The 230,686-nt window shown below is 40.4% G+C and carries 198 protein-coding genes, 1 other RNA gene, 5 pseudogenes and 2 riboswitches (2 of these 206 cut by a window edge); of the genes and pseudogenes, 107 read left to right on the top strand and 97 right to left on the bottom strand.

Going from position 1 to position 230,686, the window contains the following annotated elements; genetic code table 11:
• Together secD and secF are read left to right on the top strand one after the other, a co-directional pair.
• On the top strand, positions 1-1,285 hold the 3' portion of the coding sequence (gene secD / locus GARC_RS22045; protein WP_007624661.1) for a protein translocase subunit SecD. 587 nt of this gene lie to the left of the window's left edge; only the last 1,285 of its 1,872 coding nucleotides appear in the window; its start codon lies off the left edge, out of view; the stop codon is at positions 1,283-1,285.
• Positions 1,285-2,268: a protein translocase subunit SecF gene (secF, locus tag GARC_RS22040; RefSeq protein WP_007624659.1), complete on the top strand. Its 984-nt coding sequence runs from the start codon at positions 1,285-1,287 to the stop codon at positions 2,266-2,268. The genes secD and secF overlap by 1 nt, the downstream gene beginning before the upstream one ends.
• Positions 2,269-2,644: 376 nt before the next feature.
• Here secF and GARC_RS22035 read toward each other — a convergent pair whose 3' ends face one another.
• Complete coding sequence (locus GARC_RS22035) at positions 2,645-4,915, bottom strand: choice-of-anchor U domain-containing protein (RefSeq protein ID WP_007624657.1); 2,271 nt, start codon at positions 4,913-4,915, stop codon at positions 2,645-2,647.
• A 352-nt stretch (positions 4,916-5,267) separates the two neighbouring features.
• A complete protein-coding gene (locus tag GARC_RS22030) occupies positions 5,268-6,020 on the bottom strand; it encodes a class I SAM-dependent methyltransferase (RefSeq protein WP_007624653.1) in 753 nt (250 codons plus the stop codon).
• 280 nt (positions 6,021-6,300) lie between these two features.
• Between GARC_RS22030 and thiI the strand changes: the two genes are divergently transcribed.
• From thiI to cobD, 14 genes are all read left to right on the top strand, one after another.
• On the top strand, positions 6,301-7,755 hold the full coding sequence (thiI, locus tag GARC_RS22025; protein ID WP_007624651.1) for a tRNA uracil 4-sulfurtransferase ThiI: 1,455 nt from the start codon (positions 6,301-6,303) through the stop codon (positions 7,753-7,755).
• 197 nt (positions 7,756-7,952) lie between these two features.
• Positions 7,953-8,090: riboswitch (cobalamin riboswitch) on the top strand.
• Between the two features lie 189 nt (positions 8,091-8,279).
• Positions 8,280-9,116, top strand: coding sequence for an ABC transporter ATP-binding protein (locus GARC_RS22020; protein WP_007624645.1), 837 nt, complete (start codon positions 8,280-8,282; stop codon positions 9,114-9,116).
• Complete coding sequence (locus GARC_RS22015; RefSeq protein WP_007624644.1) at positions 9,109-10,131, top strand: FecCD family ABC transporter permease; 1,023 nt, start codon at positions 9,109-9,111, stop codon at positions 10,129-10,131. The genes GARC_RS22020 and GARC_RS22015 overlap by 8 nt, the downstream gene beginning before the upstream one ends.
• A gap of 22 nt (positions 10,132-10,153) precedes the next feature.
• Positions 10,154-11,248: a nicotinate-nucleotide--dimethylbenzimidazole phosphoribosyltransferase gene (cobT, locus tag GARC_RS22010; RefSeq protein ID WP_007624643.1), complete on the top strand. Its 1,095-nt coding sequence runs from the start codon at positions 10,154-10,156 to the stop codon at positions 11,246-11,248.
• 10 nt (positions 11,249-11,258) lie between these two features.
• Entirely contained in the window at positions 11,259-12,047 is a 789-nt protein-coding gene (locus GARC_RS22005) for an adenosylcobinamide-GDP ribazoletransferase (RefSeq protein ID WP_007624637.1), read from the top strand.
• A gap of 16 nt (positions 12,048-12,063) precedes the next feature.
• A complete protein-coding gene (gene cobU / locus GARC_RS22000) occupies positions 12,064-12,600 on the top strand; it encodes a bifunctional adenosylcobinamide kinase/adenosylcobinamide-phosphate guanylyltransferase (RefSeq protein ID WP_007624636.1) in 537 nt (178 codons plus the stop codon).
• On the top strand, positions 12,597-13,247 hold the full coding sequence (locus GARC_RS21995) for a histidine phosphatase family protein (protein WP_007624634.1): 651 nt from the start codon (positions 12,597-12,599) through the stop codon (positions 13,245-13,247). Before cobU ends, GARC_RS21995 begins: the two co-directional genes overlap by 4 nt.
• Before the next feature lie 3 nt (positions 13,248-13,250).
• Positions 13,251-14,795: a cobyric acid synthase gene (locus GARC_RS21990; protein WP_007624632.1), complete on the top strand. Its 1,545-nt coding sequence runs from the start codon at positions 13,251-13,253 to the stop codon at positions 14,793-14,795.
• Complete coding sequence (gene cobO / locus GARC_RS21985; protein WP_007624630.1) at positions 14,788-15,408, top strand: cob(I)yrinic acid a,c-diamide adenosyltransferase; 621 nt, start codon at positions 14,788-14,790, stop codon at positions 15,406-15,408. Before GARC_RS21990 ends, cobO begins: the two co-directional genes overlap by 8 nt.
• Positions 15,405-16,325, top strand: coding sequence for a cobalamin-binding protein (locus tag GARC_RS21980; protein WP_007624628.1), 921 nt, complete (start codon positions 15,405-15,407; stop codon positions 16,323-16,325). The genes cobO and GARC_RS21980 overlap by 4 nt, the downstream gene beginning before the upstream one ends.
• 28 nt (positions 16,326-16,353) lie before the next feature.
• The gene (locus GARC_RS21975; protein WP_007624626.1) at positions 16,354-16,971 is read left to right on the top strand and encodes a class I SAM-dependent methyltransferase; all 618 of its coding nucleotides are present in this window, start codon (positions 16,354-16,356) and stop codon (positions 16,969-16,971) included.
• Complete coding sequence (locus GARC_RS21970) at positions 16,938-17,543, top strand: histidine phosphatase family protein (protein ID WP_007624624.1); 606 nt, start codon at positions 16,938-16,940, stop codon at positions 17,541-17,543. Before GARC_RS21975 ends, GARC_RS21970 begins: the two co-directional genes overlap by 34 nt.
• Positions 17,528-18,469, top strand: a complete 942-nt coding sequence (cbiB, locus tag GARC_RS21965) for an adenosylcobinamide-phosphate synthase CbiB (RefSeq protein ID WP_007624622.1) — start codon at positions 17,528-17,530, stop codon at positions 18,467-18,469. The genes GARC_RS21970 and cbiB overlap by 16 nt, the downstream gene beginning before the upstream one ends.
• The gene (cobD, locus tag GARC_RS21960; RefSeq protein ID WP_007624620.1) at positions 18,454-19,554 is read left to right on the top strand and encodes a threonine-phosphate decarboxylase CobD; all 1,101 of its coding nucleotides are present in this window, start codon (positions 18,454-18,456) and stop codon (positions 19,552-19,554) included. The genes cbiB and cobD overlap by 16 nt, the downstream gene beginning before the upstream one ends.
• A gap of 10 nt (positions 19,555-19,564) precedes the next feature.
• Here the strand turns inward: cobD and GARC_RS21955 are convergent, their stop codons facing one another.
• Positions 19,565-20,389, bottom strand: coding sequence for a LysR family transcriptional regulator (locus tag GARC_RS21955; RefSeq protein ID WP_007624607.1), 825 nt, complete (start codon positions 20,387-20,389; stop codon positions 19,565-19,567).
• A gap of 147 nt (positions 20,390-20,536) precedes the next feature.
• Here GARC_RS21955 and GARC_RS21950 point away from each other — a divergent pair, with 147 nt between their 5' ends.
• The 3 genes from GARC_RS21950 (at position 20,537) to GARC_RS21940 (ending at position 26,657) form a co-directional block, all read left to right on the top strand.
• The gene (locus GARC_RS21950) at positions 20,537-22,756 is read left to right on the top strand and encodes a dehydrogenase E1 component subunit alpha/beta (protein ID WP_039990299.1); all 2,220 of its coding nucleotides are present in this window, start codon (positions 20,537-20,539) and stop codon (positions 22,754-22,756) included.
• A 137-nt stretch (positions 22,757-22,893) separates the two neighbouring features.
• Positions 22,894-23,064, top strand: a riboswitch (cobalamin riboswitch).
• Between the two features lie 29 nt (positions 23,065-23,093).
• Entirely contained in the window at positions 23,094-25,184 is a 2,091-nt protein-coding gene (locus GARC_RS21945) for a TonB-dependent receptor plug domain-containing protein (RefSeq protein WP_226989273.1), read from the top strand.
• Positions 25,185-26,657 carry a cadherin repeat domain-containing protein gene (locus tag GARC_RS21940; RefSeq protein ID WP_007624603.1) on the top strand — a complete coding sequence of 491 codons (1,473 nt, stop codon included), beginning with the start codon at positions 25,185-25,187 and terminating at the stop codon, positions 26,655-26,657.
• A 219-nt stretch (positions 26,658-26,876) separates the two neighbouring features.
• Here GARC_RS21940 and GARC_RS21935 read toward each other — a convergent pair whose 3' ends face one another.
• Positions 26,877-27,533 carry a Qnr family pentapeptide repeat protein gene (locus GARC_RS21935; protein ID WP_007624600.1) on the bottom strand — a complete coding sequence of 219 codons (657 nt, stop codon included), beginning with the start codon at positions 27,531-27,533 and terminating at the stop codon, positions 26,877-26,879.
• 456 nt (positions 27,534-27,989) lie between these two features.
• Between GARC_RS21935 and GARC_RS26095 the strand changes: the two genes are divergently transcribed.
• The gene (locus tag GARC_RS26095) at positions 27,990-28,460 is read left to right on the top strand and encodes a hypothetical protein (protein ID WP_007624596.1); all 471 of its coding nucleotides are present in this window, start codon (positions 27,990-27,992) and stop codon (positions 28,458-28,460) included.
• Between the two features lie 75 nt (positions 28,461-28,535).
• Here the strand turns inward: GARC_RS26095 and GARC_RS21925 are convergent, their stop codons facing one another.
• The gene (locus GARC_RS21925; RefSeq protein ID WP_007624594.1) at positions 28,536-29,384 is read right to left on the bottom strand and encodes a hypothetical protein; all 849 of its coding nucleotides are present in this window, start codon (positions 29,382-29,384) and stop codon (positions 28,536-28,538) included.
• A gap of 248 nt (positions 29,385-29,632) precedes the next feature.
• On the opposite strand from GARC_RS21925, the gene GARC_RS21920 reads away from it, so the two are divergent.
• The 5 genes and pseudogenes from GARC_RS21920 to GARC_RS21900 all read left to right on the top strand — a co-directional run bounded on the left by GARC_RS21920 (position 29,633) and on the right by GARC_RS21900 (position 34,473).
• Complete coding sequence (locus GARC_RS21920) at positions 29,633-30,310, top strand: DUF2989 domain-containing protein (protein ID WP_226989272.1); 678 nt, start codon at positions 29,633-29,635, stop codon at positions 30,308-30,310.
• 274 nt (positions 30,311-30,584) lie between these two features.
• Positions 30,585-31,223: an energy transducer TonB gene (locus GARC_RS21915; protein ID WP_007624591.1), complete on the top strand. Its 639-nt coding sequence runs from the start codon at positions 30,585-30,587 to the stop codon at positions 31,221-31,223.
• 95 nt (positions 31,224-31,318) lie between these two features.
• The gene (locus GARC_RS21910) at positions 31,319-31,897 is read left to right on the top strand and encodes a sigma-70 family RNA polymerase sigma factor (protein WP_007624590.1); all 579 of its coding nucleotides are present in this window, start codon (positions 31,319-31,321) and stop codon (positions 31,895-31,897) included.
• Positions 31,890-32,468 carry a hypothetical protein gene (locus GARC_RS21905; protein ID WP_007624589.1) on the top strand — a complete coding sequence of 193 codons (579 nt, stop codon included), beginning with the start codon at positions 31,890-31,892 and terminating at the stop codon, positions 32,466-32,468. Before GARC_RS21910 ends, GARC_RS21905 begins: the two co-directional genes overlap by 8 nt.
• 573 nt (positions 32,469-33,041) lie before the next feature.
• Positions 33,042-34,473, top strand: a pseudogene (locus GARC_RS21900) (TonB-dependent receptor).
• A gap of 147 nt (positions 34,474-34,620) precedes the next feature.
• Here GARC_RS21900 and GARC_RS21895 read toward each other — a convergent pair.
• Positions 34,621-36,945 (bottom strand): zinc-dependent metalloprotease, encoded by a 2,325-nt coding sequence (locus GARC_RS21895; protein WP_007624587.1) that lies wholly within the window; start codon positions 36,943-36,945, stop codon positions 34,621-34,623.
• Between the two features lie 338 nt (positions 36,946-37,283).
• On the opposite strand from GARC_RS21895, the gene rfbB reads away from it, so the two are divergent.
• From rfbB to GARC_RS26535, 3 genes and pseudogenes are all read left to right on the top strand, one after another.
• Positions 37,284-38,366 (top strand): dTDP-glucose 4,6-dehydratase, encoded by a 1,083-nt coding sequence (gene rfbB, locus GARC_RS21890; protein ID WP_007624585.1) that lies wholly within the window; start codon positions 37,284-37,286, stop codon positions 38,364-38,366.
• A gap of 137 nt (positions 38,367-38,503) precedes the next feature.
• Positions 38,504-39,385 carry a glucose-1-phosphate thymidylyltransferase RfbA gene (rfbA, locus tag GARC_RS21885; protein WP_007624583.1) on the top strand — a complete coding sequence of 294 codons (882 nt, stop codon included), beginning with the start codon at positions 38,504-38,506 and terminating at the stop codon, positions 39,383-39,385.
• Positions 39,372-39,542 (top strand): annotated as a pseudogene (locus GARC_RS26535) (dTDP-4-dehydrorhamnose 3,5-epimerase family protein); the annotation flags it as partial. The gene rfbA and the pseudogene GARC_RS26535, both read left to right, overlap by 14 nt.
• Positions 39,543-39,927: 385 nt before the next feature.
• Here the strand turns inward: GARC_RS26535 and GARC_RS21875 are convergent.
• The 8 genes from GARC_RS21875 to phoB all read right to left on the bottom strand — a co-directional run bounded on the left by GARC_RS21875 (position 39,928) and on the right by phoB (position 50,275).
• Entirely contained in the window at positions 39,928-42,090 is a 2,163-nt protein-coding gene (locus GARC_RS21875) for a S9 family peptidase (RefSeq protein ID WP_007624579.1), read from the bottom strand.
• A gap of 234 nt (positions 42,091-42,324) precedes the next feature.
• Complete coding sequence (locus tag GARC_RS21870) at positions 42,325-43,560, bottom strand: serine hydrolase domain-containing protein (protein ID WP_007624577.1); 1,236 nt, start codon at positions 43,558-43,560, stop codon at positions 42,325-42,327.
• 182 nt (positions 43,561-43,742) lie between these two features.
• Positions 43,743-44,930 carry an ABC transporter permease gene (locus tag GARC_RS21865; RefSeq protein ID WP_007624575.1) on the bottom strand — a complete coding sequence of 396 codons (1,188 nt, stop codon included), beginning with the start codon at positions 44,928-44,930 and terminating at the stop codon, positions 43,743-43,745.
• A 2-nt stretch (positions 44,931-44,932) separates the two neighbouring features.
• Positions 44,933-46,090, bottom strand: coding sequence for an ABC transporter permease (locus tag GARC_RS21860; protein ID WP_007624565.1), 1,158 nt, complete (start codon positions 46,088-46,090; stop codon positions 44,933-44,935).
• Positions 46,087-46,785 carry an ABC transporter ATP-binding protein gene (locus GARC_RS21855; RefSeq protein WP_007624563.1) on the bottom strand — a complete coding sequence of 233 codons (699 nt, stop codon included), beginning with the start codon at positions 46,783-46,785 and terminating at the stop codon, positions 46,087-46,089. The genes GARC_RS21860 and GARC_RS21855 overlap by 4 nt, the downstream gene beginning before the upstream one ends.
• Positions 46,786-46,828: 43 nt before the next feature.
• Positions 46,829-47,857, bottom strand: coding sequence for an efflux RND transporter periplasmic adaptor subunit (locus tag GARC_RS21850; RefSeq protein ID WP_007624561.1), 1,029 nt, complete (start codon positions 47,855-47,857; stop codon positions 46,829-46,831).
• Between the two features lie 228 nt (positions 47,858-48,085).
• The gene (gene phoR, locus GARC_RS21845) at positions 48,086-49,408 is read right to left on the bottom strand and encodes a phosphate regulon sensor histidine kinase PhoR (RefSeq protein ID WP_007624559.1); all 1,323 of its coding nucleotides are present in this window, start codon (positions 49,406-49,408) and stop codon (positions 48,086-48,088) included.
• A gap of 177 nt (positions 49,409-49,585) precedes the next feature.
• Positions 49,586-50,275 (bottom strand): phosphate regulon transcriptional regulator PhoB, encoded by a 690-nt coding sequence (gene phoB, locus GARC_RS21840; RefSeq protein ID WP_007624557.1) that lies wholly within the window; start codon positions 50,273-50,275, stop codon positions 49,586-49,588.
• Positions 50,276-50,512: 237 nt separating this feature from the next.
• Here phoB and GARC_RS21835 point away from each other — a divergent pair.
• Together GARC_RS21835 and rdgC are read left to right on the top strand one after the other, a co-directional pair.
• Positions 50,513-52,235 (top strand): annotated as a pseudogene (locus GARC_RS21835) (ATP-binding protein).
• Between the two features lie 183 nt (positions 52,236-52,418).
• On the top strand, positions 52,419-53,327 hold the full coding sequence (gene rdgC / locus GARC_RS21830; RefSeq protein WP_007624555.1) for a recombination-associated protein RdgC: 909 nt from the start codon (positions 52,419-52,421) through the stop codon (positions 53,325-53,327).
• A 151-nt stretch (positions 53,328-53,478) separates the two neighbouring features.
• Here the strand turns inward: rdgC and GARC_RS21825 are convergent, their stop codons facing one another.
• Positions 53,479-54,315 carry an HDOD domain-containing protein gene (locus tag GARC_RS21825; protein WP_007624554.1) on the bottom strand — a complete coding sequence of 279 codons (837 nt, stop codon included), beginning with the start codon at positions 54,313-54,315 and terminating at the stop codon, positions 53,479-53,481.
• A gap of 238 nt (positions 54,316-54,553) precedes the next feature.
• Between GARC_RS21825 and GARC_RS21820 the strand changes: the two genes are divergently transcribed.
• Complete coding sequence (locus GARC_RS21820) at positions 54,554-56,257, top strand: dipeptidyl-peptidase 3 family protein (RefSeq protein WP_039990229.1); 1,704 nt, start codon at positions 54,554-54,556, stop codon at positions 56,255-56,257.
• 56 nt (positions 56,258-56,313) lie between these two features.
• Here the strand turns inward: GARC_RS21820 and GARC_RS21815 are convergent, their stop codons facing one another.
• The 4 genes from GARC_RS21815 to folB all read right to left on the bottom strand — a co-directional run bounded on the left by GARC_RS21815 (position 56,314) and on the right by folB (position 58,501).
• Entirely contained in the window at positions 56,314-56,682 is a 369-nt protein-coding gene (locus GARC_RS21815; RefSeq protein ID WP_007624551.1) for a histidine triad nucleotide-binding protein, read from the bottom strand.
• A 144-nt stretch (positions 56,683-56,826) separates the two neighbouring features.
• Positions 56,827-57,627 carry an undecaprenyl-diphosphate phosphatase gene (locus GARC_RS21810; RefSeq protein WP_007624550.1) on the bottom strand — a complete coding sequence of 267 codons (801 nt, stop codon included), beginning with the start codon at positions 57,625-57,627 and terminating at the stop codon, positions 56,827-56,829.
• Positions 57,624-58,145, bottom strand: a complete 522-nt coding sequence (gene folK, locus GARC_RS21805; RefSeq protein WP_007624548.1) for a 2-amino-4-hydroxy-6-hydroxymethyldihydropteridine diphosphokinase — start codon at positions 58,143-58,145, stop codon at positions 57,624-57,626. Before folK ends, GARC_RS21810 begins: the two co-directional genes overlap by 4 nt.
• Positions 58,142-58,501: a dihydroneopterin aldolase gene (gene folB, locus GARC_RS21800; protein WP_007624545.1), complete on the bottom strand. Its 360-nt coding sequence runs from the start codon at positions 58,499-58,501 to the stop codon at positions 58,142-58,144. Before folB ends, folK begins: the two co-directional genes overlap by 4 nt.
• 75 nt (positions 58,502-58,576) lie before the next feature.
• On the opposite strand from folB, the gene plsY reads away from it, so the two are divergent.
• Complete coding sequence (gene plsY / locus GARC_RS21795) at positions 58,577-59,176, top strand: glycerol-3-phosphate 1-O-acyltransferase PlsY (RefSeq protein ID WP_007624543.1); 600 nt, start codon at positions 58,577-58,579, stop codon at positions 59,174-59,176.
• 45 nt (positions 59,177-59,221) lie between these two features.
• On the opposite strand, the gene tsaD is transcribed toward plsY, so the two are convergent.
• Positions 59,222-60,235, bottom strand: coding sequence for a tRNA (adenosine(37)-N6)-threonylcarbamoyltransferase complex transferase subunit TsaD (gene tsaD, locus GARC_RS21790; protein WP_007624541.1), 1,014 nt, complete (start codon positions 60,233-60,235; stop codon positions 59,222-59,224).
• 217 nt (positions 60,236-60,452) lie between these two features.
• Between tsaD and rpsU the strand changes: the two genes are divergently transcribed.
• From rpsU to GARC_RS21755, 7 genes are all read left to right on the top strand, one after another.
• Positions 60,453-60,668, top strand: coding sequence for a 30S ribosomal protein S21 (gene rpsU / locus GARC_RS21785; protein ID WP_006991319.1), 216 nt, complete (start codon positions 60,453-60,455; stop codon positions 60,666-60,668).
• A 92-nt stretch (positions 60,669-60,760) separates the two neighbouring features.
• Positions 60,761-61,222: a GatB/YqeY domain-containing protein gene (locus tag GARC_RS21780; RefSeq protein ID WP_007624534.1), complete on the top strand. Its 462-nt coding sequence runs from the start codon at positions 60,761-60,763 to the stop codon at positions 61,220-61,222.
• A 125-nt stretch (positions 61,223-61,347) separates the two neighbouring features.
• On the top strand, positions 61,348-63,114 hold the full coding sequence (dnaG, locus tag GARC_RS21775; RefSeq protein ID WP_007624532.1) for a DNA primase: 1,767 nt from the start codon (positions 61,348-61,350) through the stop codon (positions 63,112-63,114).
• A 125-nt stretch (positions 63,115-63,239) separates the two neighbouring features.
• Entirely contained in the window at positions 63,240-65,126 is a 1,887-nt protein-coding gene (rpoD, locus tag GARC_RS21770; RefSeq protein WP_226989271.1) for an RNA polymerase sigma factor RpoD, read from the top strand.
• 147 nt (positions 65,127-65,273) lie between these two features.
• Positions 65,274-66,707 carry a COG3014 family protein gene (locus GARC_RS21765; RefSeq protein WP_007624514.1) on the top strand — a complete coding sequence of 478 codons (1,434 nt, stop codon included), beginning with the start codon at positions 65,274-65,276 and terminating at the stop codon, positions 66,705-66,707.
• A gap of 156 nt (positions 66,708-66,863) precedes the next feature.
• Positions 66,864-67,466, top strand: a complete 603-nt coding sequence (gene lpoB / locus GARC_RS21760; RefSeq protein ID WP_007624512.1) for a penicillin-binding protein activator LpoB — start codon at positions 66,864-66,866, stop codon at positions 67,464-67,466.
• A 46-nt stretch (positions 67,467-67,512) separates the two neighbouring features.
• The gene (locus tag GARC_RS21755) at positions 67,513-67,980 is read left to right on the top strand and encodes an outer membrane lipoprotein (protein ID WP_007624506.1); all 468 of its coding nucleotides are present in this window, start codon (positions 67,513-67,515) and stop codon (positions 67,978-67,980) included.
• Between the two features lie 108 nt (positions 67,981-68,088).
• Here GARC_RS21755 and GARC_RS21750 read toward each other — a convergent pair whose 3' ends face one another.
• On the bottom strand, positions 68,089-71,193 hold the full coding sequence (locus tag GARC_RS21750) for an efflux RND transporter permease subunit (RefSeq protein ID WP_007624505.1): 3,105 nt from the start codon (positions 71,191-71,193) through the stop codon (positions 68,089-68,091).
• Between the two features lie 3 nt (positions 71,194-71,196).
• The gene (locus GARC_RS21745; RefSeq protein WP_007624503.1) at positions 71,197-72,258 is read right to left on the bottom strand and encodes an efflux RND transporter periplasmic adaptor subunit; all 1,062 of its coding nucleotides are present in this window, start codon (positions 72,256-72,258) and stop codon (positions 71,197-71,199) included.
• A 76-nt stretch (positions 72,259-72,334) separates the two neighbouring features.
• Between GARC_RS21745 and GARC_RS27475 the strand changes: the two genes are divergently transcribed.
• Positions 72,335-72,898 carry an NUDIX hydrolase gene (locus GARC_RS27475; protein WP_226989270.1) on the top strand — a complete coding sequence of 188 codons (564 nt, stop codon included), beginning with the start codon at positions 72,335-72,337 and terminating at the stop codon, positions 72,896-72,898.
• 212 nt (positions 72,899-73,110) lie between these two features.
• On the top strand, positions 73,111-74,871 hold the full coding sequence (locus GARC_RS21735; RefSeq protein ID WP_007624498.1) for an acyl-CoA dehydrogenase family protein: 1,761 nt from the start codon (positions 73,111-73,113) through the stop codon (positions 74,869-74,871).
• A 94-nt stretch (positions 74,872-74,965) separates the two neighbouring features.
• Here GARC_RS21735 and GARC_RS21730 read toward each other — a convergent pair whose 3' ends face one another.
• Positions 74,966-75,532, bottom strand: coding sequence for a hypothetical protein (locus GARC_RS21730; RefSeq protein ID WP_007624491.1), 567 nt, complete (start codon positions 75,530-75,532; stop codon positions 74,966-74,968).
• A 17-nt stretch (positions 75,533-75,549) separates the two neighbouring features.
• Entirely contained in the window at positions 75,550-79,185 is a 3,636-nt protein-coding gene (locus tag GARC_RS26090) for an ExeM/NucH family extracellular endonuclease (protein WP_007624485.1), read from the bottom strand.
• A 427-nt stretch (positions 79,186-79,612) separates the two neighbouring features.
• Here GARC_RS26090 and GARC_RS21720 point away from each other — a divergent pair, with 427 nt between their 5' ends.
• From GARC_RS21720 to GARC_RS26960, 3 genes are read left to right on the top strand one after another with little or no spacing between them, the layout of a single operon-like run.
• A complete protein-coding gene (locus GARC_RS21720; protein ID WP_007624482.1) occupies positions 79,613-80,470 on the top strand; it encodes an SPFH domain-containing protein in 858 nt (285 codons plus the stop codon).
• A gap of 12 nt (positions 80,471-80,482) precedes the next feature.
• Complete coding sequence (locus GARC_RS27785) at positions 80,483-80,686, top strand: DUF4177 domain-containing protein (protein WP_039990225.1); 204 nt, start codon at positions 80,483-80,485, stop codon at positions 80,684-80,686.
• Positions 80,687-80,693: 7 nt separating this feature from the next.
• Positions 80,694-80,906, top strand: a complete 213-nt coding sequence (locus GARC_RS26960; protein WP_007624480.1) for a hypothetical protein — start codon at positions 80,694-80,696, stop codon at positions 80,904-80,906.
• A gap of 27 nt (positions 80,907-80,933) precedes the next feature.
• Here GARC_RS26960 and GARC_RS21705 read toward each other — a convergent pair whose 3' ends face one another.
• Positions 80,934-81,686 (bottom strand): choice-of-anchor H family protein, encoded by a 753-nt coding sequence (locus GARC_RS21705; protein WP_007624478.1) that lies wholly within the window; start codon positions 81,684-81,686, stop codon positions 80,934-80,936.
• Between the two features lie 444 nt (positions 81,687-82,130).
• Positions 82,131-82,961, bottom strand: a complete 831-nt coding sequence (gene djlA, locus GARC_RS21695; RefSeq protein WP_007624468.1) for a co-chaperone DjlA — start codon at positions 82,959-82,961, stop codon at positions 82,131-82,133.
• A 684-nt stretch (positions 82,962-83,645) separates the two neighbouring features.
• Between djlA and GARC_RS21690 the strand changes: the two genes are divergently transcribed.
• From GARC_RS21690 to GARC_RS21650, 9 genes are all read left to right on the top strand, one after another.
• Positions 83,646-85,787 (top strand): LPS assembly protein LptD, encoded by a 2,142-nt coding sequence (locus tag GARC_RS21690; protein WP_052151556.1) that lies wholly within the window; start codon positions 83,646-83,648, stop codon positions 85,785-85,787.
• Between the two features lie 269 nt (positions 85,788-86,056).
• Positions 86,057-87,349 (top strand): peptidylprolyl isomerase SurA, encoded by a 1,293-nt coding sequence (gene surA, locus GARC_RS21685; RefSeq protein WP_007624463.1) that lies wholly within the window; start codon positions 86,057-86,059, stop codon positions 87,347-87,349.
• Positions 87,350-88,336 (top strand): 4-hydroxythreonine-4-phosphate dehydrogenase PdxA, encoded by a 987-nt coding sequence (gene pdxA / locus GARC_RS21680; RefSeq protein ID WP_007624461.1) that lies wholly within the window; start codon positions 87,350-87,352, stop codon positions 88,334-88,336.
• Positions 88,329-89,129, top strand: coding sequence for a 16S rRNA (adenine(1518)-N(6)/adenine(1519)-N(6))-dimethyltransferase RsmA (gene rsmA / locus GARC_RS21675; RefSeq protein WP_007624460.1), 801 nt, complete (start codon positions 88,329-88,331; stop codon positions 89,127-89,129). The genes pdxA and rsmA overlap by 8 nt, the downstream gene beginning before the upstream one ends.
• Before the next feature lie 32 nt (positions 89,130-89,161).
• On the top strand, positions 89,162-89,536 hold the full coding sequence (gene apaG / locus GARC_RS21670; RefSeq protein ID WP_007624459.1) for a Co2+/Mg2+ efflux protein ApaG: 375 nt from the start codon (positions 89,162-89,164) through the stop codon (positions 89,534-89,536).
• A gap of 5 nt (positions 89,537-89,541) precedes the next feature.
• Positions 89,542-90,375: a symmetrical bis(5'-nucleosyl)-tetraphosphatase gene (locus tag GARC_RS21665; RefSeq protein WP_007624458.1), complete on the top strand. Its 834-nt coding sequence runs from the start codon at positions 89,542-89,544 to the stop codon at positions 90,373-90,375.
• A 162-nt stretch (positions 90,376-90,537) separates the two neighbouring features.
• Positions 90,538-92,562, top strand: a complete 2,025-nt coding sequence (locus GARC_RS21660) for a HAMP domain-containing methyl-accepting chemotaxis protein (RefSeq protein WP_039990221.1) — start codon at positions 90,538-90,540, stop codon at positions 92,560-92,562.
• A gap of 121 nt (positions 92,563-92,683) precedes the next feature.
• The gene (locus GARC_RS21655; RefSeq protein WP_007624456.1) at positions 92,684-93,181 is read left to right on the top strand and encodes a GNAT family N-acetyltransferase; all 498 of its coding nucleotides are present in this window, start codon (positions 92,684-92,686) and stop codon (positions 93,179-93,181) included.
• A gap of 179 nt (positions 93,182-93,360) precedes the next feature.
• Positions 93,361-94,251 (top strand): hypothetical protein, encoded by an 891-nt coding sequence (locus tag GARC_RS21650; protein ID WP_007624455.1) that lies wholly within the window; start codon positions 93,361-93,363, stop codon positions 94,249-94,251.
• Positions 94,252-94,604: 353 nt separating this feature from the next.
• On the opposite strand, the gene GARC_RS21645 is transcribed toward GARC_RS21650, so the two are convergent.
• The gene (locus GARC_RS21645) at positions 94,605-95,639 is read right to left on the bottom strand and encodes a WD40/YVTN/BNR-like repeat-containing protein (protein WP_226989268.1); all 1,035 of its coding nucleotides are present in this window, start codon (positions 95,637-95,639) and stop codon (positions 94,605-94,607) included.
• 278 nt (positions 95,640-95,917) lie between these two features.
• Between GARC_RS21645 and GARC_RS21640 the strand changes: the two genes are divergently transcribed.
• From GARC_RS21640 to GARC_RS21625, 4 genes are all read left to right on the top strand, one after another.
• Positions 95,918-96,529: a hypothetical protein gene (locus tag GARC_RS21640; RefSeq protein ID WP_007624452.1), complete on the top strand. Its 612-nt coding sequence runs from the start codon at positions 95,918-95,920 to the stop codon at positions 96,527-96,529.
• Positions 96,530-97,070: 541 nt separating this feature from the next.
• Entirely contained in the window at positions 97,071-98,363 is a 1,293-nt protein-coding gene (locus GARC_RS21635) for a M24 family metallopeptidase (RefSeq protein WP_007624451.1), read from the top strand.
• Between the two features lie 30 nt (positions 98,364-98,393).
• Positions 98,394-100,118, top strand: a complete 1,725-nt coding sequence (locus GARC_RS21630; protein ID WP_007624450.1) for a DUF885 domain-containing protein — start codon at positions 98,394-98,396, stop codon at positions 100,116-100,118.
• 2 nt (positions 100,119-100,120) lie between these two features.
• A complete protein-coding gene (locus GARC_RS21625) occupies positions 100,121-100,774 on the top strand; it encodes a GDSL-type esterase/lipase family protein (protein ID WP_007624449.1) in 654 nt (217 codons plus the stop codon).
• Between the two features lie 104 nt (positions 100,775-100,878).
• Here the strand turns inward: GARC_RS21625 and GARC_RS21620 are convergent, their stop codons facing one another.
• From GARC_RS21620 to GARC_RS21590, 8 genes are all read right to left on the bottom strand, one after another.
• Positions 100,879-102,411, bottom strand: a complete 1,533-nt coding sequence (locus GARC_RS21620) for a methyl-accepting chemotaxis protein (protein ID WP_007624448.1) — start codon at positions 102,409-102,411, stop codon at positions 100,879-100,881.
• 587 nt (positions 102,412-102,998) lie between these two features.
• Positions 102,999-103,751 carry a sulfite exporter TauE/SafE family protein gene (locus tag GARC_RS21615; RefSeq protein ID WP_007624445.1) on the bottom strand — a complete coding sequence of 251 codons (753 nt, stop codon included), beginning with the start codon at positions 103,749-103,751 and terminating at the stop codon, positions 102,999-103,001.
• 2 nt (positions 103,752-103,753) lie between these two features.
• Entirely contained in the window at positions 103,754-103,879 is a 126-nt protein-coding gene (locus GARC_RS27610; protein WP_007624444.1) for a hypothetical protein, read from the bottom strand.
• 18 nt (positions 103,880-103,897) lie between these two features.
• Entirely contained in the window at positions 103,898-104,365 is a 468-nt protein-coding gene (gene ybaK, locus GARC_RS21610) for a Cys-tRNA(Pro) deacylase (RefSeq protein ID WP_007624443.1), read from the bottom strand.
• Positions 104,366-104,373: 8 nt separating this feature from the next.
• Positions 104,374-104,664: a hypothetical protein gene (locus GARC_RS21605; protein WP_007624442.1), complete on the bottom strand. Its 291-nt coding sequence runs from the start codon at positions 104,662-104,664 to the stop codon at positions 104,374-104,376.
• A gap of 55 nt (positions 104,665-104,719) precedes the next feature.
• A complete protein-coding gene (locus tag GARC_RS21600; protein ID WP_007624441.1) occupies positions 104,720-105,934 on the bottom strand; it encodes an FAD-dependent oxidoreductase in 1,215 nt (404 codons plus the stop codon).
• A 4-nt stretch (positions 105,935-105,938) separates the two neighbouring features.
• Positions 105,939-107,264: a Xaa-Pro aminopeptidase gene (gene pepP, locus GARC_RS21595; RefSeq protein WP_007624439.1), complete on the bottom strand. Its 1,326-nt coding sequence runs from the start codon at positions 107,262-107,264 to the stop codon at positions 105,939-105,941.
• A gap of 71 nt (positions 107,265-107,335) precedes the next feature.
• Positions 107,336-107,905, bottom strand: coding sequence for a UPF0149 family protein (locus GARC_RS21590; RefSeq protein ID WP_007624438.1), 570 nt, complete (start codon positions 107,903-107,905; stop codon positions 107,336-107,338).
• A gap of 152 nt (positions 107,906-108,057) precedes the next feature.
• Here GARC_RS21590 and ssrS point away from each other — a divergent pair.
• From ssrS to GARC_RS21550, 10 genes and pseudogenes are all read left to right on the top strand, one after another.
• Positions 108,058-108,239, top strand: a non-coding RNA gene (ssrS, locus tag GARC_RS26520) — 6S RNA.
• Between the two features lie 35 nt (positions 108,240-108,274).
• Positions 108,275-108,685 (top strand): hypothetical protein, encoded by a 411-nt coding sequence (locus GARC_RS21585; RefSeq protein WP_007624436.1) that lies wholly within the window; start codon positions 108,275-108,277, stop codon positions 108,683-108,685.
• A gap of 246 nt (positions 108,686-108,931) precedes the next feature.
• Positions 108,932-109,822 (top strand): ribokinase, encoded by an 891-nt coding sequence (locus tag GARC_RS21580; protein ID WP_007624435.1) that lies wholly within the window; start codon positions 108,932-108,934, stop codon positions 109,820-109,822.
• A 19-nt stretch (positions 109,823-109,841) separates the two neighbouring features.
• Positions 109,842-110,783 carry a nucleoside hydrolase gene (locus GARC_RS21575; protein ID WP_007624434.1) on the top strand — a complete coding sequence of 314 codons (942 nt, stop codon included), beginning with the start codon at positions 109,842-109,844 and terminating at the stop codon, positions 110,781-110,783.
• A gap of 66 nt (positions 110,784-110,849) precedes the next feature.
• On the top strand, positions 110,850-112,484 hold the full coding sequence (locus GARC_RS21570; RefSeq protein WP_007624433.1) for a hybrid sensor histidine kinase/response regulator: 1,635 nt from the start codon (positions 110,850-110,852) through the stop codon (positions 112,482-112,484).
• A 20-nt stretch (positions 112,485-112,504) separates the two neighbouring features.
• Positions 112,505-113,086: a 5-formyltetrahydrofolate cyclo-ligase gene (locus tag GARC_RS21565; protein ID WP_007624432.1), complete on the top strand. Its 582-nt coding sequence runs from the start codon at positions 112,505-112,507 to the stop codon at positions 113,084-113,086.
• Between the two features lie 62 nt (positions 113,087-113,148).
• Positions 113,149-113,805 (top strand): ribose-5-phosphate isomerase RpiA, encoded by a 657-nt coding sequence (gene rpiA / locus GARC_RS21560; RefSeq protein ID WP_007624430.1) that lies wholly within the window; start codon positions 113,149-113,151, stop codon positions 113,803-113,805.
• Between the two features lie 281 nt (positions 113,806-114,086).
• Positions 114,087-114,221: pseudogene (locus GARC_RS26845) on the top strand (oxidoreductase); the annotation flags it as partial.
• A gap of 302 nt (positions 114,222-114,523) precedes the next feature.
• Entirely contained in the window at positions 114,524-115,720 is a 1,197-nt protein-coding gene (locus tag GARC_RS21555) for an MFS transporter (RefSeq protein ID WP_007624426.1), read from the top strand.
• A gap of 303 nt (positions 115,721-116,023) precedes the next feature.
• A complete protein-coding gene (locus tag GARC_RS21550; protein WP_007624424.1) occupies positions 116,024-116,911 on the top strand; it encodes an SDR family NAD(P)-dependent oxidoreductase in 888 nt (295 codons plus the stop codon).
• Positions 116,912-117,004: 93 nt separating this feature from the next.
• On the opposite strand, the gene mtnK is transcribed toward GARC_RS21550, so the two are convergent.
• The 3 genes from mtnK to GARC_RS21535 all read right to left on the bottom strand — a co-directional run bounded on the left by mtnK (position 117,005) and on the right by GARC_RS21535 (position 120,479).
• Positions 117,005-118,252, bottom strand: coding sequence for an S-methyl-5-thioribose kinase (gene mtnK, locus GARC_RS21545; RefSeq protein WP_039990214.1), 1,248 nt, complete (start codon positions 118,250-118,252; stop codon positions 117,005-117,007).
• A gap of 61 nt (positions 118,253-118,313) precedes the next feature.
• Positions 118,314-119,489: a dipeptidase gene (locus tag GARC_RS21540; protein ID WP_007624420.1), complete on the bottom strand. Its 1,176-nt coding sequence runs from the start codon at positions 119,487-119,489 to the stop codon at positions 118,314-118,316.
• Positions 119,490-119,579: 90 nt separating this feature from the next.
• Complete coding sequence (locus GARC_RS21535; RefSeq protein WP_007624417.1) at positions 119,580-120,479, bottom strand: LysR family transcriptional regulator; 900 nt, start codon at positions 120,477-120,479, stop codon at positions 119,580-119,582.
• 151 nt (positions 120,480-120,630) lie between these two features.
• Here GARC_RS21535 and GARC_RS21530 point away from each other — a divergent pair, with 151 nt between their 5' ends.
• The 5 genes from GARC_RS21530 to GARC_RS21510 all read left to right on the top strand — a co-directional run bounded on the left by GARC_RS21530 (position 120,631) and on the right by GARC_RS21510 (position 129,493).
• On the top strand, positions 120,631-121,629 hold the full coding sequence (locus GARC_RS21530; protein ID WP_007624415.1) for an NADP-dependent oxidoreductase: 999 nt from the start codon (positions 120,631-120,633) through the stop codon (positions 121,627-121,629).
• A 550-nt stretch (positions 121,630-122,179) separates the two neighbouring features.
• Complete coding sequence (locus GARC_RS21525; protein WP_007624413.1) at positions 122,180-125,245, top strand: TonB-dependent receptor; 3,066 nt, start codon at positions 122,180-122,182, stop codon at positions 125,243-125,245.
• Positions 125,246-125,607: 362 nt separating this feature from the next.
• Positions 125,608-126,480: an NAD(P)-dependent oxidoreductase gene (locus GARC_RS21520; protein ID WP_007624409.1), complete on the top strand. Its 873-nt coding sequence runs from the start codon at positions 125,608-125,610 to the stop codon at positions 126,478-126,480.
• Between the two features lie 205 nt (positions 126,481-126,685).
• Complete coding sequence (locus GARC_RS21515; RefSeq protein WP_039990284.1) at positions 126,686-127,039, top strand: cupin domain-containing protein; 354 nt, start codon at positions 126,686-126,688, stop codon at positions 127,037-127,039.
• Between the two features lie 207 nt (positions 127,040-127,246).
• Positions 127,247-129,493, top strand: a complete 2,247-nt coding sequence (locus GARC_RS21510) for an alginate lyase family protein (RefSeq protein WP_007624402.1) — start codon at positions 127,247-127,249, stop codon at positions 129,491-129,493.
• A gap of 143 nt (positions 129,494-129,636) precedes the next feature.
• Here GARC_RS21510 and mutT read toward each other — a convergent pair whose 3' ends face one another.
• The 20 genes from mutT to GARC_RS21410 form a co-directional block, all read right to left on the bottom strand.
• Positions 129,637-130,035, bottom strand: coding sequence for an 8-oxo-dGTP diphosphatase MutT (mutT, locus tag GARC_RS21505; RefSeq protein WP_007624400.1), 399 nt, complete (start codon positions 130,033-130,035; stop codon positions 129,637-129,639).
• Positions 130,036-130,125: 90 nt separating this feature from the next.
• Positions 130,126-132,819 carry a preprotein translocase subunit SecA gene (gene secA, locus GARC_RS21500; RefSeq protein WP_007624398.1) on the bottom strand — a complete coding sequence of 898 codons (2,694 nt, stop codon included), beginning with the start codon at positions 132,817-132,819 and terminating at the stop codon, positions 130,126-130,128.
• 144 nt (positions 132,820-132,963) lie between these two features.
• Positions 132,964-133,872, bottom strand: a complete 909-nt coding sequence (locus GARC_RS21495) for a M23 family metallopeptidase (RefSeq protein WP_007624396.1) — start codon at positions 133,870-133,872, stop codon at positions 132,964-132,966.
• A gap of 304 nt (positions 133,873-134,176) precedes the next feature.
• A complete protein-coding gene (gene lpxC / locus GARC_RS21490) occupies positions 134,177-135,091 on the bottom strand; it encodes a UDP-3-O-acyl-N-acetylglucosamine deacetylase (protein WP_007624394.1) in 915 nt (304 codons plus the stop codon).
• 151 nt (positions 135,092-135,242) lie between these two features.
• On the bottom strand, positions 135,243-136,415 hold the full coding sequence (gene ftsZ, locus GARC_RS21485; RefSeq protein ID WP_007624392.1) for a cell division protein FtsZ: 1,173 nt from the start codon (positions 136,413-136,415) through the stop codon (positions 135,243-135,245).
• Positions 136,416-136,511: 96 nt separating this feature from the next.
• Positions 136,512-137,741: a cell division protein FtsA gene (gene ftsA, locus GARC_RS21480; protein WP_039990283.1), complete on the bottom strand. Its 1,230-nt coding sequence runs from the start codon at positions 137,739-137,741 to the stop codon at positions 136,512-136,514.
• A 101-nt stretch (positions 137,742-137,842) separates the two neighbouring features.
• Positions 137,843-138,550 carry a cell division protein FtsQ/DivIB gene (locus GARC_RS21475; RefSeq protein WP_085948805.1) on the bottom strand — a complete coding sequence of 236 codons (708 nt, stop codon included), beginning with the start codon at positions 138,548-138,550 and terminating at the stop codon, positions 137,843-137,845.
• A gap of 47 nt (positions 138,551-138,597) precedes the next feature.
• Positions 138,598-139,554: a D-alanine--D-alanine ligase gene (locus GARC_RS21470; protein WP_039990212.1), complete on the bottom strand. Its 957-nt coding sequence runs from the start codon at positions 139,552-139,554 to the stop codon at positions 138,598-138,600.
• Positions 139,551-141,005 (bottom strand): UDP-N-acetylmuramate--L-alanine ligase, encoded by a 1,455-nt coding sequence (murC, locus tag GARC_RS21465; protein ID WP_007624381.1) that lies wholly within the window; start codon positions 141,003-141,005, stop codon positions 139,551-139,553. Before murC ends, GARC_RS21470 begins: the two co-directional genes overlap by 4 nt.
• Positions 141,002-142,090 (bottom strand): undecaprenyldiphospho-muramoylpentapeptide beta-N-acetylglucosaminyltransferase, encoded by a 1,089-nt coding sequence (gene murG, locus GARC_RS21460; RefSeq protein WP_007624380.1) that lies wholly within the window; start codon positions 142,088-142,090, stop codon positions 141,002-141,004. Before murG ends, murC begins: the two co-directional genes overlap by 4 nt.
• Positions 142,083-143,423 carry a cell division protein FtsW gene (gene ftsW, locus GARC_RS21455; RefSeq protein ID WP_007624374.1) on the bottom strand — a complete coding sequence of 447 codons (1,341 nt, stop codon included), beginning with the start codon at positions 143,421-143,423 and terminating at the stop codon, positions 142,083-142,085. Before ftsW ends, murG begins: the two co-directional genes overlap by 8 nt.
• Complete coding sequence (gene murD, locus GARC_RS21450; protein ID WP_007624373.1) at positions 143,420-144,727, bottom strand: UDP-N-acetylmuramoyl-L-alanine--D-glutamate ligase; 1,308 nt, start codon at positions 144,725-144,727, stop codon at positions 143,420-143,422. The genes ftsW and murD overlap by 4 nt, the downstream gene beginning before the upstream one ends.
• A 27-nt stretch (positions 144,728-144,754) precedes the next feature.
• Positions 144,755-145,837 (bottom strand): phospho-N-acetylmuramoyl-pentapeptide-transferase, encoded by a 1,083-nt coding sequence (mraY, locus tag GARC_RS21445; RefSeq protein WP_007624371.1) that lies wholly within the window; start codon positions 145,835-145,837, stop codon positions 144,755-144,757.
• Positions 145,831-147,240 carry a UDP-N-acetylmuramoyl-tripeptide--D-alanyl-D-alanine ligase gene (locus tag GARC_RS21440; RefSeq protein ID WP_007624369.1) on the bottom strand — a complete coding sequence of 470 codons (1,410 nt, stop codon included), beginning with the start codon at positions 147,238-147,240 and terminating at the stop codon, positions 145,831-145,833. The genes mraY and GARC_RS21440 overlap by 7 nt, the downstream gene beginning before the upstream one ends.
• Positions 147,237-148,799, bottom strand: a complete 1,563-nt coding sequence (gene murE / locus GARC_RS21435; RefSeq protein ID WP_007624367.1) for a UDP-N-acetylmuramoyl-L-alanyl-D-glutamate--2,6-diaminopimelate ligase — start codon at positions 148,797-148,799, stop codon at positions 147,237-147,239. The genes GARC_RS21440 and murE overlap by 4 nt, the downstream gene beginning before the upstream one ends.
• Positions 148,789-150,627 (bottom strand): peptidoglycan glycosyltransferase FtsI, encoded by a 1,839-nt coding sequence (locus GARC_RS21430; RefSeq protein WP_007624365.1) that lies wholly within the window; start codon positions 150,625-150,627, stop codon positions 148,789-148,791. The genes murE and GARC_RS21430 overlap by 11 nt, the downstream gene beginning before the upstream one ends.
• Complete coding sequence (gene ftsL / locus GARC_RS21425; protein ID WP_007624363.1) at positions 150,624-150,944, bottom strand: cell division protein FtsL; 321 nt, start codon at positions 150,942-150,944, stop codon at positions 150,624-150,626. The genes GARC_RS21430 and ftsL overlap by 4 nt, the downstream gene beginning before the upstream one ends.
• Entirely contained in the window at positions 150,941-151,876 is a 936-nt protein-coding gene (gene rsmH / locus GARC_RS21420; RefSeq protein ID WP_007624361.1) for a 16S rRNA (cytosine(1402)-N(4))-methyltransferase RsmH, read from the bottom strand. The genes ftsL and rsmH overlap by 4 nt, the downstream gene beginning before the upstream one ends.
• Positions 151,876-152,334 carry a division/cell wall cluster transcriptional repressor MraZ gene (mraZ, locus tag GARC_RS21415; protein WP_007624359.1) on the bottom strand — a complete coding sequence of 153 codons (459 nt, stop codon included), beginning with the start codon at positions 152,332-152,334 and terminating at the stop codon, positions 151,876-151,878. Before mraZ ends, rsmH begins: the two co-directional genes overlap by 1 nt.
• Before the next feature lie 395 nt (positions 152,335-152,729).
• The gene (locus tag GARC_RS21410; protein WP_226989266.1) at positions 152,730-153,578 is read right to left on the bottom strand and encodes a hypothetical protein; all 849 of its coding nucleotides are present in this window, start codon (positions 153,576-153,578) and stop codon (positions 152,730-152,732) included.
• Positions 153,579-153,815: 237 nt separating this feature from the next.
• Here GARC_RS21410 and glpK point away from each other — a divergent pair, with 237 nt between their 5' ends.
• Both glpK and GARC_RS21400 read left to right on the top strand, forming a co-directional pair.
• The gene (glpK, locus tag GARC_RS21405) at positions 153,816-155,309 is read left to right on the top strand and encodes a glycerol kinase GlpK (RefSeq protein WP_007624354.1); all 1,494 of its coding nucleotides are present in this window, start codon (positions 153,816-153,818) and stop codon (positions 155,307-155,309) included.
• On the top strand, positions 155,306-156,358 hold the full coding sequence (locus tag GARC_RS21400; RefSeq protein ID WP_007624353.1) for an aldose epimerase family protein: 1,053 nt from the start codon (positions 155,306-155,308) through the stop codon (positions 156,356-156,358). The genes glpK and GARC_RS21400 overlap by 4 nt, the downstream gene beginning before the upstream one ends.
• Positions 156,359-156,453: 95 nt before the next feature.
• On the opposite strand, the gene GARC_RS21395 is transcribed toward GARC_RS21400, so the two are convergent.
• Both GARC_RS21395 and GARC_RS21390 read right to left on the bottom strand, forming a co-directional pair.
• Positions 156,454-157,251 (bottom strand): SapC family protein, encoded by a 798-nt coding sequence (locus GARC_RS21395; RefSeq protein WP_007624351.1) that lies wholly within the window; start codon positions 157,249-157,251, stop codon positions 156,454-156,456.
• Positions 157,252-157,509: 258 nt separating this feature from the next.
• Positions 157,510-159,117, bottom strand: coding sequence for a glycerol-3-phosphate dehydrogenase/oxidase (locus GARC_RS21390; protein WP_007624349.1), 1,608 nt, complete (start codon positions 159,115-159,117; stop codon positions 157,510-157,512).
• Positions 159,118-159,810: 693 nt separating this feature from the next.
• On the opposite strand from GARC_RS21390, the gene GARC_RS21385 reads away from it, so the two are divergent.
• Entirely contained in the window at positions 159,811-160,962 is a 1,152-nt protein-coding gene (locus tag GARC_RS21385; RefSeq protein ID WP_226989286.1) for a dipeptidase, read from the top strand.
• A 210-nt stretch (positions 160,963-161,172) separates the two neighbouring features.
• Positions 161,173-161,706 carry a response regulator gene (locus tag GARC_RS21380; protein WP_052151548.1) on the top strand — a complete coding sequence of 178 codons (534 nt, stop codon included), beginning with the start codon at positions 161,173-161,175 and terminating at the stop codon, positions 161,704-161,706.
• 156 nt (positions 161,707-161,862) lie between these two features.
• Here GARC_RS21380 and GARC_RS21375 read toward each other — a convergent pair whose 3' ends face one another.
• From GARC_RS21375 to trhO, 4 genes are all read right to left on the bottom strand, one after another.
• Positions 161,863-162,732: a GGDEF domain-containing response regulator gene (locus GARC_RS21375; protein WP_226989284.1), complete on the bottom strand. Its 870-nt coding sequence runs from the start codon at positions 162,730-162,732 to the stop codon at positions 161,863-161,865.
• Between the two features lie 301 nt (positions 162,733-163,033).
• Entirely contained in the window at positions 163,034-163,906 is an 873-nt protein-coding gene (gene yghU, locus GARC_RS21370; protein WP_007624343.1) for a glutathione-dependent disulfide-bond oxidoreductase, read from the bottom strand.
• Positions 163,907-164,090: 184 nt separating this feature from the next.
• Positions 164,091-164,336 (bottom strand): EF-hand domain-containing protein, encoded by a 246-nt coding sequence (locus tag GARC_RS21365; protein WP_007624341.1) that lies wholly within the window; start codon positions 164,334-164,336, stop codon positions 164,091-164,093.
• Between the two features lie 97 nt (positions 164,337-164,433).
• Positions 164,434-165,438 (bottom strand): oxygen-dependent tRNA uridine(34) hydroxylase TrhO, encoded by a 1,005-nt coding sequence (gene trhO / locus GARC_RS21360; RefSeq protein ID WP_007624339.1) that lies wholly within the window; start codon positions 165,436-165,438, stop codon positions 164,434-164,436.
• Between the two features lie 680 nt (positions 165,439-166,118).
• On the opposite strand from trhO, the gene GARC_RS21355 reads away from it, so the two are divergent.
• From GARC_RS21355 to GARC_RS21345, 3 genes and pseudogenes are all read left to right on the top strand, one after another.
• Positions 166,119-166,694 (top strand): hypothetical protein, encoded by a 576-nt coding sequence (locus tag GARC_RS21355; protein WP_007624334.1) that lies wholly within the window; start codon positions 166,119-166,121, stop codon positions 166,692-166,694.
• Between the two features lie 779 nt (positions 166,695-167,473).
• Positions 167,474-167,716 carry a type II toxin-antitoxin system Phd/YefM family antitoxin gene (locus GARC_RS21350; protein WP_007624332.1) on the top strand — a complete coding sequence of 81 codons (243 nt, stop codon included), beginning with the start codon at positions 167,474-167,476 and terminating at the stop codon, positions 167,714-167,716.
• Positions 167,717-167,787: 71 nt separating this feature from the next.
• Positions 167,788-168,024 (top strand): annotated as a pseudogene (locus GARC_RS21345) (type II toxin-antitoxin system RelE/ParE family toxin); the annotation flags it as partial.
• 157 nt (positions 168,025-168,181) lie between these two features.
• Here GARC_RS21345 and GARC_RS21340 read toward each other — a convergent pair.
• The gene (locus GARC_RS21340; RefSeq protein WP_226989264.1) at positions 168,182-169,108 is read right to left on the bottom strand and encodes a TetR/AcrR family transcriptional regulator; all 927 of its coding nucleotides are present in this window, start codon (positions 169,106-169,108) and stop codon (positions 168,182-168,184) included.
• Here GARC_RS21340 and GARC_RS21335 point away from each other — a divergent pair.
• Positions 169,002-169,364: an MAPEG family protein gene (locus GARC_RS21335; RefSeq protein WP_264370928.1), complete on the top strand. Its 363-nt coding sequence runs from the start codon at positions 169,002-169,004 to the stop codon at positions 169,362-169,364. The two genes, GARC_RS21340 and GARC_RS21335, sit on opposite strands and share 107 nt — an antisense overlap.
• 333 nt (positions 169,365-169,697) lie before the next feature.
• Complete coding sequence (locus tag GARC_RS21330; RefSeq protein ID WP_007624316.1) at positions 169,698-170,822, top strand: alpha/beta hydrolase; 1,125 nt, start codon at positions 169,698-169,700, stop codon at positions 170,820-170,822.
• Between the two features lie 89 nt (positions 170,823-170,911).
• Here GARC_RS21330 and GARC_RS21325 read toward each other — a convergent pair whose 3' ends face one another.
• Positions 170,912-171,544, bottom strand: coding sequence for a TetR/AcrR family transcriptional regulator (locus tag GARC_RS21325; protein WP_007624315.1), 633 nt, complete (start codon positions 171,542-171,544; stop codon positions 170,912-170,914).
• A 130-nt stretch (positions 171,545-171,674) separates the two neighbouring features.
• On the opposite strand from GARC_RS21325, the gene GARC_RS21320 reads away from it, so the two are divergent.
• A complete protein-coding gene (locus GARC_RS21320) occupies positions 171,675-172,094 on the top strand; it encodes an MAPEG family protein (protein WP_039990202.1) in 420 nt (139 codons plus the stop codon).
• A 389-nt stretch (positions 172,095-172,483) separates the two neighbouring features.
• Positions 172,484-172,987 carry a fasciclin domain-containing protein gene (locus GARC_RS21315; RefSeq protein ID WP_007624311.1) on the top strand — a complete coding sequence of 168 codons (504 nt, stop codon included), beginning with the start codon at positions 172,484-172,486 and terminating at the stop codon, positions 172,985-172,987.
• Between the two features lie 422 nt (positions 172,988-173,409).
• Here the strand turns inward: GARC_RS21315 and GARC_RS21310 are convergent, their stop codons facing one another.
• Positions 173,410-173,739, bottom strand: coding sequence for a DMT family transporter (locus tag GARC_RS21310; protein WP_007624309.1), 330 nt, complete (start codon positions 173,737-173,739; stop codon positions 173,410-173,412).
• 535 nt (positions 173,740-174,274) lie between these two features.
• A complete protein-coding gene (locus GARC_RS21305; RefSeq protein ID WP_007624304.1) occupies positions 174,275-174,781 on the bottom strand; it encodes a YgjV family protein in 507 nt (168 codons plus the stop codon).
• 515 nt (positions 174,782-175,296) lie between these two features.
• On the opposite strand from GARC_RS21305, the gene GARC_RS21300 reads away from it, so the two are divergent.
• The 4 genes from GARC_RS21300 to GARC_RS21285 all read left to right on the top strand — a co-directional run bounded on the left by GARC_RS21300 (position 175,297) and on the right by GARC_RS21285 (position 179,013).
• A complete protein-coding gene (locus GARC_RS21300; protein WP_007624303.1) occupies positions 175,297-175,803 on the top strand; it encodes an EF-hand domain-containing protein in 507 nt (168 codons plus the stop codon).
• Between the two features lie 414 nt (positions 175,804-176,217).
• Positions 176,218-177,132 carry an alpha/beta hydrolase family esterase gene (locus GARC_RS21295; protein WP_007624301.1) on the top strand — a complete coding sequence of 305 codons (915 nt, stop codon included), beginning with the start codon at positions 176,218-176,220 and terminating at the stop codon, positions 177,130-177,132.
• Positions 177,133-177,471: 339 nt separating this feature from the next.
• Positions 177,472-178,248, top strand: a complete 777-nt coding sequence (locus tag GARC_RS21290) for an HNH endonuclease family protein (protein ID WP_052151546.1) — start codon at positions 177,472-177,474, stop codon at positions 178,246-178,248.
• Positions 178,249-178,575: 327 nt separating this feature from the next.
• Entirely contained in the window at positions 178,576-179,013 is a 438-nt protein-coding gene (locus GARC_RS21285) for a hypothetical protein (protein WP_007624295.1), read from the top strand.
• A gap of 148 nt (positions 179,014-179,161) precedes the next feature.
• Here the strand turns inward: GARC_RS21285 and GARC_RS21280 are convergent, their stop codons facing one another.
• Positions 179,162-179,833 carry a hypothetical protein gene (locus GARC_RS21280; RefSeq protein ID WP_007624292.1) on the bottom strand — a complete coding sequence of 224 codons (672 nt, stop codon included), beginning with the start codon at positions 179,831-179,833 and terminating at the stop codon, positions 179,162-179,164.
• A 433-nt stretch (positions 179,834-180,266) separates the two neighbouring features.
• On the opposite strand from GARC_RS21280, the gene GARC_RS21275 reads away from it, so the two are divergent.
• From GARC_RS21275 to GARC_RS21260, 4 genes are read left to right on the top strand one after another with little or no spacing between them, the layout of a single operon-like run.
• Positions 180,267-181,106, top strand: a complete 840-nt coding sequence (locus GARC_RS21275; protein ID WP_007624290.1) for a MipA/OmpV family protein — start codon at positions 180,267-180,269, stop codon at positions 181,104-181,106.
• Positions 181,107-181,116: 10 nt separating this feature from the next.
• Positions 181,117-181,545, top strand: a complete 429-nt coding sequence (locus tag GARC_RS21270) for a DUF3019 domain-containing protein (protein ID WP_007624288.1) — start codon at positions 181,117-181,119, stop codon at positions 181,543-181,545.
• Entirely contained in the window at positions 181,545-182,288 is a 744-nt protein-coding gene (locus GARC_RS21265; protein WP_007624286.1) for a response regulator, read from the top strand. The genes GARC_RS21270 and GARC_RS21265 overlap by 1 nt, the downstream gene beginning before the upstream one ends.
• Positions 182,289-182,292: 4 nt before the next feature.
• Positions 182,293-183,573, top strand: a complete 1,281-nt coding sequence (locus tag GARC_RS21260) for a sensor histidine kinase (protein ID WP_007624283.1) — start codon at positions 182,293-182,295, stop codon at positions 183,571-183,573.
• Between the two features lie 67 nt (positions 183,574-183,640).
• Here the strand turns inward: GARC_RS21260 and GARC_RS21255 are convergent, their stop codons facing one another.
• Positions 183,641-185,731 carry a TonB-dependent receptor plug domain-containing protein gene (locus GARC_RS21255; protein WP_007624281.1) on the bottom strand — a complete coding sequence of 697 codons (2,091 nt, stop codon included), beginning with the start codon at positions 185,729-185,731 and terminating at the stop codon, positions 183,641-183,643.
• 194 nt (positions 185,732-185,925) lie between these two features.
• Between GARC_RS21255 and GARC_RS26840 the strand changes: the two genes are divergently transcribed.
• Positions 185,926-186,189 carry a hypothetical protein gene (locus GARC_RS26840; protein WP_153810990.1) on the top strand — a complete coding sequence of 88 codons (264 nt, stop codon included), beginning with the start codon at positions 185,926-185,928 and terminating at the stop codon, positions 186,187-186,189.
• A gap of 60 nt (positions 186,190-186,249) precedes the next feature.
• On the opposite strand, the gene GARC_RS21245 is transcribed toward GARC_RS26840, so the two are convergent.
• From GARC_RS21245 to GARC_RS21220, 6 genes are all read right to left on the bottom strand, one after another.
• The gene (locus GARC_RS21245; protein WP_007624277.1) at positions 186,250-187,908 is read right to left on the bottom strand and encodes a S1 family peptidase; all 1,659 of its coding nucleotides are present in this window, start codon (positions 187,906-187,908) and stop codon (positions 186,250-186,252) included.
• Positions 187,905-189,164, bottom strand: a complete 1,260-nt coding sequence (locus GARC_RS21240) for a hypothetical protein (RefSeq protein WP_007624275.1) — start codon at positions 189,162-189,164, stop codon at positions 187,905-187,907. Before GARC_RS21240 ends, GARC_RS21245 begins: the two co-directional genes overlap by 4 nt.
• Before the next feature lie 3 nt (positions 189,165-189,167).
• Complete coding sequence (locus GARC_RS21235; protein ID WP_007624273.1) at positions 189,168-189,998, bottom strand: hypothetical protein; 831 nt, start codon at positions 189,996-189,998, stop codon at positions 189,168-189,170.
• 218 nt (positions 189,999-190,216) lie between these two features.
• Positions 190,217-191,905 (bottom strand): RluA family pseudouridine synthase, encoded by a 1,689-nt coding sequence (locus GARC_RS21230; RefSeq protein ID WP_007624271.1) that lies wholly within the window; start codon positions 191,903-191,905, stop codon positions 190,217-190,219.
• A 353-nt stretch (positions 191,906-192,258) separates the two neighbouring features.
• Positions 192,259-192,768 (bottom strand): VC2046/SO_2500 family protein, encoded by a 510-nt coding sequence (locus tag GARC_RS21225; protein WP_039990201.1) that lies wholly within the window; start codon positions 192,766-192,768, stop codon positions 192,259-192,261.
• 237 nt (positions 192,769-193,005) lie between these two features.
• A complete protein-coding gene (locus GARC_RS21220) occupies positions 193,006-193,887 on the bottom strand; it encodes a DUF1295 domain-containing protein (protein ID WP_007624266.1) in 882 nt (293 codons plus the stop codon).
• Positions 193,888-194,244: 357 nt separating this feature from the next.
• On the opposite strand from GARC_RS21220, the gene GARC_RS21215 reads away from it, so the two are divergent.
• The gene (locus GARC_RS21215) at positions 194,245-195,669 is read left to right on the top strand and encodes an MATE family efflux transporter (protein WP_007624264.1); all 1,425 of its coding nucleotides are present in this window, start codon (positions 194,245-194,247) and stop codon (positions 195,667-195,669) included.
• Between the two features lie 114 nt (positions 195,670-195,783).
• A complete protein-coding gene (locus GARC_RS21210) occupies positions 195,784-197,886 on the top strand; it encodes a trypsin-like serine protease (RefSeq protein ID WP_007624262.1) in 2,103 nt (700 codons plus the stop codon).
• 93 nt (positions 197,887-197,979) lie between these two features.
• Here GARC_RS21210 and GARC_RS26835 read toward each other — a convergent pair whose 3' ends face one another.
• The 13 genes from GARC_RS26835 to GARC_RS21150 form a co-directional block, all read right to left on the bottom strand.
• A complete protein-coding gene (locus tag GARC_RS26835) occupies positions 197,980-198,165 on the bottom strand; it encodes a hypothetical protein (RefSeq protein ID WP_153810989.1) in 186 nt (61 codons plus the stop codon).
• A gap of 94 nt (positions 198,166-198,259) precedes the next feature.
• Positions 198,260-199,069 (bottom strand): nucleoside triphosphate pyrophosphohydrolase, encoded by an 810-nt coding sequence (gene mazG, locus GARC_RS21205; protein WP_007624258.1) that lies wholly within the window; start codon positions 199,067-199,069, stop codon positions 198,260-198,262.
• Complete coding sequence (gene relA / locus GARC_RS21200) at positions 199,070-201,226, bottom strand: GTP diphosphokinase (RefSeq protein ID WP_007624256.1); 2,157 nt, start codon at positions 201,224-201,226, stop codon at positions 199,070-199,072.
• 260 nt (positions 201,227-201,486) lie between these two features.
• Positions 201,487-201,867: a holo-ACP synthase gene (gene acpS / locus GARC_RS21195; protein WP_039990199.1), complete on the bottom strand. Its 381-nt coding sequence runs from the start codon at positions 201,865-201,867 to the stop codon at positions 201,487-201,489.
• A gap of 5 nt (positions 201,868-201,872) precedes the next feature.
• A complete protein-coding gene (pdxJ, locus tag GARC_RS21190) occupies positions 201,873-202,604 on the bottom strand; it encodes a pyridoxine 5'-phosphate synthase (protein WP_007624254.1) in 732 nt (243 codons plus the stop codon).
• Complete coding sequence (gene recO, locus GARC_RS21185; protein ID WP_007624252.1) at positions 202,601-203,329, bottom strand: DNA repair protein RecO; 729 nt, start codon at positions 203,327-203,329, stop codon at positions 202,601-202,603. Before recO ends, pdxJ begins: the two co-directional genes overlap by 4 nt.
• A gap of 30 nt (positions 203,330-203,359) precedes the next feature.
• A complete protein-coding gene (locus GARC_RS21180) occupies positions 203,360-203,641 on the bottom strand; it encodes a hypothetical protein (RefSeq protein WP_007624250.1) in 282 nt (93 codons plus the stop codon).
• 462 nt (positions 203,642-204,103) lie between these two features.
• Positions 204,104-205,822, bottom strand: coding sequence for a single-stranded-DNA-specific exonuclease RecJ (gene recJ / locus GARC_RS21175; protein WP_007624246.1), 1,719 nt, complete (start codon positions 205,820-205,822; stop codon positions 204,104-204,106).
• An 80-nt stretch (positions 205,823-205,902) separates the two neighbouring features.
• On the bottom strand, positions 205,903-206,634 hold the full coding sequence (gene dsbC, locus GARC_RS21170; protein ID WP_007624238.1) for a bifunctional protein-disulfide isomerase/oxidoreductase DsbC: 732 nt from the start codon (positions 206,632-206,634) through the stop codon (positions 205,903-205,905).
• A gap of 143 nt (positions 206,635-206,777) precedes the next feature.
• On the bottom strand, positions 206,778-207,692 hold the full coding sequence (gene xerD / locus GARC_RS21165) for a site-specific tyrosine recombinase XerD (RefSeq protein ID WP_007624236.1): 915 nt from the start codon (positions 207,690-207,692) through the stop codon (positions 206,778-206,780).
• Positions 207,693-207,728: 36 nt separating this feature from the next.
• On the bottom strand, positions 207,729-208,040 hold the full coding sequence (locus GARC_RS21160; protein ID WP_007624234.1) for a putative signal transducing protein: 312 nt from the start codon (positions 208,038-208,040) through the stop codon (positions 207,729-207,731).
• Positions 208,041-208,048: 8 nt separating this feature from the next.
• On the bottom strand, positions 208,049-209,161 hold the full coding sequence (locus GARC_RS21155; protein ID WP_007624232.1) for a PilT/PilU family type 4a pilus ATPase: 1,113 nt from the start codon (positions 209,159-209,161) through the stop codon (positions 208,049-208,051).
• 9 nt (positions 209,162-209,170) lie between these two features.
• Positions 209,171-210,214 carry a type IV pilus twitching motility protein PilT gene (locus GARC_RS21150; RefSeq protein ID WP_007624230.1) on the bottom strand — a complete coding sequence of 348 codons (1,044 nt, stop codon included), beginning with the start codon at positions 210,212-210,214 and terminating at the stop codon, positions 209,171-209,173.
• Between the two features lie 29 nt (positions 210,215-210,243).
• Here GARC_RS21150 and GARC_RS21145 point away from each other — a divergent pair, with 29 nt between their 5' ends.
• The 10 genes from GARC_RS21145 (at position 210,244) to GARC_RS21100 (ending at position 221,261) form a co-directional block, all read left to right on the top strand.
• Positions 210,244-210,927, top strand: a complete 684-nt coding sequence (locus GARC_RS21145; protein ID WP_007624228.1) for a YggS family pyridoxal phosphate-dependent enzyme — start codon at positions 210,244-210,246, stop codon at positions 210,925-210,927.
• Between the two features lie 20 nt (positions 210,928-210,947).
• Entirely contained in the window at positions 210,948-211,769 is an 822-nt protein-coding gene (gene proC, locus GARC_RS21140) for a pyrroline-5-carboxylate reductase (RefSeq protein WP_007624226.1), read from the top strand.
• A 48-nt stretch (positions 211,770-211,817) separates the two neighbouring features.
• Positions 211,818-212,360, top strand: coding sequence for a YggT family protein (locus tag GARC_RS21135; RefSeq protein ID WP_007624224.1), 543 nt, complete (start codon positions 211,818-211,820; stop codon positions 212,358-212,360).
• Positions 212,347-212,805: a DUF4426 domain-containing protein gene (locus tag GARC_RS21130; RefSeq protein WP_007624222.1), complete on the top strand. Its 459-nt coding sequence runs from the start codon at positions 212,347-212,349 to the stop codon at positions 212,803-212,805. Before GARC_RS21135 ends, GARC_RS21130 begins: the two co-directional genes overlap by 14 nt.
• Positions 212,806-212,956: 151 nt before the next feature.
• Positions 212,957-214,252, top strand: coding sequence for an ABC transporter substrate-binding protein (locus GARC_RS21125; protein WP_007624220.1), 1,296 nt, complete (start codon positions 212,957-212,959; stop codon positions 214,250-214,252).
• An 18-nt stretch (positions 214,253-214,270) separates the two neighbouring features.
• Positions 214,271-216,973 carry an ATP-binding protein gene (locus GARC_RS21120; RefSeq protein WP_007624218.1) on the top strand — a complete coding sequence of 901 codons (2,703 nt, stop codon included), beginning with the start codon at positions 214,271-214,273 and terminating at the stop codon, positions 216,971-216,973.
• Positions 216,974-217,211: 238 nt separating this feature from the next.
• A complete protein-coding gene (locus tag GARC_RS21115; RefSeq protein WP_007624217.1) occupies positions 217,212-217,619 on the top strand; it encodes a hypothetical protein in 408 nt (135 codons plus the stop codon).
• 72 nt (positions 217,620-217,691) lie between these two features.
• Positions 217,692-218,750, top strand: a complete 1,059-nt coding sequence (locus GARC_RS21110) for a transporter family protein (RefSeq protein ID WP_007624215.1) — start codon at positions 217,692-217,694, stop codon at positions 218,748-218,750.
• 168 nt (positions 218,751-218,918) lie between these two features.
• Positions 218,919-220,043 (top strand): phosphoserine transaminase, encoded by a 1,125-nt coding sequence (locus GARC_RS21105; protein ID WP_007624213.1) that lies wholly within the window; start codon positions 218,919-218,921, stop codon positions 220,041-220,043.
• 45 nt (positions 220,044-220,088) lie between these two features.
• On the top strand, positions 220,089-221,261 hold the full coding sequence (locus GARC_RS21100; RefSeq protein WP_007624211.1) for a phosphoglycerate dehydrogenase: 1,173 nt from the start codon (positions 220,089-220,091) through the stop codon (positions 221,259-221,261).
• A gap of 51 nt (positions 221,262-221,312) precedes the next feature.
• Here GARC_RS21100 and GARC_RS21095 read toward each other — a convergent pair whose 3' ends face one another.
• The 6 genes from GARC_RS21095 to GARC_RS21070 form a co-directional block, all read right to left on the bottom strand.
• On the bottom strand, positions 221,313-222,011 hold the full coding sequence (locus tag GARC_RS21095) for a substrate-binding periplasmic protein (RefSeq protein ID WP_007624208.1): 699 nt from the start codon (positions 222,009-222,011) through the stop codon (positions 221,313-221,315).
• A gap of 120 nt (positions 222,012-222,131) precedes the next feature.
• Positions 222,132-223,892: a protein adenylyltransferase SelO gene (locus GARC_RS21090; RefSeq protein WP_007624206.1), complete on the bottom strand. Its 1,761-nt coding sequence runs from the start codon at positions 223,890-223,892 to the stop codon at positions 222,132-222,134.
• An 88-nt stretch (positions 223,893-223,980) separates the two neighbouring features.
• Positions 223,981-224,727 (bottom strand): NUDIX domain-containing protein, encoded by a 747-nt coding sequence (locus GARC_RS21085; protein ID WP_007624204.1) that lies wholly within the window; start codon positions 224,725-224,727, stop codon positions 223,981-223,983.
• Positions 224,728-224,906: 179 nt separating this feature from the next.
• Entirely contained in the window at positions 224,907-225,326 is a 420-nt protein-coding gene (locus GARC_RS21080; protein ID WP_007624202.1) for a hypothetical protein, read from the bottom strand.
• Between the two features lie 49 nt (positions 225,327-225,375).
• Positions 225,376-225,594 carry a hypothetical protein gene (locus GARC_RS21075; RefSeq protein ID WP_007624200.1) on the bottom strand — a complete coding sequence of 73 codons (219 nt, stop codon included), beginning with the start codon at positions 225,592-225,594 and terminating at the stop codon, positions 225,376-225,378.
• Between the two features lie 94 nt (positions 225,595-225,688).
• Complete coding sequence (locus tag GARC_RS21070; protein WP_007624197.1) at positions 225,689-226,936, bottom strand: acyl-CoA dehydrogenase family protein; 1,248 nt, start codon at positions 226,934-226,936, stop codon at positions 225,689-225,691.
• A gap of 692 nt (positions 226,937-227,628) precedes the next feature.
• On the opposite strand from GARC_RS21070, the gene GARC_RS21065 reads away from it, so the two are divergent.
• The 3 genes from GARC_RS21065 (at position 227,629) to GARC_RS21055 (ending at position 229,747) form a co-directional block, all read left to right on the top strand.
• Positions 227,629-228,069 carry a hypothetical protein gene (locus tag GARC_RS21065; protein ID WP_007624187.1) on the top strand — a complete coding sequence of 147 codons (441 nt, stop codon included), beginning with the start codon at positions 227,629-227,631 and terminating at the stop codon, positions 228,067-228,069.
• A 781-nt stretch (positions 228,070-228,850) separates the two neighbouring features.
• Positions 228,851-229,273 carry a hypothetical protein gene (locus GARC_RS26085; protein ID WP_007624183.1) on the top strand — a complete coding sequence of 141 codons (423 nt, stop codon included), beginning with the start codon at positions 228,851-228,853 and terminating at the stop codon, positions 229,271-229,273.
• A 108-nt stretch (positions 229,274-229,381) separates the two neighbouring features.
• Positions 229,382-229,747 (top strand): MmcQ/YjbR family DNA-binding protein, encoded by a 366-nt coding sequence (locus GARC_RS21055; RefSeq protein WP_007624181.1) that lies wholly within the window; start codon positions 229,382-229,384, stop codon positions 229,745-229,747.
• Between the two features lie 26 nt (positions 229,748-229,773).
• Here the strand turns inward: GARC_RS21055 and GARC_RS21050 are convergent, their stop codons facing one another.
• Positions 229,774-230,589 (bottom strand): alpha/beta hydrolase, encoded by an 816-nt coding sequence (locus tag GARC_RS21050; RefSeq protein ID WP_007624179.1) that lies wholly within the window; start codon positions 230,587-230,589, stop codon positions 229,774-229,776.
• A gap of 59 nt (positions 230,590-230,648) precedes the next feature.
• Positions 230,649-230,686 carry the 3' end of a DUF1801 domain-containing protein gene (locus tag GARC_RS21045; RefSeq protein WP_007624177.1) on the bottom strand. It continues 370 nt past the right edge of the window, so the window shows 38 of its 408 coding nt (coding positions 371-408); its start codon lies beyond the right edge, outside the window; the stop codon is at positions 230,649-230,651.

Raw genomic sequence — 230,686 nt, 5'->3', positions numbered from 1 at the left:
TAGTCATCAAGCAGCGCAGGTAAAGCTAGTTGTTAAAGAATTACAGCAACGTTTACCGGGCATCAGTTACTCACAAACTAATGACCGCAGCGGCAATTTAACTTTTCTAGAGCAGAACATTAGTACCTTTCACCAAGAAATTATGGCGCAGGCTCTTAGCACCTTACGTGGCCGTATCGAAGAACTAGGGATCACCGAAGCGGTGACTCAACGCCAAGGACCCAACCGCATTCGAATCGAGTTACCTGGGGTAAAAGATCCTGAGCAAGCCAAACGCATTATTGGTGCCACCGCCTCATTAGATTTTTATGAAATGGCCAACAGCGGCACTGCCAGCGCTAAGAGTTTTACCGACCAAAATGGTCAACGTTTACGGGTTGCACCTAAGCCAATATTCAGCGGTTCGAACATCGAAAATGCAAGTGCGGGGCGTGATGAAATGGGTATGGCACTGGTGAACTTGTCGCTCGATGGATTAGGCGGCAAAAAGATGTCTGAGTTTTCTAGAGATAACATCGGCAAACCTATGGTTACCGTTTTTTCTGAATACCACAAAAACACTGCCGATGAGATGATCAAAAAGAGTAAAGTCATCAACGTCGCAACTATCCAAGCTCAATTAGGGAACCGCTTTAGCATCACCAATTTAGACAGCCCACAAACGGCTGCAGATCTGGCGTTATTATTACGCGCCGGTTCGTTAGACGCCCCCATCACTATAGTGCAACAACGTACCATTCAAGCCTCACTCGGTAAAAACAACGTCAACAACGGCATTATGGCTTTAGCTATTGGTTTAGGGATTACGCTGGTCTTTATGGGGCTGTGGTATCGCAAACTAGGGCTGATTGCCAATGCCAGCTTAGTGCTCAACCTAGTGTGTTTATTAGGTTTAATGGCTTTATTGCCTAACGTGGTACTGACATTACCTGGCATAGCGGGGCTGGTTTTAACAGTGGGCATGGCGGTTGATACCAATGTGCTGATTTTTGAGCGTATAAAAGAAGAACGCCAGCGAGGAAGAAGTAGCTTTATGGCAACTGAAACAGGTTACAAAGAGGCCTTCGCGACTATTTTAGATGCCAATATTACCACTATGATCACCGCGCTTATTCTACTGAGCATTGGTTATGGCCCAGTCAAAGGTTTTGCCATGACCCTTAGCTTAGGTATTTTAACCAGTATGTTTAGCGGCGTATTTGTTGCCCACGTACTGACGTATCTAGTTAAACCACAAATCAAAGTTAAAGCACAAGTAGCGGCTAAACATCAGGAGCAAATCTAATGACGACTAAAACAATTATCCCTGCATCCAATTGCAACGAGCAAAATACAATAAGTGAAACTACTGCTGTGACTACGCCACTATCCACTTTCAGCAAATATCGTTTAGCAGGTTTTTATTTGGCGATTAGTTTGATGGTGTTATCCCTTATTGGGCTGGGTTTCAAAGGTTTAAACTTGGGACTAGATTTTACCGGTGGTTATATGACTGAGTTCACCACCTCACAAAGTATCGACAAAACCCAAATGCAAAGCCAACTTGCCAGCCATTTATCTGATGACTTTGAGCTAAACAGCAGCGCCACCAATACCCAATGGACCATTCGCCAAGCAGATGGAGCCGCGAGTATCATAGACAAAGATTGGTTAAATACTTTTGCGAATCAAAGTAGCTACAAGATTACTCCGCAAGATTCGGTATATATTGGCTCACAAGTGGGTTCAGAACTCATCGACAACGGTAGTTTAGCCCTGCTTGTTGCGGCCATAGCCATGATGCTGTATTTGACCTGGCGTTTTGAGTGGCGCCTAGCCTGTGGCTCATTGGTCGCCTTAGTGCATGATGTATTAGTAGTGCTAGGTTTATTCGCGTGGTTGGGCTTATCCTTTGATTTAACAGTGCTTGCCAGTGTGCTCGCCATTATCGGTTATTCGCTGAATGACTCTATTGTTATCGGTGATAAATTACGTGAAGTGATGCGCGCCAAAACCAATATGAACATGAGTGATCTTGTAGACACAGCGGTTAAGTCAACCCTCACTCGGTCACTTATTACCTCAGGCACAACCTTGGCAACTATAGGCGCAATTTGGATATTTGGTGGTCAGCCGTTACAAGGCTTTGCAATCGGCCTTTTTGCCGGTGTGGTATTCGGTACTTTATCGTCGATCGCATTATCAGCAACCATTCCGCAACTCATCGGCCTACATCCAGAGTTTTATCAGCATCGTGCTCAAGAGTTGCTGCTTCACGAGCAACCCTAAACATCACACTCATAAGTGCTAATAGTTAAACACTCAAACAAAACGCTCATAAGAAGGGGCGTTTTTTATAGATGAGCTCATCTAGTGGTGCCACTTTACAGCCATACCAACAACTGATTAAGACGTCAATAAAATAGAAATTAAGCAACTGCCAAGGATAGTAGCTAACCCGTTTATTTCTTCAACTAAAGATGAGAATTTAGAAATGATTTGTAATTAACAAATTTAAAAATAGCAGAACAATGACATTGAGAGATAAAAGCCAATTTTTTAATAGGGGTTTAAAACCTAAAAAAAATCCGATGTTGTAAAAACATCGGATTTTTTAAAATGAAACAATGAATTTTTTAATTCATAGTCATTACTGACTGCTATATTATTTTAGCTTTCTAACTCTAAAAATTGTCAAAGGAAACAATAACAACAGCAATAACCCAGTGCTACCACCGCCACTATCACCAGGAGTAAAAGTGGTGGTAGTAGTTGTTGTAGATACCGGCGCAACAACTGGAGTTGTAGTATCAACTGCGTTAGGTTGCGTCAATACGCCCGGATCGACAATAACACCATTAGCTTCAAGATCAGCGTCATTAGGTCCACCATCTTCAATGGATAAACGTATACATTGATCACCTTTCGTTAAACCAGAAGTATAGTCGTTGCTGGCAACAGCAGGACAGCTATCATTAGAATTACGAGGCGCTGAAGCAATAGCATTTTTTGCGTTTTTCTTAAAATTATTCCAACCATCAGCCGCTGTATATTTACGATACACGGCCTTATTCGGAATTGAGACACCATCTGGCAAAGGTATAACTATATCGATAGTTTCACCTTCTGCAAAACCTCTCACTTCAAAATCAATGACTGGCGAAATACGATTTTCAATTGGATAACTAGAATCGCTAGTATTATTGGGTGCATCTGCCCCCTTATCACCATGATTTATCAAATCATCATCAGAAACAGTCGCATTATCGGCGCCATAGGTATCTGCGCTACGTTTTGTAGTACCTAATGTTAACGTAATGCCTGATCCCACAAACATTGGATCATTATCATTACCCAGAGGTAACTGATTAATATTTGGGTTGTTGTCTAGATAATCTGCAATGCCGTCGCCGTCGCTATCGCCTGTTCCTTCTTCACTATCGGAAGTGCCGTCACCGTCAGTATCATCAGTACTTAGCGGTGGTGGGTTAGCGCTGGTTAATAAGATATCGAGGCTTTTTGTTGTAGCTAAACCACCTTCGTCAGTCACTGTTAGTTTAACTTTAACTATATTGGCACTTGCTTGATCGGGTATGAAACTGAAGTACTCGCTACCAGAGCTATATTCCGTGGCCCCGGTAATTTCCCATACACTTGTGGTGTCATCTTCATCAATAACATTTGTTTCTATCACGACAGGGTAGCTATTGCTTTTATTAAAAGATATACCATAAAGCGGCTTAGGCGAGCATTTAGCCGATACTTTACCTATTGCCTTAGCGCCTACACAGTAACTATCATTTAAGTAAGCCTTTAATTCGCCAACCCTTGGTGCAATGTTTTGATCGGTTAATGGAATAGTGATGGAGTCTTGCTCACCTAATTCTAAATAACCAAAACCATCAACAACTGTGGCAAATAACGTATCACTAGTGGTTATGCCAATATTGTCTGGTATTTCAAAATACTCTGTCCCAACTGTCTGGCCTTCTTCAATGTATATTTCAATATAATCATCGTCGTCGTCGTCGTTGTGAATTATTTTATCTATAACAGTTCCCGAGAATTCAACTATAAATCCAGCTAGCGGATAGTCTTTTATATTTTCACTTTTCGCAGCAACATTAAAGTTTTCACGTTTCAATAGAGAATCAGGACCATAAAAATCAGATAGTGGTTTACCATTTAATTCAATCGTAATTTTAACTTCACCACCAATAACAGCAGTAGGCGATTGCAATAGGGTAGCTACAGGGATAACTACGACCTCTTGATATAGATAAGAAGTATTGCCGTTGCTATCCGTTGCCTGCCACTTAGCAAAGTATGCGCCTGTTGGTACCTTAAATATTGTAGGTAAGTCATTCAAAGCAGCAGTAAAAATAGCACTAGCTGCTGTAGCCTCTTCGGCATTTGTGACATCAGCAAAAATTTCATCATGAAGAGTGTCCAAAATAATAACATCAAAAAGACCTAAGAATGTTACGCTAGGGTTAGGATCAAAAGCATCAAACACCTCTGGAGCGCCACCTAATAATTCAGATGTGATCTTGGTTAAATAATCTTGAGCTGGTAGTTCTACTAATTCATAGTCGTTCAACTCAGGGGCAGTAGTATCTACAATTTCAATAACTTGTTCGAAGGTACTAACTACTTTGTCACCGTCGTTTAATGCAATAAGCTGCCAGGTTACGGTATGAGTGCCTAAGGAAAAACCATCGTCAGGTATATCGTCTGACCATTCATATTCCTCCTCATCGTCCATCCCATCGGGATATGCTGGGCTTTCTAAATACGGTATTGGACCTTCGCACACATTGTTGCTGCAGGGTACTTTTGGTGCAAATTGTGCAAAAACTTGGGTAGGAATAATAGTCCCCCCTAATACTAGTATTGTGAAAAACAATGCTTTTCTAAAGTAACTCATACTTAACATGAAACTTTTCCTTAGTTATTAGTACCGATGTCTATTTCTTATTAAATTCTAATTGTTAAAAACAACAGATTTTATATTTTAGTGAGCTGAAACACACAAAAAATCAACTGTGATTTCAAGCGTTTACAATAATGCTCTATTTCATCTCCTATTTCATGTCTTATTTTTACAATTGTTTGATCGGGTTGAGAATAAATTGGGAATTTAGGTTCATTAACAACAAATCAATCTCTCCCCTCAGGCGACTGTGACCATTTATGTTTGTTAGGCCAAGGCAATAAACATCGACTGCAAGCGCCAAGCACATACCTTAGTCATATCACCTTATAATACAGCTATAAAAACCAACTATTTACTGCGGTTTTCTAAAAACAAGAATAAAACGGTCGGTATTTCCTGTCACTGTTTTACGGCCTACTTCAAAGGTTAAGGCATCGTCTGGTCGATAAAACTGATCTGATGATTTTTCTAAAACAAAACCCGCGGCTTGTACTTCAAGTATGACTTTTACTGCATCTTCACGTCTACGTAGTTCGTGAGTTTCAGGGGCCATATGGCGACGACTGTGATCAACAATCACATAAATACCACCAGGTTTTAAAGCATCGAATGTCGCTTGGTTTAATTTGACTTTGTCTTGGGCATCAAAATTATGATATTCACGAATGTTCAACAACATATCAGCATCGTGCATAGCAAAGTCTAAATGACCTAATTGGTATTGCTGCTCTTTGTTGTTCCAGTCCAATTCTATAGGTAATTTTTTCGCTTTGTTCATTGGATCAAGTGCCAATAAGTCATTCATATTATTTAACCATACTTCGGGGTAAGCGAGATGTAGCTCTCCTTTATCTTTTAAAAGTGGCGCCAAAATTTTGCTATACCAGCCATTTCCTGGTGCGAACTCAATAACCTTCATATCTTCTTTTAGACCAAAATACTCAAGAGCATATAGAGGGTCGCGATTAGGGTCGCGAGCAGTATCTTCTTCGGTTCGATGTTCCATTTTTATAGTTGCTAGCACCTTTTCTTGAAATGGACTAAGTGCAGCAACTACCGAGAAAGAGGTAGAAGCTATTAACAGAATTAACAGTGATTTTTTCATGATTTTCCTTTCTAGTTTAGAAACTAAATACTGCGAAAAATAATAACAGCTATGTCTGCTCTAATGGCTATATTTACAAAAAATAGTGGCGAAAGTAGCTAAAATTGAAACTTCAAAAAACTGCACTCAAAGTAATTTTGTTTAATATGATGATTTGAACAAAATCCACTGCTAATTTTGATTTTTAATGACTCCTTGGCTAGGACGTTTGCATTAGCTTACGGGCTAGCTATAATCCTGCCCTTTAATTTCTTCTACGCCACCTAAAAGCCTTGTAACTATGCAGTTTATTATCAAACTTCACCCAGAAATCATCATGAAAAGTCGCAGGGTGCGTAAACGTTTTACCTTTTTGCTGGAAGGCAATGTACGACGAATTTTTGAACTTAATCAGCTGTCGGTTGAGGTGGTTTCATTTTGGGATAAGCTGGGCTTGAAGGTTAATCCACAATCCCTCGACAAACAAAATGACATTATTGACCTGCTACAACGTATTCCAGGTATTGATCAGATATTGCTGGTACAAGAAAGTAAATTTACTGATTTACAGGATATCCGCGAACAAGTTAAACAAATCTGGCAACCCTTATTACTAGGTAAAAGTTTTGCGGTTCGTGTTAAACGTCGTGGCGAGCACCCATTTTCGTCCATGGAGCTTGAACGCAATGTGGGTGGCTACCTCAAGCAAAATTGCGAAACTAACGGAGTCAATCTTAACGCTCCCGATTTAATCATCGAATTTGAAGTGAACGACGACACTTTGACCCAAAATCACCGCCGTATTAAATGTTTAGGTGGTATGCCATTACCCACTCAGGAAGAAGTCGTATCCCTTGTATCCGGGGGTTATGATTCGGGTGTAGCGACTTATCAAATGATCCGCCGCGGTGCGCGCACCCATTTCTGTTTTTTCAATATGGGAGGCCGCGAACATGAAATAGGTGTTAAGCAGGTTAGTTATTATCTGTGGAAACGTTACAGCGAATCTCACCGCGTCAAATTTGTCGCTGTTGATTTTGCGCCAGTTGTGGCCGATATCCTTGAAAATGTGAATAACAGTCAAATGGGTGTAGTACTCAAACGTATGATGCTAAGAGCTGCCAGCAAGGTGGCTGATAAACTGGCCATTAACGCTTTAGTAACAGGTGAAAGTTTAGGGCAGGTATCCAGTCAAACGTTAACCAACCTAAGCGTTATCGATAAAGCTACAGATAAACTCATACTGCGACCATTAATTTGCATGGATAAGATGGAAATTATCAATCAAGCCAAACAAATAGGCACCGAAGACTTTGCCAAGATCATGCCCGAATATTGCGGCGTTATTTCACGCAAACCAACGGTTAAAGCACAACTGGAAAAAATTGAATTTGAAGAAAGCAAACTCGATTTCAGCATAATTGAGCGCGTAGTAGACGAAGCTAGAATGCGCGATATTCGCTCCATAGGCCAAGAGGCAGAACAAGAAACTAAATATGTAACAAACGTAGAAGTACTGCCAGCAGATTCTGTGGTACTAGATATCCGCAGCGCTGAAGAACAAGAACAAGCTCCGCTGTTATTACCCGAGCTAACAGTGAAACACATTCCCTTTTTTAAATTGGCCTTAGAGTTTCCTTTACTGCCACAAGATAAAGCCTATTTTCTGTATTGTGATCGCGGCGTGATGAGTCAATTACAAGCCTTGTTGTTACATGAACATGGTTATACACAAGTGCAGGTATATCGTCCTTAGTTACACTTAGGTACGTTTTGCTTACTTTTTGCTGCTGTTGGCAAAAAGTAAGTCGCATCGAAGGGATTCGGTGTAAAAACTGCCAAGGAAGGCAGTAAGCGCCAGCGCATGTTTTAGCACCTTGTAAAAACAGAGCCCACTAAAGCATAAAAAACAATTACCCCTCGAATCCCATCCACTTACTTGCTATATTCGCCCGCATATAAATAAGGTTTAGTGTCGTTTTACAACAACACAAACTAAATGGGAATTTGGTGAAAGTCCAAAACTGTACCCGCAACTGTAAACGTTTATCAAAACGTAAGTCAGATACCAGCCTTATATACCTTTACAGTAAACAGTTACAATAAAGAGTTTACTTAAAGACACCTTTAAATTTTCGTGCGGGAACACACGGATACATTATCTTTGAACCGCTTCTATGCTGTTTATGATGTGTTTCCTTTCTCGTGACACTTGAGTCAACATCTTGATTTTGAATGTTTTTCTGACTATTAAATACAAGCGTAAGTGCGAGCCAGTAAATGTCTAGCCCAAGATCCCTTATTGCTAATAATGTGAACCTAAAAATTGGTCAACATCAGATTTTGTCTGATATTTGTCTTAATATAGGCGCCGGTAAGGTTATGGGTGTACTGGGGCCAAATGGTGCCGGTAAAACCAGTTTACTTAAAATGTTATCGGGGCAGCTAAATAGTCACAATAGTGTTAGTTGGAACAATAAGACGCTGACAGATTACGATCCAATGTCTTTGGCGCAGCAAATTGCTGTGGTCAATCAGCTTAACGAAAGTGTGTTTGCATTAGACCTTTACCAAATAGTACGCATGGGTTTGTTACCCCACAAATCATTACTTAGCAGACACACAGCTGACGACGAAAAAAGTATCAAAGACGCCATATCCCGAGTCGGTCTAGATAACAAAGCGCAACAAACCTTTAGCTCCTTGTCTGGTGGAGAACAACAACGAGGTTTAATCGCCCGTGCGTTAGTGCAAAAAGCGGCACTTATCATCTTAGATGAGCCGGTTAATCACCTCGATGTGTATTATCAATACCAAGTACTGAGTTTGTTGCGCTCCCTTGCGCATAACTTAAATATCACTGTGGTGATGAGCCTACATGAGCTCAATTTAGCGGCTAATTATTGCGACCATTTATGTTTATTAGACCAAGGTAAAATGGTCTCTCAAGGCACACCTGAACAAGTGCTTACAGCTGAGCGTTTACAACAAGTATTTAAGATCCCTTGCCAAATAAGACATGACGGCATCAACTCCGCGTTTAGGGTGGACTTCTACGCTCCTGATGAAGTCGAATTAGACACTTCTCCTGCTGGTAAGGAGCCGCTTGATGAATAAAAAATGGTTACTTTTATGTTTGTTGGCCATCCTATCTCCATTGGGAGCCCTGTTTTTTGGTGCGGCAGATTTATCTAGCTCAGAACTGATCCAATGTATCACCCAAGGTTGCCAAGATCCGGTAAATAACATGATCTTCTGGGAAATACGCGCCCCAAGAGTATTTGTGGGCTTTTTAGTTGGTGCTGGTTTAGCGGTAGCCGGTGCGACTTTGCAGAATATTACTCGTAATGGTTTAGCCGATCCTTATTTATTTGGGGTAGTTTCGGGCGCTGGATTAGGCGCTAGTATTGCCACCTTGTTATTTGACAGCAAGTTAGCCGAACAGTTTGGGCTGATGCAAATGTTCCCAAGTTTATCTTTTTCGTTGGCTTTACCTTTTGCAGCATTTTTAGGCGCATTATTCGCGGTGTTTTTAGTGCAACTTTTAGCCACCAAAACCTTTGGCAGTAAAACCGAACATATGTTGTTAGCCGGTATAGCCGTGTCTTTTATGCTCAGTGCCCTGAGTCACTTTATATTATTTTTAGGTGAGCCTTTTGCCGCTAACAAAGTGATATTTTGGCTAATGGGAAGTCTAGCCCGAGTCGAAGCCTGGTATGCCTGGATCATGTTGCCAGTAGTATTGATAAGCGTGGCAATATTGTTGCTTTATGGCAGACATATGGATGCTTTATTACTGGGCGACGAAAACGCTAAAACCTTAGGCGTACAAGTCACCCAATTACGTATTTTATCACTGGCAATTTGCGCCGCCCTAACAGCCTGTATTGTGTCTTATTGTGGTGGCATTGGTTTTGTTGGCTTGATGATCCCACATATTGTTAGAAGTTGGTTGGGTGTCACCAGTCGTATTGTGATTATTGGCTGCGTGTTGCTTGGCGGCGGCTTTATGGTGTGGGTAGATGTGTTAGCTCGTGTGACCCTACCCGACCAAGAAATCCCCATAGGCATTATCACTTCTGCTATTGGTAGTGTATTTTTTCTGCTGGTGATGAGCCAGAGGCGAAATTAATGAACAAGGTATCTCAAATAATATGAACACACCTACGCCTGCAGTTTTTACAGCCGAATATTGGAATATTCCACAACTGGATAAGTCCCAGTTACCCGCCATTGAGCGTCACATTGACACTAAAACTAAACCATTAGGTGCCTTGGGACAACTCGAAACACTGGCGCAACAGTTATGTTTGATTCAAGGTTACAACTCAGGTAATTACCAACATATTGAGATCAAACAACCCACTATTATGATTTTTGCGGCCGACCACGGTATTGCCAAAAACGGGGTGAGCATTGCACCAAGCGAAGTAACCGGGCAAATGGTGGCAAACTTTTTAGCGGGCGGTGCGGCCATTAATTGTTTTTGCGATAGCTTAGATGTGCAGATAAAAGTGGTGGATGCGGGTATGTTATTCCCAGTCGAAAACCCCCACCCTATTTTAATTAACCAGCGTATTGCTGCAGGCACTGCTGACTTATCTATCGAGTCAGCTATGACTCTGGCTCAGGCCGAACAATGTTTATTGATGGGCGAACAAGCCGCTAAACAACAACTAGCGACTGGCACTAACGTCTTAGGTTTTGGCGAAATGGGCATAGGTAATACTAGTGCTGCATCAGCGCTGCTAAGTGTGTTAACTGGTCTATCAGCACAGCACACCACTGGTGTGGGGACAGGTATTACAGCGCAGCAGTTAGATAAAAAAATCCAACTTATTAGTCTTGCTCAAAAACGCGTTCAAGAAAAGTATCCTGATGAAAACTTAGACCCAGGTACAGTATTAATGGAAGTGGGTGGTTTTGAAATTGCTCAAATAGTTGGGGCAATGTTGGCCACAGCTAGTGCCGGAAAAACGATATTGGTGGATGGTTTTATTGTTTCAGTTGCGGCATTAATTGCCACTCGTATCGCGCCTAACACACAACAGTTTATGATCTTCGCTCACTGCTCAGCAGAAAACGCGCATCAACTATTACTCAAAGAATTGCAGGCCAACCCCTTACTCGATTTAGGTTTACGTTTAGGCGAAGGCACGGGTGCAGCGCTGGCTGTTCCACTACTTAAAGTTGCAGCCAATTTCTACAACAATATGGCCACCTTTGATAGTGCGCAAGTCAGGGTATGAGTAATAAATAATGCAAAGATGGCTTAAGTATCATTTGAATTTGTTTTTATTAGCGCTGAGTTTTTTCAGCCGCCTGCCTATGACCATAAACATTCAATACAGCCCAAGTAAAATGCGCAGGGCTGGCCGTTATTTTCCATTAGTAGGTTGGCTTTTGGCAGCTTTGCTTATAGCAGTCTATTGGCTGATGGCGCCTTTGGTTGGCATTTCCGCGGCCATGTGTTTATTGATGATTCTGAGTCTACTAATGACAGGCGCTTTGCACGAAGATGGCTTGGCCGACACCTTTGATGGTTTTTTTGGTGGTTTCACTACTGAGCGAAAATTAGCCATTATGAAGGACAGTCGTATTGGTACTTACGGCACTTGTGCTTTAGTTATGACATTAGTAAGTAAGTTTGTTTTGCTTAGTAGTCTTGCCGAACAAGGTTTGCTTGAGGTGAGTTTGTTACTGGCTTATCCACTATCCAGAGCCATGGCAATTAGCCTAGTTCAAGACATGCCCTACTTGGCTAATCGAGTACCAAATAGTAACAGTAAGAGCGAAACTGTTGCTAAACCTTTTAGCCCAAAAGTATTGATATTTGTATTAATAACCGGGGCAATGGCCTGTATTTTGTTACCTTTTTGGACTGCCATCTTGGTGTTAATTAGCAGCTTAATTTTAAGATATTGGTTACGCTTGTGGATGACTAAACATATTAATGGTTACACCGGCGATTGCCTCGGCACTGCGCAACAATTACAAGAATTATTGATCTATTTGATTATTTTATCGAATTCACAAATAACACTATAAAACAAGGAGTTAATTGATGATACATCTGGTACTAGGGGGAGCTCGTTCGGGTAAGTCTCGCTTTGCTTTGGAGCAAGTTATGCAACTAAGCGAAAGCAAAAACTTACCTGTTACTTTTGTTGCTACCGCCACAGCAATTGATCCAGAAATGGCACAAAGAATTGCTTATCATAAAGCTGAACGTCCCGACTACTGGCGCGTAGCTGAGGTACCACTGCGTCTCAACTTATTTCTAGAAGAAACAGAATTTTTACCTAAACAAATTCTGCTTATTGATTGTTTAACTCTATGGTTAAACAATCAATTATTTGAATACCCTGAGCAAAATTTCGAAACCTTATTTAGCGAATTGCTCAGCGCTCTAAAAACCAGCAAATGTAACATTTTTTTGGTATCCAATGAAGTTGGTCTAGGTGTCATCCCTATGGGGGAAGTGAGTCGTACTTTTGTCGACCAAGCAGGCAGGCTTAACCAAGCGTTGGCAGCCTGTGCTGATAAAGTCACCTTTACAGCAGCAGGTTTACCCATGACACTAAAAGATACCACCCTATGACAGACGATCTTAACCAGTTAAATGTCACTCAATTCGATATCATCCGTCATGGTCAAATTGATGGGCCAGCGGCGTTATATGGTCGCACAGATGTAGCCTTAAGCAGTGAAGGATGGCAACAGATGTATCAACAAACTAGCCGTCTGCATATTATCGAAAATATCATTAGTTCACCCCTTAGACGCTGCCAAAACTTTGCTCAAAAGCTCGCCAGTGAATATGAATTAACACTACAAATTGAAGCAGGCATTCAGGAATGCGATTTTGGTGAATGGGATGGCATTAAATTTGACAACCATTCCCAGCAATGGCCTTTAATGACTTCGTTCTGGCAAGATCCCAATCACAATACTCCACCTCAAGGTGAGTCGTTAGAAACCTTTCATAATAGAGTCGTAACAAGTTGGCAGTCGCTATGTGAGCAACACAGAGGACAACACAACTTATTGGTTTGTCATGGTGGCGTTATCAGGCAAATTTTAGCCCATATCCTGAACACAGATTGGCGCTCAGGCGATTGGTACAGCCAATTACAAATAGGCTACGCCAGTTTAACCCGCATTATTATCCCTGCTTATCCAGAGGCAAAACCCAGTGTTGCTTTTATTGGTCTACCCGCTGACTTTGGACATAACGAATTTGAGTAAACCATGACCAATACCCGATCAGCCACATTAATGATCCAAGGCACCACATCTGACGCAGGTAAAAGTGTATTAGTTGCAGGGTTTTGCCGCTGCTTAAAACGTATGGGTTATCGGGTTGTGCCATTTAAGCCACAAAATATGGCTTTAAATAGTGCGGTTACCGCAGATGGCGGCGAGATAGGCCGTGCGCAAGCCCTGCAAGCCCAAGCAGCCGGTGTAGAGCCACATGTCGATATGAACCCAGTATTACTTAAACCAAGCAGTGATACGGGTGCCCAGGTTATTATTCACGGCAAAGCCATCAGTAACATGCAGGCTCAGGCTTACCATGATTACAAAAAAGTGGCTATGCAAGCAGTGCTGGACTCCCACCAGCGTTTATCTGAACAATATCAAGTGATAATGGTTGAAGGGGCCGGTAGCCCAGCAGAAATCAATTTACGTGAAGGTGACATCGCCAACATGGGTTTTGCCGAAGCAGTGGATTGTCCGGTGATCATTGTGGCCGATATCGATAAAGGTGGCGTGTTTGCTCACTTAGTTGGCACACTAGAGCTACTTTCGCCAAGCGAACAGAACCGCGTGGTAGGTTTTGTGATCAACAAATTTCGCGGTGATATTGCCTTATTACAAAGTGGTTTAGATTGGTTAGAAGCGCGCACCAATAAACCGGTGTTAGGGGTATTACCCTATTTAATGGACTTACAATTAGCTGAAGAAGACGCCATTCAAGCCACCCAAACCCTAGCCCAAGATGATATTCGTTTACGTATAGTGGTGCCGGTGTTTTCACGCATCAGTAACCATACCGACTTTGATATGTTGCGCGCTCATCCACAGCTAGAGCTAACCTTTGTGCGCCAAGGGCAAAGTTTGCCAGCAACTGATCTTATTATTTTACCAGGCAGTAAACATGTCAGAGCAGATTTAGATCTGCTAAAACAACACGGTTGGGATAAAGACATTGCCAAACACTTGCGTTACGGTGGCAAAGTATTAGGCATTTGTGGAGGTTATCAAATGTTAGGCCAAACTATCCACGACCCAACAGGTATTGAAGGCACTATTGGTACATCCCAAGGTTTGGGATACCTGCCCATAAACACAACACTGCAAGTAGCAAAGCAGCTGACCCATAGTCAGGGCACACTATTATTAAAGTCAGATGGCCACAATAAACATATTGGAGCGACAATCTCAGGCTACCAAATACATGTTGGAAATACAGAACCAGAAAAAGGCTCTGAAGCCTTTTCGCTATTAACCAATGGACAACTAGACGGTTGTGTCAGCACTGACAACCAAGTCGCTGGCAGTTATTTACATGGCATGTTCGACTCACCCCAAGCGTTGCAACAGATTATCGCTTGGGCCGGTGCAGATACCCATGAAGCAGAAAATTATACTAGCCAACAAGAACATGAATTAGACCGTCTAGCCGATACTTTTATGACACATCTAGATTGGCAAAAAATACAAAGATTTATTACGGATCAAACAGACACTACAAATAAAACGCTGAAAATAGAGAGTAACCAAAATGACTGATGAAAAAGACAGCTCAAATGAAAAAGACAACGATCGCCATAAAAAACGCATGCAACAACAAAAGGCCAAAGTAGACGAGCGTATTGCCGCCGCCCAAGAAGACAAAGGCTTATTGTTAGTTTTAACCGGCAACGGTAAAGGTAAATCCACAGCGGGTTTTGGCACCATCGCCCGAGCAGTGGGTCACGGATTAAAAGCCGCAGTAGTGCAATACGTTAAAGGTGGCTGGGAGTGTGGCGAACGTAATCTTTTGGAAAAAAATGGCGTTGAATTTCATGTTATGGGTACTGGCTTTACTTGGGAAACCCAAGACAAAGACACCGATATTCAAGCCGCTCAAGCTGCTTGGGAACATAGCAAAAAATTGCTGCAAGACCCATCCATTGACGTGATATTACTGGATGAAATCACTTATATGGTCACCTACAAATATATCGATTTGGATGAGGTATTAGCAGCGTTAACTGCTAGGCCCAAAGATCAACATGTAGTGATTACTGGCCGCGCTTGTCATCGTTCTATTATTGAATTAGCCGATACTGTTAGCGAAGTTAGACCGGTTAAACATGCCTTTGATAATGGCATCAAAGCACAAAAAGGCATTGATTGGTGAGTAAATTTAAACATAGTGTTTGGGGGTTATGCTTATTAGCTGTGAGCCTGACTGTGCTTAGTGAAGACCAGTCTCTTAATGAAGATGTTGCGCTGAGTAAAGATCTGACTAAAGAACAAAAACAACAACGTAGGATCATTGCTCTTGCGCCACATATTGTTGAGTCTCTTTATCAAATTGGAGCAGGCGCACAAATTATTGGCACCACCGACCACGCCGATTATCCTGCGGCGGCAGAAAATATCTTACGAGTAGGCAATTATGCACGCTTACAAATCGAAAAAATCATTCAGCTTAAACCTGATTTAGTTATTGCCTGGAGAACCGGCAATCCAGCTGATGACTTAGAAAGATTAGAAAAATATGGGCTAAATGTTATTTATTCTGATCCTAGGAAACTAGCAGACGTGGCCAGTGAATTACTGATGCTTGGCAAAGTAACAGGCCGAGAAGAGATGGCCGAAAAATACGCTCATGAGTATTTAGATAAATTAAACAAAATCAGCAGCACATATCGAAATCAGGCGCCTATTAGTGTGTTTTATGAATTATGGGCTCGCCCCATACGTACAGTGGCAAAAAATGCTTGGTTACAACAACAAATCGAACTTTGTGGCGGCGCTAACCCCTTTGCTAAAGCCACAGATGATTACCCTAGTGTGGGCTTAGAACAAGTGTTAGTCACATTACCCCAAGTGGTTATCCAACCGGATCCCCACAGTGCAGACAGCCCAGATGGATTAAATTGGCGACAGTGGCGACATATTCCAGCAGTACAGCATGACTTTATTTTTCACCCTAACCCAGACAAAACGCATCGCATGACAGGCCGTATGTTGGATGAAGTGGTTATTATGTGTGAGCAAATTCATACTGCGCGGCAGTTTTATCTCGGACAAAAGGCTCAAAATAAATGATTGTTAGCAGTATGAATAGGTAACAGCTTTGACAAAAGGAACAGAAGGTTACGAAAACGCTGCGCAACTATTTATTGAAACCAGCCGCAAACTGGACTTCCATAAGGTTTGTGCAGACTTTATTGCTTTCTTACCTAAGCCTCCAGCAAAGGTGCTGGATGTGGGTTCAGGGGCAGGTCAAAATGCGATAGCGCTTGCTGCTCTGGGTTTTAAGGTTACAGCAGTTGAACCCGTACAAAGCTTTCTAGAAGCATCTAAAGAAGCTGACACAACGCAAGCTGTAAAATGGCTGCAAGGCGACTTGCCACAGCTTAATTGTTTACCTCTAACATTAGATAAATCATTAGAAAAATTCGATTTTGTATTAATCGCTGCTGTTTGGCATCATTTAGACGAAACCCAAAGAGAACTGGCTGTATTGCGCTTATCCACACTAATTAAAAAAGGGGGAAAGTGTGCTATTTCCCTAAGAAATGGCCCTGCTGGGCTAGGCTCAAGAGTTTTTGCCACAGATGTTAAGCAAACAATTCGGCAATTTGAAAATCTAGGTTTTCAATCTTTGTTGTCAAGAACCAATCAAAACAGTATTTTAGCAAATAAAGAAGACGTGAAATGGGCAAGGATTGTGTTATTAAACACTCACTAAACCCGACCTATTTGTATTTGTGTCGCCACGGACAAAGCCAGTACAACGCTTATGGAAGACTCCAAGGCCAACTCGAAAGCCCACTCACCAGTTTAGGCAAACAACAAGCTAGGGATTTAGCCCTTAGGGCCAAAGCCTGGGATATTAAACACATCATCAGTTCGCCTTTAGGCCGCGCTCAACAAACTGCAGATATCTGTGCACAGGCACTTAAGTTATCAATGGCGGTTTGCAGTGGATTTGAAGAGCGTCATTACGGACATTGGCAAGGTTCCTTCATCGAGCAGTTAGCTGATTTTGCAGTATTCAAACAGCAGTGTTATTTAAAAAAAGATTGGCTACCTTGTGAGGGTGCAGAGTCCACAGAAAATGTGCGCAGCCGTATGTTAAAACAGCTAAATTTACTTAGCCAAAATCACACTGAAAACATACTAGTTATCAGCCACGGAGATGCCATAGACTGTTTGCTAAGCAAATGGACAACACCTAAAAACATCAGCAATAGTCAACATTTACGCTTAGTTAAAAACACAAATAGTTTTGTTTGGGATGAACAATGCACAGCTTGCTGATTATCGCCTTACAAATGGTAGGCGCTTTGTTGTTAGATAAACTTTTTGGTGAATTCCCTCGTTATCATCCTTTGGTGGGTTTTGGCAAAATTGCTCATCTTGTAGAAGCTAAGTCTAATCTTCCTCAACATGCCAAAAGCCGTGTTTTAGGGACACTTGCGTGCCTAATGATTGTGCTACCTCTGCCCATATTATTTTTTGTCTTAAAAAGTGACACTGCAACGTTTTGGTTACTAGAAACCTTTGTTTTATATTTGGCGATTGGGCAACGCAGTTTGGCACAACATGCCCAGCAAATATTCCAACCTTTACAACAAAATGATTTTGCAACCGCTCGCCACTTTACTGGGTATATTGTGAGTCGCGACACCCAAGATATGTCGGAACAAGATATGACACGAGCAACGGTAGAGTCAGTGTTAGAAAACGGTCACGATGCCGTACTCGCTAGCTTGTTTTATTTTTTATTAGGCGGCGCACCTCTGGTTATTTTGCATCGACTGGTTAATACATTGGATGCCATGTGGGGCTACAAAACCCCGCAGTTTTTGTACTTTGGATGGTGCGCAGCAAAATTAGATGACTTACTTGGATTTTTCAGTGCTTGCGCCAGTTGTTTGCTCTACGTTATGCAAGCTCGTCCTTTGAGTAAGATAAAACAGATACTTATTTGTGCTTGGCAACAAAGCCAAAAGTACAAAAGCAAAAATGGCGGTTTGTGTATGTCGGTAGGCGCACAAGTTTTAGGCTTTAGTCTTGGTGGCAGCGCCAGTTACCATGGCAGAATCGTAGAAGGCACTGTTCTTGGTTCGGGCAGACAAGTCACATTAGCCGACATCCCCGCCAGTATTCAACTGGTCAAACAGGCTAGTTATTTGTGGGTGATAGTAGTGTTAGTAATAGGAATATTATGTCAGGTGTTATAACAACTAATGTTGCAGAGATTGGAGATAAAACTGTAGAGAAAGGCGTTGGGAAAGATACAAAGAAAAACGCGCCACTGATACACGGCGGGCAATTAAATAAAATCGCTGCACAATACGCTATCCCCATAGAACAATGGCTCGACTTATCGACTGGCATAGCCCCTGTTAGTTATCCTATACCAGCGATCCCCGCCGAAGTTTGGCAGCGTTTACCACAACCAAGCGATGCGCTACAAAAAGCAGCCTGTGATTATTATCAAACCGAACACTTATTAGCTATTCCTGGCAGCCAAGTTATCATTCAACAACTCCCCCACATAGCCGCACAACAAGGTTATGGCAGCAGCCGTGTTTGGTTACCTAAAGTGGGCTATCAAGAACATCGTAAAGCCTGGCAAGGTGCTGATTATACTGTGCTTTTTTATCAGGATATAAAGGAACTAAAACACCTAGATCAGCAAGATATAGTGGTGTTAATCAACCCCAATAATCCGAGCGGTACAGTATATTGCTATAAACAGGTAGAACAGCTGTTTAGCCATATTGAACAAAAAAATGGACTGCTTATTATTGACGAAGCCTTTATGGATTGCTCGCCGCAAGATTCATTTATTCGCCAAGTGACTAGCGAACAGTTAATTGTTTTACGCTCAGTCGGCAAGTTTTTTGGTTTAGCGGGCGTACGCTTGGGTTTTGTGGCGGCATCTGTGAATTGGTTAAAGTTATTTGCAGCTCATCTTGGCCCTTGGTCAATCAATGGCCCCGCCCAATATATTGCGCAACAGGCATTAACCAATAAAACATGGCAAACACAACAAGCTAAGTTTCTTCGGACCCAAAGTCTGCAATTGGCTAAGCTATTACAAAAAACCTTCAAACAAACACCTAAAGGCACTGCTCTTTTTCAAACCATTCAATGTGAGCAAGCAGAAATGGTTTTTGAACAACTATGCCTGCAAGGGGTTTACGTTAGACTATGCGATGACAAACAGGCATTACGTTTTGGTATTCCATTAAGTAAAGAACTATTACGACTGCAGTTGGCTTTAGAATCCATAGTTATGTCAAACCTAAACTCGGGATAAGTATCTAAACTCAATTTTGACATGCTACTGCTTGTAACATTTTAACTGTGTCAGACATATGGGTATAACCTAAGCCAATTTCCCGTGAAATTGACAAGTCTTTTATGGGTTTAAAGTGAATCTTTTGATCTTTGATAATATCATCGGATACTGGAATAAAAGCACAGCCTAAACCGGCTTTCACTAAGCCTAAGGCATATTCTATAGTTTGTATTTTGGCTCTAGTATCTACCCTTACATTGGCATTTTTAAGTGCTTGTTTTAAATAAGCCCAGCCTTCACATGGGCTTCGTTGTATAAAAGCTAGATCCTGCAAATCCAAAATATTAATGTTATCGATTAAAGCTAAGCCATGATGCAGGGGAATAGCCAATTGATATTCCTCCTGCCACATAGGCACAAATTGTTCGTTGTTTAATTGTAAGTCGCGGCTAATGATCCGCGCTTGGCAAGGCTCATCCTGAGACACTAAGGTTAGCTCTAAAGAGTCAACTGCACGGGTAAACCGTCCAAGCAAGTCGCTCATTCGCGCTACCCCTAAACCTTTAATCAACCCCAACCTAAAAGGTGTTTTTGTGGTGTCGGTACTAAAAACATCTCGAATAGCTACGGCTTGATCCAATAATTGTTTGGCTAAAGGATAAAGCTGCTCACCTGCATGGGTTGCCTGAACACCTCTAGCATGACGCACAAATAAGCTGGTCGATAAACTCTGTTCTAATTGTTTCAACGATGACGATATGGAAGGCTGAGCGACAAATTTTTTCTTTGAAGCTGCGCTTAAACTACCGCTTTCGTAAATAGCGACAAAATACTCTAATGCACGTAAATCCAAGTTGTATGCTCTTACATCTGATATAGGTAAAAACTATAGCAAATAAAGATTATTAATATTATTCCTTTAGCTAAATAATGCTTATGATTTGTACAAGTTTAATTTAGGCCGATTTTATAGCGGTATGATTTAAGGCGTAACAGCATGATGCAAGATCGTAATATTAAGGTTAAACAACAAATTATTGAGGCGATAGAGTCTAACTCTTTACCTGCTGTAAACTCATCATTCACGCCTGCTGAGGTAGGTTTGTCAAATACCCAATTGATAGACCTATTTGAATCACAAGTTATGAGTCGTCACTTAGACTTTCAGTCACGAGTGATGCAAAAACAAGGTCAAAGTTTTTATACAATTGGCAGTGCAGGCCATGAAGGTAACGCTGCTTGTGCCTTGGCTTTTAGGCCTAATGACATGGCGTTTTTACATTACAGAAGTGGCGCTTTTGTTATTCAACGCTCGAAACAAGTACCAGGGCAGAACCCTTTGTACGACATATTGCTAAGTTTTGCAGCTTCTTCTGACGATCCTATTTCTGGTGGCCGCCACAAAGTATTGGGCAGCAAGAGCCTATTTATTCCACCACAAACCAGCACCATAGCATCACACTTACCTAAGGCCGTAGGCACGGCTTTTAGTATTAGCCTGTCACGTAAGGTAGCAGTAGATAACCTATTGGCAAAAGACGGCGTTGTGCTATGTAATTTTGGTGATGCCTCGTCGAATCACTCCACAGCACAAGGTGCCATTAATGCAGCAGCATGGGCTGCGTACCAGTCTGTGCCTATGCCGCTAGTTTTTATCTGTGAAGATAACGGTATTGGTATCTCAACCGCCACTCCAAAAGGTTGGGTACAGGCAAACTTTGAACATAGAGCGGGGCTGCATTATATGCAGTGTGATGGACTAGATTTACTCGATACCTATCATAAAACCAAACAAGCTGTAGAAATTGCCAGAAAACAACGCAAGCCAGTGTTTTTACATATGAAAACAGTGCGTTTACTGGGCCATGCGGGTTCAGACTCTGAATTTACCTACCGAAGTAATGAATATATTGAGGATACTGAAGCTCATGATCCGCTGCTGTATAGTGCCGCCCTGCTGTTGAAACACAACTGCCTTAAAGGCCAGCAAATTATCGATTTATACAAACAAGTAGCAGTGACTGTTGAAGAAATCAGTCAACAAGTGATCACTAAGCCTAAGCTGACTTGTGCTGAAAAAATTAAACACAGTATTATCCCACCTAAATTGCACAAGGTTTATCGCAGTAAAGTATCTAAAGACGAACGCACCCAATTATTCAGCCATGAAAAACACAATCTAACCAAGAAACAACACCTCGCTAAATTACTCAATTGGACCATGTTCGACCTAATGGCAGAGCAACAAAATATTGTGATGTGTGGTGAAGATATTGGTAAAAAAGGCGGTGTGTATAACGTTACCAGTAAATTATCAGATAAGTTTGGCCCACAAAGGATCATCAATACTTTACTAGATGAACAGTCAATTTTGGGCATGGCAATAGGCTTAGCGCACAATGGATTTCTACCTATGCCTGAAATTCAGTTTTTAGCTTATGTGCACAATGCTGAAGATCAAATAAGAGGTGAAGCTGCTACTTTGCCGTTCTTTTCTAATGGGCAATTCACTAACCCTATGGTTATCAGGATCGCAGGTTTAGCCTACCAGCGTGGCTTTGGTGGGCATTTCCATAACGACAATTCCTTTGCGGTATTTCGTGATATCCCAGGGTTAATTATTGCATGTCCTTCAAACGGCGCCGACGCGGTTGAAATGCTCAGAGAATCAGTCAGATTGGCGCAAGAAGAGCAGCGGGTGGTTATTTTTATCGAGCCTATTGCGCTATATATGAAAAAAGATTTACATCAAGAAGGAGATGCACTTTGGTCATTTGATTACGTGCAACCCAATGCTGCAAACCCCATTAAAACAGGGCAACTAGGGAGTTTTGGCAAGGGTAAGGATCTGTGTATTATCAGTTATGGCAACGGCTATTACTTGAGTCGTCAGGCTGAAAAAATACTCGTAGAGTCAAATATTCACTGTACTGTGATTGATCTACGCTGGCTGGCCCCGTTAGACGAAAAGGCCATAGTTGCGGCTATTGGCGACATAAAAAATGTGCTCATAGTGGATGAGTGTCGCAAAACGGGATCCATTAGCGAAGCCTTGTTCACCTTATTAATTGAAAGTGATGTCGATTATTCAAAGCGAAAAATTGAACGCTTAACCGCACACGACAGTTTTATCCCCCTAGGCTTAGCGAGTTTTCAAGTGTTACCTTCTTGCGAGCTTATTGTTGAACAAGCCAAACGAATGGTCGATGAAAAGCAATAATACTGCGCTTACATAAAGATAAACGGCTACTAGGAGTTCCTACCTTGTTAATAGTGCTTTCTATGATCCAATTAGTATAAGTGTTAACTCGCTAAACCCTTCTACTGAATTGACTTTTGAATCAAACATCCTCAAACTCGTCTTCAAATTGCTCAGGTGCTCTTTTCAATTGTATTTTATCAGTTGAAAAACAAGAGATAATCGGGAAGTTAGTGCAACACACTAGTGTTTAATTCTAACGCTGCCCCCGCAACGGTAATACTGAATATCAGTTAAGCCCGGAGACCGGCCTGTCAATATATTACAAATTATAGTGCGGTGGGCGCTAGGAACTGTATTGAAACTTCCGCACTTAAGTGTATTTGCATTTAGGTGGTGTTTCGTCATTCCTAACGTCCTCGTTTCAGAGGCCGAAATGTTTTTTAAAAACTACTTAATCTTTTTACTGATAGGTTTCTTCAGCGTTGCTTGGGCAAAAGCCAGTGAACCTTCTGAAGATATCGAGGTACTCACTGTTTATGAGCAACCATCGCTATTTTCGAATAACTATCAGCTTATCCCCCGTGAAGATTTTGTTCATTCATCACAGACCCTAGCGGATATATTGCAATCGATTAATGGCCTACAAATTCGCCAAATTGGGGGTTTAGGTAATCCTGTTTCAGTTTCTATCCGTGGTTCGAGCAGTAAACAAGTGCAATTGTATATTGATGGTCAGTTAGTTAACGACAGTCAATTTGGTGGTTTCGATTTAAACCAAATACCTACTGAACAAATTCAAAGTATTGAGATCAGTAAAAACCAAGCCATAGGCGCAGGAACTACTCCGATTGGTGGAGTGATCAGAATTAATACCTACAATCCAAGCAAAGATAAACTGAAACTCACCCTTGCACTTGGCTCACTTGACCACAAAGAACTCAATCTTGTTTACAACAAGGCATTTCAAACAAATAGTTTATCTATTGGTGGCAGCTACCTTAAAACCGATAATAACTACGATTATCTTGTCCCCCAAAGTTTTACCAGTAGTAACCAGTCGAATACAGAACCATTACGTAATAATCAGTTTGAGAAAAAAAACCTGTATGTAAACAATAACCTAGCATTCAAAAACCAGAAAATCAGGCTCACTCTTCAATATAACGAACAACAAAAAGCCTTACCTAATTACCAAAACAATACTCCTGAAAATGCTTCTAGCCTTTCATCTGATTCTTGGCGCTTGGGTTATAATCACAGTATTTACACCGATATTGAGTGGCTAGACAACCTTGAGTTTGAAGCTTATCAAGAAATCAAAAAAGAACGTTACTTGGATATACTGGCCGATATAACACGTTTAGATGCTAATTATGACACCACAAAAACCCATGCAGGCTTAACATCATCTTCCACTTTTGATAGCCAATACGGTGTTTTTGGTATTAGCCCTTTTGTTGGGTTTAACAAACAGCAGTTTGATTCTTTAAGTTTTGATAATAATGGTCAGATAAACTGCAACGGGATCAGTAGCTGCGACGTTATTGCTGAGCAAACTCAGTTGTTGATTGGCTCACGGTTTGAATGGGGACAAAATAATGGCCCTTTATCAGCCTACTCATTGCTTACCCAGCTAAACGAAGAAAATCAAAATATTGCAGTAAATCAAGCTAATGCAACAACACTCAACAGTGAGCAGGATCATCACACTCAAGAGTTAGGAGTGGTGTATCAGGGAGAACGATTAAAAACGGAACTTGTCGCCAGTAACGGTATTCGCACCCCTACCCTATTTGAATTATTTGGTGACAGAGGATTATTTAAAGGTAGCGACGAGTTATTACCAGAACAAGCTAAAACCCTCAGCCTAGGTGCAGCTTATAACAACCAATTAGCCCAGATGAGCTACACACTCAATGCCTCGGTTTATCATCAACAGTCAGACAATGCCATTGTGGCTATTTTTAACAGCAGTGGTGTTGGGGCTTATGAAAATGTCAGTGACGCAAGATTAAATGGACTAGAGCTAGAAACAAAACTAGCAGTATCACCGGCTTTTAGTATCAATTTACAAGCCAATATTATTGATAGCCAGACCAGTGCGGCAATCAAAGCTTTTAACAATAAGAAACTACCTGGTATTTATCATCAGCAGTACAGTTTTTCGGTCAACTACCAATTTAATCCAGCTTGGAAAATACAGCTGCGTAGTGCGTTAGACAAAGACTTGTACTTTAATCGCGCCAACATATTCACATCATCTAAGGGTCAAGCTGGCAAGCCAGCACAACGTCGAGTGACAGATATTCAACTGAGCTACATAAATGATATCTACAGCTTTAACTTAAATATAAATAACCTATTTGACCAAGAGTACCAAGATTTAGCAAACCGCCCTGCTCAGGGCCAAAACATCCAATTCAAACTCTCAATACAAGGAATATAAATGTTAACACTATTCAAAAAGTCAGCGCTTACTCTGAGCTTAATCACTACTCTATCTATCTTAGGTGGATGTGGTAGCGACAGTAATGACGCCCCAGAGCTATCCGGCAATGTTTTAGTAACAGTGGCAGAAAATACCACTGAGGTGAGCCAATACACTGCAACTGACGATGGAACTGAGTTGACCTACAGCATCACAGGTTCAGACCTGCAACTTTTTGCCATTGACAATACAGGTACAGTTGAATTTATTAACGCTCCTGATTTTGATAGTGGCGATACTGGACCTTATAACTTCACTGTTACAGTTACTGATGCTGAAGGTTTGACTGATTCAATTGATGTAACAGTGAACGTTGGAGATGTATTAGATACACCTTCATTGGCATTGGTGCAAACTGTGGCTGCTGATTATTCTAGTTCACAAGTCGCCTATTTAAACTATGCATCGCAGACTGTTGAAGACGGCTTTTATGCAAAAACACAATCTGACTACAGCATTAGTATCTATCAAAGTGACGTATACCATATTGGCCGCTATTTTATTGATACCATCAGTAAATACAATACAGATGATGCCAGCACTGAAATCTGGTCATATTCAACACAAGATGATCTAGACTCTACAACCCGAAACCCATACACATTAGTGTCATTGAGTGCAGAAAAAGCATATTTGCTACGTTACGGCTCAGACAAAATCTGGATTGTTAACCCACAAGCCACTGACTTTGAGAGTTTTAAAATTGGCGAATTGGACTTAGCCAGTTATGTGCCTGATAACAATACATCTGGCACACCAAGGCCTTCAGCTGCCTCTATCAACGATGGAAAATTATTTGTAGTCATGCAGCGTTCAGATGATTCTTACGGAAGTACTAATTCAACTTATTTAGCCGTATTTGATACCACAACCGATAGCGAAATTGAAACCAATGCAGATGCCACTGATAGCGTAATGGGCATTCCTTTACTTGGCCTAAACCCGCTAGAACACAGTGTTATAGCCTTCGAAGATAAGGTCTATATTACTAGTCGTAACTCTTATACAGCTGCAAGCGTAGACCAAAGTATGATCGAAGCCGTAAACACCAACGACTACAGCTTAACCACTGTATTAAGTGCGGCAGACATTACAGATAACAGTACAAAATTCATCCAATCTGCAGCGATTGTTTCTGCTGAAAAAGGGTACTTTTTTGCTAATGAAACGTTCTTTACCCCATACCATGAAGAGTCGACACTTTATCAATTTAATCCCACCACAGGCGAAATAAGTAATGAGACGGTACTTGATATTGATAGCAACAGCATCAGTTTTATCGACATTGATGCAGCCGGCTTTTTATGGGTAAGTGTAAAAGAGGATGCGGCACCTGGAGTTGAAATCATTGATACCAAAACCAATACAGCAGTTGTGACTCGCTTAGAAACCCAATTAAACCCAAGCGTGATTCGTTTTATCGAAGAATAACTAACTAGAAATTTTAGTTAAGTTTTTAAAATGAAATGAAAAAAAATAAATGATGTCAAACTCCTAGCCCTGTTAAATCAACAGGGCTTTTTTTTTCCAGCATCAACCAATACCAAAGTTGCTCGACAAGCAAAAAGCAGAAATACTCGGAATAGAGGGCTGTCATTGACAATCTCTTCACAGAAACACTTTTTATTAAGAAATTAGGATGCCAATAACTTAATCAGGAAAAACAATCACTCCAAGTTGTTCAAGTAACTGCTCTTGTTGCCAGGCATTAATTTTGACACCACTTAGATCAACTTTTCTAGGATCCAATCCAATCAATTCTGAATGACTTAAGTTACAGCCTTGCATAGCAAACTGCCCCCAACAATCTTCTGAAAATGTACTACGACTTAAATCAGACTCTTTTAAAGATGCACCTTGTAAATTAGTACCAACCCATTTGTTTTCAAATAAGTCACATTTTTCCAAACATTGTCGTTCAAAATTTGCGTAGGATAAGTTACATCCAGTAATATATGCGGAGCAAAAATACATTCTACTGCTCACTTGATTTGAGAAACTTGCTTGCATGAAATTAGCTCCCTTCAAATCACAGTCTCTAAATTCAATGCCAAAACATTTCGCACCTGTGAAATTAGACATGGACAATTGGCAGTTCTTAAAAGATGCATCACGCAGATCGCAATAATCAAAATGGCAGCCTTCAATAGTACCTTGCTCTACAAAGATACAATCAACAAACTGTGCATCCCTCAAATTAGCGCGACTAAAATCACATTTATAAAATTTACAATTTTTAAAAATTGACTCGCTCAATTGTTGCTTTGAAAAATCAACTTGAGCAAACACTTCATTATTTTTTGTCATAAACCGCCTTGATTAAAGATAAAACCGAAGACTAGCATTTACGGCTTGGGTAACAACAAAAACAAAGTCATATAAAACAACAAGTTGAGATCGTCTTAAACGCCCATTTAAGCCCCCAAATCAACATGCAGAGCGACGTTTACCTCACTAATCGCAACACTAATCAAATAAAATATTTTGTTGGTTGTTGAGGGGTTTAAACCTAAGTACTTAGGTGCCAAATATCCACAGGGGCAATGACTGAATAAATTACAACACTGTGAACACTAATATCCGTCCATTTAAGAACAGGCTACTAAGCCTCTGTTAAACGCTAGGATTAATATCACTAGTAATGGGATAACTTGACCCTGCAGTATAAGTCGCAATCTGGCTTCCAATATTTCTCCCATTATGTGATGCTAATCTGGCGAATGATTATTTCGCCATCTTAAATAAACAAGGAGTAATAACAACATGGTAAAGACTCATCTACACACGGCGTTATTTCTAACGCTACTACTCGCGATGTCTGGTTGTGCCCAGGTTAGCGAACTAACTGGCAGTAATTCTGATTCAGGATCTAATAGTTCAACTCAGGACTCAGAAGCAGAGAAAAAAGCTAAAGCAGCAGAAGAAGATAAAGCAATTGCCGAAGCTGAAGCGAAAAATACCAGTGCACCTATCCCTGCTGATAGTATATTTGCCAAAATTAACATAGGAATGTCTGATGACGCTGTAACAGATATCCTAGGTAAACCCGGCCAAAAAACCAGTTACCGCACCGGTAAAAGTTGGATCCCATTCGCTGGACGCTGGTTAAATGATCGACGTCGACAATCCTGGTTCTATGAAAATACAGGTGTGATTGTCATGTCTCAAAACAGTTATAGTAGACAGTACAGTGTTGTACGGATTGACTACAATGCTAATCAGTCTCTTCCATAAGAAGAGTTCTAAGAGTTAGCTTATGAGAAAAGTATCGTTAATTAACTAATGGTGAAGTACTTTTCTTAGTATTCTTTAGGCATCAATTCTTAATTTCCTTTGGGCAAAATAAGCTTCTTTTCTAACATTTTGATATTTTTCAAATGACTCGATAAATTCTGCCGTATTTTTAATACCTTGTTGTAATGAAACTACGTTGTCATCGTTATAGTTTTTATATAAAAAATTATTAATGACCCTTAAATCGTCTGCCTCAAAACTAAAAGGAAGCAACCTTTTCTCTTGGTCAATTAAGTCAAAGCTTTCTGGGCTTAATTTAAAAGCAAAATCGAAAGTCACAATTTCGTTATTGGCCTCTATTGCATCTAGTTGTTCCGCCGCTTTTTTATTAAATTCATTCAGTGTTTCTAATTCCGCATCAATTTTTTCAAAAACAGGTAACAACAGTGCTGATAATTGTTGTGTTTGTAATTCACTGCTATCTAAGGGCGCCATGATCTGTTCAATTTCAGCTCTTGTTGTCGCTATTTCTTCTTCTAAATCAGCCAACTTTAGAATATCAGATTTTGTTAACACACCTTTGTTAATAGTCACCTGATTATAGGTTTCAGCAAGTTGAGTAGTTCCGACCTCCAGTTTTTCTAGCGCCTGTATTAAAAGAGGCATTGCAGATGCTAATTTTTTTTGAGCAGCGACTTCAGACAACTCTTCAGTTTTGGTAATTTGATTATCATCAACTGATGTTACTGAGGGACGTATTTGAGTTATTTGCATTAATGATTGGGAAAAAGCCATGCCTAACTCAGTATTGGTGCTCTGCGGCAATGTTTTTCCGTTTAATGAAGAACGATATTCCTTCCCTGAAGTTCCCAGTAACGTCTCATTACCCATTAAAATTGGCTGTCCATGACTTTTCACTAACACAATAAAAACCTCTTTCCATTTGTAGAAGTATATTTAAGAGCAATAATCGCACCAGAAATAACTTATTTAGTTAAAGAAGATCTCCATTACAATCCCTAAAACAACAGCAATGTGACCCCAAAATCTGTCAATTTGGCGTTATACCATCGCTATTGAATTGAAGCTACTGGGCATATTCACCATTGCTTAGAACAGGGATAACGCCTATTCTTCCGACACTCAATCATCACAACTTTGTGAAAACGACAATGCGTAACATCCTGTTCATCTTTATATTTGTAGTTTTAATGTCATGTTCTAAAGATGAAACCGCAGAAGTTACCGGCTCGGCTGTGATGTTATGTACTGATCAAAAACATAAAGAAATATGTGATTTAACACACGATGGTGCTTTATGTAGTTTACCTAGGGCAAATACCATCCGGGCTCTTGTTAACCAAAGTCGCAATAAGACTGTCAAGAATGCATATGTAGCCCTAACCGTGCTTGATAAGTACAAGGCCTGCTTAGAGAATGTGGTTTTAGCACAAAGCTCTATACAAAAGTCTGATGAAATATCACGATTTTTAGCTATTGCCAATATCCCAAAATATCAAGATAAAATAGTCAAAGAAACTAAAGGAATAAGGCCTGAGATCAACCTGTGGCTTTACAAAAAAACTGGCAATTCTGATTATTGGGAGTCTATGGTTAATGGCGTAGATATGGTAGAAAACGTTCATCAGGACGTTTACACTGTGATGATGGCTGAAGCGGCATCTCGGAGTATGGGTGAGGCCAGAAAAATTGCTGATTTGATACTTGATCGTACAGAATTATTAAACGATCTCGCACCTGAAATTTTTGAATTTTATATCTTGTATTACTTAAAAACAAAGATAATTATAAGGCCGCGGTCTGGCATGGTTTGTATACTGAATATGTAAAACGAAACCCAGGAATAAACACTAAATATTTCAAGTTCCATGGAAATATGAAAAATTCGACCTTAGAAAACGCTCAAAATCTAGTCGACAGCATCATATTCGATTCTGATTGGAAGGGTTTGAGGGTGAAAGACCTTGAAAAATTGATCATTTAGCCTTCAACTGACCAATTAAGACTATGCTCTTTAGCCCATAAAATTCAAAAGTTTTAAAAATATTTCCCCCCTTTTAGTTTTGTGTTTCGTTACTCAGATGAAACCAACGGAGAAATATTATGCATACACTGCCTGCGCTAACCACAGACTTCAAACTGAATAAGTTTATAGCTATAACTACAGTTGCCATAGTGATTACCTTTGCATTATTTGTCGGCATGCAAAAACTGATTAAGAATGATCAAATCAATGTCACTAAGGTAACTGAACATCCAACAATTACATTAACGCTAGATATAAAAGAAAAACCACCCATTGAGCGACGTACAATTAAGCCTAAACCCATTCCCCTGCCAATTCCTAAGTTAGTTGCTAAGATAATTAATACAGACCCTGATATTGGCATAGATACGACATTATTCGCGTCAACCTTCAATGCGCCAAATATCAGAAATAACATAAAACCGGACTTTAGTTCCCCTGGTGGAGATGCTAGACCCATAGTTAGAGTGGAACCTAAATATCCGACTATGGCCGCCAAAGACGGTATTGAAGGTTGGGTTAAACTAAGTTTTTCGGTTACCCCATCTGGTACAGTCAATAATATTCAAGTACTAGATGCCGAACCCAAACGAATGTTTAACCAAGCAGCTAAACGTGCATTGGCAAAATGGAAATATAAACCGAATATTCAAGCTGGCAAAGCACAAGCTCAAGATGGCATGATGGTCATGCTAGATTTTAAATTGGCTAGTTAACTGTAACTTGGTGCTAAGAAATTAAGGATAAATCTAAGCTGCCCACTTGTTTATATTTAATGCGTGGGCAAAGCTAATTTTAATAAGGAACGTCTATGAGTTTTGCGTTGACCTTAAAAACAAGACTATTCGATAGAACAACTAATGAAAGCCTGATGTTGCGTTATGCCCATTCGGGTGACAGAGCGTTACTTTCCAAGTTATACGATACATGTGGTAACGACTTATACCACTTTGTACTCACACTTTCTGACCCTACTTTAGCGAAAGATATCTGCCAAAAGACTTGGTTGAAAGTTATAGAAAAAAAACATCTTTATCAGCGCTCAGGACAATTTAAAGCTTGGTTATTTACATTGGCGCGCAACCAGTTAATTGATGAATTTCGTCGTAACAAACATAATGGTGATGATATCGAGCAACTGGTAGATTTAGAACAAAATATAGAATTCAGCCTAGATGATGAAGGCGTCAGTGCTGTATTTGACTATGCACTTCTATCCTTGGCATTTGAGCAAAGAGAAGCATTTTGTTTGCAGCAAGAGGGCTTTACTTTACAAGACATTGCCAGCATCACTCATAGCCCAATAGAAACGATCAAAAGCAGACTGCGATACGCCAAAGACAATATGCGCAAAGTGCTAAACAAACATTGCGGGGAACAAAATGACTAAACAAAATCAACACTCGGATGATGCGCTAGAGCAACATTTTGCTAAGCGAAAACGTCAACACACTGCCCCGGCTGCAATCAAACGCCATGTATTGGCTAAACAGCAGGATAACCAAAGCATTAGGTATATTTTTAGGCGTATCGGTTATGTTGCTGTTGCTGCCAGTACTTTGCTGCTAATGAGTTTGTTATTGATTCAACGGCCCGATCAAGTTTCAACAGAGATAAATTATCAAGTTGTGCAATTACATACTTTGGATAATGATACTAAAAGTTTATCTGACAGCATCAATAGTCGTTATGCCAAACATTACAATGATTACTTAGCGCAACAGAAAACCTACGCAGCACACCACAAAACCAAGGCAGTTCTGCAACTTGTGGATGAGGGCTGGCAATTAAAAAATTGCGAAAATGAAGTACTACAATTATCCAATGAATTGATCTCAGCCCTAAGCAATATTCAACAAATAGATAGTCAAATAATCAGTGGTGACGAAGTAGAAATAGCCTTCGACCAAACAGGTATTATCCTCGGGATTACACGCAGCGGTAACCATTTACGCTGTTGAAAAAGCAACGAATAGAAAAGATAAGAGCAAAGCTGACTAGCTCGAATGTGCCAATACCCGACAGACATAGCTCGCTGTCCGACTTAGCGGTTATAGCAGATTACAGACGGTGAGGATTTACAGGCTATTACACGTCATTCCCGCGAAGGCGGGAACCTACTAATAGCTACTGTAACTTAAATTGAGATGTTATAAAAAAACAACAACAAAGTTATATTCTCACTAATTATTTAAGATGATAAACCAAGGTTTTTATCGATCTCTCAGATGTTGTTGGGGGTTCCCGCCTTCGCGGGAATGACGTGGAGTTAAACGGATGATGGTGCGAAGCTTTCTTTGCTTTTACTTTTAGCTAAGCCTCATAGTGTCTACTTTCCTCCGTGCCCCATTTTCCTCTGTGATGAATTTTTATCTTTACTATCCACCACACCTAGAAATTAACTTTCTATTAACCTTTTCATCATATTATTCAATGAATTAGTCGCATCTAAGATAAAAATTTAGATCAATGCTCTGATAAAAAAAGGCTACAATAGTGGTATTCACTCATTTGCCGCTTCTTTTGGAGACATCATGGAAAAAAATATCGACCCTCGTAACAATGTGAGTTCACGTACCACAACTCAAAAAGCACTACGTCTGAACCTTGATGAGAAGAAATACGGGACCATAGTAGAAATTGGTGCCGGGCAAGAAGTTGCACGGCATTTCTTTTTGGCGGGTGCGGCGGCAGGCACTATTGCCAAAACCATGTCGGCTTATGATATGAAGTTTTCAGATGCTATTTATGGCGTGCAAGAAGATAGGCGTTATGTCAGCAAAGGCCGCGTTAAAGCCATGATGGAACAAGAGTTCGACTTAGTAGTTGATCGAGTTGGTGATACACGTTCTAAGTCATCTCGTTACTTTAGTTATGCCGCCACAGTGGCAGCCAAAAGCTTTAACCGTAAAAATGAATGCCATGCGTGGTGTGGTATACGAGTGCAAATGTACCCTGGAGCTCTACCATCAACTATTACAGTGCATGTAAGAATGTTAGATGACAATGCCGAAGCTCAACAACAAGCTTTGGGGGTATTAGGTGTTAACTTAATCTATGCAGCCTACCATTACTTTGAAAACCCTAAACAAATAATTGATTCATTGACCGATGGCATAAAAGCTAATCGTATAGAAATTGATTCAATTGATTTTGATGGTCCTTATTTTGAAGATGTAGATAATAGAACCAAAAATATCCACCTTATTCGTAGTTGGAAAACCCGTGCCATAATGTTTAAACCTGATGGCACTGTAGGCGTTCCTGCTGAGATGTTATAACAAAAAAAATATACTTACTATTCGAGGCTCGTTCCGCCCAGTCACCAAATTAAATGTGGATATGATTGAGCAAGGTCAACAATCATTTTCAACCTTACCTGGAGTTGATCCGGAAAATACCATTGCCATCGCAGAAATATCTCTGAATGACGCACACGGCAACGATGCTAAAGTGCCAGAAAGTGACATAGTTGCAAGAGTACATCTGCTCAACTCTCTTGGTTACAACGTGATGGTCTCGGATTACACTCGTTATTTCTCACTCAGAGCTTATTTCCGTCAGTTTACCCAATTACAAATTGGCATAGTGTTGGGCATGGTCAATGTTAAACAAATATTTGATGAAAGTTTTTATCGAGGTGTTGAAGGCGGAATTTTAGAAGCTTTTGGTAAACTGTTTCCAGACAACACACGTTTGTTTATCTATCCAGAAATAGACGAAGATGGCCAAATCAGTGAGTTTACTAATGTAAAAGTACCAGAACACTTACGCTTTTTGTATCGTCATCTGTTAGAAAACGATTTCTTACATGGTATCGAATGTAGTGACCCGTCGTTGTTGAATATCTTTTCACGTAAGCTTCTTAAACAAGTGGCTAGTGGCAAAGGTGATTGGCAAAAAAGTTTGCCTGAAGGTGTAGCAGAAGAAATTATAAAAAATAAGTTTTTCGGCTATCGGGGTTAAAACTAACGAAAAAGAAAATTTTAAGGAAATAAAAGGTGGGCATAAAATTTAATATTTTATGCCCACCTTTTTTGTATATAACACTAATCTATTCTAAATAACCTGAACCCGGCCAAGCCATTCCGTCCAGCACCGCTATTATGGCGCCTAAATTGGCGACCCTGGAGGTAAAGGCTTTAATTTGAACTGAGATCTCCACTCTCCTAAACGCCAGTATTGCTCCAGCTGACGGGCCATCACTTCGTTGTGTGCATTGCGCCCTTTGTTTTTTAACCACTTATGTAAATCAATCAATTGTAATTGAATTTCGCCCCGCACTTCAGGAGCCAAGTTTTCTTGCTGCATCGCTTTTACCACTTGGTCCAATACCAAATAGTTCACCCTATTACTCAGCTGTGGGTGGTCCTTGTCGACACCATTTTTAATGGATTTCTTAAACAATTCAGTCAATAAATACGCCACATCAGGTGCACCCTTGAGACGTTCTTGTTGTTGAGCAATCCGATTGAGACGCTCAGCTTTTAACAATAAGTTAAGGCTATAACCTGCTGCAGATTCTGCCGCGCTGATGGGGTCAAACGTATGCCCAGTTCGACCTTTAAAACTTTCACGATTACGACTTTCACCATAAGCTTTAGGGGTGATAAGTTGAGTTAATGATCCAGGAATGCTCAGGAAATCACTTTGCAAAGTGTTAAGCATTGCAGCTAATGCACTTTTTTGCTGTTCAGCAGAAATAACATGGACACCTTTTGGCGTTGAATAATCCCCTTTTAATTCGTACTCGTAACTCACCCCTCCAATTAACTTAGCAACAGCATCTAATTGGTAACGATGTAACAAATAAATAGGTGCGAAGGTTTCTTCCAATGAAGATAAAGTCGCACCTGTTTTAATTGTTTTAAGACCAAAGTTAGCCATGGCCACTTCACGTACTTCGCTGATACGCTTTAACTCACTGACAGGGTCGGCACCATTGTCCCAAAGATGCCCCTCACCATTGGCGGCATATGACCCTCGAGCATCAGGATCGGATTGGTACTTAAAGCCTTTATCTCTAGCATCAACAACTAATCGATTTAGCGCCTGTTTTTCGGTATTAGCATCTGGATATTCTTGATAACCATAAGCCACCACATATTTATCCCACTGCCCCATGCCCACGTCGTAAGCATTATCTAGACTAATTTTGCCATTGTGCACACTAACCAAAGGATGAGGATAATCCATAACTGACTCTCGGCCATATTCGCTAGCGGCAAAGTTGTGAGCGATACCCAGGGTGTGCCCTACTTCATGGGCTGATAGTTGACGGATACGTGCCAGTGCCATTTCTTTTTGTTTAGATATATCCACTTGGTTATCAGATGGGCTATCGGTTCCATCGGCATTAAACGGACTAGTCAAACCTAAGGCAATCAAATAATCCTGCTTTACGCGCAGTGAACCTAAAGTGACATGACCCTTAATAATTTCGCCAGTACGGGGATCAATAATAGAAGAACCATAAGACCAACCCCGTGTGGCTCTATGTACCCACTGGATCACGTTATAACGTATATCCATAGGATCTGCGTCTGCAGGTAATACTTTGACTTGAAAAGCATTTTTGTAACCAATAGCACTAAAAGCTTGATCCCACCATGACGCCCCATCTTTTAGGGCACTCATTACGGGTTCGGGAATACCGGGATCAAGGTAATAAATAATAGGGGCAACGGCTTCACTCATTTTTGAGTTGGGTTGCTTTTTACTCAAACGGTGCCGAGGTATAAATTGCTTTGTCATACTATCTTCTATCGACACAGAATAATCTTGGTAACCCACCGACCAAAATCCAGAAAAAGGTACAAATTGTCTAGGCTGATAATTCGTGTCTGGTAACTTCACAAGTGAATGGTGTAAATGTACCGAAATACTAATAGGATCGGGAGTGACTTGATTAACATACTGCCCAGGTTTAGAGCCTCCAAAGGTCACTAAAGCTTCCAACTCGGTATTATTAGGGAATGCCTTACTACGCTTTAAAAACACCCCGCTACGTGTTGGATCAACCTTGTAACTACCTTGCTTAGTGCTAGTTAAACTTTGAGAAATTTGATGAATATCAGACAGTAAAAAGTCGGTGTAATCGATGACTACCACATCCCCCTCAGTGGCAACTATGGTAAAACCAGCAATCACTGAGTCAGCGAAGGCCTCATCAATACTCGCTTGTTCGGCAAGGTTAGATGAACTAGCGCGATACTGAGTGTTCAACTGTTTAAGCAATACTTTGTTGCCAAAACGCTCGAATTTAACTAATCGGGTATCACCCAGTTGCCCACGATCTAAACCTATGTCATTCGAACCAATACCTTGTGGCATACTACTTTGAAACAGAAAAGGTTGATCAAACTTGTCAATTTTGAGGAAAACTTTGTCTTGTTCGATTTGATAATAAAAATCGTAAAAGCCCGTTTGATGGGACATTTTTTCAGTGAAATCCGCAACACTTGTTGGTTTCTTAGAGTCGGTTGCAAAAGTCAACGCGGGGATAAGTAAAAGACAGAGTAAAAAGATTCGTATCACAACTATATTCCTTAATAATATTTGGTAATAGGCAACATTACCCAGAATTGATTCTAAAAAGAAGGGCAACCCATAAATATAAAACTGTCACTTATGCTAATTGACGGAATTAGTTCTATCAGAATTTGAGGCAGTTGCTTTTTTTAAAAGACAGTTGCCCAATTAGATAAGTTTCCAAAGCCACTTATGTTCTATAGACTTGCTGACTGAAGTGTTACAAAAATATACGGAAAGTCTAGATGAAGTTATTGGTAACAGGTGGAGCGGGCTTTATTGGGAGTGCAGTTGTAAGGCATATACTGACTACATCCGATGATGTTGTCATTAACCTAGATAAACTCACCTATGCAGGCAATGAAGAATCTATCCCCAGTGAATTACACTCTGCTCGGTATATCTTTGAAAAAGTGGATATTTGTGACAGATTGGCGGTAAATCGCGTTTTTGAGCAGCATCAGCCCGATGCGGTGATGCATTTAGCCGCGGAATCTCATGTAGACCGTTCCATTGATGGTCCTGGAGAGTTTATCCAAACTAACGTAGTGGGCACTTATACATTACTCGAAGCGGCGCGGGCATATTGGACCAACTTACTGCCTGATAAAAAGCAGAACTTTATCTTTCATCATATTTCAACAGATGAAGTGTATGGTGACTTACCTCATCCACATGAGTTACCAACTGGCGCTGATTTACCTTTATTTACAGAAAACACTGCCTATGCACCAAGCTCGCCCTATTCTGCAAGTAAAGCCAGTTCAGATCATCTCGTTCGTGCATGGCAGCGTACTTATGATTTTCCTACAGTTATTACTAATTGCTCGAACAATTATGGTCCCTATCACTTTCCTGAAAAACTCGTCCCGCATATAATTTTGAATGCCCTTGCTGGTAAACCTCTACCAGTATATGGAGATGGTAACCAAATAAGAGACTGGTTGTACGTTGAAGATCATGCACGAGCTTTGTATACAGTAGTTAAGTCAGGCAAGGTGGCACAAACCTATAATATTGGTGGCCATAACGAAAAACGAAATATAGATGTTGTTGAGTCTATATGTGAATTATTAGATGAGTTGGCTCCCAATAAACCAAATGACATCAAAAATTATCGCAATTTAATTACTTTTGTAAAAGACCGGCCAGGACATGATGCTCGATACGCCATAGACGCGAGTAAAATTCAAAATGAGCTTGATTGGTCACCACAGGAAACCTTTGAATCAGGTCTGCGCAAAACAGTAGTATGGTATTTGGATAATAACCAATGGTGGAAACGGGTTCTGTCAGGTGAATATAAACTTGACCGTTTGGGTGCTTAGCTGTAATGGAGGAATTTTCAGAAAGTCGCATTAGTTAGAAACATCTTATATGTGACAGTGAATAGCTCTTGGTTTTTAGTTTTGATAGTTAATAGATTTAATTTTTTGCATTTAATAAACATTTTTAAGGAAGTCAGATGGCTAAGTACAAAGGCATTATTTTAGCGGGTGGTTCTGGGACTAGATTACATCCTATTACCCAAGGCACTTCCAAGCAACTATTGCCTATTTACGACAAACCCATGATTTATTATCCGTTATCGGTACTGATGTTGGCGGGTATTCAGGATATTTTGATTATTACCACGCCCGAAGATCAGGCTAACTTCATAAAACTATTAGGAGATGGTAGTGCCTTTGGGCTGAATATTAGTTACACCATTCAGCCGAGTCCTGATGGGTTAGCTCAGGCTTTTATTCTAGGCGAATCTTTTATAGGCAACGACAATGTTAGTTTGGTTCTAGGTGACAATATTTTTTATGGCCCGTATTTTTCTGACAAGCTCAAAGCCGCAGTACAGCTTAAAAATGGTGCAACTGTGTTTGGTTATCATGTGAATGATCCACAGCGTTTTGGAGTGGTGGAATTTAATCAACAAGGTAAAGCCATCAGTATTGAAGAAAAGCCCAGTGCCCCAAAATCAAATTTTGCGGTTACCGGTTTGTACTTTTATGACAACCATGTGGTGGAAATGGCTAAACAAATCAGGCCAAATATTCGAGGAGAGCTTGAGATAACAGACTTAAATGTTGCCTATATGCAACAAAACAAGCTGAATGTTTCCTTATTGGGACGTGGTTTCGCATGGCTAGATACCGGCACCCATGACTCGTTATTGGACGCTGGCCAGTTTGTGCAAACAATTGAAAAGCGACAAGGTTTAAAGGTGGCTTGTTTGGAGGAGATTGCTTATCGCCAAGGTTGGATTAGCATCGACCAATTAATTGAAATAGGCAATAACCTGCAGAAAACTGGCTACGGTCAATACCTGCTAAAAGTCGCAGGAGGGTACAAATAAATGCACCGACTATTATCATCCTCAATCAGAAATATCTATAAAATGGGATGATCCGAGTCTGGCTATAGATTGGCCGCTGGTGAATAACGAACAGCCTTCACTGTGTGCCAAAGATGTTGTGGGTGAAAGCTTTTTAAGCGCTCCGAAATTCCCTTAGTCGAGTAGCACAGAAATAATTCTCACTGGAAAATATTAGTATCAGGCGTATATTATTGGACAGATGTAGGTGTTGCTTATTGGTATAACTTTCAGTGGCTTTTCAATAACTTGGCATTGAAAAAGGGCTACTTAAACATTGCATCCTAATTTCAGCCATTCCAGCAAGCCAATACCCCCCAGCTAAACAGCCAAGCTTTTCAGTAGTAGATAAAACCACAAAAAGCGTTCTTACCACAGAGAAAAAGAAGGCTTCGCTGCACAGAGAAAAACGATAAATAATAGATATTTGGTTTTTCATTTTAGCCGAAACTACACATAGTTTTTGCTTTTCCTCTGTGCCCTCCTTTTCCTCCGTGGTGAATTATCTTTTCATATTTTAATACCTACTGTTTTATGCCATGGGCGATGAGTGCAAAGGCGTATTCTTCGGCAGAGTCTTTTAGACGACCATACCTTCCAGTATTAGAAAAATGCCCTGCCCCCATATTCATGCGCATCACCAATAAGTTATTGTCTGTTTTGGTTGCACGCATTTTTGCGGTCCATTTTGCTGGCTCCCAATAGGTGACTCGTGGATCGTTTAAGCCACCAGTTACTAACATAGGAGGGTATTCTTTGGCTTGAATATTGTCATAGGGCGAGTAACTTTGAATGTATTCAAATATTTTTTTGCTGACTAAAGGATTTCCCCATTCACCCCATTCAGGGGGCGTGAGGGGTAAGGTTCCATCAAGCATAGTATTAAGCACATCAACAAAAGGTACTGCCAGAGTAACCGAACGCCATAACTCTGGAGCTTGATTGACAACAGCCCCCATTAGTTCGCCACCAGCACTGCCTCCTTTAATAGATATGTTACCTTTGGCAACATATCCCTCATCGATCAAGTGTTTAGCTACATCAACAAAGTCATTAAAGGTATTAGTTCTTTTGTCTAATTTGCCGTCCAAATACCATTGATAACCCATTTCATCGCCGCCACGGACGTGTGCATAGGCAAAAGCAAAACCTCTGTCTAGTAAACTTAAACGAGTAGTAGAAAAGCTAGGATCCATGCCGATCCCATAACCACCGTAGGCATAAAGATATAAAGGCTGAGAGCCGTCTTTCTTAAAGCCCTTTTTATACACTAGGGTGATCGGTACTTTAACGCCATCACGGGCATCAGCCATAATACGCTCGGTTGTGTATAAACTTTTATCATAACCAGATGGAATTTTTCTAGCTTTACGCAAATTTAGTGTTTTTTTAGAAACATCGTAATCGTAGGTGCTGTCGGGTGTAATCATTGATTCGTATTGAATACGCACTTGTTGTTGTGAGAATTCAGGATTATTACCTAAACCGACACTGGCCACTTTTTCAGGCAATGCTATTTCATGGCTAGCCCCTTGATTGGGCAAAATACTGATCGACTCTAAACCTTGTATACTCTGGCCAATCGCCACAAAATCTTTAAATATTTGGATATGTTTGAAGTAACGACTGTCTGATCCTGCAAAAACAGTCTGCCATTGATCGTATTCTAATTGGCCTTCTTGGGTTTTGGCTATTCTAAAGTTGAGGTGGGTATCGTTAGTCAACATATAAAAGTAACCATTACCATGGTCCACTTCTAACTTAAAATTCTGCTCCCTTGTATTCAGCATTTCTGGCGCTTGGTTTAAGTCAGCCATACTGGCAACTGACACTTCTGTCCTATCAGAATCACCTGTAGTCAAGACTAAATATTGCTCACTACTGGTAACATAAAATCCTAAATAAAACGACTCATCAAGTTCGCTTACTAACACGTTATCTTGATCTTGTTGAGTACCCAACTTATGCACATTCACACTCAATGGCAGCCATTTATCTTTATGTAATAAAGAATAAATAAGACTTTGGTTGTCTTGGCTAAACTGCACAGAGCCTGTCGTATTAATTAATTCATCTTCAAAATATTCATTGTTTATTAAATTTTTGATTTTAATGATGTTTCGCTCACTACCATCAGTGTCGACCGAATATGCCAAATAGACATTATCCGGGCTAATATCCCAATCCTCCAAAGAGAAGTATTCATGGCCTTGAGCTAACAGGTTTTCATCCATAAAAACTTGCTCAACATCACTATCTAACTTGCGTCTAACCCAAGTTTTATATTCATTACCAGGTTTAAAATACCAGCGATATTCATAGCCATTTTTTTGCCAAGGAACAGAAGTATCGGTTTCATCAACTCGACCTTTAAATTCCTCGAACAAGGTATCAACCAAACTTTTGTGGGGTGTCAAAAACTTTGCATAATAGTCGTTTTCAGCCTTGAGGTAATCCAGCACGGGGTTGTCGTTTACCTCTGGATAATCCTGATCTCTAAGCCAATGATAATCATCGGTTAAGGTCAAACCGTGATATTCCGCTTGATAGGTTTTAGATTCTGCTTGAGGTGCAATTTCCTCTAACTGAGATAAACGAGAAAATGATTCAGACTTTTTTTGACTGCTGCAACTGGATAACAAAGACAATATAATTATTCCTACACATAAATTAAAATATAACGACATATACATACTCCTATCAACAGTATCGGTGACTAAACGATAGATAAATAGCGTTAGGGCAAAAGACAAAGATATCTTACTACAGAGGAAAAGAAGGCTTCGCTGCACAGAGAAAAGCGACATACTTAATGGTAAAAAATAAACTATAAAGCATTTAATCTTAAGCAAACCTATTTTTATCTTTCCTCCGTGAACTCTGTGCCCTCTGAGGTTCAAATTTTTTAATTTTTTTATTGTCTACTGTTTATTAGAAAAATGCTCACTGATGGCACGAAACATCGCATAATGTTTGGCTTTCCAGTTTAAACTTTTATCCGTGTATCTATAGTTGGCTGAGTTTTTAACTATAACCAGTTTTTGATCTGGGTCGATATAGATATATTGGTCATAAATACCTTGAGCGGCAAATTCGTCTTCAGCACCAAGTGGCAGCCACCATTGATACCCATAGCCAAACGAAGATGATGATGCTGGGTTATTTTCGCCTGCAACCAAATGTGGGGCATCGGCTCTAGTTGAATCAATAACCCATTGTTTGGGCACTATTTGCTGAGTATGGTTGAGGTTGTCAGTCCAAGTACCTTGGTTAAGGTAAAGCCAACCTAACTTAGCGTAGTCACGTAAAGACACATTAAGCCCACCCAACGCTAACTCCATGCCATCATCATCGGCTAACCAAAAAGCTTTATATTCCATGCCTAACGGTTGCCAGATTTTTTCAGACAAATAATGGCTTAAACTTTGCCCCGTAGCACGGGTTAACACCATACCCAACACCTGAGTATCGATACTCACATAATGGTGATAAGTGCCTGGCTCTCTTTCTCGAACTAATGAAGCTGAAAAATCATCTAAAGAAGTGCCAAAGGCTGTAGCCCTAGAAAATCGATTAATGTCAGAATTAAAGTCACCATAATCTTCATTAAAGCCCACGCCAGAAGACATTTGTAATACGTCTTTTATGCGTACGCCTTCATAACCACTGCCCACTAATTCTGGTACATAATCAGTAACGGCCTCTTCGATGCTAGTCACAAAGCCCTCTTCGATTGCAATACCCATTAAGGCTGAGACAAAGGACTTAGCCATAGAAAATGAAATATGCTGCTTATCTCTGGCATGGCCAAACCAATAATTTTCATAGACAATATTGCCATCTTTTAACACTAACAACCCCGTTGTTTGTGTATCTTCGAGGAAAGTTGTTAAAGTCATAGGCTGTTTTTCGTAGTCAAATAACTCAGGTAAAGGTTGGGGGTCAACGGGGAATGGCAAAGGTTGTGAACTGGCAGGAATAACAGTTGCGTTAAAAGACTCATACATAGTCAAAAAGTTATTAGCGATTTTATCTTTATCGTATAAGGTCACTGCGGTATACAAGCGTGTGAGGTTTTTTTGGTAGACTACCAACAACACTAAGATCACAATTAAAAAGCCAAGGCCTATACCTTTCAAACTGAGTGTTTTTTTCATTTTTTAAATTCCATTTGAATACCACTAAATATACAGATTAAGTCAGCACCTTAAATGAGACGCTTACAGAAATCCAACTAATATCTATTCATTTTCTATCTGCACAAAAGCAAAAAAAACCGAGTATTGACTACTCGACTTCTTAATAGGACAAGGTTTAGGTTTAGATTAATCTGAGATATTTACCTAGCAGATTGGAACGCCACTATCACTGGCACCCTTGCAGCGCGCCAAGCGGGAAATACACCACTGATAAAACCAATGACTAGTGCCATAGTAATACCTTTAACAAACAAGTCCGAAGTCAACTGAAAGCTAAATACCACTTGAGTAAAACTGCCGCCTAAGGTGGACGCATTGAGGCCATCAAAAAAGATAAATGCCACCAATGCTCCCACTAAACTACCAAGCACCGCTAAGGTCATGGCCTCTACCATAGTGCCAATAAAGGCCGACATAGAACTAAAACCAATGGCTCGTAAAGTCGCGATTTCCATAGCTCTATCGGATACGGAAGTATACATAGTGTTGAGCGCCCCCGCTAAGGCTCCCAGCGCCATTATGGAGCTAATCACCCAACCAAATATCGCCATATACTCTAAACTTTTACCTTGGGTGGCAAAATAAGCGGATTCAGTTTGCACCTCGTGAGTCAGTCTAGGCTCTGATTTTAAATAGTCATTAATTGCCGCTATATCATCTGGAGAACCTATTCTAGCCCGCACGGTTTGATAGGAACTACCACGATTATACAAATTTTGAATCACTTTAGCATCGGCCCACAACTCACTTTCAAACACATTACCGCCCGTTGAAAACACCCCTACAACTTTCCATGTATATTTCCCAAAATGAATTTCCTGACCAAGATCAAAGCCATCAAACTCGCGCAATATACCCGCGCCAACTATCAACTCATCTGTACCCGGAGTAAACATTCGACCCGCCATAAGGGTGAAGCCTTTACGCATATCCACGCCCCGCTGACTTAAACCTCTTAGGGGAATATTAGCTTCTTGCTGGGTGCTTTTTTTAACGCCATCTACAATTACATATAACTCAGGAGAGACCAGTTGCCCCTGCTCATCTTTGATAATACCCGGCGCGTTTTCGATTAAGTTAACTTGCTCTTTTGAGGCAGAACTATTTAATTCAGCGGCCGAACCTGTGCGCATAAAAAAAGCGATATCATCCGACCCGGCACTTTGCATAGTGGCTTCAAAACCTTTTGCCATAGCCAGAAAGGCCAACAATATGGCCACTACTACGGCACTAGCAAAAACCATCGCCAATGACATCCACAAACGTCTAGGCAAACTGCGAATATTCATCACTATAACGGCAGTACTTTGCGACATAATATTACTCATAACTAACCCCTATTGAATGCAGTGATAATGTTTAAACGCAGTGCGCTGATAGCCGGTGCAATACCTGTGACTAGACCCAGTAACAACATATAACCCAAAGCTTGTAATAGGATACTTTGATCTAACACCAGATTAGGTAAAAATCTTGCAAGGTATTCTGATGCCACTTGAATAAGTAAATAAGCCGCACCTAGACCTAATAAACCACCTAAAAAGGCTAACAAACAGGACTCAATAAGCACCATCTTAAAAATGCGCATTGATTCAAAACCCAAAGTTTTTAGTACCGCAATCTCAGCGGTGCGTTCTCTGATCGCCAGAACCATAGTGTTACCCACCACAATTAAGATGGTAAAAAATGCCATAAACACCACACCAAAAATAATCAGTCCAATATTACCTATTTGTTCTATAAAGGCTTTATTAAAGGCTTGTTCGGTGCTGGTGTCGGTTTCGGCATTAGAATTGGCAAAATTACTATCTATGGCTTTGGCAACACTTTCATTCATTGACGGATCAAGGGTAGTAATGATTAACCAACCAATATTATCTCCGCCCCAAGATTGGGTTTCATTAAAATATTTATAATGGAATAACACGTAACTAGTATCGGTTTTTTCTTCCGCACCACTAAATATGCCTGCAATCACAAAGTCCCAAGTTTGGCCTCCGTCTTTGTGAGAAAAAATATTCGATGACAGTGGAATACTGTCGCCTACCTTCCAGCCATTAGCCAAAGCGATACGCTCGCCAACTAATACACTAGCCTGATTATTCAGCCATGCATTACGCTGAGTAGGTTCTACTACTAATTCGGGGTAGACCTCTAAATAACTCTCGGGGTCGACTGCAAAGGTCACCACTTGATTCGCAGGCTCCTGATAATAACCACCAAACCAATTGGCATGGGTGACTTGTTTAACCCCTTCTATTGCTTGAGTTTTATTCACATAAGAATAAGGTAAAGGATTAGTGAAGTTAGTTTTATGTACTACGACCAAACGATTATCTGCCGACATTTCAACCCCAGAGTTTAGGGCTCCGCGCAAGGTCATAATGGCCCCAAAAATCAAAAACGCGATAAATATGGCAAAGGTAGTCAAAAACAAACGCATCTTTTTTCGGGTTAAATTTTTATAGACTAGATACAAGTCTTTCATACCAATAACTCCTCTGCTTTAACAAACTCCCCTTTGTTGAGATGCACAGTATGTTTGGCAAATTTAGCGGCAGAAGGATCGTGAGTGACCATAACTATGGTTTTGCCAAACTTTTCATTAAGAAGCTGCAATGTCTGCAAAATTTCATCAGCAGTTTGCCTATCCAAATCGCCAGTAGGCTCATCACAGAGTAAAAATTTAGGGTCGGACACTACGGCTCTGGCAATCGCCACTCGCTGTTGTTGACCACCGGACATTTCGCTTGGCATATGACTGGCTCTGTCACTTAAACCAACAAGCTCTAAGGCAACTTTCACTTGTTGTTTTCGCTCGCTGCGGCTCATGTTAGTTAGTAATAAAGGTAACTCCACATTACGCGCCGCATTTAACATAGGCATTAAATTATAAAACTGGAAAATAAAACCAATATTATTAGCTCGCCATTTTGCCAGCTGTCCTTCGCTAAGGTTATCAATGCGCTGGCCATCAAAGGTAATTTGACCTTCGGTGGGTTGGTCCACACCGCCAAGTAAATTTAGCAAAGTGGTTTTGCCTGAGCCGGAAGGACCCATAATGGCCAAAAAATCGCCTTCTTTAATTTGCATATTCAAATCGTGGAAAATGCTGATAGTCTCTTTGCCTTTAGTAAATCGCTTAGCAACTTGACTCAATTCAAATAAATTTTGACTGCTCATGCTTATTATCCTCTTATTCTTTTTCTATTTCTATTTTTGTGTATTAGCTGTCTTTCATAAACCCAACTTTTACGCCCATTTCAGGCAGGATCCTCGGGTCTTCTAATTCGATTTTAATTCTGACTTGTACTGTGGCTTTCGCCCTGTCTGCAGTGGGTATAGTGGCAATTACTGAAGCGGGTATTGGCCAATCTGGGTAAGCGTCTAAGGTGGCATTAACCTTTTGACCGGGATAAACACGACCAATAAAAGATTCATTTACGTCCACTTCTATTTCTAGAGAGCTCATATCTACTATGGTGCAGATACCCGTACGCGTAAAACCACCTCCTGCTGACGAAGGTGCAACTATTTCACCAGGTTGGGCATTTTTTTGAGTCACTACACCACTAAATGGCGCTCTGATAGTATGATCGTCTAGACGTTCTTGTTGGCGGCGAATTTCTATTTTAGCGACCTGTAAATCAGCGTCTGCACTTTCTAAATTGGCTAACAAATTCTGCTGATTAGCAAATCCACGGGTGCGTTCGATTTCACTTGAATAGGTATTGTTAAGGGTGCGCTGATAATTGATTTTTGCTTCATCTAGGTTAACTAAAATAGCTTTACGTCTTGCTTGTAGCACATCTAATTGCGCACGGGCGTAATCAAGATTTACCTCGGCTAAATTACTATCAAGGGTGGCGAGGATTTGTCCTTCTTCGACATTCATACCTTCTTCTACATTAACTTGGGTGATCAGCCCCATGACTTCGGAAGATACCGTAGCCATACGCCTGGCGGTTATGTAACCGGATGAGTTGAGGATAGTGTCGTTTGCTTGAACAATTGGTTTTGCTGGCTCTGAAGACTTTGTCGAACTTGACTGGGTTTTGTTATTAACTTGAGTTCCAAAAGGACTATTTTTTTCAACTGTTTGCACAGGCACAAAATAGTTAAGGGTTGCCCAAATAGACAAAACACAACAGATAACCAGCAACAACAAAACTTGCCAAAATTTTATCCCAGTCTTTTCTTGGGTTGGGTTTCTATCTATTTTAAGTTGTTGCAACAATTCACTTTTATCCGTCACCCTAACCTCTATTAAATTAGCTATTTATGTAGTCAAGATTACCCTCTAAAAGCAAAAGGTAAAGCGCTGATTTATTAATCAACTTAAAGACTTGATATTAGATAATCATGGCATAAAAATATAAAAAATGGATTAGCCATAAGTCATGACTTAGGGATGACAAAAGTCATAAAATACTAAAAAGTATCGGCTTTATGTGAAACAGATATTTTTACAAACAGGATGAGGTTATAGGGTACCAATAGGTTTTTCGACTATGTAAGTCTGTTCTGGAGAAAAGCAACATGAGAAAGTCGAGCCTTTTCCTAGCTTACTTTCAATGTTTAGAACTGAATTATGATGAGACAAAACATGTTTAACAATGGATAGACCTAATCCAGAGCCGCCAGTGGTGCGTGATCTGGCTTTATCCACTCGATAAAAACGTTCGGTTAGCCTTTTAATATGTTCAGATGCAATACCTTCACCGTTATCTTTCACACTGAATTTAACTTGTTTACCTTCTAAGCCCCATTTAACTTCGATGACACCACCGTTAGGGGTATAATGGATGCCATTAAAAATTAAATTTGAGAAGGCGCTGCGTAGCTCATTTTCATTACCATACACATATAAAATTGGCGAAATATCAAAAAATAATTTATGTTTTCTATCTCGATTGAGAGCTTCTGCTTCTATCTGAATTTGCCATAACAATTGCGGTACATTCACCAATTTTTCAAATGCTCTTTCAGTACTCGCTTCAATACGTGACAACACCAATAGTTCTTCAATTAAACTTTGCATACGCAGAGACTGAGTGCGCATTTCACTGATAGCCTTAACCATCATGGGTTCTGGTACATCGCCATTTAGTGGCAACATTTCTAAGTAACCATTAATCACGGTTAGAGGTGTTTTTAATTCATGAGACACATTGGCAACAAAATCCTTACGCATTTTTTCAATTTGTGTCAAACGTGTGACATCACGAAAGAGCACCATCAATTGTTCATCTTCATAAGGCACGACCCTAAGTTCTAATACTTTATTGGGATTAATCGGCGATATGATTTCTATAGGTTGAGCAAAACTATTAGCGTGATAAAAGCTTACAAACTGCTTATCGTTAATACATTCATATACTTTCTTACCCATATCGTCGGGCCAACTCAAACCCAACTCAATTCTCGCAAGTCGGTTACACCAGGTTATATCACCACAACCATCGACTATAATTGCCGCATCGGGAAGCGCTTCTGAACCTTGCCGAAAACGACGAATGATCTCACCCAAAGCTTTGCGCTTATTACGACTTTTTAAGTTAGCGCCATAAATTCCTTGATAAATATGCGACCAAATACCTCGGGCTGTAGGAGGAGATATCTTTTTGCTATGCCATAACCAATGGTTGAGCCTATAAAGCCGCCAGTAGTGCCAGCCAAGCAACCCAAAGACACCAATCAGCAAGATAAGAGTTAGTTCATTAATATAGAAGCCAAGTAACGTACAAGCTGCCAGAAAACTGATGACTCTGGCTATGCTTCTTAACCAAGGATAAGAGTGATTCATCTGGGGCCTAGATTCCTTTTAAAGCAACTAAAATATATTCGTTTTTCTGAGAACTAATAGTTTTGCTCTCATGTAGCTGAGGGCACATATCACATATAGCTGAGGGCTCTTTTAGCTGAGGGCTTTCTTTTAGCTGAAGGCTCTCTTTTAGCTGAAGGCTCTCTTTAGCTGAGGGCTCTACACCCTACTCGAAAAACGATAACCTGCACCGCGCACTGTTTGGATCATATTATCATGAGAAAACTCAGACAAGGCTTTACGTAACCTTCTAATGTGCACGTCTACTGTTCGATCTTCAACATATACGTTAGTTCCCCAAACGTTGTCCAACAACTGCTCACGGCTATAGACTCGCTCAGAATGAGTCATAAAAAAGTGCAGAAGCTTAAATTCTGTTGGTCCCATATCAATAGGGGTCTCATTAGATGTCACACGATGGGATAGAGGATCGAGTTTCAAACCTTGGTAATCAATGGCATCTTCGCTTGATGTAGGAGAAACACGTCTGATCACCGCTTTGACTCTTGCCACCAATTCTTTTGGCGAAAAAGGTTTAGTCACATAATCATCAGCACCGGCTTCCAAGCCCCTAATTTTGTCTTCTTCCTCACCTCTGGCAGTTAACATTATAATAGGAATATCTCGAGCATACTCATGTTGCTTGAGTTTTTTCGCTAATTGCACGCCGGTGCCACCTGGTAACATCCAGTCTAATAAAATCAAATCAGGAAAAGGCTCTACAATCTTGTCTAAGGCTATTTGAAAATCTTCAGCCTCAACGGTTTCATAACCCGATTGTTCCAGCACAAATTTCAACATGTCGCGGATCGGAGCTTCGTCTTCCACCAGTAAAATACGTTTTGCCATTTTTATGTTCCTTGCTGCATTAACGACGCATTATTCAGATTTTGTGTGACAGTTTTATTACGGTGAGCATTTTAGACTACATTTGGACTATAAAAACAACATTCGAATAGACCACAGGCCTATACTACTTTGATTAATCTACACCTTAAAACACATTGTTGCTTAGACGTCTTGTTTATTTTTTTCATTCCGCATATTCTTCCTATGCAGTTTAAACGACAGGAAATATAAACATTGATGTCAAACGTCAAACAAGGGTTATCCAGAAAGCTTTTAGCCAGAGTGCTGTCGGTTTATTTTGTGCTAACTCTGATTGTGACCGCAGGCCAAGTTTTTACTGAATATGTAAACGCAAAAAGTCATATCGAAGATGAGCTTAAAACTTTAAAAAACACCTTCAGTACTAGTTTAACTCGCGCTATTTGGGAGCTTAATACACCTCAGGCCAAATCTATCGCGGTAGGTTTGATGGAGCTGCCTATAGTTGAAGGGGTGCAAATTCGAGATGAAAATAGTAACTATATAGCCGATTTAGGGCGTACTTCTAAATTAGCCGGTGAATCGATCACTAAAGGTGTAGTGAGAGATCATACGGGCGGAACCTTTGGTTACAGTTTTCCATTAATTTTTGAATTCTCTGGTAGAACATCATTAGTCGGTGATGTCACTTTATATTCAAGTTCAACCATTATCTTTGGAAGAATAGAAGTAGGTATACTTTTCTTGATTGGTAATGCCATAGTCAAAACAGCATTTTTAGTTTTTCTATTTATGAGCGCATTTCGCACTATGCTGACAAATCCGCTCAATGAATTAACCCAACAAATTACCGACTTCAACCTAGACGACCCTGAATCTTCCAAGCTTGATTTGAGCATCGATGAAGATAATGAATTAAAGGTATTAGAGACGTCTTACAATAAATTAATCGATGAAATGATTGTGTTTCAATCTAAGCTTGCTGGTACTCAAAATGAATTACAACAAGCCAACCTGAGATTAGATGATCAAAATAGCTCCTTAGAAGAAGAAGTGGCTAAAAAAACTGCCACACTGAGCAGGATCATGTTGGACTTAGAACAACAAAAAGATGAGTTATTAATTAATCAACGGGAATTGCGCCAAGAAAACGAAAACCGCCAATTTATCGAAGATGAACTACGTAAACGAAATACTGAATTAGCGACATCGATGGAAACCATTCAGATGGCGAAAGACCAATTGGTTGAATCAGAAAGAATGGCATCACTGGGAGGTTTAGTAGCGGGCATTGCCCACGACGTAAATACTCCTTTAGGTGTAAGTGTTACAGCAACCAGCTTTTTGCAAGACAGAGTAAAAAAAACTTCAAAACGCCTATGACGATAAAAAACTAACAGGCAATACCATGACATCGTTTTTGTCAGAGGCTCAACAAACCATCACGTTATTAACAAACAATTTAAATCGTGCCTCCGATCTTATTTCAAGTTTTAAGCAAGTTGCTGTTGATCAAACAAGTGAAGCTGTAAGAGAAATCAATGTCAGTGAGTATTTATCTGAAGTTGTGCAATCTTTGGCGCCAAATTTTAAGAAGACTCAACATACTATCGATATTCATTGTCCAGACGATTTATCAATTAAATGTGCGCCTGGCGTGCTAGCACAAATATTAACCAACATGATAATGAACTCTCTGATCCATGGCTTCGAAGACAAACTTAAAGGCGCCATTAATCTTGATATTTCCGAGCAAGACGGCAACCTTATTATCGACTACAGAGACGATGGAAGAGGTCTTGATGAAGGTACCCTAGAACGACATTTTGATGCATTTTTTACTACCCGCAGAGGCAAAGGCGGAAGCGGCTTAGGTACACATATTATGTACAACTTAGTGACCCAAACGTTAGGAGGCGAAATAGAAGCATTTAGTCAACCTGACAAAGGCCTGCAATACAAAATCACAATCCCCGTTTAATTTCTGCCTTTTACGCATAGTAGATAAGGTCAATTCCTGATAATCTCTACGGCCTTTTTTAATAGCGCGACTCTGCGCTGAAGGCTTGTTTATTTTTCGCAATCCAAGCATCAGTATCGTTTGAGATTGAAACAATTTTTAACTCGAATCATAAACAGCCCCAACTATTAGCGGATTATTTTCATGTGGTTTAAAAATCTAAAGCTTTATGCAATTACCCAAGATATGGATTTCAAAGAACAAGACTTTGAAGACAAACTTGCTGAGTTCAAATTTCGCCCTTGCGGCAGTCAAGAATTAGCCACAATGGGGTGGGCTTCTCCCTTTAATCAGGGCGAGACCTTAATCCATGCTACTGCGGGTAGAATTTGGATGACTCTAAAAAAACAAGAACGTATCTTACCAGCTGTGGTTGTGAATGCTGAATTAGCGGACAAAGTTGCGCTAATTGAGGCTGAGACAGGCTCTCCAGTAGGCAAAAAAGCCCAGCAGGATATGAAGCAAGAGATCATTCATCGATTGTTGCCACAAGCCTTCACTAAAAATAGTTATACACACGGTTTCATCTCTATCAAAGATAATTTAGTGGTAGTAGATGCCTCTGCAGATGGTAAAGCTGAAGCCTTTTTGGCCATGGTGCGTAAAGCCATAGGATCTTTACCTGTTGTACCTTTGGCAAGACAATCTGTGCAAGCAGATTTAACATCATGGTTAAAAGATAATTCTGCGCCATCAGATATTAGTGTATTAGAAGAAGCAGAACTCAAAGCTCTGGAAGAAGACGGAGCTATTATTCGTTGTAAAAATCAGGATTTATACTGCGACGAAATCAAGCATCATTTAGAAGCTGGAAAGTCAGTTCAAAAAATTGCGATTGAATGGAATGAAACTCTTACAGCTATTATTCAAGAAGATTTAAGCATCAAACGTTTGAAATTCACCGATGTGATTAGAGAACAAAACGACGATATACCTAAAGATCAAATGTTAGCCAGATTGGATGCTAATTTTGCTTTGATGTCTGGTGAAGTAGTGCGTTTTGCAAAACGACTTAAAGAGATATTTAACTTAGACGATGAAAAAGTGAGTTAACGGAAAAAGCGAGCTTCTAGCAAAATAATTCTAGACTAATGACTAATAAGGAAAAGCGAATACTTTTCCTTATTTCTTATCTTAAAACTTTTGTTCTTTGTGTCTTTAAGCTCGCTGGCTCGAAACTAGTAGCTCGCAGCTTTTTTCAACCCTATTGAAAAATGAGCTTTGCGCTATCACGCAGTTCATCAAATTCATCACTAAGTAATGCCGACAAATTATCAACAATGCCTTTTTCTATTGCGGCATTAAAAACCGCTTCTTTATGGCTCTCAAACTTGCCACAAAGTGTTGCACCTAACCTAACTAAATCTAAGTAAGAAACATCGTCAGAAATGACAGATAAATCTTTCCAATTCTGAGCCACATTCACAAACTCTGGTTCAAAGCCCCATTCTGTCATGATACTAGCACCAATTTTACCTGCCATTTTATCAATGGCCACATTCAAGAATGTTGGATTAGCAAAAACATCTGCATGGCGTTCTGCTTCGGTCAATATTGGTAACACACCAATATTATGCACTAAGGCAGCCAACATCATTGAATCAAGGTTTAGGGCGCGGTTTTTGGTTTGTTTGGTGTGCACTTGTAATGCTGCCATTGAACTTGCCACAATTTCAATGGTATCTGCCCAAATTCGAGACATGTACTCTTTGACTATGGGGTTTTTGGATACAAAGAGTTGTTCCATTGCCAAAGCGGTAGAGATATTTTTAATTTGACGCAAACCAATACGAGTGACAGCTTGTTGCGCTGAGATGACTTTAACCGATCGACCTAAATATGCACTATTTGAAATTTTAATCATACGTGCGCTTAAAGATGGATCTTGGCTGATGACATCGGCCATTGCATTTAAATTAATATCTGGGTCGTCCGCCGCTCTCCTTACCTTCAGTGCAATTGCAGGTAATGTGGGTAGAACCAATGTATCGTTATTAATTTTTTCTACCAAAATAGTGAGAAGTGCGTTTTCTGTAGCCATGTGATTTCCTATATTCTGTCAAAACAAATCGAACCCTAAGGTAAGTCTATGAAAATAGTTTTCTTTTTTCCCACCTGAACATTTAAGCAATCAAATTAAAGAATGTAAAAGAATGTAAATGCTAGCACACTTTTTTATAGTATCTAGATATGATAAACGCATTAAAAGCCAAAAATTTGTTATATTTCCTATGAATTAAGTTAAATAGCGCAATACAACAATAAAAAAAGGTGACGCAATGAAAGTTCTTTCAAAATCATACATTTCAGCAATAGCATTAGTCGTTTGTTCAACACTGGCTTCATCATGCAATAAACCCACAAATGATACAGTTCAGATCCCACCAACCGTGATCATAGCAACTGATAAAGATGTAGCGTTTTCACTTATTGAAGGCTACGAAAACCGCCTCAATATTTATTTCCCCGTCACACTTTCTGCTGACATAGATCATTTAAGTGACAACCAGAGACAAATGTTAGCCATATTGATTGAAGCATCAGTGATTATGGATGATTTATTTTGGCGTCAGGCTTTTGGTGACAACAAAGACACGTTTTTAGCTGCTATAGCTGACAACAAAACCCAAAATTTTGCCAATATCAACTATGGCCCTTGGGATAGATTAGATGGTGACCAAGTTTTCCTGTCGAATACTGATGAAAAACCGTTAGGTGCGCAATTTTATCCCGCAGATATGACCAAGACAGAATTTGAAGCCAGCAACTTTGCAGACAAAAATGGCTTATATTCTATGGTGCGTAGAGATAAAATGGGCCAGTTAATTGCGATCCCCTACTCAACTTACTTTGCCGAAGAACTAAAAGAAGCCTCAACACTGCTAACAAAAGCAGCCACTTTAGCTGAGGATAAAAGTTTTGCGGCTTATCTCAAATTACGGGCTGAAGCGTTATTAACCAACAATTATCAACCGTCTGACTATGCGTGGATGGATATGAAGACCAATCCTATCGAATTAGTTTATGGTCCCATTGAGACCTACGAAGACCAGCTATTTGGTTATCGAGCAGCATTTGAGTCTTACGTATTATTGAAGGATTTGGCGTGGAGCGAGAGGCTTAGTAAATATGCATCTTTCTTACCTGAGCTGCAACAAGGCTTGCCGGTTGAGGAAAAGTACAAAGCACAAATGCCAGGAGCCAATGCTGATTTAAATGCCTACGATGTGATTTATTACGCAGGACATTCAAACGCCGGTAGTAAAACTATTGCCATCAACTTGCCAAACGACGAAGAAGTACAACTGAAAAAAGGCACCCGTAGGTTACAACTCAAAAATGCCATGCGCGCCAAATTTGATAATATTTTAGTACCTATTTCTAAACAATTGATTGTGCCTGAACAACGTCAACACATTACTTTCAGCGCTTTTTTCGCTAACACTATGTTTCATGAAGTGGCCCATGGGCTTGGCATCAAATCAGTATTAGGAAGTGAACAAACGGTTAGACAGGCTTTAAAGGAACACGCGTCAGCATTAGAAGAAGGCAAAGCCGATATTTTAGGACTGTATATGGTTCAACAACTATTAGCCAAAGGTGTCATTGAAGAAGGAATGTTAGAAGATTATTACGTCACCTTTATGGCGGGAATTTTTCGTTCTGTTCGCTTCGGAGCATCTAGCGCACACGGAAAAGCCAATATGATCAGGTTTAACTTTTTTCAGGATCACCAAGCCTTTAGTCGTAACGAAGATGGTTTATACCAAGTCGACATGCAGAATATGAGTAAAGCTATTGACGCCTTATCAAATAAAATACTGACTCTACAAGGTGATGGCGACTATGAAGGTGTGACAAAATTAGTTGCTGAAAAAGGTGTTATCAAAGCTCTGTTACAGCAAGACTTAGATAGATTAACTGCTGCTGATATTCCAGTAGACGTAAATTTCAAACAAGGTGTTAAGGTTCTAGGGCTTTAATCTCAAAGGGTAAATGGTCAAGTATTGAGCTTATCTGCCCCTCAATACTTGGTTTGTTAATTCAAAGTTTTAGGCTGGTCCTGATAAGGTGGCCAGCCCATGGCTTTGCCTGCTAGCACATGTAAATGGATGTGGTACACAGTTTGCCCGCCATTTTCGTTACAATTCATCACAGCTCTGTAACCATCTTTAGCAAAACCCTGTTTTTCAGCTAAATGTGCTGCCACCCAATACAAATGTCCCACTAAGGCTTTATCGGCCTCTTCGATATCATTTATAGTAGCAATCGGCTTTTTGGGGATGACCAAAAAATGTATAGGGGCTTGGGGATTAATATCACTAAACGCCAAAGCTAATTCATCTTCATAAATAATGTCGGCTGGGATTTCTTTATTGATTATCTTGGTAAAAATAGTTTCGCTCATGGCTTCTTCCTTAGGGGTTGTTGATCTTTCATATGTCAGCCGAGACTGAGGTCATTTATTTGTATACCGAGGCGTTCGTCTTGAAGTTTAGCCCTTCTAAACGAAAGATGAACAACAAAGGTAGGCGAATAAATGGCCCAGTCCCTATATAAATACAAACAATAATAGTGCAGCACCTAGGATCAATCTATAGATCACAAATGGCAACATTCCAATTTTGGAGATCCAGGCTAAAAATAGGTAAATACAAGCATAAGCACTAACAAATGAAAATGCAGCACCAAAGATTAGCGCTTGCCAATCCACAGCGTCAGGGGTTTGTATTAAGTCATATGTAGCAAGTAGTCCAGCACCTAGTATCACTGGTATAGACAATAAAAATGAAAATCTAGCGGCACTTTCCCTATCGAGACCAATCATCAGTCCAGCAGTCATAGTAATACCAGAACGTGACGTTCCAGGGATAATAGCGATTGCTTGTGCAAGCCCTATAAAAATCGCATTTTTCCAGGTAATCTGATGCACAGTTTTAGTTTGTGTGGCCTTATAATCTGCGTACCAAAGCAACAAACCAAAACCAATAGTGGTAATTGCAATCACTAGAGCTGAACGGGTATATATTTCTATGAAGTCTTTGAGAGCAAACCCCAAAATTACAGCAGGGATAGTGGCAATGATGATCCACCATCCTAAGCGACTATCTTGGGTTTGATTTGCACTAAGACCATAACTAAACCAAGCCCCAGTTAAACGCCAGATATCCTCTCGAAAGTAGATAATAATTGCCAGTAGACTTCCTACATGCACTGCCACATCAAAAGCCATACCTTGATTATTCCAGCCTAAAACTTCGGAAGGTAAAATTAAGTGCGCTGAGCTAGATATAGGTAAAAATTCAGTTAACCCTTGAATGATCGCCAAGATAATAATTTCGAATAAGGTCATTTTCGAGTTGGGCTCCAATCAAATTTAATCGCCCACAGTTTTTGTTGGCTTTTGTCATATGCTTGCCAAAGATTGGCGTAACTTGTGTTCACTTCTGGATGGACTTCATCAGCGGCAATTTCGGCTAAAGGTTTAAGCACAAATGCATTATAAAGTACTTCAGGACGAGGTAATATTATGGGCTGAGACGTCACTTGGCGGTCGTATAGTAGTAAATCTAAATCTAAGGTTCGAGGAGCAAACTTTTGCTCACCACGCTGTCGTTTGTTGTCTTGTTCAATTTTTTTAAGAACACTGCAGACTTCTGCAATGGATAACTTAGTATTGGCTTTAATAACCAAGTTGTAAAAATTATTGCCTTCAAATCCCACCGATTCACTTTCAAAAACAGAAGACAGAGTCAGCTCACCAAATGCTTGGTACATTCCCTGTAATCCAGCCTTAGTGTGTTTTTCTTTATCCACATTACTACCGACACTAATATAGATGATATGTATTTGCTCAGTGTCAATACTCAAAGAGTTTGTTCCTTAGTAAATTCTACTGCGACATTCTTAGCGTTCGCCAGAATATCAGGCTTACTCAGCTTTAATCGTACTTTTTTAAGCATTGGAAAGGATTGCAACAACCAGTCAACCATATGGCTTGCCAAAGCTTCAATCAGTTTAAATTGGCTTTTTGCAGCAAAGTCTTTGATGCCTTGGGCTATTTGCGCGTAATTAAGCGTATTATCTACATTATCAGTTTGCGCCGCCATAGAAAGGTCGGCACAAAGCTCAACATCCACAATTAACCGCTGTTGATGTTCTCTCTCCCAGTCATATACGCCAATCAACGCAAAGACCTCTAGTCCTTCAATATGAATTTTATCCATTGGTGATCCGCGCTGCATTTTATGGAGGTTTGGTATATTCTGCTAAATTGTAACTCATTTTTTTAATACAAGTACATGACAGCACTAACAATATTAATGTTTGCTTCGGCCTATCTACTCGGTTCTATTTCCAGTGCCATTTTGGTATGCCGGTTATTCAGCTTAGGCGACCCTAGAGATCAAGGCTCAGGTAATCCTGGCGCAACCAACGTATTGCGCCTTGGAGGGAAATATCCAGCGATATTAGTATTAGTTTTTGACGTGTTAAAAGGCACGATCCCAGTGTGGGGTAGTTACTATCTCGGCCTAGAGCCTATTGATCTGGCCTTTGTTGCCGTTTTTGCCTGTATAGGTCATATGTTCCCAGTATTTTTTGATTTTTCTGGTGGCAAAGCGGTTGCCACTGCATTTGGCACAATATTACCTCTTGGTCTTGATATAGCAGCTATATTAATAGTGACATGGGGAGTTATTGTAAGTTTAACTAACTACTCTTCCCTAGCTGCTATTCTTTCGGTCGGCCTAGCACCTTTAATAACTTGGATGCTAAAACCTGAATATACACTTCCAGTGGCGATATTAAGCTTGTTAATTATATTGCGTCACAAAGGCAATATTGTTCGATTAATACAAGGAAAAGAACCAAAGGTTTCGCAAAAAAACTCGATTAAATAAACCTTTTACACTCAGAGTAATATGCCTTAAACGCTATTTTTCTAACTACACTTTTTGCAATTCTTCCAATGACCAACGAGGTCTAGCTTTAGTAGACAATCCTTCAATTTCACCGGCTTTTAGTCGCTGCAATCCTGCATAAGCGATCATAGCGCCGTTGTCGGTACAGAATTCTAATCTAGGATAAAACACCTCACCTTTAATTGACTTCATCATGGCAGCGAGTTCTTCGCGCAATTGTTTATTTGCGCTCACTCCACCGGCAATAACCAAACGTTTTAAGTTAGTGTGTTTTAAGGCACGCTTGCATTTAATGGCTAAGGTATCGACTACGGCTTCTTGAAAGGCGTAGGCGATGTTTGCCCGAGTTTGCTCTGAACCGTCTGATGCTCGGATCGTATTGGCGGCAAAAGTTTTTAAACCACTAAAACTAAAATCTAAACCAGGTTTAGTGGTCATGGGCCGTGGAAACTTATAATGGCCAGCTTCACCCTTCTCGGCTAATTTAGCTAATAAAGGACCTCCAGGATACTCGAGCCCAAGTAACTTAGCTGTTTTATCAAAGGCTTCTCCGGCTGCATCGTCTACCGATTCACCCAAGACTTCATATTGACCAATACCTGCTACTTTCACCATCATAGAATGACCGCCAGACACTAAAAGAGCAACAAAGGGAAATTCAGGTACAGGCTCGTCTAACATAGGGGCTAACAGGTGCCCTTCCATGTGATGCACGCCCACTGCAGGCTTATTCCAAGCGTATGCCAAACTGCGCGCGACTGATGAGCCCACTAACAATGCCCCAACTAAACCGGGTCCTTTGGTAAAAGCAATACCGTCTATGTCTTTGGCGCTGCAATTTGCTTCTCGCAAAGTTTCTTTTATTAAAGGTATTAACTTTCTCACATGATCTCTGGAAGCTAGCTCAGGCACTACGCCGCCATAATCAGCATGTAATTTCACTTGGCTATACAATTGATGAGCCAACAAGCCTTGTTGGTCGTCATAAATAGCCACACCAGTCTCATCACAAGACGTTTCAATACCTAATACACGCATATTCAATTTCTAACACATAGGTTTAAACTAACGGCATTTTACTGATTAGTGGTTAAACCGCCAATTTATTCTGGCATTTGTTGCAATTAATCAGTTTTTTAAGCTATCAAGACTTTACATCCATTGCGGATATGATTAGAATTCCGCACCATTTTTAACCGAGTCGGCTATTCTTATACCGGCACGATATATTTTTATTTTTTGAGGTAAGAGTTGAATGCCAATCGTTAAAGTTAGAGAAAACGAACCTTTTGATGTTGCATTGCGTCGTTTTAAACGTTCATGTGAAAAAGCAGGTGTACTTTCTGAAGTTCGTCGTCGCGAATTTTTTGAAAAACCTACTTGGGAACGTAAACGTAAGAAAGCTGCCGCTAAGAAACGTCTTTTGAAGAAGTTATCTCGCGAAAACGCTCGTCGCATCAGATTGTACTAAATCTCTTCTGAAGCGCGTTGTTTGTAGTTAAAAACCACGCGCTTTAAGTCGTTTTATCACACATCCTTTTTCCGTTTTTACTGAGTCATTCCATGTCTTTATTAGATGATTTAAAAAATGCACAAAAAGATGCTATGCGTGCCAAAGACAAAATTCGTCTGGGTACTATTCGCATGGCTTTGTCTGCTGTAAAGCAACATGAGATCGATGGCCGTACTGATCCCGATTATATTGCTCTCGATGATGATGGTGTGCTTGCTATTTTAATCAAGATGGTAAAACAGCGAAAAGATGCGGCCAGTCAATATGAGACTGCGGGTCGACAAGATTTACTTGATATCGAACTAGCAGAAATTGTTATTTTGCAAGATTTTATGCCTAAAGCCCTTAGCGAAGAAGAGCTCGACGCTCTAATTGTGCAAGCTATGGCTGAATCTGGTGCTGCAAATATGCAGGATATGGGCAAAGTCATGGGCTTATTAAAACCACAAGTTCAAGGCCGTGCTGATATGGGCAAATTAAGTGGCAAAATAAAAGCCAAACTTAATTCTTAGCAAATCCCACTTATTAGTTCAATATTTATAAACCGCACTTTGATGCGGTTTGTTTGTTTAAGTGCTTAAATTTGCCAAAGTATATGGCACAATATTCAGCCGTTTATGTTAATTGAGAAGGTCTAATGTCTGGTCGTATCCCCCGCGAGTTTATTGATGACATTATTGCTCGCACAGACATAATTGAAGTGATTGATAGTCGTGTCCGCTTAAAAAAAGCCGGACGTAATCATCAAGCCTGCTGCCCTTTTCACGATGAAAAAAGTCCTTCTTTTACGGTAAGCCAAGATAAACAGTTTTATCACTGCTTTGGTTGTGGCGCACATGGCAACGTTATTTCATTTTTGATGGAATTTGACCGCCTAGAATTTCCAGAAGCCATCGAAGAACTCGCTCAATACCATAGTATTGAGGTGCCGCGAGAAAAAGGCGGTGCACCTCCCCCGTCAGCTGAACAAAAACAACAAAAAGAGAGCGATTACGAGTTAATGGAAAAAGTAGCGAAATACTTTGCCCAACAACTCAAAGTGCATCCTGACAAAGATAAAGCAGTCAATTATTTAAAAAATCGAGGGCTCAGCGGTGAAATAGTCAAAGCCTTCGATATGGGTTTCGCGCCACCTGAATGGGATTCAGTGTTAAAAACCTTCGGCATAAGTCCGGTGTATCAAGAACAGTTACTCGATTTAAAACTTATCACAGAAAATGATAACAGGCGGCGCTTCGACTTTTTCCGCGACCGTATTATGTTTCCCATTCGTGAAAAACGCGGCCGCGTTATTGGTTTTGGTGGCAGGGTATTAGACGATGGCGGCCCCAAATATCTGAATTCACCAGAAACCCGTATATTCCATAAAGGCCATGAGCTGTATGGTTTTTACCAAGCTAAACAAGCACATCGAAATTTAGCCCGAGTGATGATTGTTGAAGGTTATATGGATGTTGTCGCGCTAGGACAATTTGGTATCGACTATGCTGTGGCCTCTCTTGGCACCGCCACTACAGCTGAGCATATCCAAATGTTATTCCGCGCCACCAGTGAAATAGTATGTTGTTACGATGGTGATCGTGCAGGCAGAGAAGCAGCGTGGCGCGCTTTAGAAAATGCACTGCCTTTCTTAAAAGATGGGGTAGAAATGAAATTTTTATTTTTACCCGATGGCGAAGACCCAGATACTTTAGTCCGTAAAATTGGCAAAGAAACCTTTGAAGAAAAACTAAAGAACGATTCAGTTCCCTTGTCTAAATTCTTTTTTGATAACTTATTACAGCGTCATCACGTAAGCAGTAATGAAGGCAAAGCTGCGTTAAAAGCTGAGGCTATACCATTAATAGAACAAATAGTCGGCGATAATATTCGAGAAATTTTATTATCTGATTTAAGTAACTATATGGGTGACCAAAACAAACATAAGTTAGAGCGTGATATCGCTCAAGCAAATCAAAGAAAAAATCCAAAGAAGTTAGATTTTAACACGCCTAATAAGAGTACAATATCACCGGTACGCATGATGATTAGGCTATTATTAGATGATCCAGGTTTAGCGATTAAATGTAGCGCCGCTGATCCCACGCCTTTAGTATCAGTTGATATCCCTGGCATGGCCATGTTAATTGAGCTTTACCAATTTTGTTTAGCTAAGCCTCTTGCGAACACGGCACAGGTCTTAGAACATTTTCGGGGTCATGCCCAAAGTGCTCAATTAGCTAAATTAATGATGTGGGAATACGCAGAACAAAACCAAACAGCCGTGTTTGAAGATAGCTTTGCCAAGCTATTAGATTGGCATTTACAAAGCCGTATGGATGAGTTGTTTTCTAAGTCTAGGGTGAGTAAATTAACCAATGAAGAAAAACAAGAACTCAATCTTCTAATAAAAGAACAAAGGTAACCTTGTAAAAGAACAAAAATGACCCAACATCTAGCCCAATGTATAGTGAGTCTGCTATACTGGCTAATTCGCTAACACCGTAGTATTTACAAAGTATTTACTGGGTATATTAAGCAAATTACAGCGTGAATCCTCTCTGTGAGAGGTTTGATGAATATTCAACTAATTCGAGAAGCGTAAGTTATATGGTGCAAAGCAAGCAGTCGCAAATAAAACTCCTCATTGCTAAAGGTAAAGAACAAGGCTATTTGACTTTCGCGGAAGTTAACGACCACCTACCTCAAGATATTGTCGATTCAGATCAAATGGAAGACATTATCCGCATGATCAATGACATGGGCATAAAGGTATTTGAAACTGCCCCTGATAAAGATGAGCTTTTGATGCAAGAAAGCGATACTGATGATGAAGCCGCTGAAGCCGCAGCTCAAGCTCTCTCAACAGTAGAAAGTGAGATTGGTCGTACTACTGACCCAGTACGTATGTACATGCGTGAAATGGGCACAGTTGAACTTCTAACACGTGAAGGCGAAATTGTAATCGCCAAACGTATCGAAGAAGGAATTAATCAGGTTCAGTGCTCTGTTGCAGAATATCCTGAAGCCATTACTCATTTACTTGACCAGTGGGACTTATTCGAAGCAGAAGAAATTCGCCTTAGTGACATCATTATCGGTTTTGTTGATCCAAACGAACAAGACGTAGCCCCTACCGCCACACATGTTGGTTCTGAATTATCTAAAGAAGAATTAGCTGAAGAAGATGGTGACGATGATGAAGACGAGGAAGAAGAAGATACAGGGCCAGATCCTGAACTAGCTCGTGAAAAATTCACTGCACTGCGTATTCAATACGAAAAAGCCCGTGATGTTATCAATGCAAAAGGCCGTTCACATAAAGAAGCCCGAGTTCAAATTTTTGAACTAAGCGAAGTCTTTAAAGAATTTAGACTCACGCCTAAGCAATTTGACCGTATGGTTAAAAACATGCGCAGCATGATGAACAGAATTCGTGTGCAAGAACGCATAGTAATGAAACACTGTGTGGAAACGGCAAAAATGCCGAAAAAAGATTTTATCAAAGCTTTTGCTGGCAACGAAACATCCACTGTTTGGTTATTCAAAATACTTGATTCTGCCTTACCTTATGCAGAAGAAATGCGCGGACATCAAGAAGAATTAGAACGTGCAATCGGTAAAATGAATGCGGTTGAAGAAGAAACCGGATTGATCATTGCTGATATCAAAGATATCAATCGCCGCATGTCTATTGGTGAAGCCAAAGCGCGCCGCGCCAAGAAAGAAATGGTTGAAGCTAACTTACGTTTGGTTATCTCCATTGCGAAAAAATATACTAACCGTGGTTTGCAGTTCTTGGATCTTATCCAAGAAGGTAATATCGGTCTGATGAAAGCAGTAGATAAGTTTGAATACCGTCGTGGTTATAAGTTTTCAACTTACGCAACTTGGTGGATACGTCAGGCTATTACTCGTTCAATTGCCGACCAAGCTCGTACTATTCGTATTCCTGTGCATATGATTGAAACGATTAATAAATTAAATCGTATCTCTCGTCAGATGTTACAAGAAATGGGCCGCGAGCCAACACCTGAAGAATTGTCAGAACGTATGTTAATGCCAGAAGACAAAGTTCGTAAGGTATTAAAAATTGCCAAAGAGCCTATCTCAATGGAAACCCCTATCGGTGATGACGAAGATTCACACTTAGGTGATTTCATCGAAGACAGCACTATAGTGCAGCCTTTAGACTCAGCCACAGGTGGCAGCTTAAAAGACGCGACTCAGGAAGTGTTAGCTGGCCTAACGGCTCGTGAAGCAAAAGTACTTAGAATGCGTTTTGGTATTGATATGAACACTGACCATACGCTTGAGGAAGTTGGTAAACAATTTGATGTTACACGTGAACGTATTCGTCAAATCGAAGCCAAAGCTTTGCGTAAACTGCGTCACCCTAGTCGCTCTGAGCAACTGAAAAGTTTCTTAGACGAATAGTCAAAATCTAATGATTAAAAAAGCCCTGGCAATGTTTATTGTCAGGGCTTTTTTATTTAAGTAACACTGTACTTACTGCGAATTAAAGCGTTACTTTGCTGTCTTAATCTGGTCTGATATTCGCTTATTATAAGATTACCTGTTTACATGCATTTATTCGTTTTTACATTGTTAAGTCCAAATCGTTTATTAAAACGCTTAATCCTACTCAGTCTAATACTGAGTTTTTCTGCTTGTACAAGTATGGGATTCAAAGACTTATTTTCAGATTATGCTGAGCAACTTAGAAACGCTAGGAATGCCCAACTAAAAGGTGATTTTAAAGCCGCTGCGACAATGATCGTAGAACCAAAAACCAATCAGAATAACTACACCTTAAACCTACTTGAAAAGGCTCGTTTACATTATCTAGCAAATGACTGGGCACAAAGCCGCAAAGACTTTGCCTTAGTGTCCAATGTATTAGATGAAGAAGCGACTAAAGCCAAGCTTAGGCTCAGTGGTGGAGCTTCCAATATGGCTGCATTAGTCAGTAGTGACAATGCGATTGCCTATCATGTGCCAGCATATGAACAAACGATGCTACATAGTTATCAAGCATTAAATTACCTATTTTTAGGGCAACTGGAAGGTGCCTTGGTTGAAGTGCGACGCGCAAATTTAGTGCAAGAAAATGCCTTAAAGCAAAATCAGCAGGACTTAGCTAAAGAACAAGCAAACTTTGACAAAAAATCTTTAAACCAAGCATACCCCTCTATGTCAGCAATGATTGGCGATATTAAAAACGGTTTTCAAAATGCTTACACCTTTTATTTGTCAGGCCTATTGTATGAAGCCGCATTGCAGCCCAATGATGCCTACATTGATTATAAACGTGCATTAGAAATCTACCCAAACAACCATTATTTACAACAAGATGTGCTACGTCTGGCCACAAAACTCAATATGACTGATGATTTGGCATTATTTTCGGCTAAATACGGTGCTTATCAATCGAATAAAATTACTGACGCTGGGGAGTTAGTTATTTTAATCGAAAACGGAGCGATTAATCCCAAACAAGAAGTGGCGCTTAACCTGCCAATTTTTAGTGGTTATAATCAACCACGACTTTTTAGTTTTGCCTTGCCGGTTTACCAGGGAACGCTGACAAGGTATACCCCCTTGAAGATCACTGTAGCTGGGCAAACCTATACATCAGAACAAATTGTGAGATTACAGTCTCTCGCTTCTAAACAGTTACAAGAACAAATGCCTGGCTTAGTAACACGCCAAGCCTTGCGACTTGTAGCCAAAGAAAAGCTACGCAGTACTATGAGTAAAGAAGGTGGCGACATTGGTAATATTCTGGCAGTAATTTACAACGCAGCCTCAGAACAAGCAGATACACGCAGTTGGTTAACCTTGCCCGATGAAGTACAAATATTAAGGCTCTCCTTACCTGCAGGAAAACAGCTAATTGACATTAACTTTGGCGATAAAACGGAGTTAATTGAAGTAGATATTCAAGCTAAGCGGATAAGCTTATTAAATATGACAACTATTGGAAACTTTCAAGGTCATAAGCTTACACAGTTATAACAGAGCTTCAGCAAAAATAGCTTGAAGTTAAAAATGAAATTGATTGTGTCGCTATTGATATCACACCTTATAGTGACCACATCTAAGACATGATGATTTAACAACAGGTTGCTCTACAAAAACACAGCAACCAACCTAAAATCCAAGGATAAGTTAATGAAAAAATTACTTTTAGTAAGTGTTATGGGACTGTCAATAAGCCTACTGGCGGGCTGTGCAAATAAAACAGTGGTGAGTTATGGCGACGCCAACGCAGTTGAAACTACCGATATTAATTTTGGCTCAACGGATTTACAAAAAATTGCCAATCAAATGACAGAATCTCTCATACAATCACCCGTAGTTGGCACAATGACCGCTAATAAACGTCCCATTGTGTTTGTCGATTCTATAAAAAATAAAACCAGTGAACATATTGATACTGAGTCGTTAACAGATTCTATTTCAACCCAGCTATTGCGATCGGGTAAGTTTCGTTTTGTAGATATGGGTAAAGTAAGCGCGGTGCGCGAACAGCTCAACTATCAAAATGAAGGTGATTTAGTCAACCCAAACAAAGCGGTTCAATTTGGTAAACAAGTCGGTGCTGAGTATATGCTGTATGGAAATTTAGCCAGTATAGTTAAAACAAATGCAGATAAATCTGATGTGTATTATAAATTTACAATGCGCTTAATGGACTTAGAAAGTGGTTTAATTGAATGGGCGGATGAAACTGAAATACGTAAAACCAGTAATAAAAAATTAGTGGGCTGGTAATTTAAATTTCTAGTAATTCAGCAAAGATTTAACTGAGGATAACACCATGAAAGCACTGTTAGTTTGCATAATACTGTTGGCGGGGCATATGCCTCAAGCCTTAGCCGATTATCAACGTAATCAAGCCGTGCCCGTCGATAAAGTGTTGTTTGGTAAAGTCACTTCGGTTCGCCGGGTCACAGAAACAGAGTTAATCGAAGATCGTAATCATGGCTGGAAGGTGTTTGGTAGTGCGCTAATTGGTGGCACCATAGGTAACCAATTTGGCAGTGGCAGCGGACGTGCTATTACCACTGTACTAGGTGCGATGTTAGGCAGCTCGATTGCTAATGACAAGCATTCGCGAGTTCAAGAAATAACTATTCAGTTAGTTGAATTGATGATCAGTATCGATAATGGTGATGAGTATATGGTGGTGCAAGATCTCGACCCTGAAATGATTTTTCACACCCACGACAAAATTCGTATGATTTATTTAGCGAATGGATCGGTACGCATTGATAAACAATTTTAACGGTTAATTTTCAAATGGCCTAAGCGAATTGGCCCAGCTCAGTTAAATAATAAAAAGCCCCAGCAACAGCTGAGGCTTTTTTGTTTGTTAAGCCCTAACCTGAAAATTTTATTCGCCCTTGCGATAAGGGATATCGTCTGAGAGCTTACTGATTAGCTGCGCCCGTTCATTAGGAGAGCTAGAATGCCTGGCAAGCAGATAATAGGCTGTAGGCACTATGTATAAGGTTAAAAAGGCTGAGACCAACACCCCAGCAAAAATAACCATACCAATCACAGTCCTGCTTTCTGATCCGGCACCGCTGGCCATAACTAGGGGTAATGAACTGAATACTGTAGTGAAGCCCGTCATCACTATTGGTCTAAGACGTTGCGAGGCAGCTCGGCGCAAAGCTTGTTCAAACTCCACACCGGCATCTCTTAATTGATTAGCAAACTCAACAATGAGGATCCCATTTTTAGCCGCTAATCCAATTAACATCACCAGCCCAATTTGGCTGTAGATATTTAAGGTCATATCTGAAAAGTACAGTCCCACGAACGCTCCTAACAAAGCGAGAGGAACAGTTAACATAATAACTAATGGATGGATCCAACTTTCGAACTGCGCGGCTAAAATCAAATAAGTGACTGCCAGTGCTAAAGCAAATATAAACAAAATAGAACTACCGGCTTCTTGATATAACTGCGACTCGCCTTTGTAGTCAATTGATACTTCCTCAGGAAGCTCTGTATCCACAATTTCCCGTAAATATTCTAAGGCATCCCCTACTGTATAACCATCAGCTAAATTAGCACTAATAGTAATACTTCGCATTCGGTTATACCTGTTAAGCCTAGACGAGGTAGCTCGCTCCTCTGTAGACAATAAATTATCTAAAGGGATCAATTGATTACTTTGGCTTGAGCGTACGTAGATATTTTCAATGCTAGAAGGGCTTCGATAGTCAGACTCTTCGCCTTCCATAATCACATCGTATTCTTGCCCTTTATCTAAGTATGTGGATACTCGTCTTTGGCCTAACATGGTTTCTAATGTTCGGCCTATTTCACTGATAGAAACCCCTAAATCTGCAGCTCTATCTTTATCAATATTCACTAATAGCTGAGGCCAAGTTTCTTTATAATCTGAGTCAAGGCGGATTAAATTTGGATTAGTGCGAGCTTTTTCTAAAACAATATCTCGCCACTTAACTAAGTCTTCGTAGGTATTACCTTGCAACACAAATTGCACTGGCTGGCCTAGCCCCCCTCCACCAATACTACTACGCATAATAGCGAAGGCCCGTACATCAGGAATTTCCGCCAATTTAGTACTGATTTCATCCATCAGTTCAAAGGTTGAGCGTTTTCTATCATCTCCTAAAGGCATGCCAACTATACCAATGCCTGCGGAGCCACCAAAGCCAGGTGAACGAACTAACACTCTACCTACTTCACCTCTTTCTAAATATTCTAGTAAGATATCTTCAATCTTTTTCATATTGATGGAATTGCTTTCAAAACTAGAACCTTCGGCTGTTTGTACGCGAATAAAAAAGTTACCACGGTCTTCTTTGGGGACAAATTCACTAGGCAAAACTTGACCTAATTTGATTAAAGCAATAATACTTGCCAACACCAACAATCCCATTAGCCAGGGTTGGTGTAAGGTTGTGCCTAGGGCACGATAATAACTCTTTTCAATTAGGTTAAATTTAGTATCAACCCAATAGGCAAAACCACTTTGTTTTTGGCGTTTTTTAAGCAAGAGTGAACATAACATAGGGGAAAGTGTCAGGGCGGTCACACTCGAAAAGGCCACTGCTGCGGCAATCGCTAAAGCAAATTCGGTAAACAACCTACCTATGTTCCCCTGCAAAAATACCAAAGGAACAAATACGGCTATAAGTACTAATGTTGTTGCAACAACTGCAAACCCGACTTCTCTAGCCCCTCTATAGGATGCCAAAATAGGCGGTTCTCCCATTTCTATTCGTCTTGAAATATTTTCTAGCACAACTATGGCGTCATCAACCACTAAACCAATGCCGAGCACTAAAGCCAGTAAAGTTAGTAAGTTAATCGAAAAACCTAAGGCATACATAACAATAAAGGCCGCAACCAAAGACACCGGAACGGTAATCGCCGGTATGATCGTCGCTCGAAAATTTCCTAAAAAGATATATATAACCAACACCACCATCAACATAGCTATTGCTAAGGTTTCGTAGACTTCGTTGATTGAAGCTTCAATAAAAACAGATGAATCATAACTTGGCACTATAAAAATGTTGTCAGGCAGAGTCTGCTCTATTTGTTGAATGGCTTTTTTTGCCGCTCTAGCAACCTCAAGTGTATTGGCTTTTGATTGTTTAATAATACCCAAACCAATCATATTGACGCCGCCACCACGAAACTCAGTTTCGTCGTCTTCTGCGCCTAATTCAACACGAGCAACTTCACTCAACTTAACCAAATAACCGTCGGCACTAGCTTTGATAGTTAAATTGGCAAAATCATCTGGGGTTAAGAAACTTCTTGCTACTCGCACCTCAAAATCACGATTAATGGACTCAACTTCACCAGCTGGTAATTCAACGTTTTCAGAACGAATTACATTTTCAATATCATTTACTGTTATTTGTCGAGCTGCCATAGCATTACGATCAAGCCACACTTTCATCGCATAACTTCGACCACCACCAAGGCGCACACGAGCCACCCCTTCCGCAACAGACAGGCGATCAACAATAAACCTGTCTGCATAATCGGTCAGTTCCATAACGGATAAATTGTCACTGCGCAGGTTGTACCAAACAATCACATCTTCATCGGAGCTAGATTTGGATACTTCTGGCGGTTCGGCTTGGTCGGGTAAGTTATTTAATGCGCGGCTAACACGTTCACGCACATCATTTGATGCAGCGTCGATATCTCGGGACAAATTAAACTCAATGCTAATCGAAGAACGACCATTACTACTGGTTGAGGAAATATTCTTAATGCCCTCGATACCGCTAATTCTATCTTCTAATAACTGGGTAATACGGCTTTCAACAATAGAAGCTGACGCCCCTGAATAGTTGGTGTTAATTGATACAATAGGTGGGTCGATATCTGGATATTCTCGAAGACTCAAAAAACTAATCGAAACAATACCAAATACCACTAACAGTAGATTCACAACTGATGCAAAAACAGGCCGTTTAACTGAAATATCCGATAAAAACATGACTTATTCCTCGCTATTCGCAGTGTCAAAAGTCACTTTAGAACCAGAGCGCAATTTAAGTGTGCCTTCTGTAACAACCACATCACCTACTTGTAACCCACTTAATATCTGCACCTTTCCAGGTTTCCGCAGCCCCACTTTGACTTCAACCAACTCGACTTGATTGTCTTTCACCACAAAAACAAACTGTTTGTCTTCAGCTGGCACAAGGACTATTTCTGGCAACACTAAAGTTTTAAGAACCTGCTTTTGCAGCAGAATTTGTAGCAACATGCCTGGACGAAGTTTCAGATCTTGGTTTTTTATATTGGCACGAATTTGCACCGACCTAGTCGACGCATTAACGCGCGAAGCAATACTGGTTATTTTACCTTCAAAGATCTGATCAGGGTAAGCAATGGACGTAGCCCTTACCAGTTGCCCAAGGGCCACACTAGCCAAATGAGATTCTGCAATATCGAAATCGACTTTAATAATACTTAGGTCATCCAATGTAGTGATCACATCACCCGGCGTGACTAAGGCCCCAACGCTTATCTGACGCACCCCTAAAACACCATCAAAAGGTGTTCTTACAAACAATTCATCTAATTGAGTTTTTGCTACATCCATTTCTGCTTTCAGTACATTTACTTTGGCCTGTTGCTCATCTAATAATTGCTCGGAAGCGACATTATTTTTGGCCAGATTAGTGATCCGATTTAACTGTCGCAACGCTTCTTGCAGATTGACATCTAACGCAGTTAATTTGGCCTTTTCTTCGGTATCATTAAGCTCAAGTAATAACTGACCTTGTTTGACTAAATCACCATCATCGAAATGAATTTTCTGTACAATATCTGAAGTTTGCGTGGTTATAAAAACAGACTCATTGGCTTTTCCCGTACCTAAAGCTTCAACCACTACCTCAAAGTCCTCTTCGGCAGTGCGATGCACTTTCACAAAAGTGACACTAGCTTGATTAACTTGCTGAGATACATCCTTTGGTAGATACAAATACACCACTAAGCCAATACACAAAACAGCAGCAATTAATAACGGAGAAAACTTTAATCCTTTAGACATGAGATGACCTATTTAAATGTAGAGCCGTATAAGACCTTTGCGGCAAATGATAAATTGCCAATCTTTATAATTAATTATGAAGGATCAGAAAATTGATGTGATAATAATCAAAATTCATACCCATGCCATAAGTGTACCTAACATTGTGTTGAATAAATTATTAGTCGTTGCAACAATTTTTGTACTAGGATGTACTAGAGATATCCCGTCTGACCCTATGTGTAGAGCGAATGTATTATATACAGATATAGAACCTTCGCCAGCAGCCTGTCTTATAAAATCAAACGTTCAACTTCTAGCAATCAAAAATCATGGAGATGAGGGTTGGAATGTTCCAACACATAAACAACTAAAATCAACCAGCGCTCAATGTACGGCGCATCTAGCAGTTTGGAAAACAACGGGACTAAATGTAGAAGTTGGTAAGTTATTATATACAGCCCCAAATCAAACTCACTATTTTGCCTGCAAACTTACAGATGACTATTCTAGCCAACTGCAGCAATTTCCTGTGCCATCCTGGGCGAAACGAAAAACCAGTCAAATTTCCCTCATTAACCCATTTGATACACAGCAAGACCAATGGGTAACAGACATCGATTTGATAAGTTTGCGTGAAGCCTATAATCAATTAGAGTAATTTGAGTAAACCCAAATCCTCTCGTAAATGCAGGTTTCAGCGGGACTTTTAAGGTGTTTTTGGTATATGAAATCAGCTAATAGCAACAAACATTCATAAAATCACTCGCTCCGCATCACCACGTTTAATAGTCATTAGGTGACTTTTAGCAACCAAAACCCTCTAAATAACCGTATAATCCCTACCATATTAGATTTTTAGAGATTATTTCTATGCCTCAATACATCGCCCCAATTAAAGATATGCAATTTGTATTACATGACTGGTTAAACCTATCGGAACATTATCAAAAGCTAGGATTAGAAGATTTTGATCAGGAGTTAGTCAATGAAATTTTACAACAAGGCGCAAAATTTGCTGAAGAAGTCATCGCCCCTCTAAATCGCGAAGGTGACGAGCAAGGTGCCAAACTAATTGATGGAAATGTCACTACCCCTGATGGGTTTGCAGAGGCATATAAAGAATACGTAGCAAACGGATGGAATGCTATGTTAGGTAGCGCCGACTATGAAGGGCAAGACCTGCCAAATACCGTAGCAGTGCCTGTACACGAAATGCTCGATTCAGCCAACTTAAGCTGGCGCTTAACTGGCATGCTTAACGAAAGCGCTATATTAGCCATCACTAAACATGCCAACGATGACCTTAAGCGTACCTATTTAGCCAAACTCATTTCGGGTGAATGGACTGGCACTATGTGCTTAACAGAGCCCCATGCAGGAACTGACTTAAGCTTATTGAGTACTAAAGCGATACCCAATGAAGATGGCAGTTTTAATATTACCGGAAGTAAAATATTTATATCTTCAGGTGATCACGACTGGACCGACAATATCATTCATTTGGTTCTTGCTAGACTTCCGGATGCACCTCCGGGAGTGAAAGGCATTAGTTTATTTTTAACACCAAAGTTTTTCCCTCTTGACGACGGTGGTATTGGCCAAAGAAACTCGGTTACTGTGGGCAGTATAGAAAAGAAAATGGGGATTAAAGCTAGCCCTACTTGTGTAATGAATTTTGATGGTGCTCAGGGCTTTTTAGTCGGTGAGGCAAATAACGGGCTTGCTTGTATGTTTACCATGATGAACGACGCACGTTTTCAAGTAGGTATGCAAGGTCTTGGCATTATCGAAGCGTCTTATCAAGGAGCGCTGACCTATGCCCGGGAGCGTTTGCAATCACGTGCACCTCAAGGTGTGCAGGAGCAAAACAAAAAAGCAGATCCTATTATCCACCAGCCTGACGTGCGCAGGATGTTACTTACCCAAAAAGCCATAGCTGAAGGCTGTCGTGCTTTAGCTTTGCTGTATGCACAACAAATGGATATCGAACGTTTTGGTACTGACGAAGATAAACATAAAGCTAAAAGTGTTATCTCTTTCTTAACTCCTATAGTTAAAGGTTTTATGACAGACATGGGTAGCGAGATGAGTAATCTAGGTGTACAAGTTTTTGGAGGCCATGGCTTTATACGTGAATGGGGAATGGAACAACTAGTACGTGACGCCAGAATTACCCAATTGTATGAAGGTACCAACGGTATTCAAGCCCTTGATTTAATCTCTAGAAAGCTCGCCCGTGACAAAGGCACTATGCTTGAAGACACCTTCGCATTGTTTAATAGCAAAATACAACAAATGACTAATGCAGATAAACAAACCCAAGCAACAGAATTATTAACCGAATGGTTTGCTGCCGCAACTGAGTTAAAACAACAAAATGCTGTTGATTTAGCGGGCACCGCGTACGACTTTATGCACTACAGTGCTTATTGTTTGTTAGGCGTAATTTGGTTGAGTATGGCGGATACTGCTGAACGTTCAGATAACGCCAGTATCAAGTCTGGTAAAGCCAACACTTGTGCTTTTTATCTAAAAAGGTTGTTGCCTAGAAAGGATGGCTTTAAAACAAACTTGTTTAATGGGGCAGATGATTTAATGGTTGTGAGTGATGCAGAATTTGATTATCAATAATTAACTACTGTTAGTAGCTTAAAAACAGGAAAAAGCCTAGCTAGAAGCTAGGCTTTTTTTCAACATTGCCCCGTAAGAGGGGCAATCAATCAGCTTACTTTGAAGCAACTAAACGGCGACGTAAAACACCCCCACCAAGTAAAAATACAGCAAACAATCCAAGTGCTGATGGCTCAGATACTGGATTTACGTCAGCTGCAACTCGGAAATTTGGAGCATCAAGTTCAGTTTGGCTGAGCGACAAACTATCGAACGATTCGAACACTGGAGTGAAGTTCGCAACACCAGTACCGGTTGCTAGAAAATTAAAGGTCACTAAGTTAGCCGCGCCCATAAAAGTTTCACCTATTAAGAAATCAGCTGTCAAAGTAAACAAAAGCTTACCCGGATCTGCAAAAACATCTAATCCATCGAACGGTCCACTGATCAAATCTGCAAATGCAAAATCGCTTGTTAGGCTAGTTTCGTCAAAACTTAATAGTGTGTCATCGAAACCTAAGGAAAAGCTCAAAAAGTCAAATTCTTCAAAGTTAACTAAATCAATTACAAAATTGACTTCTTCTCCTGCTGTTACTGTCACTTCATCGGTACTAATTTCGATGATGTTTGCCTGCGCTACTGATGCCCAAGTTAGGGCGATTGCTAAAAATATTTTTTTCATTTTACTACTTCCTTTAATTAAGCTGCGCAACGAGCGCGCGTACACAAAGTTAGAAGAACGCGAGCATCAAGGGTTGTAATGCGACCGTCTTCATTTAAATCAAATTCCATACCAACAGACTGGCGGCGCTGAATTGCTCGTAGTAGCCCACGGTAATCGTCTATATCCACATCACCATCTGCATCCCAATCACCAATTACCGCTGCGGCTTCTAACTGCAAAGCAATCACAACAGGATCATGGTCAGACATGCGGTATGCGTCAGCTGAATAATAATTAATGACATTGGTCGGGTCTTTAAACTCAACATTGTAATCAAAAACAATCGGCTCATCAGCGTTGATATGCCACTCAGTCACATCAACCACTTTTGATAACGCTTTATCGTTGGCCAGCGCGTGATCCAGATAACCTACTTCACCAGCAAAGCTGTAAGAATAAGCACTTGCCCCACCAAAATGATTGACTAGGTTGGTGTAACCCGCATCTTCAATTTTAGCGATAGGATCTTCTTTTGCGTAAGAATTCAAATCACCGATGATTAAGGTCGGTAAATCTGCAAATTCCTCGGCTAAAAAGGCAGTTAATGCTTCTGCTGCACGGGTTCTAGTGAGGTTACAGCTACCTTGACCTGTAGTTGTATCATCATCACCAGCACCACAACCAGAACCTTTGGATTTCAGATGGTTCACGGACACAACAATTTCTTCGCCGTTTTCAAGCAATGAGAACTTTTGTGCCAAAGCTGGGCGGTTTTTAGTATCAACAAATAATGGACCATTATCGTCTGCTATCGAGTTATCACTATTAAGAATGGCGACCGCTCCCTCTAGAGAAACCACAGCAGGTTTATAAATAAAAGCGACCGCTATAGCATCAGTACCAACAGGACCACCTGCATCAACAACGGCGTAGGTGCCCTCGCCTAAGCTTGCGTTTAACCCATTAACTACATCCTGTATGGCACTACTTTCTCCAGATCCATTATTTTCAATTTCCATCAAACCAACAATATCAGCATTTATAGCGATTAGCGCCGCTAACATTTTGTCTCTTTGACGTTCAAACTCTACCGCACTATTTGCGCCACGACATTCCAATCCTCCCACTGTAAAACAGCTACCCACTGGACCAACCGAGGTGAAGTAGTTGAGCACATTAAGACTGGCAACCTTTAGATTTCCAGCAAGCAGTTCTGGCTCATTAGTCCGAGGATTACTGTTGATGAAAATTGGCGGCTCTGAAGGGTTAATCATGAAGGTACTGAACCTATAATCAACCACGCCTATTAAATTGGCCACAGTATCATTCAAGCGCAGGGTATTTTGTGGAGACAAGCCACCAGTTGGGAAAGGTAGTGAAAGCGGGTTTTGCGTGTCATTGGCATCATCCATGATGATCACATCACGAGCATTTACCTCGGCCTTTGCAATTGCCGCAGCAGAACCTGGGGTAAATAGATTGGTAGGTATAAAGCGCAACTCGCTCGAAAGCTCAACCTGGCCAAAGCGTCCGTAGCCAAAAGTATTAGTTACAACCAGATCTTGAGCTACCTCGACCAACATACCTTCCACAGACTCATAGTTGTGGTCAACAGGAAGAGGAAGCGTTACTGCTGAACTTGATGTCTCACCCTGCCCGCAAACTACTGGCTGCTCAGTAAGTGTCAACTGGGTTTTGTTAAAAAACTCTGACACACCACCTTTAAGTGCAACTACATCGCCTAATTGTGGCACCGCATAAGAGTCTGGATTGAAAACAAACAAGCCTTCAGATGTTAAGGGATCAGCGTCAAAATCAGCAGATTCTTCCTGCACAAAAAAACCACTTAAAGCTGGTGTAACTGCAGTCACCACAGCTTTAACATTGAGGTTTTCGCCCTCCATGGGTGACACATCGCCCGCTCCCTGAATAACAGAAATCAAGGTAAAAGTAGCATCACAGCTCAAAAGTTCAGCTACAGTAGTGAAGCTAAGCATATAATCAACCACCATCGGATCGGCAGAACCATCCAAATCGGTCACATTTTCTGCCGGAACTGTGAGAGTACACACCTCGTTTACCCCAAGCAGAGTATCGGGCTGCAGCACAAAGGTATTCTCATCCTGCTCAACACTAAAAGAAACCGGACCACTGACTGAACAACTGAGAGCATTCCAGGCCGAAACCGCAACCGCCTCACTGAAGGTCAAACTAATCGAAGATGATATTGCAACTTCTATTGCACCGTCTGCGGGGCTGCTTTCAACAACAAAAGGCGCTGCATCTGGAATTTCACAACCATCAAAAGGAATTCCATCGGTTTTTGTACCGGCTGAGTAGAGCGCACCGTTAATGCTTGAGTGTTGCACAAACTCACCGGTAATATCTGGGCTGCGAGTGATCGACTGATCACTGCCTTCACTACCGTAGGTGATTACTGCACTGGCACTGCCATTGCTAACCGTGACAGTATCGCCGCCGTTATTGAGACCAATAGCACCAGATGTCGCGGTCTGTATGACTGCTCCACCAAATACGCCAGTAGGCTCGCCTCCACCAAATACAACAATGGCACAATCTGCCGGAACCACAGATCCTTGCGGAAATACATGACGAGTTGAGGCACCATCAGCAATGGACCAACCGGTAATATCCAAGTCGCTACCAGAAATATTCACCAATTCTACAAATTCATCATCGCTAGAATCTCGGGTACCGTCTCCGTTAGCATCACCAGGTAAATCATTAGCTGGATCATCCAGTAATTCATTAATCACCAGTGGGAATACACCTGTGGTGAACGTGATCATTACATCTTCAGGCATAGTTTGAGATGTACCATCTACATCCGTCACGTCGGCAGCAAATATGGTTAGTGTACAGCTTTCGTCCAAAACAAAATCTGTATCAGGATTGAGAGTATATGTAGAACCGCTGCCCGTAATAGAAACCCCATGATTACCACTTAGGCTGCAGTTCAGATCGTTCCATGCCGTGACATTAACTGTTTCGCTAAAAGAGACAACGATGTCGCTAGTGACAGCAACAAATTGGTCACCATCGGCAGGAGTAGAAGCAGCAACGAATGGAGCGATATCTTCGATGACATCACCATCAACGGTGTGAGAACCTAAACCAGAAAAATCATCCTGAGCAAACTCTTGCCACTCTGCACTAGGAGCAAAGAGATTTAAAGCATCAGTATCTCCGGTTAGGACGGAGGATTTGCGACGCAAGGTTTGATTTTGCGTTTCTACGCCATCGCTTTCCCACTGGCTCCCCGGATCATTACCAACCTGACCAAAAGCATCCACAATAGTGGAGCCATCAGTCAAGGTATAAGCATCATCGCCATTATGATTAATGGTACTGCTCGTTAAGTTCGCCACCGCTTTAAGTTCATCGGCTGCAGCTGAATTAGATGTAATCACCACAAAGGTAGCGCCCGGTTCAAGCGTTCCTGAGAGTGTTTGTGAGCTGCTTGCAGTACTTGCACCATTACTGAATAAATTAATGGCGTAAGTACTTAAATCAACCACGGCGCTTGTTGGATTGTATATTTCTAGGGCCTTGTTATTGCCAGATCCTTCAACATATTCCGAAAAGAAAATTTCAGCGTGAACCATAGGCGCACAAACAAGGGCCAGCAGAGCTGGATATTTCAATTTCATGTTTTCTCCTGAAAATTTGTAAGTGTCGGTGTTCCGACTTTTAATAATTATCTTTTGGTGCGAGCGATGTTCTTTTACTTCTGTGACATCCGTATGACAGTGAGTGGAATACATGCTTGGACAACGGGAAACTTGACCCATTGGTCTGGATATTAAGCAATAGTTGTACCTAGTTTTTTTTGCTATACAAAACAAACAATTAGAAAAAAGTAAAAAAAACAATGTACCAAATGTGATAAAAAACCTGACAACTTTCCCATAAATTCAACGAATTAATCACCAAACTTTACAAGTTCTAGCCCTTCAGTGGCCTTAATATTTCATGAAATACCTTGATGCAATCAATGCAATTACAAATAGTTTGCTTTTTAAATGCATTAAGACTAACCTCAATACAATATCATTATGATATCACTTAGGAGCTTTTATGATTACTGAGAAAAAAGGGTTTTCGATCAACGGGTACTTGGCTTTTTTTGTGGTTTTACCCTTACTACAAATTAGTTTTGGCATAATGATAGCGAACAAAATTTTGCTTCCTATGAGTATTTTCTGCTCTATTGTTGTGCTTGTTTGTTGGGCTGGCTTCTTTATGGTGCAACCTAATCAAGCCAAAGTTATGACTTTATTTGGTAGTTATGTGGGTACTGAAAAACGTAACGGTTTACGCTGGACTATTCCATTTTTTATGCGCAAAACGGTGTCATTGCGTATTCGTAACTTTGAATCAGCCAAAATAAAGGTCAACGATAATCTAGGTAACCCAATAGAAATTGCCACCATAGTGGTTTGGTCTGTTACGGATTCGGCCGAAGCCATGTTTGAGGTGGATGACTATGAAAGTTATGTGACAATACAAACTGAGTCAGCACTTCGAAATATGGCCAGCAGTTATTGTTACGATCCTCAAGATGATGACAGTGCCGATATTGCGCTACGTAGCCATCCTCAACATATTTCTGAAATTTTAAAACAAGAAATTCAAGAGCGTTTGGGCAAGGCAGGATTAACAGTGCATGAGTCTAAAATCAGCCACTTGGCGTATTCACCAGAAATTGCCAGTGCCATGTTACAGCGGCAACAAGCTACCGCCATTATTGCTGCCCGCAGCAAGATTGTTGAAGGTGCAGTAGGCATGGTTGAGATGGCGTTAGACAGGTTAAAAGCTCAAAACGTTGTAGAGCTTGACGAAGAACGCAAGGCTATGATGGTAAGCAATTTGTTAGTGGTATTATGTGGCGATAAAAATGCTCAACCCATCATTAATAGTGGCAGTTTGTATTAAGGAGTATGAGGTATGCAGTGGGAATACAAGGTCGTCAATTCAAAACTTAAAACTAAAGGTTTTTTTGTTCCGGAGCCAGATGTAAATAGTTTTGAAGCAAATCTAAATGAATTAGGTAGACAAAATTGGGAACTGGTCAGTTGTAGCGCACCTACGACTAGTACTTGGGCCGGGGGCTCCTCTCATATACAAGCTGTTCTTAAGCGGCCTAGGTAAGTAGAGGGTGTCTAAAAAAGCATTTCCTCTTAGAATAAACGCTGACGTATTAGCAGCCATGCAACGTTGGGCAGATGATGATCTGCGCAGCGTCAATGCCCAAATCGAATATGTGTTAAGAGACACACTAGTCAAACATGGTCGGGTTAAGTTAGTACAAAAAGTGACAACTGAAGTCGTCGCAACCGATGACTCGCAAAAAAATGAAGCAGACTTTTAAAAAGTCTGCTTCATTAACTCGGTGTACCTAATCAGATAAGACTTTATTAAATCGGCGACAAACTGAAATTAGAGGTAGTAATAACAAACTTAGCAAACTCAAACTGCCCCCATGCTCATGCACAACTATTACCTGAGTAGACTCGTATTCTTTGCTCTCAAGGGATAACAAATATAAATCGGCATCATCATTACCATCATAAACAGCTACCAACTCATCATTGTAAGCATCATACAATTCAATTAATACCTCATAATCATCCGCAGGAAAACCATTTAACAATTCACTTTCTACAACAAAACTATCATGACTGCTGTCAGCATAAATGCTGAAATTGGAGGTAGCATGATATTCCTTGAATACTTCATCTATCCCTAAATATAATCTGGCATAAACTTCTGCAGAGCTATATTCGGTATCAACATCAAACTCGACGGCAAAATGGTTAAAGTACCCATCACTATCATCATCACGGAAAAACTCTACCCAAGCATCAAAAATCCAAAACTCCTGGTTGCTTGCCTTAGCTTCAGGCCTGACAATCAAAGTCTTAGCCTGTATATCCTTTTTATGACTAATACTAGTTGCTGCTTTTGACTGGACGTTGGCAGTCATAGACAACACATTAGTCTGATTACCATTAGAGGCTTTATAAATCACCTCACTTGTCTTCTCGAATTGTTTTTCAGTTGACTGGGCACTCCAACTTTCATTTTCTGTACCCCAAGCAACGCTTGATAAAAATAAACCACTTAATATAAACAAACTTGAACTTTTCATTTCATTTTCCTTTTCAAACCTGCTGTTAGTGTGGAATAAAAAGAATGAACAAAAACTGAAGATACCCTTAATCGATTTTTCTCAGTCCTTGCATAACCGCAAAAAAATAGAACAACCACAAAAATAAAAAACAGGCAGACGTCTTAATTAACCAATGAGTCTCTTTAAAACGTGTTTCGGGTTTTATCAAAATATAAACATATGGCCATAAACAATAAGGTAACAACTCGGTTAGGAATAAAACCACTCCCCGCAAGTGTCCATACATTGCGTCGTCTATAGGGGCAGTCAATAACAAATAACCACACAAACACACCGCGCGATCCAAAGAGGTACCGCTGTTTCTTTCTCAAGCCAAATAAAATTAATGAAGAGTAAACTTCCAATTGAAGAAAATCGGAAGAATAAATCAATGAGTTCAAGCCGCGTAAAGGTCAATACTTGTTATTTAAAACCGCGTTTTTCCTTGATCATTTCATAGGCAGACTGGATATCTTGGGTTTTGTTTTTTGCCATCTCCAAGGCTTGTTTAGGTAAACCTTTAGAAACTAACTTGTCTGGGTGATGTTCACTCATTAACTTGCGGTAAGCTTTTTTGATGCTTTTATCGTCGTCAGATGTTGTCACACCTAATATTTTGTAGGCATCATCCAAAGACTGTTGCGAAGAATACGCTTGTCCATTGGCGTTTTGTTTACCACCAGCACCTTGTCTAAAGCGCATTTCTGCTTCAAATGCTGACATTAAATAGAGTAAATCGTGCTGTCTAAAGCCTAAATATTGAGAGACTGTCTCTAAAATTGCTTGTTCAGCTTTATCTAACTTCCCGTCAACATAAGCCGCTTGAATTAATATTTCTAAATACACCTGCAAAATATCACGGCGGCCATGGCAAGATTCTTTAAACTCTTGAACTGTTTGCTTCAGCGCAAAATCAGCAGCTTTGCCATCCCTAAAGGCTTGCTGTGCTTCTTTGCGCATATCCCCTTCAAGGTTCATCTGATCCATCAAGGCACTAGCCATGCGTATTTCGATATCACTCACCTTGCCATCAGCTTTGGCAAGGTGTCCCATCACCGAAAACAGGCAGTGGAAAAAAATTGCTTGGGATTTGAAATCATCTTGACTGGCAAAAAACCGGTTGAATCCCCCCGTTTGATTAAAGTTTTGGCTATAACCTTTGTCGAACATATGTCCGATCACAAAACCTAAAATCGCGCCTAGGATACGCCCAAACATAAAACCAAAAATGGTACCTAAAATTTTTCCTATCATTTGTTTCCGCTAAACTCTGTTTAATTAATTCGTAAAATCGTTGGGGTGTACATACGTCACTAATACCCAGTTTAATAAAAATTCATAATCTAAGGCTGGGATTATTGACCATCGCCAAATGTGCTTCAACCCCTTCTTATAAATGTATAGATAAGATGCCTAAATCAATAAAAATATCGCCATTAAACACACTCAAGAACTCATCTAAACAATTAGCGCCAAACAATGACAATGCGTTTATGAAACCGACTGCTATGTTTCCACTGCTTGAGTCTACGCAGAATAGAGTATCTCTAGACCAAAACGTTCACCTACATCCAAGGCCCTTCAATCTTTTGACCTAACTATGCAAGATTATTCACTACTCGCTGATAGCTTGAACTATTTCCAACGATCTTCACTCAAAGTCAGTGTTTTTTTGTAAATCCAAATATGTAATTGCAGCTTTCGAAGTTGTTTGAAAGCTAACAGTGTTTTTATGGCGTTCTGTTATTATTGAACAATGATGGCGACTAAATGAAAGTAAAGAATGGCGAAATATGGCTTTTTTTGCAAGTTTACTGGTAAATCCCATTGAAACCTTTAAAATTACGTATTAACTCGCTGCTTTAAATGCAACTTTAGGTCACTTTGTACTTGTCCAGTATACAAAACAAACAAATCATATTTATTAGTCTACTGTTGATGTCGATTGGGCTAGCCGATGCTCAGGAAGTCTGTTTTGTTCCCTTGCCTGGACCTATTCTCGAAAATTCGCTACTTGAAGGTCAAATTCAAGTCAAGGCTGAGGATAGTGAAATCAATCAAGATACTTTTGCGCAATTCAAAGGCAAAGTAGAAATAGATAGTTCCCAGGTCAAAATCAAAGCTGACGAAGCCTTACTCAATCGCCAAACCCAGACATTAAACGCCACAGGCAATGTTAGTTTTCAAGACAAAAACATCACTGTATCCAGTCAAAGTGTGCAGCTAAATAGGATTTCCAATGAATTACTCATTGAAGAATCTTTTTATCAACTCAATAGCGTGCAAGGTCACGGCAAGGCAGAAAAAATAAGCCTTGGTGCAACAACAGGGATTAACCTTATTGAGTCTAGTTTTACCTCATGCCCAGTAGACGATGAGGTGTGGCGCATTCAAGCGAGTAATATAGAAATTACACCAGACCAATCCAGAGGCGTAGTTAAACACGCGCGATTCTATATTAAAGACGTACCTGTGTTGTATTTGCCCTACTTTTCCTTCCCAATTAACGATCAAAAACAATCCGGTATTCTCTATCCTATCCCTGCTAGCAATAGTTCCACTGGTATTAGTATCGAACAGCCGGTGTTTTGGAACATTGCGCCAAACTATGATTTAACGTTCAGCCCAAGATTAATGACTGAGCGCGGATTACAACTTAAAACTGAATTTAGATATTTAACCGAACAACATTCTGGTCAGGCAAATATTGAATATTTACCTGACGATCGGGATCTAGATACTGACACCGAACGTTATTTTTATCGCTTTTTTCACAGTGGTCAAATAGGCAAAAATTGGCGGATCAATGCAGATATCAATGGATTAAGCGACGACAACTATATAGTTGACTTAGGTTCTGATTATTTCAATCGAGCTGATACTCATTTATATAAGACTTTAGGTTTGAGTTATTTTTCTCAGAACCTAGATGTCACAGCACAATTTAGAGACTTTGAAGTTTTGGGCAACTATCCAGATAGTTATCGTGCCTTACCCGAAATAAGACTGAATTATTTAACGCCAATAGGTTTAGGTGCCGAATTTCAAATAAATTCAGAATTAGCCTATTTTGAAAACGGAGAGTTAGATAATCCAACTGCGACGCGTTTCCATATTGCTCCTACAGTGCGTTACCCATTTAAAAACCAATGGAGCGAGTTTCTAGCTGAAGCGACTGTTTTACATACGCGGTACATTCAGGAAAACATCCAAGACTCGGCTCTCGCAGAAAATGTTTCTCGTACCTTAGGCCAAGTCAAAGTTTATGGTTCTCTGGCTTTTGAAAGACCTGCTAGTTGGTTTGGTACACAAGCAACCCAGACTTTTGAACCTAAGGTCCAGTATTTATACACCAGCTTTGAAGACCAAAATAACATTGGCCTATACGATACCACTAGACTATTTAATGACTCAGCGGGGTTATTTAGAGGACAGGAATTTACAGGGCTTGATCGTATCAGCGACAACAATCAAATTACTGTTGGTATGACATCAAGGTTTGTTGATAATAATAACCAAGAACGCTTTAAACTCAGTCTAGGACAAATATTTTATTTAAAAGATAACCAAGTTGTCGATGCATCCAAAGTTGATGACCGCTCGGCATTAGCTGCTGAACTAGATTGGCAAATAGGCAGTAAATGGTATGTACATACCCAAGCACAGGTTTCAACAATAACTGACAAGGTAGAACGCAGTAGTCTGTCATTGGAATATCAACTCGCCGAAAATAAGATCATGCAAATAAACCACCGATACGTGAGGGATTTATCCTCTGAAAAAATTAATCAAGTAGGTATAACAGCAAGTTGGCCCTTAGCTAAAAATTGGCAATGGGTTGGACGCTGGTATCATGATTTAAAACTTAACAGAACAGTAGAGAGTTATACGGGTGTGCAATATGAATCATGTTGCTGGACAGTTAGTTTTGTTGCCCAGCGTTACTTAAGTAACCGATTTGATGATAATGGAGCACAAAGTACCGATGAATTTGAGTCGGGCTTTAATGTATACTTCACCACTCGAAACTTATTAAGAGAGGGTTTGTTTGGATATAGACGCCCTTATCTATTGAACTAACGAGAAGCTTGTTAGGATATAAACGATCTTTCATATTCCACTAGAGAAAAGCTTGTTAGGATATAGACGATCTTACGTATTCCACTAGAGAAAAGCTTGTTAGGATATAGACGACCTTACGTATTGAACTAAAGAGAAGGTTGTTTGAGTGTAGACGATCTTACGTATTGAACTAATTGGGGTTTGAGCTAACTAATTGTTGCTAACCTTTTGACATACCCAACGCGCGTAATCAAACAACGCCTTTAACTAAAAAAGTAAAGATAACCATGAAAGTAATAGTAGTAGCCTTTTTAATTAGCTCTTTCTTGTCATTTAAGACAGAAGCCGCACCCGAACTCTTAGACAGTGTTTCTGTGATCGTTGATCAAGGTGTGGTGTTAGAGAGTCAAATAACTGAATTAATTACAGTCGTAAAACGTAATGCTGCGCTTAACGACCAAACTCTGCCTTCTGACAGGGCCTTACGCACCCAAGCGATTGAAAAATTGATCATAGATAATCTGCAAATGCAGATGGCTGAACGTATGGGAATCCGGATCAGCGATCCACAGCTTGAGCAAACCATTGGCAATATTGCGAAAGGCGAAAACATGGAAATTGCCGAGTTTCGTGAAAAAGTCGCTCGGGAAGGCGTAACATACGACGTCTACCGCGAAGAGATCCGTAAAGAGCTGATATTAGGAGAAGTACGCCGTGCCAACGTGCGCCGACGTGTGTACATAACCGAACAAGAAATCGCTAATTTAGTAAAACTGATTGATGAGCAAGGTGATCAGCAAGCAGAATTCAATCTGGGGCATATCCTAATAGAGTTTCCACCTGAGCCAACAGATGAGGATATTGCAAAAGCTAAAATCCGCGCAGATAAAGTGCTTGAACTGCTTACCAAAGGTTCTGAATTTGCCAAAATTGCTACGGCATCTTCAGGTGGCTCCCGCGCTCTTGAAGGCGGAGATTTGGGTTGGATGAATATTAATTCCATGCCTACATTGTTTGCCGAAGCAGTGGATAAAAAAGATAAAGACGACTTAATAGGTCCGATTAGAAGTGGTGCTGGGTTTCACATTCTAAAGGTCAAAGATGTTCGTGGTATCGAAAAAGTCGAAGTGGCCGAGGTAAACGCACGACATATTCTAATTGCGCCATCGGTTATATTAAGCGATGAAAAAGCGGAAAAAATGCTTAAAGAATTCCGTGAACAAATTTTAGCCGGTGAAGCAGATTTTGCTGAGTTGGCCAAAGAGCATTCAGCCGATCCAGGTTCAGCTTTAAAAGGTGGAGAATTAGGCTGGGCAGATCCCAACATCTATGTTCCTGAATTCATAGCTACCCTAACTAAATTGGAAGTGGACGAAATCAGTCAGCCTATTCGCACTCAATACGGTTGGCATATTATGCAGTTAACTGGCAAACGCGTAGGTGATGCAACCGAAAAACGCAAAGAAGAAAAAGCATCTCAACTATTATGGCAACGTAAATTTGCTGAAGAGACTGATGTTTGGTTAAGAGAAATACGCGCCAGTGCTTACATTGAAGTATTACCACAGCAAGGCGAATAATTGAAACCTCTAAAATTAGCTATTACCCCAGGCGAGCCGGCGGGAATTGGTCCAGATTTACTATTGGGCATTGCACAAAAAGAATGGCCGGCACAGTTAGTTGCTTTTGCTGATGGAGAGATGCTCAAGCAACGTGCACAACAACTGAACTTAGCCATAACCTTAGTACCCTATGATGAAAGTGCCGAGCACACTTTGCCTGCAGGGCAGTTGTTTTTGGTTGATATAAAAACTAAAGTAGCAGTTAAAAGTGGCAAGCTAGATAGCGATAACGGCCATTATGTAGTGGAAACCTTGCGCCAAGCATGCAAAAAGAATCTAGATGGTGAATTTGATGCTGTGGTGACAGGCCCTGTGCACAAAGGCATCATTAATGAAGCGGGCATTTCTTTTAGTGGCCACACCGAATTTTTTGCTCACGAGTCTAACACCAACGATGTGGTCATGATGTTAGCAACAGAAGGCCTCAGGGTAGTGCTTGCCACCACTCATATTCCCTTGGCTTATGTATCTAAGGCTATAACCTTTGAGCGTTTACATAAGGTACTCCATATAGTCAACACCGACTTAATGCTGAAATTTGGTATTAAAAAACCGCACATTTTTGTTTGTGGTTTAAATCCCCATGCGGGTGAAAATGGGCATATTGGCAAAGAAGAAATTTTGGTCATTATTCCTGCCCTAGATGCTTTGCGCGCAGAGGGCTTGAATATCACAGGGCCACTGCCCGCCGATACTATCTTTAATCCCAAATACTTAGAACAAGCAGATGCAATATTGGCCATGTATCATGACCAAGGATTACCCGTATTAAAATATAAAGGTTTTGGAGCCTCGGTTAACATCACTTTAGGTCTGCCCTTTATCCGCACATCAGTCGATCACGGTACAGCCTTGGATTTAGCCGGCACAGGTCAAGCAGACGCAGGCAGTTTCAATCTAGCCATTCAACAAGCTATTACAATAGCGGCGAAAAATAATGAGTAAACAACATTTAGGGCATACAGCCAGAAAACGTTTTGGCCAGAATTTTTTACATGATAACTACGTTATTGACCAAATAGTCACAGTAATTGGGCCACAAAAAGACCAACACATGGTTGAGATCGGCCCTGGACTAGGAGCATTAACCGAGCCAGTATGCGAATTATTAGATGAACTCACGGTTATTGAACTTGATAGGGATCTAGCCGCTAGGTTAAGAACCCATCCATTTATTGCAAGCAAGCTCACTATTATTGAAGCCGATGCTCTAAAATTCGATTTTTCTCAATTAATATCAGATGACAAACCTTTACGTATTTTCGGCAACCTGCCTTACAATATTTCGACACCTTTAATGTTCCACTTATTCTCTTTTGCTAATAAAGTACAAGACATGCACTTTATGTTGCAAAAAGAAGTGGTTAATCGTTTAGCAGCGAGTCCAGGCAACAAAAGTTATGGCCGTCTATCAGTTATGGCTCAATATCATTGCCAAATAATACCCGTATTACATGTACCACCAGGGGCATTTAATCCGCCACCTAAAGTAGACTCAGCTGTGGTAAGGCTTGTACCTCATCAGCAAAAACCAGTCACTTTAATCAACGAAGAAACCTTGCATAAAGTCTGTGCACAAGCCTTTAACCAAAGACGCAAGACTATTCGTAATAGTTTGAAAGAGAGCCTGACTGAACAACAACTTATCGACTTAGACATTAATCCTGAATTACGTGCTGAAAATTTATCGCTAGAACAGTATGCAAAAATTGCCAATGCGGTAGACTCTTTAACATAGAAATCACAGTGTATGGCAGCGTCAAATAACACATGAATCAAGTTAATAAAGTAGATATTACAGTTGAGACTCAGTATCTAAAAAACCAGATACCCGGTAAAGATAAGTACGCTTTTGCATATAAAATTTCTATCCATAATAATGGCCAGCAATCCGTACAACTGCTCAATCGATACTGGCTTATCACAGATGGCAATGGCGAAAAAACTGAAGTACAAGGTGCGGGTGTGATTGGTGAACAACCTCACATTCAGATTGGTGATTCTTTTCAATACACCAGCGGTGCAGTTTTAGATACACCAGTGGGCACAATGCAAGGCTATTATGAAATGCAACGAGAAGATGGCGAGAGGTTTCAAGCTGAAATCAATGTTTTCAGTTTAGCCGTTCCTAACGCAGTCAACTAAAGATTGTGGCTATTTATATTGTCGGCGACATTCAAGGTTGTTATACGGGATTACAAAGGCTACTAGAAAAAATTGATTTTTCTCCTATAAACGATTCCTTGATTGCAGTTGGTGATTTAATTGGCCGCGGTCCTCAACCTCTTGAAACACTCAATTATCTGCATTCCTTAGGGGACAGCTTTGATACAGTTTTAGGCAATCATGATTTACATTTACTGGCCATTTACGCCGGTATTCGCAAAGCGAAACCTAACGATAAATTAGACACTTTGCTTGCCAGCCCAACTCTGAAAACCCATATCAATTGGTTAAGACACAAACCGCTGGCACTCATGGCTAACCAAGATACCTTAGTCACCCATGCTGGTTTATACCCTAAGTGGTCAGTGAAAAAAGCACTAAAACTTAGTCTTGAAGTCAGTGAACAGTTGCAGGGTAGCCATTGGAAAGCGTTTTTAGGCAACATGTACGGCAATCAGCCTTGCGTTTGGCAGAAATCTTTACAAGGAGCAGAACGGTTACGTTTTATCGTCAATGCGATGACACGTATGCGCTTTATTAAAAACCGTGACGAACTTGATTTTAATTGCAAAACCTCACCAGACCAAGCGCCAGTTAATTTAACGCCTTGGTTTAACGTGACCAATAAAAAACTCAATGGCAACCAAAAAGTGGTATTTGGACATTGGGCTTCACTGAATGGAAGGACCCTTCTTCAGCAATTTTGTGGTGTAGATACAGGCTATATTTGGGGACAAAGCATGACATTACTAAATCTATCGAGTGATGAAATATTTTCAGTTGAATATCAAGATCAATCAAAACCAGTCGATACCTAGTAATAGGAAAAGTCTATAAGACTTTAGACTAATAAATATTTCTAGGGCTATAAATAATTACTCAGTCGGGTATAGTCGTAGATTAATAAAAATAGGTTGCATTTAGTAATCAAATTATAAAAAGTCAGTACGGATACTGCCAACTTAATTTAGGGCCATTCCATGAAAATTACAGTAGCTAACCGTGTCATCGGTGGATTTGCGATTATTACACTCCTGTTGGTTATATTGGGAGGAGTAGCAGTGTCCAGTCTATCTAGTATAGATAGCGCCACTGAAGAAGTTAATACCTTAGCTATGCCTACAGTGAGTGGTAGTAGTCAATTAAAAGTATCATTTTTAAATATGGGCCGTCTCACTACAGAAGCGTATTATGAGTCAACACTAGATGAATTAAACATCAAAAAGAATGCCTTCGAAGACAGCCAAACCAATTTTGACAATGAATTGCGCGTCCTCACTAGCGTAGTAAGTAAAGAACAAGATTTACGAGCGTCATTGATCGAAACAGAAAATATTTACCGTCAGTACATAGAAAACGTCAATGCCATATTTGATAACAAAAAAGCCGACTTAGAATACGGTAATAAAGTATTAGATTTACTCAGCAATATCGAAGATAACTCTGACGATGGTTCAACTTTAATTGTTGATTTTGCAGATTTAGACAAAGTACAGAGCAATAGTCAGTTATCTAAAGCTGCAGAGATCGCTAACGGACTTGAATCTAGTCTAATGTCACTACTGACAGTAGGAGCTGAATATGTTAAGACTCAAACCTTAGTCAGAGCCGACACTATAGGTAATGAAGTCAAATTAGTTGTAGATCAAATCAAAGGAAAAACTGAGCAAATTCAAACTACTGCTGGAGACAACGATGACAGCGGTACGTTAAGCGAACTATATGAATTAATTGCAGGCGTCACCGATTCTATTTCGTCACCCAACGGCCTAATTCAATCTCAAATCAAACGCTTAAATAGCCGCAACCAGGCATTAGCAGCTTATCAGGCCTCAGAAGAAAATATCAAAAACGCGATTCAAAAGCTTGATGAGCTACTTAAACTCGCCGACACCAAAGCAAAATACGCAAAAGAAGATGTTGCAGACTCAGTTAGTACGGGAAAAATGGTTACAATCGTTATTGGTTTAATTTCAGTCCTCATCGCTGCTGGTATTGCTTATAGAACTGTACTTGCCATCGTCAGACCACTACGCAAAGTCAACGAAATACTCCATATAGTTTCTACTGGCGACCTAACCCGCAAACTTGATGATTCAGCGAAGGATGAATTCGGTGAGTTAGCTAAAAACTGTAACAATCTAATCGACAGTTTAAAAACCCTAATATCAGGTATCAGTTCGAGAGCAGCACAATTGGCCGCTGCGGCTGAAGAAACGTCAACGGTCACCGCACAAACCACTAGGTCAATCCAAGAGCAAAAATCACAAGTAGCACAAGTTGCCGCTGCAACAACTGAAATGCACAGTACCTCGCAACTAGTGACTAAAAGCGCCGAAGATACCTTGAATCAGATTAAACATGCAGATACAGAAGCAGAAAAAGTCAAAGTGATTTCGGAAGAAAATAGAAGAACGATCCTGATATTAGCTAAAGATGTAGAAGAAGCGGCTGAAGTGATTAATAAATTACATCAAGACAGTGCCAGCATAGGCGGCATCTTAGAAGTAATAAGAGGAGTTGCCGACCAGACCAACTTACTTGCATTAAACGCTGCTATCGAAGCAGCCCGTGCAGGTGAGCATGGCCGCGGGTTCGCTGTAGTAGCAGACGAAGTTAGAACCTTAGCAAGTCGCACACAACAATCAACGCAAGAAATCAACGCGATGATTGAAGTATTACAAGCAGGTGCAGAAAAAGCTGTAACTGTAATGAATCAAGGTAAAGAGCAAACTACGGTTTGTGTAGCACAAGCTGAAAACGCCACCATTACACTAGAGTCAATTACCGATGCAGTGCACAAAGCCTTTGATGTCAGTAGTCAAATCGAACAATCTGCCCGCGAGCAGAATGTTGTGTCACAAGAAATTAGTGAAAAACTTGAAAATATCGTGAGTTTAGCAGAAGAAACCACAGTCGGCGCAAATCAGACTTCTGAGTCTAGTCACGAGGTGGCGAAGCTTGCCGAAGAGTTACAAAACTCGGTGCAGCAGTTTAGGGTTTAGGCTACGAGCTACGAGCTACGAGCTACGAGCTTTTTAGAGAGTATTTGAGAAACCGGCGAAAGCCGGTTTTTTATTGGCAATATTTGATTAAGTATACCACCCGTTGAGGTTTGCAATAAATATGCTGGTAAGAACAATATCTGATGAAGACGTAAATTCTATAACAGAGATTTATAATTATTATATTTCTGAAACTTTAGCTACCTTTGAAACTGAAATTATTATCCCAAATGATATGAGTGAGCGTATATCCAAAGTAAAGTCCAACAACCTACCTTGGATTGTCGCAGAAGACGATTTTGGACATGTTATTGGATACGCATATGCAACTAAATGGAGAGAACGATTTGCATATCGGTTTTCTGTAGAAATAACCGTATATTTGTCAGCTACATCCACCAATAAGGGGGCGGGAACCTCCCTATATAAAGCACTATTCGCTGAACTTAAGCTTAGAAATATGCATTCAGTAATTGGAGGTATCACATTACCCAATGCCGCAAGTGTTGCTTTACATGAAAAGTTTGGCATGGTTAAAGTGGCACATTTTAAGGAAGTAGGCTTTAAAAATAATCAATGGTTAGATGTAGGCTATTGGCAAGGTGCAATACCGCACTAAATTTATGGGCTTCACTCAATAAATTTGGATTGCAACAAAGTTAACCTATGTCTCACACCTAAAATTATTAGTTAACCTGAATTCAGACTCATTATAGAAACTAAAATTTGGGGGGACCTTTAACGAAATGATTGTCAATTAATACCGATAAATAACATTTTCGGATACACTATTTTATCTTGATTTTGATTAAGGGTTGGATCATCAAATATTTTTCTACTACCGCCACTGCTAAGCGTCTAGGTCTTGAACCCAAGGTTCTTTTTGCTAAGCTTAAAGAAGTTAACTTCATTGTGCGTGACGCTGAGAAATGGGCTTTGACAGCTAAAGGCAAGCTAGCCGGAGGAAGGATTAAAACCTCTGTAAAACTTGGAGACTATATTGAATGGCCTGAAAATTTTGATTTAACGCAATTACCAGCACACCAAAGTCCTGATGCACCTATTGAGCTGGTTAGTTCGACTAAGTTAGGCAAGGAATTTAGTATCTCCTCGAACAAATTAAATTATCTTTTTTCAGAGCTTGGATGGGTCAATAAAAGTTTGAAGGGCTGGGTCGCAACAGACCAAGGACTGAAACAAGGTGCGGTTCAAGGTGAGGATACGCGTTCAGGTGTACCTTATGTTAGGTGGCCAGACACAATAACTCAATCTAGATTACTGCTAAGCTCTATAAACGACATTAAGGGTTCAAATACCCTAGCTGATAATCCCCAAAGCACAACAACACCTGAAGCCAAACACCGCGCAACCGACGGCCACTTAGTTCGCTCTGCAGCAGAAATGTTAATTGATAATTGGTTATATATGGCTGAAATAGTTCACGCATATGAACGCCAGTTACCCATTGAAGAAAGCATATTTTGCGATTTCTATATCCCAACAGGAAAAGTTTATATTGAGTACTGGGGTGCCAGTAATGATCCCAAGTTTTTAGCTCACAAAGAGAAAAAATTAGCCATATACAAAAAATATGGATTTAGACTTATTCAGTTAGATGCTGCTGATGTACAAAATTTGGATGATATTTTACCGCGTTTGTTATTAAAATTTGGGGTGCAAGCTTATTAGTTAACCTAGGCTCTGGATACTTAGATTTAAGTTAGATGTTTCTATATGGAGGCTCAAATAATGGCCATCACCTAGTGGACCCAATTCTCCCCCTATGCTATTGCGGTTGTGAACGACCAGGGGTGGTATAACGAATCAGGCACATGCGTTCAACAGCTGAGGGTAACCTGTTAATCCATCAAAGCAGCAATAGGATCATTCTGGTGACTCCTGATTTAGATAGCGCAAAAATCAACAAGCCGTAAGTTTACTCTTTAGTAGTGATTTCAAAACGTCTCTAAAAAAATGGCTTAGAGAGTCTGTAAAAATGTAATCTGAGTAATATTTTAGAATGATTAGTAAAAATACTCCTTTTAACGAAAAGTAAAACTCTCTACTAGCCCGTCTTTACCTACACCTACACATCCTAATTTATCATCACAGGCTAAGCTCCAAATGTTATTTGTACTGAGCATAGTCCAGGATTTTGATTCTTTTTGCCATAAAGCCACACCTTCTGGATTCGCAATCATCACCTTGATATTATTGCCTTTCCCGACTAATTCCGAACCATATATAGCGCTTTTTAATGGCACTTTAGGTAAGGCGTTCCACTGCTTCGTTTCTAGGTTATAGCGCTGTGCTTGAGCAGGATTTTGTTGTTCTTTTAAGCTACCGCCAAAGATATAAAGCCATTGTTCAGCTTGTTGCACACTAAACACACCAGCGGCTTCTCCACCTGGGAAAGGAGTATCAAGACTTTGCCAATTTTGGCCATTTTGTATGAGCACTCGGGGAGTATCAGCATTACCGGTACCAATATAAATATTATTATCCTGTCCTTTGTTGAGACAGGTTCCGCTTGAAGCAAAACCACCCTCACCTGCTTGTGCTGCAAGTGTTGTACTTTGTCTTTGCCAATGACTACCACCATCAACCGTGGCCAAAATAAACAAGCCATCTTCATCAGAATCACCATATAACCAACCCTGTTGCTCGTTGATAAAATGCATACAATCGTAAAATGTTGTTGTCCGTGTACCTGCAATTTGTAATTGCCAGTTTTTCCCATCATCAGTACGGTATATACGCGAGTTATCACCTTCACCAGCACTCATTACAGTGAGTCCACCGCTACTCAGTAGTTGAATATCTCTAAACTGCAAACCTAGACTATTCTCAGGCCCTGTGATTTTGCTCCAGATTTGACCATTGTCAGTACTTTGATAAATCCCTCCATTGGTGCCGCTCGCCACAATATGTTTGCCTATACGGTGAACAGCTTGAAAGCTCACCTTAGGATCGAGTATCTGCACTGAACCGGCGACTGAAGTAAAACTAAGCATAAAGCCAAGTATGAAAGAAAGTTGTTTGGTCATAATAGGTGCATTTTTTATTTTTAATTTCATTAGGTTAACACGACATTTTGTAAATAAAAAAACAAGAATTAATATCGATTTTCGTAAACACCATTTTGAGTATTAAGGCAAAGATTCTATAGATCCCCTTACACAGTGATGTGTAATAGAGAACTAAGGTCAATCCAACAAAAAGTCAAAAAGTTGTCAGGTTTCCACGACTAACAATCAACTTATCTCATACCTTTGATTTTAAAGGGATATTTTAGCTTGGCATAAACTGTGCTCAGCACCTGTAAGTCAGACTTCACAATGAAATGGTGTTACCAGTGTCTCTTTTTAGTTCTACGCAAATTATTGTTAACTCTTTGCATATTCCTCCTCTACAACAATCAATAAAGAGTGTTTTAGCTAGCAGCCCTGTACTTGACTACCTTTTGCCAGAATTATCAATTTGGCAAACGGGCGAGATTAGACAGAAGCAAGAATTAGCAAACCTTGATGCTTATATGTTGGAAGAAACCAGACTGATATTAAAACGAGTCCGCTCATTATGTTCCAGCCTAGCGTTAACCGACTCCACTAGATTTAACATTAAACTGCATGCTTCAGGCCCTAACAATGCTTTGCTAATAACGGGAGCGTTTGAAGAAAAAGAACAACTAAAAAAACTGATAAATGAAGATAGCTGGTTAACAGGTGCGTTTGATTGGCTATGCCCAAACTACACTGCATTAGCCCATTCTCAGGAGTTGAGTAGCTTTTCTTACCTATATGAAAAAGATCGTCAGCAGGCACTACACCAATACAGACATTTTGGCCAAACTGAAAAAGGAATGCGTTGTTACTTAGCCTGTAATATAGAAAAAGGTGAGCCTGAGTTAACTTGGCGTTTGGAGTCACCCAAGACCGTTTATATACTGAAAGCGCTACTAAGTTAAGTTTATCACTGTAGTTACTTGATGAGTTTAACGGGAGTTGCCAGTGGTGATTTCACGAGAGAATTATTATGATTTTCCAGCGAAGTTAACTTATTGAAAAATAATTAGCAGAAAATTGAACTTATTCTGTAACTACCCCTCTGAATATATAGTTTTTATGTGTGTTTAGTTTTATGTGTGTTCTCATTTTTAAGCCTGATTCTTTATCAGGCTTTTTTTTTAACTATTTTTCGTCTTTCTCCCCATAATTAATAAGTTTCCACTTATATTCCTAGCTGACAACGTCCATGTCGAGGTAGTCAACAGAACGAAGTTGTACTTCTAATGGATCCAGTTTCACCCTCAAGCGGTATTTTTTTGCTGCCATGATAAAAAATAAATCCTACTGCAAAAATGTGCTATGAAAAAACCGCGGATGGCATGCCCCTAAGGCATAAAAAACTAATCCACTGATCCAGTAACAGTAACACCTACAAAACACAGCCCATTTGTAATAGTCTGTATTCCTAATTAATGCTTTTCACTCTCATAAGGCCTAAAAATGGAATTAAACAAACGACAGTTCTTAAAAGCCAGTGGTGTTGCTCTCGCAGCTTTCCCCCTTAGTCACCTTGCAATAGCATCCACAGCGACTAACATGAATGTCGAAAAGAGCGCCTTAAAAAACATAACCGAAAATGTCACTCCTATATCAGCAAAAGAACGCAAAGCGCGTATCGCTAAAGCCCAATTACTCATGCAAAAACACAATATCGCTGCCATTATTTTGGAGCCAGGCCCTGCTATGGACTATTTCACTGGCATTCAATGGTGGCGCAGCGAACGCCTCACCGCAGTAGTTATCCCAAAAGATGGCGAGATAGCCGTCGTCTGCCCGTTTTTTGAAGAGCCAAGTATTCGTGAAAGTCTTGCAGTGGGTGAGGACGTGCGGGTATGGCAAGAGCATGAAAGCCCATTTGAACGAGTCAAACAAATACTCAATGATAGAAAAATCACTCAAGGCACCCTCGCCTTCGAAGATTCAGTGCGCTATTTTGTTCAGCGCGGCATTATGTCGTTAGTGTCCAACATGCAAGATACCAGCGCTGAGCCTATTACTTTAGGCTGTCGTATGTTTAAAAACAGCCATGAATTACAGCTTATGCACAAAGCCAACGAAATCACCTTAAACGCATATGCTTATGTTTGGTCAAAGCTCGAATTAGGCATGAGCCAGTCAGAAGTAAAAGGCTTAATGTCTTCGGCCCAAGCTGCTTTGGGCGGTAGTGGTATTTGGAATATGGCATTATTTAACGAAGCCAGCGCCTACCCTCATGGAACCAATCAACAACAAACTATCCGCGAGGGCTCAATAGTGTTGATGGATTGTGGTTGCAGTGTTGAAGGTTATCAGTCTGATATTAGCCGTACTTTTGTATTTGGTGAGCCGAGCAAAAAACAGCATAAAATTTGGAATACCGTAAGAGAAGGTCAACGTATTGCCTTCGAAACAGCCACTCTTGGCACAGCTGCAGGTAAAGTGGATGATGCTGTACGTGCTTATTATGTGAAACAAGGGTTAGGGCCTGACTATAAACTACCAGGGCTTTCTCATAGAACGGGCCACGGCATAGGCATGCAAGGCCACGAACCCGTGAACTTTGTACATGGTGAAACTGAAACCTTAAAAGCTGGGATGTGTTTTTCCAATGAACCTGGCATTTACCTCCCTGGTGAATTTGGTGTACGTTTAGAAGATTGTGTCTATATGACAGACAAAGGTATTCAATGGTTTACAGTACCACCAGACTCTTTGGATGCACCTATTGGCAAACTTGCCGCTCTTCCTATTTAATAGTCACGATAATAGCAACAAGAGAACATTATGTTTAAAAAAATCTTAGCCGTATTTACGTTCACAGCCCTTAGCTGGAACACTTTTGCTGACGCAAATAAAGATCTTACAATTATCATCGACCAACATTGGCAAAATTCCCAAAAAGAAAAAGTATTCTTTCGCACCGACCCTGATGGTTGGAAACCCAATGGTAAATTAGCCGAATTTACTCCACAGGCCATAGCGAGACGAGAAACATATAACCAGCAGGTGTTATCCAAACTTAGCAAGATTGATAGCAATGCCTTAAGCGAAGAACAGTTGATGAATTTCCGTTTATTTAAATATGAACGAGAAACTGAAGCACTAAGTCATCAATTTCAAGATAAGTATTTTCCAGTCAACTTCTTAAGTGGTTGGCACACCTATTTTGCCGAAGCACCAGCCAATATGGCGTTTTTAAGTAGTAAAGATTACGACAATTTTTTAGTTAGCCTGGCCGACTATCCGCGCTTTAATCAAGAAAACATCAACCTGATGAAAGCAGGGTTAGCTAATGGTTATGTGCATCATTGTGAAAGCTTTAAGGACTATCATCAAACTATCAGCGCACACATAGTGAAAGATCCACAAGAAAGTGCGTTATTTGAACCTTTTACCCGTTTTCCCAATACCTTTAGCCAGCAACAAAAAAGTACTTATAACGCACAAGCTATAGAGCTAATTACATCGGCAGTAGTGCCTGCCTATCAGAATTTTTACGACTTTTTTGTTAACGAGTACATGCCTAACTGTCGCGAAGAACCGGGTATTGCCAGTGCCAAAGGTGGTGCAGATTATTATTCCTACACAGCCAATTACTACACCACTACAGATGCCACACCTCAACAAATCCATGATTTGGGTTTAAGCGAGGTTAAGCGTATTCGAGTTGAAATGCAGGCTATTATTAACCAGGTTGGATTCACAGGAAGTTACGCTGAGTTTTTGGAATTTCTAGCTACCGATCCACAGTTTTATGCCACAGACAGACAAGATGTACTCGAAAAAACCGCTTTTATCACTATGAAAATGTATGGCAAATTACCAACATTTTTTGGCAAGCTTCCTCGCAATACTTTTACCATAAAGGGCTCGGCTTCAAGAGGCGCGTTTTATATGCCGCCACCCGACAGTCGCACTCCTGGGACCTACTTTTTAACCTCTGAGCCCTCGCAACAACCGCTTTATAACTTAGAGGCTCTAAGCCTGCACGAAGCTGTACCAGGACACCATTTACAAAATGCCATTGCCATGGAATTAGATGTACCAGAATTCAGACGCACTTTAAGTCATTCAGCCTTTGGCGAAGGATGGGGTTTATATTCTGAACGTTTAGGTAAAGAAGCAGGATTCTACCAAGACCCATATAGCGACTTTGGTCGCTTAGGTTATGAAATGTGGCGTGCGGTGCGCTTGGTGGTCGATACTGGCATTCATGCTTTTGGTTGGAGTCGTCAACAAGCGATTGATTATTTAGCAGAGCATACTGCGCTGACACAAAAATCAGTAGAAGATCAAATTGACCGCTATATCTCATGGCCTGGCCAAGCTTTGTCATACAAAATGGGCGAAATTAAAATTCGTGAATTGCGCGCCAAAGCCGAAAAAGCTTTAGGTACAAAGTTCGATATTCGTAGTTTTCACGATACTGTTATAGGTCAAGGTTCGCTTCCCATGGCCGTACTTGAAGACGTAATTAACGATTGGATTGTGACGCAAAATGCAAAATAAAGATGTCTAAACCCCTTGCCGTTATCCCTACTGAACGCTTTGAAGACTGGTGGCAACAACGCCACCAGCAAAAACTTTTAGAGCGTCAAGCATTGGGTAACAAGTTGGATATTGTATTTATAGGCGACTCTATCACTCATGCTTGGGAAGACGAGGGAAAACCTGCTTGGCAGCAATATTTTGGCCCTCAAAAGTCACTTAATCTTGGTTTTGCAGAAGATAGAACTGAACATTTATTATGGCGTATCCAAAACGGCGAAATTGACGAACTATGCCCTAAAATGCTGGTTTTATTAATAGGCACCAATAATGCCGGACACAGACTCGACTCGCCTGAAGATATTGCCGCAGGCATAAAAGTTATTTTAGATGAATTAAAAAAACGCCTTCTAACAACAACTATCGTACTTATGGCGATCTTCCCCCGTAGTCGAAATACTCAAAAACCTATGCGAAAACGGGTTAATTTAGCCAACCAATTAATCAAACAATATGCAGACACAAAACAAGCAGTTTGGTTAGATATCAACCAACACTTTCTCACCGAAGATGAGGTTTTGTTAGAATCTGTTATGCCGGATTTATTACATCTTAATTCAGCCCAGTATTGGGTATGGGCTGAACAAATAAAACTGTTACAGCAAAATATGCCTTAGCTAGCCAATTCAAAACCTTGCCTAATAAAGTGAAGATCGGGATAAACCAAACCATCCAGCTGCATACACCATGGGTCAGATTAATACCAATCCGTATAACTAGGCTAACCGAAAGTTGCTCCTAAAGCAGTAAGTCCCTTTGCCCTTATTTCAATGTTGCTTGACTCTTGTGCCACAATTTCGGCCTGCTGCAAGTTGCTGTTAGATTCTTCGCTTATATTAACAATATTGGTGCTAATTTCTTTTGACACCACACTTTGTTCCTCAGATGCGACTGATATCTGATTAGCCAGATCTGATATTTCAGTGACTTGTTCATAAACATGAAACACTAAGGTTCGAGTACTTTCTGTGTCTTGCACACATTTTTCAGCCGATTCTTTCTCTTTTAACATGGTTTTTGACCATAAAAGCAGTGTGTTTTGAATATCCCCCACTGAGGTTTGAATTTGTTCAGTAGCAGCACGTGTGCGACTAGAAAGTGTCCTCACTTCGTCAGCAACAACCGCAAAACCGCGACCATGCTCGCCAGCTCTAGCAGCTTCAATGGCAGCATTCAACGCCAATAGGTTGGTCTGGTCGGCGATCCCTTGGATCTCTTGCATAATGCCACTTATTTTATTTGCTTCGTCTGCTAAGGTTCCCGCGGTTTCAGCTGATTCGGCTACTTCAGTTGCAAGATTTGACACCTTTTCCATAGTATTGGTCATGGAATCAGTGGCAAGCTTACAATCTTTATGAACTGACTCAATTTTTGTAGAAGTTAGTGCCGTATTTCTCGCCACTTCATCGTTTGTTGCAACCATTTCCTCGATCGCCACAGAGACTTGATGTAACTCGCTGGTTTGGCGCTCTACGCCAAGTTTAGCCTGAAAAGAAGACTCTTTAAGTATGCCTACCCCCTGACCTAACGCTTTAGTGCTGTCAATCACTCGACCAATAATGGTTTTAATTCTGCCTTCTTGCATTTTTTTAGAGAAATCGACTACGCTGGTATCATCGCTACCAGAGAAGACATGACGAGAGACACTATCGTATTCATCACGCAGCGCGGTAATAAATGATCGCAGACCAAAAAGTTCTTTTCGAAAGACTAAAAAAGGCAATAATACTAATAAGAACGCAATAAATGGGTAGTACAAAGACCCAGCAGCTAAAATGAGCGCTAACACCACATAAAGTAGATCTTTCATTTTACCTTTAAAAAAAGACTCGCCTAAATTTTTCCCATTATTGATTTTCCCATAAAGGGTTTCAGCTCTAGCACGATATTCAGATTTCAAAACAGTTCGAACGGACTGGTACCCTGTAAGAACCCCGTCTTCAAATTGGGGGGTTACAAATGCATCAACCCAATAATAACGGCCATCCTTACTACGATTTTTTACCGCTCCACGCCAAGCTTGTTTAGACTTTAGTTTACTCCACATATCCGCAAAGGCTTGTTTGGGCATATCTGGATGTCTGACAATATTATGGTGTTGTCCTACCAATTCGTCATATTCAAAGCCAGCGACTCGACAAAAGTTATCGTTTGCATATTGAACCACACCTTTAGTATCAGTAACCGAGACAAGTTCTTCATTAGGACTAAATTTAATCTCTTCATTTACCACAGGTTTGTCGACTCTGGACATAATACTTCTCCATTCAAATTAATGAGAATTGATAGTTGGATTGTTGGATTGTTGGATTGTTGATTTATGAAGAAAAAAACTTATAACACTAGTTGACTATTAAGCCAGTACGCAACAATTTGCATATTAAACCAATAACCTTACAACGCATATGGGTTTAAGAAAAAAAGATATAATAACTAAGAACGATTTGAATTAATATTAGGCTCAATATCAGACGAAACTAAATGCATGATTAAACAAACACTAACGTGCAGAGATTGGATACCAATATTATTGTTCTAAAAGATAGAGGAAGGTAAGGGCAAATAAAGTGATCCGCATTTTGGGCACAAACTTGGTTTGCTTTGGGGCTATTGAAATGCCGTAACAACCCCAACAACATTGCCATAATACTTAGCATGATACGCTGATAATCGCCATTATCATTCATCAGTTCAACGGCTTTTTTAAGTTTAGGTATTTTACTCAAGTTAGCTGGATTTTTAGAAAACTGTAGCTATTTTTCACGAATTCCGAGTACAAATTTATCGCCAACTTGTATGCTTTTTTCTATTTCATCAAATTTGGGGGTGTATATAAACTATCTAAATCAGCATTAAAATTGATGCGACACCTGTCATGCCTATGACTAGCCAACGATAGTGTTTTTCTTGGATACGTTTCACTATATGAATACCACTCCAAGCACCGATAGCAATAAAGGGTAAACTGATAAAGCTAAGCATAAATGAATTTAAATCGATACTCTGCCAACTGAATATATGAAACGGCACTTTGAATACATTAATTGCCAGAAAAAACCATGCCGCAGTGCCAATATATTCATTTTTGGGTAAACGCATACTGAGCAAGTACAAGGCCATAACTGAGCCTGCAAGATTGCCTATCATAGTAGTAATGCCACCAAGTAAGCCCATCAATAATGCAAACCATAAATAATCGGGGATCGACTCTTTATCGCCTTTTTCCATCCATAACATAATCGCTAAGCTAGCAAAGATGATGACACTCATCACGGTCCGAAACACTTGGTCGTCAATTACGTTACCTAACCAAGTGCCAATTAATACGCCCAATGCTGCAGAGGGAAACAACTTAATTAAATAATGCCAGTTAGCATGTCTGTGATAATACTTAACCGCAAACAGGTCGGCCAAAATTAACATAGGCAACATCACCCCTGATGAAGCCTTGCCACCAAAAATAAGCGCCAACAAAGGCACTGCAAACATCGATATACCATGTACACCGGTTTTGGCCATACCAATAAAAAACGCCACTAAAAATAGTAGCGCGACACTCGTATAACTCAGGGAATAACCAAATAGTTCTAGCATAATTACAGGCGGGGTTCCCAAAACAGTGCGTTGCCCATAGGATCTAAGGCGTAATTGTCGAGTAAAAACAGCATATCTTGAGCATGTTGTGAGTCCTGATAATTCAGGGTTAAAACCTTTATTTTCATGAAAACCTGTAGGAGTAATTACTGTGAGAGTGGTGCAAATAATGCTCGTGTAATAGTTTGCAAGTCTAGTGCATTTAACTCAATTTCTAGTCCTCGACGACCACCACTCACATAAATGCTTGGATACTGCTTAGCAGATTGGTCAATAACAGTCTTTAAAGGTTTTTTCTGTCCAAGAGGACTAACTCCACCTAATACATAACCCGAACTACGCTGCACTTCGACTTTGTCAGCCATTTCAGCCTTTCTACCACCACAAGCCTTGGCCACACTTTTCATGCTTAACATAGCGTTGACGGGTAGGATCGCAACCACTAGTTGCTTAGCATCTAGCTTAACAACTAGGGTTTTAAATACACGCTCAGCCTCTACCGCCAGCTTTTCGGCCGCTTCCATTCCATAGGAAGCATGGCCACTATCATGTTCGTATTGATGAACGCTAAATTCGATTTTTGCCTTTTTAGCGCTATTGATCGCGGGGGTCAAACAACAGCCTATTTTTCAATAACACAATTTTTTTGTACTCTTGCTTTAACTTGGCGGATCATATTGATATCCCCTTCAGCCTCGGCATCAACCAAATCTAATCGTGAATCTTGGCACTTCGCCATTCTTGCTTGGTTGTTCAAATAAGTTTGGTCTTTTTGTTGTTGTATAACACCTTCTATACCAGAGTATTGCTCACGATCTTCTGGACGCTTATCTTTTTCATATGGTGGCGCTCGATGAGAGCCACAGGCAACAAGTGTTAGAGTCAAAGCGCTAATGATAAAAATTTTATTCACTGGGTATTCCTTTTAAAATATAAGTCACGGCTGATGAAGCTTTAAATTGAAATTCCTAATCTGAACGCAATTTAGCTAATTCAGGCAATTCGCCTTCCAGACCCATGGCATGTTGAATGATTTTTTGTTTTGTAAATGATGAGTGATTAGCCAAACTTAAGCCAGTATCTCTGATTAATTTCTTAACAGCTTGATCTCCAGCAAATAAGCGCTTGAAACCTTCCATCGCGGCTACCATTTTGACTGCTTCAGTTTTGCGCCAGCGCTCAAAAGGTCGTAAATTTTTAGCTAATCCAAAATCCTTGTTTTGCTCGACCAACTTAATAATCTGTTCAGCCAGCGCAGCGGCATCAAGTATTCCTAAATTAGCCCCCTGACCAGCTAGAGGATGAATAGTATGCGCGGCATCGCCAATAATAGCGACTCTATTACCCACCCATTGGCGCGTATAGCGCATTTTTAGCGGATAACTTTGCCTGTCACTCACCAATTCACATAATCCTAAGGTGCCATCAAATGCCACAGTCAGGGCTTTATCAAATTCTGCATTTGAAAGTTTGAGTAATGTGGCTGCTTTTGGTTCATCTTGTGACCATACAATCGAACAATGATGTGCATCCCATAAAGGCAAAAACGCCAATGGCCCTGTAGGAGTAAAAATTTGCCGAGCGGTATTTTTATGGGGCATAGCGGTTTTAACCGTTGCGACTATGGCATGTTGATCATAGTCCCAAAATGTTTGCGCTAAATTTGCTTGTTTTTTTACCACTGAATTAGCGCCATCAGCTCCTATTACTAATCTGGCGGTTAATTGACTCGTGTCGTCTAAGGTAATAAAACATTCTTGTTGACCAAAAACCAACTGCTTTATTTTCGAAGGAGCAAGTAACTCGATGTGGCTGCTGTTCTGTGCTTGTATCCATAAACTATGTCTAATTGCTTGGTTTTCAACAATATGGCCTAGCTGATGTTTTTTTACTTGGTCTGCAGAAAACGTAATTTTACCAAAACTGTCTTGATCCCAAACTTGCATATCCACATAACTACATAGCCTATTTGGGTCTAAATGTTGCCAAACACCTAAGTTGTGGAAAATATTCTCTGTCGCTAATGTAAGCGCGCTAACACGCAACTCTGGGTCGTCACTTGGCATACCTTGGCTAACATGACTTTCAACAACAGCGACCGACAGCCCACTGTTCTTTAAAGCTAATGCTTGAGTCAGCCCAACTATACCGCCGCCCACTACAATAATATCGAATGCACGCATCCTGTTAGTCGCTCTTTTTTGTCATCAGGGCTTCAATATCACTGATGGTTTTAGGTGCAGCTAAGGTGAGGTTTTCGTGGCCACTTTGGGTTATCAGTAAATTGTCTTCAATTCGAATACCTATGCCGCACCATTTATTATCTACCTCTGCATCAGGCGCAATATAAATACCCGGCTCAATCGTAAGTACCATGCCGGGTACTAATGGCCGGTCTTGACCATCAATTTTGTAATTACCCACATCGTGTACATCCAAACCAAGCCAATGACTGAGGCCATGCATGTAAAACTCACGATAGGTCTGTTTTTCGATATTGTCGGCTAACTCGCCCTTCAAAATATTTAAATCAAGCAAACCTTGGGTGATCACAGCGATAACCACATCGCTGGCCTGCTTAATGGTGTTGTTAGGTTTTATTACCTCAAAGGCAGCAAGTTGCGCATCTAACACCAGTTGATAGAGTTGCTTTTGCTCAGTTGAAAACTGCCCAGAAACGGGAAAAGTACGAGTAATATCAGATGCATAACCTTGCCATTCGCAGCCTGCATCGATTAATACCAGATCCCCTGCTTTTAGCCCTTGATTATTTTCGGTGTAATGCAAAATACAGCCATTATCACCCGCCCCTACTATGGTGCTATAAGCGGGGTATTTTGCGCCTTGCATAGCGAATTCATGATGTATTTCTGCTTCAAGGTGATATTCATTTTTCCCAGTCTCAACAAATTGCATCGCCCGGATATGAGCTTGGGTGGCAATAGCAGCGGCTTGACGCATCATCTCGATTTCAGTGGCTGACTTAATTAAGCGCATTTCATCAAGTATGACTCGCACATCAATTAGACTAGAAGGAGCCTGCATACTTTGTTTCGGGGCATCACGTAAAGCTTGTAATACCGAAAGTACTAAGTCATCAGCGCCATGATCATGCCCTTGAGCAAAATACAGCTGTTGATGACCATCAATTAAATCTAATAAGCGTTCATCTATTTCGTCTACAGAAAATGCCAAGTTTACTGCATATTGTTGCTTAGCTTGCTTCGGACCATATCTGCGTCCTTGCCAAATTTCCATAGTTGGATCTTTATCTAAGCAAAATAAAATACACAAGCCATGTGAATATTCTTGATGATTAGACAGCACTAACCAAGCTTCTGGCTCTGGAAAACCACATAAATATTGAAAATAACTGTCTTGGCGAAAAGGGTACTCAGTATCGCGACTACGAGTGACTAAGTTAGAAGCAGGCAACAAACAAATACTGTTGGGTTGCATAGCTTGTAATAAATGCTTTTGGCGAGTTAAAAATTCAGTGTTATCAATGGGCAAGGGTGTAACTCACTCTACTGTTTTACAATACGAAAAAACTAAACTTATATAATTGCTGCTTAATAAACAGCCTAATGAACTGTTTTCGGTTCACTTTGTTGTTGTTCCGGTGACTTACCCAACTCGTTAAAACATAACATAGCAGTAACGCGAACATATTCCATGACTTCAAATAAAGCTTTCTCTGATTCTTCATCTTCGCTCATTTCTTCGTCCATTCGCGCGATTTCTGCAAAGTCTTCTAGGGCTTCTTTAACATCGCCAGAGCACCCCGTTAAATCATCCTGATGTAAACCAAATCCAAGCATAAAACCCTGCACCCAATTCAATAAGGCTTGACCCCGATCGTTAATAGGTGCTGAATCCTCAGGTAAACAAAGTACCAATGCAAAGTCGCTTTCAACTAACTGTTGGCATGTAGTGTCAAATAGACTTTTGAAGGTATCTTCTACTTCTTTAGAAAATGACTCGCCTTGATGAATAAAATCGGCGAGAGGCTCTAACCAATCTTGGCATTCTAGTGGCATTCCCCCCCCTAACATGCCACAAAACATACCTTGTACTTCCGCGGCTGAGGTTAAAATATCATTACGTTCAAGTAATGAAGTTATGGTATCGAAAAGGTTGGTTGATGTATTCAAAGTGCACTCTCAATTATTTGATAAAGCAATGCTACCACTCTCAACAAAGCAAATACATGATAGCACTAGTATATCTGGCTACTAACAGATTATAATAGCGGTGCAGATTGCTCGGCTAGTTGTTTACTGGTTGTGCATTAAGCAGTTTTCTATGCCTCCTGGGGTGTTTGCCAGTTTAGTTATGTCCCTGGCCGATGCTTTTTACCTAGGGAGTTGATTCCACTACTATTGCGCAAGCTCGGCTCGTATCGAGACGCCTACGGTAGCGATGACACTTCCGCCCTGAACTTTCGGTTCACGGGCTTACACCGAACAGCGGCATTTTGGGAGGCACCCAAACTATCAAGAATGGATTGAGAGCAGTAGTTTATGAATCATGAAGAACAAATACAGACTTACGGAAAAGATGTCTTAGAAGCCTTATCTTCTATGGTGAAATGGAAATATGACGACTTTCATAAAGTGATGCTAGCTGAATTCTCAGTCGATAAACAAGACCAAGTATTATTTACCTTACAACAGGCTTTACCTGTAAGTTGGGACGTTAAAACCATTAAAAAAGCGCCAGGCGAAGTCAGGCATTACGCAGGTGTATTTTCGAAACTGGTAAAACAACAAAAACTATTCAGTAGCAATATTGAAAGTCATCCCAAAGTTATGGCAGCTTGGTGGCCATGGGGTCATGGCGCTACTGTATCTGTAAGATTATTTTTAACCGATACTTCCCCTTATGTTCCTAAAACAGGATTTATCCATAAGCTAACCCGCCTTTTTGCCTAGAGTTTACCTTTCGTTTAGAAGGACTAAACTTCAAGGAAAACGCCTCGGTATACAAATAAATGCCCCCAGTCTCGAGGATATTTGAAGGATCAACAGCCCCTAAATAAATTTGCTGCCAGAGAAAAAATCAATATACTTGCATCCAGACCAAATGGTCAACTTTTTAATTAAGGGTTAATTTATGTTTTTATTCGGCTAGAATAAATTCAAACTAGAACTTTAAAACAAGAGGCGCAGTAGCGAATTATGGCCGTTATCAACTTTGGTTCAATCAACATCGATCATGTCTATCAAGTAGACCATTTTGTGCAACCCGGTGAAACTATTGCTTCAAGTCACTACCAATGTCTTTTGGGTGGCAAAGGAGCTAATCAGTCAATCGCGTTAGCCAGAGCCGGTTCACAAGTGCGACATGTTGGCAAAATTAACGAAATCGATGTTGCATTCAAGCAAACCATGATCCGTGATGGTATTGATTGTAAACATGTTACCTGCAGTGAAACAGCCTCTGGTCATGCGATAATTCAAGTCACCCCTTCAGCAGAAAATGCCATAGTGTTGTTTGGTGGTGCTAATCATGAAATGACACCTAAAGACATCATGCATGCACTCGATAATGTTTCATCTGCCGATTGGGTGTTGACCCAAAATGAAACCAACGGTATCGACCAAGTGCTTATGCAAGCTAAAGAAAAAGGCTTACGCGTAGCCTTTAATCCGGCCCCTATGACTGAATCAGTCAAACATCTACCTCTTGAATGTATTGATTTATTAATTGTCAACGAAGTCGAAGCAGAAGAGATCTCTGGACGCCAAGAATTAGATAAAATAGAAGACTACTTTCGTCAAGATTGGCCTCATGCAGAAGTATTGATTACTTTGGGCAAAGCTGGGGTGCGTATGCTTAAAAAAGACAAAACTATTGATGTGCCAGCTTTTGAAGTAGAAGCAGTAGATACAACAGCAGCAGGCGATACATTTATCGGTTATTTTTTATCTGCCTACAGCAATCATACCGATACTAAAACCGCTTTAACACGCGCTTGTGCTGCTTCAGCCTTAGCCGTTATGCAAGTGGGCGCTGCACAATCTATACCTACCGAAGAAGACGTGAATCGTTTTCTTGCTAAACAATAATTTTTACGGGAGACAATTAATGAGCCACAAAATTATACTAGATACCGATCCGGGCATCGATGATGCAATGGCAATTTTCTTTGCCTTTCAGCACCCTGAAATCGAAGTATTAGGGCTGACGACTGTATTTGGTAACGTGCCTGTAGAGATGGCCGCCAAAAATGCGATTACTTTATGTTCCTTAGCTGAAAAAAACATTCCAGTGTGTAAAGGTGTAGGTATGCCTTGGGTAGGTAAAGAATCGGGATATGCACATTTTGTACATGGCGATGATGGCTTCGGTAATATCAATTTCCCCGCAGCTAAAGGTGAACTAGACCCGCGCAGCTCGGCACAGTTTATTGTTGATAAGGCACGTGAATTTCCAGGCGAAATTACTGTGGTAGCAATTGGCCCATTGGGTAATCTAGCCTTGGCCTTACGCCTTGAACCTGAACTACCTAAGTTGTTAAAAGCAATTTCTATTATGGGTGGTGCCGCTTTTGTTCCTGGCAATGTCACTCCTGTAGCAGAAGCCAATATTTGGAATGATGCATTCGCGGCTGAGATTGTATTTGGTGCTTCTTGGGAACTAAACATGTTTGGTTTAGATGTCACAAACTCCTGCCCATTTACTCCAAATTTTTTGACTCAGTTGAAAGAAAATAATCCTAAATTAGGCGGTTTTGTACATGATGCTGCACAATTTTATGTGGAATTTTACTCACAAAATAGAGAAGAAGATGTGTGCTTTTTTCACGATGCAATGCCAATTGCTCATCTTATCGACCCTAGTTTGTTCGAATTGCAAACAGGTCATGCAAGAGTATCGACTGATCCCTTAAACATTGGTCAAACTTCAGTTGCATTACCTAACACTACCGCAAGCCCAGATTGGCTCAATGCGCAAACTATCAATGTAGCAACCAAAGTTGACAACACTCGTTTGACTCAGTTGTATTTAGATACCTACAACAGTTAATATGGTTTGGTGAAAAAATAAATTATGTTATGGTCTCGTGTATGGCGAGACCAATTATAGTTATAAATGAAAATTGCCCCTCCAACACCAAACGAAGCAGCTCGTTTAAAAGCCCTCTACGACTATGACGTCTTAGACACTGATGCTGAAAAAATCTTTGACGACTTAACTCAGCTCGCAGCTCAAATTTGTGATACACCCATTACTTTAATCAGTTTAGTTGATCCTAATAGGCAGTGGTTTAAGTCTAAAGTAGGCCTAGACGCAGAAGAAACCTCCAGAGATATCGCATTTTGTGCCCATGCGATCCATCAAAAAGAAATTTTTGAGGTTCAGGATACTCTGAAAGATCAACGTTTTTTTGACAACCCACTAGTGACCTCAGCACCAAATATTCGTTTTTATGCGGGTACACCTCTAGTCAGCCACGATGGTCATGCTATTGGCACATTGTGCGTAATTGATGATAAACCAAACAAATTAACCAGTGATCAACGTCAGGCACTTGAAGTTTTGGGCAGGTCGGTCATTTCACAAATGGAATTGCGCAAAAAAATAAAAGAGCTAAAACAAGCCAACATCCATAAAACCGAATTTTTGTCTAATATGAGTCACGAACTGCGCACACCACTGAATGCAATTATTGGTTTTAGTCGTTTGATGTTAGATGACATTGACATTGAACATCACAAATTACCTGCAAAATTTTCTGAGTATATAAGCCATATAGATTATTCAGGCAAACGGCTGCTAAGCGTAGTGAATTCAGTAATTGATTTAAATAAAATTGAAGCCGGTATGATGCAAGTTCAAATCGAACTGACGTGCATAAGAGAGTTCATTAAAGATTTAGAGGGCATGTTAGCCATTACAGCCACCGAAAAAGACGTCGCGTTTTCGATAAATGTAAGTGATAACCTGCCGACTCATTTAGCTATCGACCAAGCCAAAACTAGCCAAATAATTACCAACTTGGTGCATAACGCAATTAAGTTCACTGATAGTGGCAAGTGGGTCAAAGTTGAGTTTTCCCTTAGTAATGAAAATTTTGTGATCTCTGTAGCAGATCAAGGGGCGGGCATTTCATCCATAGATCAAACAAAACTATTTGGTAAATTTCAACAAGTCGGACAGGCCAAAAGTTCAGAAGGTAGTGGTCTAGGCTTATCGATTATACAAGGGTTAGTAGAGCTTTTAGGTGGCACAATAAAGGTTTTGAGTACATTGGGTTCAGGAAGTATTTTTAAAGTAATGTTGCCCCTGCAGAATGATGTCAAAATTTTACAGCGAGTAAGTCTTGCAACGCCAGAAAAAGCAAGTTTTGACCACAGTAGCAAGGTATTGCTGGTAGAAGACAATGAAATCAACCAAGCGGTGATGCTAGCAACATTTGAATCCTTAGATATTCCAATCACAATTGTCGGAACAGGAGAAGAAGCTATTGAGATAGTCAAGAATCAACCATTTGATCTGATCTTCATGGACATTCACTTACCCGGTATTGATGGCCGTCAGGCCTCTGAAAAAATTAAACTTAAATATCCGCAGCTCCCTATTATTGCATTATCGGCCGATGCATTTAACCAACACAAATTTGACGATAAGGACAAAATTTGGGATGAGTATTTATGTAAACCCTTAGAAAAAGAAAAACTTGTCCAAGCACTAAATCGCTTTATTCCCTTTTCTTCAAATACATAAATTATGTAGGTTTAATAATAGTGCTAAGACAAAAAATACGCACAGAGTATCGCAACAAGCGTCAAGCTTTGTCGGCTCAGCAACAATCGACAGCGGCAAATAATCTATTAACAACCTGTCTTTCATCAACCACTCTAGCTCAAGCAAAAACCATTGCCTGTTATATAGCAAATGATGGTGAAATTGATCCTAAGGCAATTATTGAGTATTGCTGGCAACACGGGAAAAGTGTGTTATTGCCTGTATTACACCCTTTTAGCAAAGGGCATTTACTCTTTGTTGAATACCATCCTAATTCAGCTACCCGCAAAAACTGTTATGGTATTGAAGAACCAATAGTTACTACTACAAACCTATGTCCACTGACTAATATTCAATTGATACTAACGCCACTGGTCGCATTTGATGCACAGGGAAATAGGTTAGGCATGGGAGGCGGATATTATGATCGAACTTTAGCCCCTATTCGCCGTGATTTATTATCCACTCAACTCATTGGTCTGGCACACAACTGCCAACAAACAGATATCTTACTCACTGACAGTTGGGACATTCCATTAAATGGTATTGCCACGCCAGAACAATATTTTGATGTCGGCTGAACTATTGCTTGAGTTACACTATGAATAATCCAAGCATTTCTAAATATTAGGATCCTAAACACATGACACAAGATGACAAAAAGAAAGCCGCAGCTCAAGCAGCCTTAAAATATATAGAAGATGGCGCTATTGTTGGTGTTGGCACAGGCTCAACTGTTAATTATTTTATCGATGCATTGGCTGATGTAAAACATAAAATTCAGGGTGCAGTATCAAGCTCAGATGCCTCAACGAAACGTTTAGAAGCTTTGGGTATTGAAGTATTTGATCTTAATTCGGTCGACAAATTTGATATCTATGTAGACGGTGCAGACGAAATCACCAAACACAAACATATGATAAAAGGCGGTGGTGCAGCCCTCACTAGGGAAAAAATTGTTGCTGCTGTTGCTGAGAAGTTTATTTGTATTATTGATGATTCTAAACAAGTTCCAATGTTGGGCCAATTCCCATTGCCCGTCGAAGTGATCCCCATGGCCCGCTCTTATGTGGCCAGAGAGATTGTCAAACTAGGTGGCGATCCTGATTATCGTCAAGGCGTGATCACTGACAACGGCAATGTGATTTTAGACGTACATAATCTAACCATCCTAAATCCAGTAGAACTTGAAAGACAACTTAATGCCATAGTTGGCGTAGTGACAAACGGTTTATTTGCTAATCGCGGCGCTGATGTGGTGTTGGTTGGCACTGATAACGGCGTTGAAACGATTAATTAATTTCGCTACAAAACAGACTAAAGCATTGAACCACGGAGGACACAGAGCGCTTCGCTGCACAGAGGAAAGAATTCTATCAATTACCCATTTTTTTCTCTGTGTTCTCTGTGTCCCCCATGGTCAAATTTTTTTTATTAACTATTTATATTTTTATACTTTCCATATATTCATTCCATGAAGCCTTACCAATTCGCGAAATAAAGTACTTTTGTAATAAGCCAACACCTAATATTCATTCATACTTAGAAAATCAACATTCTTAATTATTGAGAAATATCATCATGTCGAACGAATTTGCAGGTAAAACAGCCATTATTTCGGGTGGAGCGGGCGGCATAGGTTTTTCTCTAGCCGAAGAATTTCGGCAATTAGGAATAAAAATCGTCAATGCTGATATCGACCAGCAACAATTAGCAGCGGAACGATACTTACCTTGACCCCACGTTAACAAATCACCTAATGAATTAGATATTTATAGCATGGTGCACTTGAACATTGAATTCGAGTTTTATTGCATAACATTCCTTGTTAGGTGCCCAAATTAACTATGCCACTTCAAGTTTGCTGAATACTTGCTAAGGTAAGCAATACAAGGGTACATAATCTTGTTGCAACACCATGTGTGTGATACTTCTTGTGGCATTAGTCCTATCAAACATCACTATGCTAATAGATGTCTGTTATTATCCGTGGTCATTTTTTACTATTGAATTTTGTAATGAACCCTATTTCGCCTACTCGCTCCCTTTTTTCCTCTGTAATTTTGATTTTAGGCATTTTATTGATAGCAGCCAATTTACGAGGCCCTATCACCGGTATTGGTCCAGTACTAGATCAAGTCATTGACAGTTTCCAACTAACGTCCTCTCAGGCGGGTATGTTAACCACATTACCGTTACTCGCATTTGCTATCGCTTCTCCTTTGGCTACAAGTCTAGCGAAAAGACAAGGTCTGGAAATATCGTTGTTTATTGCACTAGTGTTGATTGGTTTGGGCCTTGGTATCCGCTTGATCGATTCAGTGATTATTCTTTACCTCGGTACTGCGGTTATTGGTGTAGGTATTGCAGTGGGTAACGTTTTATTGCCCAGTTTAATTAAGCGAGACTTCCCACATAAAGTGGCAGTAATGACTTCCGCATATGTTTTAGCAATGGGGGTGTTTGGAGGTAGTTATTCTGCTTTAATTATTCCATTGGCTGACTATCAGGATATCGGATGGAAAATTGCGCTAGCGAGTTATGGCTTAATCACTCTATTGGGCCTGATTGTTTGGTTACCGCAGTTAAAATTACATACTAAACCCACCAGAGACCTTACTCAGTCTTACACTAAAGGTAAAATTTGGCATCATGCCATAGCATGGCATGTGACTTTTTGTCTTGGTCTTAACTCATTTTTTACTTATGTAATTATTGCGTGGTTACCTAATATATTAATGGAAGGTGGACACGATGCGCAACAAGCAGGCGTTTTTCATGGCGCATTTCAAATTGCCTCTGCTGTACCTGGTATTATACTAATACCACTATTATCCAAACTAAAAGATCAAAAAATACTGGCATTATTGTTAGCCATTTTGGGGTTCCTATGTTCATTAGGTCTATTGTATTTACCTAACTTTGCTTTTATATGGTCAACCACTTTAGGTTTTTGCTCTGGGGCGATTTTTATCTTAGGTTTATCTTACATCAGCTTGCGAACTCATGATTCAAGACAAGCGGCTTCGTTATCAGGGATGGCACAATGCATCGGGTATTTACTGGCAGCTATAGGGCCAATGTTTGCAGGAGGTTTACATTCGTACTTCAACAGTTGGGCGCCTGTATTGTGGTTGTGCGCTCTAGCTAGTTTGTTATGCGGTGTGTTTGGTTATTTAGGTGGACGAAACATTAGTTTACATGAACAGGCCTAAGCACGTATGGGTGACAATTAGTTCAATGCCAACTCACTACCACAAAACAGACACTATTTAGATACAGATGAGAATGTATCAGGTCGAGTTCAAGGGATTCACCTAACTTTAATCTTATAAACCCTGCGCTGTTCTCCTTTTCCTCTGTATACACTGTGGCGCATAACCTTTTTCACAGTTACCTTATATTCATTCCATGAAGCCTTACCAATTCGCGAAATAAAGTACTTTTGTAATAAGCCAACACCTAATATTCATTCATACTTAGAAAATCAACATTCTTAATTATCGAGGAATATCATCATGTCGAACGAATTTGCAGGTAAAACAGCCATTATATCTGGGGGAGCAGGTGGCATTGGTTTTGCTCTTGCCGAAGAGTTTGGGCAATTGGGTATGAACATTGTCATTGCTGATATTGACCAATCTCAACTTGCAGAGGCAGAACAAAAATTACAAGACGCTAATGTGCAAGTGTTAGCTTGCCCATTAGACGTAACCAACTTTCAACAATGGCAAGACACAGTAGCTGCAACACAAGCAAAATTTGGTGATATTCATATGTTGGTAAACAACGCTGGAGTAGGTGGTGTTCCCGGCTCAATAGAAGACACTAAACTCGAAACCTGGAAATGGGTTATGGATGTGAATGTAATGGGCGTAGTAAATGGCACTCAAGCTGTTGGGCCAAGTATGAAGCGCCATGGTCAAGGTGGTTGGATCATTAACGTAGCCTCTATGGCCGGTATGAATGGGGTGCCATATTCTGGTGCTTATGCCGCTTCAAAAGCCGCGGTGGTTTCTATGTCAGAAAGTTGGGCCGCTGAATTGAAAAAGTATAATATTGCGGTGTCGGCGCTTTGCCCTGCTTTTGTTCAAACTCGGATCCATGAGTCACTACGCAACCTTCAACCTGAATATAAAGAAGTGAAGGAACAGGGAACTGGTGGAAAAAGATCTGCAAATGGCGTAAATAAAGCAAAAGATCTAGTAGAGTCTGGTATTCCAACTTCAGTCTTAGCCAAACGTGTAGTTGAAGCCCTGCAGTCAGGACAGGCTTACATATTTACCCACCCCAATTTCCGCGCACCTATAGCTTATAGATCATCACTTTTAGACGCTGCATTTGCTGATGCAGAAAACAGCCCTATAGTGAGTCACTTAAAAGACGATGAGATAAAGATGTTATAAGCCAAGTTATACCGTTGCGTATAAAGGATTGATATTAAACCGCCGGGAGCAAGGAATGTTCGCGGTGGTTTAGAACTTATACTGAGATATACTTCATACTGCCACCAAATCCTCTGCCAATTTATTTACATCAGCAATACTCGTATAGGCATGGCGGTTAACCAAAATTTCAATCGCCATGTTAAGTGTTTGAGTTTCTAGTTTTGCTCTAAGTTTTTGATCTTTTTTAAATTGCATAAAATCAGCCACTTTTGCCACTCCTAAAATTCTGCGTATCATCTTGCATGCTGCAAAACCTAAACTATCGCTTAACACTTGTTGCAAAAATGCCTGTCTAAAAGTTTGATGAGTGCCGCCTGTCAGATCTTTGCCCATAAACGGACTTTGTATAGACAGTTCATGCTCTGCCCACAATGATAGAAACTTAGCTTCAAATTTATACCAAAGGTCGTCAATGGTTTGTAGTAGCCATTGACAATAATTGGCCGCTTCCACCGACCTTTTATGTGCATGAGAAAAGTAGTTTATATATAAATTAGCAATAAGAGCGCCAATATCAAATCCCATAGGACCAACAAAAGAAAACTCAGGGTCAATCACAAAGGTTTCTAGCCCGTTTACCATCACTGAACCTGTATGTAAGTCGCCATGTAACAAAGCTTCAGGTTTATTCATAAACATATATTTCATTTGTGCAACATGTGCTCGAACATTGGGATTTTTTTGAATCGAATCGATGACAGTCTGGGATAGAGCAGGATTGTAATCATTCATTTCATGATGCTCAAAAGGATAGGTAAACACAAAATCTTCGGTGATTTTGCACATATCCTGATTATTACTTTTGCTGATCATGGCTTTTTTATTTAAAGAAGACAGCGCGAAACTAGAGGAATAAAATAAGGTCTCTGCTAGAAAAGTAGATAAGTCTTCAGCCAGTCGAGGTAAATACCGAGCTTGTATTAGCTCAGTGCGCAAAATGGCATGTTGACTCAGGTTTTGCATGATAACAACTGACAATGCTTCAGATTGGTAATACACCTCTGGTAGCATTTCTGGGCATACACTAGATTGGTAATTTAAAGCATTAATTTCCGCAGTCATACGTTGCCGCGTCAATGGCCACTGCTCACCCATCACTTTAATATAGGGTGGAGCCTGCTTAACAAAGACTGACTGATTTGATCCTTGTTTGTTTGTCACCACAAAGGCAAAATTCATATTGCCATCGTTTATTTCTTGCACCTCTAAATGATCGAAACACGAAAACCTCTGCAGAACTTCCGGGAGTGACTGCAGATAATTAATAAGATTGTGTTGATTAAGTTGATAATATTCCATTAAGGGTGATTGACCTTTAATTACATTCAAATTGCATTAATTAGGAGTTGCTGAGCTGAATTTAATCAGGCAAATGTAGTTGCAAGTATTGCAGCATATTACCACCCATCACTTGCTTAATTTGTTGTTCGCTAAGCCCTAAATCTAACAGCGCCTGCGTTAAATAAATTAACTGCGATGTATCGAAAGGAACACTAGTGGCTCCGTCGTAGTCTGAGCCTAGGGCAATATGCTCACTACCGACTAATTCAATGCCATACTTAATTGCTTTAGCAATCTCAGTCACGTTTGGCTCACACACTGCACCATCCCAATAACCTACTGCAATCAGACCTTTGTTAGCAGCAATTTGTTGCATCAAATCATCGGGGATATTCCGTGCTGATGGGCAATGTCCGTAAAAACCAGTATGGCTAACTAATAAAGGCTGATTGCTAATAGCTAATACATCCTTGACCACTTGCTCAGAAGAATGGGACACATCCACCATTATCCCTAAAGACTGCATTTTTTGTAGTGCTTCTTTTCCAAATTCAGTTAGGCCTTCACCACTTTCTCCGTGCAATGAACCTCCTAATTTATTGTCAAAAAAGTGCTGTAAGCTCATCATTCGAAAACCACTATCGAATAAACTTTGTATATTGCTTAACTCACCATCTAAGGCATGAGAACCCTCGGTACCTAACAACATTCCTAATAATTTTGGATTGGCTTCTCGCTGTTTTAGAAACTGTGAGAGTTCTGATTTTGAGGTAATAAGGGACACTTGCTCGGGAAATTCATCCGCCAACTCTAGTGCTTTACTTGCCTGAAACAGTGCGCGTTCAGCCAAACTGCCCCATGTATTTGTAGGCCAAAGACTCACTAATGCTAGTTTTGTAATATTATCACTGGCATCAGTACTGTTTGCTTCATAATTAATTCCGTCGGGCGACTTAGTGACTGTAGTAAACATTTGCAATGCCACATTTCCTTGCTGCAATCTCGGAATATCCACATGCCCATAATCATGCTTGTCCATTAAATCCCTTTTCCACATTAACGTATCACTATGCCAGTCACCTATAAATAACTGACTATGCAAGGTTCTAGCTTGCTCGGATATCACAGGCAAGGTCGAATCATGCAAGCGGTTGGTTTGTTTATCTAACTGGGCAGGGAAAAACACAAAAAAGCCAACAACAGCAAGAATGACGATCAAGGCAATAATTTTATAAATAGCTTTTTTAGATGGCATGAAGATTAATCTATGAGTTAAGAAAAATAATGACGTACGATCTTAGTTCGATGAATAAATGTCAAATAAAATTCCATTTTTTAAATGAAATTAACACTTAACTCTAGCCACTAAAAAATCCACTGCGGCTTTTACTTTAGGTACTAGATACCTTTGTTTTTGATATAACAAATAAACTGCCATATCGTTATTTTGGTTAATTTGCACTTGTGGCTCTAGTACTAACTCCACTAATTTTCCGCTTTCTAAATGATGGGCGGTCGCCCAACGTGGCACCATTAAAATACCCTTACCTTTTGCCGCCATGTCACCTAACCAATTTCCATTGTTGGAAACGGCTACTTGCGGCGCAGAGACATCTTGCCATTGTGCATTTATATAACTTAACCAAGGAGTAGGACCATTAGGCGTGCGGAAATATAAACCTTTGTGTTGTTTTAGTTCAATTGCGTGTACCGGTTTACCCATCTCAGCTAAATAACTCGGCGCCGCCACTGGAATAAATTGGTTACCCATCAATTTTATAGCTAGCACTCTTTCATTCGGGGCATATCCGCCACGAATAGCAAGATCGACATCATCACGGCTCAGTGCAGATAACTCATCACTTAAGCTAACGTCTAGAACGATTTCAGGGTAAAGCTGACTAAATTCGTCAAGCAATGGCAATAAAATACGTTCGCCAAATCCCACCATAGAACTAATATGTAAATGCCCCATGGGTTTTGCTTGATAACTGCGCACCGCTTCATTACTTTGTTCAAGCTGATTAAGAATATCTAACACTTGAGTATAATAACGCTGTCCCACTTCAGTTAATTTGACTTCACGGGTAGAACGCTTCAGCAGGGTAGCGCCTAAACTGTTTTCTAAATCGGCTACCCGCCTCGACAACGATGAAGGTGGCACCCCAAAAACACCCGCAGCTTTAGTAAAACTGCCTGTTTCTGCGACTTTACTGAAATACCTTAGTGCGCGAAATTGATCCATAACATCCTCAAATACTTAAGCTAACGACTTATTATTGTCTTTATGACAATAAAGATAGCGCTTTTCAGCTATATATCTAGCTATTTTATTCAGCAATACTAGCCTTACTTACACAGTTACCTAATAATAATCACACATTGGAGTTCTAAATATGAGTACATTTACTGCGATTAATCTTGTTGCCCGCCCTGCCCCCGGCCCTATAGGTGCAGAACTTTTTGAAGTGGTACAAAAACCTATACCAAGCGCTGGTCCAGGGCAGATTTTGGTTAAACAAACCCATATGTCTCTGGATCCTGCAATGATTGGTTGGATGAGCCCTGACACAGAAAGTTATATCCCACCTGTAGGATTAGGCGAAGTAATGCGCTCCTCAGGCATAGGTGAAGTGGTAGAAAGTAATCACCCTGACTTTACCGTTGGTGAACGTCTCATGGGCCTGATGGGATGGACAGAGTATTTATTAAGTACTGGTGAAGGTCTCAGAAAAGTACAACCAGGATTAGATGAAGAAATGGTCTTATCTGTCTTTGCATTACCTGGCTTAACCGCAACTCAAGGGTTATTTGGCTTTGGCCACCCTAAAGCGGGTGAAACCATAGTAGTTAGCGGTGCCGCAGGTTCGGTGGGCTCTATAGTTGGGCAACTAGCTAAAGCTGATGGGCTAAAAGTAATTGGAGTGGCTGGTTCAGACGAAAAGTGTGACTGGATAGTCAATGACCTAGGTTTTAATGCTGCAATTAATTACAAAACCGATGATATCGACGCTAAATTAACTGAGTTAGCGCCTAAGGGAGTAGATATATACTTTGAGAACACCGGTGGCCCAATTCAACATCACGTGATCGATCATATGAATGCCCACGGCAGAGCAGTGGTATGCGGTATGATTTCTGATTACACAGCTGAGACACCTAGCGCAGGCCCGAACTGGATCCCAATCATCAAAAAACGTATCACTATCCAAGGTTTTGCCATGCCTGATCATTTTGGTCAACTACCAGAACTAATTGGTAAACTCACCCCATACGTAATGCAAGGTAAAATCAAACACCGAGCTCATGTATTAAATGGATTAGAGTCCGCTATCGATGGTCTAAATTTACTTTTGAGCGGTGGTAACAAAGGTAAACTAATTGTAAAATTGTAAAACCAATTTAAGTAGACTAACCACCCGAAATTTTAATTTCGGGTGGTTTTAACGTTCTAGACATTCAAATTTAGTTTGATATTGTTGTCTCAACTTAGTAAAAAGTAACTTCGACTCATCTCGTTATCCGCAATATTTGTTTCTTAATATAAAGTATTTCCATCTACATTATTTCATTACCCTCTTACCAATTAATTACTTATATTTTGGTATAAACGTGTTAGTAAACTTCATTTTAATCCCGCCACAAACCCCCACGCAGCAACACCAATCCACTTTAAATTAAACTTAAAAAAGACTTTGTGTTATTACCAATAATTACAAAATCCCCACATTAAACATTACCAATAAACAGAAAGATACCCGCCACTGGTATTACAAAACATACAATAATAGACTACATTGGAATAACAAATCATTGACATGCTACGCACTAATTGGTTAGTTTAGCGCACAAGCTTGAAACATCTTGTTTACAATGCAAACAAAACGTAAACAAGTTGTGTATCAAAAAACTATAAAAACTTTTTAAATAGTGAGTGGAGAACGCATGAAAACTAAATTAAACCAAATTAGCTCTGTACTAAAAAGTCGCAAAACACATTCAGCGATTTACAGTGCAGCTATCGTCGCATTATTAGCAGCTCCGACTGTTTCGGCACAACAAGCTCAATCCGATCAAGGTCTTGAAGTGATTGAGGTATCTGGCATCAGAGCTTCTCTTACCAGTGCCCTTTTAGAAAAACGTGAATCGACTAACCTAATTGAAATCATTCAGGCTGAAGATATTGGTAAGTTACCAGATCAAAACCTTGCGGAAGTGCTAGAAAACGTAACAGGTGTGCAAATCACCAGAACTGCTGGTGTTGGTACAGGTGTGCAAATCCGTGGTTCAAACTCAAACAATGTTTTAATTAACGGCGTTGAAACTGTTGGTGCTGGTACTGGTCGAGGCGGTATTAGCTTTGAAGATATTTCAGCATCAATCATTGCTGCTGTAGAAGTAACTAAAGCGTCAGACGCCAAAACAATCGAAGGTTCAGTGGGTGGAACTGTTAACTTGCGAACTATTCGCCCTTTAGAGCTTAGTGAACAATTAATCAACGTGCGTATTCAAGGCGAAGATAGCAGCTTAACGACTGATGGTATTCAGCCACGTTTCTCTGCCGTTTATGGCGATAACTGGGATACTGATAACGGTAAATTCGGTTTTGTAATGAGTGGCAGTTTAACCAAGCAAGAATCTTCTTCTTTCCGTCCACGTGTTGACCGTGACGGTGGTTTAGTTGAAAACTGTAATGCCTCAGTAGTACGCGATGGTGAAGCTCCTCAAGATGTGGCTGATCGTCCAGCTTGTCAAGATTTTGATTTTTTAGGTATTGGATTCTTAAACCAAGAATACGAAAACTTCGAATATGAAACAACGAACATATCAACCACATTTGAATATGCACCCAATGACAACACTAAGTTTTTCTTAGATGTTGTTTTGACTGACCAAGAACGTCGTCAAGATAGTACTCGTGTACAAGGTTCTGGTCTAACCTCAGTACTTGACCATACCGTACCGACAGAGTTTGAAACAGTAAACTACGGTTCCTTGGACGGTGTTGCACTTGGTAGCATCCAAGCAGCCGTTCGCGGAACAATCGAGCCTATGCTTGGTGTAGATGACGATGATCCTAACTTACGTTTTAGTAGTGATAATGGTGCGCGTTTAACTGATACAGAACTTTTCCGTTTTGGCGGGGAATGGCAAGGCGATAACTTGTTCGCAAGCTTTGAAATATCATCAGCTAGTTCTGATACAACTAACCCAAATTTAAGCACTACTTTAAACTTCATTAACCCGAACGCACCTTTAGATGGTTTAGATGAAGACGGTAACATTACTTCAAATACAAGTAATGATAACTCTGTCCCATTTATCTATGACCTAACAGGTGGCGCGTTAACATTTGGTATTAACTTTGATTCACCATTTGCTCCAACTGTTGCTGAATTACTGGATCCAGCAAACGTTGTATTAGACCAAGTTCAAATAGGTCGCAATGAAACAAACAACTCGTTAGACGCAGTACGCGCAGATTTCACATATTACTTAGAAGACTCCCCTGTTACTTCGGTTGATTTTGGGTTCCGTGTGAGCAAACGTGAAAGTACGTTTAACGATATAAGCGATAATATTGGTGGTTTCAGCAAGATGGTTGATAGCCCAAGTGGTTCATTGTTTTCTGAGCTGTTAGTACAAGGTCCCAGTAATTTTGGTGATGCTGATGGTCGTGAGTTGGCAATGCGTAACTTTATTATCATCGATCCAGATTTAGCATTTGACGACCCAGATTATGTATTGGCTACATTAGAAGCTGCGCTGATTGCTCATGACTCTTCACCTGACTTATCAAATTTAACGCCTTCAAGTTCTGCTTTCTTTAGTATTTCAGAAGAAACACAGGCCATATATGCACAAGCTAACTTCGAATTTGAACATTTAGTCGGTAATTTTGGTGTAAGACACATTGAAACAACCGTTGATTCAACAGGTAATACAACCACAAGTGATGGTACATCGTTAACGACTATTTCTGGTGATTACAGCTTCACATTACCTCGTCTTAACCTTGTGTATACACCCCATGATGATGTTGTGCTGCGTTTAGGTTGGGGACAAGATATACGTCGTCCAGATTTTGGCGATTTAAACACGTCAGTATCTTATGATCCGAATATCAACCAATCGGTATCCATTGGTAATCCTGGTTTAGAACCACAAGAAATCACTACTTTAGATTTATCTGCTGAATGGTATTTTGCTGAAGCGGCGGTAATAAGCATTGGTTACTTTGATAAAGAAATCGGTAACTTATTTGTTTCTACTTTAGATTCTGCATCAAGAGATGGGAATGGTTTTTTTACTACCAATGACCCTACATGTTCTAGTGGTGGTATCTTTAACCCAATTGCAGTAGGTGATGATTTCTTAGCTCCTATAGGCGTTACAGGTGCATGTGTTGATAAAGCGACGCAAGTCAACGATTCAGCTAAAACCACTCAAACCGGTATCGAGATGGCCGTTCAGTATGACTTATCTAGCTTTGAAGATGATTTAGGTTGGGCATCTGGTTTTGGTTTTATGGCCAACTACACTATCCAAGAATATAAGGGTGGTTCAGTGGTTAACACTTCTGCGGGTCGTGGTACTGATATCTTCAATGCCATTAACGGCATTTATGATGACGCGGACTTTGTAGAAGTGACCGCAGTACAAGGTCTTTTAGACTTCTCTGAAAATGCTTACAACCTTACTGCATACTATGAAAAATTTGGTTTATCAGCACGTGTTCGTTACACATGGCGTGAAGCGTTCCGTACCGATGATACCGCAGGTGGTGCATCACGTAACTCTACTTTAGGTTTCCCAGTTTATACTCATGACCGTGGCCAGCTTAATGCAAGTGTTAGTTATGATGTTAACGAGCAACTAAACGTTGGTATAGAAGCGGTAAACTTAAATAAATCAGGCGTTACTCAATCTTGTGTTAACGAAGGCGCAATCCTTTGTTTCCAAGGTTTAGCAGACCGTCGTATTACATTTGGTGCTAGCTACCGTTTCTAATACTTAGAAAACGAAAGCGAAATATAAAACTCAGGCACGCCATTCTGTGGCGGCAATCTACCTCCGGCTTTATGCTGGGGGTAGCTAATAAAGCCCGTAACGATAGGTCCAAATTGATTTTGAAGCAAATTGTAATGTTCGGTAAAACCCAACTGTTTTTGGAAGAAATACTTGCAATCATTACCAATGACATTACCAATTATACCAGAAAGATTATTACCAATTACATTACCAATAGTGTAAATTAGACAGATGAATACGTATTAGTCATAAACAGACTAAAAAATCATCCATTGTTAATGTGATAAACCAAAACACATGGCTAATAGTAAAATTAATATCACTATAAATAGGAATTATTTATGACAAAACCTACCATAGGCTTCATTGGCCTTGGCCTCATGGGCAGTAACATGGTTGAAAACCTACAAAAGAAAGGTTTTCATCCAATAGTAATGGACCTTAACAAAGACGCAGTTGCTGCAGTTGTTGCACGGGGCGCTACAGAAGCGACCTCAGCGGCCGAATTAGCAGCTGCCAGTGACATTGTGATGTTATGCCTAACCACATCTAATGTGGTCGAAAAGTTAGTTTATGCTGATGACGGTATCTTAGCTGGCATTAAAGAAGGCGCTGTTTTGATTGATTTCGGTACATCGATCCCAGCTTCTACCCGTAAAATCGGTGCTGACCTTGCTAAGAAAGGCGCTGGTATGGTTGATGCCGCACTTGGTCGTACTCCCGCTCATGCTAAAGATGGCCTACTTAACATCATGGCATCTGGTGACCAAACGACCTTCGATAAGGTTAAACCCATTCTTGAGATGCAAGGAGAGAATGTTTTCTATTTAGGTTCTTTAGGTGCTGGTCACACAACTAAACTAATCAACAACTTCATCGGTATGACGACAGTTACAGCTATGTCTCAGGCTTTCGCAGTTGCAGAACGCGCTGGTGTAGATCGTCAACAACTTTTCGATATCATGTCTACAGGCCCCTCTAATTCACCATTTATGGGTTTCTGTAAAAACTACGCGGTTGATGGTGTAAGTGATTTAGGCTTCTCTATCAATAATGCCAACAAGGATTTAGGTTACTTCCTCGAGATGGTTAAAGATTTAGGTACCACTGCTAAAATTGCAGAGGGCACCTCTGCCCATCTTCAGGCTGCAGTTGATGCGGGCATGGGGAACGGCAATGTTCCGGAAATCTACGATTATTTTCTTAAGTTATAAAAATAATTGAATGGTTACCGGTGCATAGCTTACAAGCGGTTTTTTCGGTAACAAAAATAGACATTATTTATAAATGATAATATCGATTATTAAGCCTCTTTTTTAGAGGCTTTTTAGTTCAATTTACAAGCTGGTTTAACGTTTATTGGGTAGCTTAACCCCCAATACTAAGAAAATAATGATGGCTAAAAATCAGGAGTTAATTATGAGCCAAAGTGAACATTTTTTATTTGGTAACGAGACTGAAATTGAAGATATTGGCGGTGGTTTAAAGCGCCAAATGTTGGGTTATAACCAAGAATTAATGGCAGTGAAAATTTGGTTTGAAAAAGGGGCGATTGGCTACAATCATGCCCATAGACATTCACAAGTCACTTATGTCGTTGAAGGCGAATTCCATTTTAATATTGATGGTGTAACCAAAATATTAAAAGCCGGTGATAGCTGCTTGATACCACCACACGCAGACCATGGTGCGACTTGTCCTACAGGCGGTATTTTAATTGATACCTTTAGCCCGGCACGAGAAGACTTTGTTGAAGGGTTATCAGCTCCATAATTACAAAGATTAGTCATTGCATACTTGAACACTACATGGCACAAAATCATATACTTGAGTATGCAAGCATTCTCTGTTTGGCAAAGCCCTAAAGATAATTATTACCACATAAATACTGAATTTGTGGCAACGGGCAAATACACTGACTAAAAATCATGATTTCGAGACTGGCGAACTATGAAATTGTTAGATTAAGGACACACTAAAATGCACCTAATAAAAATCACTACTCTCTTATTGCTTGTAGTCACAATTGCAGCACCACATTTATCCCAAGCGCAGCAGCATCCAAACTTAATTTTGACCAAAGATGGGGTAGAAAAAGTTAGAAAAAATCTGGGTAAAGTGCCTTTATTTGATGCCACGGTACAAAGTGTTAAGCAAGAAGTTGACGCTGAAATTGCATTTGGGATCGACACCCCTATTCCAAAGGATTTTTCGGGTGGGTATACCCACCAAAGACACAAGATAAATTTTCTGACCGCGCAAAAAGCCGGAGCGCTGTATCAAATTTTGCAAGATGATAAATATGCCAAATACATCCGGGATATGCTGTTTCAGTATGAAGCCATGTATAAAGACCTTCCGGTTCATCCCCAAGAACGCTCTTATGCCCGCGGAAAATTATTCTGGCAATGTCTAAATGACAGCAATTGGCTGGTTTATATGAGCCAAGCCTATGATGCCATTTACGATACCCTCACCAAACAAGAACGTGACAAGTTAGAAAATAACTTATTTCGACCTTTTGCTGATTTTATCTCCATCGATAATCCACAATTTTATAATCGAGTACATAACCATAGTACTTGGGGCAACGCAGCCGTTGGCATGATCGCCCTTGTCATGAATGACGAGGAGTTGCTGCATAGAGCCTTGTACGGTATCGAAGATGATGGCCTTGAAATTGGCGGCAAAGACAACGACGGCGGGTTTATTAAGGTTGCAGGTCAAAAGGCCGGTTTCTTAGCGAATCTGGAAGATCCCTTTTCACCAGATGGTTATTACACTGAAGGCCCTTATTATCAACGTTATGCTATGTATCCATTTTTGATTTTTGGGCTAGCCATGCACAATGTAAAACCTGACATGCAAGTATTTGAACACAAGGACAATGTACTACTTAAAGGTGTGGACGCCTTACTCAATTTGTCAGATGCCGATGGCGAATTTTTCCCTTTAAATGATGGCCAAAAAGGCATGTCTTATTATACCGCTTCATTGGTTACAGCCGTAGACATTGCGTATCAATACGGTAATCAAAATCCACAATTACTGAGCATTGCACAAAAGCAGAATGAAGTATTGTTAGACCAATCAGGTCTTGCTGTCGCTATTGGAATTCGCGATGGAAAAACTCAACCTTTTGTAAAAAACTCTATCAATTTATCTGACGGTCCAGATGGTAAACAAGGCGGTGTTGGGGTACTTCGTTATGGTAATGAAGACTTAACACTAGTGTTTAAGTATGCGGCACAAGGTTTAAGCCATGGTCACTATGACAAACTTTCTTTTTCGTTATATGAAAAAGGAGATGAAGTCCTTCAGGATTATGGACTTGCGCGTTTTGTTAACATTGGTCAAAAAGGCGGCGGTAACTATTTAAAAGAAAACAAAACCTGGGCTAAAACCACTATTGCTCACAATACTCTATCGCAAAATGAAACTATGCATTTTGCCGGAAAATACGAAGTTGCTAGTAAACATCACTCAGATTTGTATGTTTATGATGACTCAAATAAAAATGTTCAAATAATCAGTGCGATTGAAACCAATGCCTATCCAGGTACAAAAATGCATCGGACTATGGCTGTGATTAAAAACAAAAGTTTCGATAAGCCGTTTCTGTTAGACATAATGAAAATAAACTCTGAGCAAAAAAATCAATATGACATGCCCTTCTATTATTTAGGTCAAGTGCTGAGCAATAATTTTAGTTATGACTCACCTAACATTTTAAAACCACTGGGTAATGACAATGGTTATCAACATTTGTATTTGGAAGGTAAAGGCAAACCATCTACCAGCAGTACACAATTCTCTTGGTTAGGTAAGGGTAAGTACTACACATTAACTTCAGCCACAGAAGATTCTGACGAGTTATTACTGACTCGAATGGGTGCTAATGATCCTGAGTTTAATTTGCGTAGAGAAGCTGCGTTGATGATCCGAAGAAAAGACAGTGACAACACAGTTTTTGCATCAGTGATTGAACCACATGGAAGTTATAGCCCTGTTTCAGAGTTGTCGGTCAATTCTAATAGTAACATTGCTGAGCTAAAGGTTGTTCATGACGATGTTAACTATACAGCGGTGACAATTAAAGATGTAAAAGGCCAGACAAGTGTATTCATTTTATCCAATGTAAATGCATCTCCTTCCAAGCAACATAAGTTGAAAGTTGATGGCAAGTCATATGGCTGGAAAGGTGCTTATTATTATTCTGATAACTAATTCATAATGTACTAATAAATTATGAGATTGTCGGTCTCGACAATCTCATTTTTAATTACACCAACAGTGATAACTCTCTTCTATCGACCCGGATAACATTCCAAGATAGACATACCTGAATCAGTTTAGCCGAGTCCAGATTATTAATCTTCAGTCAATGAACCAACAAGCTTATCAATAATGACTTTATTCGCATCTGGAAAAGTAAACTGCTGTAACTCATTAATCTCTACCCATTGGCTTTGTTGGCCTTCTTGGTGGCTAGCCTCGCCTTCAAACCCCTCGACTAGACGCACATCTAAACGCACTTTTTTGTCGCCGTAGTCGTGCTCAATCAGCATAAAGGGGCTTTGCTTGGTAACCTGTATACCAATCTCTTCTGACAACTCTCTTGCCAGTGCCTGCTCGATGGTTTCATTGGCTTCACGTTTACCACCAGGGAATTCCCATTTACCACCTTGATGTAAGTCATCTGAGCGCTTGCTTATGTAGATTTTATTAGCAGATTTAATCACACCGACAGCAACTTCGACTATTTTCATTAGGGATTCTCTTATCTTCTAAAAACTAGCATTTAAAATAAAAAAGTCGGACATAAGCCCGACTTTCAAATCATACTTTTAAAGCTTTAGTTAGGTTAATTTACCATGACACTGCTTATACTTTTTACCTGAGCCACAAGGACATGCATCATTTCGACCTACTTTTGGCCCCTGACGTATTTCAGTTTTAGGTTGTTCTGGTTTGCTGGCAGATTCATGCTCAAATTTCTTCGGCGCTTCATCGGCTTGACGTCTTTGTTCTTCAACCGCTTCAACGTCTTCTTGAGCTTTAACTTGTACCTTACTTAAGATAGTCACAACTTCAACTTTTAACGCTTCTAACATCTCAGAAAACAGCTCAAAAGATTCACGTTTATATTCTTGTTTAGGATTTTTCTGGGCATAACCACGTAAATGGATCCCTTGACGTAAATGATCCATAGCCGCTAAATGTTCTTTCCAATGGCTATCGAGATTTTGCAGCATCACCGCTTTTTCAAATTGGCGAATGACCTCTGGACCAACAATTTCTTCTTTGGCTTTATAGGCTGCGTTAACTTCGGTTAAGACGCGCTCACGAAGTTTTTCTTCATAAAGCTTATCGTCTTCATCTAACCATTTTTGTACCGGCATATCGGTTAAAAATTCAGCTTTAAAGCGTTCTTCTAAGCCAGCAACATCCCACATTTCCTCTAGGGACTGTGGCGGGATATATTGGTCTAGAATACCATTGACCACATCTTGACGAATGACTTCAATGGTTTCACTGATTTCACCTTCGTCTAATAATTCATTACGTTGCTCGTAAATAACTTTACGCTGATCATTAGCCACATCATCATATTCAAGCAATTGTTTACGCATATCGAAGTTACGACCTTCAACCTTACGTTGAGCGTTTTCGATAGCACGTGTCACCCAAGGATGCTCGATAGCTTCGCCACGTTCCATACCTAGGCGCTTCATCATATTGCCCATTTTTTCAGAGGCAAATATACGCATTAACGCATCATCTAGTGACAAGTAAAAACGCGAAGAACCCGCATCACCTTGACGACCTGAACGACCACGTAGTTGGTTATCGATCCTGCGTGATTCATGACGCTCTGTACCTATGATATGTAAACCACCGGAAGCTAAAACAGCATCGTGAGCGATTTTCCATTCTTCTTTAATTTTTTCTATTTTACTTGGCTTAGGATCATGAATTTTTTCAATTTCAGCCTGCCAGTTGCCACCTAAAACAATATCAGTACCACGACCGGCCATATTAGTGGCAATAGTAATAGCGCCTGGTTTACCGGCTTGCGAAACAATATCTGCTTCTTGTTCGTGAAACTTAGCGTTGAGTACTTTATGGGCGATTTTTTCTTTTTTCAAAATCCCCGAAATCAATTCTGAATTTTCAATTGATACTGTACCCACTAAAGCAGGTTGACCGCGTTTTACACAATCTTTGATATCTTCAACTATCGCTTCGTATTTTTCCTCGGCGGTTAAAAAAATCAAATCCGCTTTGTCTTTACGAACCATAGGTTGATTAGTTGGAATAACCACTGTATCTAAGCCATAAATGCTTTGAAATTCAAAGGCTTCGGTATCGGCCGTACCTGTCATGCCAGAAAGTTTGTCGTATAAACGGAAATAATTCTGGAAGGTTATAGAAGCTAATGTTTGGTTTTCATTTTGAATGTGCACGCCTTCTTTGGCTTCTACTGCTTGGTGCAGACCTTCAGACCAACGACGCCCTTCCATAGTACGCCCAGTATGTTCATCTACTATGACAATTTCGTTTTCTTTAACTATGTAATCTACATCTCTGGAAAAGAGTTTATGGGCTCGTAACGCGGCGTTAACATGATGTAATAATGAAATATTAGCAGCAGCAAACAAAGACTCATCTGCTGGTAAAATACCTTCTCGCTGTAAAACTTGCTCAACAAATATCTGACCATTTTCGGTCAAATGGACTTGTTTGCCCTTTTCATCGATGGTGTAGTGGCCGTCGCCTGTTTCACCTTCTTCATCTTCCTTTTCTTGCCTAGAAAGCTCAGGAATTATGACATTTATTTTACGATACAACTCAGAGCTATCTTCAGCCTGTCCAGAAATGATTAGTGGAGTACGTGCTTCATCGATAAGAATCGAGTCAACTTCATCAATCACCGCAAAATGCAGTGACTTCTGAACGCGATCGCCAGGACTAAACGCCATGTTATCTCGTAAATAATCGAACCCAAACTCGTTATTAGTACCATAAGTAATATCGGCAGCATAAGCGGCTCTTTTTTGCTCATGATTCAAGCCTGGGATATTACAACCTACCGTTAAACCTAAAAATTCAAATAACGGCCGACTCCAATCTGCATCACGACTGGCTAAGTAGTCATTAACGGTAATAACATGCACACCTTTACCTGATATCGCATTAAGGTATGAAGGCAAAGTTGAGGTCAAGGTTTTACCCTCACCGGTACGCATTTCGGCAATTTCACCTAAGTGTAATACTTGACCGCCGAGCATCTGTACATCGAAGTGACGCATGCCATACACACGCTTACTCGCTTCACGCACTACGGCAAAAGCTTCGACCATAATATCATCTGTGGTCTCGTCTTTGTCTAGACGTTGTCTGAATGCACTGGTTTTGTCTTTAATCTGTTCGTCAGTTAAGGCTTCGTATTCAGTTTCTAGCTGATTAATAAGATCAACAGACTTGCCCAACTTTTTTATTGTTCGGTCGTTTCGACTGCCGAATATTTTGGTGAAGATACTAGAAAACATCGATTTACAACTTCCAATCTAAAAGATTAATAATTTTAATTGTGCACAAATTGCGAGCAACTTATGAACAAACCCTTTACTAAAATAAAACAATCGGCTCATATGAGCCGATTGTCGTTAATAAGTTTATGACTCCTGCAATTGCTAGGAGCTTTTGCGGTATATATAAGGTAATGGATCTTGCGGTTTACCATTACGGATCACCTCATAATGAACATGGGCTCCGGTAGAACGGCCAGTATTACCCATTACCGCAATACTTTGTCCTTTTGTAACCACATCACCGATCTTAACATTTGTTTCTTTGTTGTGCCCGTAACGTGTCACTAAACCATCACCATGATCGATTTCAACCAACTCGCCATATCCATAACGGGAACCAGACCAAGTGATAATACCTGCAGCAGTCGCTAATACGGGTTCGCCTTCTTTCCCTGCGAAATCGAGTCCTTTGTGCATGGCCGGTAAACCACTAAAAGGGTCTTTACGTATGCCGTAATAAGAAGATAACCAACCTTTGGAAATAGGTTTACCCTCTAACCTGCTCTCTTGCTCTATATGGTGACTTAGCATGATAGATTCAAGGGCAGTAAGTTCTTGGGCTTTATTTTGGATTTTTTCGAGCATGCCTGTCATTTCCGACAATAGCGTATCTTGCACTTGAATATTCACAGTGCTGTTGTCCAAAGGACCGCCCATGCTAGGTATTTGGTTAAAGCTAAACTCATCAGGATTAAGCTTCGCTCGCTCTACCAATCTTGAGCCTAAGGCATCTAAGCGTTGGATTTGGCTTTGCATATCCGCTAGCTTAAGCATCACCCCTGTCATGCGTTGTTCGGTAGAGGTTTTGAGCTCACTAACTTCATTAGCTTGTTGCTCTAAGCCTGTTTTAGCATATTGGAGCCTAGCTATATTTTCTTCTGGATAATGGGTAGAACGACTGGAAACAAAAAAAACACCACTGATAACTAATAACCCCAAAAGCAATTTGGGTTTATCAATATTCAGCACAAATCGTGCTTTATTACTTCTAAAGAGTAACGTTAATTTCATTACTATTGACTGCCTTTTCAACATGGACTCAATATACTTTGAGTTTAATTCACCAAGCCATAACCTAACAGCATTTCATGTTATATCAATCACAACATAGAGTTGATTTTTTATACCATACAGATATCCCGCGAGGAATATCTTCTATCAGCATTTACATCAAACTTGAGCTGATATATTCAAGTATCGATATTATTTTAAGAACAATAACATATAGTTGACCCAAATATTATTGATAACTATACAGGAACATTATTTAACTAAGTAGTAATCGACTAGTCAAATTAAACAACATAACAAAGTGTTAGTTTGTCAATAATACTGATGCAAAACGAATAGGCATCTCTTCAGGCGTGTCATAACCAACAAATTCCCAACATTCTTTATTTTTCAATAATGCGTTAAGTAATTTGTTATTCAAACCATGACCTGTTTTATACGCAACTAACTCACCAATAATACTGTGACCACATAAATACAAGTCGCCAATAGCATCAAGTATTTTGTGTTTTAAAAATTCGTCGGGATAGCGCAGTCCTTCAGGATTTAACACCCGATACTCATCTAATGCCACAGCATTTTCCATACTGCCACCCAAGGCTAAATTGTGTGAGTTCATGTATTCAAGATCTTTCATAAAACCAAAGGTACGCGCGCGACTCACTTCATCTACATAAGACGAAGAGTCAAAGTCTAAAACCATATGCTGGCGAGTTTGACTGATCACTGGGTGTTCGAAATCTATCCTAAAATCCACCCTAAAGCCATCATAAGGGCGAAATTCGGCCCACTTATCGCCGTCTTCAACTTTGATAGCTTTGGTGATTTTTATAAACTGTTTTGGTGCATTAATTTCTTCAATGCCAGCTGATTGCAGCAAAAAGATAAACGGACTAGCGCTACCATCCATGATAGGCAACTCATCACTGTCAACTTCTACAATAATATTATCTATGCCTAAGCCTGCCAAAGCAGAGGACAAATGTTCAACCGTAGAAATTTTCGCACCCTCAGCGTTACTGATACATGTACATAACATAGTATCGCCGACAGCATCTGCACGAGCAGGGATATCAGCATAAGGCTCAAGATCAACGCGGCGAAATACGATCCCCGTATTCGCAGGCGCTGGCCGGAGAGTCATAGTGACCTTGTCACCTTTATGCAGACCAATTCCTGTCTCTTGTACAGATTGTTTAATGGTGCGTTGTTTAATCATAACCTTTCAGCTCAATAGCTTAGTCGAATAAAAAGCGGCACATATTGTACTAAAAATACTTATTTTAGTCAAAATACTGTCACATTTAACTTAATGATTGTCATTAATCGTCAAATAAGACTGATTTTTTACTAAATAATTCACTTTAATACTAGTCTGCTTGTTTACGCAAAAATGCTGGAATATCTAAATATTCCAAATCATTACCTTGCTCCGATTTTTCAGAGTTTGTAACCGTTTTTGCAGTTTCAGGCATCACACTAGCGCTGGGCATAACATTTGAGCCATTAGCTTGCAGTTTAAACTCGTGAGCATCTGCAATCACTTTATTTGCTCTACTAGACACTAAAGAAATATCCGGTTTCTTTTCAGCACCAATACCCGTTGCTACAACAGTAACGCGCAATTCGTCAGTCATATCCATATCGATTACGGTACCCACTACTACAGTGGCGTTTTCAGAAGCGAAAGCTTTAACAGCGTTACCTACAGTTTCAAACTCATCTATTGAGAAATCAGGGCCAGCAGTTATGTTGACCAAAATACCTCTAGCACCAGACAAATCGATATCTTCTAGAAGTGGACATGCAATTGCACTTTCTGAAGCTTCTTCTGCACGATCTTCACCAGATGCACTGCCATGGCCCATCATTGCGGTACCCATTTCAGACATAACGGTTCTTACATCGGCGAAATCCACGTTAATCAGGCCTGGACGTGTAATAAGTTCAGCAATACCTTGTACCGCACCACTTAATATATCGTTTGCGGCACTAAAAGCTTGTAACAAAGGAGTTCCTTTGCCCATCACTTTCAATAATTTTTCATTGGGGATAGTGATCAATGAATCAACGTATTTTGATAATTCTTCTATACCTTGATCAGCAAAATCAGTACGTTTTCTACCTTCAAAGGGAAAAGGCTTAGTAACAACAGCTACTGTCAAAATACCCAATTCTTTAGCTACTTTAGCCACTTCTGGAGCCGCACCTGTACCTGTACCACCACCCATACCAGCAGTGATAAATACCATATCTGCACCTTCAAGAGCTTGGCGTATAGTTTCTCTATCTTCTTCTGCGGCTTGGCGACCAATATTAGGATTAGCACCTGCACCTAAACCTTTAGTTACTCCAGAACCAATTTGCAGCGTGACGTTTGCAGAAGAACTTCGCAACACCTGAGCATCAGTATTGATGGCGATAAACTCTACACCTTCAATATTTTGCGCCACCATGTGCTCTATTGCATTACCGCCGCCACCACCAACGCCAATAACCTTAATTACCGCTTCTTCGCTATGACTATCCATTAATTCAAACATTTTTACTCTCCGGTTTATACATAAAAGCAGTTAGGTATTCATCCTTGCCCACTGCCCATTTTTTATCGCTTAAAGTATGTGTTTAAAGATCAACTCTTAAAACTCACCCTTAAACCAACTTTGAATTCGTTGCCATACCCCGTCACTTGCCTTGTTTTTCATGGCAAGTTGACTAATGACATGCTCTTTACCGTATTGAAGTAGCCCTACTGCTGTCGCAAATTTTGCATCTTCGACATATTCAGATAACCCTTTCATTCCTAATGGTTCGCCTACACGAACTGGCATTTGGAAAATTTCTTCTGCAAACTCAACCGCGCCCTCCATTTTTGCTGTGCCGCCAGTTAATACTATGCCAGCGGCAATTTGTTCTTCTAAACCACTGGCGCGGATCTCATCATGTACCAGTTCAAATAATTCTTGATAACGAGGTTCAATTACCTCTGCTAATGTATGCCTAGACATGGCTCTAGATGGCCTGCCACCAACACTATGCACTTCGATATTTTCTTCCATACTAACCATGTCTTTCAGAGCACAAGCATGTTTAATTTTAATCTCTTCAGCATGACTAATGGGTGTTCGAAATATCTTGGCGATATCACTAGTAATTTGGTTACCCGCAGCTGGAATGACCGCAGTATGGCGAATAGCGCCATCGGTGTAGATCACCATATCGATAGTGCCACCTCCGATATCTACCACACACACGCCTAATTCTTTTTCATCATCTGTTAATACCGCATAACTAGAAGCCAGAGCCGAAAAAATGAGTTGGTCAGCTGTTAGCTCACAACGTTCTACACACTTAACTAAATTTTTGGCCATGTCATCGGCACAAGTAATAATATGTGCCTGTGCTTCCATTCTGACGCCTGACATACCAATTGGATTTTTAATGCCTTCTTGTACGTCAATTGTAAATTCTTGCGGTAATACGTGTAACAAACGACGCTCAGCGGCAATAGGCACAGAGCGCGCAGCGTGAACAACATTGTCTACATCTTCTTGGATCACTTCCTGATTATTAATAGGTACCATGCCACTTTCGTTTTGACATTTTACATGGCGTCCCGAAATTGACATAAACACCGAAGATACGCTGCAGTCTGCCATCAGTTCCATTTCATGCACGGCACGTTTAACTGATTGCACCACAAGATTAAGGTCGTTCACACCTCCCTTATCCATGCCTTTAGACGAATGACTGCCTACACCCACAATGCTGATAGAGTTGTCATGTAACAACTCACCCACCACGGCTTTAACATTACTGGTGCCTATGTCTAAGCCAACAATTAGCTTTCTATCTGTACCCTTAGACATGTTGCCCAACTCTGACACTCATCACATTCACCTCAATCACTACACTCGCCACATTCACGTTAATATAATCTCTTCTTATCCAGTTATTATGCTGGTTTAATTTATGCTGCTTTATCCAAGGTTTTCCAGCCGACTGCTAACCCTGTGTCATAGCGCAAGTCTACATAATCCACTTGTCTGTCCTGCTCCGAAATAAGTGGGAATAAATCCACGAATCGCTGTAATCGGTCAATAAACTCAGTGCGCCCTAAATTTAACTTGATGCCATTGTTTAACTGAACATTCCAAGCAAAACGTTCACTTAAAAACATTTCCACAATATACAAATTTGTTGCGTCTAATAACGACTGCATATTACGGTAGCCTTGCAAGGCTGTTTGTTCACTGCCACCTGGCCCATACAAATTAGGCAAGGATATTTTAGAGCTCAAATCTGCACTGCTAATTTGCGCATCAAATGCATCACCATACTGATTAAGCAACATATCGCCGTTCCATATCGCCGCGGGCTGTTGCTCAACCACAAAAACTTCTAATCCATTAGGCCAGCGTTTTCGTACCGACGCTCGATAAACCCAAGGCATAGCTTCAACAATTTGATGGGTTTGATTGACATCTAACTCAAAAAAACTGCCTGGTTGTGATTGTTTGATCAATATCTGTATCTTTTGATCATCAATAAATATTCTATCTCCAGAAACAACAATATCTTGCACTGGAGCTTGTTGTTCATCTTCCAAAAACGCATTCAATTTGAGCAATGCAAATACTAACAACAGCAACAAACAGATAAAAAAAGCCAGTCCCATATAAAAATGCGAACTTTTACCTGGTTCAGCTAATGCAGGTAAGTCACTCACCTAGAAACCTCAGTTGTTTTAAGTACAGCTAAAGACAACTCCGCAAAGCTCATTCCGGATTGTTTTGCCGCAAGTGGCACCAAACTTTTTTCAGTCATACCCGGCACGGTATTCGCTTCTAATAAATAAAAGCGACCTAGTTTATCCTGCATAAAATCCACACGACCCCAACCTGAGCCTGCTAATGCATCAAATGCCTCAAGCGCCAATTCGCCCAGTTTAATTTCGAGTTCATCGGGCAAGCCACTAGGACAGCTATATACTGTGCTATCCGCTTGATATTTTGCTGCATAATCATAAAAAACACGGGGAGTGGTCATACTGATAGATGGCAAAGCTTTGCCATTCAGTATGCTAACGGTATATTCAGAACCATGAACGAACTGCTCGATCAAGACTTTATCATCATATTTAAATGCGTCTTGAATGGCAGTTTCTAGTTGTAGCGCACTACTCGCTTTAGCCATACCTATGCTGGACCCCTCCTGCGCAGGTTTGACCATGACCTCATTCCCCAAGTCGGCCATTATAGCCCCGCATGATCCCGCATCATAGCTACTTTTATCAGCTATTTTATAATTGGCTGTTGGTAGTCCTAAACTCTGCCACACCAGTTTGCTGCGAATTTTATCCATGCATAATGCAGAACCCAACACACCGCTTCCAGAGTAGGGTAAATTAAGTTGTTGTAATGCCCCCTGCAGTGAACCATCTTCACCACCGCGGCCATGTAACATAATAACCACACGCTCAAATTTTTCGTCCAACAATTGGATTAAAGGTTGCTCAGCAGGGTCAAAAGGGTGAGCATCAATCCCCATATCAAGCAAACCTCGCAATACGGCTTTACCCGAATTAAGAGACACCTCTCTTTCAGCCGAACTACCACCGAACATTACGGCAACTTTTCCATAGTTATTAGAATTTGCGGATAATGAATGCTGCTTGCTCACGACTTTAACCCTTTACTTAATAATGCAGGTTCCAATTTGTTTGTTTGCAAAAACTTAGCTATTTGCCCTATGTTGCCTGCACCTTGAGTCAGAACAATATCTTGATCGTTAAGACTTTCAGCTAACAACTTAGGCAATTCAGCCGTGTCTGAAACATAAATAGGTTCGAGTTGCCCACGCTGACGAATAGAGCGGCACAAAGAACGACTATCAGCGCCATCAATCGCCTCTTCACCGGCCGAATACACTTCGAGTAACAACAACACATCAACCTGAGACAGTACTTTGACAAAATCTTCGTACAAATCTCGAGTACGGCTAAAACGGTGGGGCTGATAGGCCATAACTAAACGTCTATCTGGCCAGTTGTTTCTGGCTACGGCTATTGTGGCAGCTACTTCAGTTGGATGATGCCCGTAGTCATCGATCAAGATAGCTTGGCCTTTTGACGTAGCAAAATCTCCCAGAAACTCAAAGCGTCGGCCAATACCTGAAAACTCAGCTAACGCCTTGACTATGTATTGGTCTTCTAGTCCTTCATCGGTTGCCACAGCAATGGCTGCCAAGGAATTCAACACATTATGCTGTCCGGGAATATTAACTGTGATAGACAGCGGCGGTAAATTTTCTCGTAATACATCAAAAGTACTTTGATTAAAGCCTAATTGGATGTTTACCGCGCGTACATCGGCTTTTTCAGAGACACCATAAGTCAAATATTGACGTCCCACTCGTGGCAGCAATTTTTGAATGACAGGATCATCGATACACAACACAGCTAAACCATAGAAAGGCAAGTTGTGTAGAAAATCGACATAAGTATCTTGCATCTTTTGGAAATCACCTTGATAGGTTTCCATATGATCAGCTTCGATATTTGTTACCACAGACACCATAGGTTGTAGGTGCACAAAAGACGCGTCGCTTTCATCAGCTTCGGCAATGAGATACTGACTATCACCTAATCTGGCATTAGTGCCTGCGCTATTTAACAGGCCACCAATTACAAATGTTGGATCGAGTTTCGCTTCGGCAAAAATAGTTGAAATGAGGCTAGTAGTAGTGGTTTTTCCATGGGTACCTGCTACTGCAATACCATGACGAAAACGCATCAATTCAGCCAACATTTCTGCTCGGCGTATTACCGGGATGCGTTTTTCTTTTGCGGCACTTATTTCCGGATTGCTATGGTCAATGGCGCTAGATACCACCACCACATTAGCTAACTCAATATTACTGGCAAGATGACCGAAATAAATGATCGCGCCCAAATTTTGTAACCTTTCCGTCATACCATTGGCCTGACGATCTGAGCCAGAAATAGCATAGCCCTCGTTAAGCAATACTTCAGCAATACCGCCCATGCCTGCGCCACCAATCCCCACAAAATGAATGTGTTTTATTCTGCGCATCTCAGGCACGTGATAATGGGCTGGAGTTTCTTTGTTCATGCTGCTCGCTCGCTTAATTCAATACAACAATGCGCAACTTCTTGAGCGGCATCTAAACGGGCAAAGGTTCTAGCACGTTTACCCATGTCTATTAATGTGTTTGGTGACTGCACATACCCTTGCAGCAATGCCTGCAATGTGTGTGCTGTTAGCTCACTTTGGGGTAACAAATGTGCGGCTTGCACATCTACCAAAGTTTGCGCATTTTTTGTTTGATGATCGTCTACTGCGTAGGGCAAAGGTACAAATATCGCCGCTACTCCGGCAGCAGCGACTTCAGCTACTGTTAATGCCCCTGCTCGGCAAATAACTAAGTCTGCCCAAGCATAAGCTGCGGGAATATCATCGATAAACTCAGTAATTTGATAACAATCCAGGTCAATGGATTGCTGGCTATAAGTCTCTTGTACAGAGGTCAAATGCCCTGCCCCAGTTTGATGACGAATATTTACATCTTTAATATTTGCCACTGCTAAAGGCACAGTTTCATTTAACACTTGCGCGCCTAAGCTACCGCCTATGACAAGCAGATTAAGAGGCAAGTCAACACTATCTTTAACTGTTAATTCCGCAAACTCTCGGCGCACTGGATTGCCTACCCAAGCATATTTATTGTTTTGATTTAACTGTTGCTCTGGGAAGGTATTGTCAAATCCCGTCAACACTTTTTTAGCGATATAAGACAACAGTTTATTGGTTAGTCCAGGTACCGCATTTTGCTCATGCAAAATCAACGGCAAACGGTTTAACCATGCCGCAACACCTCCTGGTCCACTAGCAAATCCCCCCATACCAATAACAACATGAGGTTTAAATTCTTGGATCACTTTATGTGCTTGAAAAATGGCTTTAATCACTTTAAATGGCGCCAATAACAAAGTGCCTAATCCATTTTTTCGCACTCCTACTACATCGATAAAACTTATAGGATAACCCGCTTGCGGCACTATCTGAGCTTCCATACGCCCTGCCGTGCCCAACCAATGAATTTGCCAATTTTTTGCAGCCAGTTCAGAAGCAACGGCTAACCCTGGGAAAACATGCCCTCCAGTACCACCAGCCATAACAAGTAAACGTTTAGTCATAGAGGCCTCCAGATTTTGCATTTGTTGATGAGTCTAATTGCACTTCTTCAATAACGTCCTCGATAACAGTGTTTACTTTTTGCTTGGCTTTTTTGACTAAGGTTCTTTTTTTACCTTTAGCAGCGCTGTCTTTGTTGATAGCTTGAATTCCATCTACGCGCATTTCGAAGTCAATTCGGACTAAAATGGCCACAGCTACCGACATCACTATCATGCTTGAGCCACCGTAACTTAATAATGGAAAGGTTAATCCCTTAGTCGGTAAAATACCCGCACTAGCACCAACATTCACAGCAGTTTGTAAACTGAACCATATACCAATCGAATAGGCTAAATAGGCATCAAATGGGCGCTCTTTACGTAATGCTAAATTGCCCATTTTCATCGCCTTCATTACAATTACCAGCATGATAACCAAAACTGCCAATACGCCAGAAAAACCGAACTCTTCAGCTAAAATGGCCATGATAAAATCAGTATGGGCTTCAGGTAAGTATTCAAGTTTTTGTAAACTATTGCCTAAACCTTGACCAAACACATCACCACGACCATATGCCATCAGTGATTGAGTTAATTGATAACCACTACCAAAAGGATCAGCCCATGGGTCAAGGAAAGAGGTAATTCGCCGCACTCGATATTCTTCAAAAACAATCAGCATTACCACAGCTAAAGTGCCAGCAATGGCCAAGCTGAAAAACTGCCACAGTTTAGCCCCAGCCAAAAATAATAAACCAATAGTGGTTAACAACATGACCACTACAGTGCCTAGATCTGGTTGTAGTAGAAGTAACAAAGCGAGGGCAAAAAACACCACTAAAGGTTTGATAAAACCTTTTAAATTCTCAGTCACTTCCTCATAGCGGCGCACTAGATATCCAGCCAAATAACAGAAGAAAAATAATTTAGCGGGTTCGGCAGCTTGAATAGTGATAGGTCCAACAACTAACCAACGGGTACTGCCGTTTACGCTGCGGCCTATTACCAGCACTGCAATCAATAAAACTACAGCCAAAAGCAACAACCAGACATTGCTTTTACGCCACCAACGCATTGGTATTTGCATTACGATCAATGCTGCAGTCATCGCCAAAACAACATAAATTCCATGGCGAATAGCAAAGTGAAATGGATTACCAAACAATCTATCTGCTACGGGCATTGAAGCCGACGTCACCACAACCAAGCCAATCGATAACAAAGCAATGGCCAAGAGTATTAATGATTGATCATATGGCTGCACACTGGCTTTATTGGGTGCCTGGGTTTTGTCATGTTTTGACATAAACAATTGTCTAAGCGCACTGACTTTATTTTCGGTCAAAACACTCATGCTGCTAGCTCCTGCACAGCTTGGGCAAAACAATCGCCCCTTTGCTGATAACTAACAAACATATCTAAACTGGCACAAGCGGGTGAAAGCAACACAATATCACCTGCCTGACTGTGTTTAGCCGCCACTAAAACTGCCTCTTGTATGGTTTGTACTTTTACATTATTGCTATGCAAGGAAGCGATTTTGTCACCGTCTTTGCCAAGGGTTATGAGTAAACTAACAAATTGTTTTAAACACTCACCCATAACAGTAAAATCTGCGCCTTTACCTTCGCCACCGGCAATCAATATCAACTTGCCGTTAAAGTTGGGAGCCAGACCATGAATAGCGGCCAAAGTAGCGCCAACATTGGTTGCTTTTGAATCATTGATCCAGCGCACATTATTGAACATAGAAACGGTTTGGCATCTATGAGGCAAACCACCAAAATTTTGCGCACCTAGTCGAATACTCTGATCATCAATACCAAATGTTTTTGCTAAAGCCGCCGCAGCTTGAATGTTCAACATATTATGAGCACCCACTAACAAACAACTTTTGCTGTCTAAGAAAGTTTTACCTTCTAATAAGATACAGGCTTTTTCACTATCCCAAGAAAAACCATGCTTAGTTAGGGATAACCCATAAGTCATGTCCACTTTTGCGTTAACAGGGTAAGACAAGATGTCATCTCTGTTACAGACCATAAATTGGCAATTTTGATATATCTTAAGTTTGATTTGCTGGTAAGTCGCCAAATCACCGTGACGGTCTAAATGATCTTCGCTAATGTTTAAAACTGTTGCTGCAAATGGCCTTAATGAGTAAGTCGTTTCTAATTGAAAACTCGACAGTTCAAGCACAATAACATCGGCCGACTGTTCTAATAAGTCCAAAGCTGGCACACCAATATTGCCACCCATTAATACCTTTTTACCTGCCGCTTTACACATTTCCATTACTAGGTGTGTCACAGTCGACTTTCCGTTTGAACCGGTAATTGCGATTACAGGACAGCTATTAAACTGAGCAAATAATTCGATATCACCAATCACATGGACACCAGCCTCAATGGCTTTTTGAATAGCCGGGTTATTTAGGTCGACACCTGGGCTTAGCACTATCAAGTCTGCTTGAGTTAATTTAGCCACATTCAACTCACCTAATACTAAAGGGATATCTAATCTAAGTGGCAATTCATTACGGGTGTCCATAGCAATAACATTTGCCTTTTTAGCTAATAAAAAACGCACGCAAGATAAGCCAGTAAGGCCCATTCCTACTACCGCGATATTTTTATTAGCTAACGACAATTTTTGCACTGTTACTTATTCTTCCTTTTAACCTAATTAACGCAATTTCAATGTGGCTAAACCCACTAACACTAACATCAGTGAAATAATCCAGAAGCGCACGATAACGCGCGGCTCAGGCCAGCCTTTTAGTTCGTAGTGATGATGTATTGGCGCCATTCTAAAAATTCGTTTTCCACGCATTTTGAACGACCCAACTTGTAAAATAACCGACATAGTTTCGGCAACAAAAATACCGCCCATAATAAATAAAACGATTTCTTGGCGAACTAATACCGCCAGTATCCCTAATGTTCCACCTAAGGCTAAAGAGCCAACATCTCCCATAAACACCTGAGCCGGATAAGTGTTAAACCATAAAAATCCTAGGCCAGCTCCTACTATGGCTGTACAGACAATAACTAACTCACTGGTAAGTGGCAGATAAGGAATATGCAGATATGCAGAAAAATTAATATTGCCTGTTACATAGGCAAATATGGCAAAAGCTCCTGCCACTAAAACAACAGGAACTATCGCAAGCCCGTCCAAACCGTCAGTCAGGTTTACAGCGTTACTTGTGCCTACAATAACGAAATATGTCACAACTAAAAACAGCATCCCCATTTGCGGCATAACGTCTTTAAAAAATGGCACTAACAAAGCGGTTTCAGCAGGATTTTGTTGGCTTGAATACAAGTAGAGCGCAACAACAATGGCAATAACAGACTGCCAAAAGTACTTCCAACGAGCGATTAAACCTTTAGCATCTTTACGGATCACTTTACGGTAATCATCCACAAAACCAATAACACCGAAACTAACCAAAACAAACAAGGTGACCCACACGTATCTGTTGGTCAAATCACTCCACAACAACACACTAGACACAATGGCAGCCAAGATAAGCAATCCACCCATAGTGGGTGTGCCCGATTTCGCAAAATGGGATTCTGGACCATCATCACGAATGGTTTGACCTATTTGCATACGCTGCAACCAACGGATCATTTTTGGACCAATAATCACAGCAATTAACAAAGCAGTTAAGGTGCTTAATATAGCGCGCAAGGTTAAATACGAGAATACTCGAAAACCTGCTTCAAACTGCTGTAGCCAATCTGCTAACCAAATCAGCATGCAATTCTCTCCCTGAAACGTTCAAGCTTTCCCAATGGGGATTCCTCCAACGCTTTGACCACTAATTCCATACGCGCACTGCGAGAACCTTTAACCAAAATGCTGATGTCACATTTTTGCGGCAAGGTTTGTTGGTTGATAAACTCAACAACCTGCTCTACACGGCTAAAATGACGACCTTGATCAGCAAACACATCACTAGCACTTTGACTCAATACACCCAAGGTATAGAGTTTATCGATACCCTTTTGTTTGGCATATTCACCAACTTGTTCATGGTAATAGCGGGCTTTTTCGCCTAATTCGGCCATATCCCCAAGTACCAGTATTTTTATCCCAGCAAAACTAGACAACAAGTCGATTGCAGCATTTACCGAGCCTACATTTGCATTGTAGGTATCATCCAAAATTTTCACTTGATTAGTCAGCTGTTTAACATGCAAACGACCGGCAACATGTGGCATATCACGTAGCCCCTCACGCACATCTTGCAGCGTTGCGCCTACTTCTAAAGCTAGTGCAGTCGCCACTAAAGCATTACTTACGTTATGCTCTCCAGGCAAAGATAGACTAATAGCGATGCGCCCTTTAGGTGTAACTAATTCGAACTGCGCGCAACCATCCAAACCAAGAATGATGTCTTCAGCATATACATCTGCTGGTTTTTCAGCAGAGAAAGTTTGTACCTTGTTGTATTTAAGTTTACCTAACCAATAGTCTGCAAATTGGCTATCGGCGTTAACAATAGCTAAACCATCTTCCTCTGATAAACCTTTAAATATTTCACTTTTTGCTCTGGCGACCCCAAGCAAACTGCCAAAACCTTCTAAGTGCGCTGCAGCGGCATTTACTATAGTCGCGACATCTGGCTTAACTAAATTAGTTGTATAGGCAATTTCACCTAAATGATTGGCCCCCATTTCAATCACTGCAAACTCATGTTGTTGCTCTAATCTAAGCAACGTCATCGGCACACCTAACTCATTGTTAAAATTACCATTAGTCGCCAACACTTTGCCACGGCGCGACAAGATAGCCGCCACCATTTCTTTAACCGTTGTTTTACCACTACTACCGGTAATACCCACAGTTTTTGGTGCAACTTTAGCTTTCACCGCAGCACCTAATAAACCTAAGGCCAAGGTAGTATCTTCAACCAAAATATAAGGTAATTTTGTATCAACATGCTGTGACAAAATTAACGCTACGGCACCTTTTTCTTCAGCTTGCTGAATAAATTTATGGCCATCAAAATTCGGACCTTTCAATGCCAAAAACAGATCAGTTGACTGAATACTTCTGGTATCTGTACTGACACCTTCAATAATCAAATTCTGTTGTTGCTGAGCTATTAACTGCCCATTAACCTGTTCTGCAACCCAGGATAGTGAAACCGGGATCATACTTTTTTCCCCTCTTGAAAAAGTGCAACAAACTGGCGTTCATCGTATGCCAGTGTTTGATTACCTATAATTTGATAATTTTCATGGCCTTTACCCGCTACTAAAATCATGTCGCCAGCAGAAGCTTGTTTGGCAGCAATTTTGATTGCCGTTTTTCTGTCATGTTCCACCAGAATTTGCTCTGGGTTGATACAGCCAGATAAGATGTCTTGAATGATATCTTTAGGGTTTTCACTGCGCACATTGTCATCAGTTAAGATGACGTGATCAGCTAATCTCTCGGCAATTTCGCCCATTAAAGACCGCTTGCCCACATCGCGATCTCCACCACAACCAAATACGCAGAATAATTTTCCATGGCAATGTTGTTTAGTGGCTAACAAGGCTTTTTCTAAAGCGTCCGGAGTATGTGCATAATCCACCACAATAGTGGCGTGGTTTTGACGGCAATACAGCTCCATCCGACCAGCAACTGGTTTAAGCTTCTGAACGATGTACGCAATCTGTTTTATATTTTTGCCCAGACATAATTGGCTACAAATAGCAGCTAACACATTGGCAACATTAAATTCTGCCAATAGTGATAATCGCAATTCACAATCTCCCCAAGAGGATTTCAGCGAAAGTGCTATTCCTTCAGCGGTATAGCGCACATTGTTGGCCACACAATATTGATATTCACTAGGCATGTCAGCGGCATTAATATTTTGCCCATAAAGCACAACAGAAGTTGTTTCGGGAATATTTGCCAACCAATTTTTATGCTCAGGATCATTCGCGTTAAGCACGGCGTAAGCTAATCCAGGTTGTTTTAACAAAAGTCTTTTTGCTAACCCGTATTCGGCCATTGAACCATGGTAGTCAAGGTGATCACGGCTTAAATTCGTAAAAACTGCAATATCGGTTTTTAGCGCTTTGATACGGTTCTGTTTTAAGGCGTGTGACGATGCTTCTAATGCCACTTGAAATGCTCCTTCATTAACAAATTCTGCTAATAAACGTTGCATACTAATAGCATCTGGCGTGGTGTTGACTGTGTTTTGTTGTGCTTGGAATTCAGCCGACGAAGAATACATGCCTGCACCTAAAGTACCGATAGATGCAGCTTGCTCCCCCATTAAAAAGGCCAATTGACTGGTTAACTGCACAGTAGAAGTTTTACCATTTGTACCTGTCACTGCGATAACAGACATTAAATTAGCTGGGAATTGATAAAAATGCCCTGCCAACTCCGAGAGTTTTTCGGCTAATTGATAAAAAGACACTATGACACTTTGTTCGCGCATTTCTACATGACCATGATTTGCCATATCATCGCACTGCGCCACTATTATTTTGGCTCCTAAACTAACCGCTTGAGGAATAAAATCTCGTCCATCCAAGGCGTGTCCGTTAATAGCGATAAAAGCCTTATGAATTGCCACATCTCTACTATCTAAGACCAAGTCACTGATCATAATATCGGGTGCGTCAATGCCAAAATGAGCCAACAATGGTTTACTACTCTGATCAAACGCCTCAGGAAATTGTTTATTGATGCTTACCATATCAACCTGCATTTTCCGCCTCCATGCTCTTTGCAACAGCGGAAACAGCAATTGACGAAACCGTTTTATCATCGGGTGGCACATTCAGCATTTGTAGACTAGCAGCCATAATTTTAGCAAAAACCGGTGCTGCGGTTTGACCTGCATAATAAAGCTCACCTTTAGGTTCATTGATTAAGATAACTACTGCTAATTGTGGATCTGATACTGGGGCAACACCTGCAAAAATATTGACATATTCTTCACCATAACCATTGGCAACGGCTTTACGACTCGTACCTGTTTTTCCAGCTACCCGATAACCTGGCACATGGGCTTTTTCTGCTGAACCATTTTTCTCAGTCACTGTTTCCATCATCTGTAAAACTTGTCGCGTCGCCTCGGCGCTGATAACGCGCTCACTTTCTACCGGAGTATCTGGTTTGATAATACTCAATGGCCGACGTATGCCACCATCGCCTAAAATGCTATACATACGAGCTAGCTGCAAAGCGGTGACCGAAATACCATAACCAAAAGACAAGGTGGATAATTCAAATTCAGACCAGCGGTTTGTTTCGTTAAAAATGCCGTTAATTTCGCCAAGCAAATTAGCGCCACTGCCACTCATTAAGCCAACGTTGTAGAACATATCCAGCAAAAACTCTTTAGGCACTGACAAAGCCAGCTTTGAGGTACCCATATTGCTAGACTTACGAATAATTTCAGTTAAATCAATTTCGCCATAATTACGGGAGTCTCTGACTATATTGCCGCCTAAATGCATCCATCCAGGAGAGGTATCAATCAAAGAGTCTACTTTTGCAGATCCAAATTCTAAGGCACTTAATACCGCAAGTGGCTTAATTGACGAACCTGGTTCGTAGGCGTCAGTTACAGCGCGATTACGAATTCTATGGGCTGACACACCGGCTCGATTATTGGGGTTATAAGACGGGCTATTGACTAGCGCCAAAATTTCACCTGTATTAACCGCCACTACCACAGCCGAGCCAGAGGTCGCTTTGTAATATTGGACAGCTTGCTTCAATTCTTTATAAGCCAAAGCTTGAATTCGTTGATCTATGGTTAATTGAATGTTTTGAGGTTTTTTGCCTTCTTCAGATTCAATTAGCTCAACCATTCGGCCTTTTCCGTCACGTCGAATTTTTCGTGATCCTTGAGCACCAGCCAACCATTTGTTATATAACTTTTCGACCCCTTCAATGCCGGCATCGTCAACATTAGTAAAACCTACAACGTGAGCCGATACCTCACCGCTTGGGTAATAACGTCTTGATTCATCACGCAAATATATCCCTGCGAGCTTAAGTTCTTCAACATACTCGGCCATCGCGTGAGAAACTTGGCGCTGCAAGTACACAAAACGTTTTTCTGGATTACTGACTTTCTGTTTAAGTTGTTCTAAATTTTGACCTAATACTTCAGCCAAGGCCTGCCAGCGTTTTTGATTTTCACGCTGCTCGGCGCGCAAATCAAAGCTAGGATCTTCCTTAGCTTTTTTCTCTGCTTCTTGTATGGCTTGAGCTATGGCTTTAGGATCAGCCCAGATTGCTCTAACTGGCACACTGACAGCTAACTGCTGACCATTTCGGTCAACAATCAAACCTCTATGTAAAGGATTAACACGGGTACGTAAAGTACGGTTATCTCCTTGTTGTATTAATAAATCAGGTGATACAACTTGTATATATGCAGCACGAATACCCAGACCAACAAACACCAATAAAATCGAAGCAACCACCAAAACAAAACGCCAATGTAATAAACTCGGAGCGCTATTCACTTTTGCTTGGTTGCTTCTACCTTTATTTTTTGAAGGGCTGCTTATTCGGCTCATTTTATGCGCACCACCACTTCTTCACTGGGCAGAGGACGATGCATGTTGAGCTCACTTTTAACTAGCGCTTCAATACGGTTGTGTTCTGTCAAAGCACTTTGTTCAAGCACTAAATGGCGCCACTCCACATCTAACTGATCTTTCTCTTGCATCAAGCGTTCGATGGCAATCGACATTTGCCTATTATGGTGTGCACTGAGTATCACCAACCCAGCGCTAACTAAGAGTGCTAGAAACAACAAAACCCGCACTGGATGGCGGGCTAAATCAGCAGCTACAAAACTGAATAGATTAAAGTTGGTGTTGTGACCACTCATAGTTTTTCGGCCACTCTTAACACCGAACTTCGTGCTCGTACATTTCTTTTTAATTCGTCAGCAGATGGCTTAATTGCTTTGCCTATAGGTTTCATCGCTTTGGCCGCGTCTATTTCTGCCTGCAGAATAGGCATGCCATGAGGTACGTTTAAACCACGACTTTGCTCCCGCACAAAACGTTTGACCAAACGGTCTTCTAAAGAATGAAAACTAATTACAGCTAAGCGCCCTTGCGGTGCCAACGTATTCAAAGCGGCTTTTAAGCCTGTTTTGATTTCGTCTAACTCGCTGTTTACATAGATACGTATGGCTTGGAAGCTTCGAGTAGCGGGATGTTTGTATTTATCTTTAACCGGCACAGCTAAATCAATAATCTCGGCCAATTGGGCGGTATCGGTAATAGGCGCAATTTGACGGGCATTCACAATACCGTGAGCAATACGTTTACCAAACTTTTCTTCGCCAAATTCTTTGATAACTTGCGTGATATCTTGTTCTTCAGCTACGGCTAACCAATCAGCGGCACTTACGCCTCTGGTGGTGTCCATACGCATATCGAGCGGCCCATTACGCATAAAACTAAAACCACGCTCTGCATCATCAAGCTGTGGTGAAGACACGCCTAGATCCATTAAGATCCCATCAATTTTTCCGATTAAACCTAGCTCTTCGGCCACAGCTTGTAATTCGGAAAAAGGGCGATGATGAATAGAAAAACGCGGATCATCTGCCAGCGACTTTGCCGCTTCGATGGCACTAAGGTCACGATCAAAGGCAATTAACTGACCTTTAGGTGATAAGGCTTTTAGTATTTGTCTAGAATGACCACCACGCCCAAAAGTTGCATCCATGTAGATGCCATCGGGCTTAATAGCTAAACCGTCTATTGATTCCTGCAGTAATACTGCTAGATGTGAAAAATCGTTTTCCATTAAAGTGAGAAGTCCTGCAGTCGTTCTGTCAATTCAAAGTTAGCTTCTAGTTCAGTCGCTACATCTAAATTGATTTGTTGTTGCCATACGTCTGCGTCCCAGATCTCAAATTTATTGAACTGGCCAACTAACATAATTTGTTTATCGAGCTTGGCATGTTGACGCAAAGGTGCGCCTAATAAAAATCGCCCGTTTTTATCCATCTCACCTTCATTGGCATAACCCAACAATAAACGCTGCATTCTACGTTCGTGTGGATTCATACTTGAGAGACGGCTTAATTTAAGTTCTATTTCTTCCCACTCGGGAAGCGGGTAAAGCAGCAAACAAGGCTGTTGCGTATCGATAGTGCAGACCAGTTGTCCCTGACAATCATCCAGCAAGGACTGCCTATACCTTGTAGGTATAGTCACTCGACCTTTAACATCTAGATTGATTGCATTAGCGCCGCGGAACATTATTCCCCTAACCTTTTTTATTTTTATCTATCGAAAATTAACTAGTAAAGACAACACTCAACAAAATCTGGTCTTGTTTTTTTTAGGCTTTTTTGGGATTAAATAATCCGCCAGATCCACTTTATGCCACTTTTACCCACAATACACAGTTTAGGTACCACCCGTCTATCATGTCAAGGACTAAAAGCAGCAAATTGATCGGATCCAAGGCCTCTTATTCACTGGATTTGTAGAAGTGTCTGAATTAGTAGACAAAACCCACAGGGTGGCGCAATTTGGTAACTGTAATAATAATGGAGTTATGGTTTTTTAATTGCAGGGTGTAGGAACACAAGGTGAAAACTAATCTAAGATTTTTTATTCGGTAAAGACCAAAGAATACTTTTAGATTGGCACTAAAGGTTGGTGTTTTTACTCAGTAAACGACTAAAAACATAATCAAGCATTTGTTGTTGTTCAACCAAGTGATTTTCACCAAAGTTACTTGTTGAACGTTCTGCTTCAATATTTATGTAACGAATACCTGATTTTTGTGCAAAAAGCGACAAAGAACCATAGTCTTCAGACGGATCAGTGACGACTTGAGGATGCTGCAATACCGCATTCCAGCCACTTTGCTCCATAGCATTAAAATCTTGCTGCTCAGTGACAAAAAACAAGTCATCTTCGTCGCCGTATTTTTTACTCACTGCCAAAATAAACCCAGCACCTTTGGCTAATTTTTGTTGATACTGCACCATGGATATATTTCCAATCCCTTGTTTATTATCACCTAAATATCCATGGGTATTGTTGTGTATAGCCACCCATGAACGTGAGGTTTCTGTGCCCCCCATGGTGCTTACAATAAGTTTAGCTAGGGCTGCCGATAAGCGCATTGCTCGATGAAACACATAAGTATTAGTGCGTAATTTGGGGTTGTGTCTGATGATGTTCTTGCGTCTGCCTTTTTTAGTGAAAATGCGATTGGGATCAATCTTAACCTCAAAAGGTTTAATCTCGAGGCGTAACAAACGCTTGCCTTCTTGGCGCAATATTACAAATATCCCACCACGTTCAAGAATTTGTTGGCTTACATATTCATTGGCCACGTTCTCGTTTTCGTGTGGAGCAAACAACGACCAATTAGGCTTATCTGTAACTTGCCCAATCACTTCAAGTTTTATGTTGGGCTGTGGGGAGAAAGCAACAATCTGGCTTAGAAGAAGAAAAACAAAGTTCACGTTGAGATTATATACCGACATAAAATTAGAGCGTTAAAATAACAAGATTGATGATCTGATACAAAAGAAATTTATGTCGTAATTAGATCCAAAATACAGAATTGTAAATGATACAGAACAACAAACATAAAGTAGAAAATTGGTTATCTTCTTTGGTTAAAAATAATATACTCGTTAGATGTTGTTAAAAAGATGTTAGTTCGCAATTAAACATCTGAAATAATAGAATTTTTTGTCTATTTACTCAAAGGAGTTCAAATGCCGCTAGAAAACTGCATTCTGTCTATTGACCAAGGTACTACCTCAAGCAGAGCCATCGTTTTTGCTCCAGATTCAAGCATTGTGGCTGTCGCACAGCAAGAATTTGCCCAGCATTATCCGAATGATGGTTGGGTGGAACATGATCCAGAAGATATTTGGTCATCAACACTCAATGTATGTGAGCAAGCAATTGCCCAAGCTACAAAGAAAGGGGCAAAAATAGCAGCTATTGGTGTCACTAACCAAAGAGAAACAACTCTGGTCTGGGATAAAAAAACCGGTAAAACCATATATAACGCCATAGTGTGGCAAGACGGACGCACGGCAGATAAATGCAGAGAATTGCAAAATGCTGGACATTTAATGACTGTGCAACAACGTACTGGTTTGTTGCTCGACCCTTATTTTTCAGCTACAAAGGTGGCTTGGATTTTAGATAATGTAGATGGTGCAAGACGAAAGGCCGACGCCAACGAGTTAGCTTTTGGCACGGTTGATAGTTTTCTTATATGGCGCTTAACAGGCGGTAAAGTGCATGCCACTGATGTCACCAACGCCAGTCGCACCAATTTATTCAACATCCATAATTTGTGCTGGGACGAAACCCTGCTAGACATATTTAACGTGCCCAAATCGATGTTACCAGAGGTGAAAGAATGCGCCGCTGATTATGGCAATACCGCAGCGGGGCTATTTGCTTATTCAATTCCCATTGCAGGGGTTGCCGGTGATCAACAAGCCGCCAGTATTGGCCAATGTTGTTTTAAACAAGGCGACATTAAAAGTACCTATGGTACAGGTTGTTTTGTGTTGTTAAATACCGGCGAAAAAGCACTATTATCCAAAAACAAACTGCTTACGACTGTGGCGTATACTATTAAAGGTAAAACTAACTATGCGTTAGAAGGCTCGATATTTATTGCCGGAGCAGCCGTGCAATGGCTTAGAGATGGCTTAAAAATTATAGAATGTGCGTCTGAAACAGAAGCCATGGCCAAAAGTATTCCCGATGATCATGGGGTGTTTTTAGTGCCCGCGTTTGCCGGATTAGGAACCCCCTATTGGGCACCTAATGCTAGAGGTGCAATATTTGGTCTCACTCGCGCCACCAGCAGCGCTCATCTTGCCCGAGCAGCACTTGAGTCAGTGTGCTTACAAACCTCGGATTTACTCAAGGCCATGAGGGAAGATGGCGTCAATCCCAAAAAATTAAGAGTAGACGGTGGTATGGTAGCCAATAGTTGGGTCTGCCAATTTTTAGCAGGTGTGCTCGATGTGACAGTGGAGCGCCCCAAAGTAATGGAGACCACTGCATTAGGCGCGGCTTATTTAGCAGGTTTACAAATCGGTATCTATCAATCGACTGACGAGTTGGCCAGCATGAACCAAATTGATAGCCGTTTTGAACCGAAAATGGACACCACTAAACGAGAAAAGTTACTTAAAGGCTGGGCAAGTGCCATTCAAAGCACCTTGGGGTTTAAAGCATGATAAAACAATCAACCTTTGGAAAAATGCCAAACGGTACAACAGTCGAACAGTATTGTTTAAGCAATCAACAAGGTGTGAGTGTTGAAATTCTCAATCTTGGGGGGATTATTCGGCGTTGGTTAATACCCAACAGCAAAAACAAACATACTGATATCGTTTTAGGCTACGACACTGTGGATGATTATTTAGCTGACGACAGCTATTTAGGCGCATTAGTAGGCAGGTATGCAAACCGCATAAACCACGGAAAATTTAGTTTGGCGGGTAGCAACTATCAAACGGATATTAATCAAGGTGGTAACTGTTTGCATGGTGGCAGCCAAGGGTTTAATGGCAAAGTGTGGCAATGTACGCTGTTATCTAGTGGCGATGATCCGTCAATTATGTTGGAATTATCTAGCTGTGATGGTGATCAGGGTTTCCCAGGTAACATAGCGGTTAGAGTTATTTATACCTTAACTGAACAAAATCGCTTAAAAATAGAATATTTTGCCGAGGCTGAACAAACAACCTTATACAATCCTACAAATCATAGTTATTTTAATTTGTCAGGGCATAACAGTGGTTCAATAACAGCCCATCAAGTTCAATTATTAGCTAGTCACTACACACCAACTGACGAACGAGCTATACCTACGGGCGAGATTGCTGAGGTTGACAATACTCCATTTGATTTCAGGCAGTTGACCACCATCAGTCAGCCATTAGCTTCAGATAAGCAACAGATTAAATATGGTAACGGTTTAGATCACAACTTATGTTTAGACGCTTATAGCCCAGGATCAAAAATAGCTAGTTATGCAGGCCAAGCAGTGTCCTCAGATATAAATCTAAATATATATACCAATATGCCTGGCATCCAAATTTTTACTGCCAACCACTTTGACAACAAAAAAGGCAAAGATGGCGCGCTTTATCAAGCCCATCAGGGGGTATGTTTTGAAACTCAATTCTACCCCGACACACCTAATCAGCCACATTTTCCAAGTGCTACACTAGAAGCCGGTAAAGAGTTTTATTCCGTAACTGAATATGAGGTGTTGTTTTAGTTCAGCGATTCAAATCTTAATTGTCTCTTATTAAAACCTAAAAAAGCCCGTTACAACTCAGTTGTAACGGGCTTTTTATTTCACTCTAATATATCTTATTTTTTAGCAGCTTTCTTCGCTTTAGGTTTTTCTACTGGTGCCGCTGCAGCTTCTTCAGTTGCTGGCGCTTCAGCTTGAAGTTGTAGAGCTTTAACAGGGTTTTCACCACTTTGAGTCAACTGAACTAAACGATTCAATTGGCCAAGAGACATTAACACTGCGTATATTGCACCTAAGAAACCAGTCTTATGCAAATCAGTTATTGTTTCCGCATCTAACGCCTGAAGACGTTTTTCGCTGATAGTTTGCATACCATTGATATTACGTTGTTGGCCGTTTGCATATTGCGCACGGATAACAATTGAGTCGAGTAAATCTAGCTCTTCAATTTTCTTTACAAATTCACGTGTAGCCATTTCGCTGTTAGCTAATTCAGATAATAATTTCTGACGATTATCTAAGTAAGGGCTAGGCTCGCCATCGGTGAAAAGAGGTTCACCTTCTTTTCCGATTAAGGCAGAATTTTCATCAATAAACACACCTAATTTGTCGCCATCAGGGCGCACATCAAAAGGATAACGTTGAATATTAAGAGGAACCACGTGACCTGTCCATTTGCCTTCTGGCATAAACAAGTTAACACCTTGCTCAATACCTAACATGGCTACACTGTGAGTAGTGTCGCTTTTAGGATCTTTGATAAAGATGATTGGCATACAACTAGCAATTTGTGCGTATTCACGTAACGACGCGGCAGCTAAGTGAGTATCTTTAGCATGGGCGAAATCACCACTTATCTTTACATGTGTATCTTTATGTTTATTTTTATCTAGGGGAATGTAATTCATTGTCATTAAAAAGTTCTCTAATTATTTGGGATAAAGCGGTTTTTGTGAGCCGTCTTGATTTTAATAGCCGACATAAGTAAATAACTGGGGATCATTAACTTTTTTACAAGACAAAACCAGCAGAAGTGTGATTTTTTTGTAAATAACTTTAATTGTTTAAGGTTCAGTGAAGGATATTTCGGCGATTATAACCGAAAGTACTTATAAAGAAGTGACCTTCCCTGCAGCAGAATGCCACCCAAAACCTAAACAATCTAATCCAAATTAACTCACAGAATCAATATATTCCTGCAGCTTGGCATCGGCCTCATCCGCAAACAATATCTCACAGGCTTCTTTTAATCCCGGAGCACAGAGAATATCTTCTTTCCTGACAACTAATGATATTTTCGAACGACGTCGTAAAAAGTCTTCTAGTTTAGTCACCATTTCGCGCTCTGCGGCATGTTCGATTTCTACTCGTAAGTATTCAGAATTTTCGATTAACAACTCGGCTTTTTTAGGATTTTCGCGGATATTTTCTAACATGTTAATAGCGTTACGCCCGTAACGTCGCCAGAACCTTTTAGTTAATGGTTCTGAGGATGTGGCAGGAGTGAGTGCATCAAAGTCCATCAATTTTGCACGGTGGAAAAACTCATCCCGCACAGTATCGTCCGGTTCTCCGTACCATTTGAAATCTTCATAAGGTAAGGTAATGCCTAGCTCTTTGATCAAACCTGCAACTTCATCTCCAACGTTTATGCAGTCAGTCAGTTTGCCGCCAAAAATGGACAAGTACTTATCAACTTTATTGGTGTCTATGGCATGTTTGCGTGATAGTTGTACCCAATCAGCTTTGCCGCCTTTGCCCTTAATCGCTAAGGGGCGCACGCCGCAACGTTCGGCAATGATATCGTCTTGGGTTAAAGCTTTGGGTAAGTCTAAAAGTTTATTTACATTGTCTAGAACAAATTGCCTGTCTTTGTCGGTGACCTTTGCATGAGGATCTTCGACTTGAGTATCAGTGGTTCCAATACAAGTTTTGGGACCCATTGGGATGACAAAAAACAAACGACCATCATCCGCAAAAAAGGTTAGGACTTTATTGCTATCAGTGATCTTATCGACAATCAGATGAATGCCTTTTGAGAACAAATGATGATGTTCGGTAGTCTGCTGATTAATATGATTCATCGGATCAACAAAAGGACCTGCGGCATTGATGATCACCTTGGAGCGAATTTCGAATGTTTCACCACTGATCACATCGTTAGCTTGAGTTTTCCATACACCATCGACCTTTTCAGAGCCATTGGCTTGTACGTAGTTAGCGGCAATACAGCCATAACTCATACTGGAACGAATAAAATTAAATACAAAACGTGCATCGTTGTCGTGTAAAAATGCATCGGAATATTCGAAGCCGCCATTGACTTTTTCGGTGTTTACCACCTTTTCAAGAGACTTAATTTTAGCTGCTGATAAATACTGTGGACTTTGGGTGAAAAAACGCCCCATCAACCAATAAACAATAGTCCCCATAAAAACAAACAAAGGCGGAAAACGAAAACCTTTCTGAATACTGGTAAAGAAACGAATTTCTTTGACGGTAGATGGGTAGCTGCGCATCAGATGATTACGGCTTTTACAGAGTTTATTCACCAAACCATATTCATGGCTTTCAAGGTATTTAATTCCACCCCAAGCCAAATTTGACGAGTTAGAACTGGTAAAACCGGCAAAGTCTCCTTTATCAATCAAAGCGACTTTTGCCCCTTTTGCAGCTAGCGAGGCAGCTGATACCGCACCGTTAATACCCCCTCCGATGATCAATACATCGAAGGTTTTTTCTGGCAATTTTGTAATATTACTTTTTCTAAGATTATTCACACTATTTCCGTTATTTTAGGATTCTTGAATTAACCCGTCATCGCTGACCCAAGCAAGTTCAGCATTTTGTTTGTAGAACACTTTCTGCTTGATCATATACATGCACTAACAACAATAGCAATTTACCAAGCCTACACTTATATAAGACATAAGAATATATATTTTTACGGTGGTTCATAACATTCAATACTATTTATATTTTGTTAACAAACAACCGGTTACCCAATAAATAAGTTAAAGTATATTTTACGCAAACCTAAGAAAGATTTGGTAGTTTTAATAGCAAAATATATTAATCTCTGGTGATATACCACTTCAGTTTTTTGGCGTCAGCTTTCTCAGTAACTATATAAGATTGAAGACCTAAATATGGCCAACAATTTTCAGCTGAAGTTTTGATGCAACTAGGTATGTAATTACCTTTGCTAACACCACAAAGTAGCTCGATTTTCCATTTAACTAAGGTTAATTAATAGCAGTTCACAGCTAGCAAAGAGCCTGCAATATTGCAGGCTCTTTCACTTTATCTCATCAACCTATAGAATCAGCTTAGGGGAATTCTCCTCAACAATCATCTTTAGACTACGACCAGTAAATCTATAGAGATAGATAGGTCGTGAGATAAATAAATAGCGGGAGACTATTATTGTGAATAAAAGACTTAAACTCGGCTCATTATTTGCCATCAGTACTATGTATGTTAGTTCTGTTTTGGCCATCACAGTCACTGATAAAGCCAACAAACTGGCGCAAGAAAATATCATTATTGACTCCCATATCGATGTGCCTTATCGCCTCGAAGAAAAATGGGTTGATGTCACCAAAGCTACAGAAGACGGTGATTTTGATTATCCTCGTGCTAAACAAGGCGGCCTCAATGCACCTTTTATGTCGATTTATATTCCTGCCAGTTTAGACAACTCCGCCAATTCGACTAAGTTAGCCGACAAGCTGATTGATTATGTTGAAGCCATAGTCGGTCGCGCCCCTGACAAATTTGCGATTGCTAATAGCACCACTGAAGTCGAACAACAATTTGCAAAAGGTTTGATTTCATTGCCATTGGGCATGGAAAACGGTTCTCCAATTCAAGGTGATTTAGCCAACCTGCAACACTTTTATGAACGTGGTATTCGTTACATTACACTGGCACACTCACAAGCAAATCATATTGCTGATTCATCATATGATCTGCGCCGCAAGTGGAAAGGACTTAGCCCATTCGGTAAAGAATTAGTAGCAGAGATGAATAAAGTAGGTGTATTAATTGATATTTCTCATGTATCTGATGCTGCTTTTTATCAAGCCCTTGAAATTAGTAAAACCCCCGTCATTGCCTCACACTCTTCATTACGTGCTTTTACGCCAGGCTTCGAGCGTAATATGGATGACGATATGATCAAAGCATTAGGAAAAAATGGTGGCGTGATCCAAATTAACTTTGGTTCGACCTTTGTTACTAAACGCGCCAATGTCTGGAGTAAAAAACGTAGCGCAGATCAAAAAAAGGCAGCGGAAGAGTTGGGCAAAGATAGTGATGAATTTAAAAGTTTCAGTACTAAATATGCTGAAGAAAATCCACTACCCTACGCCACCTTAGACAGCGTATTAGATCATATTGACCATGTTGTTAAGTTAATTGGTATTGATCATGTGGGCATTGGTTCTGATTTTGACGGTGTCGGCGATTCACTACCTACCGATCTAAAAGATGTCTCCGCGTACCCTAATTTAATACAAGGTTTATTAAATCGCGGATACAGTGATGCACATATTATCCAAATCCTCAGCGGTAACTTTATGCGAGTATGGAAAGCTAACGAAGACTACGCAGCTAAACATTAGTAAATTCAGAGACTAAACTAGTCACAACCACTATACCCATTAGGTTGTGACTAGGTACTTCTCACTTCAATTTTGTGCTATTTCTCCATCTCGCTTAAGCAACTTTAACAATCAAATACGACTAAAGTTTAATTGTTGCCTCCTCCTTTAGCCGCTAGGCTATAGGTCAACTCACTGTAGTACTGTGAATTGAGTTTAAGGAGAATAACTATGATAAAACAGATAATTAATCCATCTGTAACGGACAAATCCAATACTATAATTTTACTGGTCGATAATGATCGCCGCAGTACCGCGATTTTAAGCAATTCACTAGAGCAATTATACAAGGTACATGTGGTTCATTCGGGTGAAGAAGCCATCGAATTTTGCCAGCAAAGACTGCCAGATTTAATTTTGCTAGACGTGATGATGCCGAACTTGGATGGCTATGTCACCTGCAAAATACTCAGAACATTAGAGGGAATGAAAGACTGCCCAATTATATTTTCAACGTCGCTAACAGGTATTGAAGACGAAATAAAATGCTGGGAAGCAGGAGGCACCGATTTTTTAGCTAAACCAGTCTCACCGGTGACCTTATTAATGCGTGTTCAAGCACATATTCGCTTAAAATCTCAAAGTGATACGTCTAAATTTTCAGCTATTCTTGATGGTATAACGAGATTACGCAAAAGACGTCATTTTGATAATTATAACCTTCATGAAGTAAACGCAAACTGCAACAATGATACTGAATTGTAGGTGTTTGTCGCCATAACATCTCAAGATCCTATGGTGACAAGAATTTTTGTGGCTGAATTTCGTAAACTCAATATTAATGACCTTAGGTTTAAGGTTAGAAAGGGTATTGATCAATTCGAAAAACAAGCCCTAACTAACACACAAGATTACCTACAGTTAGGCCATTAAAAACCTATCGCGACCATTCTGCTTAGCCAAATATAATTGTTTGTCGGCCTGTTCAATTAGTTTTTCAATATCTAACGAATCCTGTTCAACAATAGCACCACCAATGCTTACGGTTAGCTTTTTAAACGGCGAACCTAAATGCGCTATATTAAGTTCTTGAATAACTTCGATTAAGTGTTCACCAACATGTTTAACCCCTTTTGCATCGGTGTTTGGTAACACAATCACAAATTCTTCACCACCATAACGGGCAACACAATCTGTTGGTCTATGAGTCACTTTGGTGAGCGCTTGAGCCACTACTTTTAAACATTCGTCACCTTTAAAGTGACCATAAGTGTCGTTATAGCTTTTAAAATAATCGATATCGATCAACAACAAACCTAGTGGTGTTTTGTTTCTTGCAGCTAACTTAGATTGTTCTAGAATAGTGCTATCAAAAAAGCGCCGATTTTTGATATTAGTTAATCCATCAGTAGTAGCTAAGCGCATAAGTTCATCGGTTAATATTTTTACAGATGAAATAGCGTTAATTCGGTGACGTAAGGTTTTAATAGAAAAAGGCTTACTAATAAAATCAACACAGCCAGCGTCCCAACATTTATCTTCTGATTGAGGGTCAGACTCAGCTGTAATAAAAACAACCGGAATATCTTTTGTAATTAGGTTACGTTTCAAAATACTACAAGCTTCCAAACCGCTCATGCCCGGCATATTAATATCCATAAGCACTATATCTGGTGGGGTACTTTCACAAAAATCGACTGCCGCTTGACCATTAGTTACATGATGAGTGACATATGTATCTGACAAGGCCTGGGTAGAAATAATAGCACTGATAGGGTCGTCTTCGACCACCAAAACAACCACTTTCTTTGAAGAAAGTGTATCGTTAACAAAAGACTCTAGCTGGATAAATCACTCCTTAACTAATGGTTTACCACTGTGTGAATTGGCAATTATATTATAAAGATGGAAACTAGCATATTCAGTTTAGAAAGTTTAAAAAACTAATCAACGCGCTGCTTATGGGGCTAACTTAGTTACAACATATAACTGCAATTTTCAGTTTTGGGTAACTGAATTCTGTGAAATTCTGTGAACACACATGTACCTTGAAGATACATGTGAATTAAATTTTAGCGACACAATTAACTGTTTACTCAGGCGTATCGAGTTTGTCTTGAGTTTTAGTCTCAAAATCACTGGCATCGTTACGCTGACGTAATTGCCCTTGTGGTTCACCCCAACTACGGTTTACCATCTTACCGCGCTTCACAGCCTCTCTTGCGTCAATTTGTTTAGCCCAGCGCAGTAGGTTTTTATATGAAGTTACATCTAAAAATTCAGCGGCTTCATATAACTTTCCTAACACCATTGCGCCATACCATGCCCAGATAGCTATATCGGCAATAGTGTATTCGTCACCACAGATAAATTCTTTGTCAGCTAACTGGATATTGAGTACATCAAGTTGGCGTTTCACTTCCATTGCATAGCGGTCAATTGGATATTGATACTTTTCTGGCGCATAAGCGTAAAAATGTCCAAAGCCACCACCTAACATTGGCGCACTGCCCATTTGCCAAAATAACCATGACATACACTCTGCTTTTTTAGCTGGGTCGCTAGGTAAAAAGGCGTTAAATTTTTCTGCCAAATACAACAAAATGGAACCAGATTCAAATACACGAGTAGGTGGATTAGTGCTGTTGTCCATCAAAGCAGGTATCTTTGAATTAGGGTTAATAGCCACAAAATCACTGCCAAACTGTTCACCTTCCATAATATTCACTATGTAAGCATCATATTCAGCTTCGGTAAAACCAGCTGCTAATAATTCCTCTAACATTACGGTGACCTTCACACCATTAGGCGTAGCCAATGAATGTAACTGTAATGGGTGTTTACCTACTGGTAATGTTTTGTCGTGAGTAGCGCCTGCTATAGGGCGATTGATACTGGCAAATTTTCCGCCACTAGCAGCGTCCCAGGTCCATACTTTTGGCGGGACATAAGTTTCATCTGTCATATTAAGGTTTCCAATTTTTGTAAGTGGTTTGCATATAAGTAAGCGTGAACGTGATTAATCTTTCATTTTATATGGGGTTAAAAAACCAAAGATAAAGCGCTACAACAAAAACCGACCTTAAAACAAAAAAAAGGGCTTCAATTACTTGAAGCCCTTAATATAAAAATGTGATCAACCACTTAGGTTAGTATTCCCACCAAGACTGTTGCCACCATTCTAAAAATTCATCAAAATCGATATACCCATCGTTATTTTTGTCGATTAAACCAAATCCTTCTTCAACATGACTAGCTTTGGTTTTGGGCGATAAAACTGTTAACAATTCAATAAACTCACGTAAGCCTATTGTGCCGCTACCGTTCTCATCAAAGAAATCAAATTCTTTGCGGGCTTCAACAATTCTTTCTGGAGTTAATACTTTTTCAGGCATAATTTTTTCAACTTTTGTTATATTAAGGCAAGTCTAACGCTAATAACAACTAGGTGTCTATGACACATTAGTATTAGTCCATCATTCGGTTAATTTATCAACCGTTACTTTTACCCATAGCGGTGCGCTGGGCACGACGGACCGCCCCTTTTTGTTGGCGTCTTAGCTTGATTGCTTTACGAGCTTCTAAGCCTAAATGTTCTTCTTGGCGATCTCGAGCAAGGTTAACTTGTTTTTCACGCTCTCTAAAACGAGCAAGCTGTTCTTCGCTATGTTTACCGTGGCACTTGGGGCAACTGACACCCGCTTCAAATACGACACTTTGTTTATCTTCTTCAGTAATAGGCAAACGACAGGCATAACATTGGTCGTAATGGCTCTTCTCTAAATCGTGATTCACCGCCACGCGGTTATCAAATACAAAACAATCACCTTCCCACAAGGTATTATCTTTAGGTACTTCTTCTAAATACTTAAGAATGCCACCTTCAAGATGATACACCTCATCAAACCCCTGCTCTTTTAAATAGGCAGTGGATTTTTCACAACGAATTCCACCGGTGCAAAACATCGCCACTTTTTTGTTTTTAGCAGGGTCTAGGTTGTCTTTCACATATTGAGGAAACTCACGGAAAGACTCAGTATTAGGATTCACTGCATCTTTAAAAGTGCCAATTTCAATCTCATAATCGTTACGAGTATCAATTAACAATACATCAGGATCAGAAATCAAAGCATTCCAATCAGCAGGTTTAACGTAAGTACCCACTGTCTTGCGAGGGTCGATGCCTTCAACACCCATAGTCACAATTTCTTTTTTGAGCTTAACTTTAGTGCGATGAAAAGGTTGGGTTTCGTCAAGAGACTCTTTAACCGAAATAGGATTAAGTCGCTCATCTGCGTTTAACCATTCAAGCAATGCATCTATGGTTTGGCGAGTGCCAGAAACAGTACCGTTAATACCCTCTTCAGCGAGAAGCAAAGTCCCTCTAATATTATTAGACTCCATAAACTGGAGTAATGGTTCACGAAGTTCTTCGAAGTTTTCAAGAAAGACAAATTTATATAACGCACAGACGACGTATTTTGATGATTCAGACATAGCTACTACCTTGCGAGTTGGGGCGTAATCCCAGAGCAAAAAATTTGGGGTGGGATGGTAGCAGGTTGTGGGGTTTTGCGTCAACGCTTTGGGCAATGCTCGAGCATTTTTGAGCTTTGAGCTTTGAGCTTTGAGCTTTTAAAGCATGCGCTTACGCTTACTGCCATCCATGGCTTTTTTCTCACAGAATCCCTTCTGTGCGATTTACTTTTTACCTACAGCCGCAAAAAGTAAACAAAAAGGGCCGCTCGCTAAACTAGGTTCTTCATCCAATTATTTTTGATATTCAGCAGGTCGTCACAATGTGCTCCCGGCACTCTGTGACTCAATTTGCATCCATGCAAATTGACCTACTAAATATCAAAAATAATTGGCGAACATACATGCGAGGATAGAGCAAGAGCATCGGCTTAGCCGACAACAGCTTAAGTGGCTTCGCCACAGGCTAGAAAAAGCTAGTTACCTTGGATGTCCTGTTAATTTTGTTGAGGTGAATGGTTTCAAGAAAATGGTGAATCGGCTTGTAATTGTTCGGGAACTTAATTTTTATTTAAATAAATCAATTACAGGATTAACATGTTAGCCATGTTAATTCGTACTGACAATTCCATCTTCTTGCAGTTTTTTGTCGTGAAATGGACATTGATAAGACAAAACATCATTAACGGAGAAATAAATTGATGAATCGAATCGCTGTTTTATTCGTTGTAAGTATTGCAATGACTCAGGTCTCGACAACGACCTACGCCGAAGAGCTCAAAACGAGCGAAGAGATGTGGGAAGAATGTGGCACACTGAGGAAGTCTGGTAATGCTGACAATAAGTTAGTACGCCATTGTTCTATAATGTGCCGCCACGTTGGTCAGATTAAGGATTTAAGCAAAGCGGAGGTGGCGTTCAATACGTGTAAAAGCGCATACACGGACGCTATTAATTCCTTTGTTGCCTTCACACCTGAGCAGATAGCGGCCTCGACTCCGACGATCATTGAATTGGCAGATATCGAAGGTGTCTATTTGAGGGCAACCCGCGGCCGCATTCATTTACGTGCTGAAGGGCGAACGGATTGGCAGACCCATTGCAATGAAATGGCCGGCGTTATTATCCCAGACAATATTAAATTTTTTCAAACAGTAAGGCCTAACTATCGGGTGCGCCTCGTAGGCGTTAGCTACGCTCCGGCCGGAGTAAAAGACCGAGCTATAGGCTGCTTAGCCAAAAGCGCCGTCATTCTTGAACCGGTTGGACATGATTAATAAATTAACTGACTCAGAAAATTACCAAGACAGCCATGTTTATTCATTTCAACCATTCATAATAGGCTAAACAGTTAGTTAAAATTAGCGACAAAGAAGAAATTAACAAGACACCCATCGTAAGAGGACAAGAAAAATCGGCATAAATTAACAAGACACCCATCGTAAGAGGACAAGAAAAATCGGCATCGCCGATACCCGCTTTGGTGGCTCCGCCATTGCATTTTCCGCATTTCAAGTTTCAGCTAAAAATGACTTATTCTTGGGGCAAAGAATTAACAGGACACCAAGAATTAACAGGACACCCATCGTAAGAAGACAATAATTAGCAGCAAGAATTAGCAGGACACCCATCGTAAGAATTAGCAGGACACCCATCGTAAGAGGACAAGATAAATCGGCATTGCCGATACCCGCTTTGGTGGCACCGCCACTGCATTTTCCGCATTTAAAGTTGCAGCACAAAAAGTAACTAGCTCGAAAGGACTCGAGACAAAACCATCATGGATGATGGCGCGAAGCGTGCTTTTGATTTTTTACAAAGAGTTAAAGCATGCGCTGGCGCTTACCGCCCTCCCGCGCGGCGTCCGCATGGCTTTTTTCACACGAAATCCCTTTCTGTGCGACCTGTAATAGAAGGCAGTAAGCATTAGCGCATGCTTTTATTGCTGTAAACCTGTGGTTTTAAAGAACAAACCTAAATCGCACGATTTAATTAAATTGATTATTTCACACGAAAAATTATAATCTTACTATACGTTCAATTATGGAACTTAAACATGATCACGCTAACAGCAAATGATGCTAAACGAAATTTTGGTGAGCTACTTCTAAATGCTCAACGCGAACCAGTTAAAATCAGCAAAAACAGCAAAGATACCGTGGTCGTAATGTCGATCAGAGATTATGAAGAGCTTGAAGCTATGAAGGCTGAATACCTTAAACACTGCTTCGAATCTGCTAAGCAAGACTTAGCTAAAGGACATGTCCTTGACGGTCAAAGCTTTTTAAATGCGCTATAACGATCAGTATGCATAAGAAACAATACAAACTGAGCAAGTTAGCTCAGGAGCATTAACGTAAAGTAAAAAATTACACGATTGAAAACTTTTCCAAATTACAATGGCAAATCTATAAAGAAACGCTCTTAACTGGATCCCAGATGCTAGCTGATAATCCAGGGGTGGGGAGAAGTTGCAATGAAATATACCCCCACGGATTTTATTTCCCAGTAGGTAAACATACGGCTTATTTCACCAAAGAAAATGGTTTCATCCTAGTTGTTGCAGTCTTAGGGCAATCACAGCTCCCACAAAAACACTTTAAATAGCTGCTAAGTTTCAACCTAAGGCAAGCTGATAGGTCAGGTTCATTGAAAAACTCTTTAAAAAAAATTTACAAGACAACCATCGTAAGAGGGTAAGAGAATTCGACTTCGTCTATTTTCTCTTTGGTGACTCCGCCACTGCTCTTCCGTCTTGAAAGTTTCAACTATCACGGTAGTAAATACCATCAATGAGTGACAGCAGAATTGCTTTATGCCGTGGAAGGTTCGTTACTGCATCTTTAGCGGCCACAAAATTTCCATCCAGTCGCATGCTTATGTAACCGTGAATCATTGACCATATCGCAATTGCATCTGTCTCGATGTCCACGCGGTGCTTTACTTGGTCTTGTCGCAGTAATGAAAGTAGGGCTGAATAGACGCGATCCATTTCCGTAGCAAGTGCTGGATCGTCTTGGTCAATGAGCTGGCGTTGCCAGAGTAGTTGATAGCGATTAGGGGGGTCGAAAGCAAACTGGAAACAAGTTTCAGCGAAGGCTTGAATAGCCTGTTCTGGTTTATCGGCTAAATCAGTTACCGCCTCTATGGTGAGATCAGCCAATTCCGCAAAAATTTTTGCCGCGATGGCGGTCAGCATTACTCGCTTGGATGGAAAATGGTTAGCGGGCGCTGAATGGGCCACACCTGCGTTGCGTGCTACGGCGCGGATAGTGACGCCTTCGACTCCTTGAGAATCGAGCAGTGATAAGCCCTCTCTAAGCAATACTATTCTTAGATCTCCGTGTTTTTGCCCCGCGGTACGTTTCTGTTTTGCTTTCAAATTGAAACTGTCCATATAATTCCTTAAACTGACACTGTCCATTTTAACACCGGCTTGGATATTTACCAGCTGCAGATAGTCCATTAAGGGGCCAAAGACTCGGGCTACACCTTCTATTGATTTATTAATAACAACGAGGGATCCAATGAACTCAAACCACATTTTATGGCCTGTTCTAGCGCAAATTTTTCTGACCCTGATAATGTTCATTACGCTTGGGGTGAGGAAGGCCAAGGCAGTAAAAGCCAGTGCAGTAAATCGCCAGCAAGTGGCATTAAATAATAGAGTATGGCCGGAGGCTGTGGTCAAGGTGTCCAACAACATTGCCAACCAATTTGAAACTCCGGTGTTGTTCTACGTTCTGTGTTTGGTGTTCTACAGTATTAATGCTGCAGATATAGTTGCCATAGGTCTCGCATGGTTGTTCGCGCTGAGTAGGTTCGCTCATGCTTATGTACATATTGGTTCCAATTATGTCCCAATGAGACTGCGGTTGTTCTTGCTTGGGTGCTTTGTATTGATTGCGATGCTCATACTAGCCGCTTGGAAACTAGCATCAGTATAACCAGTTCAGGCTGCACATTGATGCCTTCAAACAAACGCTTTAAATTCGACTCCAAATGAAGCCTATAATGAACTAGGTGGTGCACTTTCAATTAGAATCTAAGTCGCAAGATAAGCATTAGTTTATTGTTTTTCATCTACATTTTTCAATAGTTCAACTCTTTTACCTCAACAATAAATATTTATTGTGTATTGTACAGACGAGTTTTTAATGAATGCTAGGTATGCATCTTTTGTTATACCAATCCTATTAAAGAAGTGACCAAGGGACACCACTTAGCTATTCGGTGGAACAGGTTTTCAATGTTTGTGTATGGACTGTAATGGAGATTTTGTGAATAGATTTATTTTGGCTTTAATAATCTGCTTATCAGCAGGCGCATTTGCTACAGAGTCCATCGACAAAAATGTGATCAAAAATGTTGGAAATATACATTCTGTCTCACTTGATGCTCAGCAAAATATTTCGATTTATTTACCTGATGAATATGCTGGAAATAATCAACAATACCCGGTGATCTATGTTCTAGATGGTGAAAAGTATTTTCTTCACTCGATTGCCTATCAGAAAGCACTTACTTGGCAGGCTAAATCTCCAGCTTTTATTGTAGTGGGCATTAATACTGAAAACTTAAATCGCAGAGAATTACTTGGCAAGAAGTCAGTTGAGTTCATAGATACACTGCAGAATCAGATTGTTGGCTATGTTGAAAAGCATTACCGCACCAATAACATGAAAATGTATTTTGGCTGGGAAATGGCGGGAGGTTTTGCATTGGAGCTGTTTGCAAAACACCCTAATCTTTTTGATGCTTATTTTCTAGCGAGTTCAACCCATTTTACCAAGAGTCGGCTTGATAACTTTAGCGAAGTATTAAAAAATAGAGTGCTAACTAATAAGTTTTTTTACTACACATTAGGTAGTGTCGAATCTTGGTCGTTAACATCTCATGAAGCCCTTTCCCAAATATTGACTAATCACAGTAAGAAGGCTGTTGAGTGGAAATTTTATTTATCAAAAACTGATGATCATTATTCAACTCCTCTTGATACTTTTAACAAGGGACTTACTCGCTATTTTAGCGACTATTCACCCATAAGATTTTACACGATTAACGAATTTAAAGACTTTGGCGGTATTAAGGCTCTAAAAGCCCACTATAGAAATAGAGGAAAACAATATCAAATAAGTACAGATATCCATGATGATACTAAACATTATTTACTGAACCTGTCGGTAAATGAAGCTAACTTTACTTTCTTCAAACTACTATTGAGTGAATTTGATGGTTTTATTGAGGGCTTTAATTATCCCTTTGGATTTATAAAAAAATTAGGCCAATTTTACGTAGATAATGGCGCAACTGCGGATGCCATTTCCTTATATAAATCGGAGTTAATCAAAAATCCACAATCTCATGAATTACGCAGTGAACTAGCCAAATTTAGTATGAATTAACGAATTAACCATCGTAAGAGGGTAAGAGAATTCGACTTCGTCTATTTCTTCATTGGTGACTCCGCCAAAGCTCTTCTGTCTTGAAAGTTTCAACTATCACGGTAGTAAATACCATCAATGAGTGACAGCAGAATTGCTTTATGCCGTGGAAGGTTCGTTACTGTATCTTTAGCGGCCTCAAAATTTCCATCCAGTCGCATGCTTATGTAACCGTGAATCATTGACCATATCGCAATTGCATCTGTCTCGATGTCCACGCGGTGCTTTACTTGGTCTTGTCGCAGTAATGAAAGTAGGGCTGAATAGACGCGATCCATTTCCGTAGCAAGTGCTGTATCGTCTTGGTCAATGAGCTGGCGTTGCCAGAGTAGTTGATAGCGATTGGGGGTGTCGAAAGCAAACTGGAAACAAGTTTCAGCGAAGGCTTGAATGGCCTCTTCTGGTTTATCGGCTAAATCAGTTACCGCCTCTATGGTGAGATCAGCCAATTCTGCAAAAATTTTTGCCGCGATGGCGGTCAGCATTACTCGCTTGGATGGAAAATGGTTAGCGGGCGCTGAATGGGCCACACCTGCGTTGCGTGCTACGGCGCGGATAGTGACACCTTCGACTCCTTGAGAATCGAGCAGTGATAATCCCTCTCTAAGCAATACCATTCTTAGATCTCCGTGTTTTTGCCCCGCGGTACGTTTCTGCTTTGCTTTCAAATTGACACTGTCCATATAATTCCTTAAACTGACACTGTCCATTTTAACACCGGCTTGGATATTTACCAGCTACAGATAGTCCATTAAGGGGCCAAAGCCTCGGGCTACACCTTCTATTGATTTATTAGTAACAACGAGGGATCCAATGAACTCAAACCACATTTTATGGCCTGTTCTAGCGCAAATTTTTCTGACCCTGATAATGTTCATTACGCTTGGGGTGAGGAAGGCCAAGGCAGTAAAAGCCAGTGCAGTAAATCGCCAGCAAGCGGCATTAAATAATAGAGTATGGCCGGAGGATGTGGTCAAGGTGTCCAACAACATTGCCAACCAATTTGAAGCTCCAGTGTTGTTCTACGTTCTGTGTTTGGTGCTCTACAGTATTAATGCTGCAGATATGGTTGCCATAGGTCTCGCATGGTTGTTCGCGCTGAGTAGATTCGCTCATGCTTATGTACATATTGGTTCCAATTATGTCCCAATGAGACTGCGGTTGTTCTTGCTTGGGTGCTTTGTATTGATTGCGATGCTCATACTAGCCGCTTGGAAACTAGCAGCGGTATAACCAGTTCTGGCCATACACAAAGTCGTAGACTTTGTGCATGGTTGCGCCATTAAAAAAATACGCAAAAGTAACGAATTAACAAGACAGCCATCGTAAGAGGGTAACCTAACCATCAATATCGATGCCAATACATTGCTCACTTCAATAAGGTCATGAATCGGCTTGTAAAGACTTCTTCGAAAGCCGCCTAGAAAAGGTATTTGAGTATTAAGATAGACACGGCTTGGAGTAACAGATACCGTCATTGATCTTCTCATCAATCACTTAAGCCAAAATTGTAGTCAAATGTCCGTCTTTTTAGGTAGTAATAGGGGTAACTGCTAATATTTTAACGAACCAAAACGTTTGAAGGGTTAGCAATTTTTTCACCAGCAAAATAGGGAGCATTTATGAAAGTGTCTTTAACTAAGTTTATTTCAATCGCGGTATTATCCTTAACCTTTATGTCTGCCAGCGCATTGGCTTCGCACCACAATTCGCAAAGGTTAGATATTTTCGAAACCGTAGTGGCCGATCCTTCACTTACCACTTTGGTCACCGCCATAAAAGCAGCTCGTTTGGAAGATACTCTTAAAGGAAAAGGGCCATTTACCTTATTTGCCCCTTCTAATGCCGCCTTTGTAGAACTATCTGAGGGCACTTTAGGTGATCTATTAAATGTAAAGAATAAACAAAAACTAGCAGCCATACTCACTTATCATGTTGTTGCAGGTAAGATGATGGCAGCGGATGTGGTGAAGTTAAATAAAGTGAAAACAGTTCAAGGTGACGACATTGTTATCGATAGCTCAGATGGTTTTAAAATCAACAACGCCACTGTGATCAAGACCGACATCATGACCTCAAATGGTGTGATCCACATTATCGACAGGGTTATCTTACCTGAAATCTAATATACATCTGCCTATACCTAGGGCGAATAAAATTAACAGCAATTAACTAAACAGTCATCGTAAGAGAGCAGCCCTATTATACCATTCCGCATAAAGAAGTGACCACTCAGAAATCACCAGCCATTTTTGCACAAGGCGTCACTATGCAGGAATGGCAAGCCCTTTCAAATAGTGAGAACGAAGTGCAAGAATGGCTGGTGCTTTCCCTTTAGGGCGAGTTTTAAAAGGGCTTACTCTGCGTTGCTCGAATTCGCAATAGAATAACTATTACTTCATTCAAGCGCCTTGATTAAGCCCTTTTAAAATCTCGCTGAGAGGTCACTTCTTTATGCGGATTGGTATTAAGGAAAAAATGTAGTTGGCTAAAATGCGGAGCGGAACCAGCCAACTGTTTTTGTCCTTTCTTAATTTTTGTTATATTTTTAATGACTTACTGTCTTTGAGAATACATTAATAACTACAACACCAGCCAAAATTAATACCATACCGATAATTGCTGGTAAATCTGGTATTTGTTTATACAAAACTGCACTTATTGATGCAATTAAGATAATTCCCATTCCAGCCCAAATTGCATAAGCGATGCCTACGGGAACAGTTTTAAGGACTAAAGACAGGAAATAAAATGCGATTGCATAACCAATTACACAAATAGTGCTAGAAGTGGAATTAGAAAAACCATTTGACGCCTTGAGTGCTAATGTGGCTATAACTTCAGCACCAATCGCAATTGCTAAATACCAGTAACCCATTCCCAACCCCTTGATAAAAATATAACAATATTAAATGCCAGAAAAGATCCGTGTTTATACACGGCTTTTTTCCGACTTTCTACATATCTCAGTTCTATCACAGCCATTATCCTTTGGAAGAACGATTTTAAGTTTTTAAAGTTAGGAATTACAAATTTTTAGGGACGGATGTCTTCTTTAGCTTAAATGCTTGCTGAGTGAGCACTTATCAACACGGATTGGTAAATAACCTGAACTCGGGATAAGCCATACCGTCCAGCACCGCTATTATTGCGCCTATCTTCGTTGAACTTGCTCTCAATAGCTGGCTATTCCTTCACAAGCTCGCCTTGATAAACACAATAATATCAGCACTGGATGCATTAAATGACCGAGCAAATCAATTTAAAACGTCTAACCTACTGTTTTTTTTTAATTAAATTTTTATTATGTTTCGCGGCACGTTTTAACCTGAATTCAGGTTAAATATTAATCAAGCGCCAAAATAAAGCTGAAGATTAGCTATTTTTTTCTTCTGTGCTGCTTTACATATTGGTTAGGGCTCTGAAGGTTTGTGGGCAACATAGTAGCGATAGTAACCAATGCAACTGCTTCCAACAAAAATGACTTCTACGAGAATACCTACTGGCGTCCACAAAAGAAGGTTATGCAACAACCACACTGAGCCACCCGTAATCATCATCAAACGTAAAAACCGGTCATTTTTACTAAATGATCCAATAGTAATGAAAATAGTCGCAAAAAATCCAATTATGCTCAATATTCCTATATAGGTGGATACCGTAATGATTAAGCTAACACACAGGGAAGCCGCTGAAATCCATTGAAACTTCCACTTAATTGAAATCAAAAAGCGAATACTTGAAAATAAAAATATATAACCTGCCGTAGGTTGCTCAAGCAATAGGTAATGAAAACCATTAAAGAAGCAACTAACTGATAGCGCTGCCAAAATATAGTTTTTGTTTTTAAGTTGCATCGCTCCACATTCAATAATGAGTGTGACAGAAACAAGCAATTGTGAAAGTAAAAAGTCGGGCATTATAGTTAGTCAACTTAAAAGAAAAGGGGCTCTGCAATACTTTTAACATTTGCCAATGAGCGATGTTAGAGGTGTTCTTCAGTTTATACAGAAAATTAAAGTAATTAAGGGTTAAATATTGTTCAGGGTTATAACGTTTTAAAAAGGCACTCAAAGTAATAAACTAACCAATCACAGCGTAATCAACAAGTATAAAGTACTGCTGTTATTTGGATCCTGTGGTTTTAAAGTTGGGAGTTTAAGGGACGCGTGTCTCTTTCTTCTTTACCTTCACTCTTTAACGTTCAGGTTCTGTGTTGCCTCATGGGTTTCCTGAAACTGGCAAAGAGCTGCCGCCTCTCCCAAAATTCGTTTTAAATAGCGTCATAACTCAGCTCTCCCTTTCAACACAAAACAAATTTATCAATTAAATATCAATAACTTATTCATTCACATTGCAGCTTTACGCAATCTTTACATTAATTGGACTTATTAATGCTTTCGGTATAACTGATTTTAATTAAAGGGAGCAACCAATGAGTATAATGTCTATAGGTGGAGGCGTTGATCCTTCTGCCCGCAAACAGGAACAATCACAACAGCAATTTGATATTGCCGATACTAATCAAGATGGAACCGTTAGTGCGACTGAATTTATGGAAGCATTAAGTACACAAGGTGTGGACAGTGCTAGTTCTGCTGATATGTTCAGTGATATGGACGGCAATGGCGACGGTAACCTATCCCAAGATGAGCACAATAAAGCCATTCAGGAACGCGACCAAACAATGGCTCAAATGATGGCGCGTATGGACGGAGAAGTCGGTTTATATGGAGCACCAGATGCTAGCAAAGAATCTCAGTTTGATTCCTTTAAAACCATGTTGTCTTCTATCGCTAATGACACTAAAGATCAAAATACAGCCACTCAGCTAAATGATCTATTAGCGGAATTAAAAAACGATGGTTATTCAAAAGACGGGGTGCAACGTTCAGTTGAATTAATGAATAAAGTCGCCCCACCAATCAATACCACCGCATAAATAACGGGAAGTTGCCGTAAATCCTCTTAGCTCTGATAAAGCATCAACCAAACTTTAAACCTGTGGTTGATGTTTTTAGCTTAAGTGCAGGTAATTCCCGCTAATTAACAAGACAGCCATATAGGAGTGCAATACAATCGGCTTTGCCGAAACCTACTTTGGTGGCACTGTCACTGTTTCCGCTTTATTGGTGCAGTTAAGAAATTTAGTAACGGCGGCATTTTGCAAAGTACATCATTTTTATCAGTTAAGATTTAAGTTGTAATAACTATATGTATCATGAGGATAATGACGGGGATCGCGATATCTCTAATCACGATCCGATTTCAACTTTGATTAGATTTACGATGCTAAAGGAACAGAAATGAACTTGACTGCATGGCAACATTCAAACCGCCTAATTCAGGATAAAATATGAAATCACTATTACCGACTATTTTAATCAGTTTAACCTTAGGCGTGGGGCTGGCTTTATACAGCGAACTTGTGACGGCGCAAGAAAATACCTACTTAAGTGATATCACAATACGAGAGCAAGACAGGCAGTACCGTTTATTTGTCCCTTCTAGCTATGACAAAAGCCAATCTATGCCTGTCGTTTTGAACTTTCATGGCACTTCAGCCAGCCCCGCTCAACAGGTTGAAATTTCAAATATCGAAACACTGGCTCAACAACACGGCTTTATTGCGGTGTCTCCCGCTGCGATTTATCGCCGCACGCCTGAAGGCCCAAAGACTTGGAATGTAGACAAAGACCCGCTTGGTGTTGATGATGTGTTTTTTGTGCAAACGCTAATCGCACAGCTAAAACAACAATATAACGTCGACAACAATGGAATTTATGCCATGGGTTTTTCCGGTGGAGCAAGAATGAGTAGTCGTCTAGCATGTGATTTATCCAAACAAATTGCGGCCATTGGTCCTGTTGCTGGTGTCCGCTTTCCAGAAGATTGCCATCCAGCCAGAGTGGTTCCGGTAATTACTTTCCACGGAAAAAAAGACGGCGTAAATCACTATGTCGCCAATGATGACTCACCGCCTTATTGGCGCATGGGAGTCGAACCAGCCATTAGCGGATGGTTGGATAACAATCATTGTGTCAAACAAGCACAAAATACTGATTTAGGAGAACAAGTCACACGTCTGACTTATAGCCAGTGCCAAGACCATGGCGACGTTATATTTTATCAATCCACTAGAGCGGGTCATACTTGGCCAGGCAGCAAAATGGCCGATAAATTGGCCAGTTATGGATTGGGCGCAACGGATAAACATATTCCTGCTACTGAACTCATTTGGAGTTTTTTTAAAGAACACCCTCTACAATAAACAAACCATTTAAAGGCGAGTGATAGATACTTTTTAGTCACTAAAACAAACCTGATCGCCATCGAAAATGGCAATGCAGTAGGCAATGCCGATACTCGCTTTGGTGGCTCTACCACTGTTTTTTCGCATTTAAAGTTTCAGTAAAAAATGGCTTATTCTTGTGTGAAAATGCAATCCGTTCGTCATGTTCGAGTAAAGTCAAAAAACATCAAGGACGTTGACACAAAGCCGACTTCTTACTCTGATTGCACTGTTACTTGGTAATTTAACCATTATTACCTTTTATTATTCTGCCACCATGGCAAACTATAACAGCGTATTGTCTTATCTAAGTTGTAAATGAAAGCTGTAACATTTTTTAGAGTTGTACCCTTTTCGTTGTTCCTTGTGCTCGCTATATGTGTTGATAGCATGGCGGCTATTTCCTCTTCTGAGCCTAAGGTTAAACTCTCGTCTTCTGGTATATGTCACGACCAAACTAGTGCCTCATTCAATCGCACCAAAAATTACCAAGCCTTTGATTCTGTTGCTATTTGCATCGAACAGGGTGGACGGTTACCTAAGGCAAAAACCAAATCAATAGATAAAGCCACCGATGAAGCTATTGAGCAAGGAAGAGCTTTTGTCGCGCTTTACGACAGAAGTGATTGGCCCCATTGGTTAGACAGTGATAAAGATTGTCAGAATACGCGACATGAATTGCTGATCAAAACATCTACAAAAGCCGTTGCTTTTAAATCAGACAAAGAATGTAATGTGCTTTCGGGTCAATGGTATGATCCCTATTCCAATGAAACCTTCACCCTATCCACAGATTTAGATCTAGATCACATAGTGCCTTTAAAGTTTGCCCATGGCCGTGGCGCTAGTCTGTGGAGTAGAAATCAAAAGGCATTATTCGCTAATGATAGTGAAAATTTAATTCTGGCTCAGGCGTCTTTGAATCGTCAAAAAGGTGCTAAAGGCATTTCTGATTGGCTGCCCCCAAATCATCAATATAGATGCGAATATATTACTCACTTCAACAAAGTCATGAGTAAATATAACTTAGCATATATCCCATCAGAACAGCGCATAGTTAACCGCCTAGTTAAAGCCTGTAGCAAGGCTACTTAACTTACAGAAGCTCGCTAGCAAAACCATCATATAACTAATACTGCAATTGAATATTACAGCACAAAAAAGATTATTTTTTAGACTCTTCAAAGCCCCCCATTTAATTGCAGTAGATGTTATTCAGCATATCCATAAAGACTGATGACAATTTTACTGTAATAATTTTCTAATAACGCGGTCTGTTGCAATGCTTACTACTAAGTAACTTACAAAGCCTACGTTAAAAAAGCGTTAGCCCTTTTTATTTGCATCCAAGGCTTATAAACATAGCCTTAATCAAACTAACGAATACCCAGCCTATTTTTTGGCTGAATTTAAGGAAATTAAATGAGTGAAACCATGCCAAACCAATCAATCTCTAATGATGTTCAAAACCGTTTACAGTGGTCTTTATTAGCCCTAAGACTAGGTGTATTTGTTGTAATGTTAATGTGGACCATAGATAAGTTCGTCAACCCTGGTCATAGCATTAAAATATTTGAACATTTTTATGCTATTTCAGGTTTAGGCGAAAACATTGCCTACATTTTGGGTGCGTTACAACTGGTACTAGTTTTCGCATTCGTTGCAGGTATTAAAAAGCGCATCACTTACGGACTTATATTTTTATTACATGGTGGTTCAACGCTGTCTGCCTTTGCTAACTATTTTGATGCTTTTAATAACCTGTTGTTTTTTGCTGCATGGCCAATGTGGGCAGCCTGTTTTGCTTTGTATTTATTACGTGATGCAGATACTAAATTCACCCTAGGTAAAGCGGCATAAAAAGTCAAGACACACCCTCCAGGGCACGGAAGCCGTGGAGGTAACTCATTTAATCGAATACGTAATAATTGAATCGCATTAACAGAGATTTTTTATAAACTTTAATCCTAAAAATACTCTGCGGCTAAAACCTCTCCCCTTTCAAAAACTATTCCTGTGCCATAACCAACTTACCATTGTTATCAACTACCAGTAAGTACGAAGCACCAAAGTTACCCGCACACAGATCAATGTTGTTATTGGCAACTTTCAGCCCATCAGCACAACGACTAACGCTCAGGTAATCGGTGACTTTACCTTTTTCAGTGGTCAATACTTGACTACCGGCAACGGCAACATCGTAGCTGCCGTTGGCAAACAAACGCACGTTAAACACATCAGAGATATTATTCTGACTTTTTTTAATCACTGAAATATCCCTCTCTCCAGAATATTCCCAAGCAATGACCCAAAGATTGTCATCTTTGCTCAAAATAGAGGTTATGCGATCTTCTTTGTTAGCGTTGACACTGTCTTTAACACCCAAATCAAGCATATTGTTAGTGACTTTGTAACTGTAGTTATAAATGCTAGCCACTTCGTTTTTGGGTACGTCGCCAGAGACTAAATTGTCACTATCAAATAGACCACTCCCCCCAGTACTAATGCTCCGTTTTTGAGCATAAAAATCAGCCATGTAACTCAATGAGTTTACGAAAGATATCTCTACCTCGTGAGTTAGCTTATCATCCAGTTTATCTGAGCTATCAAGGCAGCCAGTTAATGCTACTGTTAGGCTAAGCGTCAAAGTAATAACGAGTTTTTTATTGCACATTCTCATAACATTCTCCATAATTTTTTAGTTGATTTTGTTTTAAAGCACAACTACTCAAACCAACCTAAATATTAAAATAATCAATTTAAATCAATATCTTAAAATGTAAGTTGTTTAAGGAGTTAATACGAAAATGCTAACATAGCGACTATAAGTAACTAGTTGATAATTGTTGGAAGTTGTAGCTAACTATTTATACTTGTAGCTTATGCCAATTTGGCAAGTGTGCTGCTACTGGCATATTTCCCTAGCTGTAAATCGGAGTTAACCAACCCTTAAATGTCTCTTTGACGCAGTAAATCAACCTATGGAAACCCTAAAAGTTAATTTAATAACGTTGATGTATTTGCACAACGATACAATTAGATACAAATATTCATACCGTTTTAAGGTCAAATAGTAGTTACTATTATGTGTACGCTCAGATGGAAATAATATTTTGTATAAATTATTAGGTTATTGGTTTGCCCCTGTAACCCTAACAGTATTTTTCGGGCTGAACTCTTTGATGGCCACAGCACAAACGGCAAACGAGGATAAAAATGGAAACGGCGGTTTTATAGAAGCCAGCTTTGCATTTGCCGCCCTCGACAGCCGTTTTGTAGACGCTCCCCAGCATTTTGGTACTTTAATAGATATCAGGATCAATTATCAATGGAATGGTTTTTTTATTGAGGATAAAGGGCTAAGCGCATTAGGGTTGCCGGGCCTAGGTTATAATTTTTATTCTGACCCAACTTGGACATTTGATGTGTATTTGAGTGAAGTACATAAAGGAATTGCTACTGACTATTCTGATACAATAAATAATGAGCAAAGTGGTCTAATTGGTATTAACCCAAGGGATTCAGATAACCGACTTGGATTGCGGGCCACTCATTATTTAGATGAAACGAGCGCCCTGAGGGTGTTATTTGCACCCATTTCCAGCCTTGGAAACCATGATACACATTTGGCCTTGTGGTATGGCAAAACATGGCAATATTTCAATGCAAATTTTCATACAACCTTCAGCGCCCAATTTGATAGTAGTAAAACACTGAATTACTATTATGGTGTTTCAGAGTCTGAAGTCAGTGATAAATTTACAGCCTACAAAGCGGGTAGTGGTATGACCCTAGGTGCAGAATTCGGTATCAGTTACCCCTTGGCAAAAGATTGGGTGCTTGAAAGTTCATTGAAGCTAACCCGTTTACCCAGCAGTATTTACAACAGCCCCATTGTTGCCCCAAAAATTGAAACATTTGCACATATTTCTATTGTCTATGTTTTGTTCTAAGGGGAATAACGTGGCATGGATTAGCAGAGGTTTTGTGAAGGTTGGTTGCTATATCAGCCTAGCTTACTTTGTTGGTTTAAGTCATTTGGTGTTGGCAGATACCCCCATGCAAGCAACATCTACAAATGAACTGCGCATTCAACCTAATACTTGTGTATCTCTGCATCGTGACCAAGCTTGTTTTGTTAATCTTAAAATGAGCTGGCGCGCAGCTACTAGTAACAATTATTGTATATATTCATCAGCTCAAGATACACCTCTGAAATGTTGGGTCGCCAGTACCCAAGGGGTATTAACTCAACAATTCGGTACAGACAAAATTCTACATTTTTACCTAAAATTAGAGAAAAGCAACATTGCGTTAGCAGAGTCTGAATTAAAGGTATCTTGGGTGTATAAAAAACAACAAAAATCTCGTTTAACCTGGCGCTTATTTTAATGAATGAAAAAGTAGTACAAATATTGTTAGTTGAAGATGACGTTTCGTTATCAGATTGGATACGCGACTATTTAAATAACAAAGGATTTCACGTGACCCAGTGTATGCGCGGCGATGAGGCTGTTTTAGCCATTCCTCGCTTGCAACCTGATGTAATAATACTAGATGGTATGTTGCCCGGTTTAGATGGTTTTGAAGTATGTAAACAGGTTCGACAAAATTACTCTGGCGTTATTATTATGCTCACTGCCAGAGACGAAGAAATAGATGAAGTAATTGGCTTGGAGCTTGGTGCTGACGACTACCTAACCAAACCTGTGCGCGCGCGAGCTTTACTTACTCGTATGAATAAAGCCATAGCGACTAAAGCTAACATGGCAGCACATTACCAAACCGCAAAATCCCAGCCAACAATTGAATCACCACAAGAACCGTCAAAATTGACCTTTAAAAGTTTGCAGGTAGATAAACTGTCTCGTAGTGTGACCTTAAACAACCAATTGATTAAGGTGTCTTCAAAAGAGTTTGATGTATTGTGGATCTTGGCGTTAAGCGCCGGTACTGTTATTTCAAGAGATAGCTTGATTAGCCAATTACGTGGTATTGAGTATGACGGATTTGACCGTTCTATCGATCTGCGAATTTCCAAATTAAGAAAAAAATTAGGTGATGAATCTCGCGATCCTTTAAAAATAAAAACCATCTGGGGTAAGGGCTACTTATTTGCGCCTGATGCATGGTAGTTCAATGCGCTTATTAACGCTGTCTTTAATAGTTGCAGTATTGGCGGCCACTATTGGTTTAGGCCGAATGTTGGATAGTTTGTTTTATTATGTTGTACCCAGCTCTTCAAGCTTACATAACGACAACGTGCTTATATTAGAACAAATAGGCCAGGAGCTCGCAGATACATTAAACACAATGGAGCGCCCTCAAGATGTGGTGACAAATTGGCCCAAACATGGACGTTATCATTTAAGTATAGTGCCCCTTGATCAAATTCAGTTACCTACATCATTAATGCAACAAGTTAAGTCTGGCGAGCCATTGTTATTAACTAACAACAACGAATTTAGCCTGTACTTCTATTTAGAAACACAACAAGCCTTGTTATTACTCAAACCAACTTTTTCGACTAGCCAACCTGAAACTGGCGAATTAAAGTTAATGCTTACCCTGTTGTTTTATGCGGCTTTAGTATTGTTGATTTGGATGTGGACTTACCCGCTAGTCTCGCGTTTAATCAATTTGCGTCATAGCGCTCAATTATTTGGTAAAGGCCAGTTAGATCAGCGTATCAAAGTGGGCAGTGTGTCTTACGTCAAAGACTTAGAGAACGAATTTAATCATATGGCGCAACGTATCCAAAACTTAGTGAGTGATGTGAAATTGCTCAGTAATGCTGTATCCCATGATTTACGTACCCCCTTAGCTCGAATGCGTTTCGGTATTGACACTATTGCTGAGGAACAAAACCCTGACCAACAACACCTATATCTGCAACGTTTAGGTGATGATGTTGATGAAATGACTTGTTTGGTTGAAATATTGTTGGACTATGCCCGTTTAGAGCAAACGATGGTCAGAATCGATAAACAAAAGGTTGACCTAAATCTAATTGTTCAACACTGCGTAAAGGCTAAAAACGCAACTGTGCAGCGCATTATTTTTCAACCAAGTACTGAAACATCTTGGGTATTTGGTGATCCTAAATATTTACAGATTGTGATTAATAATTTGCTGCAAAACGCTTTGCAATATGGCCAGAGCCAGGTCCTCGTGCAAGTACACCATAGTGAACATCAAATCTGCTTAAGCATTGCCGATGACGGTACTGGTTTTTCCGAGGATGAAAAAGATTTACTCAAACCTTTTGTACGCGGAAAACATGCCACTGATAAAACCAAGGGTTATGGTATGGGTTTGGCAATAGTGCAGCGTATTATTGAGTGGCATGACGGTGAGTTGGTGATTACACGAAGTCAAAAACTAAAAGGAGCAGAGATAATAATTAAGTTACCTATTTAACCTGAATTCTGGATATTTAACCCAATGCCAACAAGCCCGTCAGAAGGCTTGTTGCTAGAGTCAGACTTTAAAAAGTAATACTTAACCCAACCGACGGACGTAACGAAAAGTTATCGCTTTCTTCCTCTATCAGTAAGTCATCAGTTGAATCAATATTGGCGTAATCTAAATCGATGTAACTGGTATTGTCTTGATTATAAATATTCATAACTTCAAACACCCAAGTCGCATCAAGTCCCCACAAGCTGCTCTTATACTCAGCTCTGACATCCAGTCGATGAGCAAGATCAAAACGCTCAGAATAAGCCGGCCCATATATAGGTAAAAAATATCCATCGGCTTTGGGGTTTTCTCTCACACCTATGATTGGGGTATAAGGCTGACCACTGCGTGCGGTAAAGTTAAAACCAAGGTTCCATTTATCACTGAGTTGATAATTTAGCACCATGTTAACCACCAAGGGGGTATCAGCATAATATTCAAAGGTCTGATGTTCACGTAAATTAGTACGTTCACTTTTAGAATAACTCAGTGATAACCAGCCATACCAACGGTCCATACGGTTTTTATTAATTAATAAGTCAACACCATAAGCCTTACCCTCAACATCATTACTGTACAATAAATGAGCGTCAGTTTCAGTGTCATCTAAGCCTAAGGGCAAGTCTTCCATTTTTTTATAATAAGTTTCTACAGACCAACTCCATTCATCAGCTAAGTGTTGTTCAAAACCTAGCGTGGAATGGGTGGCAGTTTGCGATTTTAGTGCTGGGTTACCTAAGGTCGGTAAAATGTAATCGACATCTTGAAGACGATTATATTTGCCATACTTTGCGCTAATAGTACTGTTGCTATTTACAAAATAACTTAAAGTAAAACGCGGCAATATGAAAGTTTCTTTACTGTAATTATTATGTTGCCATTGCACACCTAATTCAGTTTCCCAATTTTCGCTGAGTGTCCACACATCGGTAATACCAACAAATTGATTACTGGTGTCTATGACATTCACATCATTAACACGACCACCTAAGTCACTGTCACAATCAGGGTCGATTTCAGTACAAACTTGTTGAAAAATATCATAAGCATATGTTTCGGTGACATCATAATACGCCGCATCAACAATCAAATGATGAGATTGAGCGAATTGATAATTAAGACGACTTTTATAGGATATTTGCTTTTTCTCGCTATCGATAAACAAACCGGTTGGGTTAGCCGCACTTTTGCCTAATTCGAGGCGTTCATTGTCATTTAAAAACCCAATACCGCTTTTGATATGCAGGTTTTTAGAATAATGATCCCAAATAATACTTTGACTATTAAATTTTCTAAGAAACTCTGCATCCCCCTGATAATCTGGAATTTTTAAAGCTATGTCAGCACGCTCATTAAGATTTATTGCAGCGCTGTCTTGGGCACCTGTAAACGACACGGATAACATGTTGTTATTGTTAATATCCCACACCCATTTTCCTTGATAATCATTGTCGTCTGGTGCGTCGTTGACGGTGAGCCCACTAAGTTCACCATCATCATCTTCTAGCTCTTCACCTGTTTCAAAAAATATTGGCAACATACTTTTACGTGCAGAAAAATAAAAAGCACTGTTTTCGCTGACTTGTCCCTCAACAAAAAGTCCAGAATTGAACAAACTAATATCTATAGTGGTTCGAATATCTTGATGTTTAGGATTACGCAGGCTCACATCAAAAACAGCACCTGTAGCCGCACTATAACTGGTGCCATAACCGGCTGAATACAATTGAAAATCTTGGACTAAATGACGATTAAAAATAGATTGACCAAAATCATGAAAAATATAACCTGCTGGCATAAAATCAATTTCAAATAAATTATCTTCTGGAGACGATCCCCTAACGGCAGGAGAGCCCACAGCACCGCCAGCAGCCACCACGCCGGGTAAAGCAAAGACCGCTTGTAATGGGTCTCCGTTGGTACCTGGCATAGCAATCAACTTTTCTGCATTTTCAGTAATTTCTGACATAACGTTACTACGTTTATGGATAACTTCGATGCGATCTGTTTTGACATCATCTGATTGGCTATCATCTGCCTCCTGGCTGTAGGAATAATGAGGAAATAAACTGCAAAATAATAATACAAGGGGGGTTAATACAAGTTGGGTTTTCATTCTAAGCCTTTAAAGTGACTAAATTTATCCTGATAAGCATAGAGAAAAATCAATTTATGAACTGTGACAAATATAGGAAACTTTGTATCGACTTGTAGCGCTATTTTTCAGCCGTTATAGCGATATTTCAGCATTCATCCAGCTTGATTAAGTTTCTTTAGGTGCAATGGTGTAATCTAGATTATAGGTTAACTATGACTCATACATTTCGTGCAAAATCAGCTCTCTATTCGCTCATACAACTAACTGCGCAAAAAACACTTTCACAATTACCATCAATTGGTGCTCCCCCTAAGTGGCGTGATCAATATAGAGTTAGAAACATACGCTGGAAAAGTCGCGACCGACTAATGTGTGGTCATCAAACAAGGGCAAATGCATCACTTTACTGCCAATCAAGAGGCCAAGTTTGTGGTCGCAGATATGCAAGTACTACCGGAGAATATTTTAAACACTAAAAACTTGGTTTTACTATTACCCGCCCCTCATGAGTTATCTGAGCTTTACCGAAACTCCTCCTAAATAGTAGTTTGGTCGCATGCTTTAAGTGCCTTTTTTGACTTATTGCTCAAGCTCTCTGCCAAATCGCTCAACATATTAGCTAGCATCATTTTGTGCATCGCAGATTGTAATTTGCCCTCTAAAAGCACACATTCACCATCTATTGATAGTTTTGCATCCGGCGCTAATCCTGACAATAACCTTCTGGGTTGAGCTAGTTCAGCAACAAAATCAAAAGCAGATGAATTAGTGTCTCTAGCATCAGAGTCGGCTACTTGTGTCTGATTACAGGTTTGATAGTTTTTACCAAATTGGTTATTCGCATCATTGGCTAATGACTTTAACAATGTACTTACTTGATCTTTTTGCGACAACAAATTCAGTCTGCCTGACGCTGTATAACAGTTATTTTCGATAGCTAATTTGACATTGGTTAAGCCTAATTCTGCCAGTCTCATTAACCCAGACCTTAGCATCATGCCTTGAGCCATGCCGCCCATTATTGTTTGCTGTTCGTTTTCTCCCAATGCAGAGAATGCATCCTCATCAGTACCACCATTGTTCTGTACTTTGATTGCTGGGAGATATTTTCTTGCCATTTGTTCAAAATCACTTGGGTTGTCTCTCATCCATGCTATTGCTTGTGGATCATCGGCACCATCTTTTAGTTTAACCAATCGCAATTGAGTAGTTTGCATGTCACCATCGGTAATCAAACCATCCATCACAATACCTTCACGTGAATCAGAGCTCTGCGAACCATATATTTTGAAAGTGCCATAAGAGGTTTTTGATGCTGACATGGACTGCCAAATTTTAACTTCATCGCCATCTACAACTGCGATCCCTTGGTTATCTCTTGGACTTGAAGGAAAATCCATTTCATAGATATAGTGCGCATAGTCGTCAGAAGATTTAAAGGTCAGGCGAATGTTATCTGGAATGTTAGGTGTTTTGGGTGCCCATACGCCATCTAACGTCAAGGGGGACTTAGCAGCAGGTATTAGTCCCCAAGGCAGTCCTCTACTGCCTAAAATGCCTTTTATTTTAGCTAAAGAGATTACCCCGACGTTCTCTGACGAATTGGTAATGACCATACCTACAATGCCGTTTGCACTTATTAATGGTGCCCCTGAAGTACCAACATCCAGCTCAAGATTAGTAGCCAATGTGTCGTATTCATTATCCGAGTCCACATTAATGCTTTTGATTCTTCCAGCCTGCTTTGCAACATACCACGTCGCATTTTTTCCGACATAAGTCACTTTGGTACCGGCTTTAAGAGGGGTTAAATCTGCAGAGGCGTATAGCCATGGTTGACGATTAGGTTTCTTCATTTTCAAAATGGCAAGGTCGAGACCTTCTGAATCTCCCGGTACCACTTCTGCAGAGTATTCAGTATTGTCATCTCTAAAAAACTGAAGTGTTATATTTTCCAATTTAGCACCGGGGTTGGCACCATCTACCACATGGTTGGCTGTTACCAGATAGAGATAATTATTACTGTCACCAACCACCCAGGCAAAACCTTGTTGACTTGTATTGGTCATTTTCGCATTAACAGATACCACATTATGTCTTAATGTCTTAGCTTTTTGCTGCAATGATATCTCTGCATATAATTTTGAAGAGCTAAAAAATAATATAAAAACTAAAAGTTTTATTGTTTTTTTCATTGTCTGACCCTAATTACGGCAAAACCTGTTGCCAAAATCACCCCCAAAATAGAACCTATTGTGCTTACTCCAGGTATACCAAGAAGAAACGCCAGTAAATTTGGCGTTCTCTCTTCGGTAAACTCTGGAGTTCCCACTTTCATAGATTCAATCATTCCGTGATACCACACTTGAAACCCTTGTTTTTCATCTGTACCTTCCCTGAATGGCATCTCGATTCCCATAGACCCGTCGATACTATTAACTAACATACATTCGCCCTTGCGCAGGCTCGAAACCACATTGCTGCCTCTCATCTGATATTCACCAGCAGTAACAGTGCACCGACCTCCATTTCTTTTTGTATCATCAAGGGTGTATTTTGAAAAAGAAAATTGATTGGCTTCTAACCCAGTAATATTGACTAGACCTTTGGTATTCAGACGGATCCTCGGAGTTTCTCCCAGTGTTGAACTGACTAACACTCTACGCGGAATACTGCAGTCATCCTCCATTGGGCAAGGTATTGCTTTTCTTTCATTAGTTTTGCCATTAGCCACCAAGAAACGTGAATCACCATCAAGCTTAAATTCGGCTCTTACCGCCAACTCGTCAGAAACCTTTGGCGTGCTGGTGGTCATAATAAAAATCAAAGCGCTTTGCTTTTCATTCCATTCAAGCCAAAGTCTTGCCCCCTTAGGGATAAAAAGTGATTCCAATGAGGCTCTGCTTGTAGAGCTCAGTTCTAGAACACCAGGTTCTAGCGGCAGAGATAACTCAGGAGATTGAGGAGAATAAATATTTGTAAATTGAGACAGTAAGATACTACCATCTGCAATCGTATTTAAGGTTCCTGACCATTCAAAATCTTCGGACAAAGTTATTTCAACGGCTTTTGATTGCACTTCGACATGGCCAGGGGTAGGTAACCCTGGAAGAAGCGCTAAAAGCGCTAGAACACAAACGATGACAATAACCCACTTGCCATATTCGCCCAATTTTATCTTTCTTTGCAGCTCTAAGACCTGAGACAGATTGTCCAATTGACGTAATTTATCAGAAACATTAATAGTGGGATCATCACCTAAACACGTAGAAATATTTTTGAGTAATTGTTCTTCTTCGGATCTAATGCGGCGATTAGCAGAACGGATTTTTTGGCTATCTTTTAACAACAATTTTTTTTCTAGTGTTAGTAATGGATGCCTTAAGTACTTTGGTATTTTGCGAACGCTGCGTTTCAAAATTTTCGACATGTCAGACTTGAATAAGCTCATTAATCATTCACTTTTTGACTTAGTGGGTAAAGCGATATAAAAAACCTGAATAATCCAATCATTACTTGTCATAGGTTTAGCGGCGACTTCTAGTTTAATGAAATCAGGACGCGGCTGCGGCCAAGTAATTTGAATAGGAATGGGGGTACCAACCGAATAGCTTTTTTTTACATTATTGTAAGCATCTGAAATACCCTCACCGAGCAACCGCCAAGCAATTTTCTGAATAGGAACCCCAGCTCTCACAATGGCTTGAGCATCAAAATTAGGATCTACTATTTTCATTTGACCATCAACTGACACGCTTACAGGAATATAAGTTTTACCCGTCTTAGATTCCTGCCAGCCATAAATACCAAGCTCGTGAGCATCAAGCTTAATCGAAGATAACACCTGTTCTACTGGCCACTTTATAACCGAGTCAGGGCCAAAACTGGTATCCATTCTGTAATATAATCTAGGTTTAAGAGCTAACCCCCTGATACTAATTGAAGACGATCCAAGCTGTTGGGTAACATTTGGCAACTCAATGCTAATTGTATCTCCTTTTACATAGCTATTTAGAGGGTGCTCAACAAGCGAAACCAGTTCAAAATCGGCTGAAACAGGTGATTCATAAAGCCCCTCACAAATTCTGCCTCTTTTCCTATACCCGCTTTCACCGGTATCCGCTCTCTCTAAAAGATATTTATCACAGGTATCTGCATAGGTGACAGTTGATATAAATGTCATGGGAAACATTAAAAATATAGCGGGCTGACATAACTTGGGGACTAATTTTGAAGAAAATATAATTTTCCACATGTAGCTTAGATAAATAAGTGCATTTTCCATTGTTCTCATGCTCCGTGCATATACCTGTGAATCCAATTTATAAAGATTCGTCAGACTTTGACATACTTAACGCATTACTGTTTTACCTTAAGTGCACCCAATCGGTCAACGTGAATTGTACATAAAACACTCTAAAATATAAGGTGGGACTCAAAGAAATGTCGGTTTAAAAAATAACCACCCGAAAGTAAATAAGTCGGTCAGTAACACTTCAAAGCTCAAAATTCAGCATCAACCTTAAAGGTCATAACTTCTTGGCTAACAGGATGAGTGATCTCTAAATTTTGTGCATGCAAATGTAAGCGCTGGCCACGAATTCCATACAAATCGTCTCCCACTATGGGCATATTCAAGCCTTCGCCATGGGCGCAGTGTACTCTTAGTTGATGGGTACGACCGGTATGTGGTGTTAGCAATACTCGGGTTTGATTTTTCTCTGGGTAACGTTCAAGTACCTGCCAAAAGGTGTGGGCTTGTTTGCCATCTTGATGACAAACAATTTGTTTTGGTCTGTCGTAATAATCACCTCTTAACGATAACTTTATCTCGCCTTTATCTTGTAATGGCAAGCCTTCTATTAACGCCACATATTGTTTATGCACTTGCCGCTGAATGAACTGTTTTTGCAGATATTTGTTGGCCTGTGAGTTAAGCGTTAACACCATCAATCCTGAGGTGGACATATCCAACCTATGCACAATCAGCGGACCCGTTGCTTCAGGGAATTGCTGTTTTATTCGCTGGTACACAGAGTCGGATAGTTCTTTGCCGGGTACAGATAAAAACTCGGTGGGTTTATTGACGATTAAAATGTCTTCATCTTGATAGATAATGTCTACCTTTTTACCTTGCCCATAATTATAAGTTAATGGGTTATCATCCAACTGCATACCAGCCAACATATGTTTTAAGATCGGCTGACATTTACCTGTACAAGCAGGGTAATACTGCTGATGTTTTTTGACTTCTGATTTGGGTGAGGCTCCCCACCAAAATTCGGCCATTGCCAGAGGAGTTAATTGATGTTTGAAGGCATATTGTAGAAGTTTTGGAGCAGCGCACTCCCCTGCCCCAGCCGGAGGCGTTTTAAGTGCAGTATCGGCAAAAATATCTAGCAAACTTTTAGGCTCTTGTGCTTTATTCAGAAACTGATATTGATTAAATATTCTGTTTTGCAAATCAGCTGAAAGGGTTTTTCGTTGTAACTTTAACTCTGCTATAGGGTCTGTGAATTGCTTTACTTTTGCCTGTAGTTGGCTGATTGATTGTTGTGAATGTTCGCTTAATTCTTTTAAGCGCCATTTATCAAAAACACTTTGTTGTGCTAGTTCTTGTAAGCCTTTATCTGTGAGGGTTTTATCTACTTCATTCTGTAGCATTTGACGCTGATTTTTACGAGTTTTACGATTTTCTACTAACTCACTCCTGAGAGCGGATAACTGCTCGGCATGTTCTGCTTCCAAAACACTTAAATCCTGCTGCAAGATCTTTAATTCAGGCGTATCTTCTAGCGTTTTTATCTCATTATTAAGATGATTAATAGCCATTTGTTCAGACAAAAAGAAACTGTCGTCGGCCAATAAATCAAATACCGGCGGCACAAATCCTTGGATGTGATTTTGCTCGGCTAACTTACCGGAAAATGCCGAGATAAAGCCTAATTCTCCTTGTACATTTTTGACCAATAACACACCAAACATTTTACCAATGATATTATTTGGATCATTCGACAAACCAAAATTATGTTGCCATTGCTCTTGAGTCGCAAGATGGTTTTGCAATTGTTTGGCCGCCAACATACATAAAGGGTGTGGCTGATAATAAAAAGGATAAGTAAAGCGCTTAGGTAAGTCATATTTTTCAATAGACGTAAGAAAACGGGTAAAACAAGGATCTTCAATGTGCATAACGGATAACTTACAACCTATGGGAAGGATACCAATTTTGTAAATGTTTTATTGATAAGCAAAGTGAGCAAACAAGCAGCGGATCCATCAATGATAGCTAGCTGAACATCGTAAATAGCGCGCATATTATATAACCTGAACTCGTGATTAGCCATACCGTCCTGCAACGCTATTGTTGCATCTATCTGCGGTGAATTTATGCTCAGTAGCTGGCTATTTAGGATCCAACAAGATGTACTGGTCGTTATTGTTCTAACAATTGATACATCTCGCAACTTGACTCGTCAGTTGTAGAACAAAACTGTTCGCGGCTTCTTTGTCAGCCTTAGCTTTTTTCATTATGACCAATTCAACTAAGCAGAAACAGGCTCTAGTTTTTGCAAAATATCATACAAGCCGGTTTCATCTATTTTCAGCTCGTTTTGCTCCGCCTGTTTCAGACGGGTTTGAGTATTAATACTGCAGTTGGCCATAACTTCTGCGTCGATGCCATCTGCTTTGTTATATTGAGATAAAGGTTCTGGGTGCATATCTAGCCAAAGCTGGGCGGATTGAAGTTGTCCATTGTGTATTAATTGACTGGTTTGTTGGCAGGTTTTCCAATATGTATCTGTGGCGCTTAAAGGGCTTGAACGGTAATAATTAAGGCCAGTTTCAACCTCTGGTATTTGATTTGTTTCTTTGGTTTTTTCTAAATGAGGTCGGTGAGTGCAGTCTTGTTCTAGCATCGCCAGTATTAACGCAAATTTCGCCCCTTCACTCGCGGCACGATTAATCGTACCGTTTAGTTCATAGTCTCTTGATAACAACGCCTCGGAACTGGCATTGAGATCGGATTGACTTGTATTGACCGTGTCGAGCAAAACAGTTATCGCTGAAAAGAGAAGGAGATACTCTAGTTATCGCGTCTAATACCAAAGACTTTAGGTTTGAATGACCAAATTGCCAAGGACACTAGTAAAAAGCAATATTTACCACGGAGAACACAGAACGCTTCGCTGCTCAGAGAAACTGTTAGTTAAGATCTAAATGTCTTGTTCTCTGTGCCCTCTGTGAGCGAAGCCTCTGTGGTTAATATTTTTACTTTTGCTTTTTAAAGACTACCCAAACACTTTGGGGATCAAAACGGGAGTCCGTTTTTTGTACGCTTGATATTCGGGATCGTCTGCCCAGCGTTTATTGGCTTGCTCTTCTTGCAGGGAAATTCCGCTGATTTTGGTTAATAATAAAATTACAAATACCGGCGAAATAAGCGTCACCATCTGCCATTGGTATAAAGCAGGGTAAGCGATGATTGCGACACCTACCCATAATAATATTTCACCAAAATAGTTGGGATGGCGTGAGCGTGACCATAAACCCGTTTGAATAAATTCTTTGTGGGTACTTTTTTGTTGTTTAAAAAGCCGTTTTTGATTGTCGGCCACCGCTTCCATTAAAAATCCAATCAACCAAAGCAGTAAACCTAAGCAGCCAATCCAACCAAAATCAACTTTATGACCTGAAGTAATAGCAGCAATTGCAGCAGCTGCGGTAATCAATACCCACAAACCTTGCACTGTCCATGCGATAGAAAAACGCCAAAAATTGACTTTAATATCATCGAAACGGCTATCCGAACCTTGCTTACGTACCCTTAAAAACAGAAAGCTAGCCAAACGAATTGCCCAAATCGCCACTAGGCAAGTTAATATTACTGAACGTAAATCATGCTGCTCACTTTGCATAAACGCAAAAATGATGACAGCCAAATAAGTCGCGCCACCGGTTAAATCATAAAAGTGTTCTGTTTTAAGCAAGTATGCAGGGATCAAGGCTATCCATTGCACAACAAAGGCGATCAAAGCACAACTCGCGAAAATCGTCAGTCCTATTTCTAAACCACCATTAAGTAACTGACCACCATCACTGGCTGCCCACACTACACCTATAGCAATCAAAAAAACGACGATGTGAACAAAAAAAGCGCGAATAAAATGCATCAAAATAATTATCCTTGAGTTTATAGGGTTAAGGCTTGTTGAGCTTTCTTATACCCCAAAGGTAAAATAAAAGTTCTTTTTGTAATATTTTTTTGACAAAAACATTCAACAATTGCATCCTAAACACCTAATTTTCAACCGAGTAAGCCAATGAACAATTCAATTGCCTGCGTTTCTATAGCGATGATTAGCTCGGTTGTGAAGTCTGTAATTTCCCTCCGAGCATAATCTTTCAGGGCGTAAAGCCCACATAATGGCTTTTCAAGCCAAATAAAAACTAAATTGTACCTAGGCATTCTGCTATTTTTTTTACGATAAAAAAAGCCTTGCAGATGATTTAGGCAGTTGGAAATTATTATGCAAAATCAATTAAATTCAAATTCAGAACAACCTAAACAATCGTTTTATGGATTATTTAAGCAAGCTCTAAGTGGCGACAACCAACAAGATTTAACGAGTGGGTCGATAGGCAAAGCTGCCTTTTTGTTATCTGTGCCTATGGTATTGGAAATGATGATGGAGTCGGTGTTTGCCGTAACCGATATCTTTTTTGTATCTGCTTTGGGGCCAGAAGCAATCTCAGTGGTAGGGTTAACCGAAGCTGTCATCACACTTTTGTATGCCGTGGCTATTGGTCTAGGCATGGCGGTTACTGCAACAGTGGCTCGCAGAGTCGGAGAGAAAAACATTGAAGGAGCCAATCAAGTTGCCACTCAAACTATTTGGTTAGGTTTAGGCGTGGCTTTGGCGGTAGGTATTCCCGGAAGTATCTATGCTATTGATATTTTACATCTAATGGGTGCCAGCCATGAGGTGACAGAAATGGGCGAGGGTTACACATCTGTAATGTTAGGTGGATGTGCCAGTATCTTATTTTTGTTTTTATTCAACGCTATTTTTCGCGGTGCAGGCGATGCCAAAATAGCCATGAAATCCTTGTGGTTAGCCAGTGGAATAAACATTGTGCTCGATCCCATATTGATCTTTGGCTGGGGGCCATTTCCAGAGATGGGATTAACAGGAGCAGCAGTGGCGACTACTATTGGCCGCAGCATTGGCGTTTTATATCAGTTATATCATCTGTTTTCTATAAGCGGAAAAATCCAAATATTTGTCCATAAACTAAAGATTGATCTGTCAGTAATTGGCGGAATATTAAAAGTGTCTCTGGGCGGTGTTTTACAGTTTTTAATTGCGACTGCCAGCTGGGTATTTTTGGTCAGAATAGTTTCTCATTTTGGTAGTGATGCCGTTGCTGGTTACACTATTGCCATTAGAATAGTGATGTTTACTATGCTACCCGCCTGGGGTTTGAGTAATGCAGCAGCCACCTTGGTAGGGCAAAACTTAGGTGCTAAGCAAGCAACAAGGGCAGAACAATCGGTGTGGACTATTACCAAATATAATCTTGCTTTTATGTTAACAGTAGCATTTGCTTTTTATTTCTTCTCGGCCGCAATTATTGGCCTATTTAGTGACAACAGCGAGGTAATTCAATATGGTACCCAATGTTTACAGTATGTCGCTTATGGTTATGGGTTTTATGCCGTTGGTATGACTTTAGTACAAGCCTTTAACGGTGCGGGTGATACTATGACACCTACTGCTATCAATTTTGTTTGTTATTGGTTATTACAAATTCCACTGGCCTATTGGTTAGCGATTAGCATAGAAATGGGGCCATCAGGGGTATTTGCGGCGATCCCTTTGGCATCATTGTTTATCGCCATAATGGCATGGATGGTATTTCGTAAAGGTCATTGGAAAACTAAACAGCTTTAGCAGTTAATTGACATTTGCAAATAAACCACGAATATAACGGTCCATTGAAACTAAATGCATTATATCGACGTATCTAGTGATAAAGCACCAGAATGAAATATTGGGAAAGTATCTATGAACAAATTTTTAGTAGCGGGCATCTCTACTACATTACTTCTTTTATCAAACCAAGTGATGGCAGAAAAAAGTCACTTAACAGCTTCGAGCAAGGCCAATAATCAAATAGCACAAACGCGCATTGTTGGTGGTGAACAGGCCATTAAAGAAAACTGGCCATGGATGACGGCATATGTATTCACATCTACTGATTTTGTGACGTCACTGAGTGTCAACGATGTTATTTATGAAACCAGCGCTTTTACGTCTGGTGCTGCTGGTCAAGTGACCTCCCAAATAGTTGCTTGCGGAATTGGTGACCTAGTGTGTACTGACGCAACAGGTAAGGTATGTTTGATTGAACGAGGAGAGGTTGATTTTTCTCTAAAGGCAGACAATTGTGAAGCCGGTGGTGGTATTGGTGCGATTATTTATAACAATGAAGAAATTGGTAATATCTCAGGCACTTTGGGAGATGATTATACTGGTACCATTCCTGTTGTTGCTGTGAATCGAGAAGATGGCTTAACCCTTCTAGAGCAAGAAGGCAGCGTCGCGTCACTATCTGTCAGCGCAACAGCTGAATTACAGCAAGATTCCACATGTGGCGCTTCATTTTTAGGTGATAAGTGGGTTTTAACTGCAGCTCATTGTGTAGATGACGGCAATCCATTTGGATTTAAAATGAACGTTGGAGAATACGATTTATCTGATGGGGCTGAAAATGCCATTGATATCGCAAATATCTTTATTCACCCGCTGTATGACGCAGATGTAATCAATAACGATATTGCGATTATAGAACTTGTAACTTCTGTCAACGCCCCCTCAGTACAAATAGCAGAACCTGAAGTTACTAACCAATATGCCATTGAAAATAGCACTGCAACGGTTGCTGGCTGGGGGGGAAGAGTCGGTTATGCCCCAAATGAAGGCCCAACCTCTGATTTTCCTGATATTTTGCATCAGGTTGATTTGCAACTTATGACCAATCAGCAATGTATTGACACCTTCAATGAGAACCCCATAACTCCTATTGACAACACTTTTGTTACAGACAATATGATTTGTGCGGCTATTCCTTCTGGTGGTAAAGGTTCCTGTCAAGGAGATAGTGGTGGCCCGTTAGTCATCAATACAGGCTCCGGAATTCAACAAGTGGGTATTGTCAGTTGGGGGAGAGGCTGTGCCGCTGCTACCAACCCAGGCGTATATACCCGTGTTTCGGTATACAAAGAATGGATGGCTGCCATTACTGATGGCGTGGCAATCAAACAAAAACAAGACTTTGGCCGAGTTCCAAATAACTTTATATCAACGGTCGAGCTACAAGTAGCGAATAATGCCAACGAAAGCACCACAGTTAGTTTTGCGATTGACGGCGACAACGAATTTAGTCTCGACACCAGCAATTGTTCCACTTTAGCGGCTAACACTAGTTGTCAACTAACAGTGAGTTATAGCCCTACATCTAACGATGCTCATGAGGCAAAAGTATTGATTACCTCAGACAATGCTAATGTCAGCGTAAGCCAAAGCCTGCTGTTTGGTAAGGGCTTCAATGCTGCTAGTGAATTGGTAGGTGTTGCTGGTCCAGCAAATGATAAGGTGTCGTGGTTCTCTGGAGGTGATTTACCATGGATCGCCAACTCTATCGGTGGAGTAGAGAGTGGTGCTATAGCCGATAGTCAGGAAAGCGTGTTAATAGCCTTAGTAGAAGGAGAAGGATCTTTAACCTTTGACTGGGGTGTATCCTCTGAAGAGAACACTGCAGACGAAAACGATCCTTTCGATATATTAGAGTTTTATGTAGACAACCAATTGATCGAATTTATCAGTGGTGAAGTTAGCACAGCCACATATTCAGATACCGGTGGTGTATTAGAATTAACAGAAGGATCTCATATCATTAGTTGGGTATATAATAAAGATTTCGATGATCCAGAAGATTTAGAGGCTGACGATAAAGGCTTTGTGCGTAATGTTGTATTCACACCTGTTGTAGTTACTACTCCGACACCCACAACACCTGATACATCAAACTCTTCAGGCGGTGGTAGTTTAGGATGGCTGATACTGAGTTTATTTGGCTTAACATTCAGGTTGAGAACTAAGGCTTAATCACCTTTAATAAAATCTAAAAGGCAGGATATTTGATTCATATCCTGCCTTTTTTGTATCTATATTTAGCTGTTATTTTCTAAAATAAAAACTTCAGCGCACTGGGAATCGTAAGGCATAACTTTTTTGTGAGTCTATGCCATTTGACTTATCAATAGACGACAGCGTCGCCAATTTGTGGCAAGTGGCAGTGTTTCGTGAGTCTGTATATAACACTATTAAACAGATTAGCATCAACAAAAATGAACCAACCCAGACGCCTATTAGAGCTTTTTTCATCAAACACACCTAGTGTGATTGTATTAAAGATAATAATAAGTCGAAGCTGGGGACAGAAAAGTTTATACATTTAAAAATTAATCAAAAAAAAATTTTAGTGACCTTTAACTTGCTGCCAAGCCGCTTCCATCTGCTCAAGGCTAGCATTTTCCATACTAAGTCCTTGATGTGCAATTATTTGTTCAACCTGTCTAAAACGTTTTTCGAATTTACGATTGGCTTTAATTAATGCAGTTTCAGCATTCACTGATGTATGCCGGGCTAAATTAACAACAGCAAATAATAAATCACCAATCTCTTCTTCCACGGCCTGCTGATCAGGTTTAGATACATTTATCTCTGCTAAAACTTCGGCAATTTCTTCATGAATTTTATCGACTACTGGCGGCAATTCAGTCCAATCAAAGCCTACTTTGGCACAGTTTTTTTGGATTTTTTGGGCACGTAATAAAGGGGTCATACCTTTAGGGATATTGGCCAAGGCACTATTATCTAGGGTTTTTCCAGCACTTTCACGTTCGAGTTGTTTTATTTTTTCCCATTGCTGGTTAAGTTCATCATCGGTTTTCATTGCAGTTGCTTGAAAAACGTGGGGGTGACGCCTGATTAACTTGTCGCTAATAGTTTCGGCAATATCTTCAAAATCGAAATCACCTTGTTCTTTTGCAAGCTGGGCATAAAACACTATCTGAAATAATAGGTCGCCCAACTCGTCTTTAGTATCGACCATATTACCACTTAAAATAGCATCAACTAGTTCGTAGGTTTCTTCAATGGTGTGCGGAACTATGCTTTCAAAGTTTTGTTTTTGATCCCACGGACAACCCATTTTTGGGTCTCGTAGTTGCTGCATAATGTTTAACAAGCGTTCTAATTGTGGATTGTTGCTTTTATCTTCAGACACCTATTTGTCAACCTTGAATACGTCTGTTACACCTTTTATAAGGTTCAAACGGCTCATCGCTTTGGACAAGTATGTTAAGTTTTTAACTTCTAGGTTTAACTCTATTTTGGCGATGTTTAGCTTGGTATCACTATTGCTGTTTACGCCCAATAACGTCACTTGCTCGTTAGCTATGACTGTTGTCACATCTCGTAAGATCCCGTCTCGGTCTTCACCTACTACCTGTATTTTAGTCTGGAAGGCAGCTTGTAAATTATTGGCCCAATTTACGTCTATTTGTCTTTCTGGATGTTGATCTAACAAGTTATTAAGTTGCTCACAATCTTCTCTGTGCACACTCACACCACGTCCTTGAGTGATATAACCCATAATTTCTTCGCCTGGTAAAGGTTGGCAGCAGCCAGCAATTTGACTAAGTAGATTACCTACCCCCTCTACCACTATGCTGTCTTTCTTAAACTTGGCGGATTGTGGTTTTTTAGCCCTGATTTTTAATTCAGGTTCCGGGGCATATTTTTGCTGTAAATAATGCACCACTTGCATAATACGTACGTCACCACCACCAATGCCAGCATACAAGTCGTCGAGGTTTTGCATGTTGAAACGTGGGATCGCTTCGCTAGCCAGTTTCGGTTCAATATTAACTTTTACTAACTCTCTATCCAGTAACTCTTTTCCGGCTTGTTGGTTTTTATCTTTATCTTGTTTCTTAAAGTAGGTTTGAATTTTGGCTCGGGCACGGGACGAATACACATAACCTAAACCTGGATGCATCCAGTCTCGACTAGGATTTGAGTGTTTACCTGTGAGAATTTCAACCTGATCACCGGTTTGTAGTTGGTAAGTAAAAGGCACAATCCTGCCAGCAATTTTAGCACCGTTACATCTGTGACCTACATTACTGTGGATGTAATACGCAAAATCCAGTGGCGTTGAACCAAGGGGCAAATCAACCACATCACCTTTAGGCGTAAATACGTAAACGCGATCATCAAATACCTGACTACGTAGTTCTTCAACTAAATCGCCGCTGTCCGCTACCTCTTCTTGCCAAAGCAGGATCTTACGCAGCCAATTAATTCTTTCTTCATAAGCAGATCGACTTGATGTAGTACCTTCTTTATAGCGCCAGTGAGCGGCAACGCCTAATTCAGCATCTTCATGCATTTTTGCGGTACGAATTTGAATTTCGATGGTTTTACCTTGTTTTCCCAAAGTCACAGTATGAATTGACTGATAACCATTAGGTTTAGGCGTGGCTATATAATCATCAAACTCATTACGGATATGTTTCCAATTGGCGTGCACAACACCTAAGGCGGCATAACAGTCTTGCAGACGATCGGCTATGATCCGCACCGCTCTAATATCGTAAAGTTGTTCAAAATTAAGATGTTTTTTCTGCATCTTTTTCCAGATGCTGTAGATGTGTTTGGGTCTACCATATACTTTAGCTTTAATATTTTGACTATCTAAGACCTCTTGCAACTCTTCCACAAAATCTTCGATATATTGCTCACGATCGCTGCGACGTTCATCTAATAATCCGGCGATTTGTTTATAAGTATTAGGATGCAAATATCGAAAAGAGTGGTCTTCTAGTTCCCATTTTAATTGCCCAATACCTAAGCGATTAGCCAAAGGTGCATAAATGTTGGCACATTCGCGAGCCACTAAAACTCGCGTTTCTTCATCTTCATTTTTAACTTTTTGTAAGGTGCAAATACGCTCTGCAAGTTTAAGGACCACAGCACGAACATCCTCCACCATAGCCAGCAACATTCGCCGCACGTTATCTATCTGTTCTTCATCGTTCTTCTTTTTACTGTTAGCACGTGAATGCAGCGATTTGATCGCGTCCATACGTCTTACGCCAACAATGAGCTTTTGAATGCCTTCACCAAACTGCTCTGTAATTTGCTGCTCATCTAATTGATGTACTTCACAATAAGGATAAATAAGCGCCGCTTGTAAGGTTTCATCATCCATATGCAATTCGTGCAGGATCTCCACCATCTCCTGCCCAATCAGCAGTATTTCTGGGGTATCGGATACATCTCTGAGTTTTTGCTTGCTTGCCTCAGGCAGGTTTAAACCTGCCAACCATTCGTCAAAGGGTGGGCGATGATCTTCATGTACTGTACGAATTGAAACCATATAAATTTGTCCTACGTCACCTAGACCTGACGGAAGGTAAAGTAATAATTGAGTGGTGTAATATGAAGTAGCTTCTTGTATTCATATTACTTTCATAATTATTTCTATAATTGCTTTCATATTACGAGCCAACATTTATTACACAAACCGCCCATATTCAGAGGCTTAAAACGGGTAAACTAAATAAAATTGCATCAAGCTTGCGCTTAGTGGCACCAACTTAGTGCGTAAACAACTAATAATGTTATGACTGTTTGAGTTTAACTCGACTCTAAAACAACCGTGGCCATAGCGTAATGTTGCTCATCTGAAATTGAGATAAAACTGTGACTGATAGCATTTTTTTCGCAAAGTTCTGCAAATTTACCTGAAAAAACCAGCGTAGGTTGACCCGAGGATAAATTCACCACTTCTACATCTTGAAAACTGACTCCGTTGCCAATTCCAGTACCTAAAGCTTTTACCGCGGCTTCCTTGGCGGCAAAACGTTTTGCCAAAAACCTTTCAGGAAACTTGTGACCATTAAAGGTAAGCATTTCTGTTGGGGTTAATACCCGCAAGGCTAGACGTTGTGACTTATCTAACTGGCTAGCAATCCTGGATATTTCCACTACATCAGTACCCAGTCCCATAATAGCCACAGGGCTTAAGCTCTGGCTTCTTGCATCAATCGACGCATATCTGCCACTGCCTGATGTAAACCATCAAATGCCGCACGAGCAATAATGGCATGACCAATATTGAGTTCATATAATTCCGGAATAGCCGCGATAGGTTTAACATTGTGATAATGCAAACCATGACCAGCATTCACCTTCAGGCCTTTTGAATGAGCGTATTGAATACCTTCGATTAATATATCTAGCTCTTTTTGTTGCTCGGCTGGATTACTAGCGTCTGCATACTGACCTGTGTGAATTTCAATATAAGGGGCATTGGCTGCAACTGCTGCATCTATTTGTTTTTTATCCGCATCAATAAATAACGACACCAAAATTCCCGCTGCCGCCAAGCGCGCACATGCAGTATTCATGCGTGATTGATTACCCGCCACATCTAAGCCGCCTTCAGTGGTTAACTCTTCACGCTTTTCAGGAACCAAACAACAAAATTCTGGGCTTATTTGCTCTGCAATCAACAGCATTTCTTCGGTAACCGCCATCTCAAGATTCATGCGGGTTTGAATAGTTTGTTTAAGAATACGCACATCGCGGTCGGTAATATGCCGTCTGTCTTCACGCAAATGTACAGTAATGCCATCTGCTCCAGCTCTCTCAGCCACTTCTGCAGCGTGAACAGGATCAGGATAAGTAGTACCTCTAGCATTACGTAAAGTAGCAATGTGATCGATATTCACACCGAGTAAAATTTCTTTCATTTCACGTTTCCAATATTGGTAGTCGTCCACGTTTGTTGAAACAACTCGCGACTCTTTAAGGGTTTACTGCCCAGTAACGGCGCGAGAGCCATTCTGGTAATTCGTTTTGCACACTGTAGACTGTTTGGCGTCCAAACATTATTACTCACTTGTAACAATGCTTCTCCACTGAATCGATTTGTACCCTTTGCACTCTTATCAATTCGCCTAATGCCATTTTCTAATACCAAACAATAATCAATATCAGTCTCGACAGTTTTGCCATTTTCATATTCTTGAGTCAAATCAATGCCGTATCCCATATCATCCAATAGCATTAATTCAAATTGACGTAAACAGGGTTCAATATCGCCGCCACTCGCTAACCATTTTAGGCTTTGTTGATAGCAGTAAAATAACTCTGGGTGAGGGACTTCTTTAGGTAACAGTCGATTAAGTAACTCATTCAAATACATAGCTGAAAATAATTGATGACCAACAAGTTTCATCATGGAACCGGCTGATTCCAACTGATTGAGGTTACGCAATTCATGTTTACCGGAAATTGATAGCAACAAGGGCTGAAATGATTGCAATAAGCTTTTTTTGTCGCTTTTATTGCCACGGACACCTCTAGCAACTGCGCTGACTTTACCTAGCTCAAGAGTAAATAAATCGGTTAAATAGCTGGTTTCTCGATAAAAACGTCTATGTAACACAAAGCCAGTAAGTTGCTCAACTAACAACAGCAAAACCCTTATAAATGAAGTCTAAGATTAACTCACTTTTATCCGCACAACTTTCATGGCTTCGAACTCCATGCCAGCTATTTCTTCTTTCATCGGATAATAGGTCAAATTGACTCTCGCTCCAGTCAGATTTTTATATACCTTTCTGCGTCGGAATTTAAAAGGCACTTCTGTCCCCTTAACCAACAAGGTATTCATAAACCAATCATCATCTTTTCTCTGGACATGCGACACCACAACCAACTCTTCAGAATGAGTAAGGTTTTCATGTTTATCCAGTAATTTTTCTACATCAGATTTTTTTGCCATGACCACTAATTAGTTAGAAAAAAGAACAAGTCTAGCACTTATTGCAAATTCACTAAAGAACTTAGCACCTAGAATACACTTAACTGATGTTAATCCATAGATTCTGTTGTTTGATAAATAACCTTTTCTTTAAGTCCTAAAACTTTATCGTCGTCCATAGATTGCATATCAATACCTGCGCTGCAGGTTCCGCTGGTCTCAGTTAGACAAGTTTACATAGTTTTACGCTTTGATTGGCCGCATTTTGCGCCATTGTTTTATTGCATATTAGGGCGTCTTTAGGCGTTTCAGCGCCATACATAAACTCCAGAGGCACTTAAAAAAGAGACGGTGACTGTTTAGCTAAGGTAACCATCCAGTCTTTATAATCAACACCTAGTGCCGATAATTCAGCATAATTGGGTATTCTGCGCTCGGAATTAAAAAACGATATGAACTAGGGTTAAATATTAATTTTAATTCTTACAGCGCATTTAGTCCGTCGACCATCAACTGCAAGCTAGTTCTGCCACGAAATTCATTAATATCTAACTTATACGCAAGACTCACATGGCTACATTCTGGGTTGGGCCACTGGGCCAAATCAACATTAAACGCAATGGCATCGATTAACACGCCGCTTTCATGTTTGACCATCATTTTTAAGTGTTTACTGGCGACTAAGCGTTGCTCCATTAGTTGAAATTCACCATCAAATAGTGGCTCAGGGAACCCCTGCCCCCAAGGTCCTGCCTCTTTCAAACATTGGGCAAAAGCTAAGGTGAAGTCTTCAAGCTGTAACTCACCATCAGAAACCAATTCACCAGCTAAAGGTTTACCTTTAAGGTTTTCTTCCGCTATTTGATGAAAAACCTGCTCAAAGGCCGCGAGATTTTTTGCCGGTAAACTAAGTCCAGCAGCCATCGCATGACCACCAAATTTTCCGATAATATCGGGATAACGATTATTTATTTCTTCAAGTAAATCACGAATATGTAAACCAGGAATGGAGCGGGCTGAGCCTTTTAAAGTGTCATCATCCTGATGAGCAAAAGCAACGGTTGGACGAAAATATTTATCTTTAATACGCCCCGCTAAAATACCAATGACACCTTGATGATAATCAGCTTGGTACAACACTAAGCCGAAAGGTAAAGTACTTGCTTCAAGATTTAGACCTTCCAAAGCTTTAACTGCTTCTTGTTGCATCGACCCTTCGATTTCACGCCTCTCACGGTTTAAACTATCTAGCTGCACAGCTATTTGTCTTGCTCGTGCGGGATCATTCGTTATCAAACATTCAATGCCCAAAGACATGTCGTCTAAACGCCCTGCAGCATTCAGGCGTGGCCCTACTACAAAGCCTAAATCAGAGGCTACTAAGCGACTTTTCTCTCTACCCGCGACTTCTATTATTGCCTGTATGCCCGGCCGACATTTGTCGCTGCGGATACGTTGCACACCTTGGTGTACCAATATTCTGTTGTTTTCATCTAATGGCACAACATCGGCTACAGTGCCAAGTGCCACTACATCTAATAAGTCGGCTAAGTTAGGAACTGGTAAGCCTTGTTGCTCAAGCCAACCATTGGATTTTAACTCAGCTCGTAGTGCCAGCATTAAATAAAATGCAACTCCGACTCCGGCTAAATTTTTAGATAAAAAGCCACAACCTGGTTGGTTAGGATTAACTATTGCGTCGGCAATAGGCAATGTTTCTGCAGCTAAGTGATGGTCAGTCACAATAACTGTTATACCCAATGATTTGGCTTTTTCAACCCCAGCAAAACAAGCAATACCATTGTCCACTGTCATGATCACTTGTGCTTGTTGCTGCGCTGCGACTTCAACTATCTCTGGACTCAGTCCATAACCAAAATCAAAACGATTTGGCACTAAATAATCATGATTGGTCGACCCCATCATATCTAATGACATCATGCTTAATGCGGTACTTGTGGCGCCGTCGGCATCAAAATCACCCACAATTATGATTTTTTGGTTAGTTGCTATTGCTTGAGCTAACAAACTCACCGCTTTATCAACACCTTGTAATTGGTCGTAATGCAACAATGCTTTGGCACTGCGATTAAGTTGCGCAGCATCCTCTACACCTCTATCGGCATATATTTGTTTTAATCTTGGATGTAACGAATCAGGAAGGTTTTGATTATTTTTGTGTGGTCTACGACTGATTTGCACTGAATTATTTACCAATTAGAGGAGTAAAAAAAAGCCTGCATTAGCGAAAATACAGGCTTAGGAATTTAAATATCAAAAATTTAAAGAATGGCTTTAAGTGCTGCTTCAAGTTGCTTAGGCGGCTGATAACCCGGAATAACTGAACCGTCAGGCATAATTATATTAGGTGTACCATTCACCCCAATTTTTTGACCAAAAGCGAATTCCTCGGCGACTTTACTATCACACTTTTTACTAGCAACAGTTCCACCCGCTTTGGCATTATTCATAGCTTCCTGTGGATTTTCGGCACACCATACAGATACCATATCGGTATAAGTACGACTATTAAGACCACCACGAGGGAAAGCAAGATATCGCACTGTTATACCCAAATCATTATATTGATCCATTTCACCATGGAGTTTTCGGCAATAGCCGCAAGTGATGTCAGTGAATATATTAACTACATATTTTTCTTTATCTGCTTTATATTCGATCACATTATCGCTGAATTTTTCTAAACCGGATAAGCGCATTTCCCCAAGGGCATCCTCGGTGACATTTCGCATACCCTCGTCAATGCTATAAATACGTGCTTGCAATAAATACTTGCCGTCTTCACTAGTATAAAATAACCCCTTCTCTGTCATCACTTGCAACAAACCAGGCACTGGCGCATCACCTATTGCACTTATTTCCATGCTTAAGGCCTTTTGCAGTTTGGCTTTCACTTGGTCCTTGTTTGCTGTCTCACCCGATGCAGATAGGTTAAAACTAAGGATTAGCATGAATCCGCTCACAACAGCGTTGAATTTTGTCCACTTTTTCATAAGTCTTCCAAATAATTACATTACTATTATGACCCTAATTAAGGGAAATAATTTCAAATAGATTTTAGGCTAGTTTAGCTGAACCCAAGATGTAAACCAATGGCATTTATGTATCTATTCCCAAACCCTAGGATTATTATTCGCTATCCCCTTGGATGATGCTCCGCAACAAGCTGCTGTAATCGTTCAGTAGCTACATGAGTATAAATTTGTGTGGTCGATAGGTCGCTATGTCCTAACAACATTTGTACAACACGTAAATCAGCACCATGATTAAGTAAATGAGTAGCAAAGGCATGGCGCAAAGTATGCGGCGATAAATCAGTTTGAATGTTGGCTATCTGGCTGTAGAGCTTTATTCGATGCCAAAATGTTTGCCGGGTCATCGCCACCCCTCGTTTGCTGGGGAAAATAATATCACTTTCAGATTTAAGTAAAGCACCCCGCCCCTGTTTTAAAAAAGTCGCAACCCAATCAACAGCATCTTCACCTAAGGGCACCAGCCTTTCTTTATTGCCTTTGCCAATGACCCTTACTACACCTTGTTGAATACTCAATTGATCTAATCGTAAACTGACTAATTCGGTCACTCGCAAGCCTGTGGCATACAACACCTCTAACATGGCTTTATCACGCAATTGTATCGGGTCGTCAGTATTGGGCGCATTTAATAGCTCTAAGACTTGTGACTCAGTTAAGGTTTTAGGCAGCGATTGGGGAAGCTTGGGGTTTTGCAGTAGGCTAACAGGATCATCACTACGGATTTTTTGTCGAAGCATATATTGGCACAAGCTACGTAGACTACTTAAAAAACGTGATGTGCTGCGCTCAGATAACCCAGAATCATAACGGCTAGCTAGATATTGATGTAGCAGCTCTTTTTCAAAATCGACTAATGTCACTGACTTCCCGGTGTCACTTTGCAGTGCAAGATAAAGTGCAAACTTCGTTAAATCGGAACGATAGGCACTAAGGGTGTTTTCACTTAACCCCTTTTCGAGCCACATTGCCTCTACAAAATCTTCGATTTGGCTAGAGTCTGCATTATTTAGCGACATAAAGGTTTGATTTTGTGACGAAAAGAAAAATTCAAGTTATACATCTCTATCTTCAGCGCACTGCCAACAAAGCTCAAAGTTGGCAGCATTTGTCTCATTACATTTAGTACAAATCCAAGGGGATTGGTCTATAGGTTGAGACTCAAACTCGTCTATAAATTGTTGTGCTTTGGGCAACCACTGAGGATCGCTAATCCACACTTCAGGCAATACATCCATGGGTGATAGTTCGCCCATGGCACCAATGGCAAACTCGTTTTTCACAAAACAGGGAATGCCTTTTTCATCAAGCAATTGTTTAATTTGAAAAACCATAAATCGGTCAAAATGACTATAAACTTTATTCAAGACTGCCCTTAATCCATATCAATTGAAACATTAGACAGCGATCCAAGTTGATTGCCTTCATCCGAGTCCAATTTAATCATCAAGCGTAAATCATTCGGTGAGTCGGCATGATGGATAGCATGTTCTAAGGTGATCTTGCCAGCTTTGTACAAGTCATATAGGGCCATATCAAAACTCTGCATGCCCATTTCTTTGCCTTTTTTCATGGCTTCTTTCAAGCCACCAATTTCGTTACGCTGAATAAGGTCGGTGACCAGAGGTGAGTTAAGCAATATTTCAATAGCGGCCACTCGACCTGTACCGTCTGGCGTGGGTACTAATTGCTGAGCGACAATGGCACGCATATTCAAACTTAAATCAAAACGTAACTTTTCATGTTGATCTGAAGGTGCCAAATGCATAATACGTTCAATGGCTTGGTTGGCATTATTGGCGTGCAAGGTAGCCACACATAAATGCCCAGTATCAGCAAAAGACATGGCGTATTCCATGGTTTCCATGGAGCGGATTTCTCCTATTAAAATCACATCAGGCGCTTGGCGTAATGAACTTTTTAAGGCGTCGTCAAATGACTTAGTGTCTATACCCACTTCTCGTTGGGTAACCACACAATTACCATGCTCATGCACAAACTCTATGGGATCTTCGATAGTCAGAATATGCCCTTTTGAATGTTGATTTCGATGTCCTATCAATGCAGCTAAAGAAGTTGATTTACCTGTACCTGTGGCACCCACAAATAACAACAGTCCACGCTTGGACATGATCACGTCTTTTAAGATTTCTGGTAGACCTAGTTCTGCAACTTGAGGAATTTGCGTCACAATACGCCTCACTACCATACCGGCCATATCTCGCTGCCAAAAAGCACTGCAACGAAAACGGCCTATGCCATCACGAGCGATAGCAAAGTTGCATTCCTTAGTTTGCTCAAACTCTTCCTTTTGTTTGTCGCTCATAGCGTCATGTACTAATGCTAGAGCATCTTCTTCGGTGAGATGACTGCTACCTATAGGTGTCATCTGACCATTTACTTTTGCACTAACTGGAAAACCCACTGTGACAAATATATCTGATGCGCCTAGGCCTTCCATTTCTTCTAAGTAAGGAGTGAGTTCCATAATAAATTCCTAAAAACTAGAGGTTGGTTTTTTATCGATAGATTTTGCCGCTGCATCTTGAGATGTAATAAGACCTTGGGCAACTAACCTCTGCAAACACTGATCCATAGTCTGCATTCCATGGGATTGACCGGTTTGAATAACCGAATACATTTGTGGCACTTTATCTTCACGAATTAGGTTTCTAATAGCCGGAATACCCAACATAATTTCATGTGCGGCTACCCTGCCACCGCCGACTTTTTTCAACAAGGTTTGCGAAATAACCGCACGCAACGACTCTGACAACATAGAGCGTATCATCGATTTTTCGGCTGCTGGAAACACATCAATTAATCTATCAATGGTTTTAGGTGCCGAGTTAGTGTGTAAGGTTCCGAACACTAAATGCCCCGTTTCAGCGGCTGAGATGGCTAAGCGGATAGTTTCTAGATCTCGTAATTCACCTACCAAAATGATATCGGGATCTTCACGTAACGCTGAGCGTAGTGCATTGTTGAAGCTATGGGTGTCTCTATGAACTTCACGCTGATTGAGCAAACAAAGTTTGTTTTCATGGACAAATTCGATGGGATCTTCAATGGTTAAAATATGCTCGCGTTTAGTTGAATTAAGATGATCAACCATGGCTGCCAAAGTGGTACTTTTACCCGAACCTGTAGCACCAGTCACAAGTATAATACCTGTGGGTTGATTGATTATTTCTTTGAATATTTGCGGGGCACCTAAATCATCGAGACTTAAAATTTCACTAGGGATGGTTCTTAATACCGCAGCAGCACCACGATTTTGCACAAAAGCATTCACCCTAAAGCGTGACAAGTCTTTTACTTCAAAGGAAAAATCGGTTTCGAGGTTTTCTTCATATTCCTTGCGTTGTTTATCATTCATGATTTCAAAAATCAAAGCGTGCACTTCTTTATGATCAAGGGCAGGTATATTTAATTTTCGCATTTCACCGTCAACACGTATGATTGGCGGCAAACCAGCAGATAGGTGTAAATCAGAAGCTTTATTTTTAACACTAAAGGCCAAAAGTTCGGTAATATCCAAGCAATATTCTCCGTATATCATGTTGCAATATGGAAACCATAGCAGAACGACTCAAAAGCATACAAATTACTGTCGAGCAATCTACCTTAGACGCCCATCGTCCATCAAATTCGGTAAAATTGCTAGCAGTGAGTAAAACCAAACCCGTATCTGATATCGTGCAAGCGTATGAAGCGGGACAACGTTTGTTTGGTGAAAACTACGTGCAAGAAGGCGTAGAAAAAATACAAGGGTTACATACACTTGATGATATTGTGTGGCACTTCATCGGTCCAATACAATCAAATAAGACCCGTTTAGTGGCCGAACATTTTGATTGGGTGCAAACAATTGATAGACTCAAAATAGCGCAACGGCTGAATGATCAAAGCAGCCCAGACAAAAAATTAAATGTGTGTATCCAAGTGAATATAGATAACGACGCTAACAAAGCAGGCATAAGTGCAGAGGATCTCAGTGACTTTGCTAAAGCCATTTCAGAACTGCCTAATTTAACCTTACGTGGACTAATGACTATTCCTAAGGCCAATCAACATCAGGAACAACAAAGCGCCAGCTTTGCACGTATGACGGCACTATTTAAAGACCTAAAAAAGCACTACCCAGCAGTGGATACGTTATCCATGGGCATGTCGGGAGATATGCAAAACGCTATTAATAACGGTAGTACTATGGTTAGAGTAGGCACAGCCATTTTTGGCGAACGCAATTAGTAATTAACAAAAGGACAATCATGCAACACAGAAAAATAGCCTTTATTGGTGCGGGTAATATGACAAGAAGTATTGTCAGTGGCTTAGTTAATAATGCTTACCCTGCACATTTAATAACGGCAAGTAACCCATCTATTGGCAAACTAACCGCTCTTCAGGCAGATTTTGCCATTAACGTCACCCAAGATAATAAGGAAGCGGTGGATGCAGCGGATGTCATAGTGCTTGCGGTAAAACCGCAATTTATGGAAAAAGTATGTCAGGATCTTGCACAGGTTCAGAACTTAAACGACAAACTTTTTGTGTCTATTGCAGCTGGTATTACTACCCCAAGGCTTCAGAAAATGCTTGGCGGAACCTATTCTATTATTCGGACTATGCCCAATACACCTAGTGCTTTAGGCAAGGGTATGACGGGCCTTTTTGCAGATATCAATATCGACAAAAATGATAGACAATATGCGGCAGACTTAATGAGTCAAGTAGGTGAAATTGCTTGGGTCGAAAAAGAGTCTATGATAGACGGTGTCACTGCCGCAGCCGGCAGCAGTCCTGCTTACTTTTATTTATTTTTAGAAGCAATGCAAAAAGAGGCTGAGCAACAAGGATTTGATCATGCAACGGCTCGGTTAATGGTTCAGCAAGCCATGTTAGGTGCGGCAGAAATGGTTTGTCACAATCCTCACCTTGAATTAAGCGAGTTGCGCACCCAAGTTACCTCTAAAGGTGGCACAACTGCCCAAGCTATAGAATCTTTGCAGCAGCAAGGGTTAGAACAAGTAATAGCCAATGCCATGCAGGCGGCGGTGAAACGTGCAGAAGAAATGGCACAGCAATTTTAGATTTCTTATTTTAGACATCTTAGATAGATACCGAGGAAAACCCAGAATATGAGTTCAGTTCAGTTTTTAATTGATTTTGTTTTTAACCTTTATTTAATGGTGGTGTTATTACGCCTGTGGTTACAATTTGCTAGAGCGGATTTTTACAATCCCTTTAGCCAATTTGTGGTTAAAGCTACCCAACCTGTTGTGGCGCCATTGCGTAGAATAATTCCTTCTATTGGTCGCTTAGATACTGCGACTTTAGTGCTCGCAATATTGGTTGCAGGTTTAAAAATTGTGGCTCTTAATCTGGTGTTGGGAGGTGTAGGTCTTAACATTCTGTCTTTAGTCGTGGTGTCATTGGTTATTGTGCTCAAAGAATCGCTGACGTTAGTCATGTATGTACTTATTCTGCGCGCCATTATGAGTTGGGTAAGCCAAGGTAGAAACCCCATGGAAATGGTCTTAGGCCAACTCACTGAACCCATGCTAGCACCTATTCGTAAAAGAATGCCTGATATGGGCGGACTAGATTTGTCCGTAATGGTGGTGATAGTGCTGTTGTTGTTTATACAAAAACTACTAGGTGATTTGTTTGGCATATTCTAAGTTGATTGTAACTAAGTACTTTTTTTTAATAATCTCGTTAGCGCTAGGGCTAGGGCTACTATTAAGCTCTCCCGTTAGCGCAGAACAAAAGCAAGAGCTTGGCAGTTGGGAGGTCCATTACATTGCTTTAAATAGTACATTTTTAACACCTCAAGTGGCCAAACAATATGGCATAGTGCGTAGTAAGTTTAATGGCTTAATTAATATTTCAGTACTCGACAGGCAAGATAAGGCAGCGCAGTCTGTGGTGCTAACTGGTGAAGCTAAAAACTTACTAGGGGTGATTAAAAAGTTGACCTTTAAGCAGGTGACAGAAGGCAAGGCAATCTACTATTTAGCTGTTTTGCCTTTTAGCGACCTAGAGCAGTATCGTATTTCCATCAATATTAACGATGGTATTGAGCAAAAAACCTTAAAATTTCAGCATAAATTTTATGCTGATTAATGCGCACTTTTGACAATTTATAAAACCCAACGCCTCTTTAATGGTCTATAAAAGTGAAAAAATAGCAAGATAGACTTTTGATTTATTGCGGTTAAATTACTGATAGATTAAGGTGGTCTACAGTACAGTTTCCTAAGCGAACTATAAATATATGGATCCTAATAACTTTCCAATTAAATCTTCAACGAATGTTAGTCGCAGGCAAGCATTAAAATCTATCAGCCAAACATTAGTGGGTGCGACTGCCATTACCCAAGCTCCCTATGTATTTGCCAAACAACGCACCCAACTTAGAGTGCTGGGCACACACGTTACCCTACAAGAAAAACTTCGCCAAAAAGCCATGGAAGACTTGGACATCGATTTGATATTCGAGCCTCGTGGTAGTGCTGCTGTATTACAAAAAGCCTCAATGGATCCGCAATCATTTGACCTTTATGAACAATGGTCGAATAGTATAAGACCCTTGTGGGCTAGCGGCTCGATACAAGCTATTGACAAAAAAAGGCTGCAATATTGGGATGAAATAAATCCATTATGTAAAACTGGAAAAGTGAGTCCTGAGGCCAAATTTGGTGCCGGAGATGCCCCTTATAAAATCTTACACATTCAGCCCGATGGCAAATTAGGCAGCGAACATACCGAGCAACTCAGTTTTTTACCTTATGTGCACAATGTTGATTCCTTTGGTTATAACACCAATGTAGTTAAGCAAGGTGAAGCCTATAAAACCGAAAGCTGGGGTTGGTTACTCGATCCAAAATATTCCGGCAAAGTCGGTATTGTCAATGCGCCTAGCATTGGTTTGTTTGACTTAGTTCTAGCCACTCAAGCTAAAGGCTTGGTCAAATTTAATGACATTGGAAACCTAACCCAAACAGATTTAGACCGCTTATTTAATGTACTTATCGACTTCAAACGTCAGAACCACTTCAGTGGTTTCTGGAATTCGGTACCTGAGTCAATTGACTTTATGCGTGAGGGTCGCGTGGTGATAGAGAGCATGTTTTCACCCGCAGTATCAGCATTAAATGGACAAAGTATTCCCGTAACATTTGCCGCGCCTAAAGAGGGTTACCGAGGCTGGCATGGCGTTATGTGCCTGTCATCAGCGTCCCAAGGAAAAAGTAAAGACGCGGCCTATGATTATATGAATTGGTGGCTATCTGGCTGGCCCGGTGCATTTATAGCCAAGCAAGGCTATTATATTTCCAACCCTCAACGCTCTAATTCATTTTTAAGTTCGGCCGAATGGGATTATTGGTATGAGGGGAAAAAAGCGGCACAAGCACTCCAAGGAACAGACAATAAAATTTCGGTGCAACAAGGTGATATTCGCAGCGGAGGCAGTTATACCAAACGTTTTAGTAATGTTGCGGTTTGGAATACAGCTATGCCAACCTACGATTACAGCCTACAGAAGTGGTATGAGTTTATTAGTTCTTAGTAATAATTAGGGGATAATGTGTTTAGAACAATAAAGGCTCAAATACTACTTATTTCAGCAACCTTAGTACTGTTGTTGTTATCACAAGTTTTTTTGTCAAGAAACAGCCAATTAACTTTTGTTGATAGCCTCGAATTAACTCAGCAAGCAGTAGTCAAAGTTAGTATTGTGCGGGAGCTTGAACGAGACGTTATAGATTTACAGCGTAACGTACTCATTTATAAAGAATCTGCTAGCGGATCCGCAATTACTCGATTTAACTTATTAATGGATGAAAACCAAAGCAATTTAACACGATTAGCACAGCTCACCACACAACAGCAAAATAGTGACCTGTACCTAGATTATATTACACGGATGCGCACCCATCTAAGCGACTACAATGAGAATTTTGCTAGTGTAGTGGCGGGTAGAACCAGACGACAACTACTTTACAATAATGATCTATTGACCGAATTTGAAATCTTATTTAGTAACATCACAATAAATCACCCCCCCCCTAAATCGCTTCAAGATCCGCTAGAAAAAGCTAAGTACCATGTTGCTCGAGCTGAAAATTTTTTGTTGCAATATTTACAGACGCCAGATCAACAACTGGTTGAATCATTTCAGCAACAACTGTTGTTGGCTAAGTTTCAAATTAACAAACAGCTAAAATCGAACAAAAACTTTCAAGCCGCCATTGATAGACTTAACAAATTAGAAAGAGACTTTTTACAACTCACTCATATCACCCGAGGTTACCTGTTTTTAGTCAACGTTGTGATGGCGGGTTCGGCAAACGAATTTTTATTTTTAGCTAGAGAATTAAATAGACTGGTCACCGAACGACTTAGCAACACCAATGCCGATGTCGAGCAAGCACTCGATAATACCCGTATTGGTAACAATCTATTTTCCATAGTGGGAATCTTTATAGCCGCTGCTACGGCATTATTTATGACCTACAGAATAATGTTACCTATTAATACAATCACTAATGTATTCCAACGATTAACCAAGGGAGAAAATATTGATAGCATTCCTAGCCTGAAGCGCAAAGATGAAATAGGCCTGTTAGCGCAAGCAGCGGATGTTTTTCATGAAAAAAACAAACAAACGGCCACCTTGCTTGAACAGTCACAATTGCTCAATGCCAAACAAGAAGCCTTGAATACCCAATTGGTCGCCTCCAATCAGAAGGTAGAACAAGCGACCGCGTCTAAAAGTATGTTTTTGGCGAATATGAGCCATGAAATTCGCACTCCTATGAACGGTATATTAGGTATGTTAGAAATATTATTGCGTTCAGAATTAACTTCATCTCAAAGGGAACAACTCACTAAAGCTGCCTACTCTGGGCAAATATTAATGAGCTTAATTAATGACATTCTGGATTTTTCTAAAATTGAAGCCGGTAAATTAGACATAGAAAGTACCGAATTTTCAGTGGAGTCATTATTCGCTAACGTTTTAGCCAATATTTCAAATCGCGCTAAAGAAAAAAATCTAAATGTAAGGTTTAATGCTAATCCAAACTTACCCGCCCAATTAGTAGGCGACCCGTTAAGGATCAGTCAGGTTCTACTCAACTTATGTAGTAACGCCATCAAGTTTACTCAAAACGGGCAGATTTCCATCGATGTGGATTTTCAACTTAATGATGAGACTCGCGTACTTATATTATTATTTGAGGTGGCTGACACGGGCATAGGTATGAATCCAGAACAAGTCAGTAGAATATTCGATTCATTTACGCAAGCCGATGGTTCCACCAGCAGAAACTTTGGCGGTAGTGGATTAGGGCTAAGCATTGTGACCCAACTTGTTGAACTGATGGGCGGCAATGTTTCAGTTAAGTCTGAGCAAAACAAAGGCAGCACATTTAAAGTTGAAATTATGTTAGCGACTGCAGAAAACACGCAACAGTTGATTTCTGCACTGCCATTACCTAGTGGCAAGTTATATTATTTTAGTGCGGGCCGTGCAGGATTTCTACATACTCAATATATCGAAAAAACCGGATTAAACTATCACCACCTACCACTGAGCCAGTTGTCTGCAACACTTGAAGATATAAGTAGCAAAGACGCAGTTTTACTCGATATTGAAGATCAGCAGATATTCAGAACACACCAAGGATCCATTGACAAATTAGTCAAGCAATCGCTAAAAGTGGGCTTTGTCACCAATTCCCAACCAAGTAATTTACCGAATCAATTATCAGCCATGTGGCCAGCCGAATGTTTATCTCACCCTTTCACACCGCAACAAGCAGCCACTTTTTTGCAACACTTGTTTAATACTGAATCAGAAGCCAAATCAAACAATGTAATTTTTACTAATGAGCACCAAGTTGGTCAATATGAAGGCCATGTATTGTTAGTTGAAGACAACAACATTAACCAAGTTGTTGCAGGTGAAATGCTTAAATTAATGGGCCTGACATTTGATATAGCCGAAGATGGTCAACAAGCGGTCACCAAGATAATCAACTCCCCTCAATATGATCTTATTTTGATGGATATTCAAATGCCGGTAATGGATGGCTACGAGGCTACACGCACACTAAGAATAAAAGGTCACAACAAGCTGATTATTTGTGGTTTATCAGCCAATGCCATGAAACAAGATTATACTAAAGCCAAAGAAGCAGGCATGGACGACTACATAGTCAAACCTCTTAAACAAAAGGTATTAGAAGATTTAATGGCTAAATATCTACCTAAAAGTAGCCAATAGTTAATGGTTATTTGATTAATCTGAGAAACCTAGCTGTATGTAAGAAGGCTTTACGTCTTACTTTATCAATAAACAGTGTCATTTATCACGGCGCTATCAAAACCAATCAAAAAACCACCTGTGGTGACAACGCAACTTATTAAAACAATAAAAAGGTTTGAGATTTTAGCCGACACCTGATTACAATAAACGCAACAAAACGACAGGCATAAAACGATTGAATAGACTTGGAACAATAATGCGCAAATATATTGCTTTAAGTGTATTGACGGCTTTATTGTTTAATAGCGTTGGCGCGCTGTTTGCCGCGTCATCTATGTTGACTTATGCACAAGGCTTTGCAGATGAAGATCGTGTTTTAATTTGTACCGGCAGTACCTACAAATGGATTTCACTTTCAACCTTTGAGCTTACAGGTAAAGTTGAGTATGTAGACGCACCTGAAAATGCCCCGTCTAACCTACAAGAAATCAAATGTTCTTATGCTTATCTAACCGATCACAATCCAGGCCCGCCTTGGTTAACTGCACAAGTTCAGCTCACGTTACCCCTCAATTCCAATACAGCAATAGGCTACTTTAGCGCCCTATATGCCACAGCACGCCATCAACTGGCACTAACAAGAGCCCCGCCCGCTTTTTCGTAAATGTTCTAATTAAGACAATACTCAAGCCAAGGATTTGAGCACACTTTAGATAAATTTATTTACGAGAAAACTATGTTTAAACAATCGATTTTGATGACTGGCCTAGTAACATCTGGCCTTATGAGTTTTGCTGCTAGTGCAGATAATTCTCACACAACTACCCAAGCTATTACTCATGCACCAATAGGCGTCATGGGAGACCATCTGCATAAAGAAGGGGAATTTATGCTCTCCTATCGTTTTATGAATATGCAGATGTCAGGTAACGTTCAAGGCAATAACAGCATATCCAATGACGACATAGTTACCACAATCGCTAACCCCAACGCGCCACCAGCCACAGTGCGTGTGGTGCCGCAAGATATGACCTCTCAGATGCATATGTTGGGTTTTATGTACGCCCCAACTAGCAATATTACCTTGATGGCGATGATTAATTATATTGACCGAGATATGACATTAACCACTTATCAGGGTATGTCAGGCACTACAGTATTAGGTGATTTTGAGACTGCTAGTTCTGGTCTGGCTGATAGTAAATTAGCAGTGTTGTATCGACTGTATGATTCACCCAAACATAAATTACACGCCAATATAGGCTGGGTAATTCCCACCGGCTCAGTAGAAGAAAAGGGCGAAGTGCTCACGCCTATGAATACCAAGATGACAATGCGTTTGCCTTATAGCATGCAAACCAGCACTGGCAGTCATCAAGGGGAGTTTGGCCTTACCTATAACGGCTATTCAGATAATACAAGTTGGGGCGCACAAGGGCTGCTTACTACCTCCTTAGGTGAAAATGACGAAGGTTATGAACCGGGTAATAAAACTCAATTTACTGCTTGGGCTGGTTACGCATTATCGGATGTAGTGAGTGCATCAGTACGCCTAAAATACAGCTCGTCGGATGAAATTAGTGGTGCTGACTCACAAATTATTGCCCCTGTGACCACCGCCAACCCAGCTAACTATGGAGCAGATGTTTTAGACTTAGGGATAGGCATTAATACAGTATTCACCAATAAACACCGCGTAGCCTTTGAATATTCGGTTCCTCTAAGCTACGACGTGAACGGTGTTCAAATGGATATGGATAACATGTTAACCCTAGGCTATCAAATCGCTTTTTAGTAACAGACAGACCTTACTGGCACTTTAATATTTACGGTGACAGTGAGGTTTTTAACATACATATAACACTATCGATATAAATCATGACACTTGAATATTGGTGATAGGTTTCAATCACTTGTATGCTCGATACTTATTACATTTACACACCTTTAGCGCGAGAAAATCATGCACCCTAGCCTTAAACCTGCCAACCCTAATTTTTCTTCTGGTCCTTGCGCCAAACGCCCTGGATACGATGTCAGCAAACTAGATTTATCGGTCTTGGGCCGATCTCACCGTGCCACCATTGGCAAACAAGCGCTAAAAAGTGCTTGTTTAGATACCGCCAAAATTTTGGGGTTGCCTGAAGGTTATCGTGTCGCCGTTGTACCCGCTTCTGATACGGGCGCGATGGAAATGGCGATGTGGTCAATGTTAGGTGAGCGTCCTGTCGATGTGTTGTATTGGGAATCCTTCGGTCAAGGCTGGGCAACCGATATTAGCAAACAATTACAATTAGAAAACACCCGTGTATTTAGTGCAGACTATGGCCAATTACCTGATTTTAAAGAAGTTAACTGTGACCACGATCTGGTATTTACATGGAACGGAACAACCTCTGGTGCAAAAGTACCGAATGCAGACTGGATAGACTCAAATCGAAAAGGGTTAACCTTTTGTGATGCTACCTCAGCTGTTTTTGCCCAAAAAATGGACTGGGAAAAGCTCGATGTGACCACCTACAGTTGGCAAAAAGTCTTGGGTGGCGAAGGTGGCCATGGCATGTTAATTCTTAGCCCCCGTGCTGTCGAACGCCTTGAGTCTTATACTCCTGCTCGCCCATTACCTAAAATTTTCCGCATGACTAAGGGTGGAAAACTCATTGAAGACTTATTCACTGGAGCAACTATCAATACACCTTCAATGTTATGTGTGGTGGACTATTTAGACGCCTTGAATTGGGTCGAATCTATAGGCGGTGTAACCGCGACTATTGCCCGTGCAGATAAAAATCTGGCCACAATCGAAGCCTTTGTAGAACAACATGACTGGATTGAATTTTTGGCGCAAGACGCCAATATTCGCTCTAATACTAGCGTCTGTTTGACCCTTGACTTAACCCCAGAACAAGTTAAATCCGTGGTCAAATTGCTCGAAGAACATCAAGTCGCCTATGACATTGGTGCTTACCGAGATGCCCCCGCGGGTCTGCGGATTTGGTGTGGTGCCACAGTCGAAAACAATAACATCGAAGCCTTAATGCCTTGGCTTGAATGGGCTTACCACAGCGTGAAAAAGCAAATACTTTAAACGCCTGATTGTCCCAATTTACGCTAAAAACAATTAAGGAATAACATGTACAAAATTAAAACCTTCAATCAGATTTCGGTCAAAGGGCTAGAACGTTTTAGTCGCGAGAAATATGAAGTGGCTTCGGATATTGGACACCCAGATGCGGTATTACTACGCAGTCATAAACTACATAATGAAGTGCTCGCCGATTCGGTTTTGGCTGTGGCAAGAGCAGGTGCAGGCGTAAACAATGTGCCAGTGGAAGACTACAGTCAAAAAGGCATAGTGGTATTTAATACCCCAGGTGCCAATGCCAATGCGGTAAAAGAATTAGTGTTAGCAGGTCTACTTTTAGGATCTCGCGGCATAAAATCAGGTATTGATCATGTCACCACTTTACACGATGTGCATGACGCAGCTGAATTACATAAAACCTTAGAGGCGCAAAAGAAACAATTTGCCGGTAATGAACTTAAAGGCAAAACCTTAGGTATTGTTGGTTTAGGTGCAATAGGCTCAATGGTTGCCGACATGGCGCTGGCACTAGGCATGAATGTAGTCGGTTTTGACCCTGCACTTTCCATTGAGGCCGCTTGGCGTTTATCTAGCGACGTACAAAAAGCTGAAAGTATGTACGCTCTACTCGCCCGTTGTGATTATGTGAGTTTACACGTACCCGCCATCAAACCAACTCAGCATATGATCAATGATGATGCCCTTGCTCAAGCCAAACCAGGCATGTTGTTAGTCAACTTTGCCCGTGAGTCTATTGTTGATCCACAAGCCATAGTTAAGGCACTAGATAGTGGCAAACTGAGAGGTTACGTGTGTGACTTCCCAGAACCTGTTTTTTATGGTCGAAGCGATGTAATAGCCATGCCACATATAGGCGCATCCACTGCCGAAGCCGAGGAGAACTGCGCTATTATGGCCGCAGAGCAAATTATGGATTACCTAGAAAACGGTAATATCAAAAACTCAGTTAACTTCCCCGAAGTGAGCATGGCAAGGTGTGAAGGACAACGCATTATTTTTGCCAATAAAAACGTACCCAAAGTACTCGGCAGCGTGTTATCGGTATTGGCCGATCACAACGTCAATGTACTCGATATGATGAACAAAAGCCGTGGCGATTTGGCCTACAACATTCTCGATGTAGAAAAAATGGAAAACGGTCATGTAATTGAAGCTATTCGTAACATTGAACATGTCACTACGGTTAGGTTGATTGGCTGATTAAATTATATGGCTAGCTCAAGAAAATGAGCTAGCCATATAATTTACACTTTAGTCGCTGTAACTAATATGAGTCTGTTTTAAACCTTCATCCAAAAGTAAAATAACCTCACTCAATTTTTTGTGTTTATTGAAGGCAACAAAAATATCACTAGTATGATTAATGTGCCCTTTTTTAATCTCATTTTTATTCAGTTTTAATTCTGACAAATAATACTCAGCTACATCATCAAACATTATCGCCATATCGACTCGTTTTAATTGCAAGAGTTTGATTATTTGTTTTTGACTTGAAACCCTTACCTCGTTAAATTTATGTTTGCTGTTTTCATAGGGTTCACCGTATTCATAATCGCGAATTAGGGCTATTGAGGTTCCCGCAGGAATTTCATCCACAGTATTGAAATTTAAATCCGACTCTTTATGGTAATAAAAAGAGGCCTTAACTTGTACAATTGGCACCTTACCAAAAACAAATTTATCAAGAGTGCTTTTTTGTTTAGTCACATTAAATGCACCATCTACTTTACCTGATTGAGCCAAAAATAGGGCCCTCGCATAAGGCACAACAATGAACTCAACATCGACACCAACACTATCAAAAGCACGTTGGATTTTATCCTTTGAAATACCTTCACCAGCTTCATTTGAATAAGGTGGCCAACTATTTTCTGCGGCGAGTTTAATCCTATATTCCGCTGAAGATACACTCGGTATAAGGAAAATTAGTAACAAGATTTGTAGTTTCATACCGCTTATCTATGAATTCTTTATTGTGACCAAAATAACATATCACGGTAATAAAAACGTTTGTTATCGAGATTTATAATACCAATGATTGTTAATTCAAGCTGAGTCGTTTTTGAAAAACTACGACGAGCAACTTAAATGTGATAATCCACCTACCTCAAAAAATTCGGACGGTTTCAAACGATAATATTTATCCTCTATATCCTTCGACTGCTCAGCATATGGCTGTGTCATGACGTCCTGCAGTTCTCGTACTAGAGAATAATTCCCAGAGCTTGCTTGCTGATATGCTGGCACAACAAACCACTCCCTTAAAATATATTTTGGGTTCACAAGTTTCATCTGCTTAGATAGCTCATCACGAGAACGAGACAAAGCAGTATTATCACTGTTAACTAGTGAGTTCCATTTAGTGAGCCACAGTGACCAGCGTTGTTGCATCACTTCTGGAGCCGTTTTATACGACTCTTGCATCGAAGTCATAGAAGATCCAAAGTCCTGGTAGAAGCTTTTTTTGAGTGGCTCAATGTTATCAGGCACTGTCGAAAGTTCGCGGAAGAAGATAGTGTAATCGACCGGGGTTTGCGCCATAAGTGTTTCGAGCTCATTAAACAACTCCCCATGAAAAGTGCTAAGTCCAAGTTTGGCAGCCCACATCTCCTGCATTTGAGTTTGCATCACCTTCGAAAAGCCACTTTGTATCTCGTCGAGCTGCAATAGATAGTCTTGATGTGAAGCCAACAAAGGTCGCAGCGCCGTACAGAATGATTGGAAGTTTTGTTGTGCTGCCACTGGTTGGTTCAAAAACGAGAAGTGATGCCCGCCGCCTGTCCATGACTGGAAGTGTGGGTTAAACACATCACAAAAACCAAATGGACCATAATCAAGGGTAAATCCACCTACCGCGCAGTTATCACTGTTAAAATTACCCTGACAAAAACCGACGCGGATCCAGTTTGCTATCAGTGAAGTAAGGCGGCCTCGAAACTCCCGTGCTAACAATACTACTTTTTCGGCGCTGCTTAACTTTTGGTCGATGACGTCAGCGTACTCACGAAATATTGCGTGCAATACAATTTGTTCTAACTCCTGCTTCGCATTTGGGTGTTCCTGCTTGCGGGCACGGCGGCCAAAAAGCTCCAGTTGACCAACTCGAATGAAGGATGGTGCAACACGCGTAGTAATGGCGACCGCCTCTGATACATACATATCGGGATCTATTGAGAGCGATCCTTGGGAGTACCATGGACGCTTGGCCTTCTGTGTTTTCGAAACATACAAACTCAGCGACCTCGATGTTGGCACGCCCAGTGAATGCATGTGATCCTGAGCCAAGAACTCTCGGATACTTGACCGTAGAACAGCGCGACCATCGGCGCCGCGGCAATATGGCGTCCGTCCACCACCTTTGAGTTGCATTTCCCAGCGTTGTTCGTTAATGACGGCCTCAAACACCGAAACTGCACGACCGTCTCCATATCCGTTACCGGTTTGGAACGGGCACTGCTGAAAGTATTCGCTACCGTAGATCGAAAGTGCGTAGCCCGTCGCCCAACCGACCTTTCGAATTGGCTCTGGAACCTGCGAAATGTCACCGCTGAACATCCTAACGAAGTCGGCTGATTTTGCCATGCTGTCGGCGAAGCCAAGTTCGCGAAAAAAGTGGCTGCTGTGGGCAACATACTCGGGTTCTTCTATTGGCGTGGGACTCACGGGAACATAATGGCCGGTGAAGACTTGTCGCGGCGAATGATCGGCTCCGTTTTCTTTGGCATCTGGATCGCAATTGAGACTGTCCATAAACGAGTAGCTTGCCAACTCTGCAAGGTCGTCTAATGTCGTGACGGTTTTCAGGGTTACCGGAGATAGCGGTTTAATCATTTGGGTTCTCCATGATAAAAATATTATAGTTTAAGCAGCGATTGAGATTTACTTTACCCTGGACTCGGGTAATCGAGGTAAATGCTTATTAAGCTTCATTGCCAGCCAAAAACACTTCGTGTTTTAGCTTTGAGAATTGACTGAGATCCAGCGTTGATTTACCCAATCCTGTTGCATTTAATAGCGATTTAATTAAATACTTATTAAACGCACTATTAGTGTTATCGGTTAGGTAATCTTGGGGGAATACCCATTTGGCATCGTCAATTTCGTGGGTATCTTGTATATCGATTTGCGTCGATAACGGGACTAACTTGCACACTATGTATATGTTGGATTTACCAAATCGATATGGATGAGTACTCGCCATCCCTAAAACTGCGCTAAAACTAGTATTGATGCCGGTTTCTTCCAGTACTTCGCGGATCACCGCTTCTTCAATTGTTTCTCCTAGTTCAATGTGACCACCAGGTAACTTGTAAGTCGTGGCTCCGCGTTCACGGATCACTAATATTTCACCCTGCGGATTTTGTACTAAACCACCCGCACCAAGAGAATGGGTAGGTACAAAAGGCACAAAATTTTCTGGATCAAACTTAAAGGTTAAAGTGACTTCGGTTGGCAAACAATTATGAAAAGTGAAACCTTGCGAGGTGGCTATTGCTATCAAGTGCGCAAAATCAATGGGTAATGTTAACCAGATAACTGCCTTTTTTTGTTGTTTAGCATGACTTAATAAGGCGTTTAACTGGGGTAAAAATACATCTATATCTTCAGGAATTTGCTCACTGTTAATGATGATACCGTTGAATTTGTTGTACTCAAATGCTAACAAAATTTATCACTTATATGTAACTATGCCATGTTCAGGACATTATAGGGTATGTGGATATGAACCGCAGTGCTAATACCAGTCCGTATAAATTAATGGAATATGTTTTATAGCCTTTTTTCGACAAAAAATACCGGCTATTACTTTTATAAAGCTATAGTGAAAACGATGAAGACGCAGATTTATAAACTGTCCCATTGTTGCTGCAAACCAATTAAATGCAGTAAACCAATAGATAAACAAATCACCGAACTCCAAATCCAAAATTCCGGGCTTCGCCCCATAGGGTTAGTAACAAAATAAAAGCCAGCAAGCCCACGCATACAATAAATCATTGTAATGAGACTCAATGCAACACCTAATAACGGTAAACGCCCTATCAGACCCGCAGCAGAAAATGCATAAAGCGACCAAATAGATAATACAACAACAATAAGCGAGGTAATGATGCTAGGTTTTATTAACCCTTGTTCAGCCATCACGGCCATTTGTTCACCGGCACCAAAAAATCGATACCAAGGCGCACCAAAAATAATGCAACCAACATGGATCAAAGCAGCAACAGCACTTAAACAACCAGCGGTAACTAAATAGTAGTTCACTACTTTCTCCTGTTTAATCTTATTGCATATTTGATCTTGTAATCTGGTGTTACCGCGCTCTTAAAAAGTCTTTATCTAGCACGCCTGAGATATTACGCAATTCATAATCAATAACCTCTGCAGTACGAGTGGCGCCTGCAGTTGTTGTCATTTCTGCAATAGCGGTGATGATCAGCGCTTCTAGTGCGTCGCTGTGATTAATATTTTCCTCGTCAGCTGCCGCTAAGGCATCAGCCATACATTGTTTTGCAATACTATATTTACTCATTTGGCTCTCCTTACGCAAAACCTTAAAATCTGAAACAACAAGGGCCAGATATGCCGGCCCTTGTTAATTCTGTACTCATTCGGTAACAGTCTAGTTAACTTTTGTTACGCTCATATTCACGTACTTCATTGCGACCCACTACCATATGATGAACCTCATCTGGACCATCAGCATAACGTAAAGTACGCTGGCCTGCATACATGGCAGAAAGTGGTGACCATTGAGAAATACCAGTGGCACCATGCAGCTGCATGGATTGGTCAATAATTTCACAAACTCGCTCAGGGACCATAGCTTTGATCATATGTATCCAAATACGTGCTTCTTGATTGCCCAATACATCCATGGCTTTAGCCGCTTTTAGTACCATCATACGCATGGCTTCAATGTCGATACGCATCTTCGAGATAACTTCAACATTTTTACCAAGTTGATATATTTTTTTACCAAAGGCTTCTCTTGAAGTTGAACGCTCAAGAGCAAGTTGCAAGGCTTCTTCAGCTTGGCCAATTGAACGCATACAATGGTGAATACGCCCAGGACCCAAACGTACTTGAGAAATTTCAAAACCACGACCCTCACCTAACAACATATTGGTCTTAGGCACCCGTACATTTTCAAGTTTAATGTGCATATGACCGTGAGGTGCATGGTCATGACCAAATACATGCATTGGGCCAACAATAGTGACACCTGGAGTGTCTAATGGCACTAGAATTTGTGACTGCTGTTTATGTGTTGGCGCATCGGGGCTGCTTTTAACCATACAGATCATGATTTTACAACGAGGATCACCGGCGCCAGAAATATAATATTTTTCACCATTAATCACCCAGTCATCACCATCCTCAACCGCCAATGTTGAGATGTTTTTTGCGTCTGAAGAGGCAACATTAGGCTCAGTCATACCAAAACAAGAACGTATTTCACCTCTAAGAAGTGGTGCCAACCATTTTGCCTTTTGCTCAGGCGTACCAACTCGTTCCAACACTTCCATATTTCCAGTGTCAGGTGCTGAACAATTTAATGTTTCAGAGGCTAAAGGTGCTTTACCCAGTTCAACGGCAATATAGGCATAATCCAAATTTGATAAGCCTTGACCAGTTTCAGCATCTGGCAAGAAAAAATTCCAAAGGCCTGCCTCTTTGGCTTTGTTTTTAGCGCCTTCTAATAATTCCATTTGACGTTCAGAATAGCTCCAACGATCAGCAAGTTTTTCACCAATTGAATAAAACTCGTCTTGGATCGGTATAACATTCTCTTCAATGTGCTTTTTTACCGCTAGATAAAGTGGACGCACAGCCTCAGACATACGTAAATCATTTAAGTCTTCAGTCGACATATTTGTTTCCTTAAAATTGAGTGAAATCTGACGTGTTTTACTGACGCTTCATGACACATATAGTGAAGGTTAGATTTCAAATAAATCAGTCAAAATATAATAGTTGAATGACGCAGTGATGGCTATCAAGATCGCTCCAAGAACCTGAAATTACTGATATTTTTATAAAAAACGACTATTTCATGGCTTCTTTATAACAGTGAATTATAGAGGTACATCACTGTTGTTTTTGGAACAGCGTTTTGAGCAACCCCTAAGCAAATAACAATTTAGAAAGAGGCTGTTATTTTTCTAAATTTAATAGCTAATAATGCATTTTTACCTTCTGATTTTTGTACCTAAAGAACATTAACAATTTTCGTTTCTAAATAATTGATTAGAAACATTGAGTACCTTAATAATTTCACTGAGCGAAACTGTTAGTCAGATTGTCTGACTGCATAAAGTCAGTATGCTCTCAAATTAGCTTTGTTATATAGATCATGGATAGGGGTTATCCTTGCTATACTCAAATTAGTTTTTGGAATTTGTTACCTTGTAGTTTTTGAAGAGCAATAAGAAATCAATATCCCAATGATTTTCACTTTATTTCAACTCACTTTAAGTTTATTTATATTAAAAATAACGATGCTAAAAACTCAGGCACAGCAGTCCCTCTTAATCAAACAGTTCAATCGTAAAGGTAACTTGTTTTGAAGCGCTATTTTATAAGAGTGACCCAATCCATTAAACGCCAAAATTCTGCGATAAAACGCAATGCCCTTATTCCCCTCAAACTTGGTTTGTTGTCGGTAAAACGAAGCCTGGCTCAAGAAAGCCGAGAGACTAAGGTTATGCTAATTACCTACAAAAGATTCACTAAAGGCCAAGCGAGTAAGCAGGAAATGCAAGAGGCTCATAGACAATTTGTTGATGTCATTCGAGGACTTGGATTAGGAGTGCTTGCAGTTTTACCTTTTTCACCCATCACTTTGCCCTTTGTTGTCAAATTAGGAGAAAAAATAGGCGTGAATGTATTACCCAGTGCATTTATGAAAGATTTGCGGGAGGAAGAAGTGATTGAAATTCAGCAGGAGATTGAAATGATTATTGAGTCTGATGATGATATCCCCTCTACTAATAATAAAGCATAAACTGTCTTAACCAGTGAAGCGTTAACAAATTGCGCTGGTTTCAGACGGAGTCAACTATGATAGTCGGTTGTGTGCCATCCCCATCTTTCCGGTAGTTAAAAGCAAAAAGAATTTGAACCACAGAGGGCACAGAGCTCACGGAGGAAAAGCATGTGAACAAGAGAGTTGTTATTGGGGAAAGAGTTAGCACTGACAGCGCTCGAGTGTACTAATATCGATCATTGTATACCTTTAATGATAACTTCGGCTTCACGCCCAAAGCGGACCAAAATAACTTCTCAGGTTGAACGGCAGCTTTGAGCCTATGAGCCGTCATAGCCGAGTCATTCAGTGAGCGATCCCAATTAGCAGTAAACAGACGGTGAGGATTTTTAAGATCTTACACCTCGCTGACGGCGCAGATATTGAAGATATTACACGTCATTCCCTCGGAGGAGGGAACCCACTAACATTTACCGTGCAGCCAATTTAAATCGTTTAAAAACAGTATGAAATTAGTGTATTTCAATCAATTTCAACTTTGGAAATAAGATACTTTATTGAAATCTACAGATGTTGTTGGAGATTCCTTCCTCCGAAGGAATGACGGGGGATAAACGGGAGGATGTTACCGACTGCTTTCTCAGTTTTGCCGTTACTCAAGGACTCATTATTGAATATTGGCAATATGCTCAATCAAGTCAGTCAGATTGGGCGCTCACTAAATGACTAATCTAGCTCTGTTGTATAGCTAAGATATAACGCTTATTCTTCCTTTACTCACAGGACTCGGATAGAGCATATGCAAGACATTTCCAATAAACCTGCACGTTGGCCGCTTATTCGCCAAGGCATTGTTTTTCAATTTAAGTTGGGTTTAGACGCACTGCGGGATATTTTGATGAGTCCAGTTTCAATGGTATTAATAGTCTTTGATGTTGTGATGGCTAACGATCAACAGCAGAGTTATTTTAATCGGCTAATGCGACTAGGGAAAAAAAGCGATCATTGGATAAATTTATTTGCGGTTGACTCACCCAACGGTGAACCTGAGAACAATAAAGAAGCAGCGGATAGTAATGTTGATTTCTGGATTTCCAAGATTGAAACTGTGGTCAAAGAACAGCAGGTAGATGGCAAGCTTACCCAATCAGGAAAGGACAAGCTGCAGCAATACTTTGGAAAAATCATGCAAAACAAAGACAAACCAGGAAGTAAGGACTAATACTACAAATTAAGGAAAGTGATTTTTTGGCGGTTATTGTCTGCAGTGGATATTTATGGGCCAAACCTTTAAATTGTTATTCAATATATTGGCACTTATGGGATCTGCATGAATTACGATGAATTTAATACGTTTTGTGGTTCATTGCCTGCTACGACCTATGTGGTTCAGTGGGGAAATTCTCACGTTTGGAAAGTCGGTGGTAAAGTGTTTGCCATCGGTGGCTGGGGAGAAAATGAGCAACCAGCTTTTGTTTTTAAAACCTCGGATTTAAATTTTGGTTTTTTAACAGAATCTGAAGGATATAAGCCAGCACCCTACTTTGCGAATCGCGGTATGAAATGGATACAGCAATTTGATAGTGTCATAGAAAAAGATGACGAGTTAATTTATTACCTATCTGAATCTTATCGATTGGTTTCCTTAGGGTTAACTAAAAGCAAACAAAAAGAGCTTGGTTTGAATCAAAATTAACTGGTAAATAACCTCTAAAAATCCAATCAGTTTGCTTTAAAATGCTCATCCAGAAAAACAAAATGGTAATTAATAGAGTTCTGCCAATACTCTAAAGTATGCCCTCCAGGCATTTCAAGGTAACTATGGGGGATTTGCATAGACTGTAAGCTCTGATGAAATTCTTTGTTGCCATTATAGAAAAAGTCATCCACACCAATATCAAAAAATAACGCTAAGGTCTTTCCTTTAAGTAAATCTGCCATGTTGACCACTGAATAGTTCTCCCAATTTGCAGGGTATTCAGTTTGTTTACCGATCCGTTTTGCAATATCCCAATTAGTTGGAAATGGCCTTAAATCAAAAGCGCCACTGGTACTTATTGCTGCGCTAAATACTTCATTGTTACGAATTGCTAAATAAAACGCACCAAAGCCTCCCATACTCAATCCCATAATCGCCCTTGAAGACTTATCGGTTTGGGTATTAAAAGTGTTATCCACATAATTAACTAATTCGCGACTGATGTAAGTTTCATATTGAAAACTTGGATCAATAGGGCTGTCGATATACCAACTGGTTTTTGCGCCGTCAGGACACACAACAATGATGCCATACTGGTCTGCGAGCTCTTGGATTTTTGGGACTATGGTTGGCCAAAATGTATGATCGTCGGTGGCACCATGCAATGCATATAAAACAGGTAACGAGCCACTTTCAGCGCTATAACCTTTGGGTAAAATAATAGTATTAGGCACATCTTTTTTCATTGCCTGACTATAGACACTGAATGTCACGACCTTGGCAGAATTAGCATATGCGGGTAACAATACTAAGGTAAAAACTAAAAGTAACCTAAACACTATGTTCTCCTTTAATGAATAGTTAGCAATCATCGACTAACAGATAAATGAAGACTGTTTCACTCAGTTTTTCGGCAATGATAGGTTAAGGCAAGAA

The sequence above is a fragment of the Paraglaciecola arctica BSs20135 genome (assembly GCF_000314995.1).
Classification (GTDB): Bacteria; Pseudomonadota; Gammaproteobacteria; order Enterobacterales; family Alteromonadaceae; genus Paraglaciecola; species Paraglaciecola arctica.
This window is presented reverse-complemented; position numbering and strand designations above follow the sequence as displayed.

What these genes read in the sequence shown, in the direction of transcription:
- secF (WP_007624659.1), top strand. Translation starts at nt 1,285, where the DNA reads ATGACGACTAAAACAATTATCCCTGCATCCAATTGCAACGAGCAAAAT.
- GARC_RS22035 (WP_007624657.1), bottom strand. Translation starts at nt 4,915, where the DNA reads ATGTTAAGTATGAGTTACTTTAGAAAAGCATTGTTTTTCACAATACTA.
- GARC_RS22030 (WP_007624653.1), bottom strand. Translation starts at nt 6,020, where the DNA reads ATGAAAAAATCACTGTTAATTCTGTTAATAGCTTCTACCTCTTTCTCG.
- thiI (WP_007624651.1), top strand. Translation starts at nt 6,301, where the DNA reads ATGCAGTTTATTATCAAACTTCACCCAGAAATCATCATGAAAAGTCGC.
- GARC_RS22020 (WP_007624645.1), top strand. Translation starts at nt 8,280, where the DNA reads ATGTCTAGCCCAAGATCCCTTATTGCTAATAATGTGAACCTAAAAATT.
- GARC_RS22015 (WP_007624644.1), top strand. Translation starts at nt 9,109, where the DNA reads ATGAATAAAAAATGGTTACTTTTATGTTTGTTGGCCATCCTATCTCCA.
- cobT (WP_007624643.1), top strand. Translation starts at nt 10,154, where the DNA reads ATGAACACACCTACGCCTGCAGTTTTTACAGCCGAATATTGGAATATT.
- GARC_RS22005 (WP_007624637.1), top strand. Translation starts at nt 11,259, where the DNA reads ATGCAAAGATGGCTTAAGTATCATTTGAATTTGTTTTTATTAGCGCTG.
- cobU (WP_007624636.1), top strand. Translation starts at nt 12,064, where the DNA reads ATGATACATCTGGTACTAGGGGGAGCTCGTTCGGGTAAGTCTCGCTTT.
- GARC_RS21995 (WP_007624634.1), top strand. Translation starts at nt 12,597, where the DNA reads ATGACAGACGATCTTAACCAGTTAAATGTCACTCAATTCGATATCATC.
- GARC_RS21990 (WP_007624632.1), top strand. Translation starts at nt 13,251, where the DNA reads ATGACCAATACCCGATCAGCCACATTAATGATCCAAGGCACCACATCT.
- cobO (WP_007624630.1), top strand. Translation starts at nt 14,788, where the DNA reads ATGACTGATGAAAAAGACAGCTCAAATGAAAAAGACAACGATCGCCAT.
- GARC_RS21970 (WP_007624624.1), top strand. Translation starts at nt 16,938, where the DNA reads ATGGGCAAGGATTGTGTTATTAAACACTCACTAAACCCGACCTATTTG.
- cbiB (WP_007624622.1), top strand. Translation starts at nt 17,528, where the DNA reads ATGCACAGCTTGCTGATTATCGCCTTACAAATGGTAGGCGCTTTGTTG.
- cobD (WP_007624620.1), top strand. Translation starts at nt 18,454, where the DNA reads ATGTCAGGTGTTATAACAACTAATGTTGCAGAGATTGGAGATAAAACT.
- GARC_RS21950 (WP_039990299.1), top strand. Translation starts at nt 20,537, where the DNA reads ATGCAAGATCGTAATATTAAGGTTAAACAACAAATTATTGAGGCGATA.
- GARC_RS21940 (WP_007624603.1), top strand. Translation starts at nt 25,185, where the DNA reads ATGTTAACACTATTCAAAAAGTCAGCGCTTACTCTGAGCTTAATCACT.
- GARC_RS21935 (WP_007624600.1), bottom strand. Translation starts at nt 27,533, where the DNA reads ATGACAAAAAATAATGAAGTGTTTGCTCAAGTTGATTTTTCAAAGCAA.
- GARC_RS26095 (WP_007624596.1), top strand. Translation starts at nt 27,990, where the DNA reads ATGGTAAAGACTCATCTACACACGGCGTTATTTCTAACGCTACTACTC.
- GARC_RS21920 (WP_226989272.1), top strand. Translation starts at nt 29,633, where the DNA reads ATGCGTAACATCCTGTTCATCTTTATATTTGTAGTTTTAATGTCATGT.
- GARC_RS21915 (WP_007624591.1), top strand. Translation starts at nt 30,585, where the DNA reads ATGCATACACTGCCTGCGCTAACCACAGACTTCAAACTGAATAAGTTT.
- GARC_RS21910 (WP_007624590.1), top strand. Translation starts at nt 31,319, where the DNA reads ATGAGTTTTGCGTTGACCTTAAAAACAAGACTATTCGATAGAACAACT.
- GARC_RS21905 (WP_007624589.1), top strand. Translation starts at nt 31,890, where the DNA reads ATGACTAAACAAAATCAACACTCGGATGATGCGCTAGAGCAACATTTT.
- GARC_RS21895 (WP_007624587.1), bottom strand. Translation starts at nt 36,945, where the DNA reads ATGTCCCATCAAACGGGCTTTTACGATTTTTATTATCAAATCGAACAA.
- rfbB (WP_007624585.1), top strand. Translation starts at nt 37,284, where the DNA reads ATGAAGTTATTGGTAACAGGTGGAGCGGGCTTTATTGGGAGTGCAGTT.
- rfbA (WP_007624583.1), top strand. Translation starts at nt 38,504, where the DNA reads ATGGCTAAGTACAAAGGCATTATTTTAGCGGGTGGTTCTGGGACTAGA.
- GARC_RS21875 (WP_007624579.1), bottom strand. Translation starts at nt 42,090, where the DNA reads ATGTCGTTATATTTTAATTTATGTGTAGGAATAATTATATTGTCTTTG.
- GARC_RS21870 (WP_007624577.1), bottom strand. Translation starts at nt 43,560, where the DNA reads ATGAAAAAAACACTCAGTTTGAAAGGTATAGGCCTTGGCTTTTTAATT.
- GARC_RS21865 (WP_007624575.1), bottom strand. Translation starts at nt 44,930, where the DNA reads ATGAGTAATATTATGTCGCAAAGTACTGCCGTTATAGTGATGAATATT.
- GARC_RS21860 (WP_007624565.1), bottom strand. Translation starts at nt 46,090, where the DNA reads ATGAAAGACTTGTATCTAGTCTATAAAAATTTAACCCGAAAAAAGATG.
- GARC_RS21855 (WP_007624563.1), bottom strand. Translation starts at nt 46,785, where the DNA reads ATGAGCAGTCAAAATTTATTTGAATTGAGTCAAGTTGCTAAGCGATTT.
- phoR (WP_007624559.1), bottom strand. Translation starts at nt 49,408, where the DNA reads ATGAATCACTCTTATCCTTGGTTAAGAAGCATAGCCAGAGTCATCAGT.
- phoB (WP_007624557.1), bottom strand. Translation starts at nt 50,275, where the DNA reads ATGGCAAAACGTATTTTACTGGTGGAAGACGAAGCTCCGATCCGCGAC.
- rdgC (WP_007624555.1), top strand. Translation starts at nt 52,419, where the DNA reads ATGTGGTTTAAAAATCTAAAGCTTTATGCAATTACCCAAGATATGGAT.
- GARC_RS21825 (WP_007624554.1), bottom strand. Translation starts at nt 54,315, where the DNA reads ATGGCTACAGAAAACGCACTTCTCACTATTTTGGTAGAAAAAATTAAT.
- GARC_RS21820 (WP_039990229.1), top strand. Translation starts at nt 54,554, where the DNA reads ATGAAAGTTCTTTCAAAATCATACATTTCAGCAATAGCATTAGTCGTT.
- GARC_RS21815 (WP_007624551.1), bottom strand. Translation starts at nt 56,682, where the DNA reads ATGAGCGAAACTATTTTTACCAAGATAATCAATAAAGAAATCCCAGCC.
- GARC_RS21810 (WP_007624550.1), bottom strand. Translation starts at nt 57,627, where the DNA reads ATGACCTTATTCGAAATTATTATCTTGGCGATCATTCAAGGGTTAACT.
- folB (WP_007624545.1), bottom strand. Translation starts at nt 58,501, where the DNA reads ATGGATAAAATTCATATTGAAGGACTAGAGGTCTTTGCGTTGATTGGC.
- plsY (WP_007624543.1), top strand. Translation starts at nt 58,577, where the DNA reads ATGACAGCACTAACAATATTAATGTTTGCTTCGGCCTATCTACTCGGT.
- tsaD (WP_007624541.1), bottom strand. Translation starts at nt 60,235, where the DNA reads ATGCGTGTATTAGGTATTGAAACGTCTTGTGATGAGACTGGTGTGGCT.
- rpsU (WP_006991319.1), top strand. Translation starts at nt 60,453, where the DNA reads ATGCCAATCGTTAAAGTTAGAGAAAACGAACCTTTTGATGTTGCATTG.
- GARC_RS21780 (WP_007624534.1), top strand. Translation starts at nt 60,761, where the DNA reads ATGTCTTTATTAGATGATTTAAAAAATGCACAAAAAGATGCTATGCGT.
- dnaG (WP_007624532.1), top strand. Translation starts at nt 61,348, where the DNA reads ATGTCTGGTCGTATCCCCCGCGAGTTTATTGATGACATTATTGCTCGC.
- GARC_RS21765 (WP_007624514.1), top strand. Translation starts at nt 65,274, where the DNA reads ATGCATTTATTCGTTTTTACATTGTTAAGTCCAAATCGTTTATTAAAA.
- lpoB (WP_007624512.1), top strand. Translation starts at nt 66,864, where the DNA reads ATGAAAAAATTACTTTTAGTAAGTGTTATGGGACTGTCAATAAGCCTA.
- GARC_RS21755 (WP_007624506.1), top strand. Translation starts at nt 67,513, where the DNA reads ATGAAAGCACTGTTAGTTTGCATAATACTGTTGGCGGGGCATATGCCT.
- GARC_RS21750 (WP_007624505.1), bottom strand. Translation starts at nt 71,193, where the DNA reads ATGTTTTTATCGGATATTTCAGTTAAACGGCCTGTTTTTGCATCAGTT.
- GARC_RS21745 (WP_007624503.1), bottom strand. Translation starts at nt 72,258, where the DNA reads ATGTCTAAAGGATTAAAGTTTTCTCCGTTATTAATTGCTGCTGTTTTG.
- GARC_RS27475 (WP_226989270.1), top strand. Translation starts at nt 72,335, where the DNA reads ATGAAGGATCAGAAAATTGATGTGATAATAATCAAAATTCATACCCAT.
- GARC_RS21735 (WP_007624498.1), top strand. Translation starts at nt 73,111, where the DNA reads ATGCCTCAATACATCGCCCCAATTAAAGATATGCAATTTGTATTACAT.
- GARC_RS21730 (WP_007624491.1), bottom strand. Translation starts at nt 75,532, where the DNA reads ATGAAAAAAATATTTTTAGCAATCGCCCTAACTTGGGCATCAGTAGCG.
- GARC_RS26090 (WP_007624485.1), bottom strand. Translation starts at nt 79,185, where the DNA reads ATGAAATTGAAATATCCAGCTCTGCTGGCCCTTGTTTGTGCGCCTATG.
- GARC_RS21720 (WP_007624482.1), top strand. Translation starts at nt 79,613, where the DNA reads ATGATTACTGAGAAAAAAGGGTTTTCGATCAACGGGTACTTGGCTTTT.
- GARC_RS27785 (WP_039990225.1), top strand. Translation starts at nt 80,483, where the DNA reads ATGCAGTGGGAATACAAGGTCGTCAATTCAAAACTTAAAACTAAAGGT.
- GARC_RS21705 (WP_007624478.1), bottom strand. Translation starts at nt 81,686, where the DNA reads ATGAAAAGTTCAAGTTTGTTTATATTAAGTGGTTTATTTTTATCAAGC.
- djlA (WP_007624468.1), bottom strand. Translation starts at nt 82,961, where the DNA reads ATGATAGGAAAAATTTTAGGTACCATTTTTGGTTTTATGTTTGGGCGT.
- GARC_RS21690 (WP_052151556.1), top strand. Translation starts at nt 83,646, where the DNA reads ATGTCGATTGGGCTAGCCGATGCTCAGGAAGTCTGTTTTGTTCCCTTG.
- surA (WP_007624463.1), top strand. Translation starts at nt 86,057, where the DNA reads ATGAAAGTAATAGTAGTAGCCTTTTTAATTAGCTCTTTCTTGTCATTT.
- rsmA (WP_007624460.1), top strand. Translation starts at nt 88,329, where the DNA reads ATGAGTAAACAACATTTAGGGCATACAGCCAGAAAACGTTTTGGCCAG.
- apaG (WP_007624459.1), top strand. Translation starts at nt 89,162, where the DNA reads ATGAATCAAGTTAATAAAGTAGATATTACAGTTGAGACTCAGTATCTA.
- GARC_RS21660 (WP_039990221.1), top strand. Translation starts at nt 90,538, where the DNA reads ATGAAAATTACAGTAGCTAACCGTGTCATCGGTGGATTTGCGATTATT.
- GARC_RS21655 (WP_007624456.1), top strand. Translation starts at nt 92,684, where the DNA reads ATGCTGGTAAGAACAATATCTGATGAAGACGTAAATTCTATAACAGAG.
- GARC_RS21645 (WP_226989268.1), bottom strand. Translation starts at nt 95,639, where the DNA reads ATGAAATTAAAAATAAAAAATGCACCTATTATGACCAAACAACTTTCT.
- GARC_RS21635 (WP_007624451.1), top strand. Translation starts at nt 97,071, where the DNA reads ATGGAATTAAACAAACGACAGTTCTTAAAAGCCAGTGGTGTTGCTCTC.
- GARC_RS21630 (WP_007624450.1), top strand. Translation starts at nt 98,394, where the DNA reads ATGTTTAAAAAAATCTTAGCCGTATTTACGTTCACAGCCCTTAGCTGG.
- GARC_RS21625 (WP_007624449.1), top strand. Translation starts at nt 100,121, where the DNA reads ATGTCTAAACCCCTTGCCGTTATCCCTACTGAACGCTTTGAAGACTGG.
- GARC_RS21620 (WP_007624448.1), bottom strand. Translation starts at nt 102,411, where the DNA reads ATGTCCAGAGTCGACAAACCTGTGGTAAATGAAGAGATTAAATTTAGT.
- GARC_RS21615 (WP_007624445.1), bottom strand. Translation starts at nt 103,751, where the DNA reads ATGCTAGAACTATTTGGTTATTCCCTGAGTTATACGAGTGTCGCGCTA.
- GARC_RS27610 (WP_007624444.1), bottom strand. Translation starts at nt 103,879, where the DNA reads ATGAAAATAAAGGTTTTAACCCTGAATTATCAGGACTCACAACATGCT.
- GARC_RS21600 (WP_007624441.1), bottom strand. Translation starts at nt 105,934, where the DNA reads ATGCGTGCATTCGATATTATTGTAGTGGGCGGCGGTATAGTTGGGCTG.
- GARC_RS21585 (WP_007624436.1), top strand. Translation starts at nt 108,275, where the DNA reads ATGAATCATGAAGAACAAATACAGACTTACGGAAAAGATGTCTTAGAA.
- GARC_RS21580 (WP_007624435.1), top strand. Translation starts at nt 108,932, where the DNA reads ATGGCCGTTATCAACTTTGGTTCAATCAACATCGATCATGTCTATCAA.
- GARC_RS21575 (WP_007624434.1), top strand. Translation starts at nt 109,842, where the DNA reads ATGAGCCACAAAATTATACTAGATACCGATCCGGGCATCGATGATGCA.
- GARC_RS21570 (WP_007624433.1), top strand. Translation starts at nt 110,850, where the DNA reads ATGAAAATTGCCCCTCCAACACCAAACGAAGCAGCTCGTTTAAAAGCC.
- rpiA (WP_007624430.1), top strand. Translation starts at nt 113,149, where the DNA reads ATGACACAAGATGACAAAAAGAAAGCCGCAGCTCAAGCAGCCTTAAAA.
- GARC_RS21555 (WP_007624426.1), top strand. Translation starts at nt 114,524, where the DNA reads ATGAACCCTATTTCGCCTACTCGCTCCCTTTTTTCCTCTGTAATTTTG.
- GARC_RS21550 (WP_007624424.1), top strand. Translation starts at nt 116,024, where the DNA reads ATGTCGAACGAATTTGCAGGTAAAACAGCCATTATATCTGGGGGAGCA.
- mtnK (WP_039990214.1), bottom strand. Translation starts at nt 118,252, where the DNA reads ATGGAATATTATCAACTTAATCAACACAATCTTATTAATTATCTGCAG.
- GARC_RS21540 (WP_007624420.1), bottom strand. Translation starts at nt 119,489, where the DNA reads ATGCCATCTAAAAAAGCTATTTATAAAATTATTGCCTTGATCGTCATT.
- GARC_RS21535 (WP_007624417.1), bottom strand. Translation starts at nt 120,479, where the DNA reads ATGGATCAATTTCGCGCACTAAGGTATTTCAGTAAAGTCGCAGAAACA.
- GARC_RS21530 (WP_007624415.1), top strand. Translation starts at nt 120,631, where the DNA reads ATGAGTACATTTACTGCGATTAATCTTGTTGCCCGCCCTGCCCCCGGC.
- GARC_RS21525 (WP_007624413.1), top strand. Translation starts at nt 122,180, where the DNA reads ATGAAAACTAAATTAAACCAAATTAGCTCTGTACTAAAAAGTCGCAAA.
- GARC_RS21520 (WP_007624409.1), top strand. Translation starts at nt 125,608, where the DNA reads ATGACAAAACCTACCATAGGCTTCATTGGCCTTGGCCTCATGGGCAGT.
- GARC_RS21515 (WP_039990284.1), top strand. Translation starts at nt 126,686, where the DNA reads ATGAGCCAAAGTGAACATTTTTTATTTGGTAACGAGACTGAAATTGAA.
- GARC_RS21510 (WP_007624402.1), top strand. Translation starts at nt 127,247, where the DNA reads ATGCACCTAATAAAAATCACTACTCTCTTATTGCTTGTAGTCACAATT.
- mutT (WP_007624400.1), bottom strand. Translation starts at nt 130,035, where the DNA reads ATGAAAATAGTCGAAGTTGCTGTCGGTGTGATTAAATCTGCTAATAAA.
- secA (WP_007624398.1), bottom strand. Translation starts at nt 132,819, where the DNA reads ATGTTTTCTAGTATCTTCACCAAAATATTCGGCAGTCGAAACGACCGA.
- GARC_RS21495 (WP_007624396.1), bottom strand. Translation starts at nt 133,872, where the DNA reads ATGAAATTAACGTTACTCTTTAGAAGTAATAAAGCACGATTTGTGCTG.
- lpxC (WP_007624394.1), bottom strand. Translation starts at nt 135,091, where the DNA reads ATGATTAAACAACGCACCATTAAACAATCTGTACAAGAGACAGGAATT.
- ftsZ (WP_007624392.1), bottom strand. Translation starts at nt 136,415, where the DNA reads ATGTTTGAATTAATGGATAGTCATAGCGAAGAAGCGGTAATTAAGGTT.
- ftsA (WP_039990283.1), bottom strand. Translation starts at nt 137,741, where the DNA reads ATGTCTAAGGGTACAGATAGAAAGCTAATTGTTGGCTTAGACATAGGC.
- GARC_RS21475 (WP_085948805.1), bottom strand. Translation starts at nt 138,550, where the DNA reads ATGGGACTGGCTTTTTTTATCTGTTTGTTGCTGTTGTTAGTATTTGCA.
- murC (WP_007624381.1), bottom strand. Translation starts at nt 141,005, where the DNA reads ATGAACAAAGAAACTCCAGCCCATTATCACGTGCCTGAGATGCGCAGA.
- murG (WP_007624380.1), bottom strand. Translation starts at nt 142,090, where the DNA reads ATGACTAAACGTTTACTTGTTATGGCTGGTGGTACTGGAGGGCATGTT.
- ftsW (WP_007624374.1), bottom strand. Translation starts at nt 143,423, where the DNA reads ATGAGTGTTTTGACCGAAAATAAAGTCAGTGCGCTTAGACAATTGTTT.
- mraY (WP_007624371.1), bottom strand. Translation starts at nt 145,837, where the DNA reads ATGCTGATTTGGTTAGCAGATTGGCTACAGCAGTTTGAAGCAGGTTTT.
- GARC_RS21440 (WP_007624369.1), bottom strand. Translation starts at nt 147,240, where the DNA reads ATGATCCCGGTTTCACTATCCTGGGTTGCAGAACAGGTTAATGGGCAG.
- murE (WP_007624367.1), bottom strand. Translation starts at nt 148,799, where the DNA reads ATGCAGGTTGATATGGTAAGCATCAATAAACAATTTCCTGAGGCGTTT.
- GARC_RS21430 (WP_007624365.1), bottom strand. Translation starts at nt 150,627, where the DNA reads ATGAGCCGAATAAGCAGCCCTTCAAAAAATAAAGGTAGAAGCAACCAA.
- ftsL (WP_007624363.1), bottom strand. Translation starts at nt 150,944, where the DNA reads ATGAGTGGTCACAACACCAACTTTAATCTATTCAGTTTTGTAGCTGCT.
- rsmH (WP_007624361.1), bottom strand. Translation starts at nt 151,876, where the DNA reads ATGGAAAACGATTTTTCACATCTAGCAGTATTACTGCAGGAATCAATA.
- mraZ (WP_007624359.1), bottom strand. Translation starts at nt 152,334, where the DNA reads ATGTTCCGCGGCGCTAATGCAATCAATCTAGATGTTAAAGGTCGAGTG.
- GARC_RS21410 (WP_226989266.1), bottom strand. Translation starts at nt 153,578, where the DNA reads ATGTCGGTATATAATCTCAACGTGAACTTTGTTTTTCTTCTTCTAAGC.
- glpK (WP_007624354.1), top strand. Translation starts at nt 153,816, where the DNA reads ATGCCGCTAGAAAACTGCATTCTGTCTATTGACCAAGGTACTACCTCA.
- GARC_RS21400 (WP_007624353.1), top strand. Translation starts at nt 155,306, where the DNA reads ATGATAAAACAATCAACCTTTGGAAAAATGCCAAACGGTACAACAGTC.
- GARC_RS21395 (WP_007624351.1), bottom strand. Translation starts at nt 157,251, where the DNA reads ATGACAATGAATTACATTCCCCTAGATAAAAATAAACATAAAGATACA.
- GARC_RS21385 (WP_226989286.1), top strand. Translation starts at nt 159,811, where the DNA reads ATGTATGTTAGTTCTGTTTTGGCCATCACAGTCACTGATAAAGCCAAC.
- GARC_RS21380 (WP_052151548.1), top strand. Translation starts at nt 161,173, where the DNA reads ATGATAAAACAGATAATTAATCCATCTGTAACGGACAAATCCAATACT.
- yghU (WP_007624343.1), bottom strand. Translation starts at nt 163,906, where the DNA reads ATGACAGATGAAACTTATGTCCCGCCAAAAGTATGGACCTGGGACGCT.
- GARC_RS21365 (WP_007624341.1), bottom strand. Translation starts at nt 164,336, where the DNA reads ATGCCTGAAAAAGTATTAACTCCAGAAAGAATTGTTGAAGCCCGCAAA.
- trhO (WP_007624339.1), bottom strand. Translation starts at nt 165,438, where the DNA reads ATGTCTGAATCATCAAAATACGTCGTCTGTGCGTTATATAAATTTGTC.
- GARC_RS21355 (WP_007624334.1), top strand. Translation starts at nt 166,119, where the DNA reads ATGAATCGAATCGCTGTTTTATTCGTTGTAAGTATTGCAATGACTCAG.
- GARC_RS21350 (WP_007624332.1), top strand. Translation starts at nt 167,474, where the DNA reads ATGATCACGCTAACAGCAAATGATGCTAAACGAAATTTTGGTGAGCTA.
- GARC_RS21335 (WP_264370928.1), top strand. Translation starts at nt 169,002, where the DNA reads ATGTTCATTACGCTTGGGGTGAGGAAGGCCAAGGCAGTAAAAGCCAGT.
- GARC_RS21325 (WP_007624315.1), bottom strand. Translation starts at nt 171,544, where the DNA reads ATGGACAGTGTCAATTTGAAAGCAAAGCAGAAACGTACCGCGGGGCAA.
- GARC_RS21320 (WP_039990202.1), top strand. Translation starts at nt 171,675, where the DNA reads ATGAACTCAAACCACATTTTATGGCCTGTTCTAGCGCAAATTTTTCTG.
- GARC_RS21315 (WP_007624311.1), top strand. Translation starts at nt 172,484, where the DNA reads ATGAAAGTGTCTTTAACTAAGTTTATTTCAATCGCGGTATTATCCTTA.
- GARC_RS21310 (WP_007624309.1), bottom strand. Translation starts at nt 173,739, where the DNA reads ATGGGTTACTGGTATTTAGCAATTGCGATTGGTGCTGAAGTTATAGCC.
- GARC_RS21305 (WP_007624304.1), bottom strand. Translation starts at nt 174,781, where the DNA reads ATGCCCGACTTTTTACTTTCACAATTGCTTGTTTCTGTCACACTCATT.
- GARC_RS21300 (WP_007624303.1), top strand. Translation starts at nt 175,297, where the DNA reads ATGAGTATAATGTCTATAGGTGGAGGCGTTGATCCTTCTGCCCGCAAA.
- GARC_RS21295 (WP_007624301.1), top strand. Translation starts at nt 176,218, where the DNA reads ATGAAATCACTATTACCGACTATTTTAATCAGTTTAACCTTAGGCGTG.
- GARC_RS21290 (WP_052151546.1), top strand. Translation starts at nt 177,472, where the DNA reads ATGAAAGCTGTAACATTTTTTAGAGTTGTACCCTTTTCGTTGTTCCTT.
- GARC_RS21285 (WP_007624295.1), top strand. Translation starts at nt 178,576, where the DNA reads ATGAGTGAAACCATGCCAAACCAATCAATCTCTAATGATGTTCAAAAC.
- GARC_RS21280 (WP_007624292.1), bottom strand. Translation starts at nt 179,833, where the DNA reads ATGAGAATGTGCAATAAAAAACTCGTTATTACTTTGACGCTTAGCCTA.
- GARC_RS21265 (WP_007624286.1), top strand. Translation starts at nt 181,545, where the DNA reads ATGAATGAAAAAGTAGTACAAATATTGTTAGTTGAAGATGACGTTTCG.
- GARC_RS21260 (WP_007624283.1), top strand. Translation starts at nt 182,293, where the DNA reads ATGCGCTTATTAACGCTGTCTTTAATAGTTGCAGTATTGGCGGCCACT.
- GARC_RS21255 (WP_007624281.1), bottom strand. Translation starts at nt 185,731, where the DNA reads ATGAAAACCCAACTTGTATTAACCCCCCTTGTATTATTATTTTGCAGT.
- GARC_RS26840 (WP_153810990.1), top strand. Translation starts at nt 185,926, where the DNA reads ATGACTCATACATTTCGTGCAAAATCAGCTCTCTATTCGCTCATACAA.
- GARC_RS21245 (WP_007624277.1), bottom strand. Translation starts at nt 187,908, where the DNA reads ATGAAAAAAACAATAAAACTTTTAGTTTTTATATTATTTTTTAGCTCT.
- GARC_RS21240 (WP_007624275.1), bottom strand. Translation starts at nt 189,164, where the DNA reads ATGAGCTTATTCAAGTCTGACATGTCGAAAATTTTGAAACGCAGCGTT.
- GARC_RS21235 (WP_007624273.1), bottom strand. Translation starts at nt 189,998, where the DNA reads ATGGAAAATGCACTTATTTATCTAAGCTACATGTGGAAAATTATATTT.
- GARC_RS21230 (WP_007624271.1), bottom strand. Translation starts at nt 191,905, where the DNA reads ATGCACATTGAAGATCCTTGTTTTACCCGTTTTCTTACGTCTATTGAA.
- GARC_RS21220 (WP_007624266.1), bottom strand. Translation starts at nt 193,887, where the DNA reads ATGCATTTTATTCGCGCTTTTTTTGTTCACATCGTCGTTTTTTTGATT.
- GARC_RS21215 (WP_007624264.1), top strand. Translation starts at nt 194,245, where the DNA reads ATGCAAAATCAATTAAATTCAAATTCAGAACAACCTAAACAATCGTTT.
- GARC_RS21210 (WP_007624262.1), top strand. Translation starts at nt 195,784, where the DNA reads ATGAACAAATTTTTAGTAGCGGGCATCTCTACTACATTACTTCTTTTA.
- GARC_RS26835 (WP_153810989.1), bottom strand. Translation starts at nt 198,165, where the DNA reads ATGAAAAAAGCTCTAATAGGCGTCTGGGTTGGTTCATTTTTGTTGATG.
- relA (WP_007624256.1), bottom strand. Translation starts at nt 201,226, where the DNA reads ATGGTTTCAATTCGTACAGTACATGAAGATCATCGCCCACCCTTTGAC.
- pdxJ (WP_007624254.1), bottom strand. Translation starts at nt 202,604, where the DNA reads ATGAAAGAAATTTTACTCGGTGTGAATATCGATCACATTGCTACTTTA.
- GARC_RS21180 (WP_007624250.1), bottom strand. Translation starts at nt 203,641, where the DNA reads ATGGCAAAAAAATCTGATGTAGAAAAATTACTGGATAAACATGAAAAC.
- dsbC (WP_007624238.1), bottom strand. Translation starts at nt 206,634, where the DNA reads ATGAAAAAGTGGACAAAATTCAACGCTGTTGTGAGCGGATTCATGCTA.
- xerD (WP_007624236.1), bottom strand. Translation starts at nt 207,692, where the DNA reads ATGTCGCTAAATAATGCAGACTCTAGCCAAATCGAAGATTTTGTAGAG.
- GARC_RS21155 (WP_007624232.1), bottom strand. Translation starts at nt 209,161, where the DNA reads ATGGAACTCACTCCTTACTTAGAAGAAATGGAAGGCCTAGGCGCATCA.
- GARC_RS21145 (WP_007624228.1), top strand. Translation starts at nt 210,244, where the DNA reads ATGGAAACCATAGCAGAACGACTCAAAAGCATACAAATTACTGTCGAG.
- proC (WP_007624226.1), top strand. Translation starts at nt 210,948, where the DNA reads ATGCAACACAGAAAAATAGCCTTTATTGGTGCGGGTAATATGACAAGA.
- GARC_RS21135 (WP_007624224.1), top strand. Translation starts at nt 211,818, where the DNA reads ATGAGTTCAGTTCAGTTTTTAATTGATTTTGTTTTTAACCTTTATTTA.
- GARC_RS21125 (WP_007624220.1), top strand. Translation starts at nt 212,957, where the DNA reads ATGGATCCTAATAACTTTCCAATTAAATCTTCAACGAATGTTAGTCGC.
- GARC_RS21115 (WP_007624217.1), top strand. Translation starts at nt 217,212, where the DNA reads ATGCGCAAATATATTGCTTTAAGTGTATTGACGGCTTTATTGTTTAAT.
- GARC_RS21110 (WP_007624215.1), top strand. Translation starts at nt 217,692, where the DNA reads ATGTTTAAACAATCGATTTTGATGACTGGCCTAGTAACATCTGGCCTT.
- GARC_RS21105 (WP_007624213.1), top strand. Translation starts at nt 218,919, where the DNA reads ATGCACCCTAGCCTTAAACCTGCCAACCCTAATTTTTCTTCTGGTCCT.
- GARC_RS21100 (WP_007624211.1), top strand. Translation starts at nt 220,089, where the DNA reads ATGTACAAAATTAAAACCTTCAATCAGATTTCGGTCAAAGGGCTAGAA.
- GARC_RS21095 (WP_007624208.1), bottom strand. Translation starts at nt 222,011, where the DNA reads ATGAAACTACAAATCTTGTTACTAATTTTCCTTATACCGAGTGTATCT.
- GARC_RS21090 (WP_007624206.1), bottom strand. Translation starts at nt 223,892, where the DNA reads ATGATTAAACCGCTATCTCCGGTAACCCTGAAAACCGTCACGACATTA.
- GARC_RS21075 (WP_007624200.1), bottom strand. Translation starts at nt 225,594, where the DNA reads ATGAGTAAATATAGTATTGCAAAACAATGTATGGCTGATGCCTTAGCG.
- GARC_RS21070 (WP_007624197.1), bottom strand. Translation starts at nt 226,936, where the DNA reads ATGTCGACTGAAGACTTAAATGATTTACGTATGTCTGAGGCTGTGCGT.
- GARC_RS26085 (WP_007624183.1), top strand. Translation starts at nt 228,851, where the DNA reads ATGCAAGACATTTCCAATAAACCTGCACGTTGGCCGCTTATTCGCCAA.
- GARC_RS21055 (WP_007624181.1), top strand. Translation starts at nt 229,382, where the DNA reads ATGAATTACGATGAATTTAATACGTTTTGTGGTTCATTGCCTGCTACG.